The organism is Mesorhizobium sp. M1066 (assembly GCF_040318635.1).
In the GTDB taxonomy this organism is placed as follows: domain Bacteria; phylum Pseudomonadota; class Alphaproteobacteria; order Rhizobiales; family Rhizobiaceae; genus Mesorhizobium.
This window is the reverse complement of sequence record NZ_JAMYMR010000008.1, coordinates 57,672-241,709: the sequence shown is the minus strand read 5'-3', so window position 1 is coordinate 241,709 and position 184,038 is coordinate 57,672. Positions and strand designations below refer to the sequence as shown.

Annotated in this window: 183 protein-coding genes, 1 tRNA gene and 2 pseudogenes (1 of these 186 cut by a window edge); 98 read left to right on the top strand and 88 right to left on the bottom strand. The window is 63.9% G+C overall.

Features of this window, described 5'->3' with window-relative positions; genetic code table 11:
- The first annotated feature begins 268 nt into the window (after positions 1 to 268).
- From NKH52_RS14675 to NKH52_RS14665, 3 genes are all read left to right on the top strand, one after another.
- Entirely contained in the window at positions 269 to 1,360 is a 1,092-nt protein-coding gene (locus tag NKH52_RS14675; RefSeq protein ID WP_352730506.1) for a hypothetical protein, read from the top strand.
- 111 nt (positions 1,361 to 1,471) lie between these two features.
- The gene (locus tag NKH52_RS14670) at positions 1,472 to 2,092 is read left to right on the top strand and encodes a nucleoside triphosphate hydrolase (RefSeq protein ID WP_352730505.1); all 621 of its coding nucleotides are present in this window, start codon (positions 1,472 to 1,474) and stop codon (positions 2,090 to 2,092) included.
- 85 nt (positions 2,093 to 2,177) lie between these two features.
- Entirely contained in the window at positions 2,178 to 2,525 is a 348-nt protein-coding gene (locus NKH52_RS14665; RefSeq protein WP_352730503.1) for a hypothetical protein, read from the top strand.
- A gap of 23 nt (positions 2,526 to 2,548) precedes the next feature.
- On the opposite strand, the gene NKH52_RS14660 is transcribed toward NKH52_RS14665, so the two are convergent.
- The 3 genes from NKH52_RS14660 to NKH52_RS14650 form a co-directional block, all read right to left on the bottom strand.
- Positions 2,549 to 3,253 carry a glutathione S-transferase family protein gene (locus NKH52_RS14660; protein WP_352730501.1) on the bottom strand — a complete coding sequence of 235 codons (705 nt, stop codon included), beginning with the start codon at positions 3,251 to 3,253 and terminating at the stop codon, positions 2,549 to 2,551.
- 165 nt (positions 3,254 to 3,418) lie between these two features.
- On the bottom strand, positions 3,419 to 4,627 hold the full coding sequence (locus NKH52_RS14655) for a beta-ketoacyl-[acyl-carrier-protein] synthase family protein (RefSeq protein WP_352730499.1): 1,209 nt from the start codon (positions 4,625 to 4,627) through the stop codon (positions 3,419 to 3,421).
- 5 nt (positions 4,628 to 4,632) lie between these two features.
- On the bottom strand, positions 4,633 to 4,887 hold the full coding sequence (locus NKH52_RS14650) for an acyl carrier protein (RefSeq protein WP_013528393.1): 255 nt from the start codon (positions 4,885 to 4,887) through the stop codon (positions 4,633 to 4,635).
- A 221-nt stretch (positions 4,888 to 5,108) separates the two neighbouring features.
- Here NKH52_RS14650 and NKH52_RS14645 point away from each other — a divergent pair, with 221 nt between their 5' ends.
- The 5 genes from NKH52_RS14645 to NKH52_RS14625 are packed head-to-tail and all read left to right on the top strand — an operon-like array spanning position 5,109 to position 7,478.
- Entirely contained in the window at positions 5,109 to 5,948 is an 840-nt protein-coding gene (locus NKH52_RS14645; RefSeq protein ID WP_352730497.1) for an urease accessory protein UreD, read from the top strand.
- A 28-nt stretch (positions 5,949 to 5,976) separates the two neighbouring features.
- Positions 5,977 to 6,279, top strand: coding sequence for an urease subunit gamma (locus tag NKH52_RS14640; protein WP_015314510.1), 303 nt, complete (start codon positions 5,977 to 5,979; stop codon positions 6,277 to 6,279).
- Positions 6,280 to 6,289: 10 nt separating this feature from the next.
- Positions 6,290 to 6,544, top strand: coding sequence for a DUF1272 domain-containing protein (locus tag NKH52_RS14635; RefSeq protein WP_027161066.1), 255 nt, complete (start codon positions 6,290 to 6,292; stop codon positions 6,542 to 6,544).
- A gap of 32 nt (positions 6,545 to 6,576) precedes the next feature.
- Positions 6,577 to 7,164 (top strand): HupE/UreJ family protein, encoded by a 588-nt coding sequence (locus tag NKH52_RS14630; protein ID WP_352730495.1) that lies wholly within the window; start codon positions 6,577 to 6,579, stop codon positions 7,162 to 7,164.
- Positions 7,165 to 7,172: 8 nt separating this feature from the next.
- The gene (locus NKH52_RS14625) at positions 7,173 to 7,478 is read left to right on the top strand and encodes an urease subunit beta (RefSeq protein ID WP_352730494.1); all 306 of its coding nucleotides are present in this window, start codon (positions 7,173 to 7,175) and stop codon (positions 7,476 to 7,478) included.
- Positions 7,479 to 7,498: 20 nt separating this feature from the next.
- On the opposite strand, the gene NKH52_RS14620 is transcribed toward NKH52_RS14625, so the two are convergent.
- Together NKH52_RS14620 and NKH52_RS14615 are read right to left on the bottom strand one after the other, a co-directional pair.
- Positions 7,499 to 7,987: a hypothetical protein gene (locus NKH52_RS14620; protein WP_352730493.1), complete on the bottom strand. Its 489-nt coding sequence runs from the start codon at positions 7,985 to 7,987 to the stop codon at positions 7,499 to 7,501.
- Positions 7,988 to 8,116: 129 nt separating this feature from the next.
- Positions 8,117 to 8,500 (bottom strand): hypothetical protein, encoded by a 384-nt coding sequence (locus tag NKH52_RS14615; RefSeq protein WP_127289442.1) that lies wholly within the window; start codon positions 8,498 to 8,500, stop codon positions 8,117 to 8,119.
- A gap of 182 nt (positions 8,501 to 8,682) precedes the next feature.
- Here NKH52_RS14615 and ureC point away from each other — a divergent pair, with 182 nt between their 5' ends.
- The 9 genes from ureC (at position 8,683) to NKH52_RS14570 (ending at position 15,591) form a co-directional block, all read left to right on the top strand.
- Entirely contained in the window at positions 8,683 to 10,395 is a 1,713-nt protein-coding gene (ureC, locus tag NKH52_RS14610) for an urease subunit alpha (protein WP_502908026.1), read from the top strand.
- Between the two features lie 226 nt (positions 10,396 to 10,621).
- Positions 10,622 to 11,110 carry a DUF29 domain-containing protein gene (locus tag NKH52_RS14605; protein ID WP_127289438.1) on the top strand — a complete coding sequence of 163 codons (489 nt, stop codon included), beginning with the start codon at positions 10,622 to 10,624 and terminating at the stop codon, positions 11,108 to 11,110.
- Between the two features lie 56 nt (positions 11,111 to 11,166).
- Complete coding sequence (locus NKH52_RS14600; RefSeq protein WP_127297556.1) at positions 11,167 to 11,760, top strand: hypothetical protein; 594 nt, start codon at positions 11,167 to 11,169, stop codon at positions 11,758 to 11,760.
- A 44-nt stretch (positions 11,761 to 11,804) separates the two neighbouring features.
- Complete coding sequence (locus tag NKH52_RS14595) at positions 11,805 to 12,410, top strand: glutathione S-transferase family protein (protein ID WP_352730490.1); 606 nt, start codon at positions 11,805 to 11,807, stop codon at positions 12,408 to 12,410.
- Complete coding sequence (gene ureE, locus NKH52_RS14590) at positions 12,407 to 13,000, top strand: urease accessory protein UreE (RefSeq protein WP_352730488.1); 594 nt, start codon at positions 12,407 to 12,409, stop codon at positions 12,998 to 13,000. The genes NKH52_RS14595 and ureE overlap by 4 nt, the downstream gene beginning before the upstream one ends.
- Positions 12,993 to 13,664 carry an urease accessory protein UreF gene (locus NKH52_RS14585; RefSeq protein ID WP_352730486.1) on the top strand — a complete coding sequence of 224 codons (672 nt, stop codon included), beginning with the start codon at positions 12,993 to 12,995 and terminating at the stop codon, positions 13,662 to 13,664. Before ureE ends, NKH52_RS14585 begins: the two co-directional genes overlap by 8 nt.
- Positions 13,661 to 14,101: a DUF3995 domain-containing protein gene (locus NKH52_RS14580; RefSeq protein WP_352730484.1), complete on the top strand. Its 441-nt coding sequence runs from the start codon at positions 13,661 to 13,663 to the stop codon at positions 14,099 to 14,101. Before NKH52_RS14585 ends, NKH52_RS14580 begins: the two co-directional genes overlap by 4 nt.
- A complete protein-coding gene (ureG, locus tag NKH52_RS14575) occupies positions 14,098 to 14,742 on the top strand; it encodes an urease accessory protein UreG (protein WP_013528407.1) in 645 nt (214 codons plus the stop codon). Before NKH52_RS14580 ends, ureG begins: the two co-directional genes overlap by 4 nt.
- Positions 14,743 to 14,823: 81 nt before the next feature.
- Positions 14,824 to 15,591: a class II aldolase and adducin N-terminal domain-containing protein gene (locus NKH52_RS14570; RefSeq protein ID WP_127297551.1), complete on the top strand. Its 768-nt coding sequence runs from the start codon at positions 14,824 to 14,826 to the stop codon at positions 15,589 to 15,591.
- Positions 15,592 to 15,596: 5 nt separating this feature from the next.
- Here the strand turns inward: NKH52_RS14570 and NKH52_RS14565 are convergent, their stop codons facing one another.
- Positions 15,597 to 16,229, bottom strand: coding sequence for an HAD family hydrolase (locus NKH52_RS14565; protein ID WP_128304223.1), 633 nt, complete (start codon positions 16,227 to 16,229; stop codon positions 15,597 to 15,599).
- A gap of 258 nt (positions 16,230 to 16,487) precedes the next feature.
- On the opposite strand from NKH52_RS14565, the gene NKH52_RS14560 reads away from it, so the two are divergent.
- On the top strand, positions 16,488 to 17,447 hold the full coding sequence (locus tag NKH52_RS14560; RefSeq protein WP_352730482.1) for a sugar-binding transcriptional regulator: 960 nt from the start codon (positions 16,488 to 16,490) through the stop codon (positions 17,445 to 17,447).
- Positions 17,448 to 17,484: 37 nt separating this feature from the next.
- On the opposite strand, the gene NKH52_RS14555 is transcribed toward NKH52_RS14560, so the two are convergent.
- Positions 17,485 to 17,670 (bottom strand): hypothetical protein, encoded by a 186-nt coding sequence (locus NKH52_RS14555; RefSeq protein ID WP_352730480.1) that lies wholly within the window; start codon positions 17,668 to 17,670, stop codon positions 17,485 to 17,487.
- 110 nt (positions 17,671 to 17,780) lie between these two features.
- On the opposite strand from NKH52_RS14555, the pseudogene NKH52_RS14550 reads away from it, so the two are divergent.
- From NKH52_RS14550 to NKH52_RS14505, 10 genes and pseudogenes are all read left to right on the top strand, one after another.
- A pseudogene (locus tag NKH52_RS14550) lies at positions 17,781 to 18,686 on the top strand (LysR substrate-binding domain-containing protein).
- Positions 18,687 to 18,910: 224 nt separating this feature from the next.
- Complete coding sequence (locus tag NKH52_RS14545) at positions 18,911 to 20,221, top strand: ABC transporter substrate-binding protein (RefSeq protein WP_352730476.1); 1,311 nt, start codon at positions 18,911 to 18,913, stop codon at positions 20,219 to 20,221.
- Positions 20,222 to 20,344: 123 nt separating this feature from the next.
- On the top strand, positions 20,345 to 21,217 hold the full coding sequence (locus NKH52_RS14540; RefSeq protein ID WP_013528414.1) for a carbohydrate ABC transporter permease: 873 nt from the start codon (positions 20,345 to 20,347) through the stop codon (positions 21,215 to 21,217).
- Positions 21,218 to 21,228: 11 nt separating this feature from the next.
- Complete coding sequence (locus tag NKH52_RS14535) at positions 21,229 to 22,053, top strand: carbohydrate ABC transporter permease (RefSeq protein WP_352553102.1); 825 nt, start codon at positions 21,229 to 21,231, stop codon at positions 22,051 to 22,053.
- A gap of 50 nt (positions 22,054 to 22,103) precedes the next feature.
- Positions 22,104 to 23,102 (top strand): ABC transporter ATP-binding protein, encoded by a 999-nt coding sequence (locus tag NKH52_RS14530; RefSeq protein ID WP_023810706.1) that lies wholly within the window; start codon positions 22,104 to 22,106, stop codon positions 23,100 to 23,102.
- A gap of 2 nt (positions 23,103 to 23,104) precedes the next feature.
- Positions 23,105 to 23,875, top strand: a complete 771-nt coding sequence (locus tag NKH52_RS14525) for an L-iditol 2-dehydrogenase (RefSeq protein ID WP_128304237.1) — start codon at positions 23,105 to 23,107, stop codon at positions 23,873 to 23,875.
- Between the two features lie 149 nt (positions 23,876 to 24,024).
- Positions 24,025 to 25,503 (top strand): mannitol dehydrogenase family protein, encoded by a 1,479-nt coding sequence (locus NKH52_RS14520; protein ID WP_352730474.1) that lies wholly within the window; start codon positions 24,025 to 24,027, stop codon positions 25,501 to 25,503.
- A gap of 15 nt (positions 25,504 to 25,518) precedes the next feature.
- A complete protein-coding gene (locus tag NKH52_RS14515) occupies positions 25,519 to 26,202 on the top strand; it encodes an HAD family hydrolase (RefSeq protein ID WP_352730472.1) in 684 nt (227 codons plus the stop codon).
- On the top strand, positions 26,199 to 27,785 hold the full coding sequence (locus tag NKH52_RS14510; protein ID WP_352730470.1) for an FGGY-family carbohydrate kinase: 1,587 nt from the start codon (positions 26,199 to 26,201) through the stop codon (positions 27,783 to 27,785). The genes NKH52_RS14515 and NKH52_RS14510 overlap by 4 nt, the downstream gene beginning before the upstream one ends.
- Positions 27,786 to 27,952: 167 nt before the next feature.
- The gene (locus tag NKH52_RS14505) at positions 27,953 to 29,356 is read left to right on the top strand and encodes an MATE family efflux transporter (RefSeq protein ID WP_352730468.1); all 1,404 of its coding nucleotides are present in this window, start codon (positions 27,953 to 27,955) and stop codon (positions 29,354 to 29,356) included.
- An 86-nt stretch (positions 29,357 to 29,442) separates the two neighbouring features.
- Here the strand turns inward: NKH52_RS14505 and NKH52_RS14500 are convergent, their stop codons facing one another.
- The 10 genes from NKH52_RS14500 to NKH52_RS14455 all read right to left on the bottom strand — a co-directional run bounded on the left by NKH52_RS14500 (position 29,443) and on the right by NKH52_RS14455 (position 37,947).
- Entirely contained in the window at positions 29,443 to 30,024 is a 582-nt protein-coding gene (locus NKH52_RS14500; protein WP_127260870.1) for a cupin domain-containing protein, read from the bottom strand.
- 1 nt (position 30,025) lies between these two features.
- Entirely contained in the window at positions 30,026 to 31,282 is a 1,257-nt protein-coding gene (locus NKH52_RS14495) for a cysteine desulfurase-like protein (protein WP_352730465.1), read from the bottom strand.
- A gap of 71 nt (positions 31,283 to 31,353) precedes the next feature.
- Entirely contained in the window at positions 31,354 to 32,118 is a 765-nt protein-coding gene (locus NKH52_RS14490; protein ID WP_352730463.1) for a cyclase family protein, read from the bottom strand.
- Positions 32,115 to 33,293 carry an ABC transporter substrate-binding protein gene (locus NKH52_RS14485; protein ID WP_352730461.1) on the bottom strand — a complete coding sequence of 393 codons (1,179 nt, stop codon included), beginning with the start codon at positions 33,291 to 33,293 and terminating at the stop codon, positions 32,115 to 32,117. The genes NKH52_RS14490 and NKH52_RS14485 overlap by 4 nt, the downstream gene beginning before the upstream one ends.
- A complete protein-coding gene (locus NKH52_RS14480) occupies positions 33,290 to 34,339 on the bottom strand; it encodes a branched-chain amino acid ABC transporter permease (RefSeq protein ID WP_023810716.1) in 1,050 nt (349 codons plus the stop codon). Before NKH52_RS14480 ends, NKH52_RS14485 begins: the two co-directional genes overlap by 4 nt.
- Positions 34,336 to 35,238, bottom strand: a complete 903-nt coding sequence (locus tag NKH52_RS14475) for a branched-chain amino acid ABC transporter permease (RefSeq protein ID WP_013528427.1) — start codon at positions 35,236 to 35,238, stop codon at positions 34,336 to 34,338. The genes NKH52_RS14480 and NKH52_RS14475 overlap by 4 nt, the downstream gene beginning before the upstream one ends.
- The gene (locus NKH52_RS14470) at positions 35,235 to 35,966 is read right to left on the bottom strand and encodes an ABC transporter ATP-binding protein (RefSeq protein WP_081734824.1); all 732 of its coding nucleotides are present in this window, start codon (positions 35,964 to 35,966) and stop codon (positions 35,235 to 35,237) included. Before NKH52_RS14470 ends, NKH52_RS14475 begins: the two co-directional genes overlap by 4 nt.
- Positions 35,953 to 36,711, bottom strand: coding sequence for an ABC transporter ATP-binding protein (locus NKH52_RS14465; RefSeq protein WP_352730458.1), 759 nt, complete (start codon positions 36,709 to 36,711; stop codon positions 35,953 to 35,955). Before NKH52_RS14465 ends, NKH52_RS14470 begins: the two co-directional genes overlap by 14 nt.
- Before the next feature lie 333 nt (positions 36,712 to 37,044).
- Positions 37,045 to 37,503: a nuclear transport factor 2 family protein gene (locus NKH52_RS14460; protein WP_352730456.1), complete on the bottom strand. Its 459-nt coding sequence runs from the start codon at positions 37,501 to 37,503 to the stop codon at positions 37,045 to 37,047.
- An 84-nt stretch (positions 37,504 to 37,587) separates the two neighbouring features.
- Positions 37,588 to 37,947 carry a hypothetical protein gene (locus NKH52_RS14455; RefSeq protein WP_023810720.1) on the bottom strand — a complete coding sequence of 120 codons (360 nt, stop codon included), beginning with the start codon at positions 37,945 to 37,947 and terminating at the stop codon, positions 37,588 to 37,590.
- Between the two features lie 79 nt (positions 37,948 to 38,026).
- Between NKH52_RS14455 and NKH52_RS14450 the strand changes: the two genes are divergently transcribed.
- The 3 genes from NKH52_RS14450 to NKH52_RS14440 all read left to right on the top strand — a co-directional run bounded on the left by NKH52_RS14450 (position 38,027) and on the right by NKH52_RS14440 (position 40,824).
- Complete coding sequence (locus NKH52_RS14450; protein ID WP_352730454.1) at positions 38,027 to 38,605, top strand: TetR/AcrR family transcriptional regulator; 579 nt, start codon at positions 38,027 to 38,029, stop codon at positions 38,603 to 38,605.
- 44 nt (positions 38,606 to 38,649) lie between these two features.
- Complete coding sequence (gene fabF, locus NKH52_RS14445; RefSeq protein ID WP_352730452.1) at positions 38,650 to 39,915, top strand: beta-ketoacyl-ACP synthase II; 1,266 nt, start codon at positions 38,650 to 38,652, stop codon at positions 39,913 to 39,915.
- Positions 39,916 to 40,008: 93 nt separating this feature from the next.
- Positions 40,009 to 40,824 carry an oxidoreductase gene (locus NKH52_RS14440; RefSeq protein WP_352730450.1) on the top strand — a complete coding sequence of 272 codons (816 nt, stop codon included), beginning with the start codon at positions 40,009 to 40,011 and terminating at the stop codon, positions 40,822 to 40,824.
- Between the two features lie 22 nt (positions 40,825 to 40,846).
- Here NKH52_RS14440 and NKH52_RS14435 read toward each other — a convergent pair whose 3' ends face one another.
- The 4 genes from NKH52_RS14435 to speB all read right to left on the bottom strand — a co-directional run bounded on the left by NKH52_RS14435 (position 40,847) and on the right by speB (position 44,103).
- Positions 40,847 to 41,494, bottom strand: a complete 648-nt coding sequence (locus NKH52_RS14435; protein WP_352730448.1) for an amino acid ABC transporter permease — start codon at positions 41,492 to 41,494, stop codon at positions 40,847 to 40,849.
- Entirely contained in the window at positions 41,491 to 42,147 is a 657-nt protein-coding gene (locus NKH52_RS14430) for an amino acid ABC transporter permease (RefSeq protein WP_352730446.1), read from the bottom strand. Before NKH52_RS14430 ends, NKH52_RS14435 begins: the two co-directional genes overlap by 4 nt.
- Positions 42,148 to 42,153: 6 nt before the next feature.
- Positions 42,154 to 42,960: a transporter substrate-binding domain-containing protein gene (locus NKH52_RS14425; protein ID WP_352730444.1), complete on the bottom strand. Its 807-nt coding sequence runs from the start codon at positions 42,958 to 42,960 to the stop codon at positions 42,154 to 42,156.
- Between the two features lie 81 nt (positions 42,961 to 43,041).
- Positions 43,042 to 44,103 (bottom strand): agmatinase, encoded by a 1,062-nt coding sequence (speB, locus tag NKH52_RS14420; protein ID WP_352553126.1) that lies wholly within the window; start codon positions 44,101 to 44,103, stop codon positions 43,042 to 43,044.
- A gap of 266 nt (positions 44,104 to 44,369) precedes the next feature.
- Between speB and gcvA the strand changes: the two genes are divergently transcribed.
- The 8 genes from gcvA (at position 44,370) to NKH52_RS14380 (ending at position 53,372) form a co-directional block, all read left to right on the top strand.
- Positions 44,370 to 45,344 (top strand): transcriptional regulator GcvA, encoded by a 975-nt coding sequence (gene gcvA, locus NKH52_RS14415; RefSeq protein WP_352730440.1) that lies wholly within the window; start codon positions 44,370 to 44,372, stop codon positions 45,342 to 45,344.
- A gap of 136 nt (positions 45,345 to 45,480) precedes the next feature.
- Positions 45,481 to 46,785, top strand: coding sequence for a nicotinate phosphoribosyltransferase (gene pncB / locus NKH52_RS14410; protein ID WP_352730438.1), 1,305 nt, complete (start codon positions 45,481 to 45,483; stop codon positions 46,783 to 46,785).
- Positions 46,786 to 46,967: 182 nt separating this feature from the next.
- Complete coding sequence (locus tag NKH52_RS14405) at positions 46,968 to 48,407, top strand: hypothetical protein (RefSeq protein WP_352730436.1); 1,440 nt, start codon at positions 46,968 to 46,970, stop codon at positions 48,405 to 48,407.
- A 153-nt stretch (positions 48,408 to 48,560) separates the two neighbouring features.
- Positions 48,561 to 49,865, top strand: a complete 1,305-nt coding sequence (locus NKH52_RS14400) for an ABC transporter substrate-binding protein (protein WP_352730435.1) — start codon at positions 48,561 to 48,563, stop codon at positions 49,863 to 49,865.
- Positions 49,866 to 50,078: 213 nt separating this feature from the next.
- Complete coding sequence (locus NKH52_RS14395) at positions 50,079 to 50,960, top strand: branched-chain amino acid ABC transporter permease (RefSeq protein ID WP_127321453.1); 882 nt, start codon at positions 50,079 to 50,081, stop codon at positions 50,958 to 50,960.
- Positions 50,957 to 51,919 (top strand): branched-chain amino acid ABC transporter permease, encoded by a 963-nt coding sequence (locus tag NKH52_RS14390; protein ID WP_352730433.1) that lies wholly within the window; start codon positions 50,957 to 50,959, stop codon positions 51,917 to 51,919. The genes NKH52_RS14395 and NKH52_RS14390 overlap by 4 nt, the downstream gene beginning before the upstream one ends.
- Positions 51,916 to 52,641, top strand: a complete 726-nt coding sequence (locus tag NKH52_RS14385; RefSeq protein ID WP_352730431.1) for an ABC transporter ATP-binding protein — start codon at positions 51,916 to 51,918, stop codon at positions 52,639 to 52,641. The genes NKH52_RS14390 and NKH52_RS14385 overlap by 4 nt, the downstream gene beginning before the upstream one ends.
- On the top strand, positions 52,638 to 53,372 hold the full coding sequence (locus NKH52_RS14380; RefSeq protein ID WP_128304203.1) for an ABC transporter ATP-binding protein: 735 nt from the start codon (positions 52,638 to 52,640) through the stop codon (positions 53,370 to 53,372). Before NKH52_RS14385 ends, NKH52_RS14380 begins: the two co-directional genes overlap by 4 nt.
- Before the next feature lie 136 nt (positions 53,373 to 53,508).
- On the opposite strand, the gene NKH52_RS14375 is transcribed toward NKH52_RS14380, so the two are convergent.
- Both NKH52_RS14375 and pncA read right to left on the bottom strand, forming a co-directional pair.
- Positions 53,509 to 54,891: a sodium:proton antiporter gene (locus NKH52_RS14375; RefSeq protein WP_352730429.1), complete on the bottom strand. Its 1,383-nt coding sequence runs from the start codon at positions 54,889 to 54,891 to the stop codon at positions 53,509 to 53,511.
- A 268-nt stretch (positions 54,892 to 55,159) separates the two neighbouring features.
- Complete coding sequence (gene pncA, locus NKH52_RS14370; RefSeq protein WP_352730427.1) at positions 55,160 to 55,774, bottom strand: bifunctional nicotinamidase/pyrazinamidase; 615 nt, start codon at positions 55,772 to 55,774, stop codon at positions 55,160 to 55,162.
- Positions 55,775 to 56,019: 245 nt separating this feature from the next.
- Here pncA and NKH52_RS14365 point away from each other — a divergent pair, with 245 nt between their 5' ends.
- From NKH52_RS14365 to NKH52_RS14340, 6 genes are read left to right on the top strand one after another with little or no spacing between them, the layout of a single operon-like run.
- Positions 56,020 to 56,880: an FAD binding domain-containing protein gene (locus NKH52_RS14365; RefSeq protein ID WP_352730425.1), complete on the top strand. Its 861-nt coding sequence runs from the start codon at positions 56,020 to 56,022 to the stop codon at positions 56,878 to 56,880.
- On the top strand, positions 56,877 to 59,870 hold the full coding sequence (locus NKH52_RS14360; RefSeq protein ID WP_352730423.1) for a molybdopterin-dependent oxidoreductase: 2,994 nt from the start codon (positions 56,877 to 56,879) through the stop codon (positions 59,868 to 59,870). The genes NKH52_RS14365 and NKH52_RS14360 overlap by 4 nt, the downstream gene beginning before the upstream one ends.
- Positions 59,867 to 61,408: a 6-hydroxynicotinate reductase gene (locus tag NKH52_RS14355; protein WP_352730421.1), complete on the top strand. Its 1,542-nt coding sequence runs from the start codon at positions 59,867 to 59,869 to the stop codon at positions 61,406 to 61,408. Before NKH52_RS14360 ends, NKH52_RS14355 begins: the two co-directional genes overlap by 4 nt.
- Entirely contained in the window at positions 61,408 to 62,292 is an 885-nt protein-coding gene (locus NKH52_RS14350) for a UPF0280 family protein (protein WP_352730419.1), read from the top strand. Before NKH52_RS14355 ends, NKH52_RS14350 begins: the two co-directional genes overlap by 1 nt.
- The gene (locus NKH52_RS14345; protein WP_352730417.1) at positions 62,285 to 62,869 is read left to right on the top strand and encodes an amino acid synthesis family protein; all 585 of its coding nucleotides are present in this window, start codon (positions 62,285 to 62,287) and stop codon (positions 62,867 to 62,869) included. The genes NKH52_RS14350 and NKH52_RS14345 overlap by 8 nt, the downstream gene beginning before the upstream one ends.
- A complete protein-coding gene (locus NKH52_RS14340) occupies positions 62,866 to 63,327 on the top strand; it encodes a MarR family winged helix-turn-helix transcriptional regulator (protein WP_352730415.1) in 462 nt (153 codons plus the stop codon). The genes NKH52_RS14345 and NKH52_RS14340 overlap by 4 nt, the downstream gene beginning before the upstream one ends.
- 42 nt (positions 63,328 to 63,369) lie before the next feature.
- On the opposite strand, the gene NKH52_RS14335 is transcribed toward NKH52_RS14340, so the two are convergent.
- The 3 genes from NKH52_RS14335 to NKH52_RS14325 are packed head-to-tail and all read right to left on the bottom strand — an operon-like array spanning position 63,370 to position 67,231.
- A complete protein-coding gene (locus NKH52_RS14335; protein WP_352730413.1) occupies positions 63,370 to 64,338 on the bottom strand; it encodes a substrate-binding domain-containing protein in 969 nt (322 codons plus the stop codon).
- Entirely contained in the window at positions 64,335 to 65,651 is a 1,317-nt protein-coding gene (locus tag NKH52_RS14330; RefSeq protein WP_352730411.1) for an ABC transporter permease, read from the bottom strand. Before NKH52_RS14330 ends, NKH52_RS14335 begins: the two co-directional genes overlap by 4 nt.
- Positions 65,648 to 67,231, bottom strand: a complete 1,584-nt coding sequence (locus tag NKH52_RS14325) for a sugar ABC transporter ATP-binding protein (protein WP_352730409.1) — start codon at positions 67,229 to 67,231, stop codon at positions 65,648 to 65,650. The genes NKH52_RS14330 and NKH52_RS14325 overlap by 4 nt, the downstream gene beginning before the upstream one ends.
- Before the next feature lie 221 nt (positions 67,232 to 67,452).
- Between NKH52_RS14325 and NKH52_RS14320 the strand changes: the two genes are divergently transcribed.
- Positions 67,453 to 68,472 (top strand): LacI family DNA-binding transcriptional regulator, encoded by a 1,020-nt coding sequence (locus tag NKH52_RS14320; RefSeq protein WP_127296487.1) that lies wholly within the window; start codon positions 67,453 to 67,455, stop codon positions 68,470 to 68,472.
- Between the two features lie 32 nt (positions 68,473 to 68,504).
- Here NKH52_RS14320 and NKH52_RS14315 read toward each other — a convergent pair whose 3' ends face one another.
- The 3 genes from NKH52_RS14315 to NKH52_RS14305 all read right to left on the bottom strand — a co-directional run bounded on the left by NKH52_RS14315 (position 68,505) and on the right by NKH52_RS14305 (position 71,924).
- Positions 68,505 to 69,506: an LLM class flavin-dependent oxidoreductase gene (locus NKH52_RS14315; RefSeq protein WP_352720858.1), complete on the bottom strand. Its 1,002-nt coding sequence runs from the start codon at positions 69,504 to 69,506 to the stop codon at positions 68,505 to 68,507.
- A gap of 68 nt (positions 69,507 to 69,574) precedes the next feature.
- A complete protein-coding gene (locus NKH52_RS14310; protein WP_352730407.1) occupies positions 69,575 to 70,744 on the bottom strand; it encodes an AI-2E family transporter in 1,170 nt (389 codons plus the stop codon).
- Between the two features lie 118 nt (positions 70,745 to 70,862).
- Positions 70,863 to 71,924, bottom strand: coding sequence for an LLM class flavin-dependent oxidoreductase (locus NKH52_RS14305; protein ID WP_352730405.1), 1,062 nt, complete (start codon positions 71,922 to 71,924; stop codon positions 70,863 to 70,865).
- Positions 71,925 to 72,203: 279 nt separating this feature from the next.
- On the opposite strand from NKH52_RS14305, the gene NKH52_RS14300 reads away from it, so the two are divergent.
- On the top strand, positions 72,204 to 72,632 hold the full coding sequence (locus tag NKH52_RS14300; protein WP_352730403.1) for a DUF6481 family protein: 429 nt from the start codon (positions 72,204 to 72,206) through the stop codon (positions 72,630 to 72,632).
- Positions 72,633 to 72,713: 81 nt separating this feature from the next.
- On the opposite strand, the gene sugE is transcribed toward NKH52_RS14300, so the two are convergent.
- Positions 72,714 to 73,028 carry a quaternary ammonium compound efflux SMR transporter SugE gene (sugE, locus tag NKH52_RS14295; protein ID WP_027060710.1) on the bottom strand — a complete coding sequence of 105 codons (315 nt, stop codon included), beginning with the start codon at positions 73,026 to 73,028 and terminating at the stop codon, positions 72,714 to 72,716.
- A gap of 207 nt (positions 73,029 to 73,235) precedes the next feature.
- Positions 73,236 to 73,361: a hypothetical protein gene (locus NKH52_RS14290; protein WP_013528464.1), complete on the bottom strand. Its 126-nt coding sequence runs from the start codon at positions 73,359 to 73,361 to the stop codon at positions 73,236 to 73,238.
- A 212-nt stretch (positions 73,362 to 73,573) separates the two neighbouring features.
- On the opposite strand from NKH52_RS14290, the gene NKH52_RS14285 reads away from it, so the two are divergent.
- From NKH52_RS14285 to NKH52_RS14275, 3 genes are all read left to right on the top strand, one after another.
- Positions 73,574 to 74,383, top strand: coding sequence for a transglutaminase-like domain-containing protein (locus NKH52_RS14285; RefSeq protein WP_352730400.1), 810 nt, complete (start codon positions 73,574 to 73,576; stop codon positions 74,381 to 74,383).
- Positions 74,384 to 74,519: 136 nt separating this feature from the next.
- Complete coding sequence (locus tag NKH52_RS14280) at positions 74,520 to 75,485, top strand: cation diffusion facilitator family transporter (RefSeq protein ID WP_352730398.1); 966 nt, start codon at positions 74,520 to 74,522, stop codon at positions 75,483 to 75,485.
- 84 nt (positions 75,486 to 75,569) lie between these two features.
- A complete protein-coding gene (locus NKH52_RS14275) occupies positions 75,570 to 75,974 on the top strand; it encodes a GFA family protein (RefSeq protein ID WP_352730396.1) in 405 nt (134 codons plus the stop codon).
- A 6-nt stretch (positions 75,975 to 75,980) separates the two neighbouring features.
- On the opposite strand, the gene NKH52_RS14270 is transcribed toward NKH52_RS14275, so the two are convergent.
- Positions 75,981 to 77,252 (bottom strand): DNA recombination protein RmuC, encoded by a 1,272-nt coding sequence (locus tag NKH52_RS14270; protein ID WP_352730394.1) that lies wholly within the window; start codon positions 77,250 to 77,252, stop codon positions 75,981 to 75,983.
- 103 nt (positions 77,253 to 77,355) lie between these two features.
- On the opposite strand from NKH52_RS14270, the gene def reads away from it, so the two are divergent.
- The 4 genes from def (at position 77,356) to truA (ending at position 80,238) form a co-directional block, all read left to right on the top strand.
- A complete protein-coding gene (def, locus tag NKH52_RS14265) occupies positions 77,356 to 77,886 on the top strand; it encodes a peptide deformylase (protein ID WP_352730392.1) in 531 nt (176 codons plus the stop codon).
- Between the two features lie 4 nt (positions 77,887 to 77,890).
- Positions 77,891 to 78,844, top strand: a complete 954-nt coding sequence (gene fmt / locus NKH52_RS14260) for a methionyl-tRNA formyltransferase (RefSeq protein WP_352730390.1) — start codon at positions 77,891 to 77,893, stop codon at positions 78,842 to 78,844.
- Positions 78,841 to 79,347, top strand: coding sequence for a GNAT family N-acetyltransferase (locus NKH52_RS14255; RefSeq protein WP_352730388.1), 507 nt, complete (start codon positions 78,841 to 78,843; stop codon positions 79,345 to 79,347). Before fmt ends, NKH52_RS14255 begins: the two co-directional genes overlap by 4 nt.
- 120 nt (positions 79,348 to 79,467) lie before the next feature.
- A complete protein-coding gene (gene truA / locus NKH52_RS14250) occupies positions 79,468 to 80,238 on the top strand; it encodes a tRNA pseudouridine(38-40) synthase TruA (protein ID WP_352730386.1) in 771 nt (256 codons plus the stop codon).
- Here the strand turns inward: truA and NKH52_RS14245 are convergent.
- Together NKH52_RS14245 and dapE are read right to left on the bottom strand one after the other, a co-directional pair.
- Positions 80,205 to 80,840 (bottom strand): transporter, encoded by a 636-nt coding sequence (locus NKH52_RS14245; protein WP_352730385.1) that lies wholly within the window; start codon positions 80,838 to 80,840, stop codon positions 80,205 to 80,207. The genes truA and NKH52_RS14245 overlap by 34 nt on opposite strands.
- Before the next feature lie 5 nt (positions 80,841 to 80,845).
- A complete protein-coding gene (gene dapE, locus NKH52_RS14240) occupies positions 80,846 to 82,039 on the bottom strand; it encodes a succinyl-diaminopimelate desuccinylase (protein ID WP_013528475.1) in 1,194 nt (397 codons plus the stop codon).
- 128 nt (positions 82,040 to 82,167) lie between these two features.
- Here dapE and NKH52_RS14235 point away from each other — a divergent pair, with 128 nt between their 5' ends.
- Entirely contained in the window at positions 82,168 to 83,208 is a 1,041-nt protein-coding gene (locus NKH52_RS14235; RefSeq protein WP_352730384.1) for a 2-dehydropantoate 2-reductase, read from the top strand.
- On the opposite strand, the gene NKH52_RS14230 is transcribed toward NKH52_RS14235, so the two are convergent.
- The 4 genes from NKH52_RS14230 to dapD form a co-directional block, all read right to left on the bottom strand.
- Positions 83,111 to 83,884: a hypothetical protein gene (locus NKH52_RS14230; RefSeq protein WP_128304184.1), complete on the bottom strand. Its 774-nt coding sequence runs from the start codon at positions 83,882 to 83,884 to the stop codon at positions 83,111 to 83,113. The two genes, NKH52_RS14235 and NKH52_RS14230, sit on opposite strands and share 98 nt — an antisense overlap.
- Before the next feature lie 13 nt (positions 83,885 to 83,897).
- A complete protein-coding gene (locus NKH52_RS14225; RefSeq protein ID WP_023810766.1) occupies positions 83,898 to 84,275 on the bottom strand; it encodes a DUF805 domain-containing protein in 378 nt (125 codons plus the stop codon).
- Positions 84,268 to 84,630, bottom strand: coding sequence for a DUF805 domain-containing protein (locus NKH52_RS14220; RefSeq protein WP_352730382.1), 363 nt, complete (start codon positions 84,628 to 84,630; stop codon positions 84,268 to 84,270). Before NKH52_RS14220 ends, NKH52_RS14225 begins: the two co-directional genes overlap by 8 nt.
- Before the next feature lie 72 nt (positions 84,631 to 84,702).
- Entirely contained in the window at positions 84,703 to 85,557 is an 855-nt protein-coding gene (gene dapD / locus NKH52_RS14215; RefSeq protein WP_023810768.1) for a 2,3,4,5-tetrahydropyridine-2,6-dicarboxylate N-succinyltransferase, read from the bottom strand.
- 202 nt (positions 85,558 to 85,759) lie between these two features.
- Between dapD and NKH52_RS14210 the strand changes: the two genes are divergently transcribed.
- Positions 85,760 to 86,605, top strand: coding sequence for an LOG family protein (locus tag NKH52_RS14210; protein WP_013528481.1), 846 nt, complete (start codon positions 85,760 to 85,762; stop codon positions 86,603 to 86,605).
- Positions 86,606 to 86,693: 88 nt separating this feature from the next.
- Here the strand turns inward: NKH52_RS14210 and NKH52_RS14205 are convergent, their stop codons facing one another.
- Complete coding sequence (locus NKH52_RS14205; RefSeq protein WP_127296471.1) at positions 86,694 to 87,410, bottom strand: pyrimidine 5'-nucleotidase; 717 nt, start codon at positions 87,408 to 87,410, stop codon at positions 86,694 to 86,696.
- A gap of 160 nt (positions 87,411 to 87,570) precedes the next feature.
- Here NKH52_RS14205 and NKH52_RS14200 point away from each other — a divergent pair, with 160 nt between their 5' ends.
- The 3 genes from NKH52_RS14200 to NKH52_RS14190 all read left to right on the top strand — a co-directional run bounded on the left by NKH52_RS14200 (position 87,571) and on the right by NKH52_RS14190 (position 90,138).
- Positions 87,571 to 88,332 (top strand): GGDEF domain-containing protein, encoded by a 762-nt coding sequence (locus NKH52_RS14200; RefSeq protein WP_352582848.1) that lies wholly within the window; start codon positions 87,571 to 87,573, stop codon positions 88,330 to 88,332.
- Positions 88,333 to 88,525: 193 nt separating this feature from the next.
- Complete coding sequence (locus NKH52_RS14195; protein ID WP_352730379.1) at positions 88,526 to 88,702, top strand: hypothetical protein; 177 nt, start codon at positions 88,526 to 88,528, stop codon at positions 88,700 to 88,702.
- Positions 88,699 to 90,138, top strand: a complete 1,440-nt coding sequence (locus tag NKH52_RS14190; protein WP_352730378.1) for a GMC oxidoreductase — start codon at positions 88,699 to 88,701, stop codon at positions 90,136 to 90,138. Before NKH52_RS14195 ends, NKH52_RS14190 begins: the two co-directional genes overlap by 4 nt.
- 21 nt (positions 90,139 to 90,159) lie before the next feature.
- Here the strand turns inward: NKH52_RS14190 and phhA are convergent, their stop codons facing one another.
- Positions 90,160 to 90,996: a phenylalanine 4-monooxygenase gene (gene phhA / locus NKH52_RS14185; RefSeq protein WP_352730376.1), complete on the bottom strand. Its 837-nt coding sequence runs from the start codon at positions 90,994 to 90,996 to the stop codon at positions 90,160 to 90,162.
- 140 nt (positions 90,997 to 91,136) lie between these two features.
- Here phhA and NKH52_RS14180 point away from each other — a divergent pair, with 140 nt between their 5' ends.
- Both NKH52_RS14180 and bchE read left to right on the top strand, forming a co-directional pair.
- On the top strand, positions 91,137 to 91,613 hold the full coding sequence (locus NKH52_RS14180; protein ID WP_352730374.1) for an Lrp/AsnC family transcriptional regulator: 477 nt from the start codon (positions 91,137 to 91,139) through the stop codon (positions 91,611 to 91,613).
- Positions 91,614 to 91,728: 115 nt separating this feature from the next.
- Positions 91,729 to 93,297: a magnesium-protoporphyrin IX monomethyl ester anaerobic oxidative cyclase gene (gene bchE / locus NKH52_RS14175; protein WP_352730372.1), complete on the top strand. Its 1,569-nt coding sequence runs from the start codon at positions 91,729 to 91,731 to the stop codon at positions 93,295 to 93,297.
- Positions 93,298 to 93,305: 8 nt separating this feature from the next.
- Here the strand turns inward: bchE and argB are convergent, their stop codons facing one another.
- Both argB and NKH52_RS14165 read right to left on the bottom strand, forming a co-directional pair.
- A complete protein-coding gene (gene argB, locus NKH52_RS14170) occupies positions 93,306 to 94,199 on the bottom strand; it encodes an acetylglutamate kinase (protein WP_352730370.1) in 894 nt (297 codons plus the stop codon).
- Positions 94,200 to 94,358: 159 nt separating this feature from the next.
- Positions 94,359 to 95,858, bottom strand: a complete 1,500-nt coding sequence (locus tag NKH52_RS14165) for an amidase (protein WP_352730368.1) — start codon at positions 95,856 to 95,858, stop codon at positions 94,359 to 94,361.
- A gap of 151 nt (positions 95,859 to 96,009) precedes the next feature.
- On the opposite strand from NKH52_RS14165, the gene NKH52_RS14160 reads away from it, so the two are divergent.
- The 4 genes from NKH52_RS14160 to msrB all read left to right on the top strand — a co-directional run bounded on the left by NKH52_RS14160 (position 96,010) and on the right by msrB (position 98,768).
- Positions 96,010 to 96,549 carry a sigma-70 family RNA polymerase sigma factor gene (locus NKH52_RS14160; protein ID WP_013528490.1) on the top strand — a complete coding sequence of 180 codons (540 nt, stop codon included), beginning with the start codon at positions 96,010 to 96,012 and terminating at the stop codon, positions 96,547 to 96,549.
- Positions 96,546 to 97,274 (top strand): anti-sigma factor, encoded by a 729-nt coding sequence (locus NKH52_RS14155; protein WP_352730366.1) that lies wholly within the window; start codon positions 96,546 to 96,548, stop codon positions 97,272 to 97,274. Before NKH52_RS14160 ends, NKH52_RS14155 begins: the two co-directional genes overlap by 4 nt.
- 222 nt (positions 97,275 to 97,496) lie before the next feature.
- Positions 97,497 to 98,054 carry a fasciclin domain-containing protein gene (locus NKH52_RS14150; protein WP_352730363.1) on the top strand — a complete coding sequence of 186 codons (558 nt, stop codon included), beginning with the start codon at positions 97,497 to 97,499 and terminating at the stop codon, positions 98,052 to 98,054.
- 210 nt (positions 98,055 to 98,264) lie between these two features.
- Positions 98,265 to 98,768, top strand: a complete 504-nt coding sequence (gene msrB, locus NKH52_RS14145) for a peptide-methionine (R)-S-oxide reductase MsrB (protein ID WP_352730361.1) — start codon at positions 98,265 to 98,267, stop codon at positions 98,766 to 98,768.
- A gap of 112 nt (positions 98,769 to 98,880) precedes the next feature.
- Here msrB and NKH52_RS14140 read toward each other — a convergent pair whose 3' ends face one another.
- Positions 98,881 to 100,473, bottom strand: coding sequence for a DHA2 family efflux MFS transporter permease subunit (locus tag NKH52_RS14140; RefSeq protein WP_352730359.1), 1,593 nt, complete (start codon positions 100,471 to 100,473; stop codon positions 98,881 to 98,883).
- Between the two features lie 22 nt (positions 100,474 to 100,495).
- Positions 100,496 to 101,695: an HlyD family secretion protein gene (locus tag NKH52_RS14135; protein ID WP_352730358.1), complete on the bottom strand. Its 1,200-nt coding sequence runs from the start codon at positions 101,693 to 101,695 to the stop codon at positions 100,496 to 100,498.
- 132 nt (positions 101,696 to 101,827) lie between these two features.
- On the opposite strand from NKH52_RS14135, the gene NKH52_RS14130 reads away from it, so the two are divergent.
- The gene (locus NKH52_RS14130) at positions 101,828 to 102,562 is read left to right on the top strand and encodes a TetR/AcrR family transcriptional regulator (protein WP_352730356.1); all 735 of its coding nucleotides are present in this window, start codon (positions 101,828 to 101,830) and stop codon (positions 102,560 to 102,562) included.
- 23 nt (positions 102,563 to 102,585) lie between these two features.
- Here the strand turns inward: NKH52_RS14130 and yihA are convergent, their stop codons facing one another.
- The 3 genes from yihA to NKH52_RS14115 all read right to left on the bottom strand — a co-directional run bounded on the left by yihA (position 102,586) and on the right by NKH52_RS14115 (position 104,319).
- Entirely contained in the window at positions 102,586 to 103,245 is a 660-nt protein-coding gene (gene yihA / locus NKH52_RS14125; RefSeq protein WP_024502094.1) for a ribosome biogenesis GTP-binding protein YihA/YsxC, read from the bottom strand.
- On the bottom strand, positions 103,242 to 103,880 hold the full coding sequence (locus NKH52_RS14120; RefSeq protein ID WP_352730354.1) for a CatB-related O-acetyltransferase: 639 nt from the start codon (positions 103,878 to 103,880) through the stop codon (positions 103,242 to 103,244). Before NKH52_RS14120 ends, yihA begins: the two co-directional genes overlap by 4 nt.
- A 124-nt stretch (positions 103,881 to 104,004) precedes the next feature.
- Positions 104,005 to 104,319, bottom strand: coding sequence for a hypothetical protein (locus NKH52_RS14115; protein ID WP_352730352.1), 315 nt, complete (start codon positions 104,317 to 104,319; stop codon positions 104,005 to 104,007).
- Positions 104,320 to 104,496: 177 nt separating this feature from the next.
- Here NKH52_RS14115 and NKH52_RS14110 point away from each other — a divergent pair, with 177 nt between their 5' ends.
- The 3 genes and pseudogenes from NKH52_RS14110 (at position 104,497) to NKH52_RS14100 (ending at position 107,770) form a co-directional block, all read left to right on the top strand.
- A complete protein-coding gene (locus NKH52_RS14110) occupies positions 104,497 to 104,961 on the top strand; it encodes a MarR family winged helix-turn-helix transcriptional regulator (protein WP_352730350.1) in 465 nt (154 codons plus the stop codon).
- Positions 104,954 to 106,232, top strand: a pseudogene (locus NKH52_RS14105) (HlyD family secretion protein). Before NKH52_RS14110 ends, NKH52_RS14105 begins: the two are co-directional and overlap by 8 nt.
- Positions 106,229 to 107,770 carry a DHA2 family efflux MFS transporter permease subunit gene (locus NKH52_RS14100; protein ID WP_352730348.1) on the top strand — a complete coding sequence of 514 codons (1,542 nt, stop codon included), beginning with the start codon at positions 106,229 to 106,231 and terminating at the stop codon, positions 107,768 to 107,770. Before NKH52_RS14105 ends, NKH52_RS14100 begins: the two are co-directional and overlap by 4 nt.
- Before the next feature lie 182 nt (positions 107,771 to 107,952).
- On the opposite strand, the gene NKH52_RS14095 is transcribed toward NKH52_RS14100, so the two are convergent.
- The 4 genes from NKH52_RS14095 to rpmH form a co-directional block, all read right to left on the bottom strand.
- Positions 107,953 to 108,513 carry a fasciclin domain-containing protein gene (locus NKH52_RS14095; protein ID WP_352730346.1) on the bottom strand — a complete coding sequence of 187 codons (561 nt, stop codon included), beginning with the start codon at positions 108,511 to 108,513 and terminating at the stop codon, positions 107,953 to 107,955.
- 180 nt (positions 108,514 to 108,693) lie between these two features.
- A complete protein-coding gene (gene yidC, locus NKH52_RS14090) occupies positions 108,694 to 110,505 on the bottom strand; it encodes a membrane protein insertase YidC (RefSeq protein ID WP_352730344.1) in 1,812 nt (603 codons plus the stop codon).
- Positions 110,506 to 110,519: 14 nt separating this feature from the next.
- Positions 110,520 to 110,873 (bottom strand): ribonuclease P protein component, encoded by a 354-nt coding sequence (gene rnpA, locus NKH52_RS14085; RefSeq protein ID WP_013528505.1) that lies wholly within the window; start codon positions 110,871 to 110,873, stop codon positions 110,520 to 110,522.
- A 16-nt stretch (positions 110,874 to 110,889) separates the two neighbouring features.
- Complete coding sequence (gene rpmH / locus NKH52_RS14080; protein WP_008833937.1) at positions 110,890 to 111,024, bottom strand: 50S ribosomal protein L34; 135 nt, start codon at positions 111,022 to 111,024, stop codon at positions 110,890 to 110,892.
- A 278-nt stretch (positions 111,025 to 111,302) separates the two neighbouring features.
- On the opposite strand from rpmH, the gene NKH52_RS14075 reads away from it, so the two are divergent.
- The 3 genes from NKH52_RS14075 (at position 111,303) to NKH52_RS14065 (ending at position 113,983) form a co-directional block, all read left to right on the top strand.
- Complete coding sequence (locus NKH52_RS14075) at positions 111,303 to 112,805, top strand: ATP-binding protein (protein ID WP_352730342.1); 1,503 nt, start codon at positions 111,303 to 111,305, stop codon at positions 112,803 to 112,805.
- 253 nt (positions 112,806 to 113,058) lie between these two features.
- A tRNA-Arg gene (locus NKH52_RS14070) sits at positions 113,059 to 113,135 on the top strand.
- Between the two features lie 89 nt (positions 113,136 to 113,224).
- On the top strand, positions 113,225 to 113,983 hold the full coding sequence (locus NKH52_RS14065; protein ID WP_352730521.1) for an SDR family NAD(P)-dependent oxidoreductase: 759 nt from the start codon (positions 113,225 to 113,227) through the stop codon (positions 113,981 to 113,983).
- Between the two features lie 59 nt (positions 113,984 to 114,042).
- Here the strand turns inward: NKH52_RS14065 and NKH52_RS14060 are convergent, their stop codons facing one another.
- Positions 114,043 to 114,744 carry a GntR family transcriptional regulator gene (locus NKH52_RS14060; RefSeq protein WP_352730340.1) on the bottom strand — a complete coding sequence of 234 codons (702 nt, stop codon included), beginning with the start codon at positions 114,742 to 114,744 and terminating at the stop codon, positions 114,043 to 114,045.
- A 237-nt stretch (positions 114,745 to 114,981) separates the two neighbouring features.
- Here NKH52_RS14060 and NKH52_RS14055 point away from each other — a divergent pair, with 237 nt between their 5' ends.
- The 10 genes from NKH52_RS14055 (at position 114,982) to NKH52_RS14010 (ending at position 125,339) form a co-directional block, all read left to right on the top strand.
- Positions 114,982 to 116,022 carry an ABC transporter substrate-binding protein gene (locus NKH52_RS14055; RefSeq protein WP_352730338.1) on the top strand — a complete coding sequence of 347 codons (1,041 nt, stop codon included), beginning with the start codon at positions 114,982 to 114,984 and terminating at the stop codon, positions 116,020 to 116,022.
- An 85-nt stretch (positions 116,023 to 116,107) separates the two neighbouring features.
- Entirely contained in the window at positions 116,108 to 117,190 is a 1,083-nt protein-coding gene (locus NKH52_RS14050) for an ABC transporter ATP-binding protein (RefSeq protein ID WP_352730336.1), read from the top strand.
- On the top strand, positions 117,190 to 118,116 hold the full coding sequence (locus tag NKH52_RS14045; RefSeq protein ID WP_352730334.1) for an ABC transporter permease: 927 nt from the start codon (positions 117,190 to 117,192) through the stop codon (positions 118,114 to 118,116). Before NKH52_RS14050 ends, NKH52_RS14045 begins: the two co-directional genes overlap by 1 nt.
- On the top strand, positions 118,113 to 118,913 hold the full coding sequence (locus tag NKH52_RS14040) for an ABC transporter permease (protein WP_352730332.1): 801 nt from the start codon (positions 118,113 to 118,115) through the stop codon (positions 118,911 to 118,913). The genes NKH52_RS14045 and NKH52_RS14040 overlap by 4 nt, the downstream gene beginning before the upstream one ends.
- Positions 118,914 to 118,978: 65 nt before the next feature.
- Positions 118,979 to 120,565, top strand: coding sequence for a gamma-glutamyltransferase (ggt, locus tag NKH52_RS14035; protein ID WP_352730330.1), 1,587 nt, complete (start codon positions 118,979 to 118,981; stop codon positions 120,563 to 120,565).
- Positions 120,566 to 120,882: 317 nt separating this feature from the next.
- Complete coding sequence (locus NKH52_RS14030) at positions 120,883 to 122,409, top strand: acyl--CoA ligase (RefSeq protein ID WP_352730329.1); 1,527 nt, start codon at positions 120,883 to 120,885, stop codon at positions 122,407 to 122,409.
- 2 nt (positions 122,410 to 122,411) lie between these two features.
- Complete coding sequence (locus NKH52_RS14025; RefSeq protein ID WP_352730327.1) at positions 122,412 to 123,392, top strand: 2-dehydropantoate 2-reductase; 981 nt, start codon at positions 122,412 to 122,414, stop codon at positions 123,390 to 123,392.
- Between the two features lie 95 nt (positions 123,393 to 123,487).
- A complete protein-coding gene (gloA2, locus tag NKH52_RS14020; RefSeq protein ID WP_352730325.1) occupies positions 123,488 to 123,871 on the top strand; it encodes an SMU1112c/YaeR family gloxylase I-like metalloprotein in 384 nt (127 codons plus the stop codon).
- A 104-nt stretch (positions 123,872 to 123,975) separates the two neighbouring features.
- Complete coding sequence (locus tag NKH52_RS14015) at positions 123,976 to 124,209, top strand: hypothetical protein (RefSeq protein ID WP_352730323.1); 234 nt, start codon at positions 123,976 to 123,978, stop codon at positions 124,207 to 124,209.
- A gap of 143 nt (positions 124,210 to 124,352) precedes the next feature.
- The gene (locus NKH52_RS14010; protein WP_352730321.1) at positions 124,353 to 125,339 is read left to right on the top strand and encodes a methyltransferase; all 987 of its coding nucleotides are present in this window, start codon (positions 124,353 to 124,355) and stop codon (positions 125,337 to 125,339) included.
- A gap of 1 nt (position 125,340) precedes the next feature.
- Here the strand turns inward: NKH52_RS14010 and NKH52_RS14005 are convergent, their stop codons facing one another.
- From NKH52_RS14005 to NKH52_RS13935, 15 genes are all read right to left on the bottom strand, one after another.
- Positions 125,341 to 126,399, bottom strand: a complete 1,059-nt coding sequence (locus NKH52_RS14005) for an aminopeptidase (RefSeq protein WP_352730519.1) — start codon at positions 126,397 to 126,399, stop codon at positions 125,341 to 125,343.
- 177 nt (positions 126,400 to 126,576) lie between these two features.
- Entirely contained in the window at positions 126,577 to 127,548 is a 972-nt protein-coding gene (locus NKH52_RS14000; RefSeq protein WP_352730319.1) for a branched-chain amino acid ABC transporter permease, read from the bottom strand.
- A 22-nt stretch (positions 127,549 to 127,570) separates the two neighbouring features.
- Positions 127,571 to 128,458, bottom strand: a complete 888-nt coding sequence (locus tag NKH52_RS13995) for a branched-chain amino acid ABC transporter permease (RefSeq protein ID WP_352730317.1) — start codon at positions 128,456 to 128,458, stop codon at positions 127,571 to 127,573.
- Between the two features lie 7 nt (positions 128,459 to 128,465).
- Positions 128,466 to 129,176: an ABC transporter ATP-binding protein gene (locus tag NKH52_RS13990; RefSeq protein WP_352730315.1), complete on the bottom strand. Its 711-nt coding sequence runs from the start codon at positions 129,174 to 129,176 to the stop codon at positions 128,466 to 128,468.
- Positions 129,169 to 129,948: an ABC transporter ATP-binding protein gene (locus tag NKH52_RS13985; protein WP_352730313.1), complete on the bottom strand. Its 780-nt coding sequence runs from the start codon at positions 129,946 to 129,948 to the stop codon at positions 129,169 to 129,171. Before NKH52_RS13985 ends, NKH52_RS13990 begins: the two co-directional genes overlap by 8 nt.
- Positions 129,949 to 129,959: 11 nt before the next feature.
- Positions 129,960 to 131,168: an ABC transporter substrate-binding protein gene (locus NKH52_RS13980; RefSeq protein ID WP_352730311.1), complete on the bottom strand. Its 1,209-nt coding sequence runs from the start codon at positions 131,166 to 131,168 to the stop codon at positions 129,960 to 129,962.
- A 208-nt stretch (positions 131,169 to 131,376) separates the two neighbouring features.
- Positions 131,377 to 133,140: an ABC transporter ATP-binding protein gene (locus NKH52_RS13975; protein WP_352730309.1), complete on the bottom strand. Its 1,764-nt coding sequence runs from the start codon at positions 133,138 to 133,140 to the stop codon at positions 131,377 to 131,379.
- Between the two features lie 208 nt (positions 133,141 to 133,348).
- On the bottom strand, positions 133,349 to 134,293 hold the full coding sequence (locus NKH52_RS13970) for an acetamidase/formamidase family protein (protein ID WP_352730307.1): 945 nt from the start codon (positions 134,291 to 134,293) through the stop codon (positions 133,349 to 133,351).
- Positions 134,283 to 135,926 carry an ABC transporter substrate-binding protein gene (locus NKH52_RS13965; RefSeq protein ID WP_352730305.1) on the bottom strand — a complete coding sequence of 548 codons (1,644 nt, stop codon included), beginning with the start codon at positions 135,924 to 135,926 and terminating at the stop codon, positions 134,283 to 134,285. Before NKH52_RS13965 ends, NKH52_RS13970 begins: the two co-directional genes overlap by 11 nt.
- Positions 135,927 to 135,960: 34 nt before the next feature.
- Complete coding sequence (locus tag NKH52_RS13960; protein ID WP_127268209.1) at positions 135,961 to 136,881, bottom strand: ABC transporter permease; 921 nt, start codon at positions 136,879 to 136,881, stop codon at positions 135,961 to 135,963.
- The gene (locus NKH52_RS13955; RefSeq protein ID WP_196815320.1) at positions 136,878 to 137,744 is read right to left on the bottom strand and encodes an ABC transporter permease; all 867 of its coding nucleotides are present in this window, start codon (positions 137,742 to 137,744) and stop codon (positions 136,878 to 136,880) included. Before NKH52_RS13955 ends, NKH52_RS13960 begins: the two co-directional genes overlap by 4 nt.
- Positions 137,745 to 137,763: 19 nt before the next feature.
- A complete protein-coding gene (locus NKH52_RS13950) occupies positions 137,764 to 138,381 on the bottom strand; it encodes an ANTAR domain-containing response regulator (RefSeq protein ID WP_352730303.1) in 618 nt (205 codons plus the stop codon).
- Positions 138,378 to 139,472 (bottom strand): transporter substrate-binding protein, encoded by a 1,095-nt coding sequence (locus NKH52_RS13945; RefSeq protein ID WP_352730301.1) that lies wholly within the window; start codon positions 139,470 to 139,472, stop codon positions 138,378 to 138,380. The genes NKH52_RS13950 and NKH52_RS13945 overlap by 4 nt, the downstream gene beginning before the upstream one ends.
- A 175-nt stretch (positions 139,473 to 139,647) precedes the next feature.
- Positions 139,648 to 140,145 carry a hypothetical protein gene (locus NKH52_RS13940; RefSeq protein WP_352730300.1) on the bottom strand — a complete coding sequence of 166 codons (498 nt, stop codon included), beginning with the start codon at positions 140,143 to 140,145 and terminating at the stop codon, positions 139,648 to 139,650.
- A 162-nt stretch (positions 140,146 to 140,307) separates the two neighbouring features.
- Complete coding sequence (locus NKH52_RS13935; RefSeq protein ID WP_352730298.1) at positions 140,308 to 141,177, bottom strand: helix-turn-helix domain-containing protein; 870 nt, start codon at positions 141,175 to 141,177, stop codon at positions 140,308 to 140,310.
- A 92-nt stretch (positions 141,178 to 141,269) separates the two neighbouring features.
- Here NKH52_RS13935 and NKH52_RS13930 point away from each other — a divergent pair, with 92 nt between their 5' ends.
- The gene (locus tag NKH52_RS13930) at positions 141,270 to 142,814 is read left to right on the top strand and encodes a 4-hydroxyphenylacetate 3-hydroxylase N-terminal domain-containing protein (protein WP_352730295.1); all 1,545 of its coding nucleotides are present in this window, start codon (positions 141,270 to 141,272) and stop codon (positions 142,812 to 142,814) included.
- A gap of 6 nt (positions 142,815 to 142,820) precedes the next feature.
- Positions 142,821 to 143,330, top strand: a complete 510-nt coding sequence (locus NKH52_RS13925) for a flavin reductase (RefSeq protein WP_023810828.1) — start codon at positions 142,821 to 142,823, stop codon at positions 143,328 to 143,330.
- 75 nt (positions 143,331 to 143,405) lie between these two features.
- On the opposite strand, the gene NKH52_RS13920 is transcribed toward NKH52_RS13925, so the two are convergent.
- The 6 genes from NKH52_RS13920 to NKH52_RS13895 all read right to left on the bottom strand — a co-directional run bounded on the left by NKH52_RS13920 (position 143,406) and on the right by NKH52_RS13895 (position 150,524).
- Complete coding sequence (locus NKH52_RS13920) at positions 143,406 to 144,062, bottom strand: methionine ABC transporter permease (RefSeq protein WP_352730293.1); 657 nt, start codon at positions 144,060 to 144,062, stop codon at positions 143,406 to 143,408.
- Positions 144,043 to 145,140 (bottom strand): methionine ABC transporter ATP-binding protein, encoded by a 1,098-nt coding sequence (locus NKH52_RS13915; RefSeq protein WP_352730291.1) that lies wholly within the window; start codon positions 145,138 to 145,140, stop codon positions 144,043 to 144,045. Before NKH52_RS13915 ends, NKH52_RS13920 begins: the two co-directional genes overlap by 20 nt.
- Positions 145,141 to 145,231: 91 nt before the next feature.
- Positions 145,232 to 146,086, bottom strand: coding sequence for a MetQ/NlpA family lipoprotein (locus tag NKH52_RS13910; protein WP_352730289.1), 855 nt, complete (start codon positions 146,084 to 146,086; stop codon positions 145,232 to 145,234).
- Positions 146,087 to 146,338: 252 nt separating this feature from the next.
- Positions 146,339 to 147,826, bottom strand: a complete 1,488-nt coding sequence (locus NKH52_RS13905; RefSeq protein WP_352730287.1) for an aldehyde dehydrogenase — start codon at positions 147,824 to 147,826, stop codon at positions 146,339 to 146,341.
- Complete coding sequence (locus NKH52_RS13900) at positions 147,823 to 149,016, bottom strand: cytochrome P450 (protein ID WP_352730285.1); 1,194 nt, start codon at positions 149,014 to 149,016, stop codon at positions 147,823 to 147,825. Before NKH52_RS13900 ends, NKH52_RS13905 begins: the two co-directional genes overlap by 4 nt.
- Positions 149,017 to 149,075: 59 nt before the next feature.
- Entirely contained in the window at positions 149,076 to 150,524 is a 1,449-nt protein-coding gene (locus tag NKH52_RS13895) for an APC family permease (RefSeq protein ID WP_352730283.1), read from the bottom strand.
- Between the two features lie 172 nt (positions 150,525 to 150,696).
- On the opposite strand from NKH52_RS13895, the gene NKH52_RS13890 reads away from it, so the two are divergent.
- Genes NKH52_RS13890 through NKH52_RS13865 form a run of 6 tightly spaced genes read left to right on the top strand, consistent with a single transcriptional unit; the run spans position 150,697 to position 157,127 of the window.
- The gene (locus NKH52_RS13890; protein WP_352730281.1) at positions 150,697 to 151,467 is read left to right on the top strand and encodes an IclR family transcriptional regulator; all 771 of its coding nucleotides are present in this window, start codon (positions 150,697 to 150,699) and stop codon (positions 151,465 to 151,467) included.
- Positions 151,467 to 152,747 (top strand): Tm-1-like ATP-binding domain-containing protein, encoded by a 1,281-nt coding sequence (locus NKH52_RS13885; protein WP_352730279.1) that lies wholly within the window; start codon positions 151,467 to 151,469, stop codon positions 152,745 to 152,747. Before NKH52_RS13890 ends, NKH52_RS13885 begins: the two co-directional genes overlap by 1 nt.
- Positions 152,744 to 153,412 (top strand): HAD family hydrolase, encoded by a 669-nt coding sequence (locus NKH52_RS13880; RefSeq protein ID WP_352730277.1) that lies wholly within the window; start codon positions 152,744 to 152,746, stop codon positions 153,410 to 153,412. Before NKH52_RS13885 ends, NKH52_RS13880 begins: the two co-directional genes overlap by 4 nt.
- Positions 153,413 to 153,431: 19 nt before the next feature.
- Positions 153,432 to 154,781 (top strand): aminotransferase class III-fold pyridoxal phosphate-dependent enzyme, encoded by a 1,350-nt coding sequence (locus NKH52_RS13875; RefSeq protein ID WP_352730275.1) that lies wholly within the window; start codon positions 153,432 to 153,434, stop codon positions 154,779 to 154,781.
- Between the two features lie 34 nt (positions 154,782 to 154,815).
- Positions 154,816 to 156,108, top strand: coding sequence for an aminotransferase class III-fold pyridoxal phosphate-dependent enzyme (locus tag NKH52_RS13870; RefSeq protein WP_352730273.1), 1,293 nt, complete (start codon positions 154,816 to 154,818; stop codon positions 156,106 to 156,108).
- Positions 156,105 to 157,127, top strand: a complete 1,023-nt coding sequence (locus NKH52_RS13865) for a phosphotransferase enzyme family protein (RefSeq protein ID WP_352730271.1) — start codon at positions 156,105 to 156,107, stop codon at positions 157,125 to 157,127. Before NKH52_RS13870 ends, NKH52_RS13865 begins: the two co-directional genes overlap by 4 nt.
- Positions 157,128 to 157,153: 26 nt before the next feature.
- Here the strand turns inward: NKH52_RS13865 and hpaH are convergent, their stop codons facing one another.
- The 5 genes from hpaH to NKH52_RS13840 all read right to left on the bottom strand — a co-directional run bounded on the left by hpaH (position 157,154) and on the right by NKH52_RS13840 (position 162,057).
- Positions 157,154 to 157,960, bottom strand: a complete 807-nt coding sequence (gene hpaH / locus NKH52_RS13860) for a 2-oxo-hept-4-ene-1,7-dioate hydratase (protein WP_352730269.1) — start codon at positions 157,958 to 157,960, stop codon at positions 157,154 to 157,156.
- Complete coding sequence (locus tag NKH52_RS13855) at positions 157,957 to 158,829, bottom strand: fumarylacetoacetate hydrolase family protein (RefSeq protein WP_352730267.1); 873 nt, start codon at positions 158,827 to 158,829, stop codon at positions 157,957 to 157,959. The genes hpaH and NKH52_RS13855 overlap by 4 nt, the downstream gene beginning before the upstream one ends.
- A 317-nt stretch (positions 158,830 to 159,146) precedes the next feature.
- Complete coding sequence (gene hpaD, locus NKH52_RS13850; protein ID WP_352730265.1) at positions 159,147 to 160,127, bottom strand: 3,4-dihydroxyphenylacetate 2,3-dioxygenase; 981 nt, start codon at positions 160,125 to 160,127, stop codon at positions 159,147 to 159,149.
- 14 nt (positions 160,128 to 160,141) lie between these two features.
- Complete coding sequence (hpaE, locus tag NKH52_RS13845; RefSeq protein WP_352730263.1) at positions 160,142 to 161,659, bottom strand: 5-carboxymethyl-2-hydroxymuconate semialdehyde dehydrogenase; 1,518 nt, start codon at positions 161,657 to 161,659, stop codon at positions 160,142 to 160,144.
- A gap of 11 nt (positions 161,660 to 161,670) precedes the next feature.
- Entirely contained in the window at positions 161,671 to 162,057 is a 387-nt protein-coding gene (locus tag NKH52_RS13840; RefSeq protein ID WP_352730261.1) for a 5-carboxymethyl-2-hydroxymuconate Delta-isomerase, read from the bottom strand.
- 215 nt (positions 162,058 to 162,272) lie between these two features.
- Here NKH52_RS13840 and hpaR point away from each other — a divergent pair, with 215 nt between their 5' ends.
- On the top strand, positions 162,273 to 162,668 hold the full coding sequence (hpaR, locus tag NKH52_RS13835) for a homoprotocatechuate degradation operon regulator HpaR (RefSeq protein WP_127276380.1): 396 nt from the start codon (positions 162,273 to 162,275) through the stop codon (positions 162,666 to 162,668).
- An 88-nt stretch (positions 162,669 to 162,756) separates the two neighbouring features.
- Here hpaR and NKH52_RS13830 read toward each other — a convergent pair whose 3' ends face one another.
- The 4 genes from NKH52_RS13830 to NKH52_RS13815 all read right to left on the bottom strand — a co-directional run bounded on the left by NKH52_RS13830 (position 162,757) and on the right by NKH52_RS13815 (position 168,786).
- Positions 162,757 to 163,887: an aminomethyl transferase family protein gene (locus NKH52_RS13830; RefSeq protein WP_352730259.1), complete on the bottom strand. Its 1,131-nt coding sequence runs from the start codon at positions 163,885 to 163,887 to the stop codon at positions 162,757 to 162,759.
- A gap of 154 nt (positions 163,888 to 164,041) precedes the next feature.
- Positions 164,042 to 164,818 carry an ABC transporter substrate-binding protein gene (locus tag NKH52_RS13825; RefSeq protein ID WP_352730257.1) on the bottom strand — a complete coding sequence of 259 codons (777 nt, stop codon included), beginning with the start codon at positions 164,816 to 164,818 and terminating at the stop codon, positions 164,042 to 164,044.
- A gap of 124 nt (positions 164,819 to 164,942) precedes the next feature.
- Positions 164,943 to 166,685, bottom strand: coding sequence for a hydantoinase B/oxoprolinase family protein (locus NKH52_RS13820; RefSeq protein ID WP_352730517.1), 1,743 nt, complete (start codon positions 166,683 to 166,685; stop codon positions 164,943 to 164,945).
- A 16-nt stretch (positions 166,686 to 166,701) separates the two neighbouring features.
- A complete protein-coding gene (locus NKH52_RS13815) occupies positions 166,702 to 168,786 on the bottom strand; it encodes a hydantoinase/oxoprolinase family protein (RefSeq protein ID WP_352730255.1) in 2,085 nt (694 codons plus the stop codon).
- A 212-nt stretch (positions 168,787 to 168,998) separates the two neighbouring features.
- Between NKH52_RS13815 and NKH52_RS13810 the strand changes: the two genes are divergently transcribed.
- From NKH52_RS13810 to NKH52_RS13790, 5 genes are all read left to right on the top strand, one after another.
- Entirely contained in the window at positions 168,999 to 169,826 is an 828-nt protein-coding gene (locus NKH52_RS13810; protein ID WP_352730253.1) for a ferredoxin--NADP reductase, read from the top strand.
- Positions 169,827 to 169,979: 153 nt separating this feature from the next.
- Positions 169,980 to 171,029 carry a deoxyribose-phosphate aldolase gene (deoC, locus tag NKH52_RS13805; protein ID WP_352730251.1) on the top strand — a complete coding sequence of 350 codons (1,050 nt, stop codon included), beginning with the start codon at positions 169,980 to 169,982 and terminating at the stop codon, positions 171,027 to 171,029.
- A gap of 88 nt (positions 171,030 to 171,117) precedes the next feature.
- Positions 171,118 to 173,490 carry an aldehyde dehydrogenase family protein gene (locus NKH52_RS13800; protein WP_352730249.1) on the top strand — a complete coding sequence of 791 codons (2,373 nt, stop codon included), beginning with the start codon at positions 171,118 to 171,120 and terminating at the stop codon, positions 173,488 to 173,490.
- A gap of 266 nt (positions 173,491 to 173,756) precedes the next feature.
- A complete protein-coding gene (locus NKH52_RS13795; protein WP_023810854.1) occupies positions 173,757 to 174,488 on the top strand; it encodes an SDR family oxidoreductase in 732 nt (243 codons plus the stop codon).
- Positions 174,489 to 174,706: 218 nt separating this feature from the next.
- Positions 174,707 to 175,552: a fumarylacetoacetate hydrolase family protein gene (locus NKH52_RS13790; RefSeq protein ID WP_127294714.1), complete on the top strand. Its 846-nt coding sequence runs from the start codon at positions 174,707 to 174,709 to the stop codon at positions 175,550 to 175,552.
- A gap of 272 nt (positions 175,553 to 175,824) precedes the next feature.
- Here NKH52_RS13790 and NKH52_RS13785 read toward each other — a convergent pair whose 3' ends face one another.
- The 6 genes from NKH52_RS13785 to NKH52_RS13760 all read right to left on the bottom strand — a co-directional run bounded on the left by NKH52_RS13785 (position 175,825) and on the right by NKH52_RS13760 (position 182,389).
- Positions 175,825 to 176,823 carry an ABC transporter ATP-binding protein gene (locus NKH52_RS13785; RefSeq protein ID WP_352730247.1) on the bottom strand — a complete coding sequence of 333 codons (999 nt, stop codon included), beginning with the start codon at positions 176,821 to 176,823 and terminating at the stop codon, positions 175,825 to 175,827.
- A 15-nt stretch (positions 176,824 to 176,838) separates the two neighbouring features.
- Positions 176,839 to 177,900 carry a Gfo/Idh/MocA family protein gene (locus NKH52_RS13780; RefSeq protein WP_352730245.1) on the bottom strand — a complete coding sequence of 354 codons (1,062 nt, stop codon included), beginning with the start codon at positions 177,898 to 177,900 and terminating at the stop codon, positions 176,839 to 176,841.
- Entirely contained in the window at positions 177,897 to 178,736 is an 840-nt protein-coding gene (locus tag NKH52_RS13775) for a carbohydrate ABC transporter permease (protein ID WP_127265686.1), read from the bottom strand. The genes NKH52_RS13780 and NKH52_RS13775 overlap by 4 nt, the downstream gene beginning before the upstream one ends.
- Positions 178,737 to 178,962: 226 nt before the next feature.
- Positions 178,963 to 179,892, bottom strand: coding sequence for a carbohydrate ABC transporter permease (locus NKH52_RS13770; protein ID WP_352730242.1), 930 nt, complete (start codon positions 179,890 to 179,892; stop codon positions 178,963 to 178,965).
- Positions 179,893 to 180,145: 253 nt separating this feature from the next.
- The gene (locus NKH52_RS13765) at positions 180,146 to 181,405 is read right to left on the bottom strand and encodes an ABC transporter substrate-binding protein (RefSeq protein ID WP_352730240.1); all 1,260 of its coding nucleotides are present in this window, start codon (positions 181,403 to 181,405) and stop codon (positions 180,146 to 180,148) included.
- A 24-nt stretch (positions 181,406 to 181,429) separates the two neighbouring features.
- Entirely contained in the window at positions 181,430 to 182,389 is a 960-nt protein-coding gene (locus NKH52_RS13760; RefSeq protein WP_352730238.1) for an N-acetylmuramic acid 6-phosphate etherase, read from the bottom strand.
- A 198-nt stretch (positions 182,390 to 182,587) separates the two neighbouring features.
- Here NKH52_RS13760 and NKH52_RS13755 point away from each other — a divergent pair, with 198 nt between their 5' ends.
- Together NKH52_RS13755 and NKH52_RS13750 are read left to right on the top strand one after the other, a co-directional pair.
- Positions 182,588 to 183,469 (top strand): glucosamine kinase nucleotide-binding domain-containing protein, encoded by an 882-nt coding sequence (locus NKH52_RS13755; RefSeq protein ID WP_352730236.1) that lies wholly within the window; start codon positions 182,588 to 182,590, stop codon positions 183,467 to 183,469.
- Positions 183,466 to 184,038, top strand: partial view of a GntR family transcriptional regulator gene (locus NKH52_RS13750; protein WP_027040192.1) — the 5' portion only. The gene runs 210 nt beyond the window's last position; the window shows 573 of its 783 coding nt (coding positions 1-573); its start codon is at positions 183,466 to 183,468; its stop codon lies beyond the right edge, outside the window. Before NKH52_RS13755 ends, NKH52_RS13750 begins: the two co-directional genes overlap by 4 nt.

The window sequence follows — 184,038 nt, the reverse complement described above, 5'->3', positions numbered from 1 at the left end:
TCGCGGGAATCGGTGACGTTGAACATCACCAGCCTGCCATGACCGCCCTCTCTCAGCGAATTTGCAGAACTCTCAGCACACTACCAACAATTAAGGCACGCGGCAGCGTTCCCTCCCCCTTGTGGGGAGGGTTAGGGTGGGGGTCCTCTTCGAAAGAATCCATATGCAATGTGGGAGGGTGAGAACTGATGCAAAATGCCTGTCGCGGTGCTTGCGCAAGTGCCGCCGAACAGGTTCTGTTGCCACGTTCAGAATCGGTGAGAGCGCGATGATCATCAAGGCCAGAGGCATTTCGGTTTCGCTCGACCTCACGGTCGGCCATATCGCCGACATGGTCGTCGAGGGCGGCGGGCGGCAGCTGAAGCCGCTGCACCGCGCGCCCTGGGTCGATGCGACCGAGACGCTGCCGGACAATTTGCCGGAAGGTACGGTTCGGCTGTCCGGCGATTTTCTCTGCGCGCCGTTTTCGCGCAGCGATGTCGAGGAGGCGCCGCTGCATGGCTGGCCGGCCAACAGCGCTTGGGATGTCACCGAAAGTGCTGCGACGGACGATGGCTGGCGCGCGGTCTACCGCTTGCGGCACAAGGTGATGGGTGCGAGCGTCGACAAGATCCTGACGCTGCGCGACGGCCATCCCTTCCTCTACCAGGAGCATGTGTTTTCCGGCGGCCACGGTGCGATCTCGGTCGCCCATCACCCGATGACGGCGATGACGGGCGGCGGCAGGCTGGCCTTTTCGCCGAAGCGGTTTGCGGCAACGCTGGACGATCCGCTGGAGCCTGATCCCGCGCGCGGCCGCTTCCTGCTGGCCTATCCGGCGCGCTCCGCCGATCTCGGGCATTTCCCCACTGCCGGCGGCGGCACGCTTGATCTCACGGAATACCGCATGGACGACCGCCGCGAGGATTTTATTACCCTCGTCGAAGCCGCACATCGCGGACCAGGCTGGACCGCGCTGGCGCGCCAGGCCGAGGACGATTTGGTGCTGGTGCTGAAGAACCCGGCCGAACTGCCGATCACCATGCTGTGGCTCAGTAATGGCGGGCGCGACTACGCGCCGTGGAGCGGCCGCCACCTGGGCGTGCTCGGCATCGAGGATGGCCGCGCCGCCGTCGGCCATGCCGCCTCGATCGGCGACAACTGGCTGAAGCGCGAAGGGGTCGCGACCGCCTTTGCACTGGGCGAAGGCCAAAGCGTGTCCTTTCGCCATGTCATCGGCGCCATTCCGCTGGCCGGCGGCGAGCCGCCACAGGCGATCACGACGGCGGATGGCCGCATACGACTGGTGACGGGTGGCGCGACGCGGGAGGTTCCCTTCGACAGCGATTTCCTGCGTATTGGCCAGCCAGCGGCCTCATAGGTGGGATTGCGCGGCCGCAGGGTTTGAAATTTCCGTGAACTGTCGCCAAGATGTGGCCGAAATCATCATGCGGAACATGGTGGATTTGAAGCTCCTGCCAGAGAGGCTCTCATGTCCGAAATCGCCCATCTCGCCGCCACCATCTTCAAGCGTGCCGGCAAGGCAAACCGCTTCATCGTCGCCATTGCCGGTCCACCAGGCTCCGGCAAATCGACGCTGTCGGCAAGGCTGCATGAACTGCTGCCGGAAGGTGCTTCGGAAGTCGTGCCGATGGACGGCTTCCACTATGACGACGCCGTGCTCGAGCGGCGCGGCCTGCGCGCGCGCAAGGGCGCGCCGGAAACCTTCGACTTTGCCGGGTTTGAGGCCCTGCTGAAGCGTATCCGTGCCGGTGAACCCGACATCGCCATCCCGGTCTTCGACCGCAGCATGGAGCTGTCGCGCGCCGCCGCTTCGATCGTCGCCACGCAAACCAAGTTCATCCTGGTCGAGGGCAACTATCTGCTGCTCAACGAAGAGCCGTGGTCGCGGCTGGCGCCGCTGTTCGATTTCTCGATCTTCGTCGACGTGCCGCGCAACGAACTCGAGCGCCGCCTGATGGAGCGCTGGCACGGACATGGCCGCTCCGACGAAGATGCGCGCGCCTGGATCGCGTCCAACGACCTGCCCAACATCGAACGCGTGCTCGCGCGGCGCCGGGCTGCCGATCTGGTGATCGGCCTTTCCGCTTGATTCGACGGATTGCGCAAGGGGAACCTTAAGACTTTCAGGCCGTTATCCCGACACGGCAATTGTGCCAGAAGAGGGATTCGGTCCAATGGCAATCAAGGCAAGAAAGCCCGCGCCCGCCAAGGGCAAGGCGACCCAATCCAAGGCCGGCGCCGGCCCGGCGATGACAGCTCGTTCGAAGGACGCCAAGCCGGCCTTCGGCAAGGCAGCGCCGAAGAAAGTGGTGCCGACGGCAGCGAAAGCCGCGCCGAAAGCCGCAAAGCCGAAGAAGCCCGCAAGCTCCAGCGACTCCGTGAGCGGCAGCGCGGTGCGCACGGCCAAGGCGACGGCCAACGTCGCTGCCGGCGCGGTCATGGTCGCCGCCCGAGGTGCTGCGTCGCTCGCTGCTTCCGTCATGGGCAAAGGCGGTTCGAAGGCCAAAGCGAAGGCAAAATAACCGCGCTTCGGAGGCTGGTTGGGCTATCCCTTGGCGGGGATGGTCAGGCCTTTCTGCACCGCCGGCCGCGCCAGGCCGCGTTCCAGCCATGTTCCCACATGGGCGAAATCGTCAAAGCCGACGAGTTCGCGCGCTTCGTAGAATCCGATCAGGTTGCGCACCCAGCCGAGCAGCGAGATGTCGGCGATGGTGTAGTCATTGCCCATGATCCACTTGCGCCCCTTCAGCCTGCCGTCGAGCACGCCGAGCAGCCGCTTTGACTCGTCGCGATAGCGCTCCAGAGGGCGTTTGTCGGCGATCTCGCGACCGGCGAATTTGTGGAAGAAGCCGACCTGGCCGAACATCGGCCCGACCGAGGCCATCTGGAAGAACACCCACTGGATGGTCTCGTAGCGGCGCGCAGCATCGATGGGCATGAGCAGGCCGGTCTTTTCAGCGAGGTAGAGCAGGATGGCGCCGGATTCGAACAGGCCGATCGGCTCGCCGTCCGGACCGTTCGGATCGATGATCGCCGGTATCTTGCCGTTGGGATTGAGCGACAGGAATTCCGGTGTCCAGCTTTCGTTCTGGCCGATGTTGACCCAATGCGGCTCGTAAGGCAGGCCGAGTTCCTCCAGGGCGATCGAAATCTTCACGCCGTTCGGCGTTGTCGCCGAATAGAGCTGGAGCTGGTCCGGACGCTTGGCCGGCCAACGCGTTGCGATCGGAAAGGCGGACAGGTCGGCCATGGAAACTCCTGAATGAGGATTCGCGCCGAGCGGCGCGGTTTTGGCGGGTCGGCCAAGGATTAGACGCGGCGCACGGCACGATCAATGGCGTGCAAGGGTTTAGTTGCGCGCGAACAGTCAACGGAACGGCCTGCTTGGGGCAGATCGCGCGCCCGGCCTTTGCGTTCAGACGGCCTTGAAGGCCAGCACGGCATTGGTGCCGCCGAACGCGAAGCCGTTGCTGATCGCGGCGCGCACCTTGCGCTCGCGCGGCACATTCGGCGTGACGTCGAGGTCGCAATCGGGATCGGCCTCACGAAAATTGGCCGTCGGCGGCACGATACCTTCGCGGATCGCCATCACGCAGGCGATCATCTCCAGCGCACCCGATGCGCCCAGGCAATGGGCGTGCATCGACTTGGTCGACGACACCGAAAGCTTGTAGGCATGGTCGCCGAAGACGCGCTTGATGGCTGCCGTCTCGATCTGGTCGTTGGCCTTGGTGCCAGTGCCATGGGCATTGAGGTAGTCGACATCCTCGGGATTGAAGCCGGCATCGGCCAGGCAGGCGCGCATGGCCGCTGTTGGCCCTTCAACGGTCGGAGCGACAATGTCGGAGGCGTCGGCGGAGAGGCCGGCGCCGGCGACCTCGGCAAGGATGGTGGCGCCGCGCGCCATGGCGTGCTCGTACGTCTCCAGGACCGCCATGCCGGCGCCCTCGCCGAGCGACAGTCCCTGGCGGTCGGCCGAGAATGGCCGGCAGGTGTCGGGCGCCAGCACGCGCAATGCTTCCCAGCCCTTCAGGATGCCCCAGACCAGCGGCGCATCGGTGCCGCCGGCGACCATCACGTCGGCGCGGCCAAGCCTGATCTGGTCGACGGCCGAGGCGATGGCGTGGTTGGATGAGGAGCAGGCCGAGGTGACGCCGAAGACCGGGCCGCGCAGGCCCAGATTCATGCTAACGTGGCCGGAGGCCGCGCTTGGCATGACCTTTGGCACGGTGAAGATACCGGCGCGGTTCTTGCCCTCGACCAGGATGGCACGATAGCTCTCTTCGATCGCCTCCCAGCCGCAAACGCCGACACCGACGACGGTGCCCATCCGATAGGTGGTGGCTTCATTCGAAACCAGGCCGGCCTGCTGCATAGCTTCCCTGGCTGCGATCGTCGCCAGCAGGCTGAAGCGGTCCATCGACACGGTCTGCTTGCGGTCGATGCCGTGATCGGGAAGCGCCTTGATTTCGCAGCCGACCTTGACCTTCAAATCATGCAGTTGGGGACTTGTGATCTGGCCAATGGCCGAGCGGCCGGCGCGCATCTCGTTCCAGATCGCGGACGCGCTGGTACCGAGCCCGCAAATGCCGCCCATGCCGGTGATGACAACGCGCTGCCGCATTCAGTTCAGGCTTTTTTCGCGATCAGCGCGCGCACAGCTTCGACCATGTCGCCGACGTTCTTCAGATTGCTCCACGCGTCGACCGTGTTCATCTCGATCTCGATGCCATACTCTTCCTCAAGATCGAAGATAATCTCCGTCAGCTCGAGCGAATGGATGCCAAGCGAGGTCAATTCGGTGGTGGTGGTGATTTCTTCGCCGCCCGGCTCGGCATGAGCCTTGATCTTCGCGATGATATCCGTTGCCAGCTGGTCGGCCATTCGGTTCCTTCCCCACTATCTCGCGTTTCCCGACGCCAACTGAGCAGCGCCCCTTTTTCTCCTGGTATCAAGCCGCCGTCGTCGTTTAATACCCCCGCCAAGCGCAGCATGACCGTACCAAGGTGGTTCCCTCTATAGAAACCGAAACGTTGTCAAGCAACAAGCTATATCGATCCCCATATCGACAAAGCCGACGGAGTGCTTAACGTGCAGGCATGGATATGGGCGAACCTAGCGGCGAACATGACGGGATTTCGACGCAGCGCGTTGCGGGCGTCGCGCGGCTTTCCTGCGCGCTCAGTGAGGGCCGCACACGCCTGCGGCGCCTCTATCAGGACGGCGCCGCCAAGATAAGAATGCCGGCCGTCTCGACCGATCCGCTCGAAGCGGTGCTGATCAACACCGCCGGCGGGATGACCGGCGGCGACCGTATCGCCTGGGAGGTGGATATCGGCGCGGCCGCTTCGGCATCGATCACTACCCAGGCCTGCGAGAAGATCTACCGGGCGGCATCCGACCGTGCCGAAGTGCGGGTCAATTTGTCGGTCGGCGAAAACGGCCGCATCGCCTGGCTGCCGCAGGAAACCATCGTCTTCGACCGGGCGGCCTTTGCCCGCACGCTCGACGTCGAGCTTGCCGTCGGCGCCGAGGCGCTGGTGCTGGAAGCCGCCGTCTTCGGTCGCCTGGCGATGGGCGAACGCGCCACCCAGGGCAACTTCCATGACCGCTGGCGCGTGCGCCAGGATGGCGCCCTCATTCATGCCGAGGATTTCCGCATCGGACCCGATATCGCCGCTACGCTCGATCGCCCGGCGGTTGCCGGCGGCGCGATCGCGGTGGCGACGCTGCTTCTGGTGTCGCCGCGCGCCGAAGCCCTGCTCGACCGGGTTCTTGAGATCGTCGGCGACCGAGGCAGCGCCAGTGTCTGGAGCGTGAAGAAATCTGGCAAGCTTCTTGCGAGGCTCTACGCCGGGGACGGCTACCGGCTGCGCCAGCGGCTGGTTCCACTCGTCGAATTGCTCAACGGAAGGGCGGGGTTGCCCAAATTATGGTCACTATAGGCCTGTCTCTACCAATCCAGGGAAACGCATGAACCTGACGCCAAGGGAAAAGGACAAGCTGCTGATCGCCATGGCGGCGATCGTGGCGCGCAAGCGGCTCGAACGCGGCGTCAAGCTCAACCATCCGGAAGCGATCGCGCTGATCACCGACTTCGTCGTCGAAGGCGCCCGCGACGGCCGTCCGGTCGCCGAACTGATGGAAGCCGGCGCTCATGTCGTCAGCCGCGCGCAAGTCATGGAAGGCATCGCCGAGATGATCCATGACGTGCAGGTCGAGGCGACTTTTCCCGACGGCACCAAGCTGGTGACCGTGCACGAACCGATCCGTTGAGGAGGACAGGATGCTGGAGCTGCGTCCCAACTGCGAATGCTGCGACAAGGACCTGCCGCCCGAGGCGACGGATGCGCTGATCTGCACCTTCGAGTGCACCTTTTGCGCCGGATGCGTGGAACAGGTGTTGGGCGGCATCTGCCCCAATTGCGGCGGTGGTTTCTCGGCGCGGCCGATCCGCCCGGCAGCGATGCTGAAGAAATACCCCGCGTCGAGTAAACGCGTTCTCAAGGCCGAAGGCTGCGGCCCCCGCAAGGCGGCGTAAACACCAGACCGAGCAAAACGAAAGGCAATAGAATGATCCCTGCCAAACGCCTCTGCCTGTCGGCGATCCTGCTGCTGGCCGCTGCCATGCCGGCCTATGCCCATGTCGGCATCGGCACGGCCTCCTCCTTCACGGCCGGCTTCATGCACCCGCTTTCCGGGCTCGATCACATGACGGTGATGATCGCGGTCGGACTGTGGGCGGCGATCAAGGGCGGCAAGGCGGTTCTTGCCTGGCCGGCGGCCTTTGTCGGCGTCATGCTGGTCGGCGGCGCGCTGGGCATGCTGCATATGCCGCTGCCCTTCGTCGAACCGGGCATACTGGCATCGGTCGTGACGCTCGGGCTCCTGGTGGCGCTGGCGATCGATCTGCCAGTCTCGGTCGGCGTCGCCATCATCGGCCTGTTCGCACTGTTCCACGGCCACGCGCATGGCACCGAGGTGCCGGAGAATGCCGGCGGGCTTGAATACATGGCCGGCTTTGCCATTGCCACGCTGTTGCTGCATGGCACCGGCATCGCCGCCGGTCTCGGTCTCGGCATCCGGTTCCGCGGCCTGGCCCGCGCTGCCGGTGCCGCCTGCGCGGCGATCGGCATCGGTCTCGCCTTCGGCATCGTGTGAGGGTGACCATGATCCCCGGTGAGATCATCACGGTGGGCGGCGACATCGAGCTCAACAAGGGCCTGCCGACCGTCACCCTGAAAGTCGCCAACAGCGGCGATCGGCCGATCCAGGTCGGCAGCCACTACCATTTCTTCGAGACCAATGAGGGGCTGAAATTCGACCGCGAGCGCGCCAGGGGCATGCGCCTCGACATTGCCGCGGGCACGGCCATGCGTTTCGAGCCGGGCCAGGAGCGCGACGTCACGCTGGTGCCGCTCGGCGGCAAGCGCGAGGCCTACGGATTTCAGCAGAAGGTGATGGGCAAGCTGTGAAATCTTCCGGCGCGCTCAGCTCAGTTCGATGGCTTGGCCGCGGCGTAGATGACGATCTTTCCGGGATCGTCGAATTCGACGGCGAGGACATCCTGCGCCTGCACGCGCTGCGATTCGATGGCGTTGAACAGCAGCGCGTTGGCCTCGATCTCCTTGCGCAGCTCCGTGATGTCGTCTTGATGCTGCTTGACCTTGCTTTCTATCTCCGGCGGCGGGCCGCCTTCGCTGCGCGCGGCGTCGGTGAGGAACACGATGTCGACCTTGTCGAGCTTGGACGTCTTGCGCACCGTACCGATGTTTTCACGCGTGCGATCGATCGCCGTGTTGACGCTGCGGGCTTCGGCGGTGGCCTTGGCCTCTTCCTGCTTGACCTGCGAGCCGACGATGCGGTTGACGGTCTCCGTGCTTTCCAGCCCTTGCGCTTTCAAATCGGCAACAGAACCTGCCGCCGCCAGGAACGCCGTGGCGGCGACTGCCTGCATTCTGGTCGAGAAAGAAGTGATCGCCATCGCTCGCTCCTGAGAGAAGTCGTTTCGGGGCGCGGGTTAGCGCGAGAAGAACAAAACGAATCCCGCCCGGCGAAGGTTCCTTTCCCGATGCGGCCGGCAGGCCGGATGCCGGCCCGCCGTGCCGTCTCGTCAGCTCGCCTTCTTGGTGATCAGGGTCAGTGCGCCATTGGGTTCCATGCTGGCGGCGACGACTTGCGCCGAACTGAGCCCCTTGGCCTCCAGCGCCGACTTCACCTTGGGTGTGGCGTCGATCGAGCTGCGCAGTTTCTTCAGGCCGTCATCGCCACGCTGGGCGATCACCTGGTTGACCTGCGTCTGGGTGTCCTTCGGCAGCTCGGTGATGTCGACGATGTTGACGCTCTGGATCGTCGGCACCGCCGGCTGAGCCTGGGGCGTGGCTGGAGCAGGCGTTGCCGGCGCTGGGGCGGGCTGTGGCGCGGGTTGCTGCTGGGCACTGGCGGCGCCCGCCAGCATCAGGCTGGCAGCGGCGGCAAGAATTATTGTTTTGCGCATGGATTTTCCTTTCCATCGATTGGCAAACGGCCGGTCTGGGGTGACCCCCTAACCTCAACCGCCAAATGGGATCAGAAGGTGTCGCCCAGCGGGTCATTGCGTGACCATAGGATGGCAGCAGTGTGCAGCGGCGCTTCAATCCCACCGCATTTCGGCAAACCGCATTTCAGGAGCAATCGCTGATGGCCAGAATTACCCGCGCCGCCTATGCGCAGATGTATGGCCCGACGGTCGGCGACAGAGTGCGCCTTGCCGACACCGAACTGTTCATCGAGGTCGAGAAGGATCTCACCATCCATGGCGAAGAGGTGAAATTCGGCGGCGGCAAGGTGATCCGCGACGGCATGGGCCAGAGCCAGGTTTCCAGGGCGCAAGGCGCCGTCGATACCGTCATCACCAACGCGCTGGTGATCGATGCCAGCGCAGGCATCTTCAAGGCCGACGTCGGCCTCAGGGACGGGCGCATCACGGCCATCGGCAAGGCCGGCAATCCGGACACGCAGGACGGCGTCACCATCATCATTGGTCCCGGCACCGAGATCATCGCCGGCGAGGGCAAGATCCTGACCGCAGGCGGCTTCGATGCGCATATCCACTTCATCTGCCCGCAGCAGATCGAAGAAGCGCTGATGTCAGGTATCACCACCATGCTCGGCGGCGGCACCGGTCCGGCGCACGGCACGCTGGCCACGACCTGCACGCCGGGGCCATGGCACATGGCGCGCATGATCCAGTCTTTCGATGCCTTCCCTATGAACATCGGCCTGTCGGGAAAGGGCAACGCGTCCTTGCCGGCCGCGCTCGAGGAAATGGTGCTGGGCGGCGCCTGTTCGCTGAAGCTGCACGAGGACTGGGGCACGACGCCGGCGGCCATCGACTGCTGCCTGTCGGTCGCCGACGATTACGACGTGCAGGTGATGATCCACACCGACACTCTGAACGAATCCGGCTTCGTCGAGAACACGGTGGCGGCTATCAAGGGCCGGACCATCCATGCCTTCCACACCGAGGGCGCCGGCGGCGGCCATGCGCCCGACATCATCAAGGTCTGCGGCCTGCCGAACGTCATCCCGTCCTCGACCAATCCGACGCGACCCTACACGGTCAACACGCTGGCCGAGCATCTCGACATGCTGATGGTCTGCCATCACCTGTCGCCGTCGATCCCCGAAGACATCGCCTTTGCCGAAAGCCGCATCCGCAAGGAGACCATCGCGGCGGAAGACATTCTGCACGACATCGGCGCCTTCTCGATCATCTCGTCGGACAGCCAGGCCATGGGCCGTGTCGGCGAAGTGGCGATCCGCACCTGGCAGACCGCCGACAAGATGAAGCGCCAGCGCGGCTCGCTGCCGCAGGAAACCGGCAACAACGACAATTTCCGCGTCCGCCGCTACATCGCCAAATACACGATCAATCCGGCCATCGCGCACGGACTGTCGAAGGATATCGGCTCGGTCGCGGCGGGAAAGCGCGCCGATCTCGTGTTGTGGAACCCGGCCTTCTTCGGCGTCAAACCGGATATGGTGCTGATCGGCGGCATGATCGCCGCCGCCCCGATGGGCGACCCCAACGCCTCGATCCCGACGCCGCAGCCGATGCACTACCGGCCGATGTTCGGCGCCTATGGCAAGGCAAGGACCAACTCGTCGGTGACCTTTGTTTCGAAAGCCGCGCTCGAGTCAGGCCTGCACGGCAGGCTTGGCGTCGACAAGCAGTTCGTCGCCGTTGAAAACACCCGCGGCGGCATCGGCAAGCATTCGATGGTGCTCAACGACGCCACGCCGCATGTCGAGGTTGACCCCGAAACCTACGAGGTCCGCGCCGACGGTGAATTGCTCACCTGCGAACCGGCGACGGTGCTGCCGATGGCGCAGAGGTATTTTCTGTTTTGATGCCAATCTGTCGACCGAGACTCGTGAATTTGGTCAAATGTGCCTGAGGAGACGCGCTTCTCACCCGTGCGCCCAGAAAAGCGCACGCACTTTGTCAGCTGTCGGCACAAAACCGTACACGGTTTGTCAACACCGAGATCGAGACGTGTCGTTGGATGGCCTTGGTCGACCTGCATCCTCTGCTTCCAACTTGGAAATCTGGCGCCTTTGGCGCAATATAAGCTGCATGAACAAGATTTTTCGCAAACAGCAATTGACGCCCTATGAGGCCGATTATGCTCAATGGTGCGCCGAACAGGGCGCGCTGTTGCGCGAAGGTCGTCTGTCCGACCTCGACCGCGAGAATCTTGCCGAGGAGATCGAGAGCTTGGGGCGGAGCGACAAAAGGGAAATTGCGAGCAGGCTTGGCACCTTGATCCTTCATTTGCTCAAATGGGGTTTTCAGCCTGAGCAGCGCAAAACTGGATGGCTGCTCACAATCCGTGAGCAGCGACATCGGATTGAAAACCTGCTCGATGAAAGTCCGAGTCTGAAGGCGTATCCGGGGCAGATGCTCGGACGAGAGTTCAAGATAGCAAGATTAAAGGCGCTAGACGAAACCGGCTTGAGAGATCGCGATTTCCCTGTTGATTGTCCATACGCGATCAGGGAAATTCTAGACCATGACTATTTTCCAGGTACGCCGTGGTCTTCGGATAAACTTATTCGCGAGTAGCCGAGAAGTGGCCGTCGCAGATATTTCATCGCGTCGTGAGCATTAGTATCCACCCCATGGCCACCGAAATCGCTTCCGCCCACGACATCTTCCCGCATATCCGCATCGTCATGGGCATGGTGATCGGGCTTGGCGTCGCCCGCCTGCTCTCGGGGGTGGCGCGGATCGTCCAGCATCCCGGCCAGTACAAGCTCTATACCGTGCATCTGGCCTGGGTCGTCTCGGTGCTCCTGATGCTGGTGCATTTCTGGTGGTGGGAGTTCGGCCTCTACGCCATCGAAACCTGGACCTTCGGCAAGTACCTGTTCATCATCTTCTACGCGATCACGCTGTTCCTGCTGTGCGCGCTTTTGTTTCCCGATTCGATGCTGGACTACACCAGCTACGAAGATTTCTTCTATTCGCGCCGGGCGTGGTTCTTCGGCCTGCTGGCGGCGACCTATATGCTCGACGTGGTCGACACGCTGCTGAAGGGGCCGGAGCATTTCGCCCGCTTCGGCAGCGAGTACCTGTTCCGCACGCCGGTCTTCGTCGCGCTTTGCATCATCGCGATCCTGGTGCGCGACCGCCGCTTCCATATCGCCTTCGTGACGGCGGCGCTCATCTATCAGATATCGTTCATCCTGCGGCTCTTCGACACCATCGTCTGAACGAACGCGATGGTCTAGCTTGTTGGGGAAAGGCAGGGTTCGACATGTACAAGGCCGTTGGATCGCGCGGATCCCGGGTCAGCCGCGTTCTCTGGATGCTCGAGGAGCTCCGGCAGCCTTATGAATTCGTCGAGGTCAGGCTGCGCTCACCGGAAGCCTATGCGCTCAATCCCTCCGGCAAGGTGCCGATCCTCATCGATGGCGAACTGACGGTGACGGATTCGGCGGCGATTTGCGTCTATCTCGCCGACAAGCACGCGGACATGGGCATGGGCGCCAACCCAGGCCTAGCCGGTCGCGCCGAAATGGATTCCTGGATGCATTTTGCGCAGAGCGAGCTTGAAGCGCCGCTGTGGAACAAATTGCGCCATCGCTTTCTGCTGCCGAAGGACGTACGCGTCGATGTCGGTCCCGCGGCGGCTTACGATTTTGCCTCGGAGCTGAAGGCGCTGGAGCGGCGGCTGGGCGACAAACCGTTTGCGCTGGGCGCTCGGTTTTCCGCCGTCGACGTGCTGCTCGGCGACATGGGTGGGTGGGCGCGTGCCGGCCGGTTTGAGATCGAGTCCGAACGCGTCAACGCCTATTTCGACCGTGTGCTGGCGCGGCCTGCGCGTGTGCGGGCACAAGCAAATGGAGGATCCATGAAATGAAGCTCAACCTCAACACCGACTTCACCAAATTCCCGCGCGCCGTCTCCGTGCTGTCCGCCGGCAATGCCGGAACCACCCTACCGTCCGGCCGGGCCATTCTCGCCCATGACGAGCGGCATCTGCGCCGCCGCGCCATCGAACTTGCCGACGGCAGCAAGGTGCTGGTCGACCTGCCCGAACCCGTTGCCTTGAACGATGGCGACCGGCTGGTGCTGGAGGATGGCGGTCATATCGAGATCATCGCGGCGCCGGAAGAGGTCTACGACATCCGCGCCCGCGACAGCATGCATCTGGCCGAGCTCGCCTGGCATATCGGCAACCGCCATCTCGCGGCGAGCATCGAGGCCGGGCGTATCCTCATCCTGCGCGACCATGTCATCAAGGCGATGCTGGAGGGGCTGGGCGCCACCGTGACCGACGTTTCCGAACCCTTCAAGCCGGTGCGCGGCGCCTATTCCGGCCATGGTGGGCAAAGCCATGATCACGGCCATGCGCATGCGCACAGCCACGCCGAAGCCCACAGCCATTCTCATGGCGAAGCGCATTCCCATTCGCACAGTCATGCCGGCCACCACCACGATCATGACTGACCAGCCTTCGAACATCGCCCTGCTGCGGCTGATGGCGTGGCTGTCGCCTGCCTTTCCGGTCGGCGGCTTTTCCTACAGCCATGGCCTCGAACGCGCGGTGCATGACGGGCTGGTTGCCGATGCCGAAAGCCTTGCCGACTGGCTGGAAACGCTTGTCGAGATCGGTTCGGGCTGGAACGACGCTGTGCTGTTCGCCGAGAGCTGGCGCCGGGCACGCGGCACCGGTGATCTCGATGAAATGGCGGCACTCGCCGAGGCGCTGGCCGGCTCGCGCGAACGCCACACCGAAACCATGCTGCAAGGTGCGGCCTTCCTCAAAGCGGCGGCGGCCTGGCCAAATCCGGTGCTGGAGCGCTTGCCGGCTGAATGCGCCTATTGCGTCGCCGTCGGCGCCATTGCCGGCGGCAACGGCATCGCGCTTCAGGACGCGCTGTCGGCCTTCCTGCAAACCTTCTTCTCCAACCTCGTGCAGGCGGCGATCCGGCTTGGCATCGTCGGCCAGAGCAAAGCCACAGCTCTGTTGGCCGGCTTCGAGCCACTGGCCCTGGCGACCGCGACCCGCGCCGCGCACTCGACGCTCGACGATCTCGGTGGCTGCGCCTTCGTTTCCGATGTCATGGCGATGAAGCACGAAACCCAGTATTCGCGATTGTTCCGCTCATGATTTTTCTCGCCTTCTCGCTTTCTGCCGTTCTACTCCTGATCACCGCGCTGCACGCCTATTGGGGCCTTGGCGGCATCTGGCCGGGCCAGGATGCGGCCTCCTGCGCCCGCGCCGTGGTCGGTTTTCGCGGCGTCGATGAGATGCCGACGCCGTTCGCCAGTTTTGCCGTTGCCGCGTGCCTGTGCCTGGCGACACTGTGGCCGCTGGCGCTCATAGGCGTCTTTGCCTCGCCCTTTCCCCGAGAGGGGCTCGCCGCCACCTCGCTGCTCATCGGTCTGGTGTTCCTGGGACGCGGCATAGCCGGCTTTACGCCGTGGTGGCGGCGGCTGACGCCGGAACAGCCTTTCGCGCGGCTCGATGTCCGCTATTATTCGCCGCTGTGCCTGTTGATCGGGCTCGGCTTTGCCATCCTCGCCATCACGGAGTTTCCCGCATGACACAGACAAATGGTCCGCTGCGCGTCGGCATTGGCGGCCCGGTCGGTTCGGGCAAGACGACGCTGACCGAAAAGCTGTGCAAGGCGCTGCGCGACGAGTTTTCCATCGCCGTCGTCACAAACGACATCTACACCAAGGAAGACGCCATGATGCTGGCGCGGCTGCAGGCGCTGCCCGAGGACCGCATCATGGGTGTCGAGACCGGCGGCTGCCCGCACACCGCCATCCGCGAGGATGCGTCGATCAATCTGCAGGCGATCGCGCAAATGAACAGGAAATTCCCGGATCTCGACATCGTCTTCATCGAATCCGGCGGCGACAACCTCGCCGCCACCTTCTCGCCCGATCTCGCCGACCTGACGCTCTATGTCATCTCGGTTTGCCAGGGCGAGGAGATCCCGCGCAAGGGCGGGCCGGCAATCACCCGCTCCGATTTCCTGGTGATCAACAAGAGCGACCTTGCTCCTTACGTGAACGTCAACCTCGATGTCATGGAGAGCGACGCCGGCCGCATGCGCGGAAAACGGCCGTTCGGCTTCACCGACCTGTCGCGCGGCAAGGGGCTGCAGGAGGTGATCGATTTCATCATCGAGCATGGCGGCCTGCGAGCCGGCGCTGCCGCAGCCAGCACGGCGGCGTGAAACAGCTATCCTGCACCAACCAAAACCGGTTGCGGGGATCGACTGGCCACGGCATTCTTGCCGAAACCGGAGGATCTTAGGATGAGCCTTGCCCGTCTGCAAAAGGAAACGCTGACCAACCTGCCCTTCTATGAGGAGCGCGTCGATCTCGCCTGTGCCTTCCGCTGGACGGCGCGGCTCAACATGCACGAGGCGGTGGCCAATCATTTCTCGCTGGCCGTCAATGATGGCGGCACACAGTTCCTGATGAACCCCAACCAGGTGCATTTCTCGCGCATCAAGGCGAGCGACCTTCTGATGATCGATGCCAACGATCCAGAAACGCTCTCCGGCCCCAATGCGCCCGACCCGACGGCGTGGGGGCTGCATGGCGCCATCCATCGCAATGTGCGCCACGCGCGCTGCGTCATGCATGTGCACTCGATCCACGCCACGGTGCTGGCATCGCTCGCTGACTCGACACTGCCGCCGATCGACCAGAATTCGGCGATGTTCTTCAATCGCCACGTCGTGGACGCGCATTATGGCGGGCTGGCCTTCGAGGAGGAGGGCGAGCGCTGCTCGCAGCTTCTCGTCGATCCCAAGGTCAAGGTGATGGTGATGGGCAATCACGGCGTGCTGGTCATCGGCGACACGGTCGCCGATGCCTTCAACCGCATGTTCTATTTCGAGCGCGCCGCCGAGACCTACATCAAGGCGCTGTGGACCGGCCGCCCGCTGCGCACGCTGTCAGATGCGATCGCCGAAAAGGCCGCGAGCGAGATGGACGACTATCCCGGCCAGGCCGAACGCCATCTCAGCGAGCTGAAAGCGATCCTCGACGAGCAGGAACCGGCCTACCGGAACTGATTGCCTTACAGGCCTAGTTCTGCCCGGAGCTGATCGGCGCTGTTGATGACGACGGCGCCGGGCGGGCCCTCCATCGGCTTTTCCGGCCAGAAGATCGTCTTCATGCCCGCCGCCAGTCCCGCCATGGCGCCCGGCCAGCTGTCGTCGATCGCCACGGCGTGCGCGGGGTCGACACCGGCCAGATACGCGGCGCGCAGGAACGGCTCGGCATGCGGCTTGCCTTCGCGCACGTCGTTGCGGCTGATCGTCTTCATGCCGGGGTAGATCAGGCCGACCATGCTCAGATTGGCGTCGACGATCATCCGGTCCGAATTCGAGACCACGGCCTGCTGGATGCCTCTTGCACGCAGCTCGTTGAAGATCTCGATCGCGCCGGGGCGCGGCTTCAAGCTCTCCACCAGCGGCAGGTAGTGTTCGTATTTGCGCACGATCCAGTCGTCGAAAGGCAGGTCCAGACCGAACTCGTCGCGCATCATCTCGTAGACCGGCCAGGCGGCAACGCCGAGCACGCGCTCATGCAGATCGTCCGGCGGGACAAGGCCGACATTGCGCATCGCCGCCATCAGGGCTGCTTCGTGCAGCGGTTCGCTGTCGACCAGCGTGCCGTCCATGTCCCAGAAAACCGCTTTCGGCATCATGTGAGGCTCCTTTTTGCCATCCCTTAAAGGGTTTGAGCCGGGAGATAAACCTTCGGAGCGCAAGAACCTGCCGCCTGCCGGGACCGCGGCCAAGTCTCTTTGGCGACAGAGACTTCGTGGGAGAAGAAAAACTGGGCCGTGCTTACGTCGATGAATTGCAAGCAATTGCCCCCGAGATTGACAATTGCGCAGCAGGCCGTTCCCTGCGAAAGTGGGGCATGGCCGCTCTCATGACCGGCGGTCTCGGGAGGCAGGACTTTGAATAGCCGGCAGGATGGTGGCAGCAACAGGCTGGACGACGCGGCGCGCGCCGGCTGGCTTTATTATGTTGCCGGCAACACACAGGACCAGATTGCCGCCACACTTGGCATCTCGCGGCAGACAGCGCAGCGGCTGGTTTCGCTGGCGGTGTCGGAGGGCTTGATCAAGGTTCGCGTCGACCATCCGATCGCCAACTGCCTCGGTCTGGCGGCACGGCTGAAATCGCGCTTCGCGCTCGATCTGGTCGAGGTGGTGCCGAGCGATCCCAATTCATCCTCGACCACGATCGGCATCGCCGAGGCGGCTGCCGCCGAGATCGAGCGACGACTGCGGTCGCCGACCCCGATCGTCATGGCGATCGGCACCGGGCGCACGCTGAAGGCGGCGATCGAGCAGCTGCCGCCGATGGAATGCCCGCAGCACAAGGTGGTGTCGTTGACCGGCAACATCTCGCCGGACGGCTCGGCCGCCTTCTACAACGTCATCTTCACCATGGCCGACAGGGTCAAGGCGCGCTCCTTCCCGATGCCGCTGCCGGTCATCGCCTCTTCGCCGGAGGAGCGCGAGATGCTGCTCAACCAGCCGATGATCCAGCCGACGCTGGCGCTGGCGGCGGAAGCCGACGTCACCTTCATCGGCATTGGTGACCTCGGCCCGAAGGCGCCGCTCTACGAGGACGGCTTCATTTCGGAGAGCGAATTGAAGGCGCTGCAGAAGGCCGGCGGCATCGCGGAGATCGTCGGCTGGGTGTTCGATAGGGAGGGCCGCATGATCGAGGGCATCACCAACGACCGGGTGTCGTCGGCTTCGCTACCGTCACGCGAGAAATCGCTGGTCATCGCACTGGCGATGGGCGAACGAAAGCTGCCAGGCATCCTGGCGGCCGCGAACCGGCGGCTGATCAACGGCCTCATCACCGATGAACGGACCGCCGCCGCCCTGCTGGCTGGCATCTGACCGGACCCACAACCGGTTTGCGATAAGGCCAACCGCACTAGCCGTGCCGCCCGAAAGGGTCGTTGCCATCGAGAAACCCGAGATCGCGCTGCAGATGCGGCGACAGGTCCCTGATATCGAGATGTGCCCGTTTTTTGGCCGCGAACCAGCCGAATCCATCCGCCAGCCACGAAAACCAGCGGTGATCCGGTGCGGGAGTGCATTTTTGCTGCGCCATGGTCATGATCGTCAACCTTCGCTATCTTGGACCCGAATGACGGGTTGACTGGGAATGTCGGTCTTGCCGGCGGTCTTTGCCAATCGAACATCGATCATGATCCATAAGGAGGCCTTATGCCGGACCTCGGCTCGCGACAGGTTTCGCCACTCCCGCCGCTGCAGGCGATCCGGGTGTTCGACGCGGTGGCGCGGCATCTTTCCTTCACCAAGGCCGCCGGCGAACTCGCCATGACGCAAGCGGCGGTCAGCTATCAGATCAAGGTGCTGGAGGAGCGTGTCGGCGCGCCGCTGTTCCTACGCCGGCCGCGGCAGATCGTCTTAACCGAGGCCGGGCAGCGCCTGGCACCTGCGGTCAGCGAGGCCTTCGCCATCCTTGGCCAGGCCTATGCCGCGGTGCGTGGCGGGGCCGACGGCTTGCTGTGCGTCACGACGGTGCTGACATTCGCCTCGAACTGGCTCGCGCACCGGCTGGGGTCGTTCCAGATCGCCCATCCGTCGCTGGCGGTGGGGCTCTAAACGTCGAGCCGCCTGACCGACTTTGCCCGCGAGGATACCGATATTGCCATCCGCTCGGGCGGCGGCAAATGGCCGGGCCTGGAAGCGCACAAGCTGCTCGATGCCGACTTCACGCCGATGCTGAGCCCGAAACTCGCGGCGACCATCGGCGGCGTCAGGGAACCGGCCGACCTCTTGCGGCTGCCTATCCTCGATCCCGGCGACATCTGGTGGACGGAATGGTTCTCGGCTGCTGGCGTGCACTCGCACGATCTTGCCAAGCGGCCCGGCAGCAGCATGGGCGCGCAGGCCTATGAGGCCAATGCGGCGATCGCCGGTCATGGCGTCGCGATCCTGACCAGGGCGCTGTTCAAGGCGGAACTCGCGGACGGGCGCCTGATCCAACCTTTCGATCTGGTTGGCGACGACGGCCATGCCTATTGGCTGGTCTATCCCGAGGCGCGCCGCAACGTGCCGAAGATCCGTGCCTTCCGCGACTGGCTGCTGGCCGAGATCGCCTGCTGACCGGCAAGCTTCCGGGCTGCACCTGGTTCTCGCAGATGTATCCGCCGTTCCCTCACTGTATGCGGCCGGGACGATCCGCGCCCTGGCAATTTCGCTCGTCCCGGCCTGCGGTGTCGCCCAAGTGCTGCGCTGCAGCATCGAATCCGGCTTGACATAATTCACGCCAAGTGAGTAATTGCCCAAAGCCAAGGCAAATGCTCATCTTGGTTCAAGGGAGGAATTTGATGAAACTTCGCACGCTCACCCTGGGCTTGTTGTCGGCCAGCACGCTTGCGTTCGCCGCACATGCCGAATCCATCACCATCGCCACCGTCAACAATGGCGATATGGTCCGCATGCAAAAGCTGACCGAGGACTTCACCAAGGCGAACCCCGACATCCAGCTCAACTGGGTTACGCTCGAAGAAAACGTGCTGCGCGAGCGCGTCACCACCGACATCGCCACCAAGGGCGGCCAGTACGACGTGATGACCATCGGCACCTATGAGGTTCCGATCTGGGCCAAGCAGAGCTGGCTGCTGCCGCTCGACAAGCTCGGCGACGACTATGACGCCAAGGACATCATCCCGGCCATCGCCGGCGGCCTTTCGGTCGACGGCAAGCTCTATGCCGCGCCCTTCTACGGCGAAAGCTCCTTCGTCATGTACCGCAAGGACCTGATCGAGAAGGCCGGACTGAAGATGCCCGACGCGCCGACCTGGGACTTCATCAGGCAGGCCGCCGACAAGATGACCGATCGCGCCAATGGCGTGAACGGCGTGTGCCTGCGCGGCAAGGCCGGCTGGGGCGAGAACATGGCTTTCCTGACCGCCATGTCGAACTCCTTCGGGGCGCGCTGGTTCGACGAGAACTGGAAGCCGCAGTTCGATCAGCCGGAATGGAAGAACACGCTGCAGTTCTATGTCGACCTGATGAAGGCCGACGGCCCTGAGGGTGCGTCCTCCAACGGCTTCAACGAAAACCTGGCGCTGTTCCAGCAGGGCAAATGCGGCATGTGGATCGACGCCACCGTCGCTGCGTCCTTCGTTTCGGATCCGAAGAACTCGACCGTCGCCGACAAGGTCGGCTATGCGCTGGCGCCCGACAATGGCCTGGGCAAACGCGGCAACTGGCTGTGGGCCTGGTCGCTGGCCATTCCCGCCGGCACGCAAAAGGCCGATGCCGCCGAGAAGTTCGTCTCCTGGGCGACCAGCAAGCATTATGCGGAGCTCGTCGCTTCGAAGGAAGGCTGGGCCAACGTTCCTCCGGGCACGCGCTCCTCGCTCTATGCCAATGCCGAGTACCAGAAGGCGGCTCCGTTCGCCAAGATGACGCTGGACTCCATCAACGCCGCCGACCCGACGCATCCGACCGTCAAGCCGGTGCCCTATGTCGGCGTGCAGTTCGTCGCCATCCCCGAGTTCCAGGGACTTGGCACCACTGTCGGCCAGCTCTTCTCGGCGGCTCTTGCCGGCCAGTCGAGCGTCGACGATGCCCTGAAGCAGGCCCAGGACGCTGCCACCGCGGCAATGACCGAAGGCGGTTATATCAAGTAAGGCTCCTCCCGGTGCCGAATGCCGGTCGCCTCCTGACCGGCAACGGCCGCCCGAATTCCCAGTTCGGGCGGCCGCCTTTAACGCCTTTTGAAAATTCCGTCTGACCAGTGAAGGGTGACCGTCATGGCTACTCAGCAGACCCGTTCGCTTGCCCGTTTCATGATGGCGCCATCCGTGGTGCTGCTGTTCGTCTGGATGATTGTGCCGCTGGTCATCACCATCTGGTTCTCCTTCCAGCAGTACAACCCGCTCAATCCGATCCGCGACGGCTTCGTCGGCTTCTCGAACTACGCGCTGTTCTATTCCAACCCGGCCTTCCTGCAATCGATCCTCAACACGCTCACCTTGGTGGTCAGCGTGCTTTTGATCACGGTGATCGGCGGTATCCTTCTGGCGTTGCTGATCGACCAGCCGATGTGGGGCCAGGGCATCGTGCGCATTCTGGTCATCTCGCCGTTCTTCGTCATGCCGCCGGTGGCCGCGTTGGTCTGGAAGAATATGATCATGCACCCGCAATACGGAGTGTTCGCCGATATAGCGCGCTTCTTCGGGGCCCAGCCGATCGACTGGTTCGGGCAACATCCGATGCTGGCGATCATCATCATCGTCGCCTGGCAGTGGCTGCCTTTCGCCACGCTCATTCTCTTGACCGCGTTGCAGTCGCTCGACGGTGAGCAGAAGGAAGCCGCCGAGATGGACGGCGCCGGCTTCATCAGCCGCTTCATCTATCTGACGCTGCCGCACATGTCGCGCGCCATCACGGTCGTCATCCTGATCCAGACGATCTTCCTCCTCTCCGTCTATGCCGAGATCCTCGTCACCACCAATGGCGGCCCGGGATACGCCTCCACCAACCTGCCCTTCCTCGTCTACCAGAAGGCGTTGCTGGAGTTCAAAATCGGCCAGGCATCCGCCGGCGGCGTGATCGCCGTCATTCTCGCCAACATCGTTGCCTTCTTCGCCATGCGCGCGGTCGGCAAGAACCTGGACAAGTAAGGGAGGCTACGATGGCACGCTCAGTCACCACCCAGCACAAGACGATTGCGACAATTGCCGCCTGGATCGTCGCCCTGCTGATCTTCTTCCCGATCCTCTACACGATCATCACCTCGTTCAAGTCGGAGCAGGAAGCCATCCAGGGCTTCAGCATCATCCCGTCGGGAACGTTCGAGAGCTATGCCGAGGTTCAGGCGCAAAGCGGCTACTTCAAGTTCTTCTTCAACTCGGTGCTGCTCTCGGTCGGCTCGACCATCCTGGCCCTGCTGGTCGCCATACCGGCGGCATGGTCGATGGCCTTCTCGCCGACCAAGCGGACCAAGGACATCCTGATGTGGATGTTGTCCACCAAGATGATGCCCGCGGTCGCCGTGCTGTTCCCGATCTACCTGATCTTCCGCGACACAGGACTGCTCGACAGCCGCATCGGCCTGATGATCATGCTGATGCTGATCAATCTGCCGATCGTGGTGTGGATGCTCTACACCTACTTCCGCGAAATACCGGGAGAGATCCTGGAAGCGGCGCGCATGGACGGCGCATCGCTGTGGAACGAGATCGTCTATGTGCTGACGCCGATGGCGGTGCCGGGCATCGCCTCGACGATGCTGCTCAACATCATCCTGGCCTGGAACGAGGCGTTCTGGACGATCCGGCTGACGACGACGGAAGCCGCACCCTTGACCGCTTTCATCAGCTCGTTCTCCAGCCCGCAAGGCCTGTTCTGGGCCAAGCTTTCGGCCGCCTCGACACTGGCCATCGCGCCGATCCTGATTATGGGCTGGTTCAGCCAGAAGCAGCTGGTGCGCGGCCTGACATTTGGTGCGGTGAAATAACGGACGTTGCCTGAAGCAATCGGCAGAAATAACCCCTCGGGGAGGAAATCATGGGAAACATCACGCTCAAGAACGTCTCCAAATCCTTCGGAGCGACGTCCATCATCCCCGGTCTCGACCTGGTGATCGAGAATGGCGAATTCGTCGTCTTCGTCGGCCCGTCGGGTTGCGGCAAGTCAACGTTGCTGCGCCTGATCGCCGGGCTCGAGGACACCAGCGGCGGCTCCATCAACATCGACGGCCGCGACGTCACCGGCGAGGCGCCGGCCAAGCGCAAGCTGGCCATGGTGTTCCAGTCCTATGCGCTGTATCCGCATATGACGGTGGCCAAGAACATCGGCTTCCCGCTGAAGATGGCCGGCGAGGACAAGGCGACTATCGACAAGAAGGTGGGAGACGCGGCGCGCGTGCTCAACCTGACCAACTATCTCGAACGCCGGCCGGGCCAGCTTTCCGGCGGCCAGCGCCAGCGCGTCGCCATCGGCCGCGCCATCGTGCGTCAGCCGACCGCCTTCCTGTTCGACGAACCGCTGTCCAACCTCGATGCGGCACTGCGCGGCACCATGCGGCTGGAGATCAGCGAGTTGCACCATCAGCTCAAGACCACCATGATCTACGTTACCCACGACCAGGTCGAAGCCATGACCATGGCCGACAAGATCGTCGTGCTGAACGCCGGCAACATCGAGCAGGTCGGCTCGCCGATGGAGCTCTACAAGACGCCGAAGAACCTGTTCGTCGCCGGCTTCATCGGCTCGCCGAAGATGAACCTGATAGAAGGCGCGCCGGCTGCCAAAAACGGCGCCAAGACCATCGGCATCCGTCCCGAGCATCTGGAGATCTCGACCACGGCGGGCGAATGGAAAGCCACTGTCGGCGTCGCCGAACATCTCGGCTCCGACACCTTCCTGCACGTCCAGTCCGATGGCGTCGGTCCGCTGACAGTGCGCGCCGACGGCGAACTCGCCGTCCGTCACGGCGACACCATCTATCTGACAGCGGACAAGGCCAAGCTGCACCGCTTCGGCGCCGACGGAAAGGCGATGTGAGCATGAGACTGGCCGGCAAATCCGCGCTGATCACGGGTTCGGCCCGCGGCATCGGCAGAGCCTTCGCCGAAGCCTATGCCGGCGAAGGCGCAACCGTCGCCATCGCCGACATCAATCTCGAGGCGGCGCAGAAAACGGCCGCCGAGATCGGCGGCAAGGCCTATGCGGTCAAGCTCGACGTCACCGACCTCGCCTCGATCGAAGCGGCGGTGAAAGCCGTCGAGACGAAGACCGGCGGCCTGGATATCCTGATCAACAACGCCGCCCTGTTCGACCTGGCGCCGATCGTCGAGATCACCAAGGCAAGCTACGACAAATTGTTTTCCGTCAATGTCGCCGGCACGCTGTTCATGCTGCAGGCTGCCGCCCGCTCGATGATCGCCGCTGGCCGGGGCGGCAGGATCATCAACATGGCGAGCCAGGCCGGACGCCGCGGCGAGGCACTGGTCGGCGTCTACTGCGCCACCAAGGCCGCCGTCATCTCGCTGACCCAGTCGGCGGGGCTCGACCTCATCAAGCACCGCATCAACGTCAACGCGATTGCCCCTGGCGTGGTCGACGGCGAGCACTGGGATCACGTCGATTCGCTGTTCGCCAAATATGAAAACCGGCCGAGGGGCGAGAAGAAGAAACTGGTCGGCGAGGCGGTGCCCTATGGCCGCATGGGCACGGCGCAGGACCTTACCGGCATGGCGGTTTTTCTCGCCAGCGCCGACGCCGAATACGTCGTCGCCCAGACCTACAATGTCGACGGCGGCCAGTGGATGAGTTGAGGGCGGGGGACGGCCTCTGCTCCTCGTACCTCCGCGAGGAGCAGAGGCCGACATCAGCGGCTGTATCGACCTCAAGAAATGCCACCCCTTATCCTCTCCGCGTGGAGAGGGCGTAACGAAGGCCGAAGCCCGGCCGAAGGGTAAAACAGATGACCGTAAAACTCTCGTCCTCAAACCTCTCCAAGCTGCCCACTGAGGTCGCCGGTCCGAAGTATGACCGCGCAACATTGAAGGCCGGCATCGTGCATTTCGGCGTCGGCAATTTTCACCGCTCGCATCTGGCCGTCTATCTCGACGATCTGTTCAATGCGGGCATCGGCCATGACTGGGCGCTGATCGGCGCCGGCGTGTTCGACGGTGAAAAGATCGGTCGCGGCAAACTGGAAGAGCAGGACTGGCTGACCACCGTGGTCGAGCAGGACAGCGGCCATATGAGCGCACGCGTCACCGGCGCCATGATCGACTTCCTGATGCCTGGCGATGCCGCCGGCATCATCGAACAGCTTGCCGACCCGGCCATCAAAATCGTTTCGCTGACCATCACCGAAGGCGGCTATTTCATCGACCCGGCCTCCGGCGTGTTCAACCCGACCCATCCCGACATCGTCGCCGATGCTCAACCGGGCGCCACGCCGAAGACGGTGTTCGGCATCATCCTTGCCGGGCTGGTGCGGCGGCGCGACGAGGGCACCGTGCCGTTCACGGTCATGTCGTGCGACAACATTCCCCACAATGGCCATGTCACCTCCGACGGCGTCATCGGCCTGGCCCGCCTGATAGACGAGGACCTGGCGAACTGGCTCAGCGAGCATGTCGCCTTTCCGAACGGCATGGTCGATCGCATCACGCCGGCCACCACCGACCGCGAGCGCGGCATTCTCGCCAAGGATTTTGGCCTCGAGGACAACTGGCCGGTGTTTTGCGAACCGTTCCGGCAGTGGGTGCTGGAGGACCATTTCACCGATGGCCGGCCGCCGTTGGAAAAGGTCGGCGTGCAGTTCGTCAAAGACGTTGCGCCCTACGAATTGATGAAGATCCGCATCCTCAATGGCGGCCACGCCACCATCGCTTATCCGGCCGGGCTGATGGACATCCATTTCGTCCATGAGGCGATGCAGGAGCCGCTGGTGAGCGGGTTTCTGGCCAAGCTCGAACGGGAGGAAATCATCCCGACCGTGCCGCCGGTGCCGGACACGGTCCTGGAAGATTATTACCAGCTCATCGAGAGCCGCTTCTCCAATCCCAAGATCGGCGACACGGTGCGCCGGCTCTGCCTCGACGGCTCCAACCGCCAGCCGAAATTCATCATCCCGACCATCGCCGACCGGCTGAAGGCCGGGAAAAGCGTCGTCGGCCTGGCGCTGGAATCAGCGCTCTGGTGCCGCTACTGCTTCGGCACGACCGACAGCGGCGCCGTCATCGAGCCCAACGATCCGAGCTGGGACCGGCTGCAAGCGACGGCAAAGGCGGCAAAGGATGCTCCCGCCGCCTGGCTCGCCATGGATGACATCTATGGCGATGTCGGCCGCGCGACGGCGTTTGTCGAGGCCTTTGCCCATGCGCTCGACGTGCTGTGGGCGAATGGCGCGCGGGCGACGCTGACGCGCTACCTCGCCGGCAAGCTCTGAGAGCCATTCTCCGTCATGACGGCTGAGCTGGTCATCTTCGACTGCGATGGCGTGCTGGTCGACAGCGAGGCGCTCTCCGTATCGGCGCTGCTTGGCATGGTCAAACTTGCCGGCGGCAGCGTCAGTGAGGACGCCGCCTACGAGCATTTCCTCGGCAAGAGCATGAAAAGCGTGCGCGAGATCCTCGGCCGCGACTTCGGGCTCGATATCACCGACCTGCACCTGACCGAGATGCGCGTCGAATTGATGCGCAAATTCCGTGAGGAGCTGAAGCCGATCGCCGGCGTCAAGGAGATGCTGCCCAAGCTTGGGCTGCCGTACTGTGTCGCGTCCTCGGGCACGCTCGACCGCATCCGCTACGCGCTCGACGTCACCGGATTGCTTGGGCTGATGGAACCGCATCTGTTCAGTGCCACCATGGTGGCCAAGGGAAAGCCCGCGCCGGATCTGTTCCTGCATGCCGCCGCCAGCATGCGGGCCCATCCGCGCAAATGCCTCGTCGTCGAGGACAGCCCGGCCGGCATCGCTGCTGCGCGCGCGGCGGGGATGCGCGTGCTCGCCTTCACCGGCGGATCGCATGCCGGCAATCCCGCCTTGAAAGCGCGGCTTGCGTCGAGTGAACCGGACTTTATATTCGCTGACATGCTGCAATTGCCCGATCTGATTGCAGGCCTGGGAGCGAGAGACAGAGCATCTTGACGAAACAGTTCGTTTGCGCGGTCGATGTCGGCACCGGGAGCGCTCGCGCGGGCATTCTCGACACCAGTGGCACCTTGCTCGGCCGCGCCGAGCGGCCGATCGCCATGAACCAGCCGAAGCCCGATCACGCCGAGCATGATTCGCGCGATATCTGGTCGGCCGTCTGCACCGCCGTGCGCGCTGCCCGCGAAAAAGCCGGTGTCGAGCCTGAGGACATTGTCGGCATCTCCTTCGATGCCACCTGTTCGCTGGTGGTGCGCGACCGGCAAGGCAGCCAGCTCAGTGTCTCGGTCACGGGCGACAAACGCTGGGACACCGTCGTCTGGCTCGACCACCGCGCCATTGCCGAGGCCGACGAATGCACGGCAAGCGGCCACGCCGTGCTGAATTACATCGGCGGCGTCATGTCGCCGGAAATGGCGACGCCGAAACTGATGTGGCTGAAGCGCAATTTGCCGCAGACGTGGAATGAAGCCGGCTATTTATTCGACCTGACCGATTTCCTGACCTGGCAAGCGACGGGTTCGCTGGCCCGCTCGCAATGCACGCTGACCGCCAAATGGACCTATCTGGCACATGAGGACACAGGCTGGCGGCGCGATTTCTTCGAACTCGTCGGCCTCGGCGATCTTTTCGAGCACGGCAACCTGCCGGAGAGGGCCAGGCCGGTCGGCACCGATATCGGCCGATTGACGGCGCAAGCGGCGGCCGAGCTTGGGCTGAGCGAGAAATGCCGGGTCGGCGCCGGGGTCATCGATGCCTATGCCGGCGCACTTGGCGTGCTCGGCGGCTTTGCCGGCGACGAACAGGACATCGGCCGGCATTTGGCGCTGATCGCCGGCACGTCGAGCTGCGTCATGGCGATGTCACCGGATCCGCAGCCCTTCGCCGGCGTCTGGGGGCCGTATTACGGCGCGGCGCTGCCCCGGCTGTGGCTGTCGGAAGGCGGCCAGTCGGCGACCGGCGCCCTGCTCGACCACATCATCCGCTGGCACGGCGCCGGCGGCGAGCCGGATGCCGCCATGCATGCGAAGATCGCCAGGCGTGTCGCCGAGCTGCGCGCCGCCGAGGGCGACAACCTCGCCGCAAGGCTACATGTGCTGCCCGACTTTCATGGCAACCGCTCACCGCTCGCCGATCCGCATGCCGTCGGCGTCGTCAGCGGGCTGACGCTGGACTCCTCCTTCGACAGCCTGTGCAAGCTCTACTGGCGCACCGCCGTCGGCATCGCGCTCGGCGTGCGCCACGTGCTGGAGGCGCTGAACGAGAACGGCTATCTGATCGACACGCTGCACGTCACCGGCGGCCACACCAAGAACCCGCTGCTGATGGAACTCTACGCCGACGCCACCGGCTGCACGGTGATCGAGCCGCTGGCCGACGAGGCGGTGCTGCTCGGCACCGGCATGATCGCCGCCACCGCTGCCGGGCTGTTTCCCGACCTCAACGCCGCCTGTCTTGCCATGCAGCAAGGCGGCAGGAGGCGCCCGTCGAACCCGAAATCATCAGGGCGTTTCGAGCGCGACTACAAGGTTTTCCTCGAAATGCACCGCCAGCGGCGGATGCTGGACGCGATCCGGTAGAGCATTGGGGCCGGTCCCTGGCTCAATCCGTTCCCGTCCCTCCTCTCTTGCCTTCATGTCGCGTTTCGTCCAGAAGCTGACGCAAACGCCGCGAAACCGAAGGTTTTGCCGTTTGACATGCGGCTTCCGGCTCTGGCCGACGTGCCGTAGCTGGAAAGAGCGGAACAATGTCTGCGATCGAAGCCGGCGCTCGCGCGCCGGAAAATCTTTGGCGTCAGGAAATCAGGGCGACGCTGGCGCTCGCTTGGCCGATGGTGCTGACCAATCTCGGCCAGACCGCGATGACGGCCACCGACGTCATGATGATGGGTCGTCTGGGCTCGGATACGCTGGCTAGCGGCGCGCTTGGCGCCAACCTTTATTTCATGCCGCTGATCTTCGGCCTCGGCCTGATGCTGGCGACCTCGCCGATGATTGCCACCGAGCTTGGCCGCCGCCGCTATTCGGTGCGCGACCTGCGCCGCACCGTGCGCCAGGGCCTGTGGCTGGCGATCCTGATCTCGATCCCGATCTGGCTCGTGCTTTGGCACGGCGAGGGCATTCTATTGGCCATGGGCCAGGACCCGGTTCTGGCGCATCAGGCCGGCATCTATCTGCGCTGGCTCGAATGGGCGGTGCTGCCCTTCTACGGCTATATCGTGCTGCGCTCGTTCATCTCGGCTCTGGAGCGGCCGGGCTGGGCGCTGGTCATCGTCTTCGTCGCCGTCGCCTGCAACGTCTTCTTCAACTGGGTGTTCATGTTCGGCAATCTCGGCGTGCCGGCAATGGGCATTGCCGGTTCGGGCCTTGCCACCTCGCTGTCCTCAATGCTGATGTTCATCGGCCTGGCTGCCGTGGTGATGCTGGAGAAGAAGTTCCGCCGCTACCGTCTGTTCGGGCGCTTCTGGCGCGCCGACTGGCCGCGCTTCAAGGGACTGTTGCGGCTCGGCCTGCCGATTGCCGGCATTCTCGCCTTCGAGGTGACGATCTTCAATGCGGCGGCCCTGCTGATGGGTCTGATCGACGCGGATTCGCTGGCGGCGCACGCGATCGCCATCCAGATCGCCTCGATCTCCTTCATGGTGCCGCTTGGCCTCAACCAGGCGGTGACGGTGCGCGTCGGGCTTGCGCACGGCGCCGGCAATCCGGAAGGCGTTTCGCGCGCCGGCTGGACCGCTTTCGTCATCGGCGTCTCGTTCATGGCGCTGATGGGGCTGGTGATGATCCTGTGGCCGCATCCGCTGATCAGCGCCTTCATCGATCTGGGCAATCCGGCCAATGCCAGGGTGATCGCGCTTGCGGTGTCGTTCCTGGCCTTTGCCGCGCTGTTCCAGGTCTTCGACGGCGCCCAGGCGGTGGCCGCCGGCATGCTGCGCGGCCTGCACGACACCAAGGTGCCGATGATCTATGCCGCGATCGGCTATTGGGGCGTCGGCCTGCCGCTCGGCGTGCTGCTCGCCTTCCATTTCGGCCTGCATGGCGTCGGTATCTGGATCGGCCTGTCGACGGGGCTGGCCGTGGTGGCCGCGCTGCTGCTGGCGCGCTGGCTGCGGCGCGACCGACTGGCGCCGCCGCTGGTGTTTGAGCATTGAAACAGAACGGCCGGTGGCCCGGCGGCTGTTGTCCTGTGGGCGTTGGCTCATTGAACAACGCCTTCACAACTCCGCGATGGAGGCGGTCAGAATGTCGGCGGCGTGTTGACCCAGAGGATACGGACCGTGGTCGAACCGATATTGCGGTAGCCATGGCCGAGTTCGGAGTTGAAATAGAACGCGTCGCCTGCCTCGAGCGCCACCACGTTCGCCTCGACCAGCAACTCGACGGAACCTTCGAGCACGTAGCCGAATTCCTGTCCCTTATGGCTGATCAACTCGAGGCTGCCGCCGCCGGCCTCGATCACGTGGACGTTGATCTGCAGCAGATACTCCGGACCGGATGGCACCAATTGCTCGAGCACGACATGGTTGCCCGAGCGCCGATGTCCCGTCTCCATGTGCGGACGCTCGTTTTGCCGCAACACGAACACTTCCGAGGCATTGTGCTGCAGCGTGCCGAACATAGCGTTCATGTTGATGCCCAGCGCCTGCACCAGCCGGTGCAGAGCCGCCATCGAGGGCGTCGCGCGGTCGTTTTCGATCTTCGAGAGATAACCCTCGGTCAGCCCGATGCGGGCGCCGAGCTCTTCCAGGCTGAGGCCAAGCACCTGTCTGGCATGGCGCAGCTTGACGCCGATCCTCGGGGTTCCGTTTCTGTCGCGCATGTCAGGTCCGCGTCTTCATCCAGTCCGCCAGCTTCGCCAACAGAAAATCGACTTCCGCCTCGGTGTTATAATGGGCCAGCCCGATGCGGACGACGCCGTTGCGGTCCGCAAGCCCCAGCCGCTTGATTGGCTCCAAACCGTAATTGTGGCCGTGCCAGAGATAGATGCCTTCCTTTGCCATCGCCTTGGCGATATCGGCGGGATCGGTTCCGTCAACGGTGATCGACACGGTAGGCACCCGGCGCCCCAGCGCCGCCACATCGGTTATACCCTGGATGACGACGCCATCAATTCTGGACAATCCGGCAATCAGCCGTGCTGTCAGGACACGCTCATGACGGTCGGCGACTTCAATGCCGGCGACGATGCGCTCGCGCCGCGTCGCCTGCGGGTGGACGTTGCCGAAGGACTGTCCGAGCCAGGCATAGTGCTCGACGGCGCCAAGCACCCCGGCAAGCGCCTCGCGGCTTGTCGTCCCCGTCTCGAATTTTCCAGGTGGCGTGTTCGAAGCCGCGCGCACCTTGTAGGCGGTCAGTGCCTGCAGCAGATCGAACCGGCCCCACAACACCCCGTGATGCGGTCCGAAAAATTTATAGGCCGAGCAAACCAGGAAATCACAGCCGATCTCCTGGACGTCGATCACCCCATGCGGCGCGAACTGCACCGCGTCGATATAGCTCAGCGCCCCGACCGCGCGTGCGCGCTGCGCGATCCGCTTCACGTCGTTGATCGTGCCGGTAACGTTGCTGGCATAGCCGACGGCGACCAGCTTGACCTCCTCGTCGATAGTGGCCTCCAGCGTTGACAGGTCGAGTTCGAACGTTTTTGGATCGAGGTCGATCCAGCGTACCTCAAGCCCGCGATCCTCCGCCAGCATCAGCCATGGTGCGACGTTGGCGTCATGATCCATGCGCGTCAACACGATGGCGTCGCCGGCGTTCAGATCGCGGCCGATGGCGCGCGAGACGGCGAAAGTCAGCGTCGTCATGTTCTGGCCGAACACCACCTCACGCCGGTCCGCGGCATTGAAGAAATCGGCCATCGCCTGATGCGCGTCGTCGGCCATCGCCTGGGCCGCGAGTGAGGTTTCGAAATAGCCACCAAGATTGGCGTTGGTCTCGATCATGGCACGCGTCATGCGCTCGATCGAACGGCTCGCCATCTGGGTTCCCGCGGGATTGTCGAAGAAAATCCGCTTCTTCGGCTCGGCACCTCTCGCCATCGCCGGAAAAGCATCGCGGACTGTGTCTACATCCATGTCTGAATTCCGTGTGTCTGGTGATCGTTGTGTGGCGGCCCCTAGACGCCGCCAGCTGCGGTTTCACGCGTTCAGCCGGCCGCTTCATGGATGGCGACAGCGCGAGCCGGGAAGCCGGATCCGGCCTTTGGCTTTGGCCAGCTTGCCATTATCAACGCGCCGGCTTCAGGCACCTTGTCGAGATTGGCCAGGAGCTCGATCTGCCAGCAGTCGCGGGACAGCACATAGTATTCCAGGCTTGCGTCACCCGCGGAAGTGGCGCGGCCGGGATCGGTGTCCATGCCCTCGTGCCCGATGGCAGCGACACCGCGGCGTTCCAAAAGTTCCTCCAGCACCGGCTTCGACCAGCCCGGCGCATGCGAGATACCGTCGGCCGACTTGTTCTGAAACGCCACGGGATCTGGCCAGCGCGGCCACCACCCAGTGCGAAGTGCGACAAAACACTTTTCCGGGATACGGCCGTTCCGTGTCTCCCAGGCGGAAATGTCGTCGAGCGTCGGCGTCGCGTCGGGATCGGCGGCGACCCTGTCGCTGATGTCGAGGATGACCAACGGCAGAAGCATCTCCGCCACCGGCAGTTGGTCGATCGAGCGGCCGCCGTCGATGAAGTGCACCGGGGGATCGACATGGGTGCCCCACTGTCCGACGAAGGCGTAGTGGTGGACCTGGAAGGCGTCACCCTTCGAAAAATCGAGCAACGCACGGCGCTCCTCGTCCGGGAAGGCCGGGAAGTGCGGCTGGCCCGGATGAAAGGCATGCGTCAGGTCGGTGAAGGTCGCGGCGGAGAGCCGCGACCTGTAGATGTCCCACAGGGAACCCGGAGTGGACAAGATCACGGCTCCGCGACGAAGGTCGGTGCCGCTTCACTTGCAAGGACAAGCTTGCCGTCCTTGACACCGATGACCGAGACCGATTTGTCCGGCACCGAAATGCCCGGGCGGTAGGTGATCGTTCCGGTCACGCCGTCGAGCCCGGACGTAGCGGCCAACGCGTCACGAATCTTGGCCGGATCCGGCGCACCGGCACGCTTGATCGCGTCGGCCATCAGCTTGACCGAATCGTAGCCGAGCGCAGCGAACGCGTTCTCCGGGGCATTGCCGGCCGACTTGGTGTAGGCGTCGATGAAGGCCTGCACCTTCGAGGTGGCGCCCTCACCGATATAGGCGTGGGTGGTGAAGTAGGTGTCCTTGGCCGCGTCGCCGCCGACCTGGATCAGCAAGGGCGTGTCGTAACCGTCGCCGCCGACCACCGGCAGGTTGATGCCGGCCTGGCGCATCTGCTTCAAGATCAGGCCGATTTCCTCGGCATTCGACGACGCATAGACGAAGTCGGGCTGCGGCGACAGCGCCTTCAGTTTGGCGATCTGCGCGGTAAAGGTCTTGTCGCCGATCTTGTAGGTGTCGCGCTCCAAGATCTTGCCCCCGCCATGCTCGTAGGCGGTGACGAAGTAGTCCGACAGCAGCGTTGTGTATTCGGTGCCGATGTCGGTCAGCAGGTAGGCGGTCTTGCCGTTCAGCTTGTTCAGCGCAAATTCCGCGCCAACCGCAGCCTGAACGTTGTCGCCGAAGGCGGCGAGGAAGATCTCGTTGCCGAGCTGGCTCGGCAATTTCGGCGAGGTCGCGCCGGGCGTGATGAACGGGATCTGCGCCTTCTGGACCTGCGGTCCGATGGCCAGCACCGAATCGGAATCGGCGAAGCCGATGATGCCGACGACCTTGTCGCTGTCGATCAACTGGCTGGCGACGGTCGAGATCGTCGTCGAATCGCTCTTGGAGTCGTAGATCACCAGTTCTATCTGTTGGCCGAGCACGCCGCCGGCGGCGTTGATTTCGCTTGCCGCCAGCTTGGCGCCATTCAGCATCGGACCGTCGAGCGAGGCCTGAATGCCGGTCAGGTTTGCCGGATAGCCGATCTTGATCGTGTCGGCAGCAAGTGCCGTGCTGGCCGAGGCAAGCGCGAAGAATGCGCCCAGTCCCAGGCCGATGGTGTCGCGTCGAGTGAGTTTGATCATCGTTTTCGTTCCTCTGTCTGGTTCACCGTTGCCGATCTTTGGGTTAATCCGAACGTAAGTTCCCGGTCCCCCATGATCCCCTTCGGCCGGAAGATCATGACTAGAATGAAGATGAAGCCGAGCACGATCTGGCTGGCGCCAAACAGGGCCGGCACCGCGAAATCGCCGATCGTGAAGCCGCGTTCGACCGAGCGCAGGACCTCCGACAACAGCGAAACGCAGATGACGCCAACCACCGCGCCGGTCAGGGAGCCCATGCCGCCCAGCACCAGCATTGTGATCAGGCTCATCGTCAGCGCGAAGTAAAAGGTGTTCGGCGAAAACGAGCCGAGATAATGTGCGTAGAGCGACCCGCCGACGCCTGAGAAGAATGCGCCGATGACGAAGGCGATCAGTCTGGTCCGCAACACGCCGATGCCGACAGCGCTGGCCGCGATTGTGTCGTCGCGCACCGCCTTCATGGCGCGCCCGAAAGGCGAATAGACCAGGCGCGCCAGAACGAACACCGTGATGGCGAGCCAACCCATCACCCAGGGCAACGTCGTCTCCAGCGGCACGCCGGTGAAAGTGCGGGCGCCTCGGGTGAAATCCGACGCATTGATCAGCACTACGTTGACGATAATCAAGAATCCCATCGTCGCCACCGAAACGAAATAGCCCGACAGGCGCATCAAGGGATAACCGACGACCACGGCAAGCAGCGCCGTCAGAAGACCTGCCACCAGCGTCGCCGGCAGGAAGGGGAGGCTGAAAGCATGCAGAAACGCCGGGAGATGCGGCAGCAGTGCCATCTTCTGCTGTACGGGAATCGACAGTATTCCCGATATATACGCGCCGGCGCCGATGAAGCCGACATGACCGAGCGAAAACACGCCCGTAAAACCGTTGCTCAGCGACAGCGCCAGCACCAGGATTGCATTCAGCGCGATCAGCAGGATAATCCGGACGAAATAGTCGCTCAGCACGTGCGGCGCACCGAAAGCGACAGCTGCTCCCGCCACCAGGGCGACGAGGACGAGGAGTGTGATCCGCGCTTCCCGGCTCACAGCTTTATCTCCCGGTTTGGCTGGAGCAGCCCGCCCGGGCGCACCAGGAGAAAGGCGATCAGCACGGCGAAGACGATTGCGTCGCGATAGGACGAGACGCTGCTCGGCAGGAATGCGACGATGAAGATCTCCAGCGCGCCCAATATGTAGCCGCCCACCAGGGCGCCCGCGATCGACCCGAAGCCGCCGATGATTGCCGCCACGAAAGCCTTCAGGAGCGGCGTGAAGCCCATCTGCGGCTGCACCACGCCGGCCTGTGCCGCCCACAAAATGCCGGCGAGGCCGGCATAGGCGGATGCGACGATGAAGGCGACGATGATCAGCCGGTTGACGTTCAGACCGACAAGGTGTGCCGCCGACATGTCCTCGGCTGCGGCGCGCATGCCGAGCCCGGTCGTGGTGCGCGTGATGAACCAGCCGAGGAGCAGCAGCGACACGAAGGTCAGCGCGATGGTCAGGAGATTGATGCTGGTGAAGGTGATGGCGCCGTTCGACATTTCCCAGGAGGTGTTGAGAATATCGGGGAGTGGAAAATTGCGCGGCGAGGAGGTGAACACCAGGATTCCGACGTTCTCGATGATGTAGGTGACGGCGAGGCTGGTGAGCAGTCGCGCAACGTCGGGCGCGTCGCGGATCGGACGATAGGCGATGCGTTCGATGAGGAAGCCGGCGACGGCGGCTGCGGCGATGCCGCAGATCACGGCGACCGGGAACGGAACGCCGATGCCGACCAGCAGAGCTACCCCGAAGGCGCCTACCATCATGACGTCGCCATGCGCGAAATTGGTGAGCTTGAGGACGCCGAAGACGATCGACAGGCCGACCGCCACCAGTGCGTAGAGGCTGCCGAGGCTCACCGCGTTGACGATCTGCTGCAGGATATAGTCCAGCTGGGTCATGTTGCCGCCCCGAGATATGCCTGGGCCACGCGTTCGCTGTCGCGCAGTTCCGCGGACCGGCCCGACAGCGCCACCTGACCCGTGCGCAGCACATAGGCGCGGTCGGCGAGGTCCAGGGCAAGCGTGATGTTCTGTTCCACCAGCAGCATCGTCATGCCCTGGCGCTTCAGTTCGGCAAGCGCGCTGAAGATGTGGCGGACCAGCAGCGGCGCAACGCCGAGCGAAGGCTCGTCGAGCAGCAGCAGGCGCGGCGCCGCCATCAGCGCACGCGCCAGAGCAAGCTGCTGCTGTTCGCCCCCCGACAGCGTGCCGGCCAGTTGCTTCAGCCGCTGCTTGAGAATCGGGAACAGCATGAACATGCGCTCGCTATCTCTGACGATGGCCTCCTTGTCGGTGCGGGTGCAGGCGCCGAGCCGCAGATTGTCGGCCACCGTCAGGCCGCCGAACAGGCGCCTGCCCTCCGGGCTCTGCGCGATGCCCAGAGTTACGATACGCGACGGAGCGATACCTCCGATCGGCTTGCCATCGAAGATGATCTTGCCGCCGCGCGGCCGCGACAGGCCGGAAATGGTGCGCAAGGTCGTGCTCTTGCCGGCGCCGTTGGCCCCCACCAACGCCACCACCTCGCCGGCATGGACATCGAGCGAAATGCCCTTCAGCGCACGCACCGCGCCGAAATTGACCTCGAGGTTCTCGACGCTGAGCAGAACGGGGCTAGGCGTGGCCAAGATACGCCTCCCGCACTTTCGGGTGTTCGCGTACCTGCTCCGGTGTTCCGACGCAGATCACCTCGCCGGTCGCCAGCACCTGGATGCGTTCGCACAGCGCCATGATCAGGTCCATGTCGTGCTCGACAACGACCACCGTTACGCCGTAGCGGTCACGAATCGTCCGAATCAGCGCCGCCAACACCTTGGTCTCGTTGGAATCAAGCCCGGCTGCGGGCTCATCGAGCAGCAGCAGCTGCGGGCCGGTCGCCAACGCACGCGCAATCTCCAGCCGCCGCTGATCGCCGTAGGGAAGATCCGCGGCGACCCTGCCGGCCTGATCTATCAGGCCCATGAGGTCGAGGAGTTCGTCGGCCTGCTGCCGCGTCGCGGCCACCCGCTCGCGATAGCGCCGACCGCGCAGCACGGTATCGGCGGGCCCGACAGGATGGCGCAGCTGCGCCGCCGTCAGCACGTTCTGTGCGACACTGAGGCTGCCGAATAGGCGAGAACCCTGGAAGGTGCGGGCGATGCCCATCGCGACGATCTGCGATGTGCGCAGGCCGACGATCGAACGGCCCTCCATCTCGATGCTACCGGAATTCGGCTGGGAGAAGCCGGTGATCAGGTTGAAAAGCGTGCTCTTGCCCGAGCCATTCGGCCCGATTACCCCAATGATTTCACCTTCGTGCAGCTCGATGGAATGATCCCGCAGGGCAACCAGCCCTCGAAAGGCTTTTGTCAGCCCAACCGTCTTCAACAGCACTCGACTCGACTGTCTATCCACGCGCCGGTTTGCCCCTGTCCGCCCTCGCCGCCCCGTTCGGCCCGGTCAAGCATCAAATGGACAATTCGAACGGCAAGATGTCAAGACCTATTCCTAGCAGGAAAGCTATATGCCTGCCTCGGCTCGACCGTTGCCGCGACAGCACCGGCATCGATGCAGGGCTGCGCTACCGAACTGGGTTTCCTGGCTTGCAGTCCAGCGCCGGCGCTCGCTTCTCGAGCCTCCGCGCATACTGCGCGGGCGGAAGGCACGTGACGAAAAAGATCAGCGCGACCGGCCCGTAATCTTGGCTGTCCTCGGACCGCGCTTCTGCTAGCTTGTTATCTGCTCGGCGACAGCTTCTTCGAGGCCGGCTGCGGCCTGGGCGGCGAGACCGCGCGCCGCCGCCTGTGAATCATAAAATTCCTCGAGCGCATGAACCGTGCCCCACCGCAGCGTGAACACGTGGAGACCACGGTTGATGTAGGACGTATCACCGTTGAGCAGGGTTGCGGTGCCATCCCACTGGGCAAACACGGTGGTATGCCACGGCCAGCCCTTCACCCAGACGTGGTTGACCGTGAGATGGAGAGTGGGCAGAACACGGCCGAGGCGCTCGAACCACCGGCGCAGGGCTTGCCTGTCGTGGCGCTCCCCACCAAGCGCGTGGGCGCCACCAACCCGGTGATGGACATGCGGCGCGATGGCCTTCACCGCCGCGTCCCAGCGATGGTTGTTGACGTCGTCGAAGCTCTGCCGGATCGATTTCTCGACAAAATAGCTGTAAAGCATGTGACCTCTCCAGGCTCATTGGGATGGCGTGATCGGACGCGAGAGCCCCGGCCAGCATCGCGCGGCCGCGGCCTGCGCGTCAGGTCAGGGCGTTGTCGCATCGGCTCGCAGGGATGTGCCGGTCCCGGTCGAGACCGTCACTTCCTTACCGGACCTTGAGAACGCGTAGAGCGAGCCCGGGTGGCCCGGTATGGAAAATGCCACGGCGTCACTGTTGGCGAGGCCCATGACGAACCGCAGCGGATCACCCCCGGTCTTCGGTGCGAAAGTGGCGGTGACCTCAAGCAAGTCGCCGCGCGGAACGTAGTAGGCCACCATGTCCAAGTGTCCCTGGTGCAGGCTGCCGCCTTCGATCGGGCGTCCGATGGTGGCTTCCTCGGCGAGAGCCGGGGTTGCAAGAAACAGCGCCGCCAGGAGCGAGGCGCTCAGGGTTTTGCGGATCATCTCATTTGTCCTTTTTTTAGATTGCGTTCACCCTCTATATAGGGTATAGATTACGGATGCAATCTAAAAGGAGATGACGATGCGTGTGAGTCGCACTCAGGCCGCGGAAAACCGCGAGACCGTGATCAATGTGGCAAGCCGGCTTTTTCGGGAGCGCGGCTTTGACGGCATCGGCCTCAAGGATCTGATGAAGGGTGCCGGGCTGACCCAGGGCGCCTTTTACAAGCAATTCGAGTCGAAGGACGATCTGGCGGCGCTGGCTTCCAGGCGGGCGATGGAAAGCGCCACCCACAAATGGTCAGCCGCGACCGCGGCACATCCTGGGAACCCGCTCGACGGGGTGATCTCATTCTACCTCAGCATGGACCATCGCGGGGAAAAGATGGACGGCTGCCCGGTCGTTGCGCTCGGTTCGGATGCAGCCAGGCAGGGTGCCGAGGTGAAGGCGTCATTCGAAGACGGCATCAAGGCGTACCTTGAGATGCTCGGCAGTTGGGTTGGCGAGGGCGACAGCGAAAAGAGCGGAAAAAAGGCAATGGCCGTTCTCTCGACGATGGTCGGCGCGGTCGTGCTCTCGCGGGTTGTCAACGATCCCGACCTTGCGCGGGCTTTTCTGGATGCGGCGGCCGATCAGGTTCGCGAAGCAGTCGCCACTTGAACGGCGCGAGCAGCGCCGCCGGCACACCAGGGACAGGAGAGCAGATGCAACGGATTGTCGTCACGGGCATGGGAGCGGTCACGCCCCTGGCCGCCAATGTCGAAGCGTCCTGGTCACGCCTGCTTGCCGGCCGGTCCGGCGTTCGCAGGCTTCCGGACGATGTGGTGGGAGAGCTGCCGGTTAAGATTGGCGGCGTGGTTCCCTCCCTGGGCGAAGATCCGGAGGCTGGTTTCGGTGCCGATGCCGTCCTGTCCGCGAAGGATCAGCGCAAGGTGGACCGGTTCATTCTGTTTGCGTTGGCGGCGGCGGAAGAGGCGCTTGCGCAGGCGCAATGGAAGCCTGCCCTGGAAACGGAGCGCCTGCGCACGGCCACGATCATCGCTTCAGGAGTCGGCGGGTTCCCCGCCATCACCGAGGCGGTGCGCACGGTGGACCTGCGTGGCGCCCGCCGCCTGTCTCCCTTTACGGTGCCGTCCTTCCTGGTGAACCTCGCGGCGGGCCACATCTCGATCCGTCATGGTTTCAAAGGTCCACTCGGCGCACCGGTGGCCGCATGCGCGGCGGGCATCCAGGCGATCGGCGACGCCGCCCGCCTGATCCGCGCCAACGAAGCCGACATCGCTGTATGCGGCGGAACGGAAGCGTGCATCAACACCGTCAGTCTCGGCGGTTTCGCCGCCGCTCGCTCTCTTTCAACCGGCTTCAATTGGGCGCCGGCCCAAGCCTCGCGCCCTTTCGACACATCGCGGGATGGCTTCGTCATGGGCGAAGGGGCCGGCGTGCTGGTCATCGAGGCGTTGGACCACGCGTTGGCGCGCGGCGCAAAGCCGCTGGCTGAGTTCGTCGGCTACGGCACGACCGCGGATGCCCACCACGTCACCTCCGGGCCGGAGGACGGCGACGGCGCGCGCCGGGCCATGCAGATCGCGATTGCCCAGGCAGGGATTTCGCCACGCGAGGTTCGTCATCTCAATGCGCATGCGACCTCCACGTCAGTCGGCGACCTGGGTGAGATCGAAGCGATCAAGAGCGTGTTCGGGCGCGATTTCGCGATAGCTGTCAGTGCGACGAAATCGGCGACCGGACACCTGCTCGGAGCGGCCGGCGGGCTGGGTGCGATCTTCGCAATCCTGGCGCTCAGGGATCAGGTCGCCCCGCCAACCCTCAACCTGGGCGAGGCCGATCCGGCCGGCGACGGCATCGACTTCGTCGCAAACGCGCCCCGGCCGATGGAGATGGAGTACGCGATCTCCAATGGCTTCGGCTTTGGCGGCGTGAATGCCAGCGCCCTGTTCAGACGCTGGAACTAACCGGTAGCCGGACGCAGTCATGACCAACACCCTTTGCCCCGGCCTCTCATGCTTTTCCCAATCCGATCCAACGCAAAGAAGGACACGATTTCCATGAACAAGACCAATCCCGGCGTCGCCCTGGTGACAGGGGCATCTTCCGGCATCGGGCGCGCTACCGCCGACGCCTTGCTAGGCGCCGGCTTTCGCGTCTTCGGAACCAGCCGTCGCGCGGCCTCCCAGCCATCCGCCGGCGTGACCATGCTGACCTGCGACGTGACCGACGACGCGTCCGTCGCGACAATGGTCGATGACGTTCTGGCCAAGGCCGGACGCATAGACCTGCTTGTCAACAATGCCGGCATGGGCCTGTTTGGCGGCGCGGAGGAGTCCTCGACCGCCCAGGCCAAGGCGCTGTTCGACGTGAACGTCTTCGGCGTTTTCCGCGTGACCAACGCGGTGCTGCCGGCAATGCGGCGCCAAGGGAAGGGCAGAATCGTGAATTTGAGTTCGGTGCAGGGGTTCATCCCCGCTCCCTATTTCGCGCTTTACTCGGCGACCAAACATGCCATCGAGGGTTATTCGGAGTCGCTCGATCACGAATTGCGCCCGTTCGGCATCCGCGTTTCGCTGGTGGAGCCCGCCTATACCCGCACATCATTCGAGGACAATCTTGCCGCCCCCGACCGGTCGCTCGAAATCTACGACTCTGCGCGCGCCGGGATGACTGTATCCGTGCGGAAGGCGATGGAAAAAGGCGATGCGCCCGAAGTGGTCGCGAAGACCGTTTTGGCCGCGGCGACCGATCCCGCGCCGAAGAAACGCTATGCGGCGGGAAAAATGGCGCGCCAGGTCAGTTTCCTGCGCCGTTTCGTCCCCGCGTCCGCATTCGACAAGAGCCTGCGCAAGCAGCTTGGGCTGCCGGCCTGAAATCGAGCGCTGCCTTGGCGCGTCAGCGAGCAGCCGCCTGTTTCTCGAGCCTGCGGGCGTATTGCGTCAGCGGAAAGCACATGACGAAGAAGATCAGCGCCACCAGCCCGTAGACCTTGAACGGTTCGAAGGTCGCATTGTTGATGGCGTTGGAGGTCCGTACCAGTTCCTCGAAACCGATGATCGAGGTCAGCGCGGTCGATTTGATCAGCTGAACCAGGAAGCCGACGGTCGGTGCGCGGGTGATCGAAAAGGCCTGCGGCAGGATAATCAGCCTCAGCTCCTGCAAATAGTGCAGGCCAAGGCTGGCGCCGGCGTCCCATTGGCCCAGGGGTAGCGCCGCGACGCCGGAGCGCCAGATTTCGGCGAGATAGGCGCTGGCGAAGAAGGTGAGGCCGAGCGCCGCCGCCGTCCAGGGTTCGATGCGCAGGCCGAGCATCGGCAGCCCGAAGAACATCAGGAACAGCTGCATCAAGAGCGGCGTTCCCTGGAACAGGGCGATGTAGCCGGAGGCTATGCGCCTGCTCCACTTGTTTTTGGCGATCCTGAAGAACAGCACGACCAGGCCGACGATGCCGCCGCCGATGAAGGCGGCCAGCGATAGCAGCACTGTCCAGCGGGCGGCGAGCAGCAGGTTGCGCACGATGTCCCAGAAGGTGAATTCGATCATGACACGCCAGCTCCGAGCGCACGGCGTCCGCCTGACACCAGCAGCCGGCGCAAGGCCATCGACAGAGCGAGATAGACCAGCGTCACGACGAAATAGGTCTCGAAAGAGCGGAAGGTGCGTGCCTGCAGCATGTCGGCCTCGTAGGTCAGCTCGCGCACCGCGATCTGCGACACGACGGCCGACTCCAACATCATGATGACGATCTGGCTGGTGAGCGCGGGATAGATGATCTTAAGTGCCTGCGGCAGCACGATCTTGACGAAGACCTGGCGTGGCCGCAAGCCCAATGCGAGCGCTGCCTCCGTCTGGCCGCCAGGCACGGCGTCAAGCCCGGCGCCGACGATCTCGATGGTGTAGGCCGCCATGTTGAGCGTCATCGCCAGCATGGCGGCCAGGATCGGGTCGAGCCGGATGCCGAGGCTCGGCAGCCCGAAGAAAATGAAGAACAACTGCACCAGGAACGGCGTGTTGCGCATCACCTCGACGTAACAGGCGATTGCCCGCTTGAGCAGCACAGGGCCGTTTCGTCGCCCCGCGGCACCCAGGATGCTGAGCAGCGTTCCGGCCAGCGTGGTCACGGCGATCAGCAGGATCGTCGTGGCCGCACCGTGCGCGATGTCGCCCAAAGCATCCGGGAGCCAGGCAAAGGCCACGGAAACTCAATCCTTGAGGTTTTCGGGATTGAGCGGCGTCTTCAGCCAGGCTTTCGAGCTTTCGTCCAGCTTGCCGTCGGCCAGCATCTTGGCGACCGCGTCGTTGACGGCCTTCTTCAGGCCGTCCTCGTTCTTGTTGAGGCCGATATGCGAAGGCGAGGTCAGAAGCTGGAACTTCTGCTCCGGCTTCAGCGCATCCTGCTTGGCCAGCACCTGCGCGCCGACATCGTTGCCGACGACCATCAGCTGCGTCTGGCCGGAGATGAAGGCCTGGATCACCGAATTGTAGTTATCGAAGCGCTTGATGTCGGCCGACGCCGGTGCTGCCTCGGTGAGCGAGGTGTCTTCCAGCGTGCCACGATTGACGGCGATCGACTTGTCGGCGAGGTCTTCCTTGCCCTTGACCGTCAGTGCCGCCGGACCGATCACGGCGATGTAGTAGGGCGCGTAGGCGGCGGCGAAGTCGATGACCTGTTCGCGTTCCTTCGAGTAGCCGACGCTCATCAGGATGTCGACGCGCTTGTCGTTCAGATACGGGATGCGGTTCTGGCCGGTGACGGCGATGGGGTTGAGCTTCACCTTGAGCGTATCGGCGATGTATTGCGCGACATCCATATCATAGCCCTTGAGGCTCATATCGGCGCTGGCCGAGGAGAAGGGCGGAAAGTCGGCGAAGACGCCGACATTGATGGTGCCGGCCTTGGTGATGTCCGCCAGCGCATCGGCGCTTGCGGCCTGAATCGAGAGGCCGAAGCCGGCCGTGCCGAGCATCAGCACGGCGGCGATAGATGAAAATGTCTTTCGGATTGTCATTGTTATTCCCCTGTCTGGAAGCTTGTTTGTTGGATACGGCCGCCGGCTCCAGCGCGGCGGCCGCCTTTGCTTTTCTGAAAGTCAGGCGCCCTTGCCTGTGATCGCCGGGCTGAACACCATCAGGCTCAGGATCTCGAACAGTACCTGTGCCGCGGCGTGCGCCGTGTTGGTGGTCGAGTCGTATTGCGGTGCCACCTCGACGACGTCGCCGCCGACAATGTTAAGGCCTTTCAGGCCGCGCAGCAGTTCGAGCACTTCGCGCGTCGTCAGCCCGCCGACTTCCGGCGTGCCGGTGCCGGGCGCGAAGGCCGGGTCGACGCTGTCGATGTCGAAGGAGACATAGGTCGGCCCGTCGCCGACTATTCTGCGCGCCTTCTCGATGATGGCCGGAATGCCGAGACCGGTCACCTCCTCGGCATGCACCACGGTCATGCCGGACTCGTAGGTGAACTCCCACAGATATTCGGCCGAACCGCGGATGCCGATCTGGATGGTGCGCGTCGGATCGAGCACGCCGTCGAGCACGGCGTTGCGGAACGGTCCGCCGTGGTGGAACTTGGTCATGTCGAACAGGCCACTGGTGTCGCAATGCGCGTCGATGTGGATCAGCCCGACCGGCGCCTTCTTACCGACGGCCTTGAGGATTGGATGGCTGATCGAATGGTCGCCGCCGATCGAAAGCGGGATGACGCCGGCATCGACGATCTGGTTGGTGCGGCGCTCGATATCCTCATGGCTGGTTTCCAGCCGGTAGCGGCTGCGGAACGGCGTATCGCCAATGTCGGCGACCCTGAGTTCATGCGTCGGCGCGCACTCCAGCACGTGGTTGTAGGGACCGATGCGCTCGATGGCGCGCAGCGCCCTTGGCCCGAAGCGCGAGCCCGGCCGATTGGTGACGCCGAGATCCATCGGCACGCCGATCATCGCTACCTGCAAATCTCCGAAATCCGGATTGTCGGCCGATATTTCGCGGTAGGGTGCTGCGAGGAAGGTCGGGATGCCGGAATAGGGCGCCAGCCGTGTACCGCTCTTGGAAAAGATCTTGTCGGCGACCTTGCGAAACTTCGGGTCGAACATTTCGCCGCCATGGCTTTCACCATATTTGCGACGCAACGCGTCGAGTTTGCCGCGATCGTAACCCATATTCGCTCCTCCTGCCGGCTGATGCAGTGCGACCGTTGGTGACGTCTGGCGAAGCGACCGTCATCCGGCCGGGTCGCTGTCCCGCTGGCTGCCTGCAGATTTCACGTCTTGAAGCTGTTCCGGGCTCAAGTGTCCGGCAGCCGCATTGAAAAATCAATTGATATTGTTAAGGTGTTTTCTGTGAGAAAATCTCACAATGAACTCTGAGCACGATCTCATCCGAAAACCGGCCTCCACTTTTCGGGATCGTGCTTCAATGGATGCTCATGCCCAAACGCCTGCCGCCCCTCAATCCGCTGCGCGCTTTCGAAGCAACGGCCCGGCATGGCTCGCTGACCAAGGCGGCCAGTGAGCTGAATGTCACGCATGGCGCCATCAGCCACCAGATCAAGGCACTCGAGCAGTCGCTCGGCGTCAAGCTGTTCGAGCGGGTCGGCCAGCGGGTCAAACTGACACCGCATGGCGCCGAACTTTTGCCGGCGGTCTCGACCGCCTTCGACAGCATCGCCGCCGCCACCCAGCGCATGACAAGGCCGGCGAGCAGCGGCACACTTTCAGTCTCCTGCGTGCCCGCGCTGCTGTTGCTGTGGATGACACCGCGGCTCGGCAGTTTCATGGCGCAATATCCCGACATAAGGCTGACGCTTATTCCCTCGAACGACCCCAGGGATTTGCGGGCGCCGAACATCGATGTCTGCGTGCATTATGGCGACGGCAGCTGGACCGATTGCTGGATGCGAAAATGGTCGGGCCTCGAACTGTTTCCCGTGGTCAGCCCGACCTTGATCAACAACCGCCCGATCCGCAGCGTCAGGGATCTCGCCGACCATGTCTTCCTGCATGGCGACGACGGTCGCGAATGGCACACCTGGCTGGCGGCGGCCGATGCGCTGGACCTGGAGCGGGGTCGCCGCCATCACCTCGGCGATGCGCGTATGGCGACCGAGGCGGCGGTGCACGGCCATGGCGTGGCGTTGGGCGACTCCGTGACGGCAAGCGCGCTGCTGGCCAGGGGCATGCTGGTCGCGCCGTTCAGCCTGTCGGTGCCGGCGGTCGACGATTTCTACGTCGTCTGCCGCAACGAAATGAGGGCGACGCCGATCGTGCAGGTGTTCATCGACTGGCTGTTCGCCGAGAAGGCCGGGGATGACGGGCGTGCCGACGCCCCGGTGGCCGGCCGCATCGTCAGCCGCCGCAAGCGTCCGGCGCTCAGGGTGATGGGCGGCAAATCCGCAAACTGATGCCAGGTTCTGCGCCACCGCGTGCAGGCAGCTCTTTTTGTCGGGCCAGCCTGAAAGCGGGCAGCGTTCTGGCCGATTCGATGCTATGAGGCCTGTCGCGATTGTGGATGGCAGGCAGCGAAGGCGGTGTTGAAACATGGCTAAGACCGATATTGCGCGGCGGGTCTACAACCACACCTGGAAGCTCGATCCGATCGTGCGCAGCCTGCTCGACACGGATTTCTACAAGCTTTTGATGCTGCAGATGATCTGGGGCATGTATCCCAAGGTCGACACGACTTTCTCGCTGATCAACCGCACCACCTCTGTGCGGCTTGCCGACGAGATCGACGAGGGCGAATTGCGCGAGCAGCTCGACCATGCCCGCACGCTGCGCTTCTCCAAAAAGGAGATGATCTGGCTCGGCGGTAACAATTTCTATGGCCGCAAGCAGATCTTCGAGCCGGAGTTCCTGGCCTGGCTGGAAGGCTTCCGGCTGCCCGAGTATGAGCTGTCGAAGCGCGACCGGCAGTACGAGCTGACCTTCAGCGGGCCGTGGATGTACACCACGCTGTGGGAAATCCCGGCGCTCGCCATCATCAATGAACTTCGATCGCGCGCGGCGATGCGGGCGTTCGGGCCTTTCGCGCTCGACGTGCTCTATGCCCGCGCCAAGTCCAAGATGTGGGCCAAGACCGAGCGGCTGAAGGCGCTGCCCGGCATCCGCATCTCGGACTTCGGCACGCGCCGGCGCCATTCCTTCCTGTGGCAGCGCTGGTGTGTCGAGGCGCTGAAGGAAGGCATCGGCGAGGCGTTCACCGGCACTTCCAACGTGCTGCTGGCCATGGACAACGACCTCGAAGCGCTCGGCACCAATGCACATGAGCTGCCTATGGTGTTTGCAGCACTTGCCGACTCGGAAAAAGAACTGAGACAGTCGCCCTACAAGGTGCTGCAGGACTGGCAGCGCTACTATGGCGGCAACCTTTTGATCGTGCTGCCCGATGCGTTCGGCACCGCCTCCTTCCTGCGCGACGCGCCGGACTGGGTGGCCGACTGGACGGGTTTCCGCCCCGACAGCGCACCGCCGATCGAGGGCGGCGAAAAGATTCTCGCCTGGTGGCGCGACAAGGGCAAGGATCCCAAGCAGAAGCTGTTGATCTTCTCCGACGGGCTCGAGGTCGAGACGATCGAGGAGACCTATCGCCACTTCAAGGGCAAGGTGCGTATGTCCTTCGGCTGGGGCACCAATCTGACCAATGATTTCGAAGGCTGCGCGCCGACGGAAACCAACAGCCTCGACGCCATATCGCTGGTTTGCAAGGTCACCGAGGCCAATGGCAGGCCAGCGGTCAAGCTTTCCGACAATCCGGCCAAGGCGACGGGGGATGAGGAAGAGATCGAGCGGTATCTCAGGATTTTTGGCGAGAAGGACCGCGTGGAGCAACTGGTCAAGGTGTGAGCGTGGAGGCTGCGCCAGCCAAGATGGCGGATAGGCCGAGTTCCTTCGCGCCCCCCTCTGTCCTGCCGGACATCTCCCCCACGAGGGGGGAGATCGGATTTCATCTCTGCTTTCGCCAATCTTCGACGTTGCTACAAAAGCGCGGACGGCGCGGCCAGCCAATCTCCCCCCTCGTGGGGGAGATGTCCGACAGGACAGAGGGGGGCGCCGTAGAGTGCCGTCGTCTGTCGTTGGCGTTGTTATCTGCAGCGCTGCTGGCCCTCCTCCCCACCCCCGCCTTCGCCCACGCCTCCGACCGAGGCCACGTCCTGCTCCTGCCGACCGGCTACTATCTGATCGGCGGCGCCTTCGCCGTTGCCGTCAGCTTCCTCGTCCTGGCGCTGTTGCCGGCGGATTCGCTCGATCGCTTCTGGCGCCGCCGCCTGCCGTTATTCGCTCTCGGCGACGCCGCCCACACCACCATCAGCCTGATATCCTTCGCCGGCTTTGCAATCCTCATTACCGCGGGCCTTTTCGGCAGCCGCGACCCACTCTCCAACCCACTGCCTTTGGCGATCTGGACCTTGCTATGGGCTGGCGTCACCTTGCTGCAAGGTGTCTTCGGCTATCTCTGGTCGTGGCTCAACCCCTGGTATGGGCCATGGCGTCTCGTCTCTCGCCTGTCAGGCAGAAACAACGAAGGAAGATGGCGTCTGCCGCGATGGATCGGCTGCTGGCCGGCTGTCCTCTTGTTCTTCGCCTTTGCCTGGTTCGAACTCATCGATCCGGCGCCCGACGACCCGGCGCGGCTGGCCTTGGCCGCCGGCCTCTACTGGCTGTTCTCTTTCCTCGCCATGCTGGCGTTCGGCTATCGCGGCTGGAGCCGCAGCGGTGAATTCCTGACGGTTTTCTTCTCGATAGTGGCGCGCTTCGCTGTCGTCGAACGCAACCAGGACGGCCGGCTTGCACTTTGCTGGCCCGGCGCCAAGCTGCTGGCGGCGCAGCCCCTGCCGGCCAGCGGCATCGCCTTTCTGCTGCTGGCCCTGTCGTCGGTATCCTTCGACGGCCTGTCGAAAACCTTCTTCTGGCTCGGCCTGTTCGGCATCAACCCGCTCGAATTTCCCGGCCGCACCGCGCTGATCGGCAGCGGCACTTTCGGGCTGATCCTGACATTCGCGCTGCTGGCCGCGGTGTTCCTGCTTGCCGTCCGGCTCGGCCAGCGTCTTGCCGGCAGCGACCACACTCTCGGCCACGCCGCAGGCCTGCTGGTATGGTCGATCGTTCCGATCGCGCTTGCCTATCACGTTGCGCATTATCTGACGGCCCTGCTCGTCGACGGCCAATATGCGCTTGCGGCACTTTCCGATCCGTTCGCGATCGGCTGGAACCTGTTCGGCACCGCCGACATGCAGATCGAGGCCGGCATCGTTGCCGGGGCGGACTCTGCGTGGTGGCTGTGGAATATCCAGGCCGGCGCCATCATCCTGGGCCATGTGCTCGCCGTCCTCGTCGCTCACGGCTTCGCCTGGCGCCTGCACCCACAGCCCTCCCGCGCGGCACTCAGCCAGTTCCCGCTCACCTTGCTGATGATCGCCTACACCGTCTTCGGCCTCTGGTTGCTTGCCACGCCGACCACCGGATGAGAAAAGGACGGCCTCGATATCGTTGGGGACGCTCGCTTGCCACATCAAGGCTTTGGTGATTTAGTTTGTACACATGCAATTTTTTGCGTCCTCTGAGCGAGGATGCCGAAGCCGCCTTATCGTTGGTCAAAACTGAAAAACAGGGGAACGAACATGGCTGACAAGAACGGATTTTTCGACCTCTCCAAGACTGCCCTGACCCGCCGCACGGCGCTGAAGGGGTTAGCCGCGGGCGCCGGCCTCGGCCTGGCCCCCGGCTTCGTCCGCTATTCCCAGGCGCAGAGCTCGGCGCCGATCAAGATCGGCTTCCAGTCGCACCGCACCGGCATCGGCGCCGCCTATGGCCGCTGGTACGAGAAGACCACGGCTGCCGCGGTCAAGGCGATCAATGCCGCCGGGGGCATCAACGGCCGCCAGGTCGAGGTGATCATCGAGGATGACGGCACCGATCCCGGCCGTGGCGCCGAAGTGGTCGGCAAGTTCGCCACCCAGCACAAGACCGACATCGTCTTCGGCACGCTGTTCTCGCATGTCGTCATCGGCTCGGCGCCCGCCGCCGGCGAAAACAAGATGCCCTATTTCGTCGTCAGTGAAGGCCATCACGTCGCCTCGACAAAGCTGAACCGCTATGTCTTCCAGCCCGGCATCACCGACGTGAAGAGCCAGATCCAGTCGATGGCGCCGTGGATCGCGGCCAATGCCGGCAAGAAGGTGACGCAGATCTTCCCCGATTTCGCCTTCGGCTACGACCATCGCGACTACCTGCCGCCGGCACTGAAGGCGCAAGGCGGCGAGGTCATCGCGCAGATCGCCATCCCGCCGACGGAATCGTCCTTCACCAAGTACTTTCCGCAGATCCCGGCCGAGACCGAGGTGATCTACCACGTCATGGTCGGCCCGGCCGTGCTCACCTTCGTCAAGGAGCTCGGCGAGTTCTACGGCTCCAACCGGCCGCAACTGTTCGGCTTCATCGATTCGCTCGAAGCCACCGACATCAACAGCCCCGGCCTCGAATTCCTGGACGGCAGCCATTTCTGGGAAGGCTCGCCGCGCTATGCCCAGGCCAACGATTCCGAAGCGCAGAAGGCCTATCGCGCTGCTGTCGGCATCGACGACAATGGCGCCGCCGTCGGCGACCCCAAGGACGTCTCCACCGCCGCGCACATGTTCGGCTGCTGGGAAACGCTCTACGTCGTCAAGAAGGCGATGGAGGACGCCGGCTACAAGGGTCCGGAAAACCGCGCAAAGCTGGTCGAGGCGACCGAGGCGCTGACCGAGTTCGCCGAGGGCCCCGAGCATCCGCAGGGACCAAAGACCTTCAACGGCAAGATCCACCAGTGCTTCGGCATCCAGAACATCTCCAAGGTCGAGGGCGGCAAGCTCAAGGTCGTGCACAAGACCAAGATCGAGGACGGGCTTTACGAGGCCGAGGGGGATTATACGACGCAGGCGCTGTAGGCTGCTCCAGCCAGCGTGAGCGCCAAGGCACCCCCCTCTGTCCTGCCGGACATCTCCCCCGCATGGGGGGAGATCGGCAGTTCGTGCGGCGGCGCCCATCTGCGAGCGTTGATGGTTGGCGAAACCAGTGAGGACATCCAATCTCCCCCCTTGCGGGGGAGATGTCCGGCAGGACAGAGGGGGGTGCCTCGCGCATCCGCTGGTACCTAGCCCATGCACTTCGGTCCCCACCTCCTCCTCGCCGCCCTCGAAGGCCTCGTCACATCGGCGGTGCTGGCGCTGACGGCGCTTGGCCTGTCGCTTGTGTTCGGCGTCATGCGGGTGGTCAATGTCGCGCATGGCGAGTTCTTCATGCTGGGCGCGGTGCTCGCCTGGGCGATCACCACGGCCATCGGCGGTCACCCTGCGCTCGGCTTCCTGGCGGCGCTGGTGATTGCGCCGCTGATCGTCGGCGCCATTGCGCTGGTCGCCGAACGGCTGGTGCTGCGCCGGCTCAACTACAATCCGGAAGCCACCATCGTCGCCACCATCGGCATGCTGTACATCATCCAGCAGTTGGCGCTGACTTTCTACGGCCCGGAGGCGCGGCCGGTGGAGCCGCCGTTCAGCTACCGCATCCTTTTGCCGTGGTTCGGCTACTCCGGCTACAAACTGTCTGTTATCGCCGCTTCCGCGCTGCTGCTCACCGCGACATGGCTGGTGCTGACCCGCACCAGGATCGGCCTCGTCATGCGCGCCACGCAGTATGACAGCGAAACGGCGCAAGCCTTCGGCATCCCTGTCGGCCGTGTCTATGGCGGCGTTTTCGCGCTTGGGGCCATGCTGGCGGCCATTGCCGCGGTGCTGATCGTGCCGATCAGCCAGGCGCATTATTTGATGGGGCAGGATCCGCTGCTGCTCTCCTTCATCGTCGTCATCATCGGCGGTCTCGGCTCGCTGCGCGGCACGGTCGTCGCCGCCGTGCTGATCGGCCTCTCCGACGGCATCATCTCGATGTTCTTCTCGCCGACTTTGGCCAAGATCATCGCCACGCTGCTCGTCGCCATGGTGCTGGTGTTCCGGCCGCAAGGCCTGTTCGGGACGGCATCGCGATGAGCGAAGCTTCGCCGGCAAAAGCCTATGCCCTGCATCTCGGCGTCATCGCGCTGCTCTTCGTGCTGAGCTTCCTGCTGCCGGAGTACTATCACGGACTGCTTGCCCGCATCATGGTGCTGGCGGTCTTTGCCATGGGCTACAACATGCTGTTCGGCTATGTCGGCCTGCTCAGCCTCGGCCACGCCATGTTCTTTGCCGCCGGTCTCTATGGCGCCGGCCTTGCTGTCATCCAGCTTGGCTGGGGCGTACCAGCGGCTTTCCTCAGCGGAATTGCCTGCGGCGCTGTGCTGGCGCTGGTGACCGGCCTGCTGGCGCTCCGCACCTCGGGCGTCGCCTTCATGATCGTCACCATGATGTTCGCCCAGGTTTTTTATCTCCTCATTCTTTATTTCGCGACGTGGACTGGCGGCGACCAGGGCATGGTCGTGCCGCAGCCGGAGCGGGTGCTCAGCTTTGGCGCGACCGCGCTTGACCTCACCAACCCGACCGTGCGCTACATGACAGCGCTGGCGCTGTTCTCGCTCGTGCTGCTGGTCACACTGGCCATCGTCCGCTCCCGCTATGGCCGGGTGCTGGTCGCCATCCGTGAGAACGAGGAGCGGACGAAGATGCTGGGCTATAACACCTTCTCTAACAAGCTTGCCGCGGTCGTCGTCTCCGGCGCCATCTGCGCCTCTGCGGGCGCCGCCTACGCGCTGCTGTTCGGCTATGTCGGATCGAGCTTCGCCTCGGTGCAATATTCGATCCTGCCGCTGCTGTGGGTGCTGCTCGGCGGCGCCGCCACCACGCTCGGGCCGCTGATCGGCACGCTGTTCATGTACTATGTCATCGACATCACCAGCGGCTACACCTCCGCCTATCTGCTGATCGTCGGCATCGCACTGATCCTGCTGGTGCTGTTTTTCCCCAAAGGCATTCTCGGCAGCATCCGTCAGCGCTGGCTCGGGTGGCTGCCATGACGCCGCTTTTGACCACCAAGGGGCTGTCGCGCAATTTCGGCGGCCTGCGTGCCGTCGACAATGTCGATTTCGCGCTGATGCCGGGAGAGATCCGCGCCGTCATCGGTCCCAATGGAGCGGGGAAGACCACTTTTGTCAGCCTGATCAGCGGCCGCATCCAGCCGTCCGCCGGCATGATCGTCTTCGACTGCGCCGATATTACCGGCCTGCCGGCCTATGCCCGCGTCCGCATGGGCATTGCCTACACGTTCCAGATCACCAGCATCTATGCCAACCTGTCCGTTTACGCCAACGTCGCGCTGCCCGTGCAACTCACACTGCGGCACGGCACCTCCCGGAGCGCGATACAGGCCGCTGTCATGGCCGCGCTCGAACGCACCGGCCTGGCCGATCGTGCCCACATGCCGGCCGGCCAATTGTCCTACGGCCATCAGCGCCTGCTGGAAGTGGCGATGGGCCTGGCGCTGAAGCCGCGCCTGCTGATCCTCGACGAACCGACGCAAGGCCTGGCCGACTCTGAGATCGACAATTTCATCACGTTGGTGCGCGAGATCGCCAAAAATGCCACCGTGCTTCTGATCGAGCACAACATGCCCGTGGTCATGCAACTGGCCGACCGCATCACCGTCTTCAACGCCGGCAAGATCCTCGCCGAAGGCACGCCCGAAGCAATCCGCGGGAACGTGGCGGTGCAGGAAGCCTATCTGGGGACCGCCCCATGACCGAGACAAACAAGGCCGAGGCGACGTCTCAAGCACTCACCATCTCGGGGCTCGACTGCTTCTATGGCGAGGTCCAGGTGCTCTATGGCCTCGACCTGGTGCTGAACAAGGGCGAGGTGCTGTGCCTGTTCGGCCGCAACGGCGCCGGCAAGACGACGACGCTCAAAGCCATCATGGGGCTGGTTCCCTCGAGCGCCGGCTCGATCAGGCTCGACGGTCAGGAATTGACTCGGCTACCGGCACATGAAGTGCCCAAGGCCGGCGTCGCCTATGTGCCGCAGGGAAGGCGGCTGTTCGCCGAGATGACGGTGGCGGAAAACATCGAGATCGGCCTGATGGCGCGCGGCAAGGGCAAGGCGACGCGTGAAAATGTGCTCGACCTCTTTCCGCTGCTGCGCCAGCGGCTGCGGCAACGTTCAGGCACACTGTCCGGCGGCGAACAGCAGATGCTGGCGATGGCACGCGCACTCTGCCTCGAACCGCAAGTGCTGCTGCTCGACGAGCCGACGGAGGGCCTGATGCCGTCGATGATCGCCAAGATCCGCGAGACGGTGTCGAAGCTGCGCGACATGGGGGTCTCGACGATCCTGGTCGAACAGCGCGTCGATGCGGTGCTTTCGGTCGCCGACCGCGTTGCCTTCATCGAAAACGGCCGCAACCGCGAGACGGTCGATGTCGAGGAACTGCGCGCCGACCCGTCGGCGGTCAGGCGCTATGTCGGCGTGGGTTGAGATTTACCTCCGGGCGAGACCCGTGGCTCGCCCCGGCAAGTCGCTGCGAAGCAGCAGGGTGGGGTGCGGCGCAGACCCCCACCCGGACCTTCGGTCCGACCTCCCCACAAGGGGGAGGTAGGGCTTGGCGCCCTACTCACCCAAAGAACAGAAAGCCCGCAACCAGGAATGTCGGGACCAGCACCAGCCCCGACCACAGCATGTAGCCGAAGAAGCCCGGCATCTTCACGCCGCGATGTCGGGCGATGGCGTAGACCATGAAGTTCGGCGCATTGCCGATATAGGTGTTGGCGCCCATGAACACGGCACCGGCCGAGATCGCCGCCAGGGTCGAAGCGAATTCCGTCATCAGGTGCCTTGGGTCGCCGCCAGCAAGCTCGAAGAACACCAGATAGGTCGGCGCATTGTCGAGGAAGGACGACAGCGCCCCTGTCAGCCAGAAATAGGCGAGATCGTTGGGTTGGCCGGAGGGCGAACTGACAAGTGACACCAGCGACGCCAGCGCGCCGTCATGTCCGACCCCAAGGATGGCGATGACCGGCACGATGCAGATGAAGATGCCGGCAAACAATTTGGCCACCTCCGATATCGGGCCCCAGTTGAAGCCGTTGGCCTCCCGGTGGCTCTTGTAGGAGAGCGGAAGCGACAGCAGGGCCAGTGCCAAGATGATGGCGTCTCGGACCAGATTCTGCAGTTCCAGGCTGACCCCGAACACGGAGAAGCTGACGCCCGGCTTCCAGGTTGCCGACAGCAGGATGGCGCCGATCACGCCCGCCAGCAGCGGAAGGTTGGCCAGGCCGCGCAGACGCACCTTGGTATCCGGCGTCGGATCCTTGATCTTCGGCGCGCCAGCCTCGCGCCGATGCAGGATGATGTCGATGCCCAGGAAGGCGGTCAGCACGGCACCGCCGACGAACAGCGTCTCGCGCCAGAGGTTGGCGGTCGTCCAGAAGAAATCGACGCCTCTGAGGAAGCCGACGAACAGCGGTGGATCGCCCAAGGGCGTCAGCGAGCCACCGATGTTGGAAACGAGGAAGATGAAGAAGATCACAACATGGGCGTTGAACGGACGGTTGTCGTTGGCGCGGATGATCGGCCGGATCAGGATCATCGAGGCACCGGTCGTGCCGATCACCGATGCCAGCAGCGCGCCGACCAGCAGCAGGCCTGCATTCACCAGCGGCGTGCCGTGAATGTTGCCGGCAATGAGAATGCCGCCCGAAATGGTGAACAGCGCAAACAGCAGGATGATGAACGACATGTATTCGGTGAGCAACGCATGCAGCACCGCTTCGGTCGCTGTGGGGACACCGAAGGCAGCCGCCAGCGGCAGGACCACCAGAGCGCCCCAAAGGGCCGCGATCTTGCCGTAGTGATGTTCCCAGGCATGAGGAAACAGCAGCGGACCGGTGGCGATCGACAATAGCAGCCCGGCAAAGGGCAGCGCCCACCACAGCGACATCGAAGCGCCGGGCAGGCCGTGTTCCTCCGCCGCGAAAGCCTGTGCCGGGAACAGCATAGCGGCAATTATCGCAGCGCATGCAGCCAACAGGGGAATCGGATATGAAAAAGGCCCCCTCATCCGGCCGCTACGCGGCCACCTTCTCCCCGTTGGGGAGAAGAGACGAGCTTCGGCGACGGCAGCCTCCTCTCCCCTAGGGGAGAGGTCGGATTGACCCGAATTGCTCTTCGCAATTCGGTTGGCAATCCGGGTGAGGGGGACCTTCCCCGAAGACAACAATCCTGCCTTTAAACATCGGATCTTTACCTGTTGCCCCACGATCCGTTCAATCCGACAAAGGGTCTTCGAGCGTCACGCCGGCGTCGCGCATGCGCTGCAGCATGGCATGGAGCGAGCCGTTGAGATCGATGCCGCGGCAGGCATCGAGCCGCACTGTGGTTTTAAAGCCCTGGCTGACGGCATCCAGCGCCGAGAAGGCAACGCAGAAATCGATTGCCAGTCCGACCAGGGTCAGCGTGTTGATGCCGCGCTCCCGGAGATAGCCGGCAAGGCCGGTCTGTGTCGTGCGATCGTTTTCGAAGAAGGCCGAGTAGCTGTCGATATCAGGCCGAAATCCCTTGCGAATAACGATCTCGGCCTTGGTCCAGGCGAGGCCGGAATGGAAATCGGAGCCCAGGCTGCCCTGAATGCAATGATCCGGCCACAGCGTCTGCTGGCCGTACGGCATCTCGATCATGGTGAAGGGCTGCGCGCCCGGATGGCTCGAAGCAAAGCTGGAGTGACCGGCGGGATGCCAGTCCTGCGTCAGCACGACATGGTCGGTTCGCCGGATCAGGTCGTTGACCAGCGGCACGATCTCATCGCCGCCAGCAACCGCCAGCGCGCCGCCCGGACAAAAGTCGTTCTGCAGGTCAATGACGACAAGCGCTTCGTCGGCCATGGGCTTTCCTCTTCCGTATGCAGGCTCCAGTGGAAAATGCCGCTGACGCGACCGGACGCAGAAACTTGACCAGATGGCCGGCGGCGTCAACCTCTCGCGACATAACAAATGCGTGCCGGCCGGGTCGCTGCAAACTCCGGCTTTGACAAATCCTGCGGGCTTGATATCATTTGCATACGAATGAATTTCTCGGCTGAACGCCGGAAATACCGGATTCGGAAAGTTCCTTTTCTGGAAGGCAAAGCGTGATCCGTTACGCGAAACCCACCTCGGTCGACGAAGCGCTCGCTTTGCTTGGCGAGGGCGCCTGGCGCATCCTTGCCGGCGGCACCGATTTCTATCCGGCACAGGGCAGCAAACCCTTCCGGGACAATGTTCTCGACATTAACGGCCTGGGTTCGCTGCGCGGCATTGCCGAGACCAGCGACCATTTCGTCATCGGCGCGCGCACGACCTGGACCGACATCGCCCGCCATCCCTTGCCGTCGGCCTTCGATGCCTTGAAACAGGCGGCGCGCGAGGTCGGCTCGGTGCAGATCCAGAACGTCGCCTCGGTCGCCGGCAATCTCTGCAACGCCTCGCCTGCCGCCGACGGCGTGCCGGCCCTGCTGGTCCTCGACGCCGAGGTCGAGCTGCGCTCAGTTGCCGCGACGCGGCACCTGCCGCTGCAGGACTTCATTCTCGGCAGCCGCCGCACGGCTCTGTTGCCCGGTGAGATGGTCACGGCCATCCGCGTGCCGAGAACCGCCCCTACCGGCATGTCGGCTTTCATCAAGCTCGGCGCGCGCCGTTATCTCGTCATTTCCATCGCCATGGTGGCGGCGCGTCTGGTCGTCGACAATGGCACCGTCCGGCAAGCGGCCGTCGCCGCCGGCTCCTGTTCGGTGGTGGCCAAGCGGCTGGCCGGCGTCGAAGCCGCGTTGTGCGGGCTGCCGGCGGATGGCGAGCTTGCCTACGCGGTCCTGTCCGCGCCGATGAGCGAACTGTCGCCGATCGCCGATGTGCGCGGCAGCGCCGAATACCGGCTCGATGCGGTGCGCGAGATTGTTGCCCGCGCCGTGCTCGCGGCTGTGGGGCGTACGACTGGCGAAGAGGTGGCGGCATGAGCCAAATTCAGCCTGACGCGCGTGAAGCCCTGCCCGACCTGGACAGCGTCCAGCCAGGCTACGGCGCTGTGCGCGCCGATATCGCCTTCGAAGTCAACGGCGCCGCCGTCTCGGTCAATGTGCCGCCGCTGCGCCGGCTGTCGCTGGTGCTGCGCGATGAATTGCTGTTGACCGGCACCAAGGTCGGCTGCGACGCCGGCGACTGTGGCGCCTGTACGGTGCTGGTCGACGGCGATCCCGTCTGCGCCTGCCTGATGTCGGCTGCGTCCGCGGCCGGGGCGGCGGTGACCACAGTTGAAGGCCTCGCCAACGGCCGGCTGTCGGCGCTGCAGGCCTCGTTCCTCGCCCATGGCGCGGCACAATGCGGTATCTGCACGCCGGCGCTGCTGGTCGCGGCAACGGCGTTGCTCGACAAGAAACCCAACCCAACCGAAGCCGAGGTGCAGGACGCGCTGGGCGGGATTCTGTGCCGCTGCACCGGCTACCGGAAGATCATCGCGGCGGTGGTGGATGCGGGACGGTTCGAACCGTCAACGGGCAGCGCTGCCCCTCATCCGCCTGCCGGCACCTTCTCCCCGTATAGTGACGGGGAGAAGGGAAACGCTCCGACGCTGGCGGCCCCCTCTCCCCGTTCTTCACGGGGAGAGGGTAAGGGTGAGGGGCAGCACCAACACCAATCGTTTGATCTCGGCCTCGATCGTAGAATGCCAATCTCGGGCAATGCCGTAGGCTCCTCGCCGATCCGACTCGACGGCGTGCCGAAGGTCACCGGGGCTGAGAAATTCGGCGGCGATTCCTTCCCCGCCGATGCGCTGGCCGTGCTGGTGGTCCGCTCGCCGCATTATCACGCCGCTTTCGCCTTCGGCGACCTCGACGGCTGGGCGAAACAGCATCCTGGCATCGCCGGGGTCTTCACCGCCGCCGACATTCCGGGAAAGAACTGTTTCGGCGCTATCGGCCCATTCGCCGACCAGCCGGCGCTGGCCGAAGGTTTTACTCGTCTTCGCGGCGAGGCGGTGGCGCTGGTCGCCGGCGAGCGCGAGGCGATCCTCGATCTCGACCTGTCGGATTTTCCTATCCGCTGGAGCGAACTGCCGCATTTTCTGCAACCCGCCGAAGCGCAGGCCGAAGGTGCGGCGCTGATCCATGAAAGTCGGCCGGCGAACCTGCTCACCTCCGGCCTGGTCGAACGCGGCGACCCCGAGACGGCGCTTGCCGGCGCTGCGTTCACCGTGTCCGGCGCCATCGACACCTCCTATGTCGAGCACGCCTATATCGAACCGGAAGCCGGCTATGCCTATCTGGACGGCGACACGCTGGTCGTCGTCGCCTGCACCCAGGCGCCCTATATGGACCGCGACGAGACGGCGAAGGTGCTCGGCCTTGCCGTCGACAAGGTGCGCATCGTGCCGACCGCGACCGGCGGCGGTTTCGGTTCCAAACTCGACGTTTCGTTGCAGCCGCTGATCGGCCTGGTGGCGCTGAAGACGGGGCGGCCGGCGGCACTCGCCTACACCCGCAACGAATCGATGATGTCGACCACCAAGCGCCATCCGGCCGAGATGAAAGCGACCATCGGCGCCGATGCCGATGGCCTTGTCACCGGCATGATCTTCGAAGGTGACTTCAACACCGGCGCCTATGCAAGCTGGGGGCCGACGGTGGCCAACCGCGTGCCGGTGCACGCCTCCGGACCCTACGCGACGCCGAACTACCGCGCCGAAGGCCGCGCCATCCACACGCATGGACCGATCTCCGGCGCCTTCCGCGGCTTCGGCGTGCCGCAAGCGACGATCATGCAGGAGACGCTGTATGACGAGTTGGCCGGCAAGCTCGGCATGGACCGGCTCGACTTCCGCTTGAGGAACTGCCTTCGGAACGGCTCCGAAACGGTTACCGGGCAGCTTCTGGAGTCCGGCGTCGGCATTGCCGAATGCCTCGAATCGCTGCAGCCGCATTGGGTGCGCGCGACGGCTGATGCGGATGCATTCAACAGTGCCAACAGGAATAGAAAGCGCGGCGTTGGCGTCGCGTCCTGCTGGTATGGCTGCGGCAACACTTCGCTGCCCAACCCGTCGACCATCCGGGTTGGCATCGCGGCTTCAGGTGACATCATCCTGCACCAGGGCGCCGTCGATATCGGCCAGGGATCCAACACGGTCATCACCCAGATATGCGCCGACGCGCTCGGCCTGCCGCTTGAGAAATTCCAGTTGAAGAGCGCCGATACAGCCATCACCCCCGACGCCGGCAAGACCTCGGCCTCGCGCCAGACCTTCGTCACCGGCAAGGCGGCCGAAAAGGCTGGCCGCGCCTTGCGCGAAAAGATGCTGCGCTTCGCCAATGTTTCGGAAAAAGCCGCTCTGCAAATGGACGGTTCGGCGATCGTCATCCGCGAGGGAGAGGCCACCCGCCGCATCGATCTCGCCAGTTTGGACGTGGATGCCGAAGGCTTCGTCTTTCGCGCCGAGGAGACCTATGACCCGCCGACGCTGCCCCTCGACGCCAAGGGCCAAGGCAAACCCTACGCCGTCTACGGATATGGCGCGCAGATCGCTGAACTGGAGGTCGACCTCAAGCTCGGTACGGTGAAGCTGCTGAAAATCACCGCCGCGCACGATGTCGGCAAGGCGATCAACCCGCTGCTGGCCGAGGGCCAGATCGAGGGCGGCATCGCGCAAGGCATCGGCATGGCGTTGATGGAAGAGTATATTCCCGGCCGCACCGAGAATTTGCACGATTACCTGATCCCGACCATTGGCGACGTGCCGCCGATCGAGACCATCCTGATAGAAGTTCCGGATCCGGAAGGACCCTTCGGCGCCAAGGGGCTGGGCGAGCATGTGCTGATCCCGACGGCACCGGCGATCCTCAACGCCATCCGCCACGCCACCGGCGTGCTGGTCACCAAGATACCGGCGACGCCGACGCGTATCCGCGCTGGCATCCGCGAGAAAGATGGTATCTGCGAAAAGGAGGCACGCCTATGAGCGAGCTTGCCGAGCGCTTCGAAACCCATGATCCCGGCGAGAAGCAGGTGGCGGAGAAGATCCGCTGCGATGCCTGTCCGGTGATGTGCTACATATCGGATGGGCGCACCGGCGCCTGCGACCGCTACGGCAATGTCGGCGGCAGGATCATGCGGATGGACCCGCTGACGATCCTCGACCATGCGGCCGAGACCGGCGCCGCAATCGTGCCATTCGTTGCCGAAGGCGAGGCCTGGGACGGCGAACTGGTCAACACCGGCCGCCGCTTCGTCACCGCCATCGGCGCCGGCACGACTTATCCCGACTACAAGCCGGCCCCGTTCATCGTCAGCCAGGAAGTCGAGGGTGTCGATCTCGTGACCGTCGTCACCGAAGGCATTTTTTCGTATTGCGGCGTCAAGGTGAAGATCGACACCGACCGTCATATCGGACCCGAAACGGCTGTCGTGCGATCGCAAGGCGAAGCGATCGGCCATGTCACGACGGGAGAGTATGGGTCGCAGATGCTGTCGCTGGGCGGCGTGCATCACCTGACCGGCGGCTCCAAGGCCGAGGGCCGCGCCACCTGCGACGCGCTGCTCAATCTGTGCAACCGCAAGCCGGTGGAACTGGCCATCGACGGCGGCGCCACCATAATAGTCGAAGCCGGCAAAGCACCGGTCATCGACGGCAAGCAGGAACACCGCATGCGCGTCGGCTGCGGCTCGGCCACGATCGGCATGTTCGCCACTCAATGGCGCGGTCTGGTCGACGAGGTGGTGGTGGTCGACGACCACATCACCGGCGTCGTTTCCGAGCACCAGGCCGGCAAGGTGCTGGACTGGCAGGATACGGGTATAAAAATAATCGGCCGCCGTTCGACGCCGGGCCGCTATTTCAAGGTCTCCGAACCCGGCCTCGGCTGGGGCGGCACCAGCATTTCCGACCCGCTGTCGATCCTCGGCGAGTGGAATGCCAAGAAAGGCGCGCGGCCGGGCCTGTCGCTGCTGATGGTGTCGACCACCGGCGAGCAGTTCGCCTATTACGAGCTCGATGACGAGCTGAAGCCGGTGCAAAAGCCGTTTCCCGAGCGGCTGCAAAAGTCTGTCGGCCTGATCGAAGACAATTGCGAGCCGGCTTTGTGCACCGTGCTGTTCATCGGCGGCGCCGGCGGTTCGCTGCGGGCCGGCGTCACCGAGAACCCGGTCAATCTGACCCGCTCGGTGCAAGGCCTGACCACCTATGTGACGGTCGGCGGCGCGCCGGTCTATGTTTGGCCGGGCGGCGGCATCACGCTGATGGTCGATGTCACACGAGTGCCGGAAGGCGCCTTCGGCTATGTGCCGACGCCGGCGCTGGTGGCCCCGATCGAGTTCACGCTGCGCCGCGACGACTATGTCAGGCTCGGCGGCTACGAGGCCGAGATACGCAGCGTCGAGGACATTGTCGCAAAAGGCGGTGAGTACCTGAATCCGCGCCGCGGCACAGGCGCCGAAGCCAACAATCCATGGCCGCCACTCGCGCAGCTACGTCGTGCCGGCCCGAACGGGGCCGGGTGATGCAAGGTCCGCAAGCCCATTGGCTGCAGGACGGCAAGCGGCTGCATCTCAACCACGGGCCGATCGACCTGATCGTCGAGGTTTTTGGCGAGGCGGGCGAATGTCGCCAAGCCTATGAACAAGCCATAGCGCGGTTCCAGACGATCCTGATGGAGCTGGTCGAGGAACTTCCCGAATTGCGGCTGCCGGCGTTTTTCCTGGCGCCGCGCACCTTCGCCGGCCCGACGGCGCGCCGCATGGAAGCAGCCGTCATGCCCCTGGCGGAATGCTTCATAACACCGATGGCCGCCGTCGCCGGATCGGTAGCCGACGAAATGCTCGCCGCATTGCTTGCCGGTCGCAAGCTCGATCGCGCCTATGTCAACAACGGCGGCGACTGCGCAATCCATATCGGCAGGGGACAGTCGATGGGATTGGCGGTCGCCGGCACCGGCAACGGCATGGCCGACCGGATCACGATCCGCGCGGAAGATGGCGTTCGTGGCGTTGCCACCAGCGGCTGGCGTGGCCGCTCCTTCTCGCTTGGCATTGCCGACGCCGTCACCGTGCTCGCGCGGACCGGCGCCGAGGCCGATGCGGCGGCGACCCTCATTGCCAACGCAGTGGACCTGCCCGGCAATCCCGCCATCAGACGCATTTCCGCACATGAACTGTCGCCCGACAGCGATCTTGGCTCGCTGCTGGTGACCCAAGACGTCGGCACGCTTGCACCTGGCGAAGTGGCGCAGGCGCTGGACAATGGCCTTGCCGTCGCCGAAGATTTTCGCCGGCGCGGCCTGATTGCCGGATCGGCGCTGTTTCTTGGCGGTGAGGCCCGCATCAGTGGCTCGGTTGCGCTTGCCGCGCCCAACGAAAGTTCGAGGGAGGAAGTTGCCCATGCCTGAGTTTCCGATCCGCAAGATCGCGGTGCTGACCGAAGAGATTTTTCACGAGGGCGGGCCGGTGGCCAGGGTGCCGCGCCGCCGCGCCGCCGCTCTTGCCGTGGTGAAGAACCCGTTCGCCGGGCGCTATGTCGAGGACTTGCAGAGCGCCATGGACGATCTGAAGCCGCTCGGCCTGCTGCTCGCCGACCGGCTGATCGCGGCGCTCGGCGGCGATGTCAAGCAGATCGACGGCTACGGCAAGGGCGCCATTGTCGGCACGGCGGGTGAGCTGGAACACGGCGCGCTGTGGCATGTGCCCGGCGGCTACGCCATGCGCGAGCGGCTCGGCGACGCCAAGGCGATCGTGCCCTCGGCCAAGAAGGTCGGCGCTTTCGGTTCGAAGCTCGACGTGCCGCTCGGCCACATCAACGCCGCCTATGTGCGCAGCCATTTCGACGCCATGGAAGTCGGCATGTCCGATGGTCCGCGCCCCGACGAGATCCTGTTCTGCCTCGCCATGACCTGCGGTCCGCGCATCCACGACCGCATGGGTGGTCTCGCGGCCGATGACATCAAAGCCTGGGATGGGTTGCGGTGAGCGGCGAGGACAATCTGCTCAAGCTGGTCGAGGTCGAGGCACAGGACGACCAGGATTACCTCCTGCAGGAGCAGGTCGGCTTCATCTTGCGCAAGGCGCATCAGCGCCATGTCGCGATCTTTGCCGCGCATATCGGCGACCTGACACCGCCGCAATTTGCAGCACTTGCCAAGCTGCGTGACGTCGGAGAGACCTCGCAGAACCAGCTCGGAACGCTGATCGCGATGGATGCAGCGACGGTGAAGGGCGTCATCGACCGGCTGAAGGCGCGCGGCCTGGTCGAGCTTTCCAGGCACGAGGTCGACAAGAGACGGCTGCTGGTCAATCTGACCGCGGCAGGCCGCGATGCGATCGAGCGCCTGATCCCGCTGGCGCGCGAGATCACCCAGGAGACGCTGGCACCGCTCTCCGCCAAGGAGATCGCCACCTTCATGAAGCTGCTGGTGAAGCTGGCGTAGACCGCCGGGCGCCAAAAAAAGGCACCCGGCAGGAAGCTTGGCTCAGAGGCCGTTGTCCTTCAGCACCTGGGCGGCGTTTTCCTTGGTGATCTTTTCGGTCGGCAGAGTGATGGTCTTTTCGACCTTCTCGCCGTTGAGGAACTTGATCGCCTGGCGCAGGCCTTCGGCACCGGGGGTGACATAGGTGAAGGTCGCCGTCAGCTCGCCCTTGTTGACCATCTGCACGCCTTCATTGGGCAGGCCGTCGATGCCGATGAACTTGATGTCCTTTTCGCGGCCGACATCCTTGGCGGCGAGATATGCGCCATAGGCCATCGGATCGTTGTGGCCGTAAACGAGATCGATCTTCTCGTTGCTCTTCAGCGCGTTGGCCATCAGATTATAGGCTTGGTCCTGCTTCCAGTCGCCCGACTGCTGGTCGAGCAGATATTTGATGCCCGGCTCCTTGTCGGTGAATTCGTGGAAGCCGTCGTGGCGGTCATGCGCCGGCTGGGTGCCCATGCCGCCCCAGATCTCGACGACGTTGCCTGAAGCCTTGCCCTTGCCGCCAAGCAGTTCGACGGCATATTCGCCGGCCGCGCGACCGATCAGCGCGTTGTCGCCGCCGACGAACTGCGTGTAGTCCTTGGTGTCGACATTGCGGTCGAGCACGAAGACCGGGATCTTGGCGTCGATCGCCTGCTGCACGACGCCGGTCAGGCCGGCAGATTCCTTCGGTGACACCAACAGCGCATCGACCTCCTGGCGGATCAGGTTCTCGACATCGGCGACCTGCTTTTCGGTCTTGTCCTCGCCGTCGGTGATGATCAGTTCGACCTCGGGATGCTTGGCGGCTTCGGCCAGGATGTCCTTGTTGAACTGCGCGCGCCAGGGCTCGATGGTCGTCACCTGCGAGAAGCCGATCTTCCACTTCTTGTCCTGGGCGAAGGCATTGCCGGTGGTCAGAAGCGCGGTGGTGGTCAGCAGCGCCGCGGTCAGGGCGGCAAGCTTCAGCATGTCACGTCGTTTCATTTTTTGTTTCCTCCGAGATTGAGAGACGGTGTCTCTTGCGACGGCCGCTTTGCCGCGGCCGTTTCCTTGTGCGCCGATTGCCCGCCGGGCAGGCGCAGATAGGCCAGGAGATCACCGGCATTGCGCTCCTGCACGAGCACGGTGCCGATGATGATCATCCCCTTCAGCACCAGCTGAAGGTTCGAATTGATGTTGTGGAGCTGCAGGATGTTGGAGAGCAGGCCGAAGATCAGCACGCCGCAGAACGTGCCGATGAGGCTGCCGCGCCCGCCCATCAGGCTGGTGCCGCCGATGACGACGGCGGCGATGGCGTCGAGCTCCAGCCCGGCGCCGGCATCCGGCTTGCCTTGCCGGTACTGTGCGACATAGAGCACGGCGGCGATGCCGGCGAGCAGCCCGGAGACAGCATAGGTGGCGATCTTGACGCGGCCGGCGGCGATGCCGGAGAGGCGCGCCGCCTCCTCGTTGCCGCCGATGGCATAGACATAGCGGCCGAACGGCGTGAAGCGCAGCACCGCGCCATAGATCAGGATGGCGCCGAGGAAGAACAGGCCCGGCATAGGGATGATGCCGAACACCAGCGAGCGCAAGATCTCGAAATCGGCGGTCCCGTTGGAGCCGGTATAGACCGGCAGCACCGCATTGTTCTGGCCGGCGGTCAGCCGTGCGATGCCGAGCGCCGTCACCATCATCGCCAAGGTGACGATGAAGGGTTGCAGCCGTCCGGCAACGATGATGAAGCCGTTGAGCGCGCCGAACAGCAAGCCGACGCATGGCGCCACCAGCAGCACGCCGAGCACGCCGAATTTCGGCTCGATCTGCGGCAGTAGAAACCACAGCGACAGGCAGCACAGGACCACGCCGACGACGGCGGGCGTGACCAGGCCGCGAATCCCGTCCAGCTTGATCTCACGGAGGAGGTCGGCGCCGGCACGGGATTTTGCCAGGTTCTGGAAAATGAAGCGGGTGACGACGAAACCGAGGCAAAGCGCCACCAGCGCGACGGTCGGCACGCCCAGCACGACGCCCGGCGTCACGCCAGGAACCGTCAGCAGCATGGCGCAGACCACCGAGCAGATGGCCATCAGCGAGCCGACGGAAAGGTCGATGCCGCCGGTGATGATGACAGCCGTCATGCCGGTGGCGATCAGGCCGGTGGTCGACACCTGGCGCAGTACGTCAAGCAGATTGCCGTAGGAGAGGAAGATGTTGTTGCCCTTCGAACTCATCGGCGAGCCCAGCACGCCGATCAGGAAGATGGCGATCAGGCCCCAATAGAGTTTGGTCCGGGACAGGAGTTTCAGGGCAGTCATGCGGCTGGTCTCGATATGGTCCGGCGCGGGGCGGCGAGACGCATGATAGCCTCCTCGCTGGCCGCATCGCGGGAAAGAATGCCTGTCTGGCGGCCATCGGCCATCACCAGGATGCGGTCGGAGAGATGCAAAAGCTCCGGCAGTTCGGAGCTGATGACGGCGATGGCGAGGCCGTCGCGCGCCAGCCTGAAGATCAGGTCGTAGATCTCGCGCTTGGCGCCGACATCGATGCCGCGCGTCGGCTCGTCGAGTAGCAGCACCCTTGGCCTGGTTGCCAGCCACTTGCCGATGACGACCTTCTGCTGGTTGCCGCCCGACAACGTACCGGCGGGCTGATCGATGTCCCGGCAGCGGATACCGAGGGCCTTGACCGCCTGCCGCGCCAGCCCCTGCTCGCCGGCCAGCGAGCGGATGCCGAAGCGGGCCAGCGAGCCGACCAGCGGCAGCGCGACATTGTCCGCGATCGAAGCCTGCAGATGCAGGCCTTGCGTCTTGCGATCCTCGGTCACCAGCGCGATGCCCAGCCGCCTTGCATCGCGCGGCGAACGGATATCCATGCGCTGGCCGTCGATACGGATTTCGCCGCCGGTGCGGCCATCGCTCGAACCGAAGATCGCTTCCAGGATCTCGGTGCGGCCCGAACCCAGCAGCCCGCCAATGCCAAGGATTTCTCCAGCGGCAAGATCGAAGCCGACGCCGTCGATCACCGTGCGCCAGCCATGCGCATCGGGCTTCGACAGCGACAGGTTTTCGACCGAAAGCACGGTCATGCCAGTGGTGTTGCGCTCTTCCTGGGAGGAAGCGAGCAGGTTGCGGCCGACCATCGCCGAAATGATCGCATCTTCGTCGAGCCTGGCCATCGGCTCGGTCAGCACATGGCGTCCGTCGCGAAACACGGTGACGCGGCCGGCCAGATGCATGACCTCGTCGATGCGGTGCGAGATGTAGACGATGGCGACTCCGCTGTCGGCAAGCTGGCGGATGATGCGGAACAGCCGCTGGCATTCGGCCGGCGACAGCGCCGAGGTCGGCTCGTCCATGATCAGGATGCGCGCCGACATCGACAGCGCCTTGGCGATCTCGACCAGTTGCTGCTCGCCGACACGCAGGGCGCCGACGCGGGCTTGCGGATCGAGTTCGATGCCGAGCCGCTGCAACAAAGCACCCGCCGCGCGGCTGCTCGCCTTGCGGTCGACGATCAGCCCGGCGATCAACTTCTCGCGGCCGAGGAAGATGTTGTCGGCGACGCTGAGTTCGGGCACCAGGTTGAGCTCCTGATGAATGATGGCGATGCCGGCATCCTCGGCGTCGCGCACGCCGGCGAAGCTGACAGGGCGGCCATCGACGCTGACCGTGCCGTCATAGCCGGTGTAGACGCCGGAGAGGATCTTCATCAGCGTCGACTTGCCGGCGCCGTTCTCGCCCATCAAGGCATGAACCTCGCCGCGACGCAGCTCAAAGCCGACATCGACAAGCGCGGCGATGCCGCCGAAGCTCTTGGAAATGCGCTCGGCACTCAGAACGGTGTCCGACCGATCGGCCGCACCGTGCCGCGGGGAAAAGGAATTGCTCTCTTGCATGACAATGGCGGCCTCCCTTCCGTCGTCGTCAATTTCCCGCAAACGCTAATCTAAACGTTTCGATCATGTCAAGCCGATATAAGGTGCCGGGCGTTTGATGCAATTCGATTCTTGCTTAAAAGGACAGGATTCCGTACGTATTGGCCAGCAAGGGGTGTCGAAACGTTTCGAAAATGACAGCGTCAGGGCAAAAAAGACACCGCAAATCCACCGCGCCCACCATGCTTCATGTGGCTGAAGCGGCGCGTGTTTCTGTCGCCACCGTTTCGGCGCTGATCAATGGCACGGCGACGGTCAGCCCGGAGCTTAGCCAGCGCATCGAGCAGGCGATCCGCGATATCGGCTACAAGCGCAACGCGATCGCCCGCAGCCTGAAGATGGGCACGACCCGCACCATCGGACTGACCGTGCCGCACATCACCAACCCGTTCTTCACCGATGTCGTCTCGGTCATCCAGCAGGCCTTCGACCGGGCCGGCTATGCTGTCATGCTGTGCTGTACGGACGAGGATTTGAACACCCAGGACGACCAGATCAAGCTGCTCCTCGACCGCATGGTCGACGGGCTGATCGTGGCGCGCGTCGGCGACGGCGCGATCCTCAAGCGGATCGTCGACGACGCCAACGTACCGGTCGTGCTGCTCGATCGTATCTGCAAAGGCGTCGACACCGATGCCGTGGTGCTGGACAACCAGCGCGCGGTGTTCGACGCCATCACCTATCTGATCAATCTCGGCCACCGGCGCATCGGTTACATCACCGGCACCTCGGACATCTCGCCGATGCATGACCGCATGGCGGGATATCGCGAGGCGCTTCACGCCGCCGGACTGCCGATCGCCGAAGAACTGATCCGCTTCGGCAATTTCCATGAGATCGACGGCTATAACGAAACCATGCAGATGCTTTCCTCGCATGATCGGCCAAGTGCTATCTTCTCGGCCAACAACCCGATGGTGATCGGCACCATGAAGGCGATCCGCGACATCGGCCTGTCCTGCCCGGAAGACATTTCGGTCGCCTGCTTCGACGACTTTCCATGGTCCGACGTGTTCCAGCCGCAGTTGACCACGGTGGCCCAGCCGGTGCAGGCGATCGGAGAACAGGCGGCCAATCTGCTTCTCGACCGTCTTGCCGGCAACAGGGACGCGCCGCCGCGCAAGCTTTTGCTCAAGGGCCGGCTGATGATCCGCAATTCATGCCGTCCGCTCGGCGCGATTGCGCAGAGCGTGAGCGCGTAGCCTTCCCCCTGCGTAAGTCGTACCAGGACTTCTCAGGCCGCCTGCGACAGGGATTTGTGCGCCTCGGCCAGGATCTCGAACGACCGCACCCGCGCCGCATGATCAAAAATCTGCGCGGTGACCATCAGTTCGTCGGCGCCGGTGCGGCGAACGAAGGCATCGATGCCTTGCCGTACCGTTTCCGGGGAGCCGACGACGGCGCAGGACAGTGCCTGGCCGAGCATGGTCTTGGCCATCGGATCGAGATCGCGGTCATAGTTCTCGACAGGTGGCGGCAGCCGGCCGGCCCGACCGGTGCGCAGATTGACGAAAGCCTGTTGCAGCGAGGTGAACAACAAACGGGCCTCGGCGTCGGTGGGCGCGGCAAAGACGTTGAGGCCGAGCATGACATGCGGCTTGTCGAGCTGCTCCGACGGCTGGAAGCGCGAGCGGTAGACGTCCAGCGCGTGATCCAGCTCCGCCGGCGCGAAATGCGAGGCGAAGGCGTAGGGCAGGCCGAGCATGGCGGCGAGCTGCGCGCCGTAGAGGCTGGAGCCGAGGATCCAGACCGATACGTCCTGGCCTTCGCCGGGCACGGCCCGGATGCGCTGGCCCTCCTCGGCCGGCTGGAAATACCCCATCAGCTCGACGACATCCTGAGGGAAATTGTCGACCCCGGTCTCGAGATTGCGGCGCAAGGCACGGGCGGTGCCCATGTCGGTGCCGGGCGCCCGGCCGATGCCGAGATCGATGCGGCCCGGATGCAAGGCGGCCAGCGTGCCGAACTGCTCGGCAATCACCAGCGGCGAATGGTTGGGCAGCATGATGCCGCCGGCGCCGACGCGAATGGTCTTGGTGCCGCCGGCGACATGGGCAATGACGACTGCTGTGGCGGCGCTGGCGATGCCCGGCATGTTGTGATGCTCGGCGAGCCAGAAGCGCTTGTAGCCCAGCCGCTCGGCATGGCGGGCAAGATCGAGCGAGTTGGCCAGCGACTGCGAGGCATCGCTGCCTTCGACGATCGGCGACAGGTCGAGAACGGAAAGGTCGGTCATGAACGGGATCCTGTGTCAGGACCGCATGTAGGAAGCGCCCGGCGATGCCGCAAATTCAAAAATATTGATCAGCCTTTGGGAGCTTCGATGTCGACAGTGTCGTCCTCCTCAAGGGCTGCCGTGTGCTGCGCGGCGAGAAAATTGCCGACATGGCTGAGCCCGTCGAAATGATCGCAGAACACCTTGATGACGACCAGCAGCGGCACCGCCATCAGAGCGCCGACGAAGCCCCACAACCATGACCAGAAGGCGATGGCGATGAAAATCGCCACGGCGTTGATCTCCAGGCGCCTGCCGACCACCATCGGTGTGACGAACTGGCCTTCGACGATGTCGCACAAGATCACGAAGGCCGGCGCCAAAAGCGCGTAGAAGATGGTATCGAAGCTGATCAGCGCCATAATCGTGACCAGCACGATGGTGATCAGCGCTCCGACATAGGGCAGGAAGTTGAGCAGGGCGGCAGCGACGCCCCAGACCAGCGGATTTGGCATGCCGAGCGCCCACAGACCAAGAGCGATGACCGTGCCGAGGCCGGCATTGATGATGGTGACGGTGAGCAGATAGTGCGAGATTTCGCGCTCGACGTCATAGACGACGCGCAGCGCCCGCTTCTTTTCGCTGAGGCGGGCGAAGGACTGGATGATCTTTTCATAAAACATCGTGCCGGAGGCTAGCAGGAACAGCGACAGCACGAAGATAATGGTGAGACCTGTTCCCGCCGACAGGATGTTGCTGGCGGCCGCCGACAGGATGCCGGACTGCGCCACCGCCACCTTCTGAATGCCCGACTCCTGCGAGGTCTCGGTCAGCTGCTCGATCTGGTGCGAAATCTGCATGATCTTTTCGAATGGCTGGCGCAATTGCGCCAGCCGTTCGGCGAGCTGCTGGCCGATCGACGAGGTGTTGTTGATGAGGTCGATGATCGGGCCGCTGAGCAGGTAGCCTACAATGGCAAAGGCGCAGATCGAGAGCAGCACCAGGAGGGTCGCCGAAATCACTTCGGGGATGCCGTGCTTGCGCAGGAGCCGGACGATCGGCGTCAGCGTCAGCGCAAGCAGGAATGCCAGCATGACCGGCATGAAGAAGGCGCGGGCGAAATAAAGCGCGTAGATGGCCATGAACAGGAAGATGCCGATCAACAACGAACGCATCAGACGCGTGTCGGCGCGAGCCGCGGCACGCGATTCCGGTTCATCGGAAATCTCCTGACCCCAGGCAGTGGGTTCGGTTTTCATAGTCACCCCTCAAGCCGGCGCCCCTTCGCACGGCAACCGCCTCCAAGAAACGCGGAGTTACGGGCGAGGGTTCCATGAGCCGGCTTCGGGATTGAGGCCGCTCGCACCGGACTCCGGGTCAGGCGACCGGCGCTGCCGGTGCCGGCTCAGCCTTGGCCGTTTCCTTGCGCACGATCGGCGCGACCCTGGTGCCGTAGAGTTCGATCGCCTTCATGATCTTGGCGTGCGGCATGGTGCCGATCGCCATTTGCAGCAGGAAGCGGTCATTTTTGAAGATCTTGTGCTGGGCGACGATCTTCTCGGCCACCTGCTCAGGACTGCCAACGAACAAGGCGCCATCGGGACCACGCGACTGATCGAAATGCGCCCGCGACGTCGGACCCCAGCCGCGCTCGCGGCCGATGCGGTTCATCACTTCCGCCTGCGGGCCGTAGAAGTCGTCGGCCGCCTGCTCGGTCGTCTCGGCGATGAAACCGTGCACGTTGATGCTGGTGGCGATGCCCGTGGGATCACTGCCGGCGCGCTTGGCCGCCTCGCGGTAGAGATCGAACAGCGGCGCGAAACGCGCCGGCTCGCCGCCAATGATGGCGAGCGCCAGCGGCAGGCCGAGCGCGCCAGCGCGGGCGGCAGACTGCGGCGTGCCGCCAATGGCGATCCAGACCGGCAGCCTGTCCTGGAAGGGCCGGGGATAAACGCCACGATCGTTGATCGGCGCGCGCAGATTGCCGGACCAGGTGACCTTCACGCTGTCGCGGATGGCAAGCAGCAGATCGAGCTTTTCGGCGAACAGCTCGTCATAGTCCTCGAGGTTGTAACCGAACAGCGGGAAGGATTCGATGAACGAGCCGCGTCCGGCCATGATCTCGGCGCGGCCGCCCGACAGAAGGTCGAGCGTGGCGAACTGCTGGAACACGCGCACCGGGTCATCGGAAGACAGAACGGTGACCGCGCTGGTCAGCTTGATGCGCTTCGAACGCTCGGCCGCCGCGGCCAAGGCCACGACCGGTGCGGAGGCGGCATAGTCGGGCCGGTGATGCTCGCCGAGGCCGAAGACGTCGAGGCCGACCTGGTCGGCCAGTTCGACCTCCTCGATGAGGTTGCGCAGCCGCTCATGCGGGCCGATGGCGCCAGGGCCCGGCTGCGGGCTGACGTCGGCGAAGGTATAGAGACCGAGTTCCATTCGAATGTCATCCTGGTGTTGGGTTTTCGCATTAGAGGTAGCGATGCGTCAGTCGCCCCGCCAGAGGGGCGGACGGTGAACAGTGCATGTCGGTTTCGGCTCTACCTATTCGTCGCAATTCCGGACGGAAAACCTCTTCACACTTTTCCTGGAATTGCTCCAAAGGCGTCTCCCGGCGGCAACAGCCAACAATTTCATGGCTGCCATACCGTTTTGGCGCTTGAACTCTCGGTATTCGCGCGTATGTAAGCGTCGCAAATTGACTTCAGGGAAGTGGACTTGGCTATCTACAGGGAAAAAGACGTTTTCGAGCGGCGCAACGCCGCAAACGAGGCAAAGAAGGCGCTCCTCGAGCGCTTCAAGGCAAAGCCGGCGGCGGATGATCCCGCAGTGCTGGCGCGGCAGGCCGAACGCAAGGCGATCCTCGAGGCTCGCGAAATCCGCGAGGCTGAAAAGGCCCGGCTGAAGCAGGAAAAGCTGGCACGCGAAGCGGTCGAGAAGGCCGAGCGCGAGGCAGCAGCCGAGGCGGCACGTGTCGCCGCCGAGGAAGAGGCACAGGCTGAGGCCAAGATTCGGGAATCCGAAGAGAACGAGCGCATCGCCCGTTTTCTGGCCGACGAAGCCGAACGCAAGGCCAAGCGCGACGCGCGTTATGCAGCGCGCAAGCAGCGTACCGGCAGAACGCCTCCGGGCTTCTCCGCCCGCTAGCCTCAGGACTACCGAAGCAGCCAGCTTCGAGAATCAGGGTCGCCTCGCAGCGGCCCTGAACGTGTTTGTCTGCCGGTATGATCAGGCGGCGAACTTCAGTCCCATGATGCCGCAGACGATGAGCGCGATGCAGGCCAGCCTGATCGCGGTGGCCGGCTCGCCGAGCAGCCAGATGCCGAGCAGTGCCGTACCGACGGTGCCGATGCCGGTCCACACCGCGTAGGCGGTGCCGACGGGCAGCGCCTTCAGCGCCAGGCCGAGCAGGGTGAGGCTGACGATCATCGAGGCAACGGTGAGCACGGTCGGCACCAGCTTCGAGAAGCCGTCGGTGTATTTGAGGCCGATTGCCCAGCCTATCTCGAACAGGCCGGCAAAAAAGAGAAGAACCCACGACATCGACAACGCTCCATCAGAGCATCGGACCGAAAAGTTGTTTTCGGAGACCGATGGTCAGTTAGACAATGGCGGGTCGTCCCAACCGGATTTCGGGGAAGATGCGAGGTCGTCCCCGCCACGCCAATATAGGAATTTCGGGCGCTCGATCAATGGCGACCGGCAACAGTGCTGCCGGTCGCAATTCCATTCCGAAGCTATTGGCTGGACCTACTTGTCCTTGAGCTTCATCGCCTTGACTGGCGGCGCCTTCAGGGCCGGAGCCGGGGCGGGCTTCTTGGCGTCCTTCTTCGGCTTGCGGGCTTCCTTGCCTGCCTTCATCGCACCTTTAGCCATGATTCGTTCCTCCGATTGCGGGAAGCGAAGTGAAACAAGAGAACCGCCCGACTGCAAGGGGTTAGCTGCTGCTGCCGTCGTCAGCGGATCGCTTTCAACCGGTTTCTAATTTGCTCGTAAACCATGGTGGTCCGTGTCATGGTCATCTTCGCACTGCAGCATCAACCCTTGCCTTCGCCGGGGTGATCGTCAGGCAGGCCGTCAGGACGACAATGCGAATCCACATCGGCTGCGAGATGAGCTTCGACTTTCCGCAGGAAACGCCGCTCATCGCGATGCTGAATGTCCACTACTCCCGCGCCTCCGATCTCGAACGGCCGGATTTCCTGACCTCCAATCCCGCAGTGCCGATCGAGAGCTACCGCGACAGGTTCGGCAACTGGTGCAACCGGTTCGTCGCCCCGCCCGGGCGTTTCACCTTCGGCACCGATGCGGTGATCCGCGATCCCGGCACCTTCGAGATGGGCGACCTGATGGCCTGGCAGCACGAGGTGCGCGACCTGCCGGCGGACACGCTGCTGTTCCTGCTGCCCAGCCGCTTTTGCGAAAGCGACCTTCTGGCTGATGAGGCGTGGCGGCTGTTTGGCAACACGCCGCTCGGCATTCCGCGCGTGCAGGCGGTCTGCGACTTCGTCCACAACCATATCGTTTTCGACTACGGCAATGCGCGGCCGACGCGCACCGCGGCGGAAGCCTATCGCGAGCAGAGCGGCGTGTGCCGCGACTACGCGCATCTCGCCGTCACTTTCTGCCGGGCGCTCAACATCCCGACGCGCTATTGCACCGGCTATATCAGCGACATCGGCATGCCAAAGCCATGGGCAAGCATGGACTTCTGTGCCTGGATGGAGGTCTATCTGGGCGGTCGCTGGCATGCCTTCGACCCGCGCAACAATGCGCCGCGCATCGGCCGCATCCTGATCGCCTCCGGCCGCGACGCCGCGGACGTGCCGCTGACCCATATTTTCGGGCCGGGTACGCTTGCCGGCTTCAAGGTGTGGACCAGCGAGATCGTCGACTAGCCACCGTCTTCTGCCAGCAACCTCTTCGACGGGCGCCAGCTTTGAACAAGCCGACGGTTCGGACGGTTGTGATGCCTGTGGAGCTTGAGCCGTCCGGCCGTTAGACTGGGTGTGCATCGAACGGGGACAACAGACCATGGCCGGGCATGGCGGCTCAAAAAGGGTGATCTACGCGGCACTGGCCGGCAATCTTGCCATCGCGGTGACCAAGTTCGCCGCCGCCCTCTTCACCGGCAGTTCGGCGATGCTGTCGGAAGGCGTGCACTCGCTGGTCGATACCGGCAATGGCGGCCTGCTGCTCTACGGCATGCACCGCGCCGCCCGCCCGGCCGACCGGACGCATCCGCTCGGTCACGGCCGCGAACTGTATTTCTGGAGCTTCATCGTCGCGCTCCTCGTCTTCGCGCTGGGCGCAGGCGTGTCGTTCTACGAAGGCGTGATCCATATGATGGCGCCGGAGCCGGTCGCCAACGGCAAGGTCAACTACATCGTTCTTGGCCTGTCCTTTCTGTTCGAGGGCAGCTCCTGGCTGGTCGCGCTGAGGGAGTTCCGCAAGCAGAAGGGTAAGCAAGGCTGGCTGCGGGCGGTGCAATCGAGCAAGGATCCGAGCGTCTACACCGTGCTGTTCGAGGACAGTGCGGCCCTGCTCGGCCTGATCGTCGCCTTCGCCGGCATCCTGGCGGCGGAACTGCTGGAGATGCCGGAACTCGACGGCGCCGCCTCGATCGGCATTGCACTCATCCTTGGCGCCACCGCGATCTTCCTGGCGCGCGAAAGCAAGGGCTTGCTGATCGGCGAGCCGGCATCGCCCGAGGTGCAGAGACAAGTGCTGGCTATCGTCCAGCAGGATCCGGCGGTGCAGCGGGCGAACGGCGTTCTGACCGTCCACATGGGGCCGGAAGAGATCGTCGCCGGCCTCAGCATCGAGTTCGAGGATCATCTGACGGCGCCGGAGATCGAGGCTTGCGTCGAGCGACTGGAGGCGCGGCTGAAAAAGGAGATGCCGGAGATCACGCGGCTGTTCGTCAAGCCGCAGACCACCGGAACCTGGGAGAAGCGGCGCGAGCTGATCGAGACCGCGTCCGATCCGGCACTGGACTAGCGCTGCGCCATTGCCTCATGGTCTTGCCCCGCTTGGATTAAAGGACTTTGCCCGCTTGGATTAAAGGACTTTGGAGGAACGAAGATGAAAATCGACGGCGGCTGCCATTGTGGCGCCATCACCTATGAGGCGGAGGTCGATCCTGAAAAGACGAACATCTGCCACTGCACGGACTGCCAGCAACTGACCGGCACGGCTTTTCGCGTGACGGTTCCGGCGCCCGAAAGCAACTACCGCATCACCAAGGGTACGCCGAAAATCTACATCAAGATCGTGGCGAGCGGCGCCAAGCGCGCCCAGGCCTTTTGCGGGGACTGCGGTTCGCACCTTTACGCCACGTCGGTAGGAGATGGTCCAAAAATCTATGGAATTCGAGTGGGGACCGCGCGGCAACGCGAGGATTTGATTCCGACACAGCAGAAATGGCACCGCTCGGCGCTGCACTGGCTGCCTGAATTTCAGGGCATGACCACCATAGAGGAGCAGTAGTGGTGTTCAGTCGTCGCCTTCGACGACCCTCAGCCTGAGCTGTCCTGTTTTTGAATCGGCGACGCGCGCGCCCGCGTCGACCTTCGCAGCGGGAGCCCGCGACGCGGCATCCGCCGTGGCATCGCCGTCGGGCTGCGCGCCGAATTCCAGCGCCTCGATCTTCTGGCCGCGCTTGGTGACCTTCGACGTTGAAACCAGGATGTCGTCGATGTCCTTGGCCGACTGGCCGAAATGGACCTGCAGCTTGCGCACCCGCTCGTCGACACGCGCAACGTCCTCCATCAGCCGGATGACCTCGCCCTGGATCAAATGCGCCTGTTCGCGCATGCGGGCGTCCTTGAGGATCGCCTGGATGACCTGGATCGACAGCATCAGCAGCGACGGCGAGACGATGACGATTCGGGCGCGGTGCGCCTTGTGGACGATCGCCTCGAAATTCTCGTGGATCTCGGCGAACACCGATTCCGACGGCACGAACATGAAGGCGGTGTCCTGGGTCTCGCCCTGGATCAGATACTTCTCCGATATATCGCGGACATGTATCTCGATGTCGCGGCGGAAGGCCTGCGAGGCGACCTTCTGCAGGTCGGCGCCATCGGCGGCGCGGATGGCATTCCAGGCTTCGAGCGGAAACTTGGCATCGATGGCAAGCGAAGGTGCGCCGTTCGGCATCTTCACCAGGCAGTCGGGCCGGCTGCCGTTGGACAGCGTCGCCTGGAATTCGTAGGCGCCGTGCGGCAGGCCGTCGGCGACGATCGCCTCCATGCGCGACTGGCCGAAGGCGCCGCGCGTCTGCTTGTTGGAAAGGATTGCCTGCAACTGCACGACCTGGCCGGCGAGCGACTGGATATTGCCTTGCGCGACATCGATGATCGCCAGCCGCTCCTGCAATTTGGCCAGGCTCTCATGCGTCGATTTCGTCTGCTCGGTCATGGTCTGGCCGAGGCGGCCGGTCATGGCGTCGAGGCGCTGGCCGATCGACTGCGTCAGCTCCGCCTGTCGTGCTCCGAACACTTCGGCGATGGCGCCCATACGGCCCTGCATCTCGGCCTGGCTTTGCAATATGCCGGCCATCCTCGTCTCGGCGTCGCGGGCATGATCGGCGGCTTCCGCGGCCGCAACGGCGCGCGCCTTGGCCGACCGCCACAGCGCGATGACGAGCGCCACGAACAGGCCGAGAAACAGCAAGGCGGCGAAGGCCAGCGCATGGCCAAGTGTGATCGTGGTGGCGCCAAGCCGGGCGACAGGTTCCGAAAGGATGGTGCTCAGATCATTCATGTGGACAGCATAGACGATTCGCCCCGATAGCACAGATCAAAACGTGAACGAGCCTCAAGCCCACCGGTTGACGCTTTTCGCTGGAGGTCTTAGGTGGAACGCCATGCCGATCAAGCCGCTCATCATCCTTCCCGACCCCATCCTGCGCCAGGTTTCGAAGCCCGTGGAGCGCGTCGACGCGCCCTTGCGCAAATTAGCCGACGACATGCTGGCGACCATGTATGACGCGCCAGGCATCGGGCTAGCGGCAATCCAGATCGGCGAGCCGCTGCGCATGCTGGTGATCGATCTTGCCAAGGAAGACGAGACGCCGGCGCCGCAGGTCTTCATCAACCCGGAAATCCTGGAGAGCGCCGACGCGCGCTCGGTCTACGAGGAAGGCTGCCTGTCGATCCCGGATTACTACGCCGAGGTCGAACGCCCGGCCTCCGTGCGGGTCAAATATCTCGACCGCGACGGCAAATTGCAGGAGCTGGAGGCCGAGGGCCTGATGGCAACCTGCCTGCAGCACGAGATCGACCACCTCAACGGCATCTTGTTCATCGACCACATCTCGAAACTGAAGCGCGACATGGTGGTGAAGAAATTCAAAAAGCTCGCCAAGGACAAGGCGCCGGGCAAGCTGGCGGGATAGGGAAATGCCCCTTCGCGTCATCTTCATGGGCACGCCGGAGTTTTCGGTGCCGACGCTGCGCGCGATCGCCGAGGCCGGACATGATATCGCCGCCGTCTACACCCAGCCGCCGCGCGCCGCTGGACGGCGCGGGCTGGAGCTGACGCCGTCGCCGGTGCAGCGCGAGGCGGAGCGGCTGGGCATCGAGACCCGTACACCGACTTCACTCAAAGGCGACGCCGAGCAGGCCGCTTTCCGTGGTTTGCAAGCCGATGTCGCCGTGGTCGTCGCCTACGGCTTGCTGCTGCCGAAGGCGGTTCTAGAGGCACCCCGGCTTGGCTGCATCAACGGCCATGCCTCGCTTTTGCCGCGCTGGCGCGGTGCTGCACCGATCCAGCGCGCCATCATGTCGGGGGACCTGGAAAGCGGCATGATGGTGATGCGCATGGAAGAGGGTCTGGACACCGGCCCGGTGGGATTGGTTGAAAAATGCGCCATCGAACCCGATATGACAGCCGGCGATCTGCATGATCGGTTGATGAGTGTCGGTGCAACCCTGATGGTGGAAGCGCTGGCGCGACTGGAAAGGAACACCCTGACATTTGCCCGCCAAGCGGTGGAAGGGGTGACCTATGCCAAAAAAATCGATAAATCCGAGACGCGCGTGGACTGGACTCGCTCGGCGAGCGAGGTCCACAATAGCATTCGCGGCCTGTCGCCCTTTCCGGGCGCCTGGTCGGAGATAGGGATTGGTGGCCGCCCGGAGCGGCTGAAACTGCTTCGCTCGACGCTGTCCGAAGGCCTGTCGCTTTCGGAAGATTTGGGCGAGTCGGGAGGAATTCTCGATGACCGGCTGACGGTCGCCTGCGGGGCAGGCGCGATCAGGCTGGTCGAAGTTCAACGGGCGGGCGGAAGGCCCGCTGCCGCGTCGGAATTCCTGCGCGGGGCCAAGATCGAAAAAGGACTGAAATTCTCATGAGCATGATGTCGATACGCGCGGCAACGCCGCGGGATCGCGAGGCCATCCGCCTCGTCGAGGAACACGCTTTCGGCCAGCAGGCCGAGGCCGGTCTGGTCGACGCGCTGGTGACTGGCGGCGACGCTGTTGCCGAACTGGTGGCGGAAGAGGACGGCCAGGTGGTCGGCCACATCCTGTTTTCGCGGCTGTTCGTCCAGAATGGCGGCAAGACCTTCGCCGCCGTGGCGCTCGCGCCGCTGGCGGTGGAGCCCTCGTTCCATGACAGCGGCATCGGCGGCGCGCTGATCCGCGAGGCGCATATCCGCCTCAAGGATGGTGGTGAGACGCTGGCCGTGGTGCTGGGCGACCCCACCTATTACGGGCGTTTCGGCTATAGCCACACGCGTGCCGAGAACTTCGAAAGCGAGTACCAGGGCGAAGCGCTGCAGGCGCTGGCTTGGGGCGACGCGCCTGACGCCGGCAGGCTGGTATACGCCTCCGCCTTCACCGCTCTCGCCGCGTAGACAGTCCACCGTTTCATGGAAATGGCGAACTGCTCTACCTCTTTGTTTTAACGCAATTCCGAACGGAAAACCGTTTCACACTTTTCCTGGAATTGCCCGAGGCGAGAGCTCTAGTCGCAAATGCCGCGTTTTCGCCTCGACATCGAATATGACGGCAGCCTGTTTGCCGGCTGGCAGCACCAGGCGGATCAGCCTTCGGTGCAACAGGCGATCGAGCGGGCGATCGAAAAATTCTGCGGCGAAGCGATCAGGCTGCGCGCCGCTGGCCGCACCGATGCCGGCGTGCATGCGACAGCGCAGGTGGCGCATGTCGATCTCGTCAAGGCGTGGCCGGGCGACAAGGTGCGCGATGCCGTCAACGCCCATTTGCAGGCGGCCGGGGCGCGCATCGCCATCTTGAAAGCGACGGTCGTTTCCGACAGCTTCGACGCCCGCTTCTCGGCCATCGGCCGCCACTATCTCTACCGCATCCTAAACCGCCGTGCCCCGGCCGCGCTCGACAAGGGCAAGGTGTGGTGGGTGCCGAAGCGGCTCGACGCCGGCGCCATGCACGAAGCGGCGAAAGTCCTGCTCGGACGGCATGACTTCACCACCTTCCGCTCGACCCAGTGCCAGGCCAACAGCCCGATCAGGACGCTGGAACGGCTCGATGTGAGCCGACAGGGCGACATGATCGAGGTCAGGGCTTCGGCGCGCTCGTTCCTGCACAATCAGGTGCGTTCGATGGTCGGCTCACTGAAGCGCGTCGGCGACGGCGGCTGGAGCGCGGCCGACCTGAAAACGGCGCTCGAGGCGCACGACCGCGCCGCCTGCGGCCAGGTGGCGCCGCCCGACGGGCTGTTTCTCACCGGTGTCGATTATCCAGTCGAGACGAGCCCGGACAGGCTCTGAACTCCGACATCGTCCGGCACGGTGATGCCGAGCAGCGTCTGCAGGCCGAACAGCACCAGCAGCGAGGCGATGAACATGCCGACGAAAACGGCGGTGCCGACCGCTGCGCCCCTGCCGATCGTGGCGTTGGTCATGCGCCAGGTCAGCACCATCGACAGGGCAAACAGGAACAGCGACACAAGGCTCGAAACCTGGCTTGCGGACGACAGGAAAAGCCGGATCAGCGCCGAGGGCAGCATCAGCCAGGCGGTGATGGCCGAAGCCCAGTTGCTGGCGACGACGTAGTGGACGAAGCGGCCGCCTATGCCGGCGCGCGGCGCGATCAAAGCGAGCGCAACCAGCGGCAGCACCCAGGAGCCGATGTCGACCGTCGCCAGGCGCACCAGCATGCTGAAGCGCCCCGCGAAGGCGTCGGGATCGCCGATTTCGTTGGCGATGCCGACCCAGCCGACGATCAGCGCCGGTGCTGCAACGACAATGGCGAAGAAGGAATTCCAGAAGCCGTCGGCCGACAGGTCGAGCAGGCGCAGGCCGTCGGACTTGCCGAGCATCAGTCGCCAGGCGCCCGTCAGCGAAGCTTGGGTTTCGTCCGCCGAAAGCATGCTGTTCAGCCCTGTCCGAACCAGTCTTCTATGAAGCGCTGGTAGATTTGCGTCAGCGTTTCCAAATCGGCAATGGCGACGCGCTCGTCGACCATGTGCATTGTCTTGCCGACCAGCCCGAACTCGACCACCGGACAATAGTCCTTGATGAAACGCGCGTCGGACGTTCCACCGGAGGTGGACAGCGTCGGCTCCTTGCCGACCGCCGACTTGATCGAGCCGCGCAGCGTTTCGATAAGCCTGTCGTCGCGGGTCAGGAAGACATGGCTCGGCCGGTCGCGCCAGACGAGCTCGTAGTCGACCGGCGTCTTCTTGCCCTGCCGGTACTTCTTGCGCCTGGCTGCCTGGTCGAGCCGGTTGTGGATTTCGGCCTGCAAGGTCTCGTCCGTCCAGGTGTCGTTGAATCGGATATTGAAGGTCGCGGTCGCTTTGGCCGGGATGACATTGGTGGCCGGGTTGCCGACATCGATGGAGGTGATCTCCAGATTGGTCGGCTGGAAATCCCTGGTTCCCTTGTCGAAAACCGGATGCAGCAAGGCATCGACCAGGCTCATCAGTCCGCGCACCGGATTGTCGGCAAGCAGGGGATAGGCGACATGGCCCTGGCGGCCATTGACGGTGACGGCGCCGGACATCGAGCCGCGGCGGCCGATCTTGATCATGTCGCCGAGCGCATCCGGATTGGTCGGCTCGCCGACGACAGATGCATCCCATTTCTCGCCCCTGGAAGCCGCCCATTCGAGCAGCTTGACCGTGCCGTTGATCGCGGGGCCTTCCTCGTCGCCGGTGATCAGCAGCGAGACCGAGCCTTTCGGACCGCCATTGGCCTCGACATGGCGCGCCACGGCAGCGATGAAACAGGCAATGCCACCCTTCATGTCGACGGCGCCGCGGCCATACATCTCGCCATTGGCGATCTCGGCGGCGAAGGGCGGATGCGTCCAGGCGGCTTCGTCGCCGACCGGCACCACGTCGGTGTGGCCGGCGAACATCAGATGAGGGCCGTTGCCGGAACGCCTTGCATAGAGGTTTTCGATATCGGGCGTGCCGTCTTCGGAAAACACCGGCCGATCGACCAGGAAGCCGAGCGGTTTGAGCATCGTCTCCAGCGCGGTCAGCGCACCGCCCTCAGCGGGCGTCACCGAAGCGCAACGGATAAGGGCGGCGAGGTTTTCGGCGGGATCGGTCGGCAGCGTCATGGCAAAAAGCGATAGTCGAAAGCGCAGGGCCTGTCACGGCCAGACATAGGGGCCAGCCTCATGGCTGGCGATACCGCCGATATTATGGTTTTCATGTCGTATAGTTGCGACCCGGCGCGGGCGACAGGATGGCAGACAAGGACAAACGGATCGTCATAGCCGGTGCCGGCAGCATCGGCTGCTATGCCGGCGGCTGCCTGGCGCTGGCCAGCCGAGAGGTCATTCTGCTGGGGCGGCCCCGCATCGAGGCAGCGTTGCGGCAGGACGGATTGCGGGTCAGCGACCTCCAGGGCCGCGATCGCTCGATCAAGCCCGAGGCGCTTGTCGTCACCGCCGATCCGGCCGTCGCCCTGCCGCCGGCGGACGTGATCCTGGTCACGGTCAAGAGCGGCGCGACGCAGGATATGGCGAATCTTATCAAAGCCCATGCCCGGCCCGACGCCGTGGTGATCAGCCTGCAGAACGGTGTCGGCAATGCCGACAGGCTGCGCGCTGGACTTGCCGGACGTACGGTGCTGGCCGGCATGGTGCCATTCAATGTGGTGCAGTCCCCGGATGGCGAGCTGCCGCTACGCGTTCACCGCGCCAGCGACGGCACGGTAATGGTCGAGGATGGCGACGCCGGCCTGGCCGACCTGCTTGGAGTCGAAGGGTTTACGGTCGAAACCCATCGCGACATGAAGGCTGTGCTGTGGGGCAAGCTGCTGATGAATTTGAACAACGCACTGGTGGCGCTTTCCGGTCTGCCGCTGGCAACCGAACTGGCCGATCGACGCTGGCGGCTGATCCTGGCCAGCCAGATCGACGAGGCCCTGAGAGCGATGAGAGCGTCCGGCATCGAGCCGGCGCGGATCGCCGGCCTGCGGCCGGCGCTGCTGCCGAAGGTGCTCAGGCTGCCTGACTGGCTGTTCAAGCTGCTGGCGCGGCACATGCTGGCGATCGACGCGCAGGCGCGCTCGTCGATGTGGGACGATCTTCAGCGCGGCCGGCCGACGGAGATCGACGACTTGCAAGGCGCCATATTGCAGCTGGCGGGGAAGGTCGGCACTCCCGTGCCGACGGTTCAGCGGATCACCGCCTTGGTGCGCGCGGCGGAAGCGGAGCGGCTTGGCTCGCCGGGCCTGCCGCCGGAGCAGGTTGTTGCACCGGCCGGCCGTCGATCAACGTGATCTTCTGCCAGATTTTCCGCGACAGGTTTGACGCCAGGTTCTCGATGTCGTTGACGCCATCGATGACCACGTCGTCATTGACCGACTGTGCGAACAATGCGGCGATCTTGCCCGTGATCGACAGCATTTCGGAGCAATAATCGAGGTAACGGGCCAAGTCGGCGGCATTGGTGATGCGGGCGGGCGAATGCGACGTCGGCTTGAAATCGGCCGACAGTACCGCCGGATCCTTGGTCAGCTGATGCATGTCGATGACGTGGATCAGCGAGCGCAGGCCATGCAGCTGGCGAAAGACCTGCTTGCGCTTGATGCGCTCCTCGGAGCGGATCAAGGCGAGAAATCCGACAATGGCGAGGATGAACATGTTGAGCGAAGCTTCGATGCCTTGCACCGACTGGACGGCATCACCGGGTTTGGAAATGCGGTCGAATGGCAGGACGGTGCCGACGAAGATGAACATCAATGCGCCGGCAACGACAGCGGCGACGATGAGGCCGCGCAGCCACCAGATCGGCGCTTCCAAGGCCTTGGCGCCCTGTGCCAGATCGCGCGACAGCGAGACCAGTTCGGCGGCAACGCCGCGCAGGCCGGCCTTGGGGAAACGCTCCGCAACACGCGTCTCCAGCCGTTCCGCGGTCTCGATGATCAGCTTCGGATCAAGCGTGCGGTAGCGCATGTCCGATCGGCCCTCAGGATTGTTCCGGCTCGTTGGTGCGCCGGCCATAGCGGTTGGGTCCAGGCTGCCCCGGAAACAGGCACAACACAAGGAAGGCGACGATCGAGACCACCGGCACAAACAGGATCAGCGCGGCAATGCCCGGCTTGTCCAAATCGTGTAGCCGCTTCACCGCCAGGGCGATGTTCGACCACAGCGAGGCGATGAAGGCGACGAAGAAGATGAACGACCACATGTTGCTCTCGGCCGAACCTTCCGGCACCAGCGTGAAGCGGTAAAGCGGGAAGGCCTGGATGATGGCGACGAGCAACCCGCCAAGAAAATAGGCCGCGCGACTGACGCGGCCCGAGGTTTTGAAGAAAAGCCAGGTGAGATCTGATCTGTCAGGCAAGCGGGTCCGGTCCATATTGATTGGCGCCCCTGGCGCCTTCGAGAATGCCGCATTCCACCAGAAACCAGATCGGGCCGATGAGCGGCACCAGCATGATCAGGCTCCACCAGCCCGACTTGCCGCGATCATGCCAGCGCTTGGCGTAGACTGCGAGTGCGAAATAGATCGAGGCCAGAGCGATGAGAATGCCGATGATGCCGATCTGGGCGCCACTGGCGGTGGTGATGCGTGTACCGAGAATCGCATCGAGAATAAAGGCAACGATGCCAATGACGAGGAAAACGCCAATCGCGGCCCAGAACTTGCCACGGTTTATGCGACCATCAAAACTTGTGAGCAGATCCTTCCAGTCCATGTCACCCCTCCATGTTGAACCAGCGCGACCGATTGTCGCGCCGGCGGAAGGTGCGCTCGCTTTGCGCAAAGATCAATCGCGCAGCAATTCGTTGATCGAGGTCTTGGAGCGGGTCTTGGCGTCGACACGCTTGACGATGACGGCGCAGTAGAGGCTCGGACCTGGCTCGCCGTTAGGAAAGGACTTGCCCGGCATCGTTCCGGCGACGACTACGGAATTCGGCGGCACTTCGCCATAGAAGATCTCGCCGGTGGCGCGGTCGACGATCTTGGTCGACTGGCCGATGAAGACGCCCATGCCGAGCACCGAGCCTTCGCGCACGATGCAACCTTCGACCACTTCCGAACGCGCGCCGATAAAACAATTGTCCTCGATGATGGTTGGGCCGGCCTGCATCGGCTCCAGCACGCCGCCGATGCCGACGCCGCCGGAAAGGTGCACGTTCTTGCCGATCTGGGCACAGGAGCCTACCCCGACCCAGGTGTCGATCATGGTACCTGTATCGACATAGGCGCCGACATTGACGAAAGACGGCATCAGCACGGCGCCCGGTGCGATATAGGCCGAGCGACGCACGATCGACCCCGGCACGGCCCGAAAGCCCGACTTTTCGAAATCGACTGCGCCCCAGCCATCGAACTTCGACGGCACCTTGTCCCACCACATCGCTTCGCCGGGACCACCCTTGATGATCTCCATCGGGTTGAGCCGGAAGGACAACAGCACGGCCTTCTTCAGCCACTGGTTGACATGCCACTTGCCGTCGGCCTGCCGTTCGGCGACGCGGACGGCGCCGCGGTCGAGCAGGTCGAGCGCCGACTGGATGGCATCGCGCGTTTCGCCGCGCGTCGCAGTCGAAATCGCGTCGCGTTCCTCGAAGGCCTTCTCGATGGTCTTTTCGAGGCTCGCCAGATCGGGCTTCGACATGAATTCGCTCCATTACCAAGCTGTTAAGGGGCTGCGCCTTAACCTGTTTTGAAAGTCGCGCGGACCCCCATGCATGCTTCGCATGCTTGGGTCTTTGCATGTAGCAGGTTTTGCGGAACCTGCTTATGTGAAGCCTTGGTGAGGGTCAATCGCGGCTGCGTCATGGGGCGGCGCAAGTGAAGAATTTGGACGGGTAGAGCATATGACACCTATGGAAAAGGCGGGCTGGACGCCGCTGCCGCATTCGGACGAGGATCTGGAGCGGTCGAAGAGCGTACCGGATACGCCGCAGACGCGTGCCGAGACCTACCGGCTCGCCTGGAACGATCCCGACTTCATGACGCGGCGCGAGTTGCGCGCGGTCCGGCTGCAGCTCGAACTCCTGAAACCGGAAATGATCCTGGCCGAACGCGGCATCCGTTCGACGGTGATCCTGTTCGGCGGCGCGCGCCTGCCGGAACCCGGCGGCGAGGCCTGGGCGGCCAAGAACGAGACGCAGAAGAAGAACCTCGAGGAGAACAGCAAATACTATGAGGAGGCGCGGAAATTCGCCCGCCTCTGCTCGCAACAGTCGGCTACCTCCTATTACCGCGAATATGTCGTGGTGACCGGCGGCGGGCCCGGCGTGATGGAAGCGGGAAACCGCGGCGCCGACGATGTCGGCGCGCCGTCGATCGGCCTCAACATCGTCCTGCCGCACGAGCAGGCGCCGAACATCTATGTGACGCCGGAGCTCTGCTTCAACTTCCATTATTTCGCTATCCGCAAGATGCATTTCGTCATGCGCGCCAAGGCGGTCGCGGTGTTTCCGGGCGGCTTCGGCACGATGGACGAATTCTTCGAGACGCTGACCCTGATCCAGACAGGGCGCATGGAGCGCGTGCCGGTGATCCTGTTCGGCAAATCCTTCTGGAAGCGGGCGATCGATCTCGATTTCCTCGCCGAGCAAGGCACGATCAGCCCCGGTGACCAGGACATCATCGACTTCGTCGACACCGCCGATGAAGCCTGGGGGATCATCAGCCGGTTCTACAAGCTGGGGGAGTAGGGCAGTGGGGAATTGAAGAACTGGTGAATTGAAGAACTGGGGAACTTGATCCGTGGAGACCGTCCTTCATTCTTCATTCTTCAATTCTTCAATTCCCCTCTTCCTTCCCCTCCACAATCGCCGTCAGAAACCCCGCCAGATCGTCGGTGACGAAATCGACGTCGTCCTCGTTGGTCGGGTCGCGCTCCCAGATCTCGGCAAAGGTCGGCTCGAAATTGCGCGGCACGATAAGCACTGTGGTCATGCCGAGCGACTTCGGCACCGACAGGTTACGGGCAAGGTCTTCGAACATCACCGCATTGTGGCCGGTGACGGCGTGGAGTTCGGCGAACTTCTCGTAGGTCTGGCGCGCCGGCTTGGGATTGAGCCCGGCGGCGACGATGTCGAAGATGTCGTCGAAATGGTCGAGGATGCCGAGCTGACGCGCGGTGCGCTCGGCGTGCCTGCGGTCGCCATTGGTGAAGATGAACTTGCGGCCCGGAAGCTGGCGGATGGCGGTGCCGAGAACGGGATCTGGCACCAGCCATGAATAGTCGATGTCGTGGACCTTCTCGAGGAAATCGTCGGGGTCGATGCCATGACGTGTCATCAGGCCGTTCAGCGTCGTGCCATATTCGCGGTAGAGTTCCTTCTGCAACTTGCGCGCATCGTCGCGCGGCAATGCCAGCAGTTCGCCGACATAGGCGGTCATCTTGACGTCGATCTGCGAGAACAGATTCGAATGATGCGGATAAAGCGTGTTGTCGAGATCGAAGACCCAGTCGGTGACATGGGCGAAGCGGGCGGGGTCAGGGAGCGTGGTCATAGGCTCCTTATGGCATGAAACGCGCATTCCGAAAGCGACTTTATCCACAACTTCTGCTCGTTGAGGTTGCGTAAATCGCCTCACGATTCAAATTTTAGGCATCTGGGAAAGGTGGCCTTCAGGGCTTGCTGGCAGAGAGGCAGTCTTGTGGGAGCAAGCGATGAACAGCATAATTCTGAGATCCGCCGCCGTTGCTTTCGCCTCAGTCGCGGCCTCTCTCCTGCTGACCCTGATCATCGTTCCGGCCATGGGATTTCCGGTCAACCGCACGATCTGGCTGACCTCCACCCTCTGTCCGCTGGTGCTGGCGTGGGCCGCCAGCGCAAGCACTTTCTGGCAAAGCGACAGGCTGAAAAACGCGCATCGCGATCTCGCCCGCGCTCATGCCCAGCTCGCCGCCGCGCATCGCCGACTGGCGGAAAAGGCGAGCCGCGACGACATGACCGGCATGCTCAACCGGGAAAGCTTCTTTGCCGCGCTCGACGGTTCGCGCCGCAAGTCCGATCGCGGCGCGCTGCTGATCATCGATGCCGACCACTTCAAGACCATCAACGACAATTTTGGCCATCTGACAGGCGATGACGCGCTGCTTTTGATCGCCAGCGCGATCCAGCGCGGCGTGCGCAGCGGCGATGTGCTCGGCCGCATCGGCGGCGAGGAGTTCGGCGCCTTCCTGACCGGCGCCACCGAGCAGGAGGCCAAGCGCGTCGCCGAGCGCATTCGCCGCGAAGTGGAGCTGATCCGCTTCCGGCCCGTCGACGAGCGGACCATCCCGCTCACGGTCAGCATCGGCGGCACTGTCTGCAGCGAGGAAGCCAGTGTGTCGGAGCTGATGCGCGCCGCCGACCGGCGCCTCTACCAGGCCAAGCACCAGGGCCGTAACCTGACGATCATCGACACCGGCATTTCCGAGGCGGCGTGATCCGATCTGCCGCAACCGGCCTGTTAAGAAAACTCTAACCCTGTTTGTACTCGGTTGTACCGCTTAGCCGGGTTTTCACTGCTTTGCGGCCAGACTTGGCACGATACTGGCTTCCACGGTGATGCATGTGTCGTTCCGGGAATTGCCTTCTGGGAACGCCATGCAGTGCCGAAGCCCAGCCGAGAGACCAGCCATGAGTTTCATCATCAAAAGAATGTCACGCCGCGCGCTCGTGCAGGCGTTGATCGCATTGCCTGCCCTGTCTTTGTTCCGCAGGCTGCCTGATGCCGATGCCGCCGGTCCAAAGCCTGACCCGAACGAGATCGTCGAGGTCAATGGCTGGATCCTGAAGCGGAGCGACTTGGCATGATCTTCGACAGCTACGAGGCGTATCGCGCCGCGAACTTCACCCCGAAGGTCTGCATCCTCGGCTCCGGCCCGGCCGGCACGACGATTGCGCGCAAGCTTGGCGCGGCCGGCATTCCGGTGGTGGTGATGGAGGCCGGTCCGCGCGAATTCAGCGACGAGTCGCAGGATTTCTACCGTGGCAGCACGGTCGGCGATTTCTATTTCGATCTCGACATCACCCGGCTGCGGTTCATGGGCGGCAGTTCCAACCACTGGGCCGGCTGGTGCCGCGTGCTCGACAAGCAGGATTTCGAGCCGAAGGCCTGGGTGCCCGATACGGGCTGGCCGATCCGCCGCACCGACATCGAACCCTATCTGCCGGAAGTGCGCGATATTCTCGACCTTCCTGCCTTCCGGCCCGATATGCCGATCTCGGACGATATTCGCTGGGTGCAGCTGATCAAGAGCCCGGCCGTACGCTTCGCGGAGAAATTCGGCGACGAACTCGACAAGGCCAAGAACATCGCGGTGGTGCTCAACACTTGTGCCACCGAACTTGCCGGCGACGGCAGACGCGTGACGAGCGCCAGACTGTGGTCGAACGGACAGGATGCGGGCTCCTTCAGCGCCGACTATTTCATCGTCTGCACCGGCGGGCTGGAGAATTCGCGGCTGCTTCTGTGGTCGAACCAGCGCTCCAACGGCGGCGTCGTGCCGAATGCGACGGCGCTTGGCCGCTACTGGATGGAGCATCCGACCTTCGAGGGCGGCAATGCCATCCTGGCAGACTACAACGCGTTCGAGGTCGATGCCGTCAACGAGGCCTTCTTCTCGCCGACACTTGCCGCCATGGAGCGGCTGCAGATCATGAATTTCGGCATCCGGCTGATCGAGACGCCGTATCCCGGCGTCAAGAGCCTTATCGCCGATCTCGCCTGCACGGCGCCCGACATGGCCGAGTGGATGTCCTCCAAGCTCAGCCAGAGGCTGCGCTGCGCCGCCCAGCTCTATGTCGCATGGGAACAGGCGCCGCTGGCATCCAACCAGATCGAGTTGTCGAAGACCGATGTCGACCACGCCGGCGTGCCGCGCATCGAGCTGCACTGGAAGAAATCGGAAATGGAGCGCCGCACCCTGCTCGAAGGGCTCAGAACGTTCGGCAAGACGCTGATCGAGAAGGATCTCGGCCGCGTGCGCATTGCCGACTGGATCAGCAATGGTCAGGACTATCCGACCAATGACGAGACGGCGGGCCATCACCATATGGGCGGCACGCGCATGGGCACCGACATCAGCAAGAGCGTGGTCGATGCCAACTGCAAGGTGCACGGCATGGACAATCTCTATGTCGGCGGCTCCTCGGTGTTCTGCACGTCAGGTCAATGCAACCCGACGACGACAATCACCGCGCTGGCCTGCCGGCTCGGCGACCATCTGAGCAAGGTGGTCACCGCCTGACGGCTGCGGGGCAACGTGCTGCTAGAGCGTCGCCGGGTCAAGCGCCGGCCGGTCCTTGCGCCGGGCGACGATCGCCTCGAAATCGGCGATCTGGAAGGCATCGCGCAAGGCGTCGAAGGACGGCAGCACGAAATAGGCGCGCTGGAACTTGTCGATCTCGTAGCCGGTGCGCATCACCGTTTCCAGGTCGAAGGCCACGTGGTGGGCGTCCTTGCCTTCGACCGCGAACTGCAGCTCGGTAAACGACGACATCAGGCCGGCGCCAAAGGCCTTTAGCGGCTGGCCGGCCTCCTGCATCAGGCCATATTCGGCCGTGTACCAGTAGAGCCGGGAAATCATCTCGTCGCCACCCAGCGCGATGATGTCGCCGGCCTTCTCGCCATACATCTGCATGAAGTCGGCGAACACCGGTTGCGACAGCGCCGGCACGTGGCCGAAGAAATCATGGAAAATGTCGGGCTCGACAATGTAGTCAAGCTCCTGCCTGGTGCGCAGCCAGTTGGTAACCGGGAAGCGGCGATCGGCGAGATGGTCGAAAAACGGGGCCGCGGGAATGAGCCCCGGCACCGCGACGATCTGCCAACCGGTCAGTTCGCGCAGCTTGGCGCTGACCTCGTCGAAATCGGGAATACGGTCGAGCAGGCCGAGTTTCTCGACGCCGTCCAGATAGGAATGGTGGGCGAGCTTGCGCGTCAATTTGGTCTGGCGGTCGCACAGCGTGCGCCACACCGTCTGCTCTTCTTCGCTGTAATCGTAACCCTGCGACACGGTGAAATCGGCACGGCAGACCGAATAGTCGCCGCGCAATCCTTGCGCCGCGCAGTCGCGGGCGTATTCGGCAACGCTCATCGTCGTCATGGTTTTCTCCTCGCAAATCATGAATGGCAAGACGGGCCGAAAGGCTACCCGGATTTGCCGAGGCAAATCGGTTTTGATGATGGCTCGAACGGAATATTTGAGATAACATCCACTCACAAAGCCCCTCTATCGGAGTGAAAATGCCTCAGTTCGACGATTTCGAGATCAAGATGCTCGATGTCCTGCAGCGCGAAGGGCGCAAGCCGGTTTCCGAACTGGCGCAAGAGATCGGCCTGTCGACGACGCCGTGCGCGCGGCGCTTCGAGGCGCTGCAGGAGGCCGGAATCATCAAGGGATTTGCCGCGGTGATCAGCCGCCGCGCGGTCGGCCTGATGGTCGAGGTGTTCATCCAGGTGCGCCTGGTCAGCCATAGCGACGGCTCGCCCGAAAGCTTCATCGCCGCCGTGCAGCGCATGGACGAGGTGTCCTCGTGCTGGACGATGACCGGCGACCATGACTTTCTGCTGCATGTCATGGTGCCGTCGGTCGACGAACTCAACGCTTTCGTCATGCACCGGCTGATGCGGCTCGACGGCGTGCGCGACGTCCACACGCAGTTGGTGCTGCAGAACATCAAGGGGCCGGGCCATGTGCCGCTCGGGCATCTCCGGAAGTGAGAATGCCTCCTTCCTCACCCCTTAAGCAAAAGCTGCACGCAAACTGCTGAAACGGGCCAAGCGCGTGTCCACATCGCCGGCCAGCTTGCGCGGACCAACCGCCCAGAGGTCCGCCATGAAAATCGTCCTGATCAATCCGCCGCACACCGCCATCGGCAGCCGCGTGCCCGACGATCATTTGCCGCCGCTCGGCCTGTTGGCGATCGGCGGACCGCTGATCGATGCCGGCCATCAGGTGCGGCTCGTCGACGCCGAGTTCGGGCCGATGCCGCTCGATGACGTCGTGCGCAACGCACTGGAGGACCACCCCGACTTCGTCCTGATCGGCCATTCCGGCTCGACCTCGGCGCATCCGACCGCCTTGCTGATCGCTGAGCAGATCAAGCAGCGCGAACCGGCGACCATCATCATCTATGGCGGCGTCTTCCCGACCTATCATTGGCGCGACATCCTGGCTGAAACGGACGTCTTCGACTTCATCGTGCGCGGCGAGGGCGAGGCAACCGTGGTGGCGCTGGTCGAAGCGCTGGAAATGCGCCAGCCGCCGGCGAGCGTGGCCGGCATCGCCTATCGCGACGATCTGCGCCGTCCCTTTGCCACGCTGCCGGCCATGACCATCGCAGAACTCGATGCCTACCGCGTCGGCTGGGAACTGATCGATCACGGGCGCTACAGTTATTGGGGCGGCAAGCGTGCCGTGGTCATGCAGTTTTCGCGCGGCTGTCCGCATCTGTGCAACTATTGCGGCCAGCGCGGCTTCTGGACCCGCTGGCGGCATCGCGATCCCGTAAAGTTCGCCAGGGAGATCGCCTGGCTGCACCGCGAGCACGGCGTCGAGCTGATCAATCTCGCCGACGAGAATCCGACGGTCTCGAAGAAGGCCTGGCGCGTCTTCCTCGACGCCCTGATCGCCGAGAACGTACCGGTGCTGATCGTCGGTTCGACCCGTGCCGACGACATCGTGCGCGATGCCGACATCCTGCATCTCTACCGCAAGGCCGGCGTCATCCGCTGGCTGCTCGGGATGGAAAACACGGACGAGCAGACGCTTCAATTGATCCGCAAGGGCGGCAGCATCTCATCCGACCGCGAGGCGATAAGGCTGCTGCGCCTCAACGGCATCCTGTCTATGGCGACCTGGGTGGCCGGCTTCGAGGACGAAGGGTTTCGCGACCTGTGGCGCGGCTTTCGTCAGCTTATCGCCTATGACCCCGACCAGATCCAGGCGCTTTATGTGACGCCGCATCGCTGGACGCCGTTCTTCCGCATCGCGCGGGATCGCAAGGTGATCCAGCAGGACGCGCGCTTGTGGGATTACAAGCACCAGGTGCTGCAGATGACACGGCTGAAGCCGTGGATGCTGTTCTTCAGTGTCAAGCTGATCGAACTGGCGGTGCAGTCGCGGCCGAAGGCGCTGGCCCGCATCCTGTTCCACAAGGATCCGGAGCAGCGCCATTCGATGCGCTGGTACACACAGATGGGCCGCCGCGTCTGGTTCCGCGAGGTCTGGGGATTTCTGGTCCGCGACATCAGGGTGAAAGACGGCCCGACGCTGGCCGAATTCTGGGGCGCGCCGCAGGACGCCGAGGAGGAATCGATGTCCGTTCGGCGCCCGGCCAGAAAGCCCGCCATTCCCACCATCGGCAATATTGAAGATTCCGAGGCGAAAAAGTTAGCCGGCTGACGAGCCGCTCAGGGCACGATCAGCGTGCCGGCGCCATGCTCGGTGAACAGTTCCAGCAGCACCGCATGCGGCGTCTTGCCGTTGAGGATGACGACGCCTTCGACGCCGCGCTCGATCGCTTCGATGCAGGTCTCGACCTTGGGGATCATGCCGCCCGAGACCGTGCCGTCCTTGATCAGCCCCTTGGCCTCGGCCACGGTCAGTTCGTCGATCAGCTTCTTGTTCTTGTCGAGCACACCCGGCACGTCGGTGAGGAACAGTAGGCGCGTCGCCTGGCAGGCGCCGGCAATGGCGCCGGCGAAGGTGTCGGCATTGATGTTGTAGGTGTGGCCGTCGCGGCCTGGCGCCACCGGCGCCAGCACCGGGATCATCTCGGAGCGTGCCAGAAGATCGAGCAAGGTGCGGTCGACCTCGACCGGCTCACCGACGAAGCCGAGATCGAGCACGCGCTCGATGTTGGAGTCTGGGTCGATCATGGTCTTGCGGGCCTTTTCGGCGAACACCATGTTGCCGTCCTTGCCGCACAGGCCGATCGCCCATTCGCCCTCGGCGTTGATCAGCGCGACGATCTCCTTGTTGATCGATCCGGCCAGCACCATTTCGACGATCTCGACCGTCTTCTGGTCGGTGACGCGCAGGCCGCCCTCGAACTTCGATTCGATGCCCATCTTGGCCAGCATGGCGCCGATCTGCGGGCCGCCGCCGTGGACGACGATCGGGTTGACGCCGGACTGCTTGAGCAGCGCGATGTCGCGCGCGAAGGCCTTGCCGAGCTCGATGTCGCCCATGGCATGGCCGCCATATTTCACCACGACCGTCTTGTGCTCGTAACGCTGCATGTAGGGCAGAGCCCGTGACAACAGGGCTGCCTGCATTTCGGCGGTGGCGGTTATTTCCGTCATCGGCTTGGTTCCCGGCTTTTTATTTTAAGCATGTCGTTGTCCCAAAACCGCTGGACACTTTTGGGCGACATGCATCAGGTGAGGACGGCGGCGTCTTAGCGGGAATTGGCGTCGCCCGCAAATGGCTTTGCTGTCATATTCGAGCGCTTCACGACCTCGTCATCGTGCCGGCACCATCAGCGGCGCCCTGCGACCCAGCCAACCCGAGATCTTCTCCATCTGCGCGGCGAGCGACAAAAGCGTCTCCTCGTCGCCCGGACGGCCGGCCGCCTGGACGCCGAGCGGCAGGCCGGCGTCGGTGACATGCACAGGCAGGGCGATCGACGGCTGGCCGCTGACATTCTGGATCGCCGGCCAAGGGGTGAACCAGAGGCTCTTGTCCATCAGCTGGCCGAAGAACGGCTTCAGCTTCAGCAAAGGCGTCAGATGAAGCTTGTCGAGCAGGTTCTCGATGAGTTCGTCGGCGCCTTTCGGATCCATGGCGCCGCAGGCGAGCGGCGGGTGGGCAATGACCGGCATCAGCACGGCGTCGTACTGCACGGTCTCCGAAATCAGGCGTCGCGAGGCGGCATGCAGCCGCTGCAGGTCGGCATAGGTCTCGCCGGCCGACACCAGTTCGCCGAAGCGGGCGAGCACGCGCGTCGCCCGCTCGATGTCGCCGGTAACGGAGCGCCCGACACGCAGCGCTTCGGCGCGCATCGTGCCGGCAACGGCGGAGGCGACCGTCCTGCAGAAATCGGCGAAGAAATCGCGGCCGATAAAAGGCAGGTCGATCTCCTCGACCGTGTGGCCGCCCTCGCGGGCAAGCGCTACCGCCTTGTCGAGCGCCTTGAGCGTCTCGTCCGAGATCGGCAGGCCAAGCGGCGATTTGCGGTAAACAGCCAGGCTGAGCTTGCCGGGATCGCGCGCGGCAGCGGCCGTGAACGTGCCCTTCGGCGACGGCGCGGCATAGGGCGACAGAGGATCGGGTCCGTGGGTGAGGTCGAGCAGCAGCGCGCAATCGCGCGCCGAACGGGTGAGCGCATGATCGACGACCATGCCGTACCAGCTTTCGCTCACCAGGGGCGTCAGCGGGGTGCGGCCGCGCGACGTCTTCAGACCGACAAGCCCGGTACAGGCGGCGGGCACGCGGATCGAGCCGCCGCCATCCGAGGCATGCGCCACCGGCACGACGCCGGCTGCGACCAAGGCTGCCGAACCGCCCGAAGAGCCGCCGCTGGTATGGCCGGTGTTCCACGGATTGCGGGTGATGCCAAAGGCCCTGGATTCGGTCATCAATCGAAGCCCGTGCTCCGGCGATGTCGAGGTGACGATCGGGATGAGCCCGGCAGCGAGATAGCGCTCGGTCAGCACCGAATTGACATCGGCCAGCCATGCCGGAATGCGGCTGCCGCCATGCGTCGGCACGCCCTTGATGGCGATGCCGAGATCCTTGATGGCGAAGGGAACACCGGCCAGCGGCAGCGAGCGGTCGATGGTCTTGGCGCGGACCCGGGCGGCATCGTAGAGCGGTTCGGCCGTGGCGTTGATGTCGGGACGGGTGGCCTCGGCGCGGGCAATCGCGGTGTCGGTCAGCTCGACGGCCGAAACGTCGCCCTTGCGGACCAGATTGGCGAGGCCCGTGGCATCTTCTTCCCAAAGGATCCGTTCGACCGACATGCGCGCTCCCCCATCACTGAGGGCAAGCTAGCCAGTGGCGATTCCATTGGCAATCGGTGGACGGATCCGGGCTGGCGACACACAAAGCTTAAGCGTGCACAAGATTATTTCCGCCGTTGCAAATACATCGCAATCGCCTAACTTGCCTGCAATGACGCCGCAGGACATCACCAAGCTGATCGTTCGGACTTCGATGAAGGATCGGGCCGCGTTCGATCTGCTTTACCGGCAGACCAGCGCGAAACTTTTTGGCGTCTGCCTTCGTGTCTTGAACGACCGGGGAGACGCGGAAGAAGCGCTGCAGGAAGTCTTCGTCAAGATATGGACGAAGGCGGATCGTTTTGCGGTCTCCGATCTAAGCCCGATCTCCTGGCTGGTGGCAATCGCGCGCAACCATGCGATCGATCGCATACGAGCGCGGCGCAAGCCTGCCGCCGACATCGATGCCGCGCTCGACGTGGCCGATCCGGCGCCGGGGCCTGAAGCGATGGCGGTGGCGGGCGACGAATCCGAACGCATCCACCATTGTCTCGATGAATTGGAGAAGGACCGGGCAGCCGCCGTCCGGGGCGCCTATCTCAAGGGCGAGAGCTATGCCGAACTGGCGGAGCGCCATGGCGTGCCGCTGAACACGATGCGGACATGGCTGCGCCGCAGCCTGTTGAAACTCAGAGAATGTCTGGAAAGATGACGCTGGCAGAAGACACAGGACCGGAACGTGGAGGCGACGACCTGCTCGCCGCCGAATACGTTCTCGGCGTGCTCGATGCCGACGAACGCCAGATCGTCTCCCGCCGCATCGATGCGGATACCGTTTTCGCCCGTCTTGTCGAGGGATGGGAGGTCAGTCTCTCACCGATTGCCGCCGCCTATCCGGAAGTCGAGCCGCCGGTTTCGGTGAAGACCGCTGTCGACCGCCGCCTGTTCGCCAACGCTACCGCCGTGACCACGCCCGCCGGATCGCGCGGCGGCCTGTGGTCCAGCCTGGCCTTCTGGCGCGGCCTTGCCGCGGCCGCGGCTGCGGCACTGGCGATTTACATCGCCGTGCCAGTCCTCAACCCCCCGGTCGAGCAGCCGCAGGCGCGCCTCGTCGCTTCGCTGGCCGCCGAAGGCAGCGACGTCAAATATCTTGCGGTCTACGACGCCGCGCATCACGAAGTCGGGCTGTCGCATGTCTCCGGTGAGCGCGCTTCCGGCAAGGACTTCGAGCTGTGGATGATCGAGGGCAAGAACCCGCCGGTGTCGATGGGCGTCATTCCGGCCGGTGCTACGGCGCACATCGTGGTCTCGCCGGCGGCCCAGCAGAAGCTTGCCCAAGGCGCGGTGCTTGCCGTCAGCCTCGAGCCGTCAGGCGGTTCGCCGACCGGACAGCCGACCGGACCGGTGGTCGCCGCCGGCGACCTGAAGAGCATCTAACCGGCTCCGCGCACCTGAAAAATCACAAAAGACTATCATAAGTCTATCCCTCACTGAACATGCTCATAGACAGCATGTCGGCCGCGACCGATTGCTTGGGAAATCCGCCGGGCGCGTTAGATAAAATAAAAAATCACGATATTTCTGAAACTCGGGCGATTTTGTCCCGTATCTCCTCGCGTACCCAAAAATGGGAAGAGAAAACCCGAGGAGTTCGACATCATGCGTAGATACGCCACCCTTTTGCTCGCCGGTACGATCGCCGTTTCGGCTCTTGCCACCGCCGCCTATGCCGAAAACCCGATGGTTGGCGGCGCCGCGATGTATGCCGACAAGAACATCGTCGAGAACGCCGTGAACTCGAAGGATCACACCACGCTGGTCGCCGCCGTGAAGGCCGCCGGCCTTGTCGAGACGCTGCAGGGCGCCGGTCCGTTCACCGTGTTCGCTCCGACCAACGAGGCCTTCGCAGCCCTTCCGGCCGGCACGGTCGAGACGCTGCTCAAGCCTGAAAACAAGGACAAGCTCACCAAGATCCTGACCTGCCATGTCATCGGCGCCAAAGCGATGGGGGCGGACGTGGCCGCGATGGCCAAGGCTGACGGCGGCGCCCACAAGGTCAAGACGGCCGGCGGTTGCGAGCTGTCGCTCAAGGCTGACGGCGGCAAGGTCACGGTCACAGACGAGAACGGCAATGTCGCCAATGTGACGATCGCCGACGTCGAACAGTCCAATGGCGTCATCCACGTCATCGACAAGGTTCTTTTGCCCAAGATGTAACAAGGGGCTTGCTGCCGTCGAACTGACGGCAAGGGCCCTCCGTCGATTGCATGATCCCGCTCCCGTGATCCGCAATTGACCCGTGCACTCCGCGCCGCCCACATGCAGATGTGGGATGGCGCGGAGTGTTCGTTCGAGGGCCACCGTCACCGGCTTTTGATTTCCGCGCGGCGGTATAGTTTGGCAAAAGGACAACAGGAGGAACTGGTCATGAACCGTCGCGACTTTCTTTTGAGCGGTGTAGCCGCCATCGGCGTCGTCGGGGCCGCGGCAGCGCTGCTGCGCATGGGGTATCCGCAGGCAGCACAAGCGACCGAGACGTTCGAGATCACCAAGACCGACGCCGAGTGGAAAACCATCCTGTCGCCGGCAGCCTTCGACGTGCTGCGCAAGGAAGGCACGGAGTACCCCGGCACCAGCCCGCTGCTCAACGAACACCGCAAGGGCATTTTCGCCTGTGCCGGCTGCGACCTGCCGGTCTATTCGTCGGAGACGAAATTCGATTCCGGCACCGGCTGGCCGAGCTTCTGGCAAGAGATCCCCAAGGCTATCGGCACGACCGTGGACCGCTCGCTCGGCATGACGCGCACCGAGGCGCATTGCCGCCGCTGCGGCGGCCATCTCGGCCACGTCTTCGACGACGGTCCGGCGCCGACCGGCCTGCGCCACTGCATCAACGGCGTCGCGCTGACCTTCAAGCCCGCCACAGCCTGACAAATTCCAACTGGATATAAAAAACTCCGGGCTTGCGGCCCGGAGTTTTTTGCGCGGTCAGAGCTTTTTCAGGCGTGGACTGGAGGAGCTTCCCGAAACAGCTGCCCACGTATCAGTGGCCGCCACCACCTCCACCCGCCGCGGCCGGCTTGCGGATCAACATGGTGAACATGCCAAGCGTCGCAAACAGCACCGTCAGCATGAAGAACACATCCATGAAGGACAGCAGCGCCGCCTGCTGCTGCACCATGCCCGACAGCTTGGAAATCGCAGCACTTGTCGCGTCGAGGCCGGGGGTCTGCTCGAAATTGAGCGTCATGTTCTGCAGCTTGGTCTGCGCGGCTTCACTGCCCCATTGCACATGTTCGGAGAGCCTTGCGTAGTGGAAGGCATTGCGGTCGATCAGCACGGTGTTGATCAGGGCGAGGCCAACCGCACCGCCAAGGTTGCGGGTGAGGTTGAACAGGCCTGAAGCGTTCTTCAGCCGCTCGGGCGGCAAGGTTCCGAGCGCGATGTTGTTGATCGGCACCATGCACAGCATCATCGAACAGCCGCGCAGGATCTGCGGGATGAGCAGCTCGTAGAAATCCCAGTCGGCGGTCAGATGCGTCATCCACCAGGTGCCGGTGGCGAAGCCAAAGAAGCCGATCATCATCATCAGCCGTGGGTCCATCTTGTTCGACAGGATGCCCGAGATCGGCGCGGTGAAGAACATCGCCAGGCCGCTGACGAACAGCGCCTCGCCGATCATCATCGAATCGTAGCCGCGGATGCGCCCGAGGAACACCGGATAGAGATAGGTCAGGCCGTAGAGGCCGATGCCGATGACGAAGGAGAACAGCGAGCCGAAGGCGAAGTTGATGTTGGTGAACGCCTTCAGATCGACGATCGGCTCCTCGGCGGTGAACACGCGCCAGAAGAACAGCACCGCGCCGATGGTCATGACAATGGCGCAGATGAAGACGCCCTGGTCCTGCAGCCAGTCATTGTTGGGGCCTTCCTCGAGCACATATTCCATGCAGCCCAGGAACGCCGCCATACCGGCGAGGCCCCACCAGTCGAACTTGCTGAACAGCTTGAGGTTGGGCTTGTCGAAGTCGATCAGCGTCCAGGCCGCCGCTGTCACCAGGATGCCGGGCACGACATTGACCAGGAACAGCCAATGCCAGGACATGGCATGGCTGATGTAGCCGCCGACAGTCGGGCCGATGGTCGGCGCCAACGTCGCCACCAGGCCGATCATCGGCGAGACGAAGGCGCGGCGCGAGGGCGGGAAGATGGTGAAGGCAGCGGCGAAGACGCTCGGTATCATGCCGCCGCCGATGAAGCCCTGGACGGCGCGGTAGACGATCATCTGGTCGATGTTGGTGGCGGTCGCCGCCAGCGCACTGGCCGCGGTGAAGCCTGCCGCCGAGATGGTGAACAGCACGCGCGTCGACAGCATCCGGCTGAGGAAGCCCGACAGCGGGATCATCACCACTTCGGCGATCAGATAGGCGGTCTGCACCCACGGGATTTCGTCGGAGCTGGCGCTCAGGCCGGCCTGGATCTCGGACAGCGAGGCGGAGACGATCTGGATGTCCAGGATGGCCATGAACATGCCGAACACCATCGCCAGGAAGGCGATGACGCGCCGCGTCGAGATGGTGTCAGGCACAGCCGGCCTCGCCGGCGGTGCTCCTGCTGTCAGGGTTGCGGTTGCCATGGCATTGCTCCCTGGCGGCCGCTCAGTTCGACGCTGCCGCTGATGCGGACCCCGTCGGGGCGGTACGGCTGTCGACGGCGACGACGACGCTCAGGCCGGCGCGCAGCTTGCCGCTCTTCAGCGCATCGGCGGGCACATCGATGCGGACCGGAACGCGCTGCACGACCTTGGTGAAGTTGCCGGTGGCGTTTTCGGGCGGCAGCAGCGAGAACACGGCACCCGAAGCCGGCGCCAGCGACGAGACGGTTCCCTCGAAGTCCTGGCCGTCGGTCGCATCGACCGAGATCTTGACCTTCTCGCCGGGCACCAGCCGGGCAAGCTGCGTCTCCTTGAAGTTGGCGACGATGTAGAGCTTGTCCATCGGCACGATGACGGCGAGCTTCTGGCCGGGGCTGACAAGGTCGCCCTGTTCGACAGAGCGGTTGCCGACGATGCCGTCATAAGGCGCCTTGAGCACGGTGAAGGAAAGATCGCGCAGCGCCTTGTCATGGCTGAGCTGCAGGGACGCCAGCGTGCTCGCCGATTCCGCGCGTTGCGCCTGCAGCACGCCGATATTGGCCTGCGCGGCGGCGATCTGTGCGTCGGCGCCGACAAGGGCGGCATCGGCCTGCTGGACCGCGGTCTGGGCGTCGTCCAGCTGCGCCTGCGTGCCGACATGCGTCTTGAGCAGCTGCGAGGCGCGCGCCGCGACCTTGGCCGCATTGTCGGCCGCGGCCTGGTCGGCGACCTTCTGCGCCTGCGCCTGCTGCAGCGAGGCGCGGGCCGCGTCGGTCTGGGCGTCGATACGGTCGAGCGTCTTGCTCAAGGTGGCGATCTGCGCCTCGGCCTGGGCGACGGCAATCTTGTAATCGCCGTCATCGACGACGAGCAGCGGATCGCCGGCCTTGACCAGCTGGTTCTCGCTGACCTTGACCTGATCGACATAGCCGGAAATCTTGGGCGAGATGAACGCCATGTCCGCCTGGACATAGGCGTCGTCCGTCGAGATCATGAAGCGGCCCGTTGTCCAGTAGTCGTAACCGTACCAGGCGCCGGCGCTCAGCAAGGCAACGCCGATGATCGGCAGCAGAAAGGAACGCACCGAGCGCTTCTTCTTGACCGGAGCCTCTGCCGGCGGCGACGAGACGGGCTGGACAGGCATATCCGGCGCTTCCGTTGCCGGCGCAACCTTGGCGTTGGGGAAGGGACGGACTTCGGCTGTGGTCGGCGCGTTCGAGGACATGACATCTCTCTAAAGTTATAATATGATACTGAACCGTTCGGTTCGATCCGGCCGTTGACATAGCGCGTAAAGAGGACCATATCAAGGGCAATCGAACCGCTTGGTTCGAATTATTTTCGAGGTGTGACTTTCATGGCCGAGACCCCGCCCAATGTCGAAAACGAGTCGTGCGACGACCTGTTGGAAAGCTTGCGCCGTGGCCGCCCGGCCGCGGGGCAGGATCCGGTCAAGCGCAGCCAGATCATCGACGGCGCCCGTCGTGTCTTCATCGACAAGGGCTTCGAAGCCGCCTCGATGAACGACATCACCCGCGAGGCCGGTGTCTCCAAGGGTACGATCTACGTCTACTTCGCCAACAAGGAAGAGTTGTTCGAGGCGCTGATCGAGGAAGAGCGCGGCACCATCTTCAAGAACATGTATGACGTGCTGGACAACGCCGACAACCTGCGCGAGACGCTGGTGAAGTTCGGCAAGGTGCTGGCCCTCAAGATCACGTCGGCCAAGGTCATCCAGGCGCAGCGCACGGTGATCGGGGCATCAGACCGGATACCCGATATGGGCGCGCGTTTTTACGAGCGCGGCCCCAAGCGTGGCCACGACAAGGTCGCGGCCTTTCTCAATGCCGCCATCGAGCGCGACCTGCTGCGCATCGACGATGTCGATCTTGCCGCCTATCAGTTCACCGAACTGTGCCTGGCCGGTCTGTTCCGCCAGTGCATCTTCGCCTACCGCACGAAAGCCCCGACCCAGGACGAGATCGATCACATCGTCAGGTCAGGCGTCAGCATGTTCCTCAGGGCATACGGCACCGAAAGGCTTGTGGCGGAAGAAGGCCATCACACGATTGCTATCGAGGCCAAGCCGTAGGCCATGCTCTAAGGTGTGGATGCTTAGCCGCCATTGGCGGCAAGCACGATGGCCGCCTGCAATTCCTGAAGGCCCTCGGCTTTTTCCGAAGACGTCGCCAGCACGAACGGGAACGCCGCCGGCCGCTTCTTGATCTTTGCCAGCGTCTCCTCGATCAGCCTCGGCACGCCGGCAGTCTTGATCTTGTCGGTCTTGGTCAGGACGATCTGGTAGGACACCGCCGCCTTGTCGAGCAGCGACAGCACTTCATCGTCCTTGGCCTTGATGCCATGACGGGCGTCGATCAGCACATAGACGCGCTTCAGCGTGACGCGGCCCTTGAGATAGTCGAAGACCAGCTTGGTCCACTCGTCGACCTTCTCCTTCGGCGCGGTGGCATAGCCGTATCCGGGCATGTCGACCAGCGCCAAGGGCGGCAGGTCGGCGCCCTCACCCGAAAATCCGTCCGGCACGAAATAGTTGAGCTCCTGCGTGCGCCCCGGCGTGTTGGAGGTGCGCGCCAGCCCCTTCTGGTTGACCAGCGCATTGATCAGCGACGACTTGCCGACATTCGAGCGGCCGGCAAAGGCGATTTCCGGGGGCCCTTCCGGCGGCAGGAACTTCATGGCCGGAACGCCGCGGATGAAGATCCACCCTCGCGTAAACAGTTCGGTGCCGATTATGCTGCTGTTCAGAGCGTTCAAGCTGCTGCCTCCAGAAGAGAAATATTGGCACCCCGGATAGCATCGAGGTTGCGGCTGACCTTGTCCACCGGCCAGTCCCACCACGCCACCGCCAGCAGCCGCCTGATTGTCCGGTCGTCGAAACGCATCTTTACCACCTTGGCCGCGTTGCCGGCGACGATCGCATAGGGCGGCACGTCGTGCGTCACCACCGATTTCGCGGCAACGATGGCGCCGTGGCCGATTTCCACCCCGGGCAAGATCACCGCCTCCATGCCGATCCAGACGTCGTTGCCGACGATTGTGTCGCCGCGCACTTCCCTGGACCAGGTCGCCGGGTCAAAACCCTTTTCCCAGCCATGGCCGAAAATATTGAACGGATAGGTCGAAAAGCCGGACATGGCGTGGTTGGCGCCGTTCATGATGAACCGCGCGCCCTCGGCGATGGCGCAGAACCTGCCGATGATCAGCTTGTCGCCAATGAACGGATAATGGTGCAGGACGCATTTTTCGGCGAATTGGTCCGGACCGTCGGGGTCGTCATAATAGGTGAAGTCGCCGATCTCGATGTTCGGCGCATTCACCAGCCCCTTGAGGAAGCCGACGCGGGTATGCATCGGGATCGGGTGCTTGATGTCGGGGTTGGGTCCGTCCATGTCGAAATCCGTCAGAGCAATGGCAGCCAGGCCCATCCGAAACTCGAATGCGCCCGTTCAAAATAGCGTGATCCGCCCTATAGCACCAATCGGGCGACGAGCGAGCTTTCCTTGACGGTCTTGCTCATTTGCCGCCGCGGCAAATCACGATCGGATCGGACAGCGCGCTGTCGAAACCGCTGCCCTGATAGACGGTGACGTTCGCAGCACCGGGCGGCAGCATGAAGCTGCCTTCGACGATTTTCTGGTCTCCGGTCGGCATGTGGAGAGCCCAGCTATAGGTGCAAAACTGAGGCGGCGCCTGGGGTTCGACGTGGCTGCAGTTCAATTGCGCGCCACCCAGCATGGCGGCGCCGCCGCAGCTGACGGCGTTCTTTGCGAACGCAATGCCCGGCCATCCCGCGATGGCCGCCACGGTCGCGATCTTCAGCCAATTCATCGTCGTATCCCTGCCCGGCAACTGCCTGCTACCTGAGGCTCTTGTGGCGTAGCAGCCCATGCGTCATTTTTTCCAGGTGGGCTTAGTCCGTCTTGCGCACTGCGTCCAGCGGGATTATGTGCATGATGATAATAAGCATGCTCACTAAAGTCGCGCCGAAAAACTCCAGTGCCTCCCATGCCATCGTCACCCAACATCAGCTTCGTGCTGCACGATGTCGCGCGCCTGCTTCGAAAGCGGTTCGAGCAGAGGTCGCGGGCATCGGGGCTGACCCGCGCCCAGTGGCAGGTGCTGGCCTATCTCAGCGTGCATGAAGGCATCCACCAGAACAAATTGGCGGACCTTATCGAGATCACGCCGATCACGCTCGCCCGGCTGCTCGACAAGATGGAAGCACGTGGCTTCATCGAGCGCCGGCCCAATCCCACTGACCGCCGGGCATGGCTGCTTTACCTGACGCCGCAAGCCCATCCGCGGATCGAAATCATGCGCAGCAATGGCCAGAAAACGCGTGACGAGGCCTTTGTCGGCCTTTCCGCCGATGCCCAGCTGCATCTGCTGCAAACCCTGTCCCTCATCAAATCCAATCTGCTCGCGGCTTGCACCCAGCCTGCCGTCGACCGGGAGAAAATACATGGCTGAATCAACCTCACCCAAGAAGCCTGTCGAAGAAGACGGACCTTCCGCCGACCGGACGAGCGACCAGATCATCCGGCTGGACAGCGAACGCGAACAGAGACGTGCCAACACCGTCATCGACGACGAACCGGAAGCACCAGTCGCCCTGGCGCCGGCGGCACTCGAGGCTCCGTCCAAAGAGCCCCAGCAGGCCACGGTTGCGGTGGCGCCTCCGGCGCCGGTCAAGCCCAGGCGCGGCCGGGCACGGCCGATCCTGTTTGCCCTGCTTCCGGTCGCGCTGGTCGTCGGCGGCTACTACTACGTTGTCGGCGGCCAGCTGATGACGACGGACAATGCCTACATCCAGGCGCAGTCGCTCGGCGTCTCCACCGATGTCTCCGGCACCGTGCTCGAGATCGATGTTCACGAGAACGAGGCGGTGAAGAAGGACCAGGTGCTTTTCCGGCTACGACCGGCCTCTTTCGAAACCGCTCTTGCCGCGGCCCAGGCGCAGCTCGGGACCGTGCGCAACCAGGTGCTGACCTTGCAGGCGAGCTACCAGCAGTCGCAGGCGCTGATCGAGCAGGCGCAGGCCGACATCCCCTACCTTCCAGCGCCAGCAGGACCTGCTCAAAACCTCCACCTCCTCCAAGGCGACCTTCGACAGCGCCCAGCACGATCTCGTTGCCGCCCGCCAGAAAGTGTCCGTTGCCGAGGCGCAGGCGCAGGCGACGCTTGCCCAGCTCGGCGGCGACGCCAGCCAGCCGGTGGAGAAGAACCCGTTCTACCTCCAGGCCCAGTCGGCGGTGGACGACGCCCAGCGCAACCTTGCCGATTCCATCGTCAAGGCGCCGTTCGACGGCATCGTCACCAATGTCGACGCGCTTCAGGTCGGCAAGTACCTGCCGGCTTCGCAGCCGGCCTTCAGCCTGATTTCGGCAACCGATTTGTGGATCGCGGCGGAGCCGAAGGAAACCGAACTGACCTATGTGCGGCCGGGGCAGACGGCGACGATCAGCGTCGACAGCTACCCGGGTGCCGTCTGGCACGGTACGGTCGCCTCGATCAGCCCGGCGTCGTCGTCGAGCTTCTCCTTGCTTCCGGCGCAGAACACCACCGGCAACTGGGTCAAGGTCGTGCAACGCATTCCGATGCGCGTGACGGTGGACGATCTCCAGGGCAAGCCGCCGTTGCGTGGCGGGATGAGCGCCGTGGTCGGCATTGATACCGGCCATGCGCGCGGCCTGCCGGACTTCGTGACGGACCTCCTCGGCCGGTTCGGACAAAAGTCATGACCGGCGCGTCCGCGACGGGTGGCGTGGTCGCCAATCGCGGCGCCATCACCGCCTGCGTGATCCTGGCCGTGATCATGCAGGCGCTGGACACGACCATCGCCAATGTGGCGCTGCCCTATATCCAGGGCAGCGTTTCGGCGAGCGCCGACCAGATAAACTGGGTGCTGACCTCCTACATCGTCGCTGCGGCCGTCATGACGCCGCCTTCGGGCTACCTTGCCAATCGTTTCGGCCGCAAGCGCATCCTTTTGATATCCATCACCGGCTTCGTCGTCGCATCGGTGCTGTGCGGCTTCGCGCAGTCGCTGCCGCAGATCGTCGGCTTCCGCCTGCTGCAAGGTCTGTTCGGCGCCGCCCTGGTGCCGCTGGCGCAGAGCATCCTGCTCGACATCTATAGCGTCGAGGAGCGCGGCTCGGCGATGGCGCTGTTCGGCGTTTCGGTGATGGTCGGGCCGGTGCTCGGGCCGGTCATCGGCGGCTGGCTGACCGAGAATGTCAGCTGGCGCTGGGTGTTCTACATCAACGTCCCGATCGGCGCGCTGGCTTTCGCCGGCGTGTCGATGTTCGTCCAGGAAACCAAGACCGACCTCAAGGCGAGGCTGGACTGGCTGGGCTTCGGCATGCTCAGCATAACCATCGCCGCGCTGCAGATGTTCCTCGATCGCGGCGAGCAGCTCAACTGGTTCTCGTCGTCCGAGATCATCGTCGAGGCGCTGATCTGCGCGTCGGCCTTCTACATCTTCCTCGTCCACACCTTCACCGCCAAAAACACCTTCGTGAATCCGCGGCTGTTCCTCGACAGGAATTTCGCAGTCGGCATGATCTTCATCTTCATCATCGGCATCACCTATCTGGCCTCGCTGGCCCTGATGACGCCCTATCTGCAGACGCTGATGGGCTATCCGGTGGTGACGGCCGGCATCGTCATGGGGCCGCGCGGTCTCGGCACCATGGCTTGCATGTTCCTGGTCGGCAGGCTGATCGGCAAGGTGGACACGCGCTGGCTGCTGTTGACCGGCCTGCTGGTCACCGCCTGGGCGATGTACGACATGACCGGCTGGAACCCTGATGTCTCGCAATGGACGATCATCAGCACCGGCTTCATCCAGGGCGCTGGCCTGGGCTTCCTTTTCGTGCCGCTGACCACCATCACCTTCGCCACGCTGGCGCCGGAGCGGCGCGCGGAAGGCACAGGCCTCTACAATCTGTCGCGGAACATCGGCTCCAGCGTCGGCATATCGGTGGTCACCGCGCTGTTGACGGAGAACGTGCAGATCAACCACGCCAACATCGCCACCTATGTGACGCCCTACAACCAGGCTTTCAGCAATCCGGCGATTTTCCAGGCGATGGACCCCTACAGCGCCGCCGGGCGTGCCGCGCTCGACGGCGTGGTGACGCTGCAGGCGACTGTTATCAGCTACATGAACGACTTCAAGCTGATGATGATCCTGTCGCTTGCCGCCATTCCGCTGGTTCTGTTGCTGCGCAAGCCGGCGACTCCGGCCAAGATCGACCACAGCGCCGTGATGGAGTGACGGTCGAAGCTCATCCGGCAGGACAAGCAACAGCCGAAAAGAAACCGGGGTCCTGTGAGGGACTACAGGACCCCGGCCGAGCCGATACGACTTCCCAGGAAACATGGCACCTCGTCATGAGGCGGGACGGCAGGCCGAGAAAGCCCCAACGGACCTGCCTTGATCCCCTTTGCCGAAAGCCGTTACTTCGGCAACAGCACCTTGTTGACGACATGGATGACGCCGTTCGACTGGTTGACGTCGGCGATCGTCACTCGCGCCTCGCCGCCTGACTCGTCCATGATGTAGAGCTTGCCCTTCTTGACTTCGGCGGTCAGCGTGTCACCGGAGACGGTCTTCATCTCGTACTTGCCGCCCATCGCCTTGGCCTTCTTCATCATCTCGGCGCCCGAAATCTTGCCGGCCACGACATGCGCGGTCAGCACCTTGGTGAGCTTGTCCTTGTTCTCCGGCTTCAGCAGCGTGTCGACGGTGCCCTTGGGCAATTTCGCAAACGCTGCGTTGGTTGGGGCAAAGACTGTGAACGGGCCAGCGCCCTGCAGCGTGTCGACCAGGCCGGCGGCCTTGACGGCGGCGACCAGCGTCGTGTGGTCCTTCGAATTGACGGCGTTCTCGACGATGTTCTTGGTGGTGTACATCGGCGCGCCGCCGACATTCGGGTTTTTGGCATAGGCGGGCGGGGCAATCGCCACGCCGGCGATGAGCGCGGAAAGGGCGATGGTCCTGAATGACGGCAAGCGCATGTGGTCTTCCTCCGGGTGAGGGCTGATCGGAATTGATAGCCTTTGGAAACGCACAGGCAGTCACGCCCCCGGCGAGGCGCAAGTTTCGCCGATCACGGGAACGTGATCCCGGAGTTGCTTAAACGGAAAAAGCCCCGCGCGAGGCGGGGCTTTGAAGGCTGGAGAAAGCGCTGCGCCATTCTATTCGGCCGGCGATGGTTTCTTTCGGAACAGCGCGACCAGATTGTCCCACAGCTCGATCTTGGCGCCCTGGCGCTTCATGATGATGCCCTGCTGCAGGATCGACAGCGTGTTGTTCCAGGCCCAGTAGATGACGAGGCCGGCCGGGAAACCCGCCATCATGAAGGTGAAGATGACAGGCATCCAGGTGAAGATCGCCGCCTGCGTCGGATCCGGCGGCGTCGGGTTCATGCGCATCTGGAGGAACATGGTGACGCCCATGATCAGCGGCCAGACGCCGATCATCAGCATGTGCGGCAGGGTGACCGGAATCAGGCCGAAGAGGTTGAAAAGCGACGTCGGATCGGGCGCCGCCAGATCCTGGATCCAGCCGAAGAACGGCGCGTGCCGCATCTCGATGGTTATGTAGAGCACCTTGTAGAGCGAGAAGAAGACCGGGATCTGCAGCGCCACCGGCCAGCAGCCGGCAAGCGGGTTGATCTTCTCGGTCTTGTACAGCTCCATCATCGCCTGCTGCTGCTTCATCTTGTCGTCCGCGTATTTCTCGCGGATCTCGAGCATTTTCGGCTGCACCTTCTTCATGTTCGCCATCGACGCGTAGGACTTGTTGGCGAGCGGGTAGAAGATGGCCTTGACGATGACGGTGGTGGCGAGGATGGCCAGGCCGAAATTGCCGAAGAATTTGTAGAGCGTGTCGATCAGCCAGAACATCGGCTTGGTGATGAAGTGGAACCAGCCCCAGTCGATCAGGAGATCGAACCGCTTGATGTGGCGATCTTCCGCATAGGCGTTGATCTTGCCGACTTCCTTGGCGCCGGCGAAGATTTCGCTCTCCACCGTCGCCGACTGGCCGGCATCGACGGTGATCGGGTCGGTGAGGAAATCGGACTGGTAGCGATGGCGGCCGTCCTCGAAATAGGCGTAGCGCGGCTGGAACGGCTGCTTCTCGGTCGGGACCAGCGTCACCGCCCAGTATTTGTCGGTGATGCCGAGCCATCCGTCGGTCGACTTGCCCGGCGTGAACTGCTTGTCCTTCTCGATGGACGCGTATTTGTGCTCCTGCAGGCCTTCCGTGCCGGTGAAGCCGATCAGGCCTTCATGCAGCACATAGGTGCTGGCAACGAGCGGCTTGTCGAAGCGGGTGACGCGGCCGTAATTGGACAGCGAAACGGCGGCCGTGCCCGCATTCTGCACCGTGTCGGACACCGTGAACATGTAGTTGGTGTCGACGGAAAAGGTGCGCTTGAAGGTCAGGCCCTTGTCGTTCGAATAGGTCAGCGTGACCGGGGTCGTCGGCGTCAGCGTCGCATTGCCGTCGACGGCCCACACAGTCTCGGGACCAGGCACCGCGCCGGTCTTGTCGTTGCCGACGAAGCCGATCTCGGCATAGTAGCCATTGGGCAGTGCCGCCGGGTTGAGCAGGCTGATCTCGGGTGAGTTCTTGTCGACCGTCTCGGTGTAGTGCTTGAGCTTGAGGTCGTCGAGACGGGCGCCGGTCAGGTTGATCGAACCCTCGAGGCTCGGCGTGTCGATCCTGGCGCGGGTGGTCGTGGCGAGTGCCTGTTCGCGGCCGGCCGGCGTCACGGCGTCTGTTCCCGGTGCGTTGGGAATGGCGCCAGGGGCGGCGGGCGTTCCGGTGTCGGTACCGGGCTTGGTGCCGGCGGCCTTCTTCTGCTCCTCGACGCGCTGCTGTTCGACGCGGGCTGCCTCGCGCTGCGCTTCGCTGCGCGGCAACACGTAAAAATATTGCCATACCGCCAGGATCAGCACCGACAGCGCGATGGTGATGAAGAAGTTCCGGTTGTTTTCCATCGAAAGCCCTTGGCCTATCGTGTTCCGCGCAGTCGGCGGGAGAGTTCGGCCTTCAACTGGCCGAACGGAGTGGTAAGCACGTCTTCGCGCCCGACGATGACATAGTCATTGCCAGGCGCCATGTCACTTGCAGCATGCGTGCGGACGGCTTCTCGCAGCCGCCGCCGGACACGGTTGCGGACAACCGCATTGCCGACCTTCTTGGTGACGGTGTAGCCGACGCGCGGCGACAGGCCGTCGCCGCGGTCGAGGACTTCAACGAGAAAAAGCCGCCCGCGTCGCTTTTCACCACGACGGACAGCCAGGAATTCCGCGCGCTTCAGAAGCCGCTTGGGATTTGGTCCCACTGGCTTGCCGGATGCGGGCAACGATCTCGTCTTCCGTTCAGGCGCTGAGCCGCTTGCGACCGCGGTTGCGGCGAGCTGCGACGACGCCGCGACCACCCTTGGTGGCCATGCGGGCACGGAAGCCGTGCCGACGTTTGCGGACGAGTTTAGACGGTTGGTAGGTACGCTTCATTTGTTTTAATACCGCGGGGTGCGGCCCTTCTTGATTCTGTCACTGTGTAACAGGAGCTTTGCCGGGCCGGCTTTGGCGCGATCGAAACCGCGCCGGGACGAATGGCCCGAGCGTGTGCGGGCTTATAGAAAGAAGGCTTTTGGAAGTCAATCCGGAGTCGTCGGGCGCAATCCGGCTCCGTTCAGGCCGGTTTATGTTTGCGACCAAGGATGAAATTGGCAAGAAAGCCGTAATCGCCTAATCTGCGTTGATCAAGTGATCGTGAAGACATTAGCCGCATGAGCCAAACCGTACAGGCACAGGAAGGGATCGGCACGGCGGGGCCCACCGAGGCGCCAGCCACCGTGCGCACGGTACCGCTGTCGCGCGGCCTATCGACCAAGCTGCTGCTGCTGACCATCGTCTTCGTGCTGTTGGCCGAAGTGCTGATCTTCCTGCCCTGGATCGCCAGCTACCGGCTGAACTGGCTGAAGGAGCGGCTGAGCACGGCGGCGGCGGTGTCGATCGTGCTGGTGCAAGGTGAATCCACCTCGCTGTCGCGCACGGCCCAGAACGACGTGCTGATGGCGATCGGCGCCAAGGCGATCGCGGTGCGCGACGGCGGCGTCTCGCGGCTGCTGGTGGTGGCCGAAATGCCGCCGAAGGTCGACGAACACATCGATATCGCTTCGATCGGCATGATCAAGGGCATGACCGGCGCGCTCGACACGCTGTTTTTCGGCGGCGACCGGATGCTGCGCGTCTTCGGCCCGGTCGGCGAGTCCGACAAGAAGTTCGAGCTGATCATGCCCGACAACAGCCTGCGCAATGCGATGCTGCGCTATTCGCGCAACGTCGCCTTCGTCTCGCTGCTGATCTCGCTGTTCACCGCCATGCTGGTCTACGCCGCCATCGACCTGATCATGATCGGGCCGATCCGGACGATGACGCGCTCGATGCTGTCCTTCTCCGAAGCGCCCGACGATCCCGGACGGATCATCCATCCGGCTGCCCGCGCCGACGAGATCGGCGTTGCCGAGCGCGAGCTGTCGCAGATGCAGGAGCGGCTGCAAAAAATGCTCTCCGAGCAGAAGCATCTTGCCGACCTCGGCCTCGCGGTCTCCAAGATCAACCATGACATGCGCAACATCCTGGCCTCGGCGCAGCTGATGTCGGACCGCCTGCGCCAGGTCAAGGATCCGACCGTGCAGGCCTTCGCGCCGAAACTGCTGCGCGCACTCGACCGCGCCGTGTCTTATTCCGAAGGCGTGCTTCACTACGGCCGCACGCAGGAGCCGCCGCCCGCGCGCCGCCGGCTCCGGCTGCGGCAGCTGGTCGAGGACGTGCAAGGCTTGCTCGACATCGAGCAAGGCATCGAGTTCGTCAATTCGGTCGAGCCGGCCTTCGAGGTCGATGCCGATTCCGACCAGCTGTTCAGGGTGCTCACCAATCTGTGCAGGAATTCCGTGCAGGCGATGGCGGCCGACAGCGAAAACGCCCTGGTGCGCCGCCTGGCGGTGTCGGCCGTGCGCCTGGGCAGCGTCAGCCGCATCGCCGTCAGCGACACCGGACCCGGCCTGCCGCCCAAGGCGCGGGAAAACCTGTTCGCGGCGTTTCGCGGCTCGGCGCGCAGCGGCGGCACCGGCCTTGGCCTGGCGATCGCGCACGAACTGATCCGGGCGCATGGCGGCACGGTGGAGCTGGTCGAGAGCATTGGCGGACGCACCACATTCGCCGTCACCATCCCCGACCAGCCGGTCCGGCTCGACCAGGCCCGCAACGGCCTGCGCCGGCCGGCCTGACGGTTTAGAGCGCTGGGTCGCCCGCCCCTCTTGTCTTCTGGCCCGATGCTTCTTCCAATGAGCAGGAACCGGCTCGACTTCGGACCGTTGCCAGGTGTCGGAATCCCAGCCTTCATCGCCGGCCAAGGCACTTGTGACAAAACTTTTGCCGGATCGACTTGCTTTTCCGAAATTCAGTCGCTAGGGAACACGTCTCGTCGCGACCGGTCGTTTACGATCGGATTGCGGGGTCATGGAAAGCATGGCCTGTTGCGCGCCCGTAGCTCAGCTGGATAGAGCACCAGACTACGAATCTGGGGGTCAGGAGTTCGAATCTCTTCGGGCGCGCCATTACCATCCATGGACTATGGTTCGTTGATTGAGACCGCTACTGCTCGACGGCGCAGACAAGGCGGAAACGAGCGGAGCCTGATTTGACCATGTCTCCTACCAGCATCAAACGCGCACTTATCACCGGGGCCGGTGCGGCCGACGGCATCGGCTTTGCCATTGCCCGGCAGCTCGGCCATGCTGGCCATGCCGTTTTTCTCACCGGTGCCAGTACGCGCGCGCTCGATCGCGCCGCCGAGCTTTGCCGCGAAGGCATCGATGCCAAAGCAGCGGTCGCCGATCTCACCAGGGCTGCCGACGTCGAGCGGCTGCGGGCTGATGTCGGCGCGGTCGATATACTGGTCAACAACGCCGGCATGGGCTCGCTGGCATCGCCCTCGGTCGACAAGTCGTTTCTCGCCATGACCGAGGCCGACTGGGACCAGGGGATCGACGTCAGCCTTAAGACCGCATTCCTCGTCACGAAGGCCTTTCTGCCGGCGATGGTCGAAGCGGGCTACGGGCGCATCGTCAATGTGGCGTCGGTCACCGGCCCGCTGGTGTCTTTCGAAGGCACATCAGCCTATTCCGCCGCCAAGGCCGGCATGGCCGGCCTGACGCGCACGCTGGCGCTCGAAGTGGCGAAAAGCGGCATCACGGTCAATGCCGTGGCTCCAGGCTGGATCGAAACGGGATCGTCGAGTGAGATGGAGCGGACGGCCGCCCTGCACACGCCGCCGGCGCGAGCCGGCAGGCCGGACGAGGTCGCCGCAGCGGTGGTGTTCCTGGCCTCGGAAGGCGCCAGTTATGTCAACGGCGCCCTGCTGGTGGTCGATGGCGGCAACAGCCTTGAGGAGCGCAAGGGCTGAAGGCCCCGGCGGCGCTTGTCACCAAGTCCGTCGGCGGACCTCCAGGGCACCACCCCCGCTCAAGACGCCTTGGCCAGGAAATTCCGATAGTCGGACTTGGCCTGCAGCAGGCGCAGCACGTTGTCGCGCGATCCGCGCACATGGGCGCGCGCCAGCGTGCCGGCTCTGGCAGCGTCGCCGGCGCAGATGGCGTCGACGATTTCGGCGTGCTCGTCGCGGGCGATCTTCCATTCGTCCAGCCACAGCAGTTCCGTCCAGACATAGTGCTGGCACTTGTCGAGGATGCCGCACAGCATGTTGTGCAGCATGACGTTGCCGCTGATTTCGGCGATGACGCGGTGCAGGTCGATGCCGACTTCCAGTTCCTGGAATTTTTCCCGGTTGGTTCGTTCCGGAATGGCGGCCAAGCGCTCGCATTCGGCCAGCATGGCGCGCAGCCGCGCCTTGTCCTGTTCCGTCGCGGCCTCTGCCGCAAGTTCCGTCGCATGGCCGTCGAGCAGCTCGCGGATCTCGAAGGCCTCGCGGAACATGTTGATGTCGAACTCGGTGACGACATAGCCCTGGCGCGGCCGGCCGGTGACCAGCCCGTCACGCTCGAGACGGTTGAAAGCCTCGCGCACGGGGGTTCGGCTGACAGTCAGCTTCGCGGCGATGTCGTTTTCGGTGACGCGCGAGCCCGGCGGAATCTGGCCGGTCACGATCATCGCCTTGAGCGCGGAGTAGACCGAGTCGCGCAGCGTATTTTTGGTTTCCTTGGCCAAGCTTCCCTTCCCACTTCTCCGGCCTTCCAGCCGAAACACGCATAGCTGTAGCCGCAGTCGGCGCAATTTGCCACGCCTCCGCGAAGCCGTCCCTCACCAACCTGGTCCGGCACGAAGCGCAAATTTCGAGCGCGCCGGCGGTGTTGACAACATCGATCCCTAGGCTACACTCAAAATTGTATACAAAATAGCATGCCAAATCAAAAACAATGGGAACACCGGTTGGAGAGCCGAAAAATGAACAGGACCAGAAACGTTAGTATCGTTGCGATGGCGGGCCTCATGGCTTCGCTCGCGGCCCCCGCCATGGCGGGCGACACCATCACCGTCGCCTCATGGGGCGGCACCTACCAGGAAGCGCAGACCAAGGCGTTCTTCAAGCCGACCGCCGATGCGCTCGGCATCACCATCAAGGAAGACACCACCAACGGTCTCGACGACGTGCGGCTGCAGGTGACGGGCGATGCGGTGAAATGGGACATCACAGAATTGGGCGCCGACGAGTGCGCGCGCGGCTCGAAGGAAGGGCTGTTCGAGAAGCTCGACTACGGCATTATCGACAAGAGCGGCTTCAACCCGAAGCTTGTCCACGACGACTGGGTCGGCATTTCCTACACGTCGGTCGTGCTCATCTACCGGACCGATGTGTTCGGCGACAAAGGCCCGAAGACATGGACCGATTTCTGGAACCTCGAAAAATTCCCGGGACGGCGTGCGCTGAGCGGCAGCCAGGCGACCGAGACGCTCAGCGTCGCGGCACTCGCCTCGGGCCTGCCGATCGACAAGGTCTATCCGGTCGATATCGATGGCGCGCTAAAATCCGTCGACAAGATCCGTGGCCATGTCGACGCCTGGTGGACTTCCGGCGCCCAGGCCATGCAGTTGGTGAAAGACGGCGAAGTCGACATGGCGAGCATCTGGAACGGCCGCGCCGGCACTTTGAAGAAGGAAGGCGCGCCGGTCAGCTTCTCCTTCGACCAGGGCGTGCTGACCGCCGACTGCATGGTCATTCCCAAAGGCTCCAAGAACAAGGACGCGGCGATGAAGGCGCTGGCGATGTTCGTCAGCCCGCAATTGCAGGCCAATCTGCCGCTCTATGTCGACAACGGGCCGGTCAACGAGAAGGCTTTCGAGACCGGCAAGATCCCGCAGGACAGGATCAAGGACATCAATTCGGCGCCCGAAAACGTCAAGAAGCAGGTGTTGCAGGACGCCGAATTCTGGCGCGACAATCTGGTAGAGGCGACGGAAAAGTTCAACAATCTGGTCCAGCAATAGGCTGCGGCCACCAGTTGAAGGCAGTGCGTCTAAGTCGGCGCCCTGCCCCGCCGACTCTTATTTGTCGCCCAAGGAGAGAAAAATCTTGTCCATTGCGCCATCCGCGCTGCCGATCAGCATGCGCCGGATCGAGAAACGATTTGGCAGCGTAGCGGTGCTGCGCGACCTCAACCTCGATGTCGAGGCCGGTGAATTCCTGACCCTGCTCGGGCCTTCCGGATCGGGCAAGACGACGCTGCTGATGATCCTGGCCGGCTTCGTGCGAGCCAATGCCGGCTCGATCAAGGTCGGCGGCGACGAGATCATCACCACGCCGCCGCACAAGCGCAACATCGGAATGGTGTTCCAGAACTACGCGCTGTTCCCGCATATGAACGTCTTCCACAACATCGCCTTTCCGCTGAAGCAGCGCGGCGTCGCCGCCGCCGAGACGGCCGAGCGTGTCCAGAGGGCGCTGGATCTGGTGAAATTGCAGGGGCTGGGCGAGCGCCGGGTCGACCAGCTCTCCGGCGGCCAGCGCCAGCGCGTGGCGCTGGCGCGCGCCATCGTCTTCGAGCCGCGCATCGTGCTGATGGACGAGCCCCTGTCGGCGCTCGACAAGGGCCTGCGCGAGCACATGCAGATCGAGCTGCGCGCACTACACCGGCGGCTCGGCATGACCACCGTCTATGTCACGCACGACCAGCGTGAAGCCATCACCATGTCGGACCGCATCGCGGTGATGAACGCCGGGCGCATCGAACAGCTCGACAAGCCCGAATGCCTCTACGCCAGGCCGCAAACGCAATTTGTAGCCGGCTTCATCGGCGAATCGAATTTCATTCCGGTCGAGTGCCGCAACGGCTCCGTCTGGTACGAGGACCGAAGAATCCATACCGCGGCACCCGTGCCGGCGGCAGGCCAGCACCTGATGGTGGTGCGGCCGGAAAAACTGCGGCTGCTCACCAGTGCGGAGCCGGCCAACGGCGTCAATGTGCTCAACGCGACGCTCAGCGACATCATCTATCAGGGCGACAGCTTCGTCTGCTATGCGGTGCTGCGCGACGGCCGGCAGCTGACGTTGCGCGACTATTGCCGCAGCGATGTGCTGGCCAAAATGCCGGCGCCCGGCCAGCCAGTCTCGTTCGGTCTCGATGCGCAGGACACGATCCTGGTGGCGGCGGACTGATGAGCGCGCAGCCCGCCCTCATGGAAGAGATTGGCAGCGCCGCAGGCCGGGAGCTCAACAAGCAGGCACTTCGCGCCGACGCCCGGCGTGAATCACTACGGCTGCTGGCGCTGTTGTCGCCAAGCCTGCTTCTGGTCTTCGCCATCATCATCGTGCCCATCGGCTGGCTGTTCTGGCTGTCGCTGTTCGACGAAGCCGGCGGCTTCAGCGCCGCCAATTATGCGCGCTTCTTCGAGCAGGCCTCCTACATCAAGACCTTCGTCACCACCTTCAAGGTCGCCTTCATCGTCACCGGCGCCTGCGTGCTGCTCGGCTATCCCCTGGCCTATATGCTGTCGCAGCTGCCGCGCCGGGCGGCGTCGATCTGCCTGATCTTCGTCATCCTGCCGTTCTGGACATCGGTTCTGGTGCGCACCTATGCCTGGCTGGTGATCCTGCAGCGCAAGGGCCTGATCAACAGCTGGCTGATCGATCTCGGTGTCATCAGCCAGCCGCTATCGCTCGCCAACAATTTTTCCGGCGTCGTCATCGGCATGACGCATATCTTGCTGCCGTTCCTGGTGCTGCCGCTCTACGCCTCGATGAAGACCATCGACACCGACTGCCTGCGCGCCGGCATGAATCTCGGCGCCGGCCCGGCCGCTACCTTCCGGCAGATCTTCTTTCCGCTGTCGCTGCCCGGCCTCGCCTCGGGCGTGGTCATCGTCTTCGTGCTGTGCCTGGGCTTCTTCGTCACGCCTGCGCTGATGGGCGGCGGCAAGGTCATCATGTGGGCGATGCGCATGGAACAGACCACCAGCCTCTATTCCAACTGGGGCGCGGGTGCAGCGCTGGGCGTGGTGCTGCTGGTGGTCACGCTGGCGCTTCTCGGCCTGTTCCAATGGCTGCTCGGCGCGCGCGCCACAGGTGTCTGGAGTTCACGATGAGCGAGGATGTCGGCCTGCCGATCTCGCATCGGCAACGTCTGTGGCTCTACGGCCTCGGCGGCCTCGTGCTGCTGTTCCTGATCGCGCCGTCGATCATTATCGTCATCATGTCGTTTTCGGATTCGACGCTGCTGCAATTCCCGCCGCAGCAATGGTCGCTGCGCTGGTACCAGACCTATTTCGGCTCACCGGAATGGCGCGACGCTACGATCGTCTCGGTCAAGGTGGCTGTTATGACCGTACTCGTGGCGACGCCGCTCGGCACCGCGGCCGCCTATGCGATCAACAGGGGTACGCTGCGCTTCAACGGCACCATCAACGCGCTGCTGACGGCGTCGCTGATCGTCCCGGTGATCCTGATCGGCATCGGCACCTTCTTCCTCTATGCGCGCATCGGGCTCAACAACACGCTGACCGGCCTGGTCATCGCCCATACGGTGCAGGCGTTGCCGCTGGTGGTGCTGACCGTGCTGTCAGGCTTGCGCTCCTACGACATGAACCAGGAACGCGTTGCGCGCAGCCTCGGCGCCGGCCGTGTCGCCGCCTTCTGGCAGGTGACGATGCCGCAGATCCGCTTCTCGATCGTCTCGGGCGCGCTGTTTGCCTTCATCACCTCCTTCGACGAGGTGGTGGTGTCGCTGTTCATATCGGGCGGCGAGACCACGACATTGACGCGCCGCATGTTCAATGCGCTGCGCGACCAGATCGACCCGACGATCGCCGCCATCTCGACCTGCCTGATCGTGCTCTCGGTCGTGCTGTTGTCGGTTGCGCAGATCTTCGGCCGGCGGCATTGATTTCACCAGAACCAATTCGCAGAAGTGACCAATTTGCAGAAGTGACTAGGGGATATCCAGACAGAATGCGTGATTTCCAGTTTCCCGGCCGCTCGCCGGTTCGTGCCACGGAAGCGGTTGCCGCGACCTCGCATCCGCTTGCAACGCTTGCGGCCATCGACATGCTGCGCTCCGGCGGCAATGCCATGGACGCCGCGGTCTGCGCCGCCGCCGTGCAGGGTGTGGTCGAGCCGCAATCGACGGGCATCGGTGGCGACTGCTTCGTGCTCTATTCTCCCGGGGGGCAAGGCAAGGTGCTGGCCTTCAACGGCTCCGGCCGGGCGCCTGCCAGGGCGACAGTCGACTGGTACCGCGAAAAAGGTTTCGATCGCATCCCGTTGCAGGGCCCGCATGCTGTCACCGTGCCGGGTGCCGTCGATGCCTGGAGCCGCCTGCTCGAAGACCATGGCCGCAAGGGCCTTGCCGAGGCGCTTGCGCCGGCCATCCACTATGCCGAGAACGGCTATGTCGTGCACGACCGCGTCGCTTTCGACTGGGCCGAACCGGAAACCGACCTGTCGGCCGACGAGCATGCCGCGCGCATCTTCCTGCCCGGCGGCAAGGCGCCGAAGGCTGGCGACGTCCACCGGCAGCCTGAACTGGCGGCGACCTTGCGCATCATCGCCAAACACGGCCGGTCCGGTTTTTACGAAGGCGCGGTCGCCGACGATATGGTGAGCCGGCTCAACGAATTGGGCGGACTTCATTCGGCTGAGGATTTTGCCGGGACCAGAGGCGATTATGTGGCGCCGGTCAGCACCTCCTATGGCGGACATGAGATCCACCAGATGCCACCGAACAATCAGGGGCTGACGGCGCTTTTGATGCTCAATTTGCTGTCGGGCTTCGAGCTTGGCGGGCTCGACCCCAATGGCGCCGAGCGCCTGCATCTGGAGATCGAGGCCGGGCGCCTGGCCTATCGCGACCGCGACCGTTATGTCGGCGACCAGGACCATGTCCCGGTGCCCGTGAAGCAGCTCCTGTCCGGCGCCTATGCCGACCGGCTGCGCGCCGAGATCGACCGCGACCGCGCCATGACGCATCTGCCGCGCGTCGACCTGCCCGGCAGCGATACGGTCTACATCTCCATCGTCGACCACGACCGCAACGCGGTCTCGTTCATCAACTCGACCTATTATTCGTTCGGCAGCGGCGTCGTCGGCCCGAAGACCGGTGTCGTGCTGCAGAACCGCGGCTCGAGCTTTCGCCTTGAGCCTACGCACCCGAACGCAATCGCGCCCGGCAAGCGGCCGATGCACACGATCATGCCCGGCATGGCGACGAAGAACGGCCGTGTGGTGATGCCGTTTGGCGTCATGGGCGGCGGCTACCAGCCGTTCGGGCATGTCCATCTGCTGACCAACATGATCGATTTCGGCATGGACCCGCAGCAGGCGCTGGATGCGCCCAGGGTGTTCTACAATGACGACACCGTGGAGGCCGAGCGGGGCATTCCTACTGATGCAATCGAGGGCCTGCGCCGGCGCGGCCACCGCATCGCCGAACCGCATCACCCACTGGGCGGCGGGCAGGTGGTGCTGATCGACTGGGAGAAGGGGACGCTGACCGGCGCTTCCGATCCGCGCAAGGATGGTTTGGCGCTTGGCTATTGAGGTGATCGGCACGGCCTTGCGACCCGGAGAAGGCGGCAGTTGCCAGCGAGCGTTGGCGCCGCCCCTCATTGCCCTGCCGGGCATTTCTCCCCGTATAGTGACGGGGAGAAAGACGCTTTCATCGATGGTTTCGCCAATCGCCAGCGTTGCAAGAAACGTCCAGAGGGTGCGGCTCCCCCTTCTCCCCGTCACTATACGGGGAGAAGGTGCCGGCAGGCGGATGAGGGGCGGCGCTAACGTCGACAATTGGTCCGAAGCGACTATCTTGGGCCGAAATCGCATGCAGGACTTCTACACTTGAAACATAGTCGGTGATCATGACCCAAACTGAAACCCACGCAGGTCTCTCCCGCCGTCTCGCCGCCGGCGTCGACGATGCGCCCGCCATTCTGGCACCCGACAGGGCGACGCTCAGCCATGGCAGATTGCGCAGCCTGATCGCCGATACGGCAAAACAGCTGCATGCGCGCGGCATCGGCCGGGGCGACAGGGTGGCGATCGTGCTGCCGAACGGGCCCGAGATGGCCACCGCCTTCGTCGCCGTGGCGGCCGCCGCCTCGACGGCTCCGCTCAATCCCGCCTACCGGGCCGACGAGCTTGATTTCTACCTGACCGACATCGGCGCCAAGGCGATCCTTGTCGCGGAGGGCGAGACCGGCCCTGCGGTGACGGTGGCCGAGCGGCTCGGCATCGGCGTGCTGCGGCTTGTCGTGCAGCCCGGCACACCCGCCGGCAGTTTTGCGATCGAGGGCGCGGCGATCGGACCCCCGGCATCACGCGACATGGCGCAAGACGGCGACATCGCGCTTTTGCTGCACACCTCCGGCACGACGTCGCGGCCAAAACTGGTGCCGCTCAGCCATGCCAACATCGCAGCCTCGGCTGCCCATATCGGCGGCACGCTTGGCCTGACAGCCAATGATCGTTGCCTCAACATCATGCCGCTGTTCCACATTCACGGCCTGATCGCGGCCGTGCTGTCGTCGCTGGCTGCCGGTGGCAGCATCTACTGCACGCCGGGTTTCAACGCGCTGCGCTTCTTCCAGTGGCTGAACGAGGCGCAGCCGAGCTGGTACACGGCGGTGCCGACCATGCATCAGGCGATCCTGCCCCGCGCGGCACGCAACACCGAGGCGCTGGCGGCGGCGCGTCTGCGCTTCATCCGCTCGTCCTCGGCGTCGCTGCCGGCGCAGGTGATGACCGAGCTGGAAGCGACCTTCGGCTGCCCGGTGATCGAGTCCTACGGGATGACCGAGGCCGCCCACCAGATGGCCTCGAACCGGCTGCCGCCGGGCCAGCGCAAGCCGGGCAGCGTTGGGGCCTCCGCCGGTCCGGAGGTGGCTGTCATGGCGCCCGACGGTCGGCTGCTCAAGGCCGGCGAGACCGGCGAGATCGTCATCCGCGGACCCAATGTCACGGCGGGCTACGAGAAGAACCCGGATGCCAACGCCACGGCTTTCGCGCATGGCTGGTTCCACACCGGCGACCAGGGCATGCTGGACGAGGACGGCTATCTCAGGGTCACCGGTCGGCTGAAGGAGATCATCAACCGCGGTGGCGAAAAGATCTCACCGCTCGAGGTCGACGACGTGCTGATGGATCATCCGGCTGTGGCGCAGGTCGTCACCTTCGCCATGCCGCATGACAAGCTTGGCGAGGAGGTGGCGGCGGCAGTTGTGCTGCGTGAAGGCATCAGCGCCACCGAGGGCGACATTCGTACCTATGCCGCGACGCGGCTTGCCGACTTCAAGGTGCCGCGCAAGATCCTGATCCTGGACGAGATCCCCAAGGGCGCGACCGGCAAGCTGCAACGCATCGGCCTTGCCGCCAAACTCGGACTTTGACGATGAAGATTACCATCTTCGGCGCCGGCGCGATCGGCGGCTATCTCGCGGCCAAGCTGGCGATCACTGGGCCGACCGATCTTTCGATCGTCGCGCGCGGCGCGCATCTGGACGCGATCAAGGCAAATGGCCTGCGCCTGATCGAGGATGGCCAGGAGATTTCCGTCCCCGTCCGGGCCGCCGCGAAAGCCGAGGAACTTGGCGCCCAGGATTATGTGGTGCTGGCGCTGAAGGCGCATTCCCTCACTTCAGCCCTCGACCAGATCGCACCGCTGCTTGGGGACCACACATCAGTCGTCACCATGCAGAACGGCGTGCCCTGGTGGTATTTCCACGGCGCCGGCGGGCCGCTGGAAGGCACCAGGCTGAACGCGGTCGACCCCGGCGGCGCGATCTGGCAGCGGATCGGACCGGACCGCGTCATCGGCTCGGTCGTCTATCCCGCCGTCGAGGTCGATGCGCCGGGCCTTATCCGTCATGTCGAGGGCAAACGTTTCTCGCTCGGCGAACCCTCCGGCGAGCGCAGCGAACGGGTCACGCTTCTGGCCGAGGAAATGGTCAAGGCCGGCTTGCAAGCGCCGGTGCGCGAGGACATCCGCAGCGAAATCTGGGTAAAACTGTGGGGCAATCTCTCCTTCAACCCGATCTCGGCGCTGACCGGCAGCACGCTGGCCGCGATTGTCGCCGACGATGGAACCCGCGCGCTCGCCCGCACCATGATGCTGGAGGCGCAGGCGATCGGTGAAAGCCTCGGCGTGCGTTTTCCCATAGCGGTCGACCGGCGCATCAAGGGCGCCGGCGATGTCGGCGAACACAAGACCTCGATGCTGCAGGACCTGGAGCGCGGCAGGCCGATGGAGATCGACGCGCTGGTGAGCGCGGTGCAGGAACTTGGCCGGCTAACGGACAGACCGACCCCAACCATCGATGCCGTGCTGGCGCTGGTGCGGCGGCTGGCGGTGGAACGCGGCTGTTATCGATGACGTGGAAGGACAGGGCAAGTCAGAGCCGCGGCGCGCGACGATCCAGGCCTTGAAGCGCCTTGGCCTCATACCCCAGCTTGACCAAGGTTAGCAGCATGCTGAACGCCATTCACCACGTCGCGCTCATCTGCACCGACTACGACCGGTCGCGACGGTTCTACGTCGAACTCCTAGGCCTCGATCTGATCCGGGAGATCTATCGGGAGGAGCGGCAATCATGGAAGGCCGATCTGCGGATCGGGTCGGCCCAACTGGAATTGTTCTCCTTCCCTGCACCGGCGATGCGGCCATCCCACCCAGAGGCGACAGGCCTGAGACATCTGGCATTCGCTGTGGCTAATCTTGAGCCCGTAATTATCCGCCTGGAAGCCGCAGGCGTTGCCGTCGAGCCTATCCGGATCGACCCATATACGGACCAACGGTTTACCTTTTTCAGGGACCCGGATGGATTGCCGCTGGAACTCTACGAAGCCCCATAAGGAACGGTTCGCTTTCACGACGGGCGCTGTGTACCGACGGTCCCGGTATCGGCGGACCGCGAATCTGTGCTAAGCGCCGCCCAACCAACCAAAGGACGACACCAATGAGCGAACTGACCGTGGCCGAGGCGACCGAGAGCATCTATGCCTCGCTCCGGGCGGACAATGCCGACATCGACGCACATATCGCGGCGCTTAAGGCGGCGCTGACGCGAGAGGGGATAAAACAGGCGGTGTTCGATCCGGCCAAACTGGCGCAGAACAACCGCTCGGGCCGCAAGTTGATGCAGGCTTATTTTCGGCAGCGCGGCGTGAGCGTGAAGTTCTCGGACCAGTAGAACCGCGCGGGCGATCTCAATCGCGCCGTTGGGAGTTCTGATCCGGGTCCGTCGCCATCTGGGCGCCGGGAACTTGCCGCATGCAGGTTCTAATCTATGGGAGCTGTTTCAAAGTCGTTCCTGGACCGCAGAGGGGATGTGACATGGTGGATTCTGATCGGATCGACAGACTGATCGAAGCGGTGCCCCGCGCCTTGGCACTTCGCGCCGGGTTGGACCTTGGCATCTTCACCCGGCTCGGTGGCGATGCTGCGACTGCCGACAGCCTCGGGGCCGCGCTCAAAGTCGAGCCCGATCGTCTGTCGCGGCTCCTCTACGCGCTCGCCAGCATCGGTCTCCTTGAAGTCGAGGATGGTCAGTTTCGCAACGGAGCCGAAGCGTCGGAGTTCCTCGACGCGTCCAAGCCGACCTATCGCGGCGGCGATCATGCGCTCCTGCGCGAGCTCTGGGGAGCTGACCTTTTGACCGCAGACTCGCTGCGACAGAACCAGCCGGCCGCGCTGCACGACTTTTCCGAAGCGGGACCTGAGTCCGCAGCAGCCTTCAGCCGCATGCTCGCGCCGGGCGGGGTGATTTTTGGCCGAAATCTGGCCCAGGCGATGGACCTCTCGGCGGTCGGTTCGGTGATCGACATCGGCGGAGGCGCCGGGACCATACTGGTCGGGCTTCGCGAGCGGTGGCCGCACATTGCGGCGACGCTGATGGAACTCCCAACGGTCGCAGCGGTCGCGCCGGCTATCCTGTCGGAATACGGTGCCGACGATGTGGTTGTCGAAGAGGGGGACATAACCGTCGCGCCATCGGTCGGTCGGCACGATCTGGCGATCCTGAAGGCCGTCGTCCAGGTGCTTCCGCCGGACCAGGCGCGCAATTCGATCCTGAACGCGGCGCGTTGCCTCACCCCCGGAGGCGAGATCGCAATTGCGGGGTGGGGTGTCGTCGATGACGACCGCCTCGGCCCGTCCGAGGGTGTCTTCCTCAATCTCACTTTCCTGAATCTCTATCGCCACGGCGAATCGTACACGGAAGGTCAATATCGCTCGTGGATGACCGAGGCTGGATTCCGGGATATCTCCAGATCGCGCCTGACGGACGGCTGCACGTTGTTTCGCGCGCGCCTCCCGGGCTGACTCAATAACAGCGATCTGCCGCCGCAAGTGCATCGGCGCGGTGAGCTTCGTCCAGTGCGCCAATCCGCCGGACCGATGCATAGAAACTGACATAGTCGCCGGAGCACAAGTCGAACAGCCGGAGAAACGCGCTCACCCGATCGCTATAGACGGAAGTCGCGGCGAGCTTTGCGTTGTTGATCGGGGACGCGAACCAGGCATCGTATCCCCGGTATCGACCCCAGCGCCTGTCGCGCATGTGTCGGTAGCGCATCCGCAGCCGTTCAATCGCGGCCGTCTTTGCGGCCAGCTTTTGCTCCGAGGTGCCGGCGTTGGAATAGACTTGCGCCAGCTCGTCCCGGGTCTGCGAAACAAGCGCAAGGAATTCAGCCTTGCGCCTCCGGGCGGCTTCGTAACGGCGCAATGCGGCGGTATCGCCAGCCGCGCGCAGCCATTTTCTCACGCCGGTCGTTTCAACGGCGACAGCGAACGCCTCGTTGAATGCGGAATCGTCGTGCACGTAGACGCGCTGGTGTGCCAGTTCATGGAAAACCAACCCTGCAAGATAGGTTTTATCCTCGCCGAACATCGTGCTTAGCAGCGGGTCGCTCGACCAACCAAGCGTGGAATAGGCAGTGATGCCCGTCACATAGACGTCCATGCCCTGTCCTTGAAGTTCGACAGCGGTTTCAGTCGCGGACTTCTGGGAGAAATATCCCCGGTAGGGAACGCAGCCGAAAACAGGAAAGCACCATGTCCGCGGCGTCAGCGAAAATGCCGGCGCGGCGAAGACGGCCCATGTCACTGAGTCCCGACCGATATCGACATAGCTGCGATAGCTGTTGTTGTCGGGCAGCGCCAGTTCATCCGTTGCGAACTGTCGTATAGCGCTCGCCGATGCCATTCGAGCGCGCAATGCCTTCGGCGTCGAAGGATCCTCGATCAGTTTTCCGACATCCTGGCGCGCCGTCATGATCCGCAGATGACCCTGCACGGACTGCGCGTAATAGGAAACACTGGTGCAACCGGTCACGCCGGACGCCACGATCATAACCACAACCAATCGAAAGAATGCGCGCATCACGATTTGCCCATAGAAGTGCTCACCCGTTCCGATAGGGTCGCGATCGCCCCAGGTCGCAAGCAGTCGCATCGATTTGATCGAGGTCTATAGCTTTCTGAAGAATCCGGACAGGTGCTCGTTGGGGAGACGCATGCGTCATCACGCGCAAGCCGCGTCCCATCAACCTGCAGCTGATCAGTCCTTTCCGGCCCGCCCGAAAATCCGCGCGTAAAATTCGCCGACGATGCCGCGCCGGAAGACGAGCACGCACACCATGAAGATCAGGCCGGTGGCGATGGTCACCGGAAAGCCGGAAGTGGCAAGCGTGTTTTCCAGACCGATGACCAGGCTGGCGCCGATGATCGGCCCGACCATGGTGCCGATGCCGCCCAGAAGCGTCATCAGGATCACCTCGCCCGACATCTGCCAGGTGACGTCGGTGAGCGTGGCGAACTGGAAGACGATCGCCTTGAGCGATCCGGCCAGCCCGGCCAGCGCCGCCGACATGACGAAAGCGCCCAGCTTGTAGTTGGCGACGGAATAGCCCAGCGAAATGGCGCGGTTCTCGTTCTCGCGGATCGAGCGCAGGATCATGCCGAACGGCGAATTGACGATGCGCCAGATGGCGAAGACGCCGACGAGGAACACCGCCAGCACGAAATAATACATGTTCAGCGAAACGTTCAGGTCGAGGACGCCTAGCAGCATGCCGCGCGGTACGCCCTGAATGCCGTCCTCGCCTTGCGTGAACGGCGCCTGCACGCAGAAGAAGAAGAACATCTGCGACAGCGCCAGCGTGATCATGGCGAAGTAGATTCCTTGCCGGCGAATGGCGAAAAAGCCCATGACAAGGCCGAGCAAGGCCGCACCCGCCATGCCGAGCAGAATGCCGGCTTCCGGCGGCCAGCCCCAGACCTTGACGGCATGCGCGGTGAAGTAGGCGGCGCCGCCGAAGAAGGTGGCGTGGCCGAACGACAGCAGCCCGGTGTAGCCAAGCAGAAGATTGAACGCACAGGCAAACAGCGCAAAGCACAGCATCTTCATCAAGAAGATCGGATAGACCAGGAAAGGCGCCACCAGCAGCGCCAGGATGCCGAGCCCGACCAGCGTCCATTCAAGCCGTGCCGAGGTTTTGGCCGATGTCTCGCGAAGCGTCAGTTCTGACATGTCAGATGTCCCTTCCGACATGTCAGACGTCCCTTCCGAACAGCCCGGCTGGCCGAACCAGAAGCACGATGGCCATGATGACGAAGACCACGAGGTTGGAGGCCTCGGGGTAGAAGACCTTGGTCAGGCCTTCGGCAAGGCCGAGCATGTAGCCGGTGACGATGGCACCGAGGATCGATCCCATGCCGCCGACCACGACGACGGCGAAGACGACGATGATGAGATCCGACCCCATAAGCGGGCTCACCTGATAGATCGGCGCCGCCAGAATTCCGGCAAGCCCGGCCAGCGCGGAGCCGAGGCCGTAGGTCAGCGTCAGCAGCAACGGCACATTGACGCCGAAAGCCTGGACGAGACGCGGATTTTCGGTTGCCGCTCGCAGATAGGACCCCAGCCTGGTCTTCTCGATCAGCGCCCAGGTGCCGAAGCAGACGATCAGCGAGGCGACGACCACCCAGCCGCGATAGTTGGGCAGGAACATGAAGCCGAGATTGGTGCCTCCGGCAAGCAGCGGCGGCACGGCGTAGGGGTTTCCCGAGACGCCGTAATAATAGCGGAAGATGCCTTCGAGCACGAGCGCGAGGCCGAAGGTGAAGAGCAGCCCGTAGAGCGGATCGAGATCGTACAGCCTCGACAGCGCCAGGCGCTCGACCACGATGCCGAACACACCGACGATCAGCGGCGCAAGGATCAGCGCCGGCCAGTAGCCGATGCCGAGATAGGTGAGCAGCAGATAGCCGACGAAGGCGCCGAGCATATACTGGGCGCCATGGGCGAAATTGATGACGCGCAGCAAGCCGAATATGACAGCCAGGCCCAGGCTCAGCATGGCGTAGAAAGAGCCGTTGATCAGGCCGACCAGCAACTGGCCGAGGAATGCCTGCACGGGGATTCCGAAGATCATCGTCATGGCGCCATCATACACCCAGGACTTCGTGGAGCTGCGTCATGCGGTCCGGCAGTTCGCCGACCGGAAACCCTGCCACCACCTTGCCGTGCTCCATCAGATAGAAACGGTCGGCGACACGACTGGCGAAGCGGAAGTTCTGCTCGACCAGCAGGATCGTCATGCCGCGCGTTTTCAACGTCGCCAACAACGCGCCGATGCGCTGCACGATGACAGGAGCGAGACCCTCCGTCGGCTCATCGAGAAGCAGCATTTTCACACCCGTTCTCAACATGCGCGCGATCGCCAGCATCTGCTGTTCGCCGCCCGACAGCCTCGTGCCGGGACTGTTGCGCCGCTCCTTCAGATTGGGGAACAGATCGAATATCTCCTCGACGCTCATGCCGCCCGGCGCGACGACCGGCGGCAGAACCAGATTCTCGTCGACGGTCAGCGTTGCGAAGATGCCGCGTTCCTCCGGCACGAAGCCGATGCCTTGATGGGCGGTGCGGTGCAGCGGCAGCCGCATCAGGTCCTTGCCGTCGAAGGCGATCCGGCCGGTCCGCTTGCGGATCAGCCCCATGATGGCGCGCAGCGTCGTCGTCTTGCCGACGCCGTTGCGGCCGAGCAGCGTGACCGTCTCGCCGGAAAACACTTCCAGATCGACGCCGTGCAGCGCATGGCCCTCGCCATACCAGGCGTTGAGGCCGCTGACGGCAAGCAGAGGTGCCGCACTAGTCATCGGCGGTGCCCATATAAGCCACCTTCACGCGTTCGTCGCGGCTGACGGTGGCGTAGTCGCCGGCGGCAAGCACCTCGCCGCGCTGCATGACCGTTATCCAGTCGCAAAGGTCGGCCACCACAGTCAGATTGTGCTCGACCATCAGCACGGCGCGATCCCTGGCCACCGAACGGATCAGGTCGGAAACGGTGGCCACGTCCTCATGCCCCATGCCGGCCATCGGCTCGTCCAGCAGCAGCACTTTCGGATCGAGCGCCAGGGTCGTGGCGATCTCCAGCACGCGTTTCCTGCCATAGGAAAGATCGCCGGCGAGCCTGTTTCTGGCGTCGTCGAGACCGACAGAGCGCAGCAGTTTCTCGGCGCGCGGCGTCAGCCGGTCGAGCGCCGCCAGCGAGCGCCAGAACTGAACGCTGAGCCCGCCCGGCCGCTGCAGCGCGACGCGGACATTGTCGAGCACGCTGAGGTGCGGAAAAATCGCCGATATCTGGAACGAGCGCACCAGGCCCATCCGCGCGACCCTGGCCGGCGAGGTTCGGGTGATGTCGTGGCCAAGCAGCTCGATCCTGCCGCTGGTTGGCGCCAGGAACTTGGTGAGCAGGTTGAAGACCGTCGTCTTGCCGGCGCCGTTGGGTCCGATCAGGGCATGGATGTTGCCATGGCGGACATCGAGATCGACGTTTTTGACGGCGATGAAGCCGGCAAAGTCACGCCGCAACCCGCGGGCGGACAGCACCACAGGCGGCTCGTTCGCGTTCAGGTCAGGCGGCACCATGGCCGCGCCGATCACTGGCCGGCCGTCGGACAGCCGCTGTCCTTTTCGCTCAGGAAGGCTTCGTTGCCTGGAATGGTGGCCAGGTATTTGTAGTAGTCCCACTCCTTGGTGCTCTCGGCTGGCGACTTGACCTGATAGAGGTACATGTCGTGGACCATGTTGCCGTCCGCCTGCACCTTGCCGTTGGTTATCACCGCGTCGTCCACAGGCATCGAATGCAGTTGCTTGGCGACGGCTTCGGTCTCGTCCGTGCCGGCCTTGTCGATCGCCTTCAGGTATTGCGTCACCGCCGAATAGGTCGCGGCCTGGATCATGTTCGGCATGCGGTTGGTGCGCTTGAAGAAGCGCTGCCCGAATTCGCGGCTCTTGTCATCGCGATCCCAGTAATAGCCTTCGGTCAGCACGACGCCCTGCGCCGCCTGAAGGCCAAGCCCATGCACCTCGGCCAGCGTGAACAGGAGTGCGGCAAGACGCTGACCGCCCTGCACGATGCCGAATTCGGCCGCCTGCTTGATCGAGTTGGAGGTATCGAGGCCGGCATTGGCCAGGCCGATGACCTTGGCGCCCGACGATTGCGCCTGCAGCAGGAAGGACGAATAATCGGTCGATCCCAGGGGATAACGCACCTCGCCCAGCACCTTGCCGCCATGGCTCTCGACGAACTTGGTCGTCTGCTCTTTCAGCGAATAGCCGAATGCATAGTCGACGGTGACGAAGAACCAGCTGTCGCCGCCCTGCTGCACGAGAGAGCCGCCGGTGCCCACCGCTTGCGAATGTGTGTCATAGGCCCAGTGGAAGCCATAGGGCGAGCATTGTTTGCCGGTCAGCTCCGTGGTCGCCGCGCCGGTGACGATGTCGATCTTCTTCTTTTCCTTGGAGATCCCCTGGACGGCGAGCGCCACCGAAGAGGTCGTCAGTTCCATGATGGCATCGACCTGTTCGGTGTCGTACCACTGCCGCGCGATGTTGGAGGCGATATCGGGCTTGTTCTGGTGGTCGGCGCTGATGATTTCTATCGGCGCTCCCTGCACCTTGCCGCCGAAATCCTCGACCGCCATCTTGGCCGCCTCGACCGACCACTTGCCGCCGAAATCGGCATAGACGCCCGACTGGTCGTTGAGGATGCCGATCTTGACCTTGCCGTCGGAAATTTCGGCGGCCGAGGCGGGGATCGCGGATGCGGCGAGAAGCGCTGCGGAAACGAAAAGGCTTACCTTCATGGTTGACTTCCTCCCATAGCGATGAATCCGACCGACCCTCCTACGATCGATCATCGCAATGGTATTGAACATGAGGAAGATAGGGACAGAGGGCAAGAGGCCGTCCCGGATTTCGTGATCGAAGCGATGCGCTTTGGCGGCGGAACGCCACCTTGAGCCCTGGATGGAAACACAAACACGTGAGCCGCGACCTGTGGCAGTCCTTACCTCAGCCCTCGGCGGCGACGAGGTGGCCGTTGCCGACATCCCTCAGCGCCAGTTTCAACGGCGCCTCGCCGATCCTGCGGGTGGCGCTCGGGATCTCCTGGTCGAGACGCGCGAAGCGGCTTCGTCGCTTGGCCGGATCGGGCACGGGCACGGCTTCGATGAGGCGTCTGGTGTAGGGGTGGCGCGGGTTGGAAAAGACCTGGTCGCGCGTGCCCATCTCGACGATCTGGCCGAGATACATGACGGCGACGCGGTCGGAGATGTTCTCGACCACAGCCATGTCATGCGAGATGAAGAGATAGGCGACGCCGAATTCGCGCTGCAATTCCTTCAACAGATCGAGCACGCGCGCCTGCACCGAGACGTCGAGCGCCGAGACGCTTTCGTCGGCGATGATCAGCTTCGGCCGCAGCGCCAGAGCGCGTGCGATACAGACGCGCTGGCGCTGGCCGCCGGAGAATTCATGCGGATAGAGCTCCATCTGGTCAGCCGACAGGCCGACGCGCTCGAACAGCGCCGCGACACGCTGGCTGCGCTCTTCCTTCGAGGCGATGCCATGGATCAGCAGCGGCTCGGCGACGAGGTCGCCGACGCGCATGCGTGGGTCCAGCGAGGCATAGGGGTCCTGAAAAATCATCTGCACGTCGCGGCGCACCGCCTTGCGCTCGTCGCGGCCAAGGCCAGACAGATTGCGGCCGCCAATGACGATGTCGCCGCTGTAAGGCACCAGTCCGGCCAGTGCCTTGGCGGTGGTCGACTTGCCACAGCCGGATTCACCGACCAGCGCCAGCGTCTCGTTGGGCGCGATCGAAAAGCTGACGCCTTCGACGGCGTGAACGCGGCGGGTGACCCGGCCGAAGAAGCCGCCATGCAGGTCGAAGCGGACATGCAGATCGTGGACCATGGCGACATTGGCCGGGCTCGCCGTCTCGACATCCCTGGATTTCTGGCGGCCGATACCGCTGCCGATGCGCGGCACGGCGGCCAGCAGCTCGCGCGTGTAGTCGGCTTGCGGCCTGGCAAAAATGTCAGCGGTTCTTCCCTCTTCGACCATGCGGCCATGCCGCATGATGATGACGCGGTCGGCCATTTCGGCGACGACGCCCATGTCGTGGGTGATCAGGATGACGCTGGTGCCGTGCTGGCGCTGCAGGTCGCGCAGCAGCTCCAGCACCTCGCCTTGCACGGTGACGTCGAGTGCGGTCGTCGGCTCGTCGGCGATCAGCACGTCCGGCTCGAGCGCCAGCGCCATGGCGATCATCACCCGCTGGCGCATGCCGCCGGACAGTTCGTGCGGAAACTGCTTCAGCCGGCTTTCGGCTTCCGAAATGCGCACCGCCTTCAACGCCTCGATGGCGCGCTGGCGAGCCTCGCCCTGCGACAGGCTGGTGTGTGCCTCGATGGATTCGGTAAGCTGCCGGCCGATCGGCAGCACCGGGTTGAGCGAGGTCATCGGCTCCTGGAAAATCATGGCGATACGGTCGCCGCGAATGCGCCGCATCCGGCGCTCGTCGAGAGTCGTCAGATCTGTGTCGCCCAGATGGATTTTCCCAGACGATATGCGTGCCGACGGCTGCGGCAGCAATTGCATGATGGCCAGTGCGGTCATCGATTTGCCGGAGCCGGATTCACCGGCAATGCAGAGCGTTTCGCCGCGCGCCAGCGTCAGCGACAGGTCGGAGACGACCTCGCGCTCGCCCTCCTCGCCGCGCACGCTGACGCAGAGATTGGCGATGTCGAGGACGGGTTCGGGGGTTGAGGTCATTGGGAGTGTAGTCCGGGGGGGAATTTACTCCGGCACACCCCCCTCTGGCCTGCCGGCCATCTCCCCCGCAAGGGGGGAGATTGAATGTCATCCCGGCCTTCGCCAATCTCCAGCGTTGCAAGAAAAGCGCTGCATCGAAGCTGCCGATCTCCCCCCTTGCGGGGGAGATGGCCGGCAGGCCAGAGGGGGGTGCCTTGGCGCCGACCTCTCATTCAAACACGCAGCGCGGGAAGTAGAACGACACCACCCAGTTCGGCATGTCGACGATCTCGCTGATCCTGAGATCGCCGCACACAGAGGCCAACATATAGGCCTCGACGGGATCGATCTTGTACCTCCCGGCAAGCAGGTCGACCATCTGCGCAACCGCTTCCCTGGCGCCGGTCATCAGGTCCGGACCGATACCTGTCGTCACCTCATAGCCCTTGGCGTCGAGATGGCGCGTCACCGGGCCTGGCGTGGTGAAGCGCGGCGTCTTCAGCCTGGCGTCCTTGACCAGATCGAGCTTGAGCACGACGTCCATCGGGCTTTCGATCGCCGTGCCGCAAACCTCGCCGTCGCCTTGCGCGGCATGGGTGTCGCCGACCGAAAACAGCGCGCCCGCCACTTCCACCGGCAGGTACAGCGTGGTGCCGGCCGCGAGATCGCGGATGTCGAGATTGCCGCCAACGCGCCTCGGCGGGACCACGGAGTGGTGGCCCTTTTCCGCCAGCGCGTTGCCGATGGTGCCGGCGAAGGGTTTCAGCGGCACACGCGCATTTTTGCCGAACAGCGCCGGCTCGAGCGAGGCAGCGTCGTATTTCCAGATGTTCAGCGCCGGCTCCTTGAAGTCGTCGGCGAGCAGCCCGAAACCGGGAATGTTGGCCGTCCAGCCGAAGCCGGACGGTTTGAACATCTCGATCGTCACCTTCAGCGCGTCACCTGGCTCGGCGCCCTCGACGAAGATCGGCCCGGTCACCGGATTGACGGTGGCGAAGTCGAGCTTGGCGACGTCGGCGACCGTGCTGTCGGCCTGCAACTGGCCGCCGGAGGAATCGAGGCACTGGAACTCGATGGTCGAGCCGGGCGCCACCCGCTCGGCCGGAACAAACGAATTGTCCCAGCCGAAATGATGTTGGCGCCCGTGGATGGTGTAGTCGCAGTTATTGCACATCTTTTACGTACACATTGTCATAATTGATGAAGACATGGACCGGATCGACATAGAGGTTGTCGGCGCCGCCCATGCGTGCGGATTTCATGCTGAAGCGTTGCTCGTTGAAGACCGGCGCCCAGGGCGCGTCCTCCATGATCTTGTCGTAGATCGCGCTCCACATCTTGTTGCGCTCTGCAGACTTCGCCGGATCGGTCATCGAGTCGGCTTCCGCCGCCTTGGCGTCGAGATCCTTGTTGCAATACCATGACCAGTTCCAACCGCCGGGCACCGCACCGGCGCAGCCGAGGATCGGCCCGTAGAAGTTCGACGGATCCGGGAAGTCGGCGATCCAGCCCATGCCGCCAGACCAGATCATCGGTGCGCCGGCCTTGTCGCCGCCGGCGGCAATCACGTTGGCCTGGGCCAATGCCTGGATGCTGGCCTTGATGCCGACGGCCGCCAGATCCTGCTGGATCGCTTGGGCGATGCGCGGGTTGGGATCGGTGTTCATGGCGAACAGCTGGGTGTCGAAACCATCGGGATGACCGGCCTCGGCAAGCAGCGCCTTGGCCTTGGCGACATCATAGGGATAGCCCTTGTATTCCTTGTCGTAGCCCGGCATCGACGGCGGCAGCGGCTGGTTGGCCGGCACAGCGCGGTTGTTGATGATCTGGACGATGCGCGCCTTGTTGATCGCCATGTTGACCGCCTGGCGCACCTTCACATTGTCGAACGGCGCCATGGTGGTGTTCATGGTGATGTAGCCGGTGTGCAGCTGGCCGCCTTCGACGACCCGCGCCTTCTGCTCGGGGTCGGCCATCACCTCCTGGAACTTTGCCGGTGGAATGCCATCGAGGGGCAGGTCGATCTCACCTTTCTGCAGGCGCAGCAGCGCCACGATCGGCTCCTGGCCGACCTCGAAGGTGATCTTGTCGAGGTGCGGCAGGCCCTTGTGCCAATAGTCCGGGTTGCGCACGAAGACGATGCGCTGGCCGAGCGTCCACTCGGCGAGCTTGAAGGCGCCGGTGCCGACCGGGTGCTTGCCGAAATCGGCGCCGTATTTCTCGACCTCCTCCTTAGGTACGACATGCGCGAAGTTAATGGCCATGACATGCAGGAAGGTGGCGTCGGGCCGGCTCAGCTCGAACTTGACCGTATAGGGATCGACGACCGTGACGCCAGAGAGGCCATCCGCCTTGCCGGCGGCGACCTCGTCATAGCCCTTGATCGAGCCGAAGAAGCCGGCGCCCGGGCTCTGGGTCTTAGGATTGGTAACGCGGTCCAGCGAATATTTCACATCGTCGGCGGTCATTTCGCGGCCATTGTGGAATTTCACGCCATGGCGCAGCTTGAAGGTGAAGGTCTTGCCGTCGGGCGAGATCTCGTAGCTTTCGGCGAGGTCGGGTTTCAAATTGGTGGTGCCCGGCTCGTAGTCCATCAGCCCGTCGAACAGGCTCTTGATCATCGACCAGTTCTGCCAGTCATAACCGATCGCCGGATCGAGCGTGGCGACATCGTCCTTGTAGGTGATGGTGATGGCGCCGCCCTGCTTGGCGTTCGGATCGACGGTGTCATCGGCGCGAACATTTGTCATGCCGAGCATCAGCGCCAGCGCCGATGCCGCTACCGTGGATGCGAGAAACTTTTTCATTTTTATGTTCCCTTTCTCTGTCTGGTTTTCATTTTCATCTGAGCTTGATGCGGGGGTCGATGAAGGGCGCGATGACGTCGGCCAGCAGATTGCCGAGCACGATGGCGAAGGCCGAGACCAAGGTGACGCCCATGATGATCGGGATGTCCACGCGCTGAATGGCCTGCCACGCCAGCTGGCCGATGCCGGGCCAGCCGAACACGCTTTCGACGACGACAATGCCGCCCATGAAGATGCCGATGTCGATGCCGATCATGGCGATGACCGGCAGGATGGCGTTGGGCAGTGCATGGCGGAACAGGATGGCTCGCCGCGCCAGGCCCTTGGCGCGGGCGGTGCGGACATAATCCTGGCGCAGAACATCGATCATCGACGAGCGCATCATGCGGGCGTACCAGCCGGCGCCGAGTATGCCCATGGTCAGCGACGGCAGCACCAGATGGCGCCAGGTGCCGTAGCCGCCGATCGGGAACCAGCTGAGCCGCACGGCAAAGACGTAGAGCAGCAGCAGGCCGACGACGAATTGCGGCGCCGAAACGCCGACGAAGGAGGCGACCATCAGCGTCTGGTCGGTGCCGGTGCCGCGCTTGACGGCAGCGATCAGGCCCATGCTGAGGCCGAGCAGCAGCTCGCACAGGATGGCGCCGACCATCAGCAACAAGCTGGCCGGCAGCCGCGAGACGATCAGCTCGGTGACCTCGGAGCGCTGGATGTAGGAGCGGCCGAGATCGCCGCTGATGAGCTTCGTAAGATAGCGCCAGTACTGGACGATGAAGGGCTGGTCGAGGCCGAGCTGCTGGCGGATGTTCTCAACCGTCTGCGGCGTGGCGCTGCGACCGGCGATCTGGCGCACCGGATCGGCGGGCAGGAGATAGAGCAGCGCGAAGGTGATCAGCGAGACGCCGAGCAGGATGAGCAGAGACTGGATGAGGCGGCGGCCGAGATAGGCGATCATGCCCGGCCCCTCTGCGTCGGATCGAGGATGTCGCGCAGTGCGTCGCCGATCAGGTTGAAGGCCAGCGCCAGCGCCAGGATCGCGGCACCGGGGAAGAACACCAGCCAGGGTGCGGCCTGGAAATAGGTCTGGTTCTCGAAGATGATGTTGCCCCACGACGCCGTCGGCGGCTGCACGCCGATGCCGAGGAAGGAGAGTGTCGCCTCGAGCAGCACCGTGGTCGAGATGCCGAGCGTGCCCCAGACGATGATGGTCGGCAGCAGATGCGGCAGGATATGGCGAAACAGGATGCGCGGTGCACTCGCCCCAATGGTGCGTTCGGCGTCGATGAATTCGCGCTCGGCCAGCGAAGAAGTTTCGGTGTAGATGACGCGGGCGGTCTGCACCCAGTTGACCAGCGCGATGACCATGGCGACGATCCACAGGCTGGGCTCGAACACCGCCGCCAGGCAAATGGCGAGCAGCAGTGCCGGAAACGCCATCATCAAATCGGTGAAGCGCATCAGCGCGCTGCCGATCCAGCCACGGAAATAGCCGGCGACAACACCGACCAGTGTGCCGATGAACAGCGCCACGCCATTGGCGACGATGCCGATGATCAGCGAGGTGCGGGCGCCGTAGAGGATGCGGGTCAGCAGGTCACGGCCGAGCAGGTCGGTGCCCAGCCAGAATTTTGCATCCGGCGGCAAGGGCGAGCCCTCGATGGTCAGGCCGTCGAACATCTGCTCGTTGGGATCATAGCCAGTCAGCCATGGCGCCAGCACGGCGCCGGCAACGACAATGGCGACGATCATCAGCCCAAGCAGTGCGAGACGGCGCCTGACCAGCCGGCGCCAGACGCCGGCGCGTGGTTTGACCGGCATGCGCCCTGGCGCGGTGAGATCAGGCGCGATGGGACTGGTCATCGCCGCCTTCTTCCCCTGTTGCTTCTTCACTTGTCATTGCCACGATCCGCCGCGCGGCATCCTCGACGCTGATCTGCCAGCTCATAGCCAGCGAGCGAAGCTGCGCATAGGCGCGGCCGTCATCGGTGCCTTTCGCCAGTGCGGTGACCGCGCGCACGATGGTCTGGCGCTCGGCGACGCGCTGGCGAAGCGAGGCAATCTCACTGGCCAGGTGTTTTCGCGCCTCGAAACTCTGGCGCGCGATCAGCAGCGCGCTGTAGACGCCGGCATTGCCGACCGGCTTCAGGAGCTGGGCATCGGCCTTGTGCGACAGCGCCCATTCGATGCGGCCCGGCGCCTCGGAGCCGATCAGCGCCACCAGCGGCATCGGCGCCTCGCCCGGCTTCCAGGGGAACTGCTCGTCGAAACCGAGATCGGCGTCGAAGAACACGAAATCGGCCGCCAGCGCCTCGGGCGGCAGTTCCGGCCAGCAATCCAGCGTGATCAGGCCGATGGCCGACAATTGCCTGGTGATCGCCTGCACCGTCGGATGCGGGCGATGCAGGATAAACGCCCTAGCGCCGCCGAGATTGGGGATGCGTGGGGCTCTCGTCACGACACCACCCTCAGGCGTGGGCGGCCGAATGTTTTTGCCGGGTCGTAGCGCGACAGATAGGGATCCGGCGCGACTTCGTCCTCGCGGCTGACGACCTCGAAGAAGCCATCCGCGATGCGCCCGATGATCACCGGCAGCGTCGCGTGCTGGGAATGGGCGTCGATGGCTATCGGCCCGAGCCGGGTGGAAAAGCGGCGTTCTGCGAAGGCTCTGGAAAATTCCGCCGGACCGGCTTCGGGATTGCTGGAGAGCACGTCGGCCATCACCTGCACGGAGGCATAGGCGGAGGCCTCGAAAGACGAGGCGAAGGCGGCCGGCCGCGGCGCGAAGTACGGCCCGACCGACAGATGTCCCTTGCCCGATTCACCGATCGCCGGCAGTTCGCCCTCGGTGAGATTGCAGGAGATGACGGGGCAGGTTTCCGGGCTGAAGGCAGGATCCTCACTCCCGAGATCACGATAGGCCGCGAGGAAGGCGTAGGAAGAGGTGCCGATCAAATTGTTGAGGATGAAGTTCGGCCGCGTGGCGCGGATCTCCGCGATCAGCCGCGACACGTCGGTCTCGCCGATGCGCAGATAGCGTTCGCCCAGCACCTTGCCGCCGGCATCCGCGATCAGGTCGCGCGCGACGCGGTTCATCTCCCAGCCCCAGATGTAGTTCGAGCCGAGCAGGAAGCCGTTGGCGCCGAAACGCGGCACGACATGCGCCATCAGCGGCACCAGATGCTGGTTGGGGCAGGCGTGCATGTAGACGACGTGCTCGTTGGCCTCGAAGCCCTCATAGGGGCAGGCGTACCAGAGCATGCCGCCCGCCTTCTCGAGCACCGGAATCGTCTCCTTGCGGCTCCAGGAGGTGACGCAGCCGACGACATGGCGGGCGCTGCTGGTCCTGAAAATATCCTCGCACAGCGTTGCGTAGCGGTCCGCATTGCTTTGCGGATCGCGCTCGACCGGCACCAGTTCGATGCCTGAGCGGCGATCGGCGTTGATGTCGGCGATGGCGCGCATGGCGCCGATGCGGCACGCATCGGAGACGAGCTGATAGCTCCCCGAGCGGGAATATAAGATGCCGATCTCGATACGCCGTTTCAAACAGATCCCCAAAATGACAATGCCTCGCAGCCAGCGCCGGAGGGCGAGGCATACGAGGCATTCTTGCCGCCCGGCGATCAGAGCCGGTATTTTGCGCTAGCGTATTCTGTCCGGCGGGTCAGTCAAGCCCTCAACGATATTTGCGTGACCGTCATCGCCGTTTCGCTGCCGCCGGCTATCTGGCCGATCTGGCCGCCGGCCTCTGACCGTGTTGACGCGCATAGGTCACGCAGGCGTCCACCGTGCTGACACAAAGCGCGTCGCGCCTGTTCGGCAAATTGTTGTCGCCGGCATAGGCAACTTCGGCGACGCGGCCGTCGACCATGCGAATTTGCGTGTCGCAATAACCGCCGGGAGCGACATTGACGGAGCCGCCGACCGCCGGGATCGCGCCAACCGCTAGAGTCGGAACTACAATACTGAGATTGCCGCGCTGGACGATGCGCTTGTAGGTCCAGATCTGGCCCGATCGGCCGGCGTCGGCGGTGGCGGTCGGAAACCCGGCGCACATGCGGACGTCGGCTTCGCTGAGGCCGACCATCTCCTTGCGAGCCGCCGCCGCGGTGGGGTCAACCTTGGCCACGCGCGACGTATCGTCGGGAACGACGCAGGAAGACAGGATGGCGACGGACAGGACAGGAAGGGCAAGCTTTCGAATACTGGAAAATGTCATGCCGACCGTCAGATTGGTCCGATGTCAGATTTGCGTGGCACCCGCCGCTCCTTTCTACCTAGGCAGACAGGCGAAGGGATCAACCCGTTCAGCTTCACGAAAAAGTGGCTGTGGCTGCAACATCGAGGATTGCGCGTCACGGGGTCTGCATTTCACGCAGGATCAATGGCCCTGCAAGTGCTTCCGGCGCCAGGCGGCGGGCGCTTCGCCGACCCGCGCGCGAAAGAACCGTGAAAAATACGCCGGGTCGTCGAAGCCGATCTCGTAGGCGATGTCCTCCACCGTGCGTACGGTGAACAGCAGCAGGCGCTTGGCCTCCAGCAGCCGCCTTTCGCTGACGACCCGCTTGACGCCGGCGCCCAGAACCGCATGGGCAGCCTTGTCGAGAAGATGCGGCGTGGTGGCCAGCGCCTCGACGTAGCGATCGACCGGCCAGTTGTCGCGGAAATGCGCGTCGGCGAGCCGACGCAGGCCCCGCGCCAGCGAAGCATCGGAAGAGGCGGCGGAGGCGGTCACGCCGGGGCTGAGGCGCGCAATGTGGGAGAGTGCGACGGCGATCAGCGCCGGCAGGACCCTGTCATTGCCGGCTTGCGCCTCGGCATATTCGGTGGCGATCATCTCCAGCACCGCCGCCAGTCTCGCCCACGCTGCGTGTCGTGGCAGACCGTCGGCAAAGACCGGCCTGTCCAGCGGCAGCAGGCTGTGAGCGGCGATGGCCGCGAGCGCGCCGTCGGCGACCGAGACGACGATGGCATCGGTGCCGGGTCCGATCGAGAAGCCATGCACGACAGCGCTCGGCACGAAGCTGACGGCAGGCGCCGAAAAGTCCCAGGATCGGTCTTCGATACGGTAGGTGCCGGAGCCGCTGGTCCAGGAGGTGATCTGGCCCATCTGCGGATGCTTGTGCGCCGCAACCTGACCAAGATGGATATTGCTGCGCGCAAGCACCGTTTCGACATGCAGGAAACCGACATCGAGCGGCCGCACAGGCTCGCCATAGACGAAGAAGTCGGGGATGGAATTCTGGCTCATGGCGCCTGAAAAAGTCCAATCGGTTTTGCCGTTCCGTCCATAACCGATGCATGCCCAAGGCGCTAGTGTTGCGACTCAAGAGGAGGACCATCATGCGATCAGAAGACTTCCGCGCCGACAAGGCACGGCCGTTCACCGGGGCCGAGTATCTGGAGAGCCTGCGCGACGGCCGCGAGGTCTATATCAATGGCGAACGCATTGCCGATGTCACCACGCACCCGTCGATGCGCAATTCGGCGCGGTCGCTGGCGCGCCTCTACGATGCGCTGCATGATCCCCTGCGACGGGACACGCTGACCTCACCGACCGACACCGGCTCGGGCGGCTACACCCACAAATATTTCCGCGTCGCCAAATCCTCTGGCGAACTCGCCGCCCAGCAGACGGCGATCGCCGAGTGGTCACGCATGTCCTATGGCTGGATGGGCCGCACGCCCGACTACAAGGCGGCGCTGATGAACACGCTCGGCGCCAACGCAGACTGGTACGGGCCGTTCAGGGACAATGCCCTGTCCTGGCACAGGCGTGCCCAGGAAGCCGTGCTGTTCATGAACCATGCCATCGTCAACCCGCCGATCGACCGCCACAAGCCGGCCGAACAGGTGAAGGACGTCTTCGTCCACATCACCAAGGAGACGGATGCCGGCATCTACGTCTCCGGCGCCAAGGTGGTGGCGACGTCCTCGGCGCTGACGCACTATAACTTCCTGGCGCAGGGATCGGCGACGGTCACCGAGGATCCGTCGCTGTCGGTGATGTTCATCGTGCCGATGAATGCGCCGGGGATAAAGATGTTCTGCCGCGTCTCCTACGAGCAGACGGCCAACACGGTGGCGGCGCCCTTCGACTATCCGCTGTCGTCACGTTTCGACGAGAACGACGCGATCCTGGTGCTCGACAATGTCTTCATCCCCTGGGAGGACGTGCTGGTGCTGCGCGATGCGCAGAAGATCCTGTCCTTCCACCCGGCGTCCGGCTTCATGCATGGCTACTGCTTCCAGGGCTGCACGCGTTTCGCCGTCAAGCTCGATTTCCTCGCCGGCCTACTGGCTAAGGCGCTGCGCGCCACGGGCGGCGATGCTTTCCGCGGCAACCAGGCGGCACTGGGCGAGGTCATTGCACTGCGGCACATGTTCTGGAGCTTTTCCAACGCCATGGCCTACAACCCGCTCCCGTGGGCGAATGGCGCGGTGCTGCCCAATCTGGAAGCCGCGCTCGCCTACCGCACCTTCATGTCGGAAGCCTATCCGCGCGTCATCGACACCGTGCGCCGGGTGATCGCGTCCGGGCTGATCTACCTGCCGTCGTCGGTGCGCGACTTCAACAACCCCGCGATCGACAAGTATCTGGCGCAATATGTGCGGGGCTCCAACGACATGGGCCACATCGAGCGCATCAAGATCATGAAGCTTTTGTGGGACGCGACCGGCACTGAGTTCGGCGGCCGTCACGCGCTCTACGAGCTCAACTATGCCGGCGCGCCGGAAGAGGTGCGGCTGCAGGTGCTGAAAGGAGCTGAACGCGGCGGGCGGCTGAAGGCGATGGAAGAGCTCGTCGACACCTGCATGGCCGACTATGACGAGAATGGCTGGACGGGCGATACCTGGTTCAATCCGCTTGTCTCAACGGCCGAGTGAAACCAGATGGCCACGCAGATTTCGAAAACCGATTTCCGCGACGCCATGGCGAGGGTCTGCGCGCCGGTCAACATCGTCACCACCGATGGCCCGGCAGGGCGCGGCGGCTTCACCGCCACCGCCATGTGCAGCGTCTCCGACGAGCCGCCGACGCTGCTGGTGTGCATGAACGGGCGCTCGACGCAGGCCGCCATGTTCCTGTCCAACCAGCGCTTCTGCGTCAACGTGCTGACGCATGACCACATGCATCTGGCGGGAAAGTTCGCCGGCGCGACCAGGGACATGGAAGCGCGCTACTCCGCCGCACGCTGGCAGACACTGACCTCCGGTACGCCGGCGCTGTCGGATGCGATCGTCAATTTCGATTGCGAGATCGAGACTGTGCATATCGTCGGCACGCACAATGTCATGATCGGCCGCGTCATCGATGTCCGGCACGGCAGCGGCGGCTCGGCCCTGCTCTATGTCGACCGCAGCTATACGCAGCCGACGCGGCTGGGCAGCTTTGGCGGGTGAAGCCGGGCGTCAGACGGTTTGGTGGCGGGAAGGCCTCCGCCTATCCCGTCCCCGGCCGTGCCATCAGCCAGTCTTTCACCCCCGCCGATCCAGCCTCGCCACCAGCCGGTCTCCCGCCCACTGGATGCCGCAGACCAGGATGATCAGCACGATGACCACCGCGATCATGATGGACGTCTCAAATCGTTGATAGCCGTAGCGGATGGCGAGGTCGCCGAGGCCGCCGGCACCGATGGCGCCGGCCATGGCCGAGGCACCGATCAGCGTCACCAGCGTCACCGTGAAGCCGGCGACAATGCCGGGCAGGGCTTCCGGCACCAGCACCTCGCGGATGATCGTCCAGCGGTTGCCGCCCATGGCGCGCGCCGCCTCGATCAGCCCGCGATCGACTTCGCGCAGCGACACTTCGGCGATGCGCGCATAGTAGGGCGTGGCGGCGATCGACAGCGGCACGATGGCCGCCCATGTGCCGATCGAGGTGCCGACGATCAGCCGCGTCACCGGGATGAGCGCGACCAGAAGGATGATGAAGGGCACCGAACGGAAGCCGTTGATGACGGCGCCGAGCGCCCGGTTCACCCACAGGCTTTCGGCAATCCCGCTGCGTTCGGTGGCGATCAGGGCCAGGCCGAGCGGCAGGCCGAAGACCAGCGAGATGAGGCCGGAGGCGGCCGTCATCAGCACCGTCTCCCAGATCGAACGCAGCAGAAGTTCAAACAGGATCGGCGACATGGCCAAGCACCTCCACCCGCGCCTGGCGGGCCTTCAGGAATGTGATGATGTCAGCGAGATGATTTGCATCGCTGCCGGGAACCGAAAGGAACAGCGTGCCGACGGGCTGCTGCTGGATATGGTCGATGCCGCCATGGACGAGGCGGAAGGCGCGTGGAACAGCAATGGCAAGGTCGGACAGCAATGGGCCGCGTGCCGCATCGCCGGCCACGTCGACGCGCAGGATCGTCTCCGCGCCGGCCCCCGGCAGCAGCCGGGCCGCCAGTTCGGCTGGCAGCTGCGGCCGGATGGCGCCGAGCAGGCTGCGTGTGATGTCCGAGCGCGGGTCGGCGAACACTGACCAGACCGGGCCTTCCTCGACGATGCGCCCGGCGTCGATCACCGCCACGCGGTCGGCGATCGAGCGGATCACCTCCATCTCGTGGGTGATCAGCAGGATGGTCAGGCCGAGCTGCCGGTTGATATCCCTGAGCAGCGCGAGGATCGACCGCGTCGTCTCCGGGTCGAGCGCCGAGGTGGCTTCATCCGACAAAAGCAGCGCCGGGCGCGCGGCAAGCGCCCTGGCGATGCCGACGCGCTGCTTCTGGCCACCCGACAGCGACGCCGGATAGGCTTTTGCTTTCTCCGACAGGCCGACGAGATCGAGCAGTTCGGCGGCGCGTCGCAGTCGTTCGGCTTTCGGGCGCCCCTCGATCTTGAGCGGTAGCGCCACATTGTCCTCGACGGTCTTGGCCGACAGCAGGTTGAAATGCTGGAAGATCATGCCGATGCGTCGCCGCAACGGCTGCAGGTCGCGCTCGCCTAGCCGGCTGATCTCGCGGCCCTCGATGAACACCTCGCCGGAGTCAGGCCGTTCCAACCCGTTCAGGCAGCGGATCAACGTCGATTTGCCGGCGCCGCTGCGACCGATGATGCCGAGGATCTCGCCCTTGCGCACGGTCAGCGAGATGCCATCGAGCGCTGCAGTGACGCCGAAGCGGCGCTTCAGGTCGACAAGGCGCACGACGTCCTGAGACGCGTCGGGCCGGGCATGCGTCGGATCGGTGGTGTCCCCGGATGCCGTGATATGCTGGTTCATGAATGTTCCTGTTCCCGAAAACGCAATCGCGGCCCGCGCCTGAGCGCGGACCGCTGTTGCTCTCGAACCGGGCGTCCGGTCGACGATCGGATCAATAGGCGCTGAGGCCGGTGCCCTTGTAGACCTTGTCGAACTCGGCCTTCACCGCCTCGTTCTGATAGGAGGCGACCAGCGTCTTCACCCAGGCCTCGTTCTCGTTGCCGGTCTTCACCGCGATGAAGTTGCGGTAGGGATTGTCGGCGATGGGCTCCTGCGCGATGCGGTTTTCCGGCGTCAGGCCGCTTTTCAGCGCCCAGTCCGTGTTGACCACGGCCGCGTCGAGATCCTCGACCGAGCGGCCGACGATGCCGGCGTCGAGTTCCTTGATCACCACCTTCTTGGCATTCTCTGCGATGTCGGCGGTGGTGGCCAGAATGCCGGTGCCGTCCTTCAGCTTGATCACGCCCTCATTCTCCAGCACGCGTAGCGCCCGGCCTTCGTTGGAGGGGTCGTTCGGCACGCCGATGACCGCGCCCTCGGGCAGGTCGGCGACCTTGGTGAACTTCTTCGAATAGAGGCCGATCGGCCAGACGCCGGTGTAGCCGACGCGGACGATGTGGTAGCCTTGCGTCTTGATCTGGTTGTCGAGATAGGGCTGGTGCTGGAAGGCGTTGGCGTCGATCTCGCCGCGCTCCAGCGCCTCGTTGGGCTGGGTGTAGTCGTTGAACACCACGGTCTCGATGGCGAGGCCCTTTTCGGCCGCCTGCGCGACGACGACGCGCCAGACATCCTCGTCCTCGCCGCTGATGATGCCGACCTTGATCGCCTTCTTGTCCTCGGCGAACGATGCGCCGGGCGCCATCAGGCTGCCAATCGCGACGGCCGATGCGAACAGCAGAGCCAAGCCGCTGCGCCGGTTGATGGTTGACCCTAAGGAAGATGGCAAAGTGTTCTTGAAGTCGGACATGATTGATCTCTGCGGTTGTGAAGTCATGGCAGCAAGGCGGATTGCCTAGCCTTGGTTACATCCTCAGAAATTCTATCAAGTTTATCAAAGAACGCCTTTCGCCGTTCTCGCCAAAGCCGGGAATATTCTCTCAAAATTTTCGGGTGAGGGAGAATGAGACGCCATTGAATCGATCGCCGCGGGCTACGATGGGATCCGCTGGGCTTCGAAAGCAAGATCGGACCCTCGGAAAAACCGGCGCAGACGCCAGGCTCAAAGCGCGATCCACGCCGTCTTCAGTTCCAAATATTTCTCCAGCGCGTGCAGCGACTTGTCGCGGCCGAAACCGGACTGCTTGACGCCGCCGAGCGGCACGGTGATGTCGGCGCCGCCATAGGTGTTGACGTGGACGACGCCGGCATTGATGGCGCGCACCATGCGATGCGCGGTGGAGAGGTTGGCGGTCCACACCGCGGAGGCAAGCCCGTAGACGGTCGAATTGGCAAGCCGAACCGCCTCCTCCTCGGTTTCGAAGCGCATGACGCCGAGTACGGGCCCGAACACCTCCTCACGCGCAAGCTGCATGTCTTGCGTGACGTTCTCGAAGATCGTCGGCGCCATGTAACTGCCGCGGGTCTCGGTCAGTATCCGTTCGCCGCCGGTGACCAGACGGGCACCTTCTTCCGTGGCCCTGGCGACGAAACCGAGGTTCTTGTCCAGCTGTTCGGCGCTCGACACCGCACCGATGTCGCTGGAGAGATCGAGCGGGTCGCCGACTTTCAGCCGGGTCGTTGCCTGGAGAAGCTCGTCCATGAAACGGTCATAGACCGACGCCTGGACGAGCAGGCGCGAGCCGGCGACGCAGACCTGGCCGGAATTGCGAAAAATGCCGTTGGCCGAGACGCCCGCCGCCTGTTTTAGGTCGGGAGCATCGGCAAAGACGATGTTGGGCGACTTGCCGCCGAGTTCGAGGAAGACGCGTTTCAGGTTGGAGCGAGCGGAATATTCGAGCAGCCGCCGGCCGACCGGGCCGGAACCGGTGAAGGCGATGGCGTCGACATCCATATGCAGGCCGAGCGCCTCGCCGGTAACCGAACCACGGCCGGTGACGACATTGAGCACACCGGCGGGAAGTCCGGCCTCGCTTGCCAGTTCGGCCAGCCGCAGCAGCGTGAGCGAAGCGATTTCCGGGGGCTTGACCACCACGCAATTGCCGGCGGCCAGCGCCGGCGCAATCTTCCAGGCGCCGATCATCAGCGGAAAATTCCACGGCACGATGACGCCGACGACGCCGAGCGGCTCCTTGTGGATCAGTCCCAGAACATTGTCGGCCGTCGGCGCGATCTCGCCATAGACCTTGTCGATCGCCTCGGCATAATAGCGGATGGTGCCTGCCGCCGACAGCGGTTCGGCCTTGTAGGCCATGCCGATCTCGGTACCATTGTCGCGCACGCCGAGCACGGCGAGCTCGTCGGCATGCTTTTCGATCAGCTCGGCGAATTTCGTCAGCACCTTCTTGCGAAAGGCGGGTGCTGAGCGCGACCACGAGCCCTTCTCGAACGCCTTGCGCGCCGACTTGACGGCGCGGTCGATGTCGGCGGCGTTGCCATCGGCGATACTGGCAAACGGGCGGCCATCAACCGGCGACGTCACCGGCAGGGTTTCGCCGCTTGTAGCCTCGGTCTGTGCGCCATCGATGAACAGGCCCCGCGCGCCGATCTCCGTCTTGCGCAGCGTGTCGATGGCATTCTGACTGATCATGGATGACGAACTCCCAGGGACACATGCAATGTGGTTGGCGCGCGGAATTCCCAGCCGCGAAACACCGGTTCCCTGCCGTGCACAAGGCTGAGATCGGGGAAGCGTTGGAGCAACAGCCTTACCGCAAGGCACATCTGCTCGCGTGCGAAAAACCGGCCCGAGCAGAAATGATGGCCGAAGCCGAAGGCGGCATGATTGCCTTCATCGCGGTTGATGTCGAAACTGTCGGGATTAGCAAAGCGGCTCTCGTCGCGGCTTGCCGAAGAGACGAGGGCGGCGACGGCAGCCCCGGCGGGGATCGTCACGCCGCCAAGCTCGACCGCCCGCGTCGTCTGCCGCGTCTGGGTGCCGATCGGCGCCACCCAGCGCAAACCTTCATCGACAGCCTTTGGCACAAAGGTCTCGGGACCGGCGAGCACCTGCCGCAATTGTTCGGGATGCGAAAGCAGGCCGGCCAGGATCGAGCCGGCGCCATGTCCGGGCTCCTGCATGCCGCCGAGCAGGATGACCTTGATGCTCGGCATCAGGAAGCCGATCGGGCGCGCCGTGCCTTCCGGCATGCCGTCATGCAGCATATGCGACAGCGCCGAGTCATCTGGCTGGCGCGCAAGTCTTTCCAGCGTCGGCAGGATGGCGTCGCCAACCTCGGCACTGATTGCGTCGGCGATCCCCTGCCGCTTCGGGTCGTTCTCGAAATTGATGGCGCCCTGGGCAAGGCCGTAGAACCAGCGGCGCAGCGTCGGCATCTCGATGTCGGCAAGGCCGAGCGAGCGCGCCAGGCTGAGCGTCGACACCGGCTCGAAATAGTCGGCCATCAGCTCGGCCGAGCCGCGCTCCGCAATTTGGTCGAGAAAAGGCTCGGCGATCGACCGCACGAGGTCGCCGGCATAGGCGGCGACGGTGCGCGGCCGGTATTTCGGGTCGACGCCCTGGCGCAGTTGCTTGTGCGTCTCGCCATCGGTGGTCAGGATGGTCGGCTTGCCGAAGGAGCGCTCGACCGGAGACGAACCAACGACGGCGGAGAAGATGTCGGGAGACTTGGCGACGCTCTCGACATCTTTCCAGCGGGTGACGAACCACAGATTGACCGCCGGCACGAAGGTGACCGGCGCACTGCGCCTGAGTTCTGCATAGATCGGGTAGGGATCTGCTTCCAATGCCTCGACGGTGATATTTTCGGCAAAGCTCAAGGCCGCCACTCCCCTTTGTGGTGTAAGGGGCGGCGTGGCACGCCGCCCCTTTGCTTTCCTCAATCTTTTAGCGGCTGGCCGAGGTTTTTGAACGCGACCGGATCGCGGCTCTTCAGCGCGCTGGCCAGCAGCAGGCCGATGATCGCGGCGATCAGCACCAGCCCCGGCAGGAACACGCCCAGGAAACCGCTGGCCCCGGACAGGCTGCCGAAATTGATGACGATCAAATAGATGATGATGACGAAGGCGATGAAGGTCAGCCCGGGCAGGATGGTGGTCTTCATCGCGTTCTCCTGCGTCGATGGATTGGCGCGGAAGAACATCACTACGGCAAGCGAGGCCACCGCCATCATCACGATGACGCCGAGCGTCGCGACATTGGTCAGCCACGAAAACAGCGCCAGCACCGGATCGAGGCCGAGCACGGCGAACAGGCCGACGACGACCGCGGCGAGCACGCTCTGGATGACCGAGGCGACATGCGGGCTCTGGTGCTCCGCATGCGTCACGCCGATCGTCTGCGGCAACAGCTTCTCGCGGCCCGAGACATAAATGTAGCGGGCAACCGCATTGTGGAACGCCAGCACGCCGGCAAACAGGCTCGACACGAACAGGATGCTCATCGCCTGCGACAGCATCGTGCCGGCGTAACGATCCGACAGGCCGAACAGGAAGGTCGTCGGATCCTGCAGCCCTTGCAGCGTCGGCAGCAATTTGTCGACACCGGCGCCGACCGCCATCAGCCATGCCGTGAGCATGTAGAAGACGCCGATCAGCACGACCGAGAAATAGGTGGCGCGCGGAATGGTGATCTTTGGATCGCGTGCCTCCTCGGCATAGATCGTCGTCGCCTCGAAACCGATGAAGGCGGCAAAGCAGAACAGGATGGCGATGGCCGGCGAGCCGCTGACGATCTGGCTCCAGCTGAATGGCGCCGCCGACAGGCCGCTATCGCCGCCGGTCTTGAGGATGGCGATGTCGAGGACCAGCACCACAAGATATTCGCACAGCACCAGCACCGTCAGGATCTTGGCGGAGAGGTCGACCTGCCGGTAGCCGAGCACGGCGACCAGCGCGATGGCGATGAAGCTCCAAACCCACCAGGGCAAATTGATGCCCCAGCCGGCGAACAGGCCTGATGTCGCGGCACCGAGCAGGCCCATGACCCCGATCTGCATGGCATTGTAGGACAGGATGGCGATCAGCGCCGTGGCACCGCCGGCCATGCTGCCGAGGCCGCGCGCGGCATAGGCATAGAAGGCGCCGGCATTGCCGACATGGCGTGACATGGCGACATAGCCGACCGCGAACAAAAGCAGCAGCACCGTCACGATCAGATAGGTGCCGGCAAAGCCGGCGCCATTGCCCATCAGCATGCCGAGCGGCGTGCCGCCGGCGACTGCCGTGAGCGGGGCGGCCGCCGAAATCACCATGAAGGTGATGGCGCCGACGCCAAGACTGTTCTTGCGCAGCCTGTTGGCCGGCGCCTGTTCTGCAACTGCTGTCATTGATCCCTCCTTTTGCAAACCCTCAGGCTCGCCGGCCGAATGGCCTGTCCCATGCACTCTGGTGATCGGTTCATTATTTGAACCGTTATTTTGAATATAGACTTGCAAACAATGCCGATGCCTGTCAAGTTAATTCACACGTTAAATGATTGCCCGGAACCGGGAGGCAAATTTGAGTACGGTCGGAAAAGCGATCTCGCTTCTGGAGCTGTTCAGCGTCGACGAGCCCGAGCTCGGCCTGTCCGATCTGGCGCGCCGCTCGGGCTTCGACAAGGCGACGACACGGCGGCTGCTGGTTGCGCTGGCCGGCCATGGTTTTGTCGAGCAGGATATCGGCACGCGGCACTATCGCCTCGGCGCCGGCCTGTCGCGGCTGGCGCGCATCCGCGAAGCGCGCTTTCCCTTCCTGCAGACAGCTGTTCCGCTGGTGCGGGACCTGGCAGCATCGACGGCCGAGACCGTGCATTTGTCGGAATTCGGCGTCGACAGGCTGGTCACCGTCCATGTCGAGCATCCGGCATGGGCGAACCGGGTCAACATCGACATCGGTCAGTTGCTGCCCCTGCATTCGACCGCGTCGGGCATCGCCTATCTGGCCTTTGCACGCGACGAGGCCGTCAAGGCGTGCCTGACGGGTTCGCTCGACGCGTTCACGACCCATACGCTGATCGAGCCGGCCGCCATCTCCAGATCCACGGGCGAGGCGCGCGAGCGCGGCTATTCGATCTGCGACCAGGGCTATGAGGAAGGTGTGATCAGCGTCGCGGCGGCAATCCGCGGGGCGGATGGCTTTGCGCTCGGCACCATCGCGGTGGCGGCGCCAAAGGCCAGAACGACGGCAGCCGCGATCACGGAGCGGGGACTTGCCGTGAGGGAGGCGGCACGGGAGATTTCCATGCGCCTCAACGGCGAAAACCTGCAAATCTTGAGGAGGCAGGCCTGATGCCCTCGGAGACAGCGCCCCGCATCCTGGTCATCGGCACCGGCGACACAAAGGCCGAAGAGCTGCTGTTCATGAGAGAGTGCATCGAGGCGTCGGGCGGCAGCGCCGTGATGATGGATGTCAGCGTGCTGGGCGACCCGCCCTACAGCCCGGATCACGACAAGCATGCCGTGGCGCGGGCGGTGGATGTGACGATCGCCGAGATCGTTTCGAGCGGTGACGAGAACACGGCCATGACGCTGATGGCCGGCGGCGCCGTGCAACTGGTGCGCAAGCTCCATCAAAGTGGCGAGATCGACGCCTTCATTGCCATAGGCGGCTCCATGGGAACCGATCTGGCGCTCGACGTGGCGCTTTGCCTGCCGCTCGGCGTGCCGAAATTCGTCGTCTCGACCATCGCCTATTCTCACCTCATCCCGCCAGAGCGCGTCGCCCCCGACCTGATGATGATCCTCTGGGCGGGCGGACTGTACGGCCTCAACAACATCTGCAAGCTGGTCCTGTCGCAGGCCTGCGGTGCGGTCGTCGGCGCGGCTAAAATCGTACTGGCGTCTCGCGCGTCGGCGCAGGCACCGGGGCCGACCATCGGCATGACCTCGCTCGGCAGCAGCTGCCTGCGCTACATGAAGACGCTGAAGCCGGCCCTGGAACGGCGCGGCTATGACGTTGCCGTCTTCCACACCACCGGAATGGGCGGCCGCGCCTTCGAATCGATCGCCGGCCAAGATCATTTCTGCGCGGTCTTCGACTTCAGCCTGCAGGAAATCACCAATCATCTCGCGGGATCCGTCGTCAGTTCCGGCGCCGACCGGCTGGAAAATGCCGGCGCTCGCGGCATTCCGCAGATCGCCGCACCCGGCGCGGTGGATATGGTCGACCTGCCGACCTGGCAGGATTTGCCGGCTAGATTCTCGACGCGGCCGTTTCATGCCCACAACAGGCTGATTGCTTCGGTCACTGTCGATGCCGACGATCGCCGCCAGGTCGCCAGGACCATCGCCGCCAAGCTCGGTGCCGCGAAAGGCCGCTCCGCCTTCATCCTGCCAACCGGAGGCATCCAGGAATGGGATACGCAGGGCGAGCCGCTCTATGAGCCCGAAGCCCTGGCCGCCTTCTCCGAGGAAATGCGCAGGGCGATTCCCGTGGGGGTCGAGTTCCACGAGATCGACGCCCACATCAACAGCGACGACTTCGTCGGCAAGGCGCTCGAAATCTTCGACCGCTGGGTCGAGGAAGGCATCGTCCCGCGCGGCAAGCCGGCCAAGGGAGTGGCCGCGTGAGTGCTGTTCCCGCCCAGGCGCTTGTCCTCGATTTCGGCGGCGTCGTCACCCGCACACTGTTCGAGACCCACGCCTTGACCGAACAGGCGCTCGGCCTTGCGCCTGGAACGCTGCAATGGCGCGGGCCGTTCGATCCTGACAGCGATCCGCTGTGGCGCGCGATGCAAGCCGACGAGATCAGCGAGCGCGACTACTGGCGCTCCCGCACCAGTGAGGTCGGTCAGCTCATCGGCGAGGACTGGCAGGCGATGGAAACCTTCGTCCGGCGCGCGCGTGGCGCGGAGCCGGAAAAGGTGGTGCGGCCCGAAGCTGACAGCGCCATTCGCACGGTGCATGCGGCCGGCTTTCGGCTGGCCATCCTGTCCAATGAACTCGACCTGTTCTACGGGGCCGACTTCCGCCAGCGGCTGCCGTTGCTCGGCTTCTTCGATGTGATCACCGACGCCACTTACACCGGCATCCTCAAGCCCGATCCGCGCGCCTATGCCTTCGTCACCGAGGCGCTCGGCCTGCCGGCCGGCGCCTGCGTCCTCGTCGACGACCAGCGGCGCAATGTCGATGGCGGCTGTGCTGCCGGCATGCGCACGGTTCATTTCGACGTTGCTCACCCGGCCCAATCCTATGCCGAAGCACTCGGCCATTTCGACCTCGTTTCAGCAGCCTGAGATTTTGCGGAGCCCTTTCATGCGCGACATCAATTTCCTCACCGAGACCAACGCCAAGCCGATCTGGCACCCAATGGCGCATCCGGCCGAGATGCGGGCCAACCCGCCAAAGGTGATCATGAAGGGCGAGGGCGTGATGGTCACCGACATCGCCGGCAACACCGTGCTCGATGCCGTCGGCGGGTTGTGGAACGTCAATCTCGGCTACAGCTGCGCCCCGATCAAGAAGGCGATCGCCGACCAGCTTGGCGCGCTGCCCTATTATTCCGGTTTTCGGGGCACCTCGACCGGGCCGTCGATCGAACTCGCCTACGAACTCGCTGAATGGTTCGAGCCTGAAGGCATGGTGCGGACCTTCTTCACCTCGGGCGGCTCGGATTCGGTCGAAACGGCACTTCGGCTGGCCAGGCAATATTGGAAGATCCGCGGCCAGGCCGACCGCACCAAGTTCCTGGCGCTGAAGAAGGGCTACCACGGCACGCATTTCGGTGGCGCCTCGGTCAACGGCAACGCCAATTTCCGCCGCAACTACGAGCCGCTGCTGCCCGGCGTCTTCCACATTCCCGCGCCTTGGACCTTCCGCAACCCGTTCGATGAGACCGACCCAGTGCGGCTGGCAAAACTCTGCGCCAGGGCGCTGGAGGACGAGATCGCCTTCCAGGGCGGCGACACCATCGCCGCTTTCATCATGGAGCCGGTTCTCGGCGCCGGCGGCGTCATCGTTCCGCATGAGAGCTTCATGCCGCTGGTGCGCGAAATCTGCGACCGCCACGAGATCCTGCTGATCGCCGACGAGGTGGTGACGGGCTTCGGCCGCACCGGCGCATGGTCGGGTTCGCGTCTGTCCGGCGTGAAGCCGGACTTCATGACCATCGCCAAGGCGATCACGTCAGGTTATTTCCCGCTCGGCGCGACCTTGATCGGCGGAAAAGTCGCCGATGTCTTCGAGGCCGACAAGACCAGTTTTGGTGCGATCGGCCACGGCTATACCTATTCCGGCCACCCGGTCGGCTGCGCCGCAGGGCTGGCGGCGCTTGCCGAGACCAAGCGGCTTCGCCTGAACGAGAACGCGGCCGCGCGTGGCATCGAACTCGCGGCCGTGCTGGAGGGGCTGAAGGCCAGGCATGCGATCGTCGGCGATGTCAGGTACAAGGGGTTGATGGCGGCGCTGGAGCTGGTCTCGGACCGCACGACGAAAAAGCCGGCCGACAAGAAGACCATGGCCGTGGTTTCGGAGGCCGCCTATGAGGCCGGCGTCATGCTGCGCGTGTCGGGCAACGCCATCATCCTGTCGCCGCCGCTCATCATCACCGCCGCCGACGTGACGAAGATCGGCGAAGCGCTGGATGCCGGCCTGTCGAAGGTCTGACGATTAGCTGGACACAACGGAGTTTCAAGACGCAATGAGTCAATCGCAAGAAGCACTGGTTAGCCGGCGTTCCCGCCTGCTTGGCGCGAAATCGCAATTGTTCTACGACGAGCCCGTGCATCTGGTGCGCGGCGAAGGCGTCTGGCTCTACGATGCCGACGGCCGCAAATATCTGGACGCCTACAACAATGTCGCGCATGTCGGCCACTGCCACCCGCATGTGGGCGAGGCCTTGTGCCGGCAGGCAAGCCTGCTCAACACCCACGCGCGCTACCTGCACACCGCCATCCTCGACTATGTCGAGCGGCTGACCGCGACCTTCGATGCCAGCCTGTCGACCGCCATCCTGACCTGCACCGGCAGCGAGGCCAACGACATCGCGCTGCGCATGGCGCAGGCCGCAACCGGCCGCATGGGCATCATCGCCACCGACGCCACCTACCATGGCAACACCACGGCGGTTTCGCAGCTCAGCACCCGCATGCCGCCGGTCGGCGGCCGCGCCCGCAATGTCAGGCTGGTGCCGGCGCCCGACAGCTACCGCCATCCGGATGCGATGGCCAACGGCAAAGCCTTTGGCGACGCGGTGCGCGAAGCCATCGCCTCGCTGGAAGAGGACGGCATCGGCCTGTCCGGCATCATCCTCTGCCCGCTGCTCGCCAATGAAGGCTTTCCGACGCTACCCAGCGGCTTCTTCGACGATGCCATGCGCGCGGTGCGCGACGCCGGAGGGCTGGTCATCGCCGACGAGGTGCAGCCCGGTTTCGGCCGAACCGGCAGCCATTTCTGGGGCCACCAGCGCGCCGGCTTCGTTCCCGACATCGTCACCATGGGCAAGCCGATGGGCAACGGCCATCCGGTCGCCGCCGTGGTCACCACTGGGGAGATCCTGGCGACCTTCCGCAACGCTTTCCGTTACTTCAACACCTTTGGCGGCAATCCGGTTTCCTGCGCGGTGGCCAATGCCGTCCTCGACGTCATCGAGCAGGAAGATCTCGTCGCCAACGCACGCGATGTCGGCGCCTATGCGCTCGGTCTGCTGCGCCCGCTGGCCGAGCGCCATGAATGCATCGGCGAGGTCAGGGGCGCCGGCCTGTTCTTCGGCGCCGAACTGGTTCACGACCGCGAGACGCGCGAGCCGGCGCCCGACATTGCCGAGCAGGTCGCCAACCGCATGCGCCACCGCGGCGTGCTGATGGGCAAGACCGGCATCTACGGCAATGTGCTGAAGATCCGCCCGCCAATGCCGTTCTCGCGCGACAATGCCGACGCAATGATCGGCGTCCTCGACGAGGTGCTGGGTGAAGTCGGCGGAGTGAAGGCGTGAACGCTGTTTCCGCGCAATCCGGGCCCGAGACGGCAGCGGACGTCACGGCGCTCGCCAGGCGTGCGCTCGCCCATTGGGGTATCCGTGATTGTGAGCCGGAGCTGCTGAAATTCCGCGAGAACGCGGTCTTCCGCATCCGCTTATCCAACGGCCAGCCGGCCGCCATGCGCATTCATCGGCTTGGCTATCACACGGATGCCGCCCTGCGCTCGGAACTGCAATGGATGGGCTTTCTGCAATCGGCCGGCGTCGCCACACCCTCGCCGGTCGCCACGCCGGCCGGCGATCTGTTCGTGCTTGTCAGCGAGAACGCCTCAGTGCAACCCCGTCAAGTCGATTGCTTGAGCTGGCTGGAAGGCCGCGCCGTCGGCGCGCGAGGCGTGCCGCTGGATTTTACGCCCGAGCAGGCAAGACAGGTCTTTACCGCGATGGGGCGAACCATCGCCCACATGCACAATGTCACGTCTGCCTGGACGCCGCCCGCCGGCTTTGCCCGCCATGCCTGGGATTTCGACGGCTTCTTCGGTGCGAACCCGATTTGGGGCCGTTTCGAGACCTCGCCCTTCCTCGACGGCCCTCGTCGCGAGCTGGTTTTCCAGGCGCGGGAAAAGGCCGTGGAGGCGCTGTCGGAGCATGAACGCAGCGCCCGCAATTTCGGCATCATCCACGCCGACCTGGTGCGCGAGAATGTGCTCGTCCATGACGGCGCGATCCGCATCATCGACTTCGACGATTGCGGCCATGGCTGGCACATGTACGACCTTGCCGTCGCGCTGTACCAGAACCGCGAGGAGGCGATCTATCCGCTGATCGAGGCCGCTCTGCTCGACGGCTATCGGCAGGAGCGGGAGCTGACGGCGCGCGACATCGCCGCGCTGCCGCTGTTTTCGGCCTTGCGCGCCTTCGCCTTTCTTGGCTGGGTGCAGAGCCGCGTCGAAGGCGACATCACCAGGGATGTCGGCATGCGCATGTCGGCCATCGCGGCCGATGTGGTGATTGCCTATCTGCGTGGGGAATAGGCCGATCGACAAGAACTGGCGGGTCATCAGCCCTTCGCGAAATGGATGCTGACCGTGCCCGAACTGCCGAAATCGGCGACGATGGTGTCGCCGGGACGCGCCTCGACCGGGCGCACGAACGATCCTGACAGCACCACCTCGCCGGCCGCGATCGACATGCCGTAGCGGGCGAGCCGATCCGCCAGCCAGGCGATGCCCATCGCCGGATGGTTGAGCACGCCGGCGCCGAGCCCGGTTTCCTCGACCTCGGCGTTGCGCGAGACGATGGCGCCGATCCAGCGCATGTCGGCCTCATCAGGACGTTGCGGCCGGCCGCCGATGACAATGCCGGCATTGGCGGCATTGTCGGAAATCGTGTCGAAGAAGGTGCGTGCCTTCTTCGTCTCGGCATTGACGCGCTCGATGCGCGTATCAAGGACTTCCAGCGCCGGCGTGATGTAGTCGGTTGCGTGGAGCACGTCGGAGATGGTCACGCCGGGGCCTTTCAGCGGCGCCTTCATGACGAAGGCGATCTCGGCCTCGACGCGCGGCTGGATGAAGCGGCCGGCCGGCACCGTCGCGCCGTCATGGAAGAACATGTCGTCGAACAGCACGCCCGAATCCGGCGTGTCGATGGCAAGCGCGTACTGCATTGCCTTCGATGTCAGCCCGATCTTCCAGCCCTTCGGCTTCAGCCCGGCATCGATCTTGCGCGCCACCAGCGCCGCTTGCACGCGGTAGGCGTCCTCCATCGTCGCATCGGGAAAATCGAGGCTGAGCAGACGGATCTGGCGGCGCGACCGCTCGGCCTCGAACAGCCATGCCGCGGCGTCTTCCACTTGCTCCGGGGTCATTGCGCTGCCTCGTCGACGACACCGTTTCTGAGCACGCCGATGCCATCGGCCTCCACCTCGATCACATCGCCGGGCTTCAGCCAGATCGGCGGATCGAAGCGGGCGCCGGCACCCGTCGGCGTGCCGGTGACGATGATATCGCCCGGCACCAGCGTCGTGAAGGTCGAGATGTAGTTGATGATCTTGCGGAACGGGAAGATCATCCGGCTGGTGCGGTCCTGCTGGCGCAGCTCGCCATTGACGCGGGTGGTCAGCGCGATGTCGGCGATCTGCGCCTTGTCGGTGAACGGCACCAGCCAGGGGCCGATCGAACCCGTGCGGTCGAAATTCTTGCCTTGCGTGACGTTGAACTTGGCATGCCGTACCCAGTCGCGGATGGTGCCCTCGTTGCACAGCGACAGCGCCGCAATATGGCCGAGCGCGTCGGCTTCCGCGATGCGCCGGCCTGCCTTGCCGATGACGATGACGATTTCGCCCTCATAGTCGAGCTGGGGTGATTCCGGCGGCCGCACCAGCGGCGCGCCATGGCCGACGAATGAACGGGGAAAGCGGATGAACAGCGACGGGTTGGAGGGCGCAGCCTGGCCGTCCTTGTACTCCTCGTTGCGGTCGGGGTAGTTGACGCCGACGCAGATGATCTTTTCAGGCGAAGGTATCGGGATTTCATAGGCGATGGCGTCGAGTGGGAAGTCCGGGGCGAAGGCCTCGGCCTCTTCCGCCAGCCGCCGCAAGGCGCCGGCCTCGATCACTTCGCGCAGCGTCGGCCACTGGCCGTGGCGCGCCGACAGATCGACGACGCCCTTGCTCGTGATCGCGCCATAGCGCGCCTTGCCGTCGACGGTGAAGGTGGCGAGCCGTGCGGGGGTCATGTTGCGGCTCCGGCGATGGTGAATATGGCCGAGGATGGCGCTCTACGGCGCCCCCCTCTGTCCTGCCGGACATCTCCTCCTCTTGGGGGGAGATTGGATATCGTCTCTGCCTTCGCCAATTTCCAGCGTTGCGAGAAGGACGCGGGCCGCGAGGCCAGCCAATCTCCCCCCTTGAGGGGGGTGAGGAGTGGTCCGCGTAGCGGACGGGAAGCCAATTGCTTGGCTTTCCGAACGACGAACGCCCGAAGCGGCAGCGAAGGGCCAGGTCCGGCAGGACAGAGGGGGGCGCCAAGGAACGCTGACATCTCCAAAATCCGCTACGGCGCAATGATCGGCGATGCCGTCAAATCCGGCTGACGCACCGCAGCCCCGGCAAATACACTGCCCTCCTCGAACCAGCTTTTCGGCGCCGGCGCGCCCCACAGCGTCTGGCGCTGCGGGTCCTTGAGGTCCCATTTGATCGGCTCGAGGTCCGGATCGACCGTCTGGTAGTCCGAACAGTAGATCTCGATGCGGTGGTTGTCCGGGTCTCTGACATAGAGGAAGAAGGCATTGGAAATGCCGTGCCGGCCGGGGCCGCGTTCGATGTTCGGCAAATAGCCCGTCGTTGCCATCAGATCGAGCAGGTCGATGATGTTGAGCGGCGTCGGCACCCAGAAGGCGACGTGATGCAGGCGCGGGCCGATGCCGTTGGTGAAGGCGATGTCGTGCACGCCGCCCTTGCGGTGTGTCCACGCCGCCCACAGTCTTCCGCTGCTGGCGTCCTCGGTGTATTCGGTGACGCGGAAGCCGAGTTCGTTGTAGAAGGCGACGGACTCGTCGACATTGGGCGAGAAGCAGTTGAAGTGGTCGATGCGCAGCGGCTTGACGCCCTTGTACAGCGCGTATTTCTGGTGGATCGGCGGCAGCCGCTCCATCTCAGCGTAGAATTCGAGCGGTATGCCGTGCGGATCGCGGGTGCGGAAGGTGCGCGACTGGTAAGGTCGCTCGACCCACTCCACCGGCAGGCCTTTACCCCTAAAGAAATGCTCGGCCTTGTCGAGATCCTCGTCCGAGAAGACCTTGAAGCCGAGGTCGCGCGCTTCGGCCGTGCCCGCCTTCTTCAGCACGATGCAATGGTGCCCGCGCTCCTCCAGCGCCCTGAGATAGATGGTGTCCGACGTCTCGTCGGTGACCTGCAGGCCGAGCGTGTCGACATAGAAGGCGCGGGACTTGGCGAGGTCGGTGACGGCCAGCTCGACATGGCTGAGGCGCACGATGTTGAAGGCGGGGTAGAGATTGGGCTTGGGCAAGGGCATCTGATTTCCTCCGGTCAGCCGCCGAGTTTCTGGATCGCGTGCGCGGTCGTCGCGAAGGCTACGTTCTTCGTCTCCATGTAGAAATCGAAGGAATGGTCCCCGCCGTCGCGGCCGATGCCGGAACTCTTGACGCCGCCGAACGGTGTCGGCAAATGGCGCACATTCTCCGAGTTGACCCAGATCATGCCGGCGTCCAGCGCGTCGGTGAAGCGGAAGGCGCGGGTGACGTCGGACGTCCAGAGATAACCGGTCAGACCGTATTGGGTGTCGTTGGCCAGCGCGAGCGCTTCAGCCTCGTCCTTGAAGGGAATAGCGCTCAGCACCGGCCCGAAAATCTCCTCCTGCGCGATACGCATGCCGTTGGAGACGTTGGTGAACAGGGTCGGGCCGACATAACAGCCGCCGCCCGGCCCATCGACCTTGCCGCCGCCGACGGCGAGCGTGGCCCCCTCCGACCTGCCGATCTCGATATAGGACAGCACCTTCTTTTCATGCACCGGATGGATCAGCGGCCCGACCACCGTTTTCGGATCGAGCGGATGGCCGACGACGATGCGCTTCGCCCTCTCCGCGACTTTGGCGGTGAAGCTCTCATAGACCGAGGCTTCGACCAGCAGCCGCGACGACGAGGTGCAGCGTTCGCCATTCAGCGAATAGATCATGAATACGGCGGCGTCGGCGGCGCGTTCGAGATCGGCGTCGGCAAAGACGATCACCGGGTTCTTGCCGCCAAGCTCGAAATGCACGCGCTTCAGCGTGTCGGCGCCTTGTTTCATGATCATCGAGCCGGTACGGCTTTCGCCGACAAAGCCGATCGCTTTGATGTCGGGATGCTCGGTCAACGCCTTGCCGGCATCTTCACCCAGGCCGTTGACCAGGTTCCAGACACCCTTCGGCAGGCCGGCCTCCTCGGCGATCTCGACGAGCAGGCGGGCGGTCAGCGGCGAAAATTCAGCCGGCTTATGAACCACGGTGCAACCGGCCGCCAGCGCTGGTGCGATCTTCCAGGTCGACAGCATGAACGGTGTGTTCCACGGCGTGATGATGCCGACCGGGCCGATTGGCACCCGCGTGGTGAGGTTGACCTGGCCCGTGGTCCGCAGCGTCTCGCCGTCGCGCGCTTCGGGCGCACGGTCGGCGAAGAAGCGGAAATTCTCGGCACCCCGCAACGCCGCCTTGGCCATAAATTTCAGCGCCTGGCCGGTATCCATGCATTCGACGAAGGCGATCTCCTCGGCACGCGCCTCGATCGCGTCGGCGATTCTGTGCAGCAGCTTCTTGCGTGCCTCGCCAGGCATGGCGGCCCAGGCCGGGAAAGCCGCCTTGGCCGCCTTGGCGGCGCGGTCGATGTCGGCAGCCCCGCCGCGCGCGACGCTTGCCAGCGGCTTCAGGTCGACCGGCGACAGCGTTTCGAACGTCGTGCCGTCGAGCGCCGGCACCGCCTCGCCGCCGATCTGGTTCAACACGCCATCGCGCTTGAAGCGGGCCAGATAGGCCTCGGCCTTATTCAGATTGCCTTGCAGGTCGGACATGTCGGGTTCCGTCACTTGCCGCGCAGTCGCGGGTGGATTGCGTTTCTCTTCCAGCTGAGCACCGGGTCGATTTCCCGGATTTCGAGCGACAGGGCGAAATGCGGGGTCTCGAACAGCGTGCCAAGGTATTCGCTCACCGCCGCGAAGACAGCCTCGCCAGTCCGCTTCTTGTCGTCGGCGCTGCGGCCGGTGCCGATGCGAAACGACATGTCGAGAAAGGCGTTTTCCGGCAGCCTGTCGGCCATCGCGTAGACCTCGGCGCGAAACGCCCGCACCCGCACGGCGCCGGTTTCGAACAGCCCGGTGTCCAGCACTGTGCGCAACACCAGAGCGCACAATTCGCCCATATCGACCTTGGCATCGAGATTGGCCGAATACTCGATGGAGAAGTGAGGCACGGCGTTTCGTTCCCTGGATTATTGCCTTGTTGTAGTTAACGCGTTAATTACATGCAGCATGCGCGAAGTCAAGCCTTGCATCGGCCTTGGCGCAACGATACGGGAAGGCGGGAACGGGCCTTGGCAGGCGGATTCGGCCGAGGGAGGGCCTGTTTCGATCGCAAGCGTGGGAGGCTCTTTTCTTGCTGCCGGAAAATACCCGTCGTTCTCTGCCGATGGCGCTGCTTCATGCCCGCGAAGCGGTGATGGCGCGGTTTCGGCCGATGCTTGCCGCGCATGACGTGACCGAACAGCAATGGCGCGTGCTGCGCGTGCTGAGCGAAGCCGGCCCGGTCGAGGCGACGGAACTCGCCGACCGCGCCTCGGTTTTGCCGCCCAGCCTGACGCGCATCATCAAGGCGCTCGAGGGCCGCAAATTCATCACCCGCAACAAGGCCGAAGGCGACGGCCGCCGCGTCGTTCTAACCATTGCGCCCGCGGGTTCCGCCTTGATCGACGCCCTGTCGCCCGAGCGTCGCGTCATTTATGACGACATCGAACAGCGCTTCGGCCACGAAAAGCTCGAGCAGTTGCTCGATTTGCTGGAGACGCTGATCGATGGCGAAAGCTGATCGTTCCGGCTACCGCAGAAGTTTCGACGGTCGCTCGGGTTGACGGACCGCATACCTTGGAAAGACCGAAACACCCGATGGGGGTCAGCTAACCTCGCAACCTCACACCTTCCGGATCGAAGAACGGTATCGGCGCCACGACCGCACGCGTCAGCTGACCACCGATATCAATGTTCAATTCGGTGCCGACAGCCGTGAAGGGCAGCCGCAGATGCGCGGTGGCCAGCACCTTGCCGAGGGAATAGCCGTGGTCGCTGTAGGTGACGATGCCGGCGTCCTCGCCATCGGCCAGAACCTTGGCATCGGTCGCGGCCGGCTTGTCGCCGTCGAGGATCAGTCCGACCCATTGTTCGTCGAGGCCGGTGTCGCGGACCTTGAGAAGCGCCTCGCGGCCGACGAAATCGCCCTTGTCGAACTTGATCCAGCGGTCGAGGCCGACATGGAACGGGGTGCGGCTCTCGTCCATGTCGATGCCGTGCGCCGGGTAGGCCTTTTCCAGGCCCAGCGTGAACATCGCCAGCACGCCATAGGGTTTCAGGCCAAAGTCACGGCCGGTGCGCATCAGCGCGTCCCAGAGCGAGGCCGCCTCGTCGGCCGGCACGAACAATTCGAAGCCGAGTTCGCCGGTCACGCCGGTGCGCGAGATCAGCACCCGCGTGCCGTTGATAAGGCCCGACGTGAACGACCAGCGCTTCAGTCCATCCAGATCGGCATCCGCAATCAACGCTTTCAGCAGTTCGCGCGAGCGCGGACCCTGGATGGTCGGGAAGGCGATGGCCGCCGTGATGTCGGTGACATAGGCCTTGCGGCCCTGGGCGTGATGATGCAGCCAGGGCAGCATCTTCAGGCGGTTGACCGAGCCGGTCACCAGCATGAAGTGCTCCAGGCCCAACCGAAACACGGTGAGGTCGTCCATGATGCCGCCATCGTCGCGGCAGACCGTGGAATAGCGGACCTGGCCCGGCTTCATGGCGGCGGCATTATTGACGATGACATGGTTGACCAGCGCCTCGGCGTCCGGCCCCTTGACGTCCATCTTGCCCATCGTGCTGAGATCCTGCACGCCGACATTTTTGCGGGTGTTCAGGTGCTCGTCGGCAATGCCGGAATAAGTTTTGGCCGAGATGAAATCGCCCCCGACACGACCCATGGTCGCGCCCAGCCCGACGATGCTGCTGTAGAAAGGGGAACGCCGCTCAGCCAAGGAAGTCTCCATCATTCATTACTGTCCCGAGACCGTTTCGAAATTCGCTCTGGCGAGTCATATAATGGTGGTTTCGAGAACCGGAGCGCAGCGGACATTCAGGTCCGTGAGCACCGGAAGCGCAGAAAACGCCTTCAGATGGCCGCCAGAGTAGAGTTTCCAAACGGTCTCAGCTGCCGTAGACGTCGAAAGAAAAGTACTTGTCGTTGATTTCCTTGTACTTGCCATTGGCGCGCAGCGCGTCGATGGCTGCATTGAGCTTGTCGGCCAACTCCTTGTTGCCCTTCTGCAGCGCGATGCCGACGCCGGGGCCGTGAATGGCCGGATCGGCCGTCAGAGTGCCGAGCAGCTTGCAACAGGCGCCGTCGGGCTTCTTCAGCCATTCGGTCAGGATGATCGAGCCGTCCATCATCGCATCGAGGCGGCCGTTGGCCATGTCGGTGCGGGCGTCGTCGCCGGTGGGGTAGGCCTTGACGGTCGAGCCTGCGTATTTCTGCTCGGCGAATTTCTGATGGATGGTCGCGGTTTGCACGCCAAGCGCCTTGCCTTTCAGGTCGTCCGGCGAGGTGCCTGATATGGTCGAATCCTTCGGCACGGCGATGGCCGGCGGTGTCTGGTAGTATTTGTGGGTGAACGCGACCTTCTCGGCCCGTTCGGGCGTGATGGTGATGTTGATGATGGCGTCGAACTTGCCGGCCTGCAGCGCCGGTATGGAACCATCGAAATCCTGCACGCTGAACTCACACTCGGCCTTCATCTCGGCGCATAGCGCCTTCCCCAAGTCGATGTCGAAGCCACCCAGCATGCCGTCGGCACTGGCGTAATTGAAGGGCGGATAGGCGCCCTCGGTACCGATCCTGAGTTTTTTGTCCTGGGCGGAGGCGGCGCCCGTGGCAAGGGTGAGAGCGACGGAAGCGGCAAGCACGAAACGACCGGAAAGACGCATGTTCGAGTTCCCCGTTGAGAGCGGGAAGTCTACGGTCTTCCAGGCGTGTGGCGGAGACGGAAACGACATGCGCTGCGGCGATCGCGGCGCGGCGGGCGATCCAGGCCAGGCAATCGGTGGTGCGTTACCCGGCGCGCTGCTTGTTGGTCGCCGTCCGGTCGATGGTCAACTCCCCGGCCGAGAGGACAACGCCAAACTTTTCGGTGGCTTCCTCTGATGTGTAGTACCCCAGCGCCACGTCGCGCAGCACCAGATCCGGATCGCGCTGCAGCGGATCGCCGTAGCCGCCGCCGCCCGGCGTGCCGACGCGCACGCGGTCGCCGGCCTTGAGCGCAATGTCCTGCTCCTTCGAAAGGTGCAGCGGCACATGTTCCTCGCCATTGCGGAAGACGGTCACCATGTTGACCGCGCCGTCCTTGCCGCCGAGTGCGCCTTGGGGGCCGAAACGGCCGTGATCCATGACGAAAGAAGCACGGGCGTCACCGCGCAGGATTTCAACCTCATAGGCGAGGCCAAAACCGCCGCGATGCTTGCCTGCGCCGCCGGATCCTTCACGCAAGGCGTAGTGGCGGTAAAGCACCGGAAAGGCCTGCTCCATGATCTCGACCGGCGGTGATTTGGAAATGCCGATGGTCGAGCAGCCATTGGTCAGGCCGTCATGGCCTGAATTGCCGCCATAGCCGCCACCGGAGATCTGGTACATGACGTAGTCGCGGCCGCGCGCCGGGTCGTTGCCGCCGAGCGCGAAATTGCCACTGGAACCGGCGGGCGCCGCCGTCACCTTCTCCGGCAACGCCTGCACCATGGCCGCGAACACCGCTTCGGCGATGCGTTGCGAGACTTCGGCCGCGCAGCCCGAGACCGGGCGTGGATATCTGGCGTCGAGGAAAGTGCCTTCCGGCCGCTTGACTTCAAGCGGTTCGAACGCGCCGGCGCTGATCGGCACGTCGGGGAAAATGTGGCGCATGGCGAGATAGACCGAGGACAAAGTCGTCGCCAGCACGCTGTTCATCGGCCCGGCGCACGGCTTGGACGAGCCGGTGAAGTCGAAGGTCAGCGTGTCGCCCTGCTTCTCGACGGCGAGCGCGATGGTCAGCGGCTCGTTGACCACCCCGTCGGAATCGACAAAGGCCTTGGAGTGGTAGGTGCCGTCGGGGATGGCCGCTATGTTGGCGCGCATCTGCTCGGCCGCGCGGCGGCGCAGTTCAGCGATTGCCTCGACAACCGTTTCATCCCCGTAACGATCCAAAATTCCATTGAGCCTGTCCTGACCGATCAGCAGTGCGGCAGCCTGGGCGCGGATGTCGCCGATGCGTTGGTCGGCGACACGGATGTTGGAGCAGATGATGGCGTAGATTTCCGGATCGAGCACGCCCTTCTTGAACAGTTTTACGGGCGGCAGTCGCAGGCCTTCCTGCTCGACTGCGGTCGCGGAGGCCGAAAAACCGCCCGGCACCGAGCCGCCAATGTCTGGCCAGTGGCCGGTGTTGGACAGCCAGCAGAAGATTTTTCCCGCCCGGTAGACCGGCATGGCGAAGCGTACATCCATCAGATGGGTGCCGCCGAGATAGGGGTCGTTGACGATGTAGATGTCGCCTGGTTCCGGCGGCAGGCAACGGCCGTCGGCGATCATCTCGATCACCGTCCTGGTCGAATATTGCATGACGCCGACAAATACCGGCAGGCCCTGCGAGCCTTGCGCTATCAGCGAACCATCGACGGCCGAATAGATGCCGTCGGAGCGGTCGTTGGCCTCGGCGATCACAGGCGAGAAGGCGGCGCGCGAAAACGTCAGGTCCATCTCGTCGCAGACCTGTTGCAGGGCCGCCTGGAGGACCGAAAGCGTGATGGCGTCGAGTTTTGCCATATCAATGTCAGGCATCTCAGGCCTCGCCGATGTCGATGATGATGTTGCCGTCGGCGTCGCAGCGTGCGCGGTCGCCGGGCTCGAGCACGGTGGTGGCGTCCATCTGTTCGAGGATCGCCGGCCCTTCGATTTCAGCGTCAAGCGGCAGTTTTTCCCGTGCATATACCGGCGTGTCGTGCCAGCGCCCGCCATACCAGACCGGCCGGATTTCGCGCCTTGCCTCATCCAGCGTTGTTGCGCGCCCCGCCGGATCGATCAGCCGCGACAGATCGATCGCCGGACGCACGCCGGTCACCGACGTGTTGAGATTGACGAGGTTGGCGCGGATTTCCGGCAGTTCGACCTTGAAGCGGGCGAAATAGGCCTTTTCGAAAAGCTGCTGCAGCGTTGCGCGCTTCACCGACGAGGACGGTAGCGGCACGTTGATGATGTGGGTCTGGCCGACGAACTGCATGTCGGCGGAGTGGGTAACGCGGATCGTCTCCGGCTTCACCGCTTCCTTGCCGATCAGCTCTTCACCTTCGTTTCGGTGGCGTTCCAATACAGTATGAAGCTGTTTTTCGTCGAGCACCGCCACCGGCTGGTTGATGGTGTTGACGAAGTCATGGCGCAGGTCGGCGACGACGCAGCCGAGTGCGTTGGTGATGCCCGGACGCGCCGGCACCAGCACCTTGGGCAGGCCGAGTTCACGCGCCAGGGCCGTTGCGTGCAGCGGGCCGGCGCCGCCAAAGGCGAACAGCGCGAAATCACGAGGGTCATGGCCGCGCGACACCGAGACCATGCGGATGGCGCCGGCCATCTTCATGTTGCCGAGCCGCAGCACCGCGCCCGCCGCCTCGACGCCGGACAGGCCGGTCGCCTTGCCGATCTTGTCCTCGAAAATGCTGGTGACGCGCTCTGATGTGACGGGATTTTGGACTGCCAGCAGCTTCTTCGGCGCCAGCCGGCCGAGCACCAGATTGGCGTCGGTAATGGTTGGCTCGAGGCCGCCGCGTCCGTAGCAGATCGGGCCGGGATTGGCGCCGGCACTTTCCGGGCCGATCTGGATCAGGCCGGCCGCATCGACGCGGGCGATCGAGCCGCCGCCGGCGCCCACCGTGTGCACCGCAACCATCGGCACATGGATCGGCATCGCATACTCGATTTCGATCTCGTTCGAGACTGCCGGCTCGGCATTGCGGATCAGCGCCACGTCGGTCGAGGTGCCGCCCATGTCGTAGGTGACGAGGTTTTCGAAGCCGGCGCGTTTTCCGGTATAGGCGGCGGCGATGACGCCGGAGGCCGGGCCGGACATGACCGTCTTGGCCGATTCACGTGTGACGAAGCGGGCCGAGATCATGCCGCCATTGCCATTCATGATCAGGAAGTCGCGGGCATAGCCTTTCGCGCCCAATTCCTTGCGCAGCCGCTCGACGTAGCGCTCGAGGATCGGCTGCACGGAGGCGTTGACCGACGCGGTGACGCCGCGCTCGAATTCGCGCGCTTCCGACAGCAGCGCGTGGCCTGCCGTGATGTAGCCGTTCGGCCAGAGTTCGGCGGCGATTTCGACGGCGCGCCGCTCATGCGCCGGGTTGGCGTAGGAATGCAGGAAATGGATGACGAGGGATTCGCAACCGGCGGCGATCAGGTTCTTCACCGCCTCGCGCATTTCGGCCTCGTCGAGCGGCGTGCGTATCGCACCCGACGCCTCGACGCGCTCCGACACTTCGAGCCTGAGATTGCGCGGAATGATCGGTACGAAGCTGCCGGTCATGCCATAGGCCTGCGGCCGCGTGCGCCGGCCCAGCTCGATCACGTCGCGAAAGCCGCGCGTGGTGATCATGCCGGTTTTCGCCAACCGGCGTTCCAGCACCGCATTGGTGGTGGTGGTCGTGCCATGCACGATGAGGTCGATGCTATCGATGGCAAATCCGGTGGCGCCGAGTGCCGAAACGACACCGAAAGCCTGGTTGTCCACGGTGGTCGGCGTCTTGGCCAGATACACCCGGCCGCCGTCGCGTCCGTCGGTCAGGAGCAGATCGGTGAAGGTGCCGCCGACATCGATACCGGCGACGACATTTCCCCGGGAATTGCGCGCTTGCGCCGAAATATTCTCTTCCATCGTCGAAACCCGAAATGCGCGGACTACGGATATGCGCCAGTTTGGAAAGCTGTTTTAAGGGAGCATCTTGACGCAAATATCGTTTGTATACTAATAAATTACGGACACAAGAGCTTGCCGCTTTGCAGTGCGAACAGCCCGCCGGGATCTGAATGGTCCGGGCGTGCAAGTTTGGCGCCGGCGTCCACGGTTGGGCCAGAAGGTTGGATTTGATGAACACCACATCCGCTCTCAACACCGTCGGCGCCCGACCGCTGCAGTTCCCGATTCCGGCCAACGTCTATGCCGAAACCGTCGTCTCGGTGAAGCACTACACCGACCGGCTGTTCTCGTTCCGCATCACCCGTCCGCAGTCGTTGCGCTTCCGCTCCGGCGAGTTCGTCATGATCGGCCTGCCCAATGCCGAGAAGCCGGTGTACCGCGCCTATTCGGTGGCAAGTCCGGCCTGGGACGAAGAGCTGGAATTCTTCTCGATCAAGGTGCCGGACGGCCCGCTGACCTCAGAGCTGCAGAAGATCCAGGTCGGAGACACCGTCATCATGCGCCAGAAGTCGACCGGCACGCTGGTGGTCGACGCGCTGACCCCGGCCAAGCGGCTGTTCATGATCTCGACCGGCACCGGCATCGCGCCTTTCGCCAGCCTGCTGCGCGACCCCGACACCTACGAGAAATTCGATCAGTTGATCCTGACCCATACCTGCCGCGACAATGCCGAGCTGACCTATGGCCAGGAACTGGTCGCGGCGCTGGAAAGCGACCCGCTGATCGGTGAACTGACCACTGGGCGCGTCACGCTCTACAATTCGACGACCCGCGAGGACTCAGCGCGCATGGGCCGCATCACCGCGCTGATCGGCTCCGGCAAGTTCTACAGCGATCTCGGCATCGACAAGCTCAGCCCGGAAACCGACCGCATCATGATCTGCGGCTCGATGCATATGCTGAAGGACGTCAAGGAACTGGCCGAAAGCCTCGGCTTCGAGGAAGGTTCGCTGAGCCACCCGGCGACCTTCGTGGTCGAGCGCGCTTTCGTCGGCTGAGCCGCACCTAACATCTCGAAGTCTGCATTTTTGACCACGCGGTCAAAAACTGCTGCTTTCGCCGCCTTTTTCGGCTATCACCTTCTGCAGGACTCGTGAAGTACGGCTTCACGGGCTATCTTCGGCACACGTCGCTGAATGAAAGGGCAGGAGATGAGCAGCACAATCCGCGAAGCCGATGTCGGCTCGTCCAAGGTGACGCCGCTGTCGGCGCGTGCCGCCGCCAACACAGCCGTACCTCTGGACCATCGCGTTGCGCGCAATCCCGGCATGAAGCTCGATCTCGGCTTCATGGAATCAGTGCGCAGCGTCAACCGCTCGGCACTGGAACGGCGCGTCGCCAGCCTGACCAAGCGGCGCTCGATCAAGGCCGACAACCAGGCCGCCTGGCTGCTAAAGGCCGTCTCCTGCATGGATCTGACGACGCTGAATTCCAACGACACCGAGGAGCGCGTGCGCCGGCTCTGCGCCAAGGCGATCAACCCGTTCCGCCGCGACATCGTCGAGGGCCTCGGCATATCAGGTGAAACCATCCGCCCGGCCGCCGTCTGCGTCTACCATCCCTTCGTTGCCACCGCCGTCGATGCGGTGCGCGGCACCGGCATCCATGTCGCCGCCGTCTCCACCGCCTTCCCGCATGGTCTGGCACCCCTGTCGACCCGCCTGCAGGAGATCGAGGCCTCGGTCCGCGACGGCGCCGACGAGATCGACGTCGTCATTCCGCGCGGCCTGGTGTTCAGCGCCAAGTGGCGGGAACTCTACAACGAGATTGTCTCGATGCGCGCCGCCTGCGGTGACGCGCATCTGAAGGTCATTCTCGGCACCGGCGACCTCGCCACGCTGCGCAACGTCATGCTGGCCTCGATGGTGGCGATGATGGCGGGCGCCGACTTCATCAAGACCTCGACCGGCAAGGAAAGCGTCAATGCGACACTGCCCGTCGGCCTCGCCATGGTGCGCGCCATCAGGGCCTATTTCGAGGAAACCGGCTATCTCATCGGCTTCAAGCCGGCCGGCGGCATATCCACGGCCAAGGCCTCACTCGACTGGCTGGTGCTGATGAAGGAAGAACTCGGCCGCCCATGGCTGGAGCCCGAGCTGTTCCGCTTCGGTGCGTCGAGCCTCTTGACCGACATCGAGCGCCAGCTCGAACACCATTTGACCGGGCACTATTCAGCCAACCATCGCCACGCGATGGCATAGGGATCGGGCTAAAGCTTTGACGTGGAGTTCCTTCGCGCCCCCGTGGGCGCGAAAGAATGCCTTCCAAGACAATTATCTGGAGCGATCCATGAACATTCTCGACCGCTACCACGCCATGGAATACGGCCCGGCGCCGGAAGCCCGCAACGAGGCCGACGCGTGGCTTGCCGCGCGCGATTTCGGCAAGGCGCTGTTCATCGGCGGCGACTGGAAAGCCGCTGCCGGCGGCAAGACCTTCGAGACCAGCGAGCCGTCTTCCGGCAAGCTGCTGGCCAAAGTATCCGACGCCAACGCCGCCGATATCGATGCGGCGGTTGCGGCAGCCACCAAGGCGTTGCCGAAGTGGTCGGCAGCCTCAGGCTATGTCAGGGCCAAGGTGCTTTATGCCATCGGCCGCGCCATGCAGCGCCACCAGCGTCTGTTCGCGGTGCTTGAGACAATCGACAACGGCAAGCCGATCCGCGAAAGCCGCGACATCGACGTGCCGCTGGCGATCCGCCATTTCATCCACCATGCCGGTTGGGCGCAGGCGCTGGACAAGGATTTCCCCGGCCATAAGGGTGTCGGCGTGGTCGGCCAGATCATCCCGTGGAACTTTCCGCTGCTGATGCTGGCCTGGAAGATCGCGCCGGCGCTCGCCGCCGGCTGCACCGTGGTGCTGAAGCCGGCCGAGTTCACGCCGCTGACCGCTATCCTGTTCGCCGAGATCTGTGAGCGCGCCGGCGTGCCGAAAGGCGTCGTCAACATCGTCCAGGGCGGGCCGGAAGCCGGCGTCGCCATCGTCAACCATTCCGGCATCCAGAAGATCGCCTTTACCGGTTCTTCCGAAGTCGGCAAGATCATCCGGAAAGCCACCGCCGGCTCGGGCAAGAAACTGTCGCTGGAACTTGGCGGCAAGTCGGCCTTCATCGTCTTCGAGGATGCCGATCTCGACAGCGCCGTCGAAGGCCTGGTCGACGGTATCTGGTTCAACCAGGGCCAGGTATGCTGCGCCGGTTCGCGACTGCTGGTCCAGGAAGGCATCGCCGACGCCCTGATCGCCAAGGTCAAGACGCGGATGAGCCGGCTGCGCGTCGGCAGCCCGCTCGACAAGAACACCGATATCGGCCCGTTGGTCGACGCCACACAGCTCGAGCGCGTCAAGGGCCTGGTCGCCGAAGGTGCCAGGCAGGGCGCCGTCTGCTGGCAGCCGGATGCGGCGCTGCCGTCTTCCGGCTACTACCATCTGCCGACGCTCGCCACAGGTGTTTCGCCGGCTAACATATTGGCGCAAGAAGAGGTGTTCGGCCCTGTTCTGGCGACCATGACCTTCCGCAATACCGAGGAAGCGATCGAGCTCGCCAACAACACGCGCTATGGCCTCGCCGCCTCGGTGTGGAGCGAGAACGTCAACCTTGCCCTGCACGTCGCGCCGCAATTGAAGGCCGGCGTGGTCTGGGTCAACGGCACCAACATGTTCGACGCCGCCTGCGGCTTCGGCGGCTACCGCGAGAGCGGTTTCGGTCGCGAAGGCGGGCGCGAGGGCATGTTCGAATATCTCGCGGCGAAACTGCCGCTCGGCCAGATCATCAAGCCGGCGACGACCTCCGCACAGCCAGTCGAGCAGGCCGACGGCTCGGCAATCGACCGCACGGCAAAGCTATTCATCGGCGGCAAGCAGGTACGGCCGGACGGCAATTATTCGCTGGCTGTCGCCACCGCCAAGGGCAAGCTGGCCGGTGAGGTTGGTCTCGGCAGCCGCAAGGATATCCGCGACGCTGTCTCCGCAGCCCGCGCCTGTAGGGGCTGGCCCGAGGCGACCGCCTATAACCGCAGTCAGGTGCTTTACTATCTGGCCGAAAATCTCTCCGGCCGCGCCGCCGAGTTTGCCGCCCGCCTCACCGAGCTGACCGGCGCCAGCGCCAAGGCCGCGCGGGAAGAAGTAGAACAGTCCATAGAGCGCCTCTTCCTCTATGCCGGCCTTGCCGACAAGTTCGAGGGCCGCGTGCACCAGCCACCGGCGCGTGCCGTGACGCTGGCGCTTCATGAACCGGTCGGCGTCGTCGGCATCGTCGCCCCCGACAGCTCGCCGCTGCTCGGCCTGATCTCGCTGGTCGCACCGGCTCTGGCCATGGGCAACACCGTGGTCGCGGTGCCGTCGGAGCGCTACCCGCTGCTGGCGACCGATCTCTACCAGGTCATCGAATATTCCGACATTCCGGCCGGCGCCATCAACATCGTCACCGGTCGCAGCGCCGAACTTGCCGGCGTGCTGGCCAAGCATGACGATGTCGACGGGCTCTGGGTGTTCGCCGATGCCGAGACCTGCGCCCAGGCCGAAGCCGAGTCCGTCGGCAACCTCAAGCGCGTCTGGAGCGGCAATGGCCGCGGCCTCGACTGGGCATCCGACGAAGCCGCCGGCGACGCCTTCCTGCGCCGCGCCGTCGAGGTCAAGAATGTCTGGGTGCCTTACGGCGATTAATGTATGTCGCCCAAAAGTGCGCAGCGGTTTTGGGGGCAACATATATAAAGGCAAAGAGCCAAAGCGCGTCGCGCGCTTTGATCTCCCCCCGGCGCTGTAGAGACCGTGTTCGGGGTTGACGCATGGACAGATGTTCTTTAACGAGAAAAAACATCTTTATCAGTGAACGATCAACGGGGCAGGCTGCACGATCATGCGCGACTGGCACATGACGCCTTGGCCAGCCGCGGGTAGACCGAACTATCCCAGTGGACGAGGAGAACAGTATGGCGGATCTGGCAGGCAAGGTCGTTGTCGTCACGGCAGCGGCGCAAGGCATCGGCAAGGCGAGCGCACTGGCCTTCGCAAAAGCTGGCGCCATCGTCTACGCCACCGACATCAACGAGGCCCTGCTGGCGGAACTCGCCAAGACGCCGGGGATCAAGACCCGCAAGCTGGACGTGCTCAACGACGAAGCCGTCAACGCCGCCTTTGCCGAGATCGGTGTCGTCGACGTGCTGTTCAACTGCGCCGGTTTCGTCCATTCGGGCTCGATCCTGGAGATGAAGGACGGCGACCTCGATTTCGCGCTGAACCTCAATGTTCGCGCCATGATCCGCACCAGCCGGGCTGTGCTGCCCGGCATGCTGGAACGCGGCGACGGATCGATCATCAACATGGCCTCGCTGGCCAGTTCGACCAAGGGCGTGCCCAACCGCTTCGTCTATGGCCTGACCAAGGCCGCCGTCATCGGCCTGACCAAGGCGATCGCCGCCGACTATGTCGGCAAGGGCATACGCTGCAACGCCATTTGCCCCGGCACGGTCGAGAGCCCGTCGCTGCAGGACCGCATGCACGCGCAAGGCGACTACGATGCCGCCCGCGCCGCCTTCATCGCCCGCCAGCCAATGGGCCGGCTCGGCACGCCGGAGGAAATCGCCGATCTCGCCGTCTATCTGGCCGGCGCCACCTACACGTCCGGGCAGGCCTACAATATCGACGGCGGCTGGTCGATCTGACTGCGGAAATCATACGCGAGCAGGACGATCTGGCCCTTTCCCGGCGTTTAACAGGGGATCGAAGAGTCTGAAAATCCCGCGCGCCGGCTATCTTGTATGGCGATCGCGCTTGTCCGTAGTCAGGTCGATGGGTACGGTCCGCCGGTTCCTTGAAGGAGCATCGCCTTGGCGGAAAGTTTGCAAAGGGCCACGAGGCCGCAATCAGGAGAAGGATTTAGATGAAACTGCTGCGCTATGGCGAGGTGGGAAGCGAACGTCCCGGCCTGCTCGATGCGGATGGAACGATCCGTGATCTCTCCGCTCACGTCACCGATATCGGCGGCAAGACGCTCGACCCGGCATCGCTGGCTGCACTGGCGAAGCTCGATCCCAAGTCGCTACCGGCGGTTTCCGGCAGCCCGCGCCTCGGCGCCTGCGTTGCCGGCACCGGCAAGTTCATCTGCATCGGCCTCAACTATTCCGACCATGCCGCCGAAACCGGCGCCACCGTGCCGCCGGAGCCGATCATTTTCATGAAGGCAAGCTCGGCCATTGTCGGGCCGGATGACGACGTGCTGATCCCGCGCGGCTCGGAGAAGACCGACTGGGAAGTCGAGCTGGCCGTGGTCATCGGCAAAACCGCCAAATATGTCAGCGAGGCCGACGCGCTCGACTATGTCGCCGGCTATAGCGTTGCCCACGACGTCTCCGAGCGCGCTTTCCAGGCCGAGCGCCAAGGCCAGTGGACCAAGGGCAAGAGCTGCGACACGTTCGGCCCGACCGGCCCATGGCTGGTGACCAAGGACGAGGTCGCCGATCCGCAGAACCTCAAAATGTGGCTGACCGTCAACGGCAAGACGATGCAGAACGGCTCGACCAAGACTATGGTCTATGGCGTCAAATATCTGGTGTCCTATCTCAGCCAGTTCATGTCGCTGCACCCCGGCGACATCATCTCCACCGGCACGCCGCCCGGCGTCGGCCTCGGCATGAAGCCGCCGGTGTTTTTGAAGGCCGGAGATGTGGTGGAATTGGGCATTGAAGGCTTGGGCCAGCAGAAGCAGACGTTCAAGGCTGACGTGTAGGCTTCTCTGTTCTCTCCTTGTGTCTCTGGAATGAGAAGAGGAAGGGGCGGTTTCGCGCCCTTCCTCTACCCCGTCGATCGGGGGAGAGGTGGCGAGCGAAGCTCGACGGAGTGGGGGCTCGACCCGCTCGTCTGTCGAAGCGACTGTACTGACACGTCAGTCCCTATCCTATGGCGGTTTTGGCTTGGGTCCAGGTCTTCCCCCACTCCGTCGCCGCTTCGCGGCGCCACCTCTCCCCCCTCCGGAGGGAGAGGAAGGAAGAGGGTGTCAAGCTACTTCAACACCTTCCCATCAGCGCCAAACCGATACGTCTTCGCCGGATCCGGCGTCGCATACAGCGTGGCACCCGGCTCGGCATCATAAACACCAAAGATCCGCACGGTGATCAGACCGGCCTTCTCGCAATCGAGATAGAGGTTGGTGTCGGCTCCGAGGTGCTCGGCGTGCACCACCGTTCCCTTCCAGGCGCCGGATTTCGGATCGACGGTCAAATGTTCCGGCCGCACGCCGATGGTCTTGGCGGTTTCGCCAAGCCTGGCGCCGTCGACGAAATTCATCTTCGGTGAGCCGATGAACCCGGCGACAAACTCATTTGCCGGCGAATTGTAGAGCTCCATCGGGCCACCGATCTGCTCGATTTTCCCTGCGTTGAGCACCACGATCTTGTCGGCCAGCGTCATCGCCTCGACCTGGTCGTGGGTGACGTAGATCATCGTTGCCTTCAGCCGGCGATGCAGCTGCGCGATCTCCAGCCTTGTGTTGACGCGCAGTGCCGCGTCGAGGTTGGACAATGGCTCGTCGAAGAGAAAAAGCTTGGGTTCGCGCACCACGGCGCGACCGATGGCGACGCGCTGGCGCTGGCCGCCGGAGAGTTCGGCCGGACGCCTTTCGAGATAGGGCTCCAGCGACAGCATCGACGAGGCGACGCCGATGCGCCGCTCGATCTCGGCCGCCGGCGTGCCGGCCTGCTTGAGGCCAAGGCCCATATTGTTCTTCACCGTCAGATGCGGGTAGAGCGCGTAGGTCTGGAACACCATGGCGATGCCGCGCTTGGCCGGCGGCGTGGCGGAAACGTCCGCGCCGTCGATGACGACGCGGCCCGAGGTCGAATCCTCCAGTCCCGCAATGACCCTGAGCAAGGTCGACTTGCCGCAGCCAGACGGCCCGACGAACACGACGAACTCGCCGTCGTTCACTTCGAGGTTGATGCCCTTCAGCACCTCGACCGGCCCAAAGGCCTTCTTCACGTTCTCGATGTTCAACGAGCCCACGGCTTCGTCCCTGTTCTAGAGTTTGACGGCAGCGCCACTGCGCACGCTCTCGTCTGCGGCGAGGCAGACGGCGAGCGATTTGACCGCGTCGTCCATGTGTTTGGTGAGATCGAGATCCTCGCGGATCGCCTTCAGCACGAAGGCCTGTTCGAGGTCGCAGAGGTCCTGATGGCCGGGTTCGCCTGCCATCGACAGCATTTCGTCGGCCTTGAGAAACTTGCCGTCCGCGCCGGTCGCCGCATTGTGCAGGCGGATGGTGGAGGTCTTGGTGTGGGTGTCGATGTCATCCGACTTCACACCTTCCTTCATGACGATCGACACGCAGCCATTGGGCGAGATCACGTCCTTCACGAAGAAGGCCGTTTCCGAAATCATCGGCCCCCAGCCGGCTTCGTACCAGCCGACCGAACCGTCATCGAACAGCACCTGCAGGTGACCGTAATTGTACATCGACGGCGCCACCTCCCCGGTCAGCCGCACGCCCATGCCGCGCACCTCGACCGGCTTCGCGTCGGTGATCTGCAGCATGACGTCGAGATAATGCACGCCGCAATCGACGATCGGCGACGTCGTCTGCATCAACTGCTTGTGCGTCTCCCAGGTATGGCCTGAGGATTGCTGGTTGAGGTTCATGCGGAAGACGTAGGGGCCGCCGAGCTTGCGCGCTTCGGCGATAAGCCTGATCCAGGACGGGTGATGGCGCAGGATGTAGCCGATCACCAGTTTTTTGCCGTTGGCCTTGGCCGCCGCCACGACGCGCCGGGCATCGGCGACCGTCGTTGCCAGCGGCTTTTCGACGAAGACATGGCAGCCGGCCTCGAACGCCTTCACCGCGTAATCGGCATGGCTGTCGGAATAGGTGGCGATGCAGGCGACATCGGGCTTTTCGTCGCGCAGGGCTTCATCGAAGGAGCGCCTGATGCCGTAACCCGACAGCCCGTCCGGCAGCGGCACGTCGGAGCGGTTGATCAGCGCTGCGATCTGAAAGCCCGGATTGGTGTGATAGGCCAGCGCATGGCTGCGGCCCATATTGCCGAGGCCGGCAACGACGACGCGAAGAGGTGTTTCAGAGTTCACTTGACGGCTCCGGACGTGATGCCGCGGATCAGCTGCCGCGAGAAGATGACGTAGAGGATCAGCACCGGCATGATCGCCAGCGACAGTGCGGCCAGGATGGCGTTCCAGTTGGTGACGAACTGGCCGAGGAAGAGCTGGGCGCCGAGCGTCACCGTCTTGGTTTCTTCCGACGGCGCCAGGATCAGCGGGAACCACAGATCGTTCCAGATCGGGATCATGGTGAAGACGGCGACGGTCGCCATCGAGGGCCTGACCAGCGGCAGCACCAGGCGGAAGAAGATTGTGTATTCCGACAGGCCGTCGATGCGGCCGGCATTCTTCAGATCGTCCGACACCTGCTTCATGAATTCCGACAGGATGAAGACGGCAAGCGGCAGGCCCTGCGCGGTGTAGACCAGGATCAGCGCCGTCAGCGTGTTGACCAGCCCGCTCGCCACCATCAATTGCAGGATGGCGACGGTGCCCAGCCGGATCGGGATCATGATGCCGAGCGCCAGATAGAGCCCCATCAGCGAGTTGCCACGGAAGCGGTATTCCGACAGTGCGAACGCTGCCATGGCGCCGAACAAGAGCACGAAGAACAGCGAGGCGACGGTGACGACGAGGCTGTTCTGGAAATAGTGGATGAAGTCGCCCTGGCCGATGACGGTCGTGTAGCCGATCAAGTCGAAGGTTTTTGGCGTCGGCGGCGTCAGCGGCGCACCGAAGATGCCGGCTCGGGACTTGAACGAGTTCATGATCACTAGGATAACCGGAAACAGCGCGATCACCGTGTAGGTCAAAAGGATCGCGTGGGCGCCGATGGTGCGGGGCACGGAACGGGTGGCGGTGCTCATTGGGAGGTCTCCTGACGAGCTGCATTTCCAAGGAATGGCGCCCAGGGACCCCCCTCTGTCCTGCCGGGCATCTCCCCCGCAAGGGGGGAGATTGGCGGCGTTGGCCTTACCGCACATCTTGCAACGCTGGAGATTGGCGAAGGTCGAAATGACATCTGATCTCCCCCCTTGCGGGGGAGATGGCCGGCAGGCCAGAGGGGGGTGTTCAAGCTCGACATCTCGCCCCTCAGAACTGGTAGCGACGCAGGCGCGTCTGGACGAGGAAGAGGTAGACGCAGACGCCGCCGAGGATGATCAGGAACATCATCGTGGCGATCGCCGCACCCATATTGGGGTCGCCGGTCTGCAACTGGAAGCCGAAGAAGGCGCGGTAGAGGAAGGTGCCGAGAATGTCGGTCGAATAGTTCGGCCCGGCGAGCGCGCCTTGCGCGGTGTAGATCAGGTCGAAGGCGTTGAAATTGCCGACGAAGGTGAGGATCGAGATGATGCCGATCGACGGCAGGATCAGCGGCAGCTTGATCTTCCAGAACTGCGACAGGCCGGTGATGCCGTCGCATTCGGCGGCCTCGATCACCTCTTCGGGGATCGACAGCAGGGCGGCATAGATCAGCATCATCGGGATGCCGACGAACTGCCACACCGAGATCAGGCTGAGTGCGGTCAGTGCATATTGCTCCTTGCCGAGCCACGGCGTGAACAGGCTTTTGAGGCCGACGATATCCATGAGATGCGGCGCCACGCCCCACAACGGGGACAAGATCAGCTTCCAGGCGAAACCGACGATGACGAAGGACAGGATGGTCGGAACGAAGATTGCGGTGCGGTAGAAGGCCGCGAATCTGAGTTTCGGGCTGGACAGAAGCGCCGCCAGCATGACGCCGATCGGGTTCTGCACGATCATGTGGATGATGAAGAACCAGGTGTTGTTCCTGAGCGCGTTCCAGAAACCCACCGACCAGTTGGGGTCGCCGAACAGGGTGCGGAAGTTTTCCAGCCCGACGAAGACCTGGTGCTGCTCGATGTTGCGGAACAGCGACAGCTGCAGCGTGCCGGCGAGCGGCAGGATCATGATCGCCGAGTAGACGAGCACCGCCGGCGCCAGGAAGATGCCGATGTGCCAGCGGAACGGTCTTTTCGGTCTGATATCTGCGGCCATGAGTTCGGTCCCCGCCGTCTCTCGGTTCCAAAGGGTGTCGATCTAGATGATGCCTCGATGCAAGGCCCGAACATCCTTGCCCGATGCGGCAAGAACAAAGGCCTGCGACTGATCAGCTAGCCTTTCCCCACAAGGGAGGGTAAGGCCGAGAGGCGGTGCCGACAATCGCATTCTGAAGACAGGGCTCTATCTGAAACCAGGATAGTCCGGAACCGGCCAGGCGTGCGCCCGGCCGGCTCCGTTGCCTGAGCTCTTACTTCGCCGGCTTGTACCAGCTGTCGAGACCGGTCTGCAGCTTCTTGGCCGCGGCTTCCGGCGTATCGGTGCCGTTGATGACGTTGGCCGATTCAACCCAGGTCTCGTTCTCGAGGTTCGGCGTGCCGCGCGACAGTATCTGGTAGGTCGAACGGATCGTCGGCTTGCACTTGGCGCGCCAGGAGACGAATTCCTGCGCCAGCGGGTCTGCCATCTTCACCGGCGAGGAGTTCAGGCTGAAGAAGCCCGGCAGCGCGTTGGCATAGATGGTGGCGAAATCCGGCGAGGCGACCCAGGACAGGAAGGTCTTGGCCGCATCGGCATTCTTCGAAGCCGCATTGAGGCCCATGCCGATATCGGTATGGTCGGAGATGTAGCAGGTGTCGCCGGCCTTCTCGACCGGCGGCGGGAAGGCGCCCATCTTGAACTGCGCCTGGGTGTTGAACAGGCCGATTTCCCACGAGCCGGCCGGGTAGATGGCGGCGCGGCCGAGCGTGAACAGGTTCTGGCTGTCCGGATAGGTCTGCGCCTCGAAGCCGTCGCCGAGATAAGGCTTCCACTTGGCCAGTTCCTCATAGGGCGCGACCCAGTCCTTGTCGGTCAGCTTCTGCTCGCCCTTGATCAGCGCCGCGCGGCCGTCCTCGCCCTTCCAGTAGTTGGGGCCAATGTTCTGGTAGCCCATGGTCGCGGCTTCCCAGAGATCCTTGGTGCCCATCGCCATCGGAATGTAGGTGCCGTCGGCCTTGATCTTGTCGAGCGCGGCGAAGAACTCGTCGCGGGTCTCCGGCACCTTGATGCCGAGCTTGTCGAAGGCGTCCTTGTTGTAGATGAAGCCGTGGATGACCGAGGCCATCGGCACGCAGAAGCTCGCCTTGCCGTCGTCGGTCTGCCAGGCGGACTTTGCCACGGGCGAGAAGTTCTCCATGCCCGGCAGCGCCGAGAGGTCGGCAAGGTTGCCCTTCTTGAACAGCTCGAGCGACTTGTCGAACGGGCGGCAGGTGATCAGGTCGCCCGCCGAGCCGGCGGCGAGCTTGGCGCCCAGCGCCGCGTCATATTCGGTCGGCGCCGACGGCGCGAACACCACCTTGATGCCCGGATTCTTGGCTTCGAAAGCCGGGATCAGCTTGTCCTTCCAGATGGCAAGGTCGTCGCCGCGCCAGCTTTCGATGTTGAGCGTTACGTCGTCGGCATAGGCAACCCCGGCCGAGCCGAGAATGCTGGTGCCCAAAAGCAGTGCCGTCAGTAGTTTCGTTGTCATGCTCAGTCTCCCTGTTGACCTTTTTCAGGTTCGGTTTTGAGAACCTTTTTCAGGTTCGGTTTTGAGAACGGAGGCAGTGCGCCCTTTGCTCCCCTCGATCGCGGAAAGGGCCGGCCGCAGCTTCTGGCCGGCCTCTTCCAGTATTTTCTGCGCCGCGTCAGCGCTGGCGGCGCCGGCGGCGAGCAGAATGGCGGTCTTGACCGCGCCGCCGCTCTTCTCGAGCAGGCGGGCCGCCTCGTCCGTGTCGCGCCCGCTGACGGCGGCGACGATGCGCGCCGCGCGGTCGCGCAGCTTGATGTTGTCGGCCATGAGATTGACCATGTAGCCGTCATGCACATGGCCGAGATGGATTGCGGTCAGCGTCGACAGCATGTTGAGCGCGATCTTCTGGGCAGTGCCGGCGCCCATGCGCGTGGAGCCGGCGATCAGCTCCGGTGGCGTTTCGAGCAGGATGGCGGTTTGTGCCCGGCGCAGCAGCGCAGAGTCCCTGTTGTTGGCGATGCCGATGGTGGCAGCGCCGCGGCGGGCGGCCTCCTCGATGGCCTTGACGGCATAGGGCGTCGTGCCGCTGGCGGAAATGGCGATCAGGCAGTCGCCCTTGCCGAGGCCGGCCTCGGCGACCGCTGCCGCAGCCTCCTCGGTATCGTCCTCCGGCCCGCCGGCGAGTGTGCGGAAAGCGTCGCCGCCGCCGGCGATCAGGATAGCGATGCGATCGCGGTGAATGCCGAAGGTGCCCGGCAGCTCCAGCGCATCGGCCAGCGCCATCAGGCCTGAGCTGCCGGCAGCGGCGTAGGCGAGCTTGCCGCCGCTCTTCAGCCTGCCGGCAATGATCTCGGCGGCCCTGGCGATGGATGGAATGGCGTGGCGCACGACCTTGGCGGCTTCGATCTGCGCATCGGCCAAATAGGAAAGGACGGTGTCCGGGGCCTGGATATCCAGCCCCTGGGCATTTTTGTGAAGCGCTTCGGTGCGCGTTTCGGCCATCCCGGTTCCTCCAATACCAGAACAATACCAAAAAAATACCACTTGTCCACACGCATTAACGAATTCGCTGGTCGGAAATCGCCGATCCGACGAAATACATAGATTTTTCAATAAAATACGGCTTAATCTTTTTGAAACGGAAATTAACCCTTGGCTATTGGTATTTTATTGGTATTATCCGCCCGGAGGAGAAATCACGTGAATTTCGTGCTCGGAATCGATGGCGGCGGCACCAGCTGCAGGGCCGCCCTGGCAACGGCGGACGGCACGGTGATCGGCCGCGCCAAAAGCGGCGCCGCCAACATCCGCACCGACCTGACCGGCGCCCGCTCGAACATCGTCGAGGCCGCGCGGCAGGCGTTCCTCGCCGCTGGGCAGGATGCGGAATTGATCCCGCAGACACCCGCAATTCTCGGCCTTGCCGGCGCCAATGTCGGCACCTACCGGCAGCAGCTCGAAGCGATCCTGCCGTTCAGCATCAGCCGCGTCGAGACCGACGCCGAGATCGCACTGGAAGGCGCTGTCGGCTCCGGTGACGGCGCCATGGCGATCCTCGGCACCGGCACCGCCTATATGGCGCGCAGACAAGGCAAATCGCGCGCCATCGGCGGCTGGGGCTTCCAGGTTGGCGACCAGGGCAGCGGCGCCCGTATCGGCCGCGACCTGCTCGAACAGACATTGCTTGCCTATGACGGCGTCCGCGAAGGTTCGCCGCTGACGCAGAGCATGCTGGCCGTGTTCCGCAACAACCCGGAGGACGTCGTCGAATTCACCACCAATGCCAAGCCGGGCGACTTCGGCGGCTTCGCACCCAAGGTGTTCGAGCATGCCGAAAAGGGCGACAGCGTCGCCAACTGGATCCTCGACAGGGTGGTCGCCGACGTCGAAGCCTCGCTCGGCGCGCTCGACCTTGCCGACGACGCGCCGCTGTGCCTGCTCGGCGGGCTGGCGCCGCTCTACGCGCCGCGCCTGTCTGCCCGCTATCGGGCGCTGCTGAAGCCGCCGCTCGACGACGCACTGGGCGGCGCGGTGCAGATGGCGGTTCGCCTTTTCGCCGGACACGCGGAGGCGGCCCGATGAGCGAGGCCGCCGACCAGATCTTCGCCACGCTCAAACATCAGGCGCAAAGCGGCGCGCCGCTTTATCTGCAGCTTCGCAAGAGCATCGAGGACGCGGTCAATCGCGGCCTGATCGGGCCGGGCGACGCGTTGCCTTCCGAGCGCGACATTGCCACCAAGGCCGATATTTCGCGGGTCACCGTGCGCAAGGCGGTGCAGGACCTCGTCAAGGGCGGCATCCTGGTGCAGCGCCACGGCTCCGGCACTTTCGTGGCGCCGCGCATGGAGCGTGTCGAACAGTCGCTGTCGCGACTGACCTCGTTCACCGAAGACATGGCGCGGCGCGGCATGGCTGTGCGTTCGGCATGGCTCGACCGCGGCCTTTACGCACCTTCGCCCGACGAGATGATGGTGCTCGGTCTGTCCTCGAGCGAACTGGTGGCGCGCGTGGCGCGCCTGCGCATCGCCAACGACACGCCGCTGGCGATCGAGCGCGCCTCGCTGTCGGCCAGCGTCTTGCCCGACCCGGCCGATATAGGTTCCTCGCTCTATGCGGCGCTGGAATTGACCGGCAACCGGCCGGTGCGCGCC

What these genes read in the sequence shown, in the direction of transcription:
- NKH52_RS14675 (WP_352730506.1), top strand. Translation starts at nt 269, where the DNA reads ATGATCATCAAGGCCAGAGGCATTTCGGTTTCGCTCGACCTCACGGTC.
- NKH52_RS14670 (WP_352730505.1), top strand. Translation starts at nt 1,472, where the DNA reads ATGTCCGAAATCGCCCATCTCGCCGCCACCATCTTCAAGCGTGCCGGC.
- NKH52_RS14665 (WP_352730503.1), top strand. Translation starts at nt 2,178, where the DNA reads ATGGCAATCAAGGCAAGAAAGCCCGCGCCCGCCAAGGGCAAGGCGACC.
- NKH52_RS14660 (WP_352730501.1), bottom strand. Translation starts at nt 3,253, where the DNA reads ATGGCCGACCTGTCCGCCTTTCCGATCGCAACGCGTTGGCCGGCCAAG.
- NKH52_RS14655 (WP_352730499.1), bottom strand. Translation starts at nt 4,627, where the DNA reads ATGCGGCAGCGCGTTGTCATCACCGGCATGGGCGGCATTTGCGGGCTC.
- NKH52_RS14650 (WP_013528393.1), bottom strand. Translation starts at nt 4,887, where the DNA reads ATGGCCGACCAGCTGGCAACGGATATCATCGCGAAGATCAAGGCTCAT.
- NKH52_RS14645 (WP_352730497.1), top strand. Translation starts at nt 5,109, where the DNA reads ATGGGCGAACCTAGCGGCGAACATGACGGGATTTCGACGCAGCGCGTT.
- NKH52_RS14640 (WP_015314510.1), top strand. Translation starts at nt 5,977, where the DNA reads ATGAACCTGACGCCAAGGGAAAAGGACAAGCTGCTGATCGCCATGGCG.
- NKH52_RS14635 (WP_027161066.1), top strand. Translation starts at nt 6,290, where the DNA reads ATGCTGGAGCTGCGTCCCAACTGCGAATGCTGCGACAAGGACCTGCCG.
- NKH52_RS14630 (WP_352730495.1), top strand. Translation starts at nt 6,577, where the DNA reads ATGATCCCTGCCAAACGCCTCTGCCTGTCGGCGATCCTGCTGCTGGCC.
- NKH52_RS14625 (WP_352730494.1), top strand. Translation starts at nt 7,173, where the DNA reads ATGATCCCCGGTGAGATCATCACGGTGGGCGGCGACATCGAGCTCAAC.
- NKH52_RS14620 (WP_352730493.1), bottom strand. Translation starts at nt 7,987, where the DNA reads ATGGCGATCACTTCTTTCTCGACCAGAATGCAGGCAGTCGCCGCCACG.
- NKH52_RS14615 (WP_127289442.1), bottom strand. Translation starts at nt 8,500, where the DNA reads ATGCGCAAAACAATAATTCTTGCCGCCGCTGCCAGCCTGATGCTGGCG.
- ureC (WP_502908026.1), top strand. Translation starts at nt 8,683, where the DNA reads ATGGCCAGAATTACCCGCGCCGCCTATGCGCAGATGTATGGCCCGACG.
- NKH52_RS14605 (WP_127289438.1), top strand. Translation starts at nt 10,622, where the DNA reads ATGAACAAGATTTTTCGCAAACAGCAATTGACGCCCTATGAGGCCGAT.
- NKH52_RS14600 (WP_127297556.1), top strand. Translation starts at nt 11,167, where the DNA reads ATGGCCACCGAAATCGCTTCCGCCCACGACATCTTCCCGCATATCCGC.
- NKH52_RS14595 (WP_352730490.1), top strand. Translation starts at nt 11,805, where the DNA reads ATGTACAAGGCCGTTGGATCGCGCGGATCCCGGGTCAGCCGCGTTCTC.
- ureE (WP_352730488.1), top strand. Translation starts at nt 12,407, where the DNA reads ATGAAGCTCAACCTCAACACCGACTTCACCAAATTCCCGCGCGCCGTC.
- NKH52_RS14585 (WP_352730486.1), top strand. Translation starts at nt 12,993, where the DNA reads ATGACTGACCAGCCTTCGAACATCGCCCTGCTGCGGCTGATGGCGTGG.
- NKH52_RS14580 (WP_352730484.1), top strand. Translation starts at nt 13,661, where the DNA reads ATGATTTTTCTCGCCTTCTCGCTTTCTGCCGTTCTACTCCTGATCACC.
- ureG (WP_013528407.1), top strand. Translation starts at nt 14,098, where the DNA reads ATGACACAGACAAATGGTCCGCTGCGCGTCGGCATTGGCGGCCCGGTC.
- NKH52_RS14570 (WP_127297551.1), top strand. Translation starts at nt 14,824, where the DNA reads ATGAGCCTTGCCCGTCTGCAAAAGGAAACGCTGACCAACCTGCCCTTC.
- NKH52_RS14565 (WP_128304223.1), bottom strand. Translation starts at nt 16,229, where the DNA reads ATGATGCCGAAAGCGGTTTTCTGGGACATGGACGGCACGCTGGTCGAC.
- NKH52_RS14555 (WP_352730480.1), bottom strand. Translation starts at nt 17,670, where the DNA reads ATGACCATGGCGCAGCAAAAATGCACTCCCGCACCGGATCACCGCTGG.
- NKH52_RS14545 (WP_352730476.1), top strand. Translation starts at nt 18,911, where the DNA reads ATGAAACTTCGCACGCTCACCCTGGGCTTGTTGTCGGCCAGCACGCTT.
- NKH52_RS14540 (WP_013528414.1), top strand. Translation starts at nt 20,345, where the DNA reads ATGGCTACTCAGCAGACCCGTTCGCTTGCCCGTTTCATGATGGCGCCA.
- NKH52_RS14535 (WP_352553102.1), top strand. Translation starts at nt 21,229, where the DNA reads ATGGCACGCTCAGTCACCACCCAGCACAAGACGATTGCGACAATTGCC.
- NKH52_RS14530 (WP_023810706.1), top strand. Translation starts at nt 22,104, where the DNA reads ATGGGAAACATCACGCTCAAGAACGTCTCCAAATCCTTCGGAGCGACG.
- NKH52_RS14525 (WP_128304237.1), top strand. Translation starts at nt 23,105, where the DNA reads ATGAGACTGGCCGGCAAATCCGCGCTGATCACGGGTTCGGCCCGCGGC.
- NKH52_RS14520 (WP_352730474.1), top strand. Translation starts at nt 24,025, where the DNA reads ATGACCGTAAAACTCTCGTCCTCAAACCTCTCCAAGCTGCCCACTGAG.
- NKH52_RS14515 (WP_352730472.1), top strand. Translation starts at nt 25,519, where the DNA reads ATGACGGCTGAGCTGGTCATCTTCGACTGCGATGGCGTGCTGGTCGAC.
- NKH52_RS14505 (WP_352730468.1), top strand. Translation starts at nt 27,953, where the DNA reads ATGTCTGCGATCGAAGCCGGCGCTCGCGCGCCGGAAAATCTTTGGCGT.
- NKH52_RS14500 (WP_127260870.1), bottom strand. Translation starts at nt 30,024, where the DNA reads ATGCGCGACAGAAACGGAACCCCGAGGATCGGCGTCAAGCTGCGCCAT.
- NKH52_RS14495 (WP_352730465.1), bottom strand. Translation starts at nt 31,282, where the DNA reads ATGGATGTAGACACAGTCCGCGATGCTTTTCCGGCGATGGCGAGAGGT.
- NKH52_RS14485 (WP_352730461.1), bottom strand. Translation starts at nt 33,293, where the DNA reads ATGATCAAACTCACTCGACGCGACACCATCGGCCTGGGACTGGGCGCA.
- NKH52_RS14475 (WP_013528427.1), bottom strand. Translation starts at nt 35,238, where the DNA reads ATGACCCAGCTGGACTATATCCTGCAGCAGATCGTCAACGCGGTGAGC.
- NKH52_RS14460 (WP_352730456.1), bottom strand. Translation starts at nt 37,503, where the DNA reads ATGCTTTACAGCTATTTTGTCGAGAAATCGATCCGGCAGAGCTTCGAC.
- NKH52_RS14455 (WP_023810720.1), bottom strand. Translation starts at nt 37,947, where the DNA reads ATGATCCGCAAAACCCTGAGCGCCTCGCTCCTGGCGGCGCTGTTTCTT.
- NKH52_RS14450 (WP_352730454.1), top strand. Translation starts at nt 38,027, where the DNA reads ATGCGTGTGAGTCGCACTCAGGCCGCGGAAAACCGCGAGACCGTGATC.
- fabF (WP_352730452.1), top strand. Translation starts at nt 38,650, where the DNA reads ATGCAACGGATTGTCGTCACGGGCATGGGAGCGGTCACGCCCCTGGCC.
- NKH52_RS14440 (WP_352730450.1), top strand. Translation starts at nt 40,009, where the DNA reads ATGAACAAGACCAATCCCGGCGTCGCCCTGGTGACAGGGGCATCTTCC.
- NKH52_RS14435 (WP_352730448.1), bottom strand. Translation starts at nt 41,494, where the DNA reads ATGATCGAATTCACCTTCTGGGACATCGTGCGCAACCTGCTGCTCGCC.
- NKH52_RS14425 (WP_352730444.1), bottom strand. Translation starts at nt 42,960, where the DNA reads ATGACAATCCGAAAGACATTTTCATCTATCGCCGCCGTGCTGATGCTC.
- speB (WP_352553126.1), bottom strand. Translation starts at nt 44,103, where the DNA reads ATGGGTTACGATCGCGGCAAACTCGACGCGTTGCGTCGCAAATATGGT.
- gcvA (WP_352730440.1), top strand. Translation starts at nt 44,370, where the DNA reads ATGCCCAAACGCCTGCCGCCCCTCAATCCGCTGCGCGCTTTCGAAGCA.
- pncB (WP_352730438.1), top strand. Translation starts at nt 45,481, where the DNA reads ATGGCTAAGACCGATATTGCGCGGCGGGTCTACAACCACACCTGGAAG.
- NKH52_RS14405 (WP_352730436.1), top strand. Translation starts at nt 46,968, where the DNA reads ATGTCCGACAGGACAGAGGGGGGCGCCGTAGAGTGCCGTCGTCTGTCG.
- NKH52_RS14400 (WP_352730435.1), top strand. Translation starts at nt 48,561, where the DNA reads ATGGCTGACAAGAACGGATTTTTCGACCTCTCCAAGACTGCCCTGACC.
- NKH52_RS14395 (WP_127321453.1), top strand. Translation starts at nt 50,079, where the DNA reads ATGCACTTCGGTCCCCACCTCCTCCTCGCCGCCCTCGAAGGCCTCGTC.
- NKH52_RS14390 (WP_352730433.1), top strand. Translation starts at nt 50,957, where the DNA reads ATGAGCGAAGCTTCGCCGGCAAAAGCCTATGCCCTGCATCTCGGCGTC.
- NKH52_RS14385 (WP_352730431.1), top strand. Translation starts at nt 51,916, where the DNA reads ATGACGCCGCTTTTGACCACCAAGGGGCTGTCGCGCAATTTCGGCGGC.
- NKH52_RS14380 (WP_128304203.1), top strand. Translation starts at nt 52,638, where the DNA reads ATGACCGAGACAAACAAGGCCGAGGCGACGTCTCAAGCACTCACCATC.
- NKH52_RS14375 (WP_352730429.1), bottom strand. Translation starts at nt 54,891, where the DNA reads ATGCTGTTCCCGGCACAGGCTTTCGCGGCGGAGGAACACGGCCTGCCC.
- pncA (WP_352730427.1), bottom strand. Translation starts at nt 55,774, where the DNA reads ATGGCCGACGAAGCGCTTGTCGTCATTGACCTGCAGAACGACTTTTGT.
- NKH52_RS14360 (WP_352730423.1), top strand. Translation starts at nt 56,877, where the DNA reads ATGAGCCAAATTCAGCCTGACGCGCGTGAAGCCCTGCCCGACCTGGAC.
- NKH52_RS14355 (WP_352730421.1), top strand. Translation starts at nt 59,867, where the DNA reads ATGAGCGAGCTTGCCGAGCGCTTCGAAACCCATGATCCCGGCGAGAAG.
- NKH52_RS14350 (WP_352730419.1), top strand. Translation starts at nt 61,408, where the DNA reads ATGCAAGGTCCGCAAGCCCATTGGCTGCAGGACGGCAAGCGGCTGCAT.
- NKH52_RS14345 (WP_352730417.1), top strand. Translation starts at nt 62,285, where the DNA reads ATGCCTGAGTTTCCGATCCGCAAGATCGCGGTGCTGACCGAAGAGATT.
- NKH52_RS14335 (WP_352730413.1), bottom strand. Translation starts at nt 64,338, where the DNA reads ATGAAACGACGTGACATGCTGAAGCTTGCCGCCCTGACCGCGGCGCTG.
- NKH52_RS14330 (WP_352730411.1), bottom strand. Translation starts at nt 65,651, where the DNA reads ATGACTGCCCTGAAACTCCTGTCCCGGACCAAACTCTATTGGGGCCTG.
- NKH52_RS14325 (WP_352730409.1), bottom strand. Translation starts at nt 67,231, where the DNA reads ATGCAAGAGAGCAATTCCTTTTCCCCGCGGCACGGTGCGGCCGATCGG.
- NKH52_RS14320 (WP_127296487.1), top strand. Translation starts at nt 67,453, where the DNA reads ATGCTTCATGTGGCTGAAGCGGCGCGTGTTTCTGTCGCCACCGTTTCG.
- NKH52_RS14315 (WP_352720858.1), bottom strand. Translation starts at nt 69,506, where the DNA reads ATGACCGACCTTTCCGTTCTCGACCTGTCGCCGATCGTCGAAGGCAGC.
- NKH52_RS14310 (WP_352730407.1), bottom strand. Translation starts at nt 70,744, where the DNA reads ATGAAAACCGAACCCACTGCCTGGGGTCAGGAGATTTCCGATGAACCG.
- NKH52_RS14305 (WP_352730405.1), bottom strand. Translation starts at nt 71,924, where the DNA reads ATGGAACTCGGTCTCTATACCTTCGCCGACGTCAGCCCGCAGCCGGGC.
- sugE (WP_027060710.1), bottom strand. Translation starts at nt 73,028, where the DNA reads ATGTCGTGGGTTCTTCTCTTTTTTGCCGGCCTGTTCGAGATAGGCTGG.
- NKH52_RS14290 (WP_013528464.1), bottom strand. Translation starts at nt 73,361, where the DNA reads ATGGCTAAAGGTGCGATGAAGGCAGGCAAGGAAGCCCGCAAGCCGAAG.
- NKH52_RS14285 (WP_352730400.1), top strand. Translation starts at nt 73,574, where the DNA reads ATGCGAATCCACATCGGCTGCGAGATGAGCTTCGACTTTCCGCAGGAA.
- NKH52_RS14280 (WP_352730398.1), top strand. Translation starts at nt 74,520, where the DNA reads ATGGCCGGGCATGGCGGCTCAAAAAGGGTGATCTACGCGGCACTGGCC.
- NKH52_RS14275 (WP_352730396.1), top strand. Translation starts at nt 75,570, where the DNA reads ATGAAAATCGACGGCGGCTGCCATTGTGGCGCCATCACCTATGAGGCG.
- NKH52_RS14270 (WP_352730394.1), bottom strand. Translation starts at nt 77,252, where the DNA reads ATGAATGATCTGAGCACCATCCTTTCGGAACCTGTCGCCCGGCTTGGC.
- def (WP_352730392.1), top strand. Translation starts at nt 77,356, where the DNA reads ATGCCGATCAAGCCGCTCATCATCCTTCCCGACCCCATCCTGCGCCAG.
- fmt (WP_352730390.1), top strand. Translation starts at nt 77,891, where the DNA reads ATGCCCCTTCGCGTCATCTTCATGGGCACGCCGGAGTTTTCGGTGCCG.
- NKH52_RS14255 (WP_352730388.1), top strand. Translation starts at nt 78,841, where the DNA reads ATGAGCATGATGTCGATACGCGCGGCAACGCCGCGGGATCGCGAGGCC.
- truA (WP_352730386.1), top strand. Translation starts at nt 79,468, where the DNA reads ATGCCGCGTTTTCGCCTCGACATCGAATATGACGGCAGCCTGTTTGCC.
- NKH52_RS14245 (WP_352730385.1), bottom strand. Translation starts at nt 80,840, where the DNA reads ATGCTTTCGGCGGACGAAACCCAAGCTTCGCTGACGGGCGCCTGGCGA.
- dapE (WP_013528475.1), bottom strand. Translation starts at nt 82,039, where the DNA reads ATGACGCTGCCGACCGATCCCGCCGAAAACCTCGCCGCCCTTATCCGT.
- NKH52_RS14235 (WP_352730384.1), top strand. Translation starts at nt 82,168, where the DNA reads ATGGCAGACAAGGACAAACGGATCGTCATAGCCGGTGCCGGCAGCATC.
- NKH52_RS14230 (WP_128304184.1), bottom strand. Translation starts at nt 83,884, where the DNA reads ATGCGCTACCGCACGCTTGATCCGAAGCTGATCATCGAGACCGCGGAA.
- NKH52_RS14220 (WP_352730382.1), bottom strand. Translation starts at nt 84,630, where the DNA reads ATGGACTGGAAGGATCTGCTCACAAGTTTTGATGGTCGCATAAACCGT.
- dapD (WP_023810768.1), bottom strand. Translation starts at nt 85,557, where the DNA reads ATGTCGAAGCCCGATCTGGCGAGCCTCGAAAAGACCATCGAGAAGGCC.
- NKH52_RS14210 (WP_013528481.1), top strand. Translation starts at nt 85,760, where the DNA reads ATGACACCTATGGAAAAGGCGGGCTGGACGCCGCTGCCGCATTCGGAC.
- NKH52_RS14205 (WP_127296471.1), bottom strand. Translation starts at nt 87,410, where the DNA reads ATGACCACGCTCCCTGACCCCGCCCGCTTCGCCCATGTCACCGACTGG.
- NKH52_RS14200 (WP_352582848.1), top strand. Translation starts at nt 87,571, where the DNA reads ATGAACAGCATAATTCTGAGATCCGCCGCCGTTGCTTTCGCCTCAGTC.
- NKH52_RS14195 (WP_352730379.1), top strand. Translation starts at nt 88,526, where the DNA reads ATGAGTTTCATCATCAAAAGAATGTCACGCCGCGCGCTCGTGCAGGCG.
- NKH52_RS14190 (WP_352730378.1), top strand. Translation starts at nt 88,699, where the DNA reads ATGATCTTCGACAGCTACGAGGCGTATCGCGCCGCGAACTTCACCCCG.
- phhA (WP_352730376.1), bottom strand. Translation starts at nt 90,996, where the DNA reads ATGACGACGATGAGCGTTGCCGAATACGCCCGCGACTGCGCGGCGCAA.
- NKH52_RS14180 (WP_352730374.1), top strand. Translation starts at nt 91,137, where the DNA reads ATGCCTCAGTTCGACGATTTCGAGATCAAGATGCTCGATGTCCTGCAG.
- bchE (WP_352730372.1), top strand. Translation starts at nt 91,729, where the DNA reads ATGAAAATCGTCCTGATCAATCCGCCGCACACCGCCATCGGCAGCCGC.
- argB (WP_352730370.1), bottom strand. Translation starts at nt 94,199, where the DNA reads ATGACGGAAATAACCGCCACCGCCGAAATGCAGGCAGCCCTGTTGTCA.
- NKH52_RS14165 (WP_352730368.1), bottom strand. Translation starts at nt 95,858, where the DNA reads ATGTCGGTCGAACGGATCCTTTGGGAAGAAGATGCCACGGGCCTCGCC.
- NKH52_RS14160 (WP_013528490.1), top strand. Translation starts at nt 96,010, where the DNA reads ATGACGCCGCAGGACATCACCAAGCTGATCGTTCGGACTTCGATGAAG.
- NKH52_RS14155 (WP_352730366.1), top strand. Translation starts at nt 96,546, where the DNA reads ATGACGCTGGCAGAAGACACAGGACCGGAACGTGGAGGCGACGACCTG.
- NKH52_RS14150 (WP_352730363.1), top strand. Translation starts at nt 97,497, where the DNA reads ATGCGTAGATACGCCACCCTTTTGCTCGCCGGTACGATCGCCGTTTCG.
- msrB (WP_352730361.1), top strand. Translation starts at nt 98,265, where the DNA reads ATGAACCGTCGCGACTTTCTTTTGAGCGGTGTAGCCGCCATCGGCGTC.
- NKH52_RS14140 (WP_352730359.1), bottom strand. Translation starts at nt 100,473, where the DNA reads ATGGCAACCGCAACCCTGACAGCAGGAGCACCGCCGGCGAGGCCGGCT.
- NKH52_RS14135 (WP_352730358.1), bottom strand. Translation starts at nt 101,695, where the DNA reads ATGTCCTCGAACGCGCCGACCACAGCCGAAGTCCGTCCCTTCCCCAAC.
- NKH52_RS14130 (WP_352730356.1), top strand. Translation starts at nt 101,828, where the DNA reads ATGGCCGAGACCCCGCCCAATGTCGAAAACGAGTCGTGCGACGACCTG.
- NKH52_RS14120 (WP_352730354.1), bottom strand. Translation starts at nt 103,880, where the DNA reads ATGGACGGACCCAACCCCGACATCAAGCACCCGATCCCGATGCATACC.
- NKH52_RS14115 (WP_352730352.1), bottom strand. Translation starts at nt 104,319, where the DNA reads ATGAATTGGCTGAAGATCGCGACCGTGGCGGCCATCGCGGGATGGCCG.
- NKH52_RS14110 (WP_352730350.1), top strand. Translation starts at nt 104,497, where the DNA reads ATGCCATCGTCACCCAACATCAGCTTCGTGCTGCACGATGTCGCGCGC.
- NKH52_RS14100 (WP_352730348.1), top strand. Translation starts at nt 106,229, where the DNA reads ATGACCGGCGCGTCCGCGACGGGTGGCGTGGTCGCCAATCGCGGCGCC.
- NKH52_RS14095 (WP_352730346.1), bottom strand. Translation starts at nt 108,513, where the DNA reads ATGCGCTTGCCGTCATTCAGGACCATCGCCCTTTCCGCGCTCATCGCC.
- yidC (WP_352730344.1), bottom strand. Translation starts at nt 110,505, where the DNA reads ATGGAAAACAACCGGAACTTCTTCATCACCATCGCGCTGTCGGTGCTG.
- rpmH (WP_008833937.1), bottom strand. Translation starts at nt 111,024, where the DNA reads ATGAAGCGTACCTACCAACCGTCTAAACTCGTCCGCAAACGTCGGCAC.
- NKH52_RS14075 (WP_352730342.1), top strand. Translation starts at nt 111,303, where the DNA reads ATGAGCCAAACCGTACAGGCACAGGAAGGGATCGGCACGGCGGGGCCC.
- NKH52_RS14065 (WP_352730521.1), top strand. Translation starts at nt 113,225, where the DNA reads ATGTCTCCTACCAGCATCAAACGCGCACTTATCACCGGGGCCGGTGCG.
- NKH52_RS14055 (WP_352730338.1), top strand. Translation starts at nt 114,982, where the DNA reads ATGAACAGGACCAGAAACGTTAGTATCGTTGCGATGGCGGGCCTCATG.
- NKH52_RS14045 (WP_352730334.1), top strand. Translation starts at nt 117,190, where the DNA reads ATGAGCGCGCAGCCCGCCCTCATGGAAGAGATTGGCAGCGCCGCAGGC.
- NKH52_RS14040 (WP_352730332.1), top strand. Translation starts at nt 118,113, where the DNA reads ATGAGCGAGGATGTCGGCCTGCCGATCTCGCATCGGCAACGTCTGTGG.
- ggt (WP_352730330.1), top strand. Translation starts at nt 118,979, where the DNA reads ATGCGTGATTTCCAGTTTCCCGGCCGCTCGCCGGTTCGTGCCACGGAA.
- NKH52_RS14030 (WP_352730329.1), top strand. Translation starts at nt 120,883, where the DNA reads ATGACCCAAACTGAAACCCACGCAGGTCTCTCCCGCCGTCTCGCCGCC.
- NKH52_RS14025 (WP_352730327.1), top strand. Translation starts at nt 122,412, where the DNA reads ATGAAGATTACCATCTTCGGCGCCGGCGCGATCGGCGGCTATCTCGCG.
- gloA2 (WP_352730325.1), top strand. Translation starts at nt 123,488, where the DNA reads ATGCTGAACGCCATTCACCACGTCGCGCTCATCTGCACCGACTACGAC.
- NKH52_RS14015 (WP_352730323.1), top strand. Translation starts at nt 123,976, where the DNA reads ATGAGCGAACTGACCGTGGCCGAGGCGACCGAGAGCATCTATGCCTCG.
- NKH52_RS14010 (WP_352730321.1), top strand. Translation starts at nt 124,353, where the DNA reads ATGGTGGATTCTGATCGGATCGACAGACTGATCGAAGCGGTGCCCCGC.
- NKH52_RS14005 (WP_352730519.1), bottom strand. Translation starts at nt 126,399, where the DNA reads ATGCGCGCATTCTTTCGATTGGTTGTGGTTATGATCGTGGCGTCCGGC.
- NKH52_RS14000 (WP_352730319.1), bottom strand. Translation starts at nt 127,548, where the DNA reads ATGTCAGAACTGACGCTTCGCGAGACATCGGCCAAAACCTCGGCACGG.
- NKH52_RS13995 (WP_352730317.1), bottom strand. Translation starts at nt 128,458, where the DNA reads ATGACGATGATCTTCGGAATCCCCGTGCAGGCATTCCTCGGCCAGTTG.
- NKH52_RS13990 (WP_352730315.1), bottom strand. Translation starts at nt 129,176, where the DNA reads ATGACTAGTGCGGCACCTCTGCTTGCCGTCAGCGGCCTCAACGCCTGG.
- NKH52_RS13985 (WP_352730313.1), bottom strand. Translation starts at nt 129,948, where the DNA reads ATGGTGCCGCCTGACCTGAACGCGAACGAGCCGCCTGTGGTGCTGTCC.
- NKH52_RS13980 (WP_352730311.1), bottom strand. Translation starts at nt 131,168, where the DNA reads ATGAAGGTAAGCCTTTTCGTTTCCGCAGCGCTTCTCGCCGCATCCGCG.
- NKH52_RS13975 (WP_352730309.1), bottom strand. Translation starts at nt 133,140, where the DNA reads ATGACCTCAACCCCCGAACCCGTCCTCGACATCGCCAATCTCTGCGTC.
- NKH52_RS13970 (WP_352730307.1), bottom strand. Translation starts at nt 134,293, where the DNA reads ATGTGCAATAACTGCGACTACACCATCCACGGGCGCCAACATCATTTC.
- NKH52_RS13965 (WP_352730305.1), bottom strand. Translation starts at nt 135,926, where the DNA reads ATGAAAAAGTTTCTCGCATCCACGGTAGCGGCATCGGCGCTGGCGCTG.
- NKH52_RS13960 (WP_127268209.1), bottom strand. Translation starts at nt 136,881, where the DNA reads ATGATCGCCTATCTCGGCCGCCGCCTCATCCAGTCTCTGCTCATCCTG.
- NKH52_RS13955 (WP_196815320.1), bottom strand. Translation starts at nt 137,744, where the DNA reads ATGCCGGTCAAACCACGCGCCGGCGTCTGGCGCCGGCTGGTCAGGCGC.
- NKH52_RS13940 (WP_352730300.1), bottom strand. Translation starts at nt 140,145, where the DNA reads ATGACATTTTCCAGTATTCGAAAGCTTGCCCTTCCTGTCCTGTCCGTC.
- NKH52_RS13935 (WP_352730298.1), bottom strand. Translation starts at nt 141,177, where the DNA reads ATGAGCCAGAATTCCATCCCCGACTTCTTCGTCTATGGCGAGCCTGTG.
- NKH52_RS13930 (WP_352730295.1), top strand. Translation starts at nt 141,270, where the DNA reads ATGCGATCAGAAGACTTCCGCGCCGACAAGGCACGGCCGTTCACCGGG.
- NKH52_RS13925 (WP_023810828.1), top strand. Translation starts at nt 142,821, where the DNA reads ATGGCCACGCAGATTTCGAAAACCGATTTCCGCGACGCCATGGCGAGG.
- NKH52_RS13920 (WP_352730293.1), bottom strand. Translation starts at nt 144,062, where the DNA reads ATGTCGCCGATCCTGTTTGAACTTCTGCTGCGTTCGATCTGGGAGACG.
- NKH52_RS13915 (WP_352730291.1), bottom strand. Translation starts at nt 145,140, where the DNA reads ATGAACCAGCATATCACGGCATCCGGGGACACCACCGATCCGACGCAT.
- NKH52_RS13910 (WP_352730289.1), bottom strand. Translation starts at nt 146,086, where the DNA reads ATGTCCGACTTCAAGAACACTTTGCCATCTTCCTTAGGGTCAACCATC.
- NKH52_RS13905 (WP_352730287.1), bottom strand. Translation starts at nt 147,826, where the DNA reads ATGATCAGTCAGAATGCCATCGACACGCTGCGCAAGACGGAGATCGGC.
- NKH52_RS13895 (WP_352730283.1), bottom strand. Translation starts at nt 150,524, where the DNA reads ATGACAGCAGTTGCAGAACAGGCGCCGGCCAACAGGCTGCGCAAGAAC.
- NKH52_RS13885 (WP_352730279.1), top strand. Translation starts at nt 151,467, where the DNA reads ATGCCCTCGGAGACAGCGCCCCGCATCCTGGTCATCGGCACCGGCGAC.
- NKH52_RS13875 (WP_352730275.1), top strand. Translation starts at nt 153,432, where the DNA reads ATGCGCGACATCAATTTCCTCACCGAGACCAACGCCAAGCCGATCTGG.
- NKH52_RS13870 (WP_352730273.1), top strand. Translation starts at nt 154,816, where the DNA reads ATGAGTCAATCGCAAGAAGCACTGGTTAGCCGGCGTTCCCGCCTGCTT.
- hpaH (WP_352730269.1), bottom strand. Translation starts at nt 157,960, where the DNA reads ATGACCCCGGAGCAAGTGGAAGACGCCGCGGCATGGCTGTTCGAGGCC.
- NKH52_RS13855 (WP_352730267.1), bottom strand. Translation starts at nt 158,829, where the DNA reads ATGACCCCCGCACGGCTCGCCACCTTCACCGTCGACGGCAAGGCGCGC.
- hpaD (WP_352730265.1), bottom strand. Translation starts at nt 160,127, where the DNA reads ATGCCCTTGCCCAAGCCCAATCTCTACCCCGCCTTCAACATCGTGCGC.
- hpaE (WP_352730263.1), bottom strand. Translation starts at nt 161,659, where the DNA reads ATGTCCGACCTGCAAGGCAATCTGAATAAGGCCGAGGCCTATCTGGCC.
- hpaR (WP_127276380.1), top strand. Translation starts at nt 162,273, where the DNA reads ATGGCGCTGCTTCATGCCCGCGAAGCGGTGATGGCGCGGTTTCGGCCG.
- NKH52_RS13830 (WP_352730259.1), bottom strand. Translation starts at nt 163,887, where the DNA reads ATGATGGAGACTTCCTTGGCTGAGCGGCGTTCCCCTTTCTACAGCAGC.
- NKH52_RS13825 (WP_352730257.1), bottom strand. Translation starts at nt 164,818, where the DNA reads ATGCGTCTTTCCGGTCGTTTCGTGCTTGCCGCTTCCGTCGCTCTCACC.
- NKH52_RS13820 (WP_352730517.1), bottom strand. Translation starts at nt 166,685, where the DNA reads ATGGCAAAACTCGACGCCATCACGCTTTCGGTCCTCCAGGCGGCCCTG.
- NKH52_RS13815 (WP_352730255.1), bottom strand. Translation starts at nt 168,786, where the DNA reads ATGGAAGAGAATATTTCGGCGCAAGCGCGCAATTCCCGGGGAAATGTC.
- NKH52_RS13810 (WP_352730253.1), top strand. Translation starts at nt 168,999, where the DNA reads ATGAACACCACATCCGCTCTCAACACCGTCGGCGCCCGACCGCTGCAG.
- deoC (WP_352730251.1), top strand. Translation starts at nt 169,980, where the DNA reads ATGAGCAGCACAATCCGCGAAGCCGATGTCGGCTCGTCCAAGGTGACG.
- NKH52_RS13800 (WP_352730249.1), top strand. Translation starts at nt 171,118, where the DNA reads ATGAACATTCTCGACCGCTACCACGCCATGGAATACGGCCCGGCGCCG.
- NKH52_RS13795 (WP_023810854.1), top strand. Translation starts at nt 173,757, where the DNA reads ATGGCGGATCTGGCAGGCAAGGTCGTTGTCGTCACGGCAGCGGCGCAA.
- NKH52_RS13790 (WP_127294714.1), top strand. Translation starts at nt 174,707, where the DNA reads ATGAAACTGCTGCGCTATGGCGAGGTGGGAAGCGAACGTCCCGGCCTG.
- NKH52_RS13775 (WP_127265686.1), bottom strand. Translation starts at nt 178,736, where the DNA reads ATGAGCACCGCCACCCGTTCCGTGCCCCGCACCATCGGCGCCCACGCG.
- NKH52_RS13770 (WP_352730242.1), bottom strand. Translation starts at nt 179,892, where the DNA reads ATGGCCGCAGATATCAGACCGAAAAGACCGTTCCGCTGGCACATCGGC.
- NKH52_RS13765 (WP_352730240.1), bottom strand. Translation starts at nt 181,405, where the DNA reads ATGACAACGAAACTACTGACGGCACTGCTTTTGGGCACCAGCATTCTC.
- NKH52_RS13760 (WP_352730238.1), bottom strand. Translation starts at nt 182,389, where the DNA reads ATGGCCGAAACGCGCACCGAAGCGCTTCACAAAAATGCCCAGGGGCTG.